The sequence below is a fragment of the Pseudosulfitobacter pseudonitzschiae genome (genome assembly GCF_002222635.1).
In the GTDB taxonomy this organism is placed as follows: Bacteria; Pseudomonadota; Alphaproteobacteria; order Rhodobacterales; family Rhodobacteraceae; genus Pseudosulfitobacter; species Pseudosulfitobacter pseudonitzschiae_A.
On sequence record NZ_CP022416.1, the window covers coordinates 113,392 to 342,501 of the forward strand.

A 229,110-nucleotide genomic window follows, 5' to 3' on the forward strand; every position below is an offset into this window, starting at 1 on the left:
CAGTAGGTCAGCCGGAGCAGTTGCAAAAGGGGGGTGCCTGAAATGCATCTGCCCCCGGATGGCCGGGGGCAGATGTGCAAAAGTGCTCTGGGAGCACAAATCCGGTAGTGAAGTGTTCTAATGCAGGATAGGCTAAGCGCCAGCAATGGGACACAAATTGTCATGCCTCAGAAATCCAAAGTCGCCAAAACCCGTATTTCGCCCACCAGCAAGGCCCGCTTTGAGGCGGTCGCTGCAGGGCACGGTTTGTCTCCTTCGGAGTTTCTTCGGCAATTGATTGAAACGGTTTCAGAGGACGCGGAAGTTTCCGAGACGAGGCCAACCAAAGCGAAAAGAGAGGGCAAGCTGACCGTGCGTGTCGGGAAAGATGTTAGGGCGAAGATCGAGCGCGAAGCCAAAAGCCAGGGTGTCCCACCCTCAACTTGGGCCGCGCGCATTCTGACAGCCCGAACGCAGGCAGCACCGCAACCCGTCAAAGGTGAGCGCAAAGCAATCCGTTGGGGTTTCCGGCAGCTTCGAGGCGCGACGACAAACCTGAACCAAATCGCCACCGCTATGAACCGGGACGTTTTCACCGGGGGACGCTATGCGCCGAAACGGCAGGAGCTGCACGAGTTGCGCAATACGGTTGATGGCCTTCGGGAGCTGCTGAGATTGTACGCGGCGGGACGTTTGAAATTTCAGTTGGGCGAAGAGCTGAGCCATGAGTGATTTTAAATCCGAGTTTGGCTTTCAAGACTGTTGGACCCAGCCCGGACGCCCGCGCACTGTTCGTTCTCCGGCAGCAGGGTATTTTACGACTGGTAAGAAGTCGGACTTGGGCGGCGCGGAAAAAGCGGAGGCAGGGACAGGCAGTCGCGGGACAACAATCAGCGCTGCCGACAAGGCCCGCCTCTCGCGGGTTGTCAATAAAGTGCCCGAAGTTATGGTTAAGGTTTCCCGGCCTGCGAAAACTGACAAGAATGGCAACACCATCACTGTAAACAGACGTACTGAGGGAGCCAGGGTCAGCGCTCATATCGACTATATCAGCAGGAACGGCCAACTAGACGTTGAGACTAGTGACGGCGTGATCCTTACCGGCAAGGCAGCAACCGCAGGTTTGTACCGTGACTGGATGCAGCGCCATGATGATGACAGAGCCAACGGCGATGCGACAGACCGCACCCGGATCACAACGAGCATATTTTTTTCAATGCCGGGGAACACCAACGCCACGGCCGTAAAGGACGCGGTTCGCGATTTGGCTCAGCAAGAGTTTGATGGACGTTATGATTACGTGATGGCCTTGCACACTGACACAAAGCACCCGCATGTTCATTTTACGGTTCGCACCGTAGGACATGATGGGGTGAAGCTGAATCTTCGCAAAGCCGACTTACAGCACTTGCGGGACACGTTTGCGGAAAAGCTACGGAAAAGAGGGATTGAGGCAGAATCGACACCCCGGCATGCGCGCGGCGTAACTCGACAGGGTGCGAGAACGCCAGTCTATAAAATGCGTCAGCGCGGCATAACCCCGTATGTTGATAAGGCAAAGCAACGGGAAGTGAAGCGCGACATGCAGGACAATGGGGGCCGTCTGCCTAGCCAGCCTTGGGACGGTGCGATTGTCGAGCGCCGCAATCGTGTGATGAGAACATATAGCGCTGCGGCGGCAGTTTTGGCGGAGTCTTATGATCCAGACGATAGGGCGCTAGGGCGGGCCGTGGCGGCGTTTTCAGGGCGATTAACAGATGTGGCGACCGAACGGGCCGCAATGGTGCTTAGCGCCTCTGTGGCCCGCTCTGAAGTCCAACGCCAGCCTTCCGTTGATCGTGGCCAGGGAAAAGACCGGCCTGAGGACGAAAAACGGCCCGAGCGGGGGCGCGGACCGTCAAGGGAGCGTTGAGCTGAGTGAAACGGTCAAGTGCATGAGTCCTACTTGTCGAATGCTTCAGATAGCCTCAGTGTCGGTTATGCGCAGGAAGCTGACCCCGCAAAGTTACGAAACGTGGTCGTACTTAGAGACGTGACCGATCGAGAATTGTCGGTCCTCGGTCGCGTCGATGCCGCGCTGCAGCTTTCGTATTGCAGTTATTCGTGCATCGTGCGGCGTTTCGGTTTGGCAGATACCCGGCTCATTGCCGATGTTGGAGAGGAACCGGCTCGATTGCGGTGCGGCCAGCGGCCCAAACCATTTCTGCTTAATCAGAACGTAATGCTGAGGGATCTCGTTGATGCCAAGCTCTGTGAAGATTGGTCCCCAGAACAGATTGCGGGGTGGCTCAAGCTGACGTATCCGGGCGACGAATGCATGCGTGTGTCGCATGAAACGATCTACAAAAGCCTTTTCGTGCAAACACGCGGTCTGCTGCGCAAAGAACTGCGTAATCATCTTAGAAGTAAGCGCAAATTGCGTCATGCGAAGGGCCACAAGCCTGGGTCCGGACAACAAATCATCGATGGCGTATCCATTCGGGAAAGGCCTGCTGACGTCGAAGACCGTGCCGTTCCGGGCCATTGATGGTGTGGATGCCCCACCCCGGAACCGGCATCAAACTGTGCCATAGTGGTGATGTTGAAAGCACCAAACTGGAGGCAACCATGAATGAAGTTACAATGATCGGCGTCGACTTGGCAAAGTCCGTTTTCCAAGCGCACGGCGCGACGGCTGTCGGCGAACCTGTGTTCCGCAAGAAGCTGTCGCGGGGGCAATTTTTGAAGTTTTTAAGTGAGCAGCAGCCTTGCGTGGTAGCGATGGAGGCTTGTGCCTCTTCGCATTATTGGGGTCGCGAGATCCTGAAGCTGGGCCACGATGTTCGTCTGATCCCGCCGATCTACGTGAAGCCATTCGTCAAGCGTCAGAAGAATGACGCCAATGATGCAGAGGCTATTGCCGAAGCGGCAGTCCGACCGACCATGCGGTTTGTGCCTGTTAAATCAGCTGAACAGCAATCCCGTTCGATGATCTTCAAGACACGGGATTTGTTTGTTCGGCAACGTAACTCCATCATCAATGCGCTACGCGGCCATTTGATGGAGTATGGCATCATCGCCCCTCCCGGTCGGAACTTTGTGAAGAAACTAGCAGAACAGATAGAAAGCCCGGATTGTGACCTGCCTTCAATCGTTATTGAACTCAGCCGTGTCCATCTGGATCAGCTTAATGTGCTCACCGACAAAGTCGTTACGATAGAGCGGCGTCTAAAAGAGGAATCGAAGTCCGACCCAGAGACGATTCGACTACAGACCGCGCCCGGTATTGGTCCTGTGAGTGCAATGGCGATCAAGGCATTCTCTCCGCCGTTGGAAGGCTTCAAACGCGGCCGGGATTTTGCGGCATGGCTTGGTCTGGTCCCGGTTCAGAAATCGACAGGTGGGCGCCAAGTGTTAGGGCGAACATCAAAGATGGGGCAGCGCGACATTCGGCGACTGCTGATAATTGGGGCCATGACACGGATCAGATGGGCGATTAAAAATGGTCCACCCAAAGGCTCATGGCTTGAGCAAATGTTAGAGCGTAAGCCTCGCATGCTGGTAGCCATCGCGCTCGCCAACAAAACGGCGCGCATCATTTGGGCGATGATGACGAAACACGAAGATTATCGAGATCCGATCGCGGTAGCCTAAAGGCTGCATCGCTCGGTATGATGTGAGAAGGACATTGAGACAGTAAGGACAAATGATCGACTAGATCGAGGTTAGGAAAACCAGGCCTTCCCAGAGAGCTTAGCGCTCGTGTCATTGATATGGACCTGACCTTCGCATCGCCATACCGGCCCGCGGCATGTGAAACGCCGCAATCTGAGGCCTGACACATGACCGTACCCGATCACATGTTCAAACCGTTGATAATATTTCTTGCATCAAAGCGGGCATCCACACATGGGAGGGCGATCTTATCTGCGGCTCAAAGAACAGCTATATTGCCACTGTTGTCGAACGGCAGACCCGCTTTACGCTTCTGGTTAAAGTCGAGGGCAAGAAGACAGACCGTGTGGTCCCCGCTTTGGCGCGTCAAATGGCTGAACTGCCGGAGCGGCTGAAACAAAGCCTCACGTGGGATAGAGGGACCGAATTGGCATCACATCAGAAGTTCACCGTCGCCACCGACATCGATGTCTACTTCTGCGACCCAAGCAGCCCCTGGCAACGCGGCACGAATAAAAATACCAATGGCCTTTTACGACAATATTTCCCCACGGGTTCCTGCCTTTCAACCTATTCACAGCAAGACTTGGATAAGGTCGCGAACCATCTAAACAACTGGCCACGGAAGACCTTGGGATTCCTGTCGCCTACACTTAAGCTAGAGCAACTGCTGCAGTGACCGGCTGAATCCATCCCCATTAAAAATGGGGGATTACCGCACAACGCCATTCCTTCCCGTTGGGAAGAAGACATTTCTGATGGCTGTCGATAGAATCGACGGCATGCAGTCTAATCCGCGCTCCGTGGATTTCTATAGTGTCACTGTCGATCACGTTGGCAGTTCCGGTAATGCTGTTCTGTGAGGCTGCGGGTGCGCCGAAAGTGGCTGAGAAAACCGCCATCAAGAAACATGCAGCAAACCGCTGCTTCTTAATAAAACCATGTGATTTGTATCTATTTGCAGTCATTGTGCATTGATGATGTGACCGCCCGCTGCGATGAAAATCCAGAAGGTTATCACAATTCACAAATTTACAGGGGAAGCTCCCTGCGCGTTGCTGCCCTTCGTGAGATCCGTAACTAAAGCCCAGATTCCGCCCTTTGTGACCAAAATCAGTGGCAGTGTACCCGCCCGCCGTTGCTATTATCTGCATGACAACATTGGCCTGCGGGAGAAGATTTCCGACAACCACCTCCGTGAGCGTCTGCAGTCATCACTAACAAAGAAAGGGCAGCTAAAGTGGCGGCGACGAGGGTAATAAGTTTCATTTGTAATCTCCTGAACATGAAAAAATGACACAAAGCTCGGCTATACTAGCTACGAACTTAGCACTACTTTGGCAGATTTTCGCTGACCTGAAATTCACCGGATTCACTGGGGACGTTTTGGGTGATTCATAGGGAGCCAGCATTGAGGGAGGCTGGCGGTTTATGGGAACCTGGCGGGACGATCTGGAAGGTTGGCTGGCACCGTTTGTTGCGGCGCTCGGGCACAAGACGCGAGGGCGGATGTGTCCGGCCTATGTCGCGGGTCTGATCGGCCCGGGCGACCGCAAGAGCGTGCAGCCGATGGCGGCGCGGGACGGGGTGGTAAGCTATGACCAGCTGCATCATTTCATCGCCGACGGGGTCTGGGACAGTGCGCCGCTGGAGGCAGCACTTCTGGCCGAGGCCGACAGGCTGGTTGGCGGCGATGAGGCCTTTCTGATCATTGATGATACCTGCCTGCCGAAGAAGGGGGATCGCTCGGTCGGGGTTGCGCCGCAATATGCGTCCTCGCTGGGCAAGACTGCGAACTGCCAGTCCCTGGTCTCGTTGACGCTGGCCTCAGGGGAGGTTCCTGTGATGGTGGGGTTGCGGCTGTTTCTGCCCGAGGCTTGGACGGGCGATCCTGACCGCATGGCCCGCGCCCGTGTGCCGGAGGATCGGCAGATAGCCTTGAGCAAGCCGGAGATCGCCATCGCGGAGATCGACCGGGTGCGGGCCGCAGGCGTCCACTTCGGCTGCGTGCTGGCTGATGCGGGTTACGGATCGAGCGGGCCTTTCCGCCACGCGCTGAGCACACGAGGCCTCGCCTGGGCAGTCGGTCTGTCGCGGCGCCAGAACGTCTATCCGGTCGATGTCGGACTGATCTTTCCCGAGGCCGGGCGTGGGCGCCGCCGCAAATATCACCTGCCGGATCGCGCGGCCGTTTCCGCCGAACAGATGCTGGAAGGTGAAAAATGGAGGAAGCTCAGCTGGCGGCAGGGCACCAAAGGCAGGCTGACCTGCCGGTTCGCCGCAACCCGCGTCCGGATCGCCGATGGCCACAAACACCGTATGGCCGACGGTCGCGTGCAGGCCATGCCGGGAGATGAGGAGGTCTGGCTGATCGGTGAGCGTCGTGCGACCGGCGAGCGGAAATACTACGCCTCGAACCTGCCAGCCGACACCAGCCTCAAGGCGCTCGCCGCTGCCGTCAAGGCCCGATGGATTTGCGAACAGGCGCATCAGCAACTCAAGGAGGAGCTGGGCCTCGACCACTTCGAGGGCCGGTCCTGGACCGGCCTTCACCGACACGCTCTGATGACGATGATCGCCTACGCCTTCCTGCAATCCCGCCGCCTCAAGGCCGCGGGACGGGAAAAAAAGAGTCCCCGGACCACCCCCGCAACCGACCATGCCAGCCGTCAGGCAAGCCATCCTCGACGCATTCGCGAAACCCCCACCAATACGATGCCCTCACTGTGAAAAGCTCATCGAAGAACGCCCAGATGAAAATCTGCCAAAGTAGTGTTAGCCTGAATTAACTTAGGCCGAGAACGACTGTTTTAGGAATCTACAAAATTCTACCCCAGATGCCGATTTGCTGAAAGCAGTAATTGGAAAACATAGGTAAAAAACACGTTTTACTGCACGGCAGACCTTAGTGCATTGTGCCGCGAATATCCATTCTCCATCCAACTTCGCCCCGACAGTCTCTGATCGCAGAGGCGAATAGCGCCCTTGCGATTTAATGGTCGCCAGGCAATTCTGAGAATATTTCCAGCACTTCCTTGCTCGGCCTTGCCAGGGGGGATCGTGGTAGGGTCGATGCAGTTTGCGGTTGCCCCTTCACGCGCCAATTTTGTGGGTCCTCTCGGTCTCGTATTGCTCGAAGCCTTTTAAGATTTCGTTCCGAGCAGTCGTTGTTTTCAGATGATAGCGGGGAAAAACACCTTTGAACCTGCTTTTCTCTAACCGTCTCGGCAAGGTGCCCATAGGTTGTCATCACAGTTAAGATGTTGGCGTGCCCAAGCTGTTTGGCCACTGTGTCCAGCGAGGCACCGCGCGCAACAAGATCACTGGCATAAGTGTGCCTAAGGCCGTGAAACACAAACTCTTTAGGCAGCTTTGCTTTGGCGACCGCTGTGCGGAACTGTAGGGTATGTTGGCGTCTCCACGGCTTGTTTCTCGTTGAAAGAAAGAGACGATCTTTAGGCCCCTTGCCATCGCAGGCGTTTAAAAAGAATGTCATGCCCTCGGCCGGTAGAAATACAAACCTGGCCGGACCACGCTTGAAGGGCTTAACGGATATTCCGAAGCCGTCTCGTGCCACATCTTCAACCCGCAGGTCACCTAGCTCACCTACCCTGCAGCCGCTGTAGAGGGCGGCCAGTACGATTTGGCGCAACGATGAGCCACACGCGTCGATGAGCGTCGCACACTCTCGCCTCGTCAGAAAAATAGTTCGTGGCTGGTGATTGACGGAAACCCGGTTGAGGCACTTCCATGAGCGTTCAGACATCAGATGATCGCTTTCCCAAGCATAGCGGAAAACCATCCTCAAGATTGTAATTAAGGAATTGAATGTACGTTTCCGTCGGCGAATTTCGTCCGTGCTCAGAGTATTTGGGTCCACTCTGACGCGCGGGCTTTCGAAGCCGCGTTTGGGAGGTCGTTCAAGCACACTACGAGCTAAACCTTGCAGGTCTTTGGCGCTGAACTCTTCAATCGGGATGGCGCTAATTGTTGGTACCAGATGGTAGTTCATCAAGGTCAAATTATTGTAATGTCCCCCCGGTGAACGGGCCAGTTCTGACCATGCCAGGTAGTCTGCCATTGCGTGGCCAACAGTATAGGTGTCGCCTATCGGGCAGATACTCAGAGAGGTAGCGCGCCCGATGTAGTCGGGCGTCACCGACAAAGCCTTCACAACGCCTGTTTCAAACCACTCGAATGCCCTCGAAATAGCGACTGTATATGTGATCGACGGCTTGCTGAGGTCTAGTGCCGGACCAAGGCATCTCTGTCGGTATTTCCCGTCCGTGCGGAGTGTACGAGCCACCCAGTTGCAGATACGGTCATCTTGGCGGTGAACGCCGATGTGCCTCCCTTTAAGGAGCACATGCCAATATGGGTATTCACGGTGTTCGAGATTGCTGATTTGTGAAGGCGTTTGAAACCGGCAATCCGCTACGGAGTCCGTTTCACCAGAAGCTCTGGCCATTTTTTCTAGGGCGCTCATCATATCAAGGTATCCATCATTGATGCCTGATGGAGCCTGCCGGAACGGCAACCGAAAAGATAGGAAAGTGTATCACAACACTTTCTTCAGGGGGGACCGCAACGCCAAACAAATTCGCAAAAAACTTGCAGTGCTGTCCGCTGTGCGGGCTTGGAACTGATTTCGAAGCAAACCCGCGCCTCTTCGGTAAGTCCATACAACTCGACGTACTTGATCAAAGCCGTTTCAAGCAATTTTGTACGCTCTGCTTCAGTCATCTTGCCCTCCGTAGTGATCACCAATCTTCCTGAAAATAGTTATCAAAAGGTTAATGGCGGCTGAGTGATGTCGGCGCAATGCTACAAGATTGTGAAGCACAGATTATACGTATCCGTCCGGTTGAGGCGTTCTGACGGCGCGATGGAGTGCCTGCTAGATGTCCATCATCGATAATGGACATCTTGAGGTGAGCGATGGCGGGCAGGAAGGGTCAGAAGCGGCGGTTCAGCACGCCGAACAGTCGGCCGATGACGAACACGAACACCCTCCGACCAAAGCGCGCGCGAAGCGCCAGCACAGCCGCAAGCCGCTGCCTGACCACCTTGACCGGCACGATGAGGTCCTGTCACCCGGTGAGACATGCGTTGGCTGCGGCGGCGCCCTGCGCCAGGTGGGCGAGGATGTGACCGAAGAGCTGGACTATATCCCAGGTCATTTTGTGGTGCGCCGGTTCATCCGCCCTCGCATGGCCTGCACCTGCTGTGAAGCCTTCGCGCAAGCGCCGCTGCCCTCCCGCCTGATCGAGCGAGGGCGGCCCGGTCCCGGCCTTGTATCGCACATGTTGATCGGCAAATTCTGCGATCACCTGCCGCTGGAGCGGCAATCCAAGATGTACGCGCGTGAGGGGGTCGATCTGCATCGCTCCACGCTCAGCGACTGGGTCGGTCGCACCACAGCGCTGCTGGCACCATTGGCCGAGCATATCGGCAAGCTGGTCCGGGCGGGTCCGGCTCTGTTCGCAGACGATACGCCCGTAAAGCTGCAAGTCCGCGCCAACACAACGAAGACCAAGACCGCCCGGCTCTGGAGCTATGTGCGCGATGAGCGCCCCTGGTGTGGAACAGCACCACCCTGCGCATGGTACCAATTCAGCGTCGACCGGAAGGGTGAGCATCCCGCCAATCATCTTGCAGGCTACCCCGGCACCGTCCATGCCGACGGCTTCGCCGGGTTCAATGGCCTGTTCGGTGAAGGCAAAGCCAAAGAGCAGGCCTGCATGGTCCATGTGCGCCGCAAGTTCGTCGACGAGGTCGAGCGCACCGGGTCCCCCATTGCCCAACACGCGATCAAACAGATCGCGGAACTCTACGCTGTCGAGAAGGAGGCGCGGGGTAAATCCCCCGAAGACCGGGCCGCGCTTCGGCAGGCCAAGGCCAAGCCCGTCTTCGACGATCTGGAGGTCTGGCTGCGCACGCAATTGCGCAAGATCTCCGGCAAGACCAAGCTGGCCGAAGCCATCCGCTATGCCTTGGGCCGCATGCCCAAGGCGCGGGGATACCTCAGCGACGGGCGACTGGAACTCGACAACAACACCTGCGAGCGATCAATCCGCCCCATCGCACTCGGTCGCAAGAATTACTTGTTCATGGGCTCAATCGGCGGAGGAAAGGCGGCCGCCATCGCCTACACACTCATCGAAACCGCCAAGATGAACAAAGTCGATCCCGAAGCATGGCTCACATGGGTCCTCGAGCGCCTCCCCGATCACAAGATCAATCGCGTCGACGAACTCATGCCGTGGAACTGGCAGCCCGTGAAAACCTGAAGCCGCGCCTCAACCGGACGCTTACGATTATACTCATACTTTTAACGGGTTGTCATTGTGAGCTGGAAAAACATCGTCTTCGACCGCACAGATATTTATTTGAACAACAAGCCGGAGTGGTTGAACAGAATTTCGCCAAAGTGTCAGGTTCCCGTCGTGCAGGTCGGCCACGATGACTGGTTGTTCGGGGCCGGGGGCATTGCTGGGTATCTGGATCGGATACCTGTGCCGCCCCAAGTGCTCGTTTAAGCTACCTTCGGTTCGAATGCGACTGGGCTTTTCCAGCCCAATGCTGAGTGTCGTCGACGCGGATTATAGAAATCGTTGATGTATTCGAAGATAGTAGTCCGTCTCATTTTGGCTGTTCAAACGCATAAGTGCAAAGCGGTGGTACGCCCAAATCGCGTAGGAAATAATAGAACGTAGGAAACGGTGGCCTTTGAGGTGCAGCCGGAACATCTGGTTGATCATCGGTACGCGCTATGACTGCCAGAATTATCGTCAACAATTCGACTATGCCAGTCCTCGCTCTGCGAGCAGGTCTGTCACATCTTTGTAAGACAGTGGGTAGCGCAAATACATCCGCACAGCACACAAGGTGATCACCGCGGGAAACCGATGGCGTTTGAACAGCTGCTTGGTTGACATATGAAAGGTGCTTTCACAGCCATAATCAGACAGAAAGCAGTAAATGCCACAATCCTTGGAATTTCGTATCACCATCGACCCTTCAGAAAAGCACTTCTGGTAGCCAGGTTGCTAGCGACGGCACGGCCCAGACAAGTAGAATACCAATCGCCTGCAGGCCAATAAAGGGCACAACGCCGCGGTAAATATGTCCGGTCGTGATTTCCTTGGGGGCTGCGGCACGCAAGTAGAAAAGTGAAAACCCGAAAGGCGGGGTCAGAAAACTGGTTTGAAGGTTGATCGCTAGCAGCACCCCGAGCCAGATAGGATCGTGACCCATTACAATCAAAGAAGGCGCAACAAGCGGAAGAACAATAACGGATATCTCGACGAAATCCAGAAAGAACCCAAGCACGAAGACAAAAATCATTACGAATAAAAGGGCGCTGTTGGCCCCTCCGGGCAGGTTTTCGAGCAGGTGCGCCACTCTTTCTTCACCGCCCAAACCAATAAACACCAACGAAAAGAAGCCAGCAGCAAGAATTGTCGCAAAGATCATCGTGGTCATAGTCAGAGTGGAGTTGAGTGCATCATGGATGGTTCTGGTCCGAATGGATGCGCGCAAGGCCAAGATCACCGCGCCAATACCGACAAGCGCCAAAAGTGCATAGAAGGCGCCGATCATCCATTCCAAGGTACCGTTATCGCTACGTTGGAGGCGCACCGGAAAGATGCCTGCCAGAATACCCAAAATGACCAAGGCAGCCGTTCCGACTAGAATAAGTCGAGGGTTTATCCCGATTTTGCGCCCAGCCATGAGGAGCGCACCGATGGCCCCTACAGATGCGGCTTCGGTCGGAGTTGCGATGCCGCCGAGGATGGCACCCAATACAGCAACGATCAGCAAAACGGGAGGCGCAATTGCGGCCATGACTTCTCGCACGTCGGGTCGTGCCAACTTGATTGCTGCCGCAGGCATATCTTGTGGACGCAGCACCCCACGGATCAGAATATAAAGTAGATATAGAACGACCAAAAGCAAACCGGGCAACATCGCGGCCGCAAAGAACTGGCCGACAGACAGGGCTTCGACCGAGAACTTACCCTGCGTGTATTGCGCCTGTTGATAGGCGTTGGACATCACGTCAGCTAAAATGATTAACAAAGTAGAGGGTGGAATGATTTGGCCCAGCGTACCTGCCGTACAGACAATACCTGCTGACAAAGCAGGGTCGTAGCCAGCACGCAGCATCGTGGGCAAGGCGATCATACCCATGGCGACGACTGTTGCTCCGACAATCCCGGTTGACGCCGCCATTAGTGCGCCCACCAAGACCACCGAAATCCCTAAGCCCCCGCGCAACTGGCCAAAGCTCCGGCCCATTGTATCCAGCAATTCCTCGGCGATCCTGCTTTTTTCGAGTATGGCCCCCATCAGCACAAAGACAGGGATCGCGATAAATACCTGATTTCCGATTAAGCCAAAGGCGCGTTGGCCCAATGCGCCTAAAAGCGAGATGTCCATGACCCCCAGCGTCCAGCCAAGATAGGCAAAGCCGATGGCGACGCCTGCAATGCTGAACGAGACCGGAAATCCGGACAGCACCGCTGCCATCAATGCCGCGAACATGATCAGGTCGAGGAATTCGGTCATGTTTTGAGTTCAGTGTTAAGCATACGGATTAACAACGACAGGGATTGTAACAGGATCAGGATGCAAAACCCCGGGATCAGGGACTTGAGAAGAAAGACCGCCTCAATCCCACCGACAGAGATCGGACCCTCAAGAATTTTCCACGAGTTTCGCACGGAGGGCCACGACCAATAGACAAGGGCCGTCATCGACGGGATAAGAAGAAGCAGATGGCCGCAAATGTCGATCCGGCGTCGGGTCGCGTCACTGACCTTTGCATAGAACACATCCACCCGAACGTGTTTGTCCACCAAAAGTGTAAAGCCTGCACCCAGCATGAAAAGCGTGGCATGCAGATAAAGCACGCTTTCCTGCGCTGCGATGGAGTTGAAACCAAAGACATATCGCCCAATCACGATGCAGAACTGCACTAGCACCATGATCAAGGCCAGCCAGCGGATCAGGCAGGCAACCGTGCGGTTCATCTGGTCGATTGCGTCAGCTATTCCAAGCATCTCTGGCCCCTGATCTGGTTCGGAACGGGTGCGCGACGCAGGGCCGCTCACCACCGGTGTCTCAATAGTCGAAAACGTCCGCGCGTGCGTTCATCTGACCGTTGTCGGCATAGGTCATGTAGCCGCCCACCAGATCGCGATAGGCGATAAAGCTCTCTGTGATACGGACGACCAGTTCGTCATCATCAGCCAGGTATTCCTGCATGATTTCTTCTGCGGCGACACCCATTGCTGTGATCACATCATCGGGGAGCTTACGGACCTGAACATTGTGCTCGGTGACAAGTGTTTCCAGCGACTGCGCATGTTTGGTCATGTATTCTGTCCAGACCGGATTATAGAGGCCCTGGCAGGCTTGGGTAACGACTTCTTTCAAGTCATCGGGCAGTTCGGCAAAAACTTCCGCATTTACGCCGCATTCTTCAGCCGAAGAAGGCTCGCCCACGCCGGGCCAATAATAATAGGGTGCGACTTGATAGTAGCCAAGTGCGGAATCTGACCAGGGTCCAATGAACTCTCCTGCATCCAATGCGCCAGTTTGCAGCGCTTGGAACATAGCAGGTCCACTCATAGCTTCTGCGGCCATACCCAACTTTGTTGCCATTTGGGAAGCGATACCTGTGGTGCGGAACTTGAGGCCCTTGAGGTCATCGACCGACGTAATCTCGTTTTTGAACCATCCCGCCCACTGGGGACCCGAGTTACCGCACAGGAACGGCTTGATGCCAAAGCGGGCATACATCTCGTCATAGAGCGCTTGTCCACCGCCATGATACATCCAGCCGAATTGCTCGTCTGCACGCAATCCGAATGGCTGCGAACCGAAGAGAAGAATACCCTTTGATTTAGAGCCCCAATAGGCCGGTACCGCATGATAAAGTTCTGCCGTGCCTTCTGAAACGGCATCAAACACGCCGTTGCCCGGGACGATTTCACCTGCGGCGTAGAGCGTCACATTGATGCGCCCTCCCGAAAGTGTGGTTATTCGGTCAGCAAGGGTTTGCGCCGCGACACCGGGGCCAGGCAAGTTCTTAGGCCATGCCGACACGAGTTTCCAGTTGCGCACATCCTGTGCGATCGCGGGTGCAGCCAAGGTGCTCGCTGCGACACCAATGCTTCCGGCGGCAAGAAATTTACGTCTATCCATTATTTTGTCTCCATGTTGAGGGGGTGATGACCGTCTAACGCGGTTTTTGAACGTGCAAATTTAGCCCAGCATACAGGGCATGACCTTAGAACATCCCGTTTAGAGTCCTTGAATAAAAAGCTATGTTAAATTAATATGTAGTTACTTAATAATGTCAACGGAGTGTTTTTGCACAAATCCTTTGCAGGATGTATTTGCTTATTCCGCAAGACAGGAGACCAAAATTTGAACGGGCAGACACGCATCTCCTGGGTTCAAGTACGTGACAAAATCCGCACGCGTATTCTAGACAGAGTCTATTCGCCGGGAGACAAACTTCCCCGAGACGAAGATATTGCAGTCGAACTCGGCTGCGCCCGTACCACCGTTCACCGCGCAATGCAGGATTTGGTGCAAGCGGGTCTGGTTGAACGTAAACGCAAAGGTGGCACGCAAGTTAGAATTGACCCTCTGACCCGCGCGACGTTTGATATTCCTATCACGCGGCGCGAGATCGAACAGCGTGGCAGTAAATATGACTATCAATTGATAAGCAGCATTTTAGAAGACCCTCCAACGCCAGTGCTAGCGCGGTTGGGGGTCCAGCAGCGATCCTTGTTGCTGCATGTCAAGGCACTGCATCTTGCTGACAATCGTCCTTATATTTTCGAGGATCGTTGGATTAATACCAGATCAACACCTGACATTCTGAGCATCGATTTGAAGTGTGAAAGCGCAAATGAATGGCTCGTGCGTAACAAACCATACACACACGTCGATGTTAGGTTCTATGCCATAAATGCCGAAGACGAGACAGCCAACTACCTGTCTACCAATGCCGGTGATGCACTACTTGTTATCGAGCGTACAACATGGTTCGCGCAAGATCCGATCACGACAGTCCAAGCTGTGGCGGCCCCAGGATATCAACTGACATCGCTTGTTTGAAAGGGGCGGGTTTCATTAACTGCTTTCTGTCTGTGACCGGATCTTTCATATGTCGACTGTACAACTTGGCAACCCCTTGAACTGGAACGTATTTTCCGGAGCAGAACAGACGGATCAGCCCCTTGAAAAATCTGCCCAAGCGACTGTTTTATGAGGGTGCTGTTAAACGCCAAAACTGGCCGATGTGATGCACACCTCCGTCGGGTTATTACATTATCAAACTATCGGGGCGGACAAGTTTGGCGCGGGTTTCCATGTTCGTTCCAGCACACTGAACCAGTTCTCGTGACAGAGTTTGGTCAAAAGGGCATCGTCGTATCCATAATAGGTCTGAGCGGACCGCAGCATCCCGAACCCTGCAGCAGGGATTGTCAGGTTAATTTCATCCGTCCCAGTATTTCTGTGTTGGCCCTTGTTTAGGCGACCAAAGCGCAGTTGCATTTGTTTCAGTGACTCAAAGCTTTTGTGCGTTTTTGGCGGTAGGCGACTGCGGTCAATTTGTGGCGGCGCGGGCGGAACAGGTTTGCGGTTTCGTCATGGAGCATCGGAAATCTCTGCGCCTGTCGGGCTGATTTGAAACGGCCTTGGATTTTCTCTCGTTTCCGCGTTGGCCTGTCGTATGCACCATCTGCGGTGACGAATCGGATCTCCACGTTGGTGGGGATCTAGTTGGGCAGTTCGGGCGCACCCATTGCCCGGTAGGCGATTTGCAAGGCAAATCTGCCGAGAGGGGCCGACGTTGCTAGCGATGACTTCGATAACACGGTTTTCCAGCGTCTGTTCTTAGATACGGATGTGGATATTGCGCCATAGTCGGCGTTTCGAGCCGCCATGCTTGAGGGTGTGCCACTCGCCTTCGCCCTTGATGTCAGTGCTGCCGACCTCGTTTCCTGGTTGGTGGCGGCGCACCCAGGCCATGTCAAGATCGTCAGGGAGCCACGCTGCTTTAATGCTTCGTTGTAGGCTGGCCAGTTCTTGGTCTTGTAGATCAGTGGGATGTGTCTGCTCGTGCAGCTGAGCTGCCACACTGGACTCACGAGATGAATCCCCATCTGCCTTTGTGCAATTAAGCCCTCTGCCGTGATCCCATACGTCAGGCCGAGTGGCACAATGAAATTGTTCCAGGCGAGGCAAAGCAGCGTCGAACTTTGCGTTTTCACAAAGTCCGGATCTGCGGGCGGCGATAGCGTCGAATCGAACAGCAATCTTACCGCAAAGGAACATTAAAATGCTGACAAGAAGAGCTGCTTTGATGGGTGCCGCAAGCTTTGCCGCGCTGCCTGCTATGACAAGGGCCGCAAGTGCCGAAGAAATCATGGACACCTCGATGGTCGAACCCGTCGATCTGTCCAACCTCAAGCGTATCAAGCGCAAGCTGGTCCGCCCACCAGAGGTGCACGCGCACGAGCAGGTAGCACCGGGCGCGCCGCGCATCGTAGAATTCGAGATGCAGATCGTAGAAAAAGAGGTCGAAGTTGATAACGGTGCCTATCTTCAGGCGATGACCTTTAACGGGTCGATCCCCGGGCCGCTGATGGTGGTGCACGAGGGGGATTATGTCGAGCTGACGCTGTTCAACTCGCCCGAGAATATGATGCAGCATAACATCGACTTTCACGCCGCCACCGGTGCGCTTGGCGGTGGGTCGCTGACACTGGTGAACCCCGGAGAAAAGGCCACACTGCGGTTCAAGGCAACACGTCCGGGAACTTTCGTGTATCACTGTGCGCCGGGTGGTCCGATGATCCCGTGGCACGTGGTCAGCGGTATGGCGGGTGCGATCATGGTACTGCCGCGCGACGGGCTGAAAGACCACGAAGGCAAGCCGGTGAAGTACGACCGCGTGTTCTATATCGGCGAGAATGATTTCTATGTGCCCAAAGATGAAAACGGCAGCTATAAGCGGTTTGCGGATGTGGGTGAGAGCTATCCTGACACGCTTGAGGTGATGAACGGGCTGATCCCCAGCCATGTGGTGTTCAACGGCAAGGTCGGAGCGCTGACAGGCGACAATGCACTGCAGGCGGCGCAGGGCGAAAAGGTGCTGTTCGTGCACAGTCAGGCCAACCGCGACACGCGTCCGCACTTGATAGGTGGGCACGGCGATCTGGTTTGGGAACGGGGCAAGTTCAACAACCTGCCAGAGCGTGATCTGGAAACATGGTTCATCGCGGGCGGATCGGCGGGGGCAGCACTCTACAAGTTCCTGCAACCGGGGGTCTATGCCTATGTGAACCACAACTTGATCGAGGCTGTGAACCTTGGCGCGACGGCCCACGTGGTGGTTGAAGGCGACTGGAACAATGACCTGATGGAACAGGTGCAGGCACCGGTTGAATACAACGCCACCCATGAGGGCAGGACCGCGCTGCCATAAGCCCGCATCACGGCCAATAGAAGTGTCATCGGGGCGGCTGGTGCAAACCGGCCGCCCCTGTTGCATTGTCAAAAGGTGATACCATGAAAGCAGTACTTGTCATTTTTGTCTTCGCCGCTTTGGGTGTGTTGGGCACCGGTTGGTTGCGGGACGCGCCGCCCGCCATTGCTCCGTTCGAGACAGTAACGGTGGGGAAAGGTAAAATTGCTTGGCGGCCGCTCGGGAATTTTTCACATCAGGGCAAGGCGCAGACGCCGCGCCCGCTGACCGTTATGGTCGAGACGTTCGAAATCATGAAATATCAGGTGTCGCGGACCGATTACGCCCTTTGCGTGGCGCAAGGCGCCTGCGCAGATGTCGCGGCCAACGCGGGCGCATTTCCCCAGACAGGTGTAAGTTGGGAGGACGCGACAGCCTTTGCTGTCTGGTATTCTGTCCGTACCGGCGACATCTGGCGGTTGCCGTCCGAGACGCAGTGGCAGCGTGCCGCAGCCGAGCGTTACGGCGACGCCGCGCCGGACGAGTCGGTTCTGGATCCGGGCAAACAGATGGTGTCCCAATACAGGCGCGGCGTATTTCTGCGTAGCAGTGCCAGCCCTGCACTGCGCCCGCGCGGCGGCTTTGGCGAGAATAGTTTTGGCATTGCAGACATGGCGGGCAGCGTTTGGGAATGGACGGACGGCTGCATGGAAAATGGTGAAGTCCGGCCTGACGGGACGATTGACCGTCGCGATCCCTATTGCGGGGTGCGTATTGCCGGTGGGCGTCACCGCGCGGCAGTAATTGATTTTGTGCGCGACGCCAGTGTCGGCGGCTGTGCCATGGGGCTGCCGCCGGACCATTTGGGATTCCGGCTGGTGCGCGACGCCGACCTTCGGGGAGATCACCGGTAAGGTGTAGCAGGGCGCGCCGGTGTCGAGGATGAAGGCATCCTATCTGTTTCATGGACCGTCCGGGCAGGCTGCGTGGCGTCCTGACGCTGTGCTGGATCAAGGATCAGAACGGAAAAGGCGATGCGCCGATCATCGCACCGTGCAGATGCAATAGCGCAAGCCACAGCAGCAGGCCGATCGCGGCGCGCAGGGCCATCGCGGAACCGTTTTCGCGCAGCCAGTCGTGCTGGAACAGCGGCCGGGGTGAAAAAAGCGCGGTCGCGGTAAAAAAGCGGAGCACTTCTGCCGGCGGCAGTGACTGACGGGCCCGCGCGTCAAAGACCAAGATCGCGGCAAGAGGCATGGCGAGGAAGCTGGCGAACAGGATCACATGGGCAAGATCACCATTCGCGACCAGATGCGTGCCCGCCCAGAGCGCCAGTGCAAGAAAAAGCGGGTGGCGCGAGACGGCGGCGACACCGGAGCGGGCGGGATTGAACGGTTGCCCGCGTCTGCCGCCAAGCGTGAAGGGCTGTCGCAGACCCGCGCCGCAGGTTGCAAGCACGATGGCGACCGGCATGACAACGTTGGGCAGCCAGCGCATCCACTGGTAGTGCGGCCAGAGTTCGATATAGGGCGCGCGTCCGGCTGCGGCGATCACCCAGACCAGAAGCGCCACAGAGATCGCGCCATAGACGCTGAAATAGGTCCGCCGGCCGATAGCGGCGATCAGTTTTTCCCGTGCCCCGCCGATCCGTGGCAGGAAATGGCTGGCCACGAACAGGGCTAGCGCCAGTACGTATTCCGTCCAGTCGGTCATGAGTCTTCGGCCTGTTTCATCAGGCGCACGATATGGCAGGCAAAGGCCCACGTCGCGGGTATTCCGATGACCAGCCCTCCGGCGGCAGCCTGCAACGGGGTCAGCACGGGCCAACCCAGCCACGACCCGATCAGCGAGGCGAAGAACAGGTTGACCCCCATTGCCCCCGCACCAAAAGGGTAAAGTGCAGCCACAAGCGTTAGCGGCGGTTTCACCGGCGGCTTACCAGCCATTGCACGGCCGCCAGTGCCAGCACCAGCGCGATCGAGCCGACGAGAAACCAGAATTCGGCGGTTTCGGTCTGGGGCTGCGGGATCGGGCGTTCGAAACCGGAAGCAAAGACAGGGGCGGGCAGGATCAGGGCGATAGCGAAGAGTCGTTTCATGTCAGTTCTCCATTGTCAGGGTTTGATAGATGTCGGGCAGGGCGCGGGGCAGTCTTTCGGGGTGCGAAAGCAGGGTAAATCCGGCACGGCCAAAGATGCGGGCGAACCAGTCCTGCCCGTCGTCATCGACGATTACGCCGTGCACGGACTGTCCCAACGTGCGTGCCTCGCGGACGGCCATACGGCTGTCCTCAATGCCGTGCTGGCCTTCGTAGTGGTCCAGATCGTTCGGTTTGCCGTCGGTCAGGACCAGCAACAGGCGGCGGGACGCGCCCTCGTCCGCCAGTTGCGCGGAAACATGGCGGATTGCCGCGCCAAGTCGTGTGTAGTGGCCCGGGCGCAATCCACCGATGCGGGCGGTGATTGCGGGGGCCATCGGTTCGGAAAAACCCTTGCAGCGGTGCAGGAACACACGGTCACGCCGCAGCGAGGAAAAGCCCCAGATGCCCAGCCGGTCACCGGCGGTGTCGATGCCGCAGGCCAGTGCCGACAGCGCCTCGCGAGCGATTTCAATGACCGACGTGTCCCCCAGCGCAGACTCGGTGGAGCGCGAGCAATCCATCAGGATGGCGACAGACAAGTCACGCGCCATCGGGCGACCTGCCTGCCAGACGCGGTCGCTGCCTTCGCGACCGCAGGCAATTTCGGTGCGCGAGGTGACTACGGCGTCAAGGTCCAGATCCTCGCCGTCGATCTGGCGGGGCAGAACCACGCGGCGGGGGTGCAGGGGGGCGAACTGGCGCCGGACGCGGGCAACAAGCCGGGGGTCGGGGGCGTATTCGGTGCGCGGCGTTGCCTCTGCCTCGAGCACGCGGGTGTGGGCGGGCATGTAATTGCCCGTGCGGCGGTTCCATTCGGGATAGGTGTACGTGCCGGCCAGCCGTTCGTGATCGGCATCCTGCGGTGACAGGTCCAGCGACAGGCGCAGGCGGGTGGCGGCGCGTTTCATGTTCGGTGACAGGGTCAGGTGGTCCTGATCCTCGGCGGCCTTGGCGGCATTGTCCTGATCATCGTCGTCGACCATGCGGTTCAGGTTCAGACTTTCTGCCCAGGACATGATCGATTCGAAGCGGTGGACGATGAAACTGTCGGGCCGGTTTGCCTGATCGCGATCTTCGCGGCGGGCGTCTTTACGGGTAGGCACGCCCACAGCGGGGCCGGGGGTTTGTGGTTCGTCGGGCGCTGCTTTGCCGCCACTGACGCTTGGCCGCAGGCGCAGCCAGATCGGTACGGGTGCATAGGTGCGATAACCACGCGGGGCGGGGCAGGTCAGACATTCATCCTGTGTGGCGTGCCCGCAAATCTGGTCGAGGATCAGCCGCTCGACCCCAGCTTCGCAGCGTGGCAGCCCGCGTCGGTGGCGGTTCAGCACAATATGCGCACGCAGCCGCGCATAAGCGGGCCGAAGTCCGGGGCATGCAGCAAAGGCGCGGTCGGATGCCGCCGCCAGTGCTGCGATGCCGGCGCGATCGTTGGTCAGCGGATCGTCCGCAGGCGCAGGAATGTCGACGCAGGCGGCCAGAGCAGCCAGCCAGAGATAGCAGGCGCGATTCAGGTCGTGGGCGGGGAAGGTGTCGATTGTTGGTGGCAGGCGCAGGAGGCCTCCGTCGAAATCGGCAGTATGGGCCTGTTCGCGCGGCGTGCCGATCCGGCGGATGCGGTCAGGCCGGTGATCCGACGCCGTGAGCGGGGCGGGGGCAATTTCCACACCCGTACCACCGCCAAGTGCGCGGAACAAGGCCGCGACCGAGGGGCGCATCTGCGCAAAGGTTACGACCTGCGCCGCATCGGACTGGGCCGTACCCCAGCGCGAGGCCATGTCGTGCCAGAGGTTTCCGACCGTTTCTTCCGGCTCCATAAGGTCAAGGACATGCAGCATGGCGATCACCCGTAAATCACGGCGGCAAGGTCGCGCAGCACCTGCTGGGTGTCCGGCTCGTCGCTGAGCGGTTCGATGATGGCGACCTCGATGGCGCGATCGACTGCCATGCCGCCCGCGATCATCGTTGCCGCATAGATCAGCAGGCGGGTCGATACTCCTTCTTCGAGGTCCATTCCCGACAAGGTACGGATCTTGCCTGCCAGCCGCACCAGCGCAGTTGCGCGGGCCTCGTCCAGTCCGCTTTCGCGGCAGACTACGGGGATTTCGACCTCGGGCGTTGGAAAATCGAATCCGACCGAGACGAACCGCTGACGGGTAGAGGGTTTTAGTTTTTTCAGGATGTTCTGGTAGCCGGGGTTATAGCTGGCCACCAGCATGAAGCGCGCGGGCGCTTGCAGTTCCTCGCCAGTTTTGTCGATAACCAGACGGCGGCGGTCGTCGGTGAGCGGGTGCAGAACCACTGTCACATCCTTGCGTGCCTCGACCACCTCGTCGAGATAGCAGATGCCGCCGGTGCGCACCGCGCGGGTGAGGGGGCCGTCGACCCAGACCGTTTCGCCGCCTTGCAGCAGATAGCGGCCGATCAGGTCGGCAGCCGACAGGTCGTCATGGCAGGCGACCGTGTGCAGTGGCAGGTTCAGCCGCGCAGCCATATGTTCTATGAACCGCGTTTTGCCGCATCCGGTGGGCCCCTTCAAAAGAAGGGGCAGACCGTAGGTGTGGGCCGTTTCGAACACCGCACATTCATCAGCGGCGGGTTGGTAAAACGGCAGTTCGTCTGCGTCCAGGTCATACATGGTTCACTCTCCCGGAACGGCCAAGGGGCCGGGTTTGACGATCTCGCGGCGCACCACAAGCATCGAATAGATGAAGAGGATCGCACCCAGGACCACGGCGATGCCCGAACCGAACCGCATCATATAGAACAGGCCCAACTGGTCCTGCACCTCCATGTAGTAGTCACCCACGATGCGCTGCATGTGTGTTTGGATGGTGCCTGCAAAGGTCAGCGTGAAGGTCATAAAGGCCATACCGCCGGTCATCAGCCAGAAGGACACCATGTTCAGCACCTGATTGTACGGATCGCGGCCCCGCAGGTGCGGCATGGCATATGTGAACATCGCAAGGTTAAGGGCCACATAGGCGCCGTAGAAGGCCAGATGCCCGTGTGCTGCGGTAATCTGGGTGCCGTGGGTATAAAAGTTGACCCCGTGCAGCGTGTGCAAAAAGCCCCAGACGCCTGCGCCAAAGAACGCAACGGTGGACGACCCCAGCGACCACAGCAATGCGGCCTTGTTGGGGTGGTTCTTGCGGCCTTTCCAGACCATCACAAAGGCAAAGGACATCATCGCAAAGAACGGGACAACTTCGAAGGTCGAGAAGATCGACCCGATCCACTGCCAGTAGCCTGGCGCGCCGATCCAGTAGAAATGGTGTCCGGTGCCGAGGATACCCGAGAATAGTGCGGTGGCGACGATGACATACAGCCATTTTTCAATCACTTCGCGGTCTACACCGGTCAGTTTGAGCATCAGAAAGCCGAGGATCGCAGCCATCACAAGTTCCCATGTCGCTTCGACCCACAGGTGGATGACCATCCACCAGTACAACTTGTCCAGACTGAGGTTGTTGGGGTTGATAAAGGCGAAAACCCAAAGCAGACACAAAAGCCAGAGGCCCGTTAGCAGAATGTTGGTGATCGCGGTCTTGCGCCCCGCAAGGAAGGTCAGCGAAATGTTGACGAGGAAAATCACCGCAGCGACAAGGATGCCGAATTTGACCCACAGCGGCTGTTCCAGAAACTCGCGCCCGCCGTGGATGCCGACAAGATACGAGCCAACGGCCCCCAACGTGCCTACGACAAGAATTGCAAGCTGGAGATAGGCGAGCTTGACCGAAAAAATCTCGCGCTCGGATTCTTCGGGCACAAGGTAATAGGCCGCCCCGAAGAAGCCCAGCAACAGCCAGACGATCAGCGCGTTGGTGTGGATCATGCGGATTATGTTAAACGGCAGAATCTCGGACAGCGTGTTCGGCGCGACATAGATCCAGCCGGCCAGCAGACCGCCTGCCACTTGTACGCCGAACAGCGCCATGGCCACGACGAAATAGGCATAGGCCACTTTTTGCGATTGGTATTTCATGATGTTTCTCCTGTTCGTGCCTTAGCCCGCGTCATTTGGTGGCCAGTTCTGGGTGTCTGTCTGATCGGCCCAGCGAAGAAATTCGGCGAGACCGCGCATTTCCTCTTCGGTGATCTCGAAGTGGGGCATTTGACGGCGCCCTTCGATGCCGGAGGGTTGCGCCTGCATCCAGCTGTCCAGAATCTCGTAGGCGCCTTCGGCGTCGTCCATCACGCCCCAGCGCGTCATCACGTTGCCGACCTCGGGGGCAAAGTATGCGCCCTCGCCGTGCAGCGTGTGACAGTTGATGCAGGAATGGCGTTCCCAGACGTGTTTGCCCAGAATGACCGCTTCGGTCAGGGGCATTCCGGCAGTGGCATTGTTTACGATGTGGCGATGGCTTTGTGCGGTCAGGGCCACGAACACGACCACGAAGAAAATGGATCCCCCGTAGAACACGTTTCTGGCCCGCGATTTGGTAAGTAATTCCGGCATGTTGCGGTCCCGACGATTTGTTTTGGATACCTTGGTCTAGCGGCGACCGGTGCCTGGAATGTTGCGCAAGCGCAAAGTCCGCGGCGAAAGATACGCGCAGCATGTGGCAACGAAAGGAAAGCCGATGCGACGTCCCGATTTTGATGATCCCGACCTGCCACTGTCAGACCTGTTCGCGCGGCGACCCGAAACAGCGGTGGCGTTTCTGGACCGGCGTATGCTGTGTCCGGGGTGTCCGATCGCACCGTTTCACACCATCGCGGATGCCTGCGTTGAATACAGCCTTGAGGAAGCTGCTTTTCGGGAGGATGTGAAAAGCCGGATTGCGGCGTCCGAGCCGGTTAGCCCTGTGCCCCGGTCAGCAAGACGAGGGCGTGCGGATCGGTGACCACAATGTGTTTGCGGCTGGATTCAACAATACCGTTCTTTTGCCACGCAGACAGCAGACGGCTGACGGTGTGCAAGGTGGTGCCTGTCATGTCCGAGATGTTCTGGCGTGTGACCGGAAAGGCGATTTCGATGCCTGTCGCCGTCTTTCTGCCGCTTTGGTTGACCATTCGCAGGACGGCAGAGGCAATGCGTTTTTCGACGGCCTGAGTGGCCATCTCGGTCAGCGTTTCCTGAATTTGGCCAAGGCGCTGGCCAAGGGTCTTGTAGCTTTCAGTGGCGAAACCTGGGTAGTTGGTCGTGAAATCGGCCCAGTGCCGGACCGGCCATGACAGCGCAATCGACTCGGCCGCCGCCACAGCCGTTGCCGGATAGGTGTCCCGTTGCAGCGCGGGGGCAATGCCGAAAAGTTGCCCCGGAGAGATGTGCAACACGATGATCTGGTCGCCGCCGGGCGTCGTTCTGATCACCCGCAGATATCCGTCAAGTAACAGAAAAAAGCGGTCCGCGTCGTGGCCTTCGCGGAAGATTGCTGTGCCTTCGTCGTAGCGGCGTGAAACGGCTTGATCAAGAATCGTGCGAATTTGTCCCCGTTCCAGCAATGAAAAGGGCGGCAATCCGGTCAGCAGGCTTTCGTCGAGTTTGGGCAAGGTTTCGGTCGCCGAGTTTGTTTCAGAGCAACGTTAGGAAGGCCGTTCTATCGCACATAAGGGCAGACGAAACAATTGAACAACATCGAAAGGAATATCTGATGTTCAAGACCGTAATGGTAGCCGCCGCATTTGCCCTGACTGCCGGAGTAACAGGCGCAGAGACAATTGAAATCCAGATGATGAACAGGGGCGAAGTAGGCGCGATGGTGTTTGAACCCGCCTTTGTGAAGGCCAATCCGGGTGATGTGATCCGCTTTTTGCCGACCGACAAAGGTCACAATGTCGAAAGCATCAAGGGAATGCTTCCCGAGGGCGTAGAGGCGTTCAAGACCGGGTTCGACAAGGAATTCGAGCTTACCGTCGGAGAGGCGGGTGTCTATGGCATCAAATGCACACCGCATTATGCAATGGGCATGGTTGCGCTGGTTCAGGTCGGAGAGCCTGTGAACCTCGCGGATGCGAATGAAGTGAAACACAAGGGCAAGGCCAAGTCCCGTATGGCCGACCTTATCGCACAGATCGAATGATCTGCGGCCTGTCACTTTGCAATCGGGCAGGGCGGTGCCATTGGTGCCGCCCCTGTCCCAATTGGTCAGGAGACCTTTGATGACCTCGCATAATGAATATAGCGGCCCTGCACTGTTTTCATGTGGCTTTAGACCGTTCTTTCTGGCCGCCATTGTCTTTGCACTGGTTGTGGTGCCGGTTTGGTGGCTGATCTGGCGGGGCGATGTTTCGCTTGCGGCGTCTTTCGGGCCGACAGACTGGCATATTCACGAGATGGTCTTTGGCTACGCCGCTGCCGTGGTGGCGGGTTTTCTGTTCACGGCTGTTCCGAACTGGACCGGACGGTTGCCGACACGCGGCTGGCCGCTGGCCGCGTTGCTGGCTGCGTGGATCGAAGGGCGATTGGTGACAGCGGGGTTTTTGGGTGTTGGGCCGCTTGGCATCCTGTTGATCGATCAGATCTTTTTGCTTGCAGTTGCCGCGATGATCACGCGCGAGATCGTGGCAGGCCGCAACTGGCGCAATCTTAAGGTGCTCGTTCCCGTCACCCTGCTGTGGCTTGCCAACATCTTTTTTCATGTCGAAGCGATGACGCAGGGCACAGCGGACTATGGTCGCCGTCTCGGGATCGCGCTTTTGGTGTTTCTTGTGCTTTTGATCGGAGGGCGAATTTTACCCAGTTTTACGCGCAACTGGCTGGCGCAGCATGGCATGTCGCGATTGCCGGTGGCGTTCAACCGCTATGATGTGGTCAGCCTGATCTTTGGGGCCGTAGCGCTGGCGGCTTGGGTCGTCGCACCTTATCATCCGGTCTGTGCGCTTTTGGGTGCGGTTGCTGCGGTTGTGCATCTTGTTCGTCTTGCACGCTGGCGGGGCATCGCGACTTGGCGTTCGCCGCTCCTTGCGATGCTGCATTTGGCCTATTTGATGGTGCCGCTTGGCTTTGCTGCGGTTGCCGCTGCGGCGTTGGGTATTATCGCACCGGCGGGCAGCGTGCATGTTCTGGGCGTCGGGGCGGTTGGCGGAATGACTGTTGCGGTGATGATTCGCGCCACGATGGGGCACACCGGTCGTAATCTGGTGGCGGGTCCGGCGCTGACTGCGGCCTTTGCGCTTGTCATCGGTGCGACAGTGGCCCGTGTGGCCGGACAGGCGGGCGTGGTCGGGGCTTTTGACGGGGTCGATCTGTCAACCGCGCTTTGGACAATTGCCTTTGGCATAGTTGTGTGCCGGATAGGCCCGTGGTTGGCCCGACCGAAGGCCGCGCGCAAGATGCCATCGGCCCCGAAAGCACGTCCTGGCGACGCAAGGGGTGGATGATTGCGTGGCGCACCTTGGCAAAGACCCGTTCGCGGATGTTCATGCCCCATCGGAAGACCGAGATGTCCCCACAAAGTGATCCCACCCCGATTACCGGTTCTGACCGGCACCGGCGACAGGAGACTATCCCGGAGTATGGGGGAGAAGACTAACGGGATCGAAAACGTTATTGCACGGTCGTTGCCACTGGCCGTTCTCAGGTTTCCACGACAGGCAAATTGTGACACCTTGCATCTGGCCTACGATGGGGAGCTTGAGCGATTACGGGCAAAGACTTTCAAAAGGCGATCACGCTCCGCCATATGCGGGTCATTGCTGCGTTGGCGGATCTCAAGCTGGTGGCGCGCGTGGCGGTGTCGTTGAATGTTACTCAGCCGGCCGTGTCAAAACAGATCACCGAGCTGGAAAAGATCGTTGGCGCGCCCATAGTGACGCGGGATCGAAACAGGCTTTATTTGACGCCTATCGGGGGGCGTCTGGCGGATTATGCCAAACAGGCTCTCAATCAACTCGACCGGGCCGCATTTGATATCGAAGCCATGGCCAGTGGCGTTTCAGGTTCCGTTTCAATTGGTGTGGTCAGCTCTGTTGCCCCGACCCTGCTGCCTGGCAGCATCGCGATCTTCAAACGCAGCACGCCACAGGCAAATGTGACCGTATTGGAAGGGCATTTTGTGGAGCTGTTCCCGCATCTGGAGGCGGGGGCGATTGATCTATTGATTGCGCGTATCTGGCAACCACAGGAACTCGCCGGTATCGAACAGATGCCCCTGTTTTCCGAGCCGGTCCTTGTCGTCGCCGGTCGCCACCATCCGCTTGCCCAAAAGCACGACCTGACGTGGGCAGATGTGACCGCGTTCCCGTGGATATTGCCGCAGGCGAATTCGGTGGCGCGCCGGGCGGTGGATGCGTTGTTTGCGGCGAATGGCCTGACGGCGCCCAGCAATACGATTGCTTCGATGTCACTGACGCTAAATCTTGAACTGCTGCGAGTGATGTCTGCTCTTGGCTTGATGCCACAACAACTTGCCCAAGCTCAGGCCGCGCGTGGCGAGTTAGTGATCCTTCCGCTTGATACGCAAGGCTTGCTGTCCGAGGCGCGGTGTTTCTGGCGTACGGATCAGGTCACACAGAATAGTACTCTGTCCTTGTTCCTGAAGTGCCTGCAGCAAACGACCGCCGAAATGAAAAGTATTCCTTTTGGTTAATGTCTAGCCCCTAAAAATCACTATTTCTTTAGAAATGCATCTATTACCTTAACCCAACGCGAGGTTTGGGAGGGCTTTTGTGTTGCATCTAACCACTATTGATATTCGGGCGATCCGTTGAGCAGTTCTGCACTTATGGCGCTGTCCGCGCACGAGATTCTTGAGCGTTTCAAAGTCCGGTCTTTGACGCCAAGCGCATATCTTGCGGCGTGCCTCGAACATATTTCGCTGTTTAATCCAAAGGTAAACGCCCTGACTGCGCTGGACGCAGAACACGCTGTTTCGCAAGCGTCGCAGGCGTCGTTGCGTTGGAAGGCCGGAACCCCGAAAGGGCTGCTTGACGGGTTGCCCATTGGGGTCAAGGATTTGCAGGACACCAAAGGGCTGCTGACCACGCATGGCAGCAAACGCGGACGCGGCAATGTGCCGGATCGGGATTTGCCCATGGTGGCGCGGTTGCGTGATGCGGGTGCTATCATCTTGGCCAAGACAAACGTCCCCGAACTGGGCGCGGGTGGAAACAGCCGTAATCCGGTTTGGGGGGCAACCGGCAATCCGTTCAATCCTGCCCTGATCGCTGGTGGCTCGTCCGGCGGCTCGGCTGCGGCGTTGGCTGCCAATCTATTGCCCCTTTGTACCGGTTCGGACACCGGTGGCTCGCTGCGTTTGCCAGCGGCGTTGTGCGGGGTTGTCGGTTATCGCCCATCTGTCGATGTCATTGCACATCCGACGCGCCCGCTGGGGTGGTCCGGTATTTCGGTGCTGGGGCCGATGGCGCGCACAATGGACGATTTGATTTTGATGTTGAGTGTGTGTCAGGGACATGATTGCGACGATCCCCTTTCTGCCCCGTCAAACCCTGACCGGTTCGTCTCTTTGCCGCAGGTCGACCTGAAAACCCTGCGGATCGGGTTCAGCGAAGATTTTGGCGGCGCGCCGGTGGATCATGCCATCCGCGAGACCTTTCGATCCCGGATCGAGCAACTGCGACCGCATGTCAAAGACTGCCGACCGGTGGAACTTAATCTGGGCGAAATGGACCGCGTCTTTGATATTTTGCGCGCAGAGAGCTTTGTTGCGGGTTTCGCAGAGGCGCTTAAAACCGCACCGGAGGATTTTGGCCATCATATCGCAGAGAACGTCGCGATGGGACAATCCATGACCCTTACCGATAGAAGTTGGGCGCATGCCGAGCAAACACGTATTTTGCGTAAGTTTAACAGGGTGATGGATGGTTTTGACGTCATATTGCTGCCTACTTCGCCGGTGTCGCCGTTCTCGTGGACGCAATCACATGCGACTGAAATCGACGGGCAGCCCATGGATGTTTATTACCGCTGGCTTGCGTTGATGTATCGCGGCTCGTTGACGGGTGGTCCGGCGATTACACTGCCTTGCGGCCGCGACCCTTTTGGTATGCCGTTCGGGCTTCAGATGCTTGGCCCAATGCGGGGAGACGAGGGCCTGTTGGCGGCGGCCAAAGCGATAGAGACCCTGTTTGCCCGAACTGCTGAAACCGCCCGCCCGCTTCCCGATCTGACGGCCCTCGCGGCCTCGGATATTGACTTGCGCTCGATCGTGACGCACCCGCCGATCCTAAAGGCATTGGTGCAGTCGACAACAACTTCCTTAAGAACGGCGGTGTAGTACCATGTGGTTCATCCCGATAATCTTCATCGTCTTTCTGATCAGCGGAACCGCCTTTGCCTATCTCATGGGCTCCGTCTCGGTTTTGACCTTCGTCGCCGTGGGCAAGAGCCAATACTTGTCGATCATGCCGCAACGCATCTTTGCCCAGCTTGACGTTTTTGCATTCATGGCAATGCCGCTGTTCATCCTGACCGCAGAAATCATGAGCAGGGCAGGGGTCACACGCAGCCTGATCGACTTTGCGATGTCCGTCGTTGGTCGGTTTCGGGGTGGGCTTGGCCATGTTAACATTCTGACGAGCGTGTTTTTTGCCGGAATCTCGGGTTCAGCCATTGCAGACAGCGCCGCGTTGTCACGCACTTTTGTGCCAGAGATGAAAGCACGCGGCTATGACCCATATTATGCAGGTGCCATCACGGCGGCCTCGTCGATGATCGGGCCGATCATTCCTCCGTCGATTATCATGATCATCTACGGCGGCCTGACGGGCGCGTCCGTTGCCGCCTTGTTCATAGCGGGCGTCGTGCCAGGGTTGTTGCTGGCAGCGGCTCTAATGCTGCTGAATGCAGTGATTGCCAACATAAAGGGACATCCCGGCGGAAAGTCGGATGATCTGCCTAAGTTCTTGCCCAGCCTGCTGCACGCAGCCCCAGCATTGTGCCTGCCTGCGGTGATCCTTGGTGCTTTGGTGTTTGGGCTGGCGACCCCAACAGAAGGTTCGGCCATCGCCGTTCTGGTCGCGCTGATAGCTGGCCAATACTACAAGGGGCTGAATTGGAGAATGATCTTTGACGCGGTCGAGGCGACTGCCAAGATGACCGGAACAATCTTCATCATCCTCGCCGCGATCTCTGTGCTGGGCTATCTGGCCGGACAACTGGGCTGGTCGCAAGCTCTGGCCAACTGGGTGGAATCCTTTGGGCTGACGGATACGAAATACCTGTTCTTCTTGGTGGTTATTTTCTTGATTGCCGGAATGTTCATGGACACGCCTGTGGCACTGACCCTGCTGATCCCGCTTTTTGCGCCTCAAGCCTTGGCGCAGGGAATCAGCCCGATCCATCTGGGGATTGTGCTGTGCTTTAACCTTTGTGTGGGGCTGATTACGCCGCCGCTCGGCAAATGCCTTGTGGTTGTGTCGGCTCTGACAAACCTCAATTACTGGCGGCTGGCTTACGCTGCGCTGCCTTTCATTGCCGTGCAGATCCTGCTGCTGCTGGCGCTGGTCTATTGGCCCGCGCTGAGCCTTACGTTGCCGCAGATGTTCGGCTTTTCGGTGAACTGAACCAATAAGGGAGGACTACTTATGAAACTGAAATCACTGACGCTGGCCGCACTTCTGGCCATGGCGGTCCCAGCCGTCGCAGAGGTAAAAATTGCGCTGGATGGAAAACCTGATCTGGAACAATCGGGCTCTTACAATTGGAGTTATGCTTTTGCCAACGCGCTGACAGAGGCCGGTATGGAGGTGCGTGAAATGCCACGCGACTCGGTTGGGAACGAGGCCGAGAAATTCGACCAGATTTCCACCGGACTGCTGGAAGTGTCCTTGTCGGACGTGCGCGCCATCGCGCAAATCGATCCGTTCGTCTATGGCGTGCGGTTGCCCTATATCTTTGACGATGCGGCGCATATGGATCGGGCGCTGGCAGCGGGAAAGGTCTTTGATCGGCTGAACGCGAAACTGGCTGCGCAGGATGCGATGGTCGCGGCTTTTGTGCCCATCGGACCATCCTCGGGGATCATCACCACTACCAAAGCCGTCCGCGCCCCTGCGGACATGGCCGACCTGCGCATGCGGGCGCTGGATGACGCACAAATCGCCATGTATCAGGCTTGGGGTTCAACGGGCACCATCGTGCCTTGGGGTGAAGTGCCTGCAGGCTTGCAAACCGGTGTGATCGATGGCTACCTCAACTCGCCTTTCGTACCTGTAATTTTTGGTCAGACCGACTTTGTCAGGAACTTTTCGGATGCGGGTGTGATTATCCCGATGCGGGCCATTTTGTTCTCGAAGTTGTGGTATGATGGATTGTCCGATGACGATCGCGCGACGGTGGATGCGGCCGTGGTCACCGCAGATGCTGCAAACCGCGCATGGCTTGCCCAAGCATCAGAATCCGGGCTGGCTGCGCTTGAGGAGAAGGGTGTGACCGTACAGCGCCTGACCGCAGAAGAGCGTGCTGTGTTCCGTGAGGCATCCAAAGCGGTTTACGACTCTGACCTGATGCCAAGCGAAGACGTCAAAATCTGGACGGAATTGTCCGACAGCAACCGCTAAACAAAAACAGCCGGGTTTCTGGCGAAGCCCGGCACTTACAGTGGAGATAGGCACATGCGCCACGCCATCGTCTTAGCAAGCAACAGCGTTCACGAAGTTACGCGGCGCATCGCGGTTCTGGCCGTTTGCCTGATGTTTCTCACCGTTATGTTGCAGATCATTGCCCGCTACATCTTTTCCGCGCCACCGATCTGGACCGAAGATGTCGCCCGCTATGCGATGGTCTGGACGGGCTTGCTGGGGGCAACGATGTCTTTCAAGACACGTTCGGACGCCGTGCTGATGCAAAGTATTTTTCCCCGTCCTCCGCACGTTCTGGCGGTTCTGGCCGAAGCGATCCAAAGCGCTGCCGTGCTGATTTTTGTCCTGCCGGTGGTTTATTTCTGCTTCATGGGCCTGCGCGGCGGGTTTTCAAAAGGATATCTCGCCAGACAATCAGGGCTTACGACTGACACGCTTGGCATCCCGATGGTCTGGATTTCGGTATCGGTTCCGTTGGCGATGCTGATCATTCTGTTGCATCTTGCGGCGAGATGGGCCGACAATACCGTCATCGAAAGCACCGAAACACATCTGGACTGAGCGACTGCCGACCGGGCCCGTTCATATCGCTTGATACCGGCCCATTAGCGCCACTGACCAATGATCTGGAAGCCTGCCCAACAGAACGGGTGTTGAAATTCGGGGAGTGACACGCTTTCCTCAAGTGCCGCCGCCGCTCGGCGTATGCTCTGCCCGCCGGAACGGTCCGAGCGGGCAAAGACCTCTTGCTTGACGAAAGGCAAAGGGCAAAATCGGCACCGCCAAGGGTGGCACCAAAAGCTTCGACTTTCAGGTCGGTGGGGGTCTCGTCGACCAAGACGCCGCAGCGCAAAGTCGAAAACTTTGCGCAAGTCCGGCTCAACCTCGGACGCACCGTCACTGAACGGACCGACAGATAAAGCGACCCGCCCAAAACCTGAATCGCGGGGATTCCCACACGCATGATTTTGTGATTCATCCTGTTTGGGAGGATGGATCATGTCAGCACCTTTGCCAGACGCGCTTCGGGCGCGGTTTCAGCGATACATTGAGGAAGGGTTAAGCGGTCGCGCGGCGGCATTGCGCTTGAAACTCTCGCCCGCCACGGGAGCGCGGTGGGCGCTTGCGATCCGGCGGACCGGCCGGGCAGAGGCAGCTCCGCAGGGCCGACCAAAAGGCCGGGGCAAGCTGGACCCGCATCGGAGCTTCTTTGCTGAAATCATCGAGCAAGATGGAGACATCACGATGCCCGAGCTGAGTGCAGCCCTGTTTGACGCAACGAGTGTTCAGGCGCACCCCAACGCCATCGGTAAGTTCCTTCGCAAGCTGGGCTATACGTATAAAAAAAATCGCTGGTCGCCACCGAACGCCGCCGTGCCAAGGTAAGGCGACAGCGCGAAGACTGGTTCAAGCAGCGCCTCCCAGCCGTATCGAAGCACCCGGAACGCGTTGTCTTTATTGACGAAACATCCGTGAAGACGAACCTGACGCGGCAGCGGGGATGGGCCCCTTGCGGCAACCGCCTGATTATGGACACCCCCTTCGGCTCATGGGGCACCCAGACCTTCATAGCCGGACTGAGTGCCGACGCGATGATCGCCCCCTGGGTGATCAAAGGGGCCATGGATGGCGCGGCCTTCGCCGCTTACGTTGAAAAGGTGCTGGTGCCGGAACTCTCACCCGGAACCGTCGTCATTCTGGACAATCTCGCCACGCACAAGAATGCCGAAGCGGAAAAAGCATTGCGCAAGGCAGGGTGCTGGTTCCTGTTCTTGCCGCCCTACAGTCCCGACCTCAACCCCATCGAAATGGCGTTCTCAAAGCTCAAAGCACACCTGCGCCGGATCGGAGCGCGAACATTCACCGACATGTTCAACGCAATCGCCGAGATCTGCGACCTCTACTCTCCCGACGAGTGCTGGAATTACTTCACGGCTGCCGGATATGTCGCAGGTTAAAGGCAGGACGCTTTAGGCCAGCGCATCGGGATCATCAGTGTTCGTAATCCCGGTCAGCAGCCGCACCATCCAGTCCCGGGCCGGTTGTCTTGAAAGCTTCCAGTTTTGGTAACTTCATTGTGCTGTAGAAAAATGCGTGTTTTACTGAGGTTTCTCGCGGCAATTGAACCAAGGGAGTTCACAGGACATGCCAGATAAAGAAAATTTAGATGAAATGCATCAGTCGCGAAGCGACCCTGACGCAATCACATTTGACACCGACTATGAACTTGGCCAGGACAATATTCGACCGTTCGGACTTGATATTCACAACCCTGTTTTTGTGATTTCGGGCGGCGCGATAGTTCTTTTCGTTGTTGTCGCACTGCTGAATCAACAAGCCACAGCAGACCTGTTCGGCTGGCTGCGTCCGTGGCTTACCAGCACGTTTGACTGGTTTTTGATGATGTCGGTGAACATCATTTTTCTCTTTTGCATCGCGTTGGCCATCTCGCCACTGGGCAAGGTCAGGATTGGCGGGCAGTCGGCCACGCCGGACTATGGCTACCTGTCTTGGATCGCGATGCTGTTCTCTGCCGGTATGGGTATCGGCCTTTTGTTCTTCTCGGTTTTGGAGCCGATGTATTATTCTCTGCCCGAACTGAATGCGCTCCCGCTTGGGGTTAATCCGATCAACGAAGACGGCACAATCGGGAATTCGGGGCTTGCCGCTACCGTCTTTCACTGGGGTTTCTCTGCTTGGGCGGTCTACGTTGTGGTCGCGCTGAGCCTTGCCATTTTCGCCTATAATCTCGGTCTGCCACTGACGCTGCGCTCGGCCTTCTATCCTGTTCTGGGTGAACGGGTCTGGGGCTGGTGGGGCCATTCGATCGATATTCTTGCGGTTTTTGCCACCCTCTTCGGTCTGACAACGACGCTGGGTCTGGGGGCGCAGCAGATCGCTGCGGGCCTGACCGATGTGTTTGGCATCGAAATGGGGCAGAGCGGGATCGTTATCCTGATTATCGTCATCACCATCGCCGCACTTGTTTCGGTCTTGCTGGGAATGGACGCGGGCGTCAAGCGGTTGGCCGAGTTGAATATGTGGCTGGCCCTTGCTCTTTTCCTCTTTGTTCTGATCGTCGGGCCCACGTGGGTTCTTTTGGGCCGGTTCGGCGGAACCATGGTGGAATACGTGACCAACTACGCTGCCTTGTCCAACCCGTTCGGGCGTGAAGACACCGGCTATATGCATGGCTGGACAACCTTCTATTGGGCGTGGTGGATTGCATGGTCGCCGTTCGTTGGCATGTTCATCGCCCGCGTTTCGCGGGGCCGGACCGTCCGCGAATTCATCATCTGCGTGCTGCTTTTGCCGTCGCTGGTCTGTGCGCTCTGGATGAGCGTTTTTGGCGGCATGGCGCTGGAGCAACTGGCATCCGGTTATGAGGGGGCCAAGGAGGTCGTCGTTGCATACCGCCCTGAACTTTCGTTCTTTCGTATGATTGACCAGTTCCCGCTTTATAATATTGTGGCGCCGATCTGTCTGGTCCTGATCGTGGTTTTCTTTGTCACCTCGTCGGATTCCGGTTCGTTGGTCATTGATACGATCACTGCGGGCGGCAAGATGGATGCGCCCGTGGCGCAGCGCGTATTCTGGTGTACCTTTGAAGGCTTGGTTGCCATCGCCCTTTTGCTGGGCGGCGGGTTGAATGCGCTTCAGGGTGCAGCGGTGTCTATGGGCATACCCTTCACGCTGGTGGTGCTGGCCATGTGCTATTGTCTGTTTCTGGCGCTACGCTCGGAAAACCGTCTTTTGGGCCAGCCGGATGGCTCAGCCGTCACGCCGCCGCATGAGGTGGAGCACAACGAGCCACCACGAGGCGATCACTGGTAACACAGAACGAAAGCACCCCGCCGTATGACTGCGGCGGGGTGCTTTCGCATTGAGCAGTTTGAAACCCCTGCCCTTGATCCGAGACACTGCGGTTTTAGTGACCATGTCACCGTCGATCGGGGCAATATCGTGGCACACGTCTCCATCAATTGTGGAGAATTGCTATGAACACCTCTCATCACCGTCCTGCCGACACATGGTCACCGCTTTACTTTCTTGCCTCGCTCGGGCCGGGGGGTCTTGCCGTCACGTTTTTCATGTTCCTGATGTTCTGGGTGCCGCACCCGGGTCAGCCGGTGCCGGTTTTCGAACACATCATGAGCGCTTTCACCAGCGGTGGACTGCCGTTGAAAGCTGCTATCCTTTTGGCTGTCACCGGCATCGCCGGTTTCGTATTTCTCAACATCAAGATGTTGATCTGGAACCTGACGCGCTTTTCGCAATTCCGGAAAACGGAAAGCTATACCAAGTTGGTTAACTCCAACGGTGAAACCCAGCTTTTGGCTATGCCACTGGCGCTGGCGATGACTGTAAACGCGGGCTTTATCGTCGGGCTGGTCTTTGTGCCGGGGCTGTGGGGCGTGGTCGAATACCTCTTCCCGTTGGCAATGATTGCTTTCGCGTTGGTCGCCTACCTCGCATTCCGTCAGATCGGAAATTTTCTGGGCCGTGTCCTGAGTGACGGCGGCATTTTCGACGTCTCGGCGAACAATTCCTTTGCGCAGCTTTTGCCAGCCTTCGCGCTGTCAATGACCGCTGTCGGCATGGCTGCGCCTGCCGCGATGAGCACCGTGCCGCTGACGGTCGGCGTCTCGATGATCCTGTCGATCATGCTTGGCACGGTTGCGGGGCTCTACGCTCTGGTTGCGGCGATCACGGCCTTCAATTCGATGCTGCATCACGGCACCGCAAAGGAAAGCGCACCGACCCTGATGATCGTTGTGCCTATCCTGACGGTTATCGGGATCATGACCATGCGGCAAGAGCACGGGTTGCACACGACGTTCGCCGCGCCTAGCGGAGTCGCCGATAACCTTCTGCTGACAACGACGATCCTTGCAATTCAGATTGTCTTCCTCGCGCTTGGTCTTTTGGTGCTGCGCCGTCAGAAATACGCCGACGCTTACCTGCGTGGGAATGGCAACTCGGCGGGCGCTTACGCGTTGGTCTGTCCGGGTGTTGCGCTTAGCGTCATGCTGCAATTCTGGATCAACAAGGGTCTCGTCAGTGCGGGTCTGATTGCAAAATTCGGCATCGCCTATTGGTCATTCACATCGCTGGCCATCGCAAGTCAGGTCGCCATGATCGTACTGGTCTTTTTCCTGAACCACCGGCATTTCGCGGGTCGCGCGCGCATGCAGTCTGTTCCTGCTGAATAATGTGCAACCGGTCTCCCGGTTCGAAAGAGCCGGGAGCATGGACGGCGCCATGCAAACGCGGGCAAGACAAAGCGGGACGGTTAAAAACGGTTTTCGCTGCAACGCGCGATTACTGATGCCAGAGGTGTAACCCGGTCGGCACCGGAAGGTGCCATGGGTGGAATGTCGCGCTGCGGAGGGTCAGAACTGTATGCCGGTCACGGCGGCCATTCTGTCAGAGCAGGTGATTTCAGTTCGTTCTGTTGGCTCATGGCGATCCCGATTTCAGACATGCAATCACCGAAAGGGATCGACAGGCCCCTTCCCAACAGTTCGGGAAGATGACCAACATTTTCTAACGAACCGGAAGACGCTGGCGGACAAGTGTTGTCCAGTAGGAGCAGCCCCAAGCGATCACATCGTCGTTGAAGTCATATTCGGGGTGGTGCAGACCCGCAGAGGTGCCGTTCCCGATATTGATCATCGCCCCGGGCACTTCGTTGAGCATGAACGAGAAATCCTCACCACCCAGAACCGGCGGCATGTCCAGTGAAACTTGCGCCTCGCCTGCAACCTCTTGCGCGGCGGCGGCGGCGAGCATGGTTTCGTGGTGATGGTTTACAGTGACAGGGTACATCCGAATGTAGTTCAGCGTGCCGGTTGCTCCGTAACCCGCTGCGATCTGGGGCACCATTGCGCCAAGTTGCGCTTCGATATGGCCTCTGACCTCTTCGCGAAGGGTGCGGACAGTGCCTGTAATCTCGATGGTCTGTGGAATGACGTTGAACGCATTGCCTGCATGAATTGTACACAGTGAAACCACAGCATTGTCCATCGGGTCGATGCTGCGCGATGTGATGGTCTGGATCGCCTGTATCAACGCCGCTGCAATCGGAAAAGTGTCGATTGTCTCGTCGGGGCGGGCCGCATGGCCGCCGCGGCCTTCGATGGTGATGCGCACCTCGTCCACAGAGCCCATGATCGGACCGGGAGCGATGGTGAATTGACCGACGGGCAGGTTCGGGCGGTTGTGCATGCCGTAGACTTCGTTGCAGGGCCAGCGCGTGAACAGACCGTCGTCGATCATTGCCTTGGCACCTGCGCCGCCTTCTTCGGCGGGCTGGAAGATCACGATAACGGTGCCATCGAACGCGCGGCTTTCTGCAAGCTGGCGGGCCGCGCCCAGCAGCATTGTGGTATGGCCGTCGTGACCACAGGCGTGCATCTTGCCATCAATCTTTGACGCCCAAGGCTTACCTGTCGCCTCGATGATCGGAAGGGCGTCCATGTCTGCGCGCAGGCCGATGATACGGCCTGAAGTGTTGGTTTGACCGCGGATTACGCCCACAACGCCGGTGCGCCCGATGCCTTCAACCACCTCGTCGACACCAGCGGTACGCAGGACTTCGGCTACAGAGGCAGCTGTGCGGGTCACATCATAAAGCAGTTCAGGGTTTTGGTGCAGATCGCGGCGAAAGGCGGTCAGAAACTCGATTTGTTTTGCGACCCAGTTTTCAACGGCCATGGCTTACGCTTCCTTGTTCTTCATGCGGTACCGGAAATCACAATGGCTGGCACCCTTCATGATGGTCTGGGTGCGGGTCATTTCCATTTCAGGATTGTAGCCGATGCAGAAATCACCGTCGCGGTTGCACGACAGCAGGTGGCCGATGTCGCCCAGCCCCATTTCCTTGTACATTTCGGAATACCGGCAGCGGGTAACGTTAAAGTCCAGCGCTTCCTCCGAGGCTTCCAGCGTGTCGATCTGCAAGGCGTCCTCTCGGGTCCAGTTTGGCTGGATCGCGGCAAAATCGGTCAGGTCAGGCGTATGGCCCAACGCTTCGGCCAGTTGTTTGCCCTGTTCGATGGCCGAGCGTGAACACGTCTCGCCAATGACGGCTTCGGCCTCGGCGCGGTCGGTGCGGTCGGTGATCACGTCCAGCACATGCTTGAGGATCATCGCTTCGATCTTGCGGCGCAATAGAATTGGCACGCCGTTCACGTCCAGGCCGTCAGAGGTGCTTGCATCAGTCGTCATTGGGTTAGCTCCTTAAATCTTGGGTTCGCTCAGGTCTTTGCGTTTCAACCATGCGAGATATGTTGGTGCAACGCGACGTGCGATACTGTGGACCGGGAAGGGGCGCGGTTCGGTGACTGGCAGGGCCAGCTGGTCTTCCGCGGTGCCGGTAGCGGCGCGGGCCAGTTCGCGGCCCAATGCCGTGCCAAAGGCCACACCGCGCCCGTTACAGCCCATCCATGCCCAGCCGTCAGGGCCCAGTCGGTGGATGCGTGGGAAACGGTCCCAGTTCATACCAATATAGCCTGACCACACATGGGTCATTTCGGGTTCGCCCAGTTCGGGGAACGCCTCGCCCAGATTTCGCGAGGCCTTGGCGCGGACACGGTTTGCGACGTCAAAGTTGCCTATCACAGCACCGCCCGTGATCAGGCGATTGCGCGCGTCATAGCGGAAAAAGCGCAGGTCGCCACGGGTGTCGGACACCGCTTGGCGGCCGGGCAGGATGCCGTTGCGCAGATTGTCCCCTACCGGCTGCGTTGCCATCTGCCAACTGAGCACGGGAATAATTGATTTTGCCAGCTTCGGGGCCAGCGAGGGTGCAAGCTCTCCGGTATAGGCGTTGGTCGCCAGGATCAGCGCGCGTGCTTTCAGCGTGCCGGTGGCGGTGCGAATGACCCACTGCGCGCCTACGCGTTCATAGCTGGTAACGGGGGAGTTTTCGTAGATTGCCGCACCCAGATCTTCGGCGGTCTTGGCCATAGCGCGGGCGAGGGCGAGGGGGTTGATGTGCCCGCCAGTCGGATTTAGCATTCCCCCATACCAGAAATCACTGCCCAGTATTTCGCGGGTTTCTTCAGCGGTCTTGAACTCAGCCGGAAAGCCGTAGCGCTGCCATGTATCGACCCGGTTTTTGCAAAGCTGAACGCGGCCAGGACTGTGGGCAGGCTGGAACCAGCCGGTCTGTTCTGCCTCGGCTCTCATGTCGAATTCGCGCACAAGATCGAACAGGATGTTTGCCGAATTTCCGATCAACTGGACCATGCGTTCACCAGCAGCACCGTAGCGTTTGATCCAGACCGCAGGTTCCGCCGAAGTCAGAATTGGGATGACCTGACCATTGTTGCGCCCGGATGCGCCCCAGCCGACCGCCTTGCCTTCCAGAACTGTGACAGAGCCTCCGTTGCGGGCTATCTCGATTGCGGCGGACAGGCCGGTAAAGCCGCCGCCGATCACAGCCACATCTGTTTCGACCGTTCCGTTCAGCACAGGCGCAAGGGGGCGGGGTGGGGCTGTGTCAGCCCACAAAGAGGGCGGAAATACCACGTCGTTCAAAGTGCAGTCTCCAGCTGGGGTCGCGTGGGCGGGACTGTGTCGTGAGGCATCCAGAACCAGCGCAGGGTTTCTTCTTCGGGCGGCAGATCCAGATGGGGCGCGCGCGACAGGTCGGCAGCGGCATCTGCCAGATCACGCGCAAATGTCAGGCAGCCCTCGAAGGTGGGGGCAGTTTCTTGATTTTTATCCTGCGTGTTCCAAAGATCGGACAGCGAGGTTGCAGCACTGTCGTCAATCTTGCGTTGTGCGCGCCAGACACCGGCACACAGATCAAGACGGTAGTAGGCCAGCAATTCAAGGCCACGCTCGGCGATAAAGGACAGGGCTGCGGCGATCCGGTCGGTGTCGGAATCGTCAAAGAACCAGTTGACCCCTAATCGCGCCCAGCCGGGGCGGAAGGCGGAATGACCCTGTTCTACGGCGCGTTCGTGACATTCTGCCGTTTCATCATCTATGCCAAGCAGCGCATGGCCGTAAGGGCCCGCACAGGAACAGCCGCCGCGCGCCTGAATACCGAACAGGTCGTTCAGCAGCGCCACGACATAGTTATGATGCAGCAATTTTCCGGCCACGCGGATGTTGAACGAGAAGACACCGATCCGTGGCACATTCTGCGGCCCAAGAATTTCGATGCCCGGAACGGCACGCAGTGCGGTCTCCAGACGGCTGGTCAAGGCTTGTTCGCGGCGTTCGACCTCGTTTTCGTCCATGTCGGCCTTGAGTTGCAGGACCATGCCGGCCCGGATGTTCTCGACGATCGAGGGCGTGCCCGCTTCCTCGCGGCGCTCGGGGTCAGAGACGTAGTTGTGGCGCAGTGCCGTCACATAGGACACGGTCCCACCGCCCGTAATAGTTGGCCGTAGACTGGTGAACATGCGGCGGTCTGCAATCAGAATGCCGGATGCTCCGGGGCCGCCCGGAAATTTGTGGGGTGACAAAAACGCCGCATCAATCCGATCGTCCTCACCCTCGGCAGACGCCTTGAGTCTGACCTGAATATAAGGCGCTGCCGCGGCGAAATCGGCAACGCACCAGCCGCCTTGCGCGTGGACCAGCCGGGCGATGGTGCGCAAGTCCGTGCGCACACCGGTCACATTCGAAGCCGCCGAAAAGGCCGCGATCTTCAGTGGCGCATCGGCGTGTTGCTTCAGGGCGCTTTCCAATGTGGTCAGGCATACGCTGCCCTCGTTGTTCAGAGGAATACGCACGATTTGCGCACCGCTTTCACGCCAGATCAGGTCGTTGGAGTGGTGTTCGTAGGGTCCGATAAAAACGACTGCTTCTTGGTTCAATCCTTGCATGGACAGTGCGCGCACCAATTTGTCTGCCGCGCCAGTGGCACCCGAACCCGCGAAGATTACCGCGTGGTTCGCATCTGCACCCATGGATTTGCGCACCGTCTCACGCGCCAGTTCGCGCAGTTGTGTAGACCTGCGACCGGTAAATGACGTTTCGGTGTGGGTGTTACCGTAAAAGGGCAGAACGTGTTTGCGGATCGCATCCTCGATAAAGTTGATGGATCGCCCCGAGGCCACATAGTCGGCATAGATCAACGCGCGCGGACCGAAGGGGCCGGGGATCGTCGTGCCCTCACCAATAATGGCCGTGCGGATGGTGTCGAACTGAATAGCCATTCTGGTTCCTTAAGCGGCGTCTGTTTTACGGAAAGGAGGCGTCCAGGTCCGTCCCGGAATAGAGGCGAGCAAATTGCGGGTATATTCGTGTTGCGGATTGGCAAAGACCTCGGCGGTAAAGCCTGCCTCGACCACTTCGCCCTTTTGCATCACGATGATGCGGTCGCACAGTTGGGCCGCCACACGCAGATCGTGGGTGACGAACAGCAGCGACAGGTTCATCCGGTCGCGCAGGTCAGCCAGCAGTTTCAGAACTTGGGCCTGAACACTGACATCCAGTGCCGAAACGGGTTCGTCCGCGACGATCACCTTGGGCTCCAGCGCCAATGCGCGGGCAATGCCGATGCGTTGCCGCTGGCCACCCGAAAACTCGTGCGGGAAGCGGTTGGCTGCGGCGGGCGACAACTCGACCATCTCCAGCAGATCGCGAGCACGGGCACGTGCCTTTTCAGGGTCTTCGCCATGCACAATCGGCCCTTGAGCAATGATATCCACCACCCGCTTGCGCGGATTAAGCGAAGCCATCGGATCCTGAAACACCATCTGGATATGTTTTCGCATCCCGCGCAGTTCACGGGGCGAACAGGCCAGCAGATCAGTGCCGTCCACCTCGACCGCACCCGCGTCAGCGTCCAGCAGACGGGTGACCAGACGTGACACGGTGGTCTTGCCCGAACCGGATTCACCCACCACGCCCAGAGTTTCGCCCTGATGCAGCTCAAAGCTGAGATCTTTGACGGCGACCACCGCTTTGCGCTTGCCGGTCAGCAACCCGCCACGCGCAGCAAAGGTTTTGCGCAGGCCGGTGCCCTTCAGTACGAGTGGAAGCGTGGTGATCAGTTTGGGCGGTGGTGGTAACAGGTCGGGCACCGATGCAATCAGCGCCTGTGTGTAGGGATGTTGCGGATCGTTTAACACTTGATCGGCTGGCCCTTGTTCAACCACTTCGCCCTGACGCAGTACGATAACGTGGTCGGCAATTTCGGCCACGACACCAAAGTCGTGCGTGATGAACAGTACCCCCGCCCCGTCTTCTCTTTGCAGATCGCGGATCAGCTTGAGGATTTGCAACTGCGTCGTCACATCCAGCGCCGTCGTAGGTTCATCCGCGATCACAAGCTTGGGGGACAGCGATAGAGCCATCGCGATCATCACACGCTGGCGCTGGCCGCCTGAAATCTGGTGCGGATAGGCGTTATAGGCGGATTCAGGATCGGGGATATGCACACGTTTCAGCATCTCCAGCGCGTGCGCGCGCCGTTCCTTGCGCGTGACGCCCATGTGCAATTTCAGCACTTCATCAATTTGCCAGCCCACGGTTTTCTGCGGGTTTAGCGCGGTCATCGGTTCCTGAAAGATCATCGAAATCCGGTTGCCGCGAACCTTGCGCATATCTGCTTCGGATTTGGCCAGCAGGTCTTCGCCTTCAAAAGTGATTTCCCCGCCGGTAACGTGGACATGCGGCTCTGGCAAAAGCCGCATGATCGCCCCCGCCGAGAGCGATTTGCCCGATCCGGATTCGCCCACCATGCAGACGATTTCGCCGGGGCGCACGGTCAGGTCCAGACCGTGAAGTGCAAAGGGACGGTCGGACCCTTTGGGCAGGGCGATGCGAAGATCGCGAACCGTGAGAATAGGTGCTGCTTCAGCGGTCATTGTTTCTGCCTCGGGTTCATTGCGTCGTTCAGGCCTTCGCCCAGCAGTGAGAAGGACAGAACCGTCAGCACGATGGCAACGCCCGGAATGGCCGAGCAATACCACGCGGTGCGCAGAACGGCGCGGCCCTGGCCGATCATGTTGCCCCAGCTTGCATAGTTCGGATCGCCCAGCCCCAAAAAGGCTAGCGCGCTTTCCAGCAGGATCGACAGGGCCATGATGACCGAGGCGTAGACGATGATCGGCGGCAATGCGTTGGGCAGGATTTCACGAAAAATCAAGGCGGTGTTCGACACGCCCAGGTTGCGCGCGGCATCGACAAATTCTCGGTTGCGCAGCGACATGAATTCGGCCCGGACCATGCGGGCGGGAGCTGTCCAGCTTACGATGCCGATGGCCAGCGTGATCCATTCGATTTTCGATCCCAGAATGGCGACAAGAGTCAGCAGAAGCACGAAGTTGGGGATGGTTTGAAACGCTTCGGTGATGCGCATCAGCAGATCGTCGATCCAGCCGCCAAAGTAGCCAGCCAGTGCGCCGATCACGATCCCGATGACAATCGACACCAGCGTGGCGACAACACCCACCAGCAGTGAAATGCGCGCCCCGTAAAACAGTTGCGACAGGATACTGCGGCCAAGCTGGTCGGTGCCCAGTGGGTTTGCGGCATCCACGAAGGGTGCAATAAGTGGTAGACCTGCACGGCGCAGCGGATCGCCCGGATCAACCAGCCCAGCCGTCAGTGCCATCAGCACCACGACGGCAAACAGTATCAGGCCCAGCAGGGCGGCGCGGTTGCGGCGGTAACGCTGCCAGAAGACAACATATCGTGGCGGCTCTGCCGGGCGCAGTTCGGTATCAAGAACAGTCATGAAAGTTCAATCCGGCTGTCAAGACGTGCGTAAAGCAGGTCGGTTAGAAAATTGACGAGGATCACGATGATCGAGCACAAAAAAATAATGCCCATCAGCGTGTTCATGTCGCGCTGGATCACCGACTGGTAGGCCAGTTGCCCCAGTCCCGGCAGGGTAAATATGGTTTCCACCACCACCGATCCGCCCAGCAAGGTCGAGAATTGCAGGCCGAACAGGGTCACCGCAGGCAGCAGTGCGTTGCGCATGATGTGATGCACCATCAGCCGCGTTTCACCTGCGCCCTTGGCGCGGGCGGTACGTACAAAATCCTGATCTGCGACCTGCATTACAGAGGATCGCATCAGCCGAAGGTAGAACGAAAGATAGATCAGCGACAGCGCTGCCGTTGGCATAACTAGGTGTCTTGCCACGTCCAAGACGTGGTCCCAACCGGTGTAAAACCCTGCGATGGTCTTGATCCCGCCAACCGGCAGCCAGCCCAGTTTGACCGAGAACAGCAACATCATCATCAGCGACAGAAAGAAGCTGGGCGTGGCATAGAATATCAACCCCAGAGTTGAAATCAGGTTGTCGGTCAGCGAATAGGCGCGCCGTGCGGCAAAGGCGCCCAACGTGATACCGATGGAAAAGGCCAGGCTGAGCGATGTTGCCATCAGCAACAACGTGGTGCCAAGTCGGTCTAACAGAACGGTTGCGACGGGTTGTTCGTAAACGAACGACTGACCCAGATCGAAGGTCGCCAGCTTCACCATGTAGCGCCAAAGTTGCACCCATACAGGCTGATCCAGACCGTATTCGGCACGCAGTCTGGCGATAAAGGCGGCATCAGCACCACCCATGTCACCGACCAGCGCGTCAACGGTATCGCCTGGCGTCAGTTTGAGCAGGAGGAAAGTACCGACCATGATCAGGATGATGACCGGAATGGCCTGTAAAAGACGCCTGAGCGCGTAGATCAGCATCGGGGGGATGGTTGGTTTCATCGCGGAGCTCTTTCGGATGCGCACAGGGTGGTGCCGGCGATCTTTGGCGGGCAGGCCGGTATGGCCTGCCCGAAGGTCATATTATTCGTCGAGCCACAGATCGTACCAGCTGGACGAGTTCCAGCGCGGTGTATTGTGGTGGTTCATCAGCTTTTTCGACGTGACGGAGATGAAGGGGTGTTCGATGGCGAAGATCACCGGGACTTCCTCCATCGCCTTGCGCTGGATCGCATGATACATTTCGGCGCGTGTTTCCGGGTCAAGCTCGGAGGCCGCGTCGTCGATCATCTGGTCCATCTCTTCGCTTTTCCAGCCGAACTGGTTGGTCCAGGGTGTGCCTTCGGCCTGACCCGAGCGCAGCCAGACGGTTGTTGACACCGCAGGGTCGGACCGGAACTGATGCCAGCCGTTGGCCGTGTCAAAGTCGTGGTCGCGGTACACTCCATTCAGGAAGCCGGGCGCGTCGTTGGTCAGGATTTCGACGTCGATGTCGATCTCCCGCATCGCTTGAGCGAAATATTCACCCCAAAGCTGGGTATATTCACCCCATGGCGCAGGGCGGTGACGCAGCTTGAAGCGAAAGCCGTCATCCTTGACGGGATAGCCTGCCTCGTCGAGCATCTCTTTCGCCAGTTCGACGTCGTAAGGATAGGTCGTCACATCGTCGGTGTAGTTGGCGCCACCCGCTTGCGGAACCGGTCCGCGGCCCGGTGCTGCAAAGCCACGCATGATGGTGTCGATGGCATAATCGATGTCCAGCCCGTGATACATGGCCTGGCGCACCTTCACATCCGCAAGGATCGGATTGCGATGGTTGAACTCGACCGTGGAGTGGGCGACGTTGTTTTCGTAGCCCTGCGTGCCGACGTCAAAGCGGTCGTCTTCCGACAGGCGGACGACATCGGCCATCGACACGCCGATAAAGCCGGATTCGTGGACTTCGCCCGCTTCCAGCGCGGCAGCGGCAGCCGATTTATCCTTGATGAACCGCCAGACGATGCGGTCGAGATAGGGATAGCCTTCGCGCCAGTAGTCTTCATTCTTTTCTGCCATCACGTACTGGCCGCGTTCGTATTCGACGAATTTGAACGGGCCGGTGCCCACGGGGGCGGTGTTGTACGGGTTGTTCAGAATGTCGGTGCCTTCGTACAGGTGCTTGGGCATCGGGTGGCCAAGGTCGGGCATAGCAGCAACGAACAGATCAATCGGCATCGGCTTGGAATAGTTGAAAACGGCCGTGTGCGGATCGGGGCAATCGACAGATTCCAGATTGGCCTGCAAGGCAGACGAATAGTTCAGCAGTTTTTTCCACATCTCGATGGCGGTGTAGGAAACATCTTCGCAGGTGAAGTCCTCACCATCGTGCCAGCGAATATTTTCACGCAGCTTTACGGTGATTGTCAGACCGTCATTCGATCCGGACCACTCCGTTGCCAACACAGGCACATAACCGTCATAGCTTTTGTCGATCAGCGGCTCTACGATTTTGCCGCTGATGTTGTAAACGCCGGTTGACGCTCGCAGTGCTGGGTTCAGGATCCGTTGTTCGGAAATCATATGGACAATTGCGGTGCCGCCCTTTTTCACCTCTTGTGCCGAAGCCACTGCAGGTGCGAGTGCGGCTGTTGCGGTCAAGCACGCGACGCCAAGACCGATCAGTTGTTTCTTCATTTTAAAGCTCCCTTTCTGTCGGACTCCTTTGTGGAATCGCGATGTTACTTTCGCTGACTCATCACTGCGCATGGCGTAGGCGTAGTCAATATGTTTTCCATATAATACCATAGCAGGAGCAAAAATTGCTATTTTTTGCAAGTATTATAGGTTAAATGTTTACCATCGAAAAGTCCTGAGGGTTAAAAATGCAGAAAACAGTTTGGGTGACTGGCGCGGGGTCGGGCATTGGGGCCGCGGTTGCGTTGGCATTTGCCACGGCGGGCTATCGGGTTGCCCTGACCGGTCGCGGCGCGCAAGCACTGGAAGATGTTGCGGCGAAATGCCCGGACAGGGCAAGTGTGCTGGTGGTTTCAGGGGATGTAACTGACCGGCAGGGCATGGCGGATGCCGCGCAGCAGATCGCGGCGTGGGGGGAGGGTCTGCATATCCTGTGCAACAATGCGGGTCTGAACATTCCGCGCCGCCGCTGGGCCGATCTTGATTGGGAGAGTTGGGACAATCTGTTGCAGGTCAACGTGACCGGCGCGCTGAATGTGATCGCTGCTTGTCTGCCGATCATGCGCGCGCAGCATGATGGCATTATGATTCACACCTCAAGCTGGGCGGGGCGGTTTCATTCGCCAGGCGGCGGCGTCGCATATGGGGCGTCGAAACATGCGCTGTCCGATATCTCCACCAGTCTGAACAGCGAGGAAGGAGCGAACGGCATCCGCTCGACCGCGCTGTGCCCCGCCGAGGTCGCGACACCACTTCTTGCCAAGCGCCCGGGCTTTGACATGTCTACGCTGGCCGACATGATCCAGCCCGAGGATATGGCGCAAACAGCGCTTTATGTGGCTGGTATGAATCCATCCGTCGCCGTACATGAAATTCTTTTGGCTCCGGTGCGCAAGTAACCTTTGGTGCCGGACATAATTTGAAAGGAAAATTCGATGTCCCATCCCGTTAAAGGCATAGATCACTGTTTTGCGCTGGTGCAAGATCTGGACAAGGCTGCCGACCAATATGCTGCACTGGGGTTCACGCTGTCCCCGCGCGGTTTGCATTCCGAGGCTAAAGGCTCGGCCAACTACACCATCATGTTTCCCGAGGACTACTTTGAACTTCTGGGCCTGTTGCGCGCGACACCGCTGAACGCGGCGCGGGGCAGGGCGCTGGTGGATCAGGGGCAGGGCCTGCACGCCATTGCCTGCCGGATCGACACTGCCGAAGCTGCTGCCGCCGCACTTGCCGATCTTGGCATCGGAACGCACGGACTGGGCAGTTTCGAACGGCCTGTGCCCTTGCCCGATGGCGGATCGGCAATGGCCGCATTTTCAACGGTTGTATTCGATGATGCCGAAGTGCCAATGGGCTCGGTTTTTATGTGCCAGCACAAGACGCCGGAGACCGTTTGGCTACCGGAATTGCTGGATCACCCCAACACCGCCTGCGGGCTTGGCGCATTCCTTGCCATTTCGACAGACCCTGCGCAGGACGGTGAACGTTTTGCGCGGCTTTGGGCGGACAGCGCTGTGGTGACGACCAAGGGCGGCGTGTCGGTTGAAACCGGTGCGAATTCCGCGCCACTTATTCTGCTGGGCAGGGATGCGGTGCAGGCGCTGTATCCAAGCATTGATCTGTCTTTGACGCCAAAGGGCGCATTTACGGGTTTGCGGATCAAAGTGGCTGATATGAATGCGGTGCGTCATTGCTTGGCGGATGCAAATATCACTGCAATCCCGACGGCACTGGGGTTGGCTGTTGCACCACAGGATGCGTCGGGTGTCATCGTGGAGTTTGTGCCCGCATGACGGAAAAGCCGCGTAAGACCGGGACAAAGTCGATTGATACGATCACTTTCGACGAGATCGACCAGCAAATTCTGGATATTCTGCAATGTGACAGTGATACCGTGATCAGCGCGATCTCGGATGCGGTCGGGCTGTCGCCCACACCCTGTTGGCGCCGGATCAAACGGATGGAAGAAGCGGGGCTGATCAAAAAGCGCGTGGCGCTGGTCGATCAGGTCCGAGCCAATATGCCAATGACGATATTCATAGGCGTCACCACACCGCGCCACGAGATTGGCTGGCTACAGCGGTTTTGCGATCTGATCGACGAGATTCCCGAAGTCGTCGAGGCGTATCGGCTTACGGGGACGGTCGATTATATCCTGAAGGTCGTCGTTCCGGACATGAGCGCATATGACAATGTGTACAAGAAGATGATCGAGCGGTTGGAGTTCAGCCAGATCAATTCGATGATCTCAATGGAAGAACTGAAGTTTACGACAGCCATTCCAACAAAGTATCTTTGACCGGACCGATACGCGCCCGACGACCTAGCGGGTCGGGTCGCTGCGGCGCACGTTGCCGTGCCAGTCTTCTCCGGGAATCACGATTTCACCGTCCGGTCCGTTGGGTGCCAACGGCGCGCGGGCAATCGCGATAAGGCCGAGTACAATCAAGAGCGTCAGCGCGACGGTGGCAAGCCCCCGCCATTTTTTCCAAAGCGTCAGGGTTGGGGCATCTTCGTGGTAGTAGGTCATTGTCTGATCCTCTGTGACAGGTGGCGATGCACCCAAGTTGGGGCTGGCTGGCACATAAGTAAAACGAATGTTTGTAGGAGTGGTCATCACAAAACGTGAAGTATGGGCGGAGGAACACCCGACTTTGCCATCCTGTTAGAGCGATCGTTAAGCTGCGCATGGAGGAAAGCTTGCTAAATGCCGTTGTCGTGACGCATGATTTAACGGGCTTGGTAGGGGGCCGACCATGAATACAGAAAACCCGAAATCAACTGCGGGCATGGTTATAGAATTGCCTCCCGGTGGAGGGCGACGCTATGAAATGGGGAAGTTGACCGCCCTTTTTAAAGCCGACGAGGAGAACACGCGCGCCATATACAGCGTGTCGGAATGGATTCTTCAGCCAGGGCAGGAAGGCGTCGGAGCGCATAGCCACGAGGCAAACGACGAGGTCTTTTTTGTTCTCGAAGGATGTCCCGAAACACGTGTTGGCGATATCTGGAAGCCTTACGAGACAGGCGCGTTTATACGGATACCAGCCGGTGTGGTTCATGATTTCCGCAATGCGACCCGGCAGTCCGCCCGGCTTTTGAACTTTTTCATACCGGGCGGGTTCGAGCGTGACATGCCAAAAATTGTGGAATGGTTTGAGCAAAACTAAAGGTGAAAACCTGTTTCGCCTACCTGAACAACAGCGTGAGCTATTGACCGCATAACGGCGCTATTTGGTGGTTTTGCCCTGCGGCTTTTTGCGTTTTGCCTTGGGCGTGGGCTCAGCTGGTTTGACGGACGCAATGGCCTCTTTTTCCAGGCGTGACTGGCGAAGACGGGCTGTCTTGACTTCGCGTTCTTTCGTTTCTCCGTCGATGATTTCCGTCGCGGCGCGCGTTGTCTTGTCTATCGGCGTTTCCGGTCGGGCTGCAGCTGTTGTGAAAACAGTTGATTTGGTCAGCTTTAGCATCAATCAGTCTCCTTGATGTGTTTGTTGTTGGGCCTGCACCGCAGGCGGGTGCGCGGCAAGGATATGTGTGCCGATCAGTTCACGGACGACGTACAGAATTTCCGCCGTCGATAATGCGGTTGATCAACAAAGCCACAGCAGCATTCAGCGCTGTCGTCTCGTCGTCCCCCGGTATGTCCTGATGGGCCGCTACGGCGTCTCTCAGGACGCCTACGATCTCATGCTCCGGCAATACGCCTCTGTCGTTCAGAGCCAGCAGAAGCGACTCGCAGATCGCGAGGGCGGCTGTGCCCGAGACGTCATTTGGCTGGGGCATGCGATAGATCCTTTCAAGAGCAATCTCAGTACCGACGCGTCTTTGCGCGCGGAGCCGGTTACCTATGACAGTATGACAGAAACGATGTATGCTGAGCTAACCTCAAGCAGTATGGCACGGTTCTTTTTCGGCCAAAGTAGCGTATCCGGGGCATTCGCCGCCAGAGTCTTCGGCGTGGGAAAGGACAATTGGTTAATGAGCACCCAGAATAGCCCGCTTATACGTAAACTTGGTGCCTATGTTTCACTGTCTGACCCCGAGCTTGCGGTTTTGGAGAAATTCCACCAGCATCGGCGGACCTTTGTCGACAAAAACGATCTTGTATATGAGGGGCAGACCGACCCTTCCGCCTATATTCTGGCCAAAGGGTGGGTGTGCTCTTACAAACTTCTGCGGGGTGGCGGGCGTCAGATTGTAGATTTCCAGATACCGGGCGATTTTTTGGGGCTGCGGAGCGTTCTTTTCAGAACTGCGGATCACAGCATCGAACCGATCAAGACAGTCGAAGCCTCGGAGGTGAAAATCAAAGATATCTTCGGGGCGTTCGAGACCTGTCCACGTCTTGCAACGGCCATTCTTTGGGCTGCGTCCGCCGATGAGGCCATCGTTGTCGAGCGGCTTGTCAGTCTGGGGCGACGTAATGCGACCGAGCGTGTTGCGCATCTGCTGTTGGAACTCGGAGCACGCCTGAAATTGGTCGGACTGGCAAAAGAGGGCAGTTATGAGTGCCCGTTGTCGCAGTATCTTCTGGCCGATGCGCTGGGTTTGAGCGCGATTCACATCAACCGAGTTCTCCGGCAACTGCGCGAAGAAGGCTTGCTGACTTTTCGCGATGGAATCGTGACTTTTGACAATCTGGAAAAACTTGTCGAACTCGCTGGTTTCGACACGGCGTATCTGGATTACGAAGGCCCGATGCTGAAATAACGCGGCGGAGAACGGCGCGTCTACCTTGCGGTACATTTCTGTCCACGTGCCGCTCTGTCTACATGCCGCCGTTATCTGTGCGAAGGTGCGTGATTCCAACACACTTGCGGTCGCGCGTCGAACCCTTTGGACACATCGTGATGGATCTACCCGCGGCGCGCCCGCTCGATTGTGGCGACGTCGATTTTCTTCATCTCCATCATCGCTTCAAAGGCACGTTTGGCTTCGCCGCCACCTGCGGCAAGGGCCTCCATCAACACCCTTGGGGTAATCTGCCAAGATATGCCCCATTTGTCCCTGCACCAGCCGCAGGCGCTTTCTTCGCCGCCATTTCCGACAATGGCGTCCCAATAACGGTCGGTCTCTTCCTGATCTTCGGTGGACACCTGAAACGAAAATGCCTCGCTGTGTTTGAAAGCCTTTCCGCCATTCAGCCCCAAGCAGGGAATTCCGAGAACAGTGAAGGTGACGGTCAGAACATCGCCTGCCTTGCCAGAAGGATAATCGCCAGGTGCGTGATGGACACCGGTCACTTCGCTGTCAGGGAAAACATCGGCATAGAAACGGGCCGCCGCTTCGGCGTCGGTATCGTACCACAGACATATCGAGTTCTTTGCGATGGCCATTTCTGTTTTCTCCTTATGCTGAAAAGGGTTGTGCCGTTGTTAGGCCTTCGTCGCTGAATCGAACAATGGCTCAAAGCCCGCCCACATCATCCGCATTCCGTCAAAAGGCATGTCGGACATGTCCATATCCGACATCTCGGCTTCCATCGCCTTGGCTGCGGCATCGCAGGTTGCGCGGTCAGGCCAGGCCGTCCAACTGAACACCGGCACCTCGCCTTTTTCGGCTTTGGTTGCGCGGTAAAAGTCTGTGGTCTTGCCATGGGGCACGTCTTCTCCCCAATTCTCGATCATGCCGAGGGCACCGCCTTTTTCGAACATCTTCCAACCTTCGTGCGCCATTTCGGCATAGGGTGCCTTGTTCTTTTCCGGAACCGCCAAAAGGAAACCCTGATAATAGCCGGCACCCTCGCGTGTTCCGGCCTCGTAGACGGGGGCAAACCCGCCAAATACCATCCTGCTGCCGTCAAAGGGCATTTCTGGCAGATCCTTCATTGCGGGATCATCCTGCATTTTCCCCCACGAGGCGTCCGCTGTCGCCTTGTCCGGCCATTCGATCCACGAGAATACGATGGTCTCGTCTTCCTTGGCCTGCACGGCGCCATAGAAATCGGTGACTTTCCCTTTGGGCACATCCGCGCCCCAGTTTTCGACCATGCGGGTGGCACCATAGGATTTGAACAAGGGCCATGCCGCTGTGACATGGTCGTTATACTTGTCCTTGTTGGCAGTTGGAACGGCGGCCACGGCACCCGTGAGATAAGTCATTTCATGTCTCCAGTCATTCATTTTGTACGCGAATCTCGCTTGCAGATTCAGCATGGCAAAGTTAGTATTAAAAAACAACCGAAAGTATTAAAACATGACTAGTCGGGCAAAAAACAACCGAATTCGCTATGATGAAGGCTGCCTTGTTGCCCATGCGCTGAACCTGATCGGGGATCGCTGGGCGCTGCTGGTTGTGCGCGAATTGATGTTTGCGCCCAAACGGTTCCAGATGATCCGGGCTGGCCTGCCGGGAGTCACGGCAAGCGTGCTGACCGGTCGTCTGACGCAGCTCGTACAAGCGGGGGTGGTCATTCACGATGAGCGGCTTGGCATCTACACTCTGACCGATGCAGGGCGCGGCTTGCTCCCCGTTCTCGAAGCACTCTGTCGTTGGGCCTTGACCGTGCCGGGGCACGATCCTTCACGGTTTATCAGCCCCTCGGCGCTTATGATCTCTATGGGGGTCTGTTTGGTCCCGGAACGCGCAAACGGGCGCGAGATGCTGGCAGGGTTCGCGTTCAAAGGCGAAGCCTTTGAAATGCAACTGACCAACGGACGCTTGCAGACCACATCGGTTAACCGCCCCCAAGCTTCGTTTGTTCTGGTGGGCAACGGGAACACGCTGGCGGCGGCAGTGTACGGCGCAACACCTTTACCGAGCTTGACGGCGCAAGGGATTGTCAGCGCCGAGGGCGACACCGTTGCAGCCGAAGAGTTCCTCTCGCTGTTCAGGCTCGCGCCTCAGGGGTGATCCGGTTTGCAACGTCACTGGCCTCAGTAACGTACTCAAGACACCATTTGGCACGTTCGCTCGCACGGCTCAGCTTGGCATCACCAAGGGCGGCATGTTCGCGCTGCCTGCCTGTACATTCAGCTCTGTCCCGAAGAGCGTTGCCAGATTGTCTGAATTTATGACCTTGGACGGGGCGCCGTCGAGTGCCACCTTGCCGTCACGCAAGGCGATGATGCGGCTGGTATGGTGGCTGGCCAGATTCAGGTCGTGCAGGACCATGATGATAGTTTTTCCGGTCTCTTTGTTCAGCCGGTTTATAAGGCGCAGAAGGTCGATCTGATGTGGTAAATCCAGATAGGTGGTAGGTTCGTCCAGCACCAGAACCGGCGTGTCTTGTGCCAGCACAAGCGCAATCCACGCGCGTTGTCTTTGGCCGCCCGACAGTCGGTCTACCCGACGATCCGCCAAATCAGTCATGCCTGTCAGGAACAATGCCCTGTCTACCGCATCGCGATCTGCGGTCCGAAGCGGTTGAAACGGGCGCATGTGCGGTGTGCGCCCGCGCTCTACCAGAGTGCGCACCCTTATTCCTTCGGGTGTCTGGGAAGCTTGCGGCAGAAAAGCGATGGTACGGGCCGCTGTGCGCGGCGGCATCTGCCAGATGTCGGTGCCATCCAGAAATACCTGACCGGACGTGGGCGCAAGGATGCGTGTCATCGTCCGCAGCAAGGTGGATTTTCCACAACCGTTCGGACCGATCACCGCCACGACACTGCCCGCAGCGATGGATAAATTGATGCCGTGCAACACCCGTCGCCCCGACAGGTCAATAATAAGGTCTTTTGTCTCAAGCGAGGCTGTCATCTGCGGTCCTCAAGTTCCACAAGAGAAGCGCCAGCATGCTGGGCCCTCCGATCAGTGCTGTGAATATGCCAGCGGGCAGACTGCTGCCAAAGATGTCGATCCCCGCCAGTAACTCGGCGCTTAGAGCAAGTAGTGCGCCCATCAGTCCGGCCAGCGGCAGGATACACCCTGTTTGACCGCTCAGCCCGCGCGCCAGCGGCCCGGCAAGAAAAGAGACAAAAAGGATGGCACCAGCGACGGCCACCGAGGTGGATACCATGACGGCGGAAACCGCTATCACGGCCAGTCGAAGCAAATTGGGGTTCAGTCCCAATGCCCGCGCCATGTCATCGCCAAGCGTCATGCGTTCGATGGCGAAAACACACCATGCCAGCAATGCACCGCCAAACAGTGTTGCAGCACCGATCAGGGCGACCTTGCTCCATTCTGCGCTCGCAAAGGAACCGGTTAGAAATCGCGTGACTTCGGCAGCTTGCAGTCCGGGGCTGAGGTTGAGCAGGATGTCGGTCAGGGCGGCCAGCATCAGGCTGACAGCGACGCCAATCAGGATAAGTGACAGGGGGGCAATGCCACCACGCCATGAAAACCCCAGAACCGCAAAAGCTGCCAAGGTGCCACCGCCCATCGCGCCCCAACCGGCAAGGGTGACGCTGCCGGAAAAAACGATCACAGCCGCTGCACCGGCAGAGGCGCCTGCGCTGAACCCGATAGTATCCGGAGACGCGAGCGGATTGCGTAGCATGGTCTGCAAAACGGTCCCTGCCATACCCAGACTTGCGCCGGTCAGTATCGCCAACAGCACCCGCGGGAGGCGGAAATGGATCAGTATGGTCCGGTCGATCTGATCGCCGCTTAGAATATTGGCAATCGACAATGGTTCTTGACCGACTGTCAGCATTGCGGTTGCCATAGTGACCAGCGCAAGAGCCAGTGTAAGGGTAAGTAGGGTTGCGCGGGTCATTTCAAACCCTGTGCCTGACGCCGCACCAGCCAGACCATCGCGGGCCCGCCGATCAGCGTCACACCCAGCCCGGCTTCGATGACGAGACCGGGAAAGACAAGGCGACCGGCAATATCGGCGACCAACAACAGGGCTGCACCGCAGATGCCTGCCCGCATCATGATGGCCGAGTTTCTTGCTGCGCCCGTCATGCGTGCCATGTGGGGGGCAAGAAGTCCGATAAATGCAATTGGACCGGCGACCATCACTGCGGCCGCACTCAGAAGGGTCGTGGCCAGAAGCCCCGCCAGCCGTATCCGTCCCACCCGCGCGCCCAAGGCCAGCGCCGTGTCCGAACCAAGTGCCAGAACATCCAGCCAGCGGGCGACCAGCAGGGCCAGCGCAAGGCCTGTAAGCGCGCAGCAGGCTCCGACGGCCAAAGTGGCAAAACCGGTTTGATCGACCGCACCCAACGCCCAATGGCGATAGGCATCAAGCGCAAGCGGATCGAGTAGGATCAGACCTCGCAAGGCCGCATTGAGCAGGGCAGTCAGGGCAGCCCCTGCAAGCACCAGCGTGACGGGGTTGGAAGACATCGCACCGATGGACGTCACGCAAAGTGCGGCGATGCCTGCGCCAACAGCGGCGGGCACGGCCAAGGCCACAGCAGGCAATGGACCAAGCACATAGACGGTGACGACAATCGCAAAGGCGGCACCGGCGTTAAGGCCAAGCAGCCCCGGATCGGCCAGAGGATTGCGCGCAAGCGCCTGTATTGTTGTTCCGGCCACACCAAGGGCACCTCCGGCAAGAACGGCCACCAGAGTGCGTGGCAAACGCATCTCGTGCAGGACAATCGTAGCCGCATCTTTAGGGTTTGCGCCGCGTAGCCAAAGACCGAGTTCGGGCAGACCGACATCAGGCCGTGCGCCAAATAGCAGCGACGCCAGACAGAGCAGCAGCAAGCCGCACGTCAGGGTAATGCGCAAGGTCAGCGTGATAAACCTGCCTCCTGTACGCCGTCCACAGGGGTTGCGGGGTTACCGTCCAGCGCCTGTTCCAAAAGGGGGACAAGGCGATCAAGCGCATAAGCGATGCTCAGAGGGCTGGCATAGCTCATGGCGGCGGACAAGGTCGGGTCGGTTACGACCTCGCGGCCTTCTGCGACTGCGTTCAGCGTATGCCGTAACGGGTAGTTTTGCGCAGCAGAGACACCGCCACCCAGATCAAGCCAGACCAGAACATCCGCATCAAGTGGTGCAGTCAACTCCTTGTCCAATCGAAAGTAAAACCCGTCGTGCGCAAAGGCCTGTGCTGCTTGGGGCAGGCGCAGTCCAAGCCCTTCGAGGATTTTCATACGCGCATCTTCCGGTCCATAGATCAAAGGACCATCGGGCCATGCGATCACTGCCGTCTTGCCGGCCCAATCCGGATGCGCATTGCGTATCTCGGCAAACCGGTCTTGCAAGTCGCCCGTGACCTTCAGGCCCAGTTCGGGTTGGCCCACAGCCATTGCAAAAGTGTGGGTCATCTGTTGCCATGATGCCCCGAAGTCTGATGCACCGGGCGGTGGTGGCAACACCGGCGCGATGCGAGAGAGGGCTTTGTATTGCGCATGGGTCAGCCCGGAATACATCGCGTCGATCAGATGGGGTTTGAGCCGTGCAACCTGTTCGGCCTGAATTTCGCCCCGCAGCGGGATGGCATCAAGATGGTCGGCGACGGGAACGGCCCAGGGCCACAGCCCCCGTGCATCGCCACCATACCACACACGGTACGCGACGGGCTGAATCCCGAGGGCAAGCCAGTGATCTAAGCCGTTGAAGGACAGGGATACAATGCGCTGCGGGTCGTGAGGGATGACAGTTTGCCCCCAGACATGATTGACTACCACCGGTTCCGCCGCTGCGCGCAAAGGATGAATAAACAAACACGCGATCAAGAAAAGCCGGACCATCAACACCTCACCAGAATACTCGATGGCGCGGTATCCTGTGGCGTCCTCTCGGGGTGATACCTTAGCTGGATCGACTTCTACATGTTCGATCCTTGTCGTCAAATGGTTGACACCCCCACTGGTCCGTTTATTCAAAGCCCAAAGCAAGGGCGCTGTGCCCCAGCCATCCCGTCAAAGAGAGCTGGTATGGCATTTCACCCCCACATGTATTCCGTGACGTCCGGCATTGCCGTGCCCACCCATGCGCGAAGCCTTGTGTTCGACGACATGGCTCTTGATTATTGGGAGGTCGAGGCAAAGCAGGCCGCGCACTGTCGATACGTGTCAATCCACCCGCGCATTTCCATCTTTTTCGATAACAAGACAATCTCGCTTTCAGAGGACAAGGAACGCAGTGGGACATCTTGCGGGCTGTGTTTTGTGCCGGCCGGACTTCAGCTTTGGGGGCGCTTGCAGCAGTCAGGCAGGATCAGGCATCTGGACTTGCACATAAAACGAACGGCTTTGGCGGAGTTGACGGGCAGCCAGATCGTTCTGGCAAGGCCGCTTTTTGCGCCAGTCAGCCCCGCTGTGCATGACCTTGCGCACGAGCTGACACGGGCCTGCGATGCGGGGGATACGTCCAGGGCGTTGGCACAAAGCCTGATTCACCGTCTTGTTCAGCTTGTCTTTGATCAGGCAGACACAACAGCCCCTACGCCACCCGAAGGCATCGCCAAAGTTAAGGCGCACATTCTGAACCATCTTGATAAGCGGCTGCACATTGAAGAACTGGCAACGCTGGCAGATCTGTCGCGTACGCAGTTCATTCGCCGGTTCAAATCCGAAACGGGCCAGTCCACCCATCAGTGGATCATACAACAGCGTATCCAGTTGGCCCAAAGTCTTGTTTCAGAAGGGGTCAGTCTGGTTGAAGTGGCAACGCGCGCCGGTTTTTCCGATCAGGCCCACCTGAACCGCGCGTTCAAGTCCGCAACAGGCGTGCCACCGGGCGTTTGGGCCAGGCTCGGGAATTCGCGATAAACGGTCCGATTCTTCAATACTAAATTCCCGACTATTTTTATCTGCTACTCAGATTGCGCGTATTGCCATTACATCCGCGCTTAGGATTCGGGGACCAAGATGAAAAACAGAACAAACGCATACAGCACTGTATCACGCCTGACACTTACCACCGTTCTGTTCAGCATGGTTGCACCGGCTGTATTCTCACAAACCGCTGATGATTTTGTTGACCTCGGCACGTTGGTGCTGCGCAATCAAGAAAATGCCACTGGTCCGGTTGGTGACGACACGAACCCGCCCACTGTGACCGGCACCAAATCTCCGGTCACGGTCAATCAGGTGCCCCAATCGGTTAGTATTCTGGGGCAAGATGACCTTGAGCGTTTCAACGCCACGCGGGTCAGTGAAACACTGCGCTATACTGCCGGTGTCACAACCGATGTTTTTGGCAATGACACGGATTATGACTGGCTTCGCATTCGCGGGTTTCAGGCCGACCAAACGGGCATCTACCTCGACAATGCGCAGAACCTTTCGTTTGCCTTCGGATCGTTCTTTATTGATCCCGTCACGCTTGAGCGCATCGAAGTGTTGCGCGGTCCATCTTCGGCACTTTATGGCGGTTCGAATCCGGGTGGGATCGTCAACTATGTTTCCAAACGCCCCGGCGATCGGGTGCGCGAACTGACGTTCGGGATCAATGACGCCGCAGCCGGTTGGGTCGAGTTCGACTATGGCGACGAAATCGCACCCGGTCGCGCCTATCGTTTCACGGGCCGCATCGAGGCCGGTGACAAATATGATGCCTTCAACAGCGGAGTGCGCGGCACATTTGCGCCGTCTTTCAAATTCACGACAGACGGAGGCACCGAAGTGACCCTGTTGGGGAACTTCCACTATGCCGATGAACAGCACAGCGGCAGCAGCTTCTTGCCCTATGCAGGCACGGTGACTGAAACTGCCGAATTCGGCTTTATTGACCCTGACGCAAACTTTTCCGATCCCGACTGGGACCAGTATCTGCGCAAGCAAGCCTCTGTATCGGCCATCGTCGAGCATGAGCTCGACAATGGGTTTACCTTTACTGGGATCGCGCGTCTGGGTGTCGCAAGCGTGGAAGAGCGGTATTTCTATCCATTCGGCTATGACGGATTTTCACCGACGCCCGTAGATGCGGACGGCACATTGGCATTGATCGCGTTCGAACATGACACGCTGGTGCGCACCGCCCAAACCGATCTGCGATACTACGGAACCGTCGAGACAGGGACCATCACGCATGATTTGCTGTTTGGTCTGGATGCACGTTTCTACGAAATAGACGAGGTGCAGGCGTCAAACTTCACCGATACCAATACCGTCGTGAATCCGACAAACCCGGGCACGCCGACACTTAATCCACCCTATCAGGACGCGGTGACACACCAACGGCAGGTCGGCCTGTATTTTCAGGACCAACTGCGTTGGGGTGACGGGTGGATCGGCACGGCCAACCTGCGACATGATTTTGTTTCGACCGAACAGGACGGAGCGGCCGGATTTTCGCGCGATGACAGTGTCACCTCTTATCGGGTGGCCCTGGCGCGCGAACTCTCCAATGGTTTCACGCCTTACGCTTCTTATGCGAGCTTTTTCAATCCGCTCATTGACTCGCCCGCCAGTGGCGTGACCGAACCCGAAACAGGCGAGCAAATCGAGCTTGGGTTCAAGTGGGCCCCTACGGAGAGCAACTTTGCCCTCTCTGCCGCCACCTTCCAGATTGATCGCAACAATGTCGTCACCGGCGCATTCCCCAACTTTGACCAGTTGGGCACCGTCCGGTCGCGCGGCTTTGAATTGGAGGGCGAATACGACTTTGGCAACGGTTTCCGCCTTCAGGGTGCGGCGACGATGCTCGACGTTGAAGTTACTGCCGACAGCGACGCCACCCTGATCGGCACCACACCGACGCTGATCCCGGAAACACAGGTGTCCCTGTTGGGAACATACAGGTTCTCGGGGGGTCTGAGCGGTCTGGAAATGGGCGTTGGGGTGCGCATGATCGGCGACAGCTTTGCCGACGCGGCCAATACGCTTGCAGTTCCCAGCAACACCCTTGTCGATCTGTTTGCAACCTACGAAATGAGAAGTGGACTGGTGGCGAATTTCGCTGTCACGAATGCTGGTGATAAGCGGCATGTCACCGGGTGCCAGACCCAGTTCGTTTGCTCATATGGGTCGGGTCGGGAAATCAGCATGTCTGTGACATCAAGCTGGTAATTCGGTTGTTCCGGCGGTCGGTGATGAATGAGCTGAAGAACCGCGGCTCTGTAAGCTAAAATGCACCTAGGCGACTGCAATAATCGCTTTCGACGGTCCAATAAGAAAATGCCAACCGCTTCACACTGGTGCGTGGATGAAACATCAAGCAGGCCCGTTTTTGCTGCGCCGGTTGTCGGGACGGTGTCGGTTCCCGACTGGGAAATTCCGGTGTGTTCAGGTACCGAAAGCGAAGACATTCCAAATTTGAAAGGCGCACTGCATGCTTCGGCAGTTCTTTGAATACTATCGCCCGTGGAAGGCGCTTTTCTGGCTGGATTTTGGATGCGCGGTCATTTCCGGCCTGCTTGAGCTTGTCTTTCCTTTGGCAATCAAGGTGTTCATTGACGTGCTTTTGCCCAATGGCGATCTGGGGCTTACCCTGCTGGCCGCCGCTGGATTGTTGGTAATCTATCTGTTGAATGCCGGATTGATGACCATCGTGATCTATTGGGGGCACATGCTGGGCATCAACATCGAAACAGAAATGCGGCGGCGGGCATTTGCGCATTTTCAGCGGCTGTCCTTTTCCTATTTCGACAAGATGCGGACCGGCAAACTCGTTGCCCGTGTAACCCGTGATCTGGAAGAAATCGGCGAGGTTGCACATCACGGTCCCGAAGATCTGTTTATCGCGGTAATGACATTTGTCGGTGCGTTTGCCTTGATGATGACCATCAACGTGGAACTGGCGTTGATCACGGCGGCGATTGTCCCTGCCTGCGTTGTCATTGTCGCTGTGTTCGGCGGTCGGATGACGCGCACGTGGCGGGCGATTTATGCGCGGGTTGCGGATTTCAACGTGCGGCTGGAAGAGAACATCGGTGGTATCCGCGTGGTTCAGGCCTTTGCAAATGAAGGCCACGAAGCGGCGCTGTTTGCAGAAGACAACAACCGCTACCGCGAGACGAAATTGTCGGCCTACAAGCTTATGGCAGGGTCGTCGGCGCTGAACTACATGGGGATGCGTCTGATTCAGGTTGTCGTTATGGTGACGGGCGCCGGGTTTGTGTTGAATGAATCGCTGACGACCGGTGGTTTCGTGGCGTTTTTGCTGCTGGTCACTGTGTTTTTCCGTCCACTGGACAAGATTGCTGCAGTCATCGAAACCTATCCTCGGGGCATCGCGGGGTTTCGCCGGTATCTTGAGTTGATGGAGACCGAACCCGACGTGGCGGATGCCCAAGATGCAGTTGTTGCACCTGCGTTCGAAGGTGCCGTTAAATTCGAAGGTGTCACCTTTGACTACGGGCAGGGACGGCCCGTGTTGAAAGGCATAACGCTGGACGTACGCCCGGGTGAAAAAATGGCTTTTGTTGGCCAGTCGGGGGCAGGCAAGACGACCCTACTTGCCTTGGTGCCACGATTCTATGACCCGCAAGCAGGGCGGATCACGATCGACGATCTGGATGTTGCCAGTGTTACGCTGAACTCGCTTCGCAGTCAGATCGGGATTGTCAGTCAGGATGTGTTTCTTTTTGGCGGAACATTGCGCGAAAACATTGCCTATGGCCGGTTGGACGCAAACGAAGACGATATTGTGGATGCGGCCGCCAAAGCACAGCTTGCCGATATGATTGCACAAATGCCCGACGGGCTTGATACGGTTGTTGGCGAACGCGGTGTCAGCCTGTCTGGCGGACAAAAACAACGGGTCGCCATCGCTCGGATATTTCTTAAGAATCCGCCAATTCTTATTCTGGATGAGGCAACATCGGCACTGGACACCCAGACCGAACGCCAGATTCAGGCCGCGTTGGATGCGCTGTCTGAAAACCGGACGACGCTTATCATCGCGCACCGTCTGGACACAATCCGCAATGCAGACCGGATTGCCGTGATGCAGGACGGGATGATTGTTGAAACAGGAACACATTCCGAACTGAGCAAATCTTTTGGCCACTACGCCGGGCTTGCAAATACTTAAAGGCAGCAGTTCTGACGGTAGTATCAGCGTTGCGTGTGCAGTACCGCCGCTGCACGCCAATCTTAAACAGCATATTTTTTTGCTTTTCTTGCCCCGGTGTCTAAACTGAAAGGGTGCCATTACAGGCACATGGCACGACGAAAGTTTTCAACGATGTTATTGAGATCGTTTTTTGCTGTTTTCTTTGTTTGCACATTTGCAACAGCGACATTGGCGGAATCGCCGGTGGCCAAAGAGTGGAAAGACGCTCTGGGTGGTCTGGGCTGCGAAGGTATCTACGAACTTTCCACACCGTCGCATGAAACCATATGGCTGGTCGCATCGACATTCTCGGGTGTCAGTTTAGTTGAGATGGGCAAAAATGCCGGCTTCGAAGATCTGACGGAATTCATCACCACAGGCACAAGCATCGACCAGGTGCGCGACAAGGATAGCGTGTTGGAACGCTTGCTCGCCGGAACACCGCAATCCACGCAAAACTTGCGCAACGAGGTGGCCGCACATGGCGCGCGGCTCTGTCCGGTACTGTCCTATGTGATCAGCGCAGGATACCAAGAGACGGGCCGTTTGCAAATTACCGAACGGGACTATTGGCAGCCACATTCGGAACTTGCCCAAAGCGTTCTGGTTTTGCGCGGGTGTGCGGAACTTGGGGTTGATGGTTTTTTTGGACCGTCCAGCCGCAGCGTATGGAACACAACCGGATTGCCGTTAACTGCGGGGGTTTTGCCAACACCCGGTGATACTGTGCGCCTCGCCGCCTCGCCGCAGGCATGTGGTTTTACGGGCAGCCTTGTCGAAACGGTCGCGGTGATGGGCCAATGCCGCCAAGGGCGAGGAGGGCCTGTTCACTCGGCACGGCTGGGGGCCGAGTTGGGCGCGCTGGTCTTGGCCAGCTCGGGCCAGCCATTGCAGCGGGTCCAACGTGTCTTTGATCATTGCGAGCCTCAATACGCCTGGAACCTTGGCTTAACAGCAGAGGCCATTGCCGCCATGACCGAAGGATTGCAATTTCCAAGCGATAAGTACGCAGATTTAGCCGCCGTTGCGGACCAGATTATTGACCTGATGAAGGTCGATGAGCCGTGGCACGAGGCCGACGCCCGCGACTTGTTCGGGGGTGCAGGCAGATTGCTGTGGGAACGGCATGGCGTGTCAACGCTTGGGCGGTTCGGGCTTTTGTTGTTGGAGAAATCCGGGTTACCTGCGGGGAACGGTTTGATGGACAACCTGCGGACAAGCACCCTGAGCGCAGATGAAATCGCGTATTTTCTGTCGGCCTATGCCGGATCAACACTGCAACTCCAAAACCAGATGATCACGTCACGACCTTGGGATGAATCAGGGCATGATCGCTTGCGGACTGCGGGTTTTCTGAAGTTGGACGTGTTTTTACCGTTGGAGGAAGTTCACTATTTCCTGCAGTTCGCGGGCGAGATGGAGGCATCTGCCTTGCTGCAACAAGAAGCGTTGCGGGGAGAGTATCCGCAACTGAATTACGCTTTTGCCGCGCTGGTGCTGGAAGGGTTCACCCCCGATGGTCGCAACGACGAATTGGCGCGCAGACATTTGCGGGCAGCCGCGCAAAACGGTCATGCGCCGTCACAGTTGCGGCTGGCGATGATGTTGAAATACGGACAGGGAGGTGACCGTGACCCAGAAGGTGCGCAGACCCTGTTGCGACAAGCTGCGCAAGGCGAAGAGCCATCGGCGCAATTGTTGCTGGCCGAAGGGTTCGAACAGGGTGACCCCGATGCAGTTGCGTGGGCGCAAGCCGAAACACTTTATCGCGACGCGATTAACGCTTTGCCGCCCGAAACAGCAGCAGATGTTATCCGCACAAAATTGATCGCTGGCGGGCCGTTTTGGCAAACTGACGGTCCGGGCCAGCGGTTGCTTGAAGATTGGGCACTGGCAGCGGTGGCGCGTGCCGACGACACCGAGGAGATGACGGAAAGGCGGCGCAATTGGCGTGTCTTTGCGGGCCGGATGGGTGACCATTTTGCAGATACCAAAAGCGGGATGTTGTTGGATCTGGCGCGGGCGGCGCAATGGTGGCGATTGGCTGGCACGGACGGCAGTTGGAAATATGCGCCGGTCCAGGACAAGTTGCTGGCGCTGTTGCTGACGTGACCGGAACTTGCCTCTGATCCAGCGGAAATCGCCAACCTGCTCGAAGGATCTTTGCACGGAACTTGGCGCAAGTTGCGGGATGTCGATACATTCATGCAACAAGCCGACGCCAACTGCCCCTATCGTGAGGCGGATACCGATGCGTGCGTCGTCTTTTTCCACCGTGCTGCTTTGGGAGGAGTCGCGGCCGATCTGTCTGCACCCGCTTACGCATGGCTGCGTGCCCGTGCTGCTTTGGAATGGGACGAAATTGAAAGATCGGGACTGAAAGCTCATGTTGGCAATGAGGGCACAGATATTGTCTGGCGCAATCCGTTGGCGACAATCGCTTTGTCTGATGTGCTGATTTTTTATGGCGATTATGCCCAAGCCACGCAGATCATCGAAAGACTGACAAGCATAGATTTGTTGAACGTGGACGTAGACGGACTGCAAACCATCAGCGCCGACGGTCTGCGTCGCCAGATCGTACGATATCGTGAGGGCCGCGCGGCTGACGACAGGCAAAAGGACGAACTTGAAAACCTGCTAAGTGCCTTGGCGTCGCGCGGTGACACGGTGGCGCGTGATTTTCTTGAAACGCTGCGCACGCCAATCGGCGGCCCCGCTACAGTGGTTAACCCCGGGGATCTTCAGGCCCGATTTGAGCGTGCCGAGGCCCACCCCGCGTCGCGGGCGCTGTCAAACACGGCGCGCCAGTTGGCCAGCCTAAAATTTGCCGAAGGAGATGGCGAAGCGGCGGTAGAATATGAACAGATTGCGATGAATGCTGACATGGTGCGCCATGCTACCGCCGGAATTCAGGGCGGACCATTGGTTGCTGACATGGCGCGGGTTTGCTCGTTGTCGCGAACCTCAGAACAGTTGTTTGCATTTGGCGCGCCGGAAATTGCGCTGACACTGGCCAAGGATGCCGTCAACCGGCTGCAGGGCATTCGGGCTGTGCTGTCCGATCTGCCAGAAGATTTACAGATGTGCTTCCAACAGAAGGTGGCTGGACATTACCGTTGGTTGGCGGATCTTTTTATCGTGCAGAACCGGCCTGCAGAGGCTTCGCGGGTGTTGGATATGCTGAAGGATTTCGAGACATTCCAGTTTTCCGAACGCGCCCCCGATCAGGCCGGTGACAGTTTCGAAACGCTGCATCTGGCCCCACAGGAAACCCGCCTGCTGGACGCCGTCGCGACAAGAAGAACAACGATTGCCCAGCAGAGCCGGAAATACCGTGCCTTGGCGCAGATCGCCGCCACCCGCGATCTTACTGCTCAAGAGCAGGCGTCGTTTCAGATGTTGGAAGCGGAACTGGCCGAGGCCGCAACTCTGCGCGAGCAAACCCGCGCCTTTTTACAAGAGACCGCAGCGGCTGTGGGGCGTGCGGATGTCGGGGTGCAACTGGCACCGGGCAAATCAATCAAGCGATACCTGAGACAAAAGCGTCAGGATGAAGCGGCTGTGCTGCAATATCTGGTGCTGCCAGACCGGATGGGATTGGTTCTGACAACCGCCGCGTCCCAATCGGTCTGGACGTGGGATACAACAGATGGCGCACAGTTCTCCGAGACAGACCTGAATGAACAGATCGCCCAGTTCCGCACTGTCTTGCAAACGCCCAGCTCTGATGCCGTACCACTGGCGCAAAGGCTGCATGATCTGCTGCTGCCCAATGCCGTTGTGAGAGAGTTGGAGGGCAGCGGGATCCAGACGCTTATCATCGCGCCTGACCGCCAGCTTCGGTATATTCCGTTTGCGGCGTTACACGATGGCACCGGTTGGCTGGCTGAACGCTTTGTGGTGACCCATGCCACCGCGGGGGGCATTGTGGCGACGTCAGATGCGGGCGACCGTATTTCGGCCTTTGGGCTAAGCAACCCTGTTGGTGATTTTCCTGCATTGCCCGGTGTGGCAACAGAAGTCGCCGCTTTGGTACAGGAAAATGGCAGCGATTCAGGCGTATTGCGTGGCCAAGGTCGGATGAACGACGATTTCGATGCTACCGCATTTGCCCGTGGATTGGTCTTTAGCGATGCACAGAACGAACGCTTGGGCATTGTGCATCTGGCCTCGCATTTCAAACTGGGTAACACCGAAGCAGACAGTTTTCTGCTGTTGGGTGATGGCAACCGGCTGAGTGTTGCGGATATTCGTACAGGTCTTGGTCGTGACAGCGATTTTTCCGAGGTCGCCCTGCTGACACTGAGTGCGTGCGAGACCGCATTCGGCACAACCAGCGCCGATGGCCGCGAGCTTGAGAGTTTTGCTGCCGTGGCACAGCGCCAAGGGGCGCAGGCGGTTCTGGCCTCGCTTTGGCCCGTGGCGGATGCGTCGACTGCGGCCATTATGGTGAATTTTTATCAGCGCTACACCTCGAATACGCCGCTGGCCCACGCGCTGTCGCAAAGCCAGAATGACCTGATCAGCGGCGAGGTGAATTCCACCCGCCCCGAAGCCGTGCGCGGGGCCGCGCCATCGATACCCGTGCAAACGCAAGCGTCGCCGCAGGGGTGGCGGCATCCCTATTACTGGGCTGCCTTTATTCTGCTGGAGGGCGCCGTATGACCGGAGCAAACCGTATTTTCCAGAAGGCCAGCTTGATAATTCGGGCGCAGCTTGTCGTACTGACATTCGCCGGAGGTGCAGCGGCACAATCCGCAGAGTGTTTTGCGCTACAGGCAGAGGATACCGAAGTTGGCGCGATGACCTATTCGGCGGCGGGCGCATTGACCTATAGCCTGCGGGGCCAGCCTGATGTCACTTATGTTACCCATTGCAGCCTGAACGGCCAGTCTCAGCGGACCTGTAGCGTGGATTGTGATGGCGGAAACATGACGTTGACCGATCACAGCGGCTCCCTTGACGTGGATGCTTCGATCCGGATTGAACAAGTGCGGTTTACCAGCCTTTTGTCACTGGCTGGCCCGATGGACGCGGGCGGCCGGTTGCTGACAGGACAATGGAAGCTGACGCCGGTTCCGAGCGCCCAGTGCCGGGCACTGGAGACGCGGGCGCAGCCGTTGGCGTTGGTGGTGGGCGACGTTTACCCCGCTGTCGTGACGCTGGAACAACACCTGATGGAAGGCGGTTATTTCATCAACGGTCCTGGCATGATTTATGGTCCGGAAACCGCCGAGGCCGTGCGCATGTTTCAGGCCGAAAGCGGATTGCAGCAGACCGGCATCGCGGACTTCGACCTGCTCAAAAGGCTTGGGATTGCGGCCACGTTTTCCTTTGGGGGCTGTTGATCGCGGCGGGGCCAGGGTTGTTTTGGCAAGTCTCATGCGTCAGGTCATACGGGTCAGGACGTCGTCACGTTTGACCAACTGATGCCAGACAATCGCCATCGCAATATGGCCGACGATAACAAGCCCAAGAATCCAACCCATTTCGCCATGCCATTCTACCGCGACCTGTGTCCATGCGATTGCTGTCTCACGCGCCGGAAAAACAGGGATGCCAAAATAGCTGAAGCCGCGCGTGCTACCGGCTGCGGCAAGAAGCCTGACAGCGGGAACAATCACCATCAAGGCATAAAGCACCACATGACCGGCAACAGCGGCTTGTCCGATGGTTCCGGAATTGCGGGGACGGCGTTGAATGTTCATCAACCCCCAGACACCACGCAGCAGAACCAGCAAAAACAGCGTTGCGCCCAGATTTCCATGGTAACCCCAAAGGGCTTCGCGCAATGCGTTTTCACGGGGAAGCGCCCAATGCGCAGCAGCGGATGTAAATTGCGCAGCAAAAAGGGCTGCCATGCCCCAATGAAGGGTGCGGGTAACAAGACCGTAGTGGTTGGGCTGATCTGATAAAGTCGCCATGAAAACTCCGTTTCACAAAGGGTCAAACCTTATACGCAGCAAGCACTCCGTTCCGTCACCGGTTTTCAGGTTTTTTCGCCTCGGAACATGGATGCCAATTCCCGGTCGTCCATTGCTGTAGCATGCGGGTCATCTATTTCGTCGATGGCGGGCCCGAGCCGCTATTCGGAAGACAGCTGGCTTTTCCACTCTTCAAGCGGGAACAGCTTGTCATAGGCCCAGTTAAAGCCAAGCGCGTAGACCATATAGAACAGCGCGAAAGAGACATCCATCAAGAATGCCTGCCAGAGCGAGACGCCCAGATACCAAGCGATGAACGGCATCAGAACGAACAGTAGGCCAACTTCGAAAATGACGGCATGCAAAACGCGCTGGGGGAATGTTTTCTCGGTCGTGCCGGTTGTGCGTTCGAGAACAACGTCGAAGATGTAATTATAAACAATGTTCCAAAGCGTGGCGAGCGTCGCGCTTACGACACCGACCACACCGATATCGTGCATCGGCATGTGAAAAGCGAACGCGCCCAGAGGAACAACCGCGAGCAGGGCGATAATTTCAAAACTTATGGCGTGGCGAAGACGATCAAGCGGGGAACGCATGGTAACCTCAGAAAAAGCACCGGGTCGTCCCGGTCGTTGTCCAATTGGGGAGGTCGTCCTCGCATCCTCTAACATAGACTTTGAAGCTGGCAGTTCAAGCGGTGTCCTTGGGTTCGCAGTCTGATCCGATGAAATCCGGCACATCACCCTAAGGGGTGATGCCGGGAAGCCCGTGGCAGCGTAGTTTGGAGTGACTATTCGCCATTGGAAGTTTCAACATGGGGATTTTACGGATGCGTTTTGTGATTTCCCCTCAAGTTTGATTTGCCACCATTAGACCTCCAACGGTGCTTTCCAACCTCTTGCGAGGCGCAAAACCACGACACAATTCCACATAGGAGAAAAGCACTATGAATTTCCTGAAATCAATCCCCGTAGCACTTGTTCTAGGCCTTTCGGTTGTGGCGATGCCGTCCGTTTCGGTGGCCGATAATTCAAATCGGATTCCGTTCAAAAAAAGTGTTTCACTGAAGGTGGGCCAGGCAATGGTCATCCACGGCAGACGCGGCGATTGTGGAAGCTTGCCCAGCAAATCGGATCTTGCAAAGAGCAAGTCAGATCTGGATCGGAATCTAACCACCGGACATATTGTATTTGGTAAGCCCGGCGTTCGCAAAAGCGGCAGCTGCAACGGTTGGACACCTGCATACGAGACAATTTTTGTCGCAGACCAACCTGGCCGTGAAACTGTAAAGATCCACGGCGATGCTGTGCGCATTACGGTGAAATAAACCCCAAGGCCGGGTGTAGTGCGAGGCGTTGATCGTCAGGCCGCGGAGGACCATTTCCGTATGGATGTTATCAAGGACTGCACTCGGTATACCTGCCAACGGGCCTGGATAGTGGTGGCCATAATAAACGGATTACCCCAGCCGGTTTGCGCAGCATCTGCGACCAGAACCAATCCAAATGTTGACTTTAAAAGAGAACGCTTTGATCCTGACCCCCAGTTAAGTGGTATTTGTCATGTAGTCGATATCCGGGGAAAGTGGTGGGACGTAGAGCCGGAAATCATGAAACTGTGGCGGCAGCGGAAACTTATGAGGCCGCGATTCATGATGTTCTTTCGGTCTTGCAGCTTGATCAACAGGGCGCGCCGGTGCCCGACGCTTTTTGGCAGCCAACGATCTATCTGGATTGTGGCCGTCGGCTGACCCCCTTGCACCCTTTGGACGCGGTGAATGCAGATGCGCTGCTCAAGGCGGCACGCGACATACTCGAAAACGTCGCCCGTGGCTCCGAGCGTCCTGTCGCGATAGATTTGCGGGACGATTACCTTGTCGTGCGCGTCGCTTCTTCGGCACCGTCCCGGTCGGCGTTCATAGCGGTCTTGTCCAGAGAAGACGTGGCCACTTTTCTGGCTGAAACATTCCCTCATGTTCATTTGCCGCCCGCACTTCAGTGGCTTCTCAGCCTTCAGTTGGCTGGGATCGGACTCAAGGCTGGTGCGGAACGCGACAAACGCAGCATAGAGACGCGAAAGCGCCAGTCGCAGCAACTGCGCGCGGCCTTCGAGATCGAGGACATGGCGACCCTTGGCCGGCAGGTGTCGAACGCTTTGGTGGTTGCGCTTGACCGGTATGTTCATCCGCACCATTCGGGTGTCGGCAAATCTGTCGCGGCCTATGTGGATCGCTATATGCCTGTCGGCACACGGCTTTACAGCCTTTGCGACCGCGACGGAACGACCTTTCCGGTGCTTGATATGGGGCCACTGGACGGGGAACCGGTGCTGACGTTACACGCCATGGCGTTGCCGGATATTCGCGTGCAGGACATCGCGTGTCTTAATGACCTTGGTTTGCGGTTGATCTGGCCCTTGCGTCATGGTGTCTGCGCACCGGATGCGACGGCGCTTTCGCATAAAGAACATGTCGATCATGCCCTGCGAGGTGCCTTGATGGCATTGCAGGTTCTTTGTGGCGGTCGCGCCCAAGTGCTGGCTTTTGCTGCGGCGTCAAAACTGGGTATCGAACTGGCGCACAGGGAACCTGCCGCCGTTTCGGCACTACACGTCGCGGGTGTTTGCTTGCGCGAAGGGCGTCCCGAAACAGGTCCGCGCCGGTTGGCGCGCGGGGTACTGGCCTTGGCGGCCAATAGACCTGCGTTGCTGGATCCGATCCTTGGTCAGTTCGAGACGCACTTGCGGAAACCCGGCGTATTCGAGGGGTTCCTGAAACGCCAGTTTGCCGAAAGTTCTGCGGACCTGTCCATCATCGAGGCCGAATTAAACGGCCCTTTTGGCTCCAGACGGTTTCGCGATGCTCTGCTCGATTCAGCAGCGTCGGCACGGCATGATTTCTTGTTCCAGAGTGATCTTGGTTGGTCGCGCGCATCGGCTGACCTGCCGATCCACCTGCATCATGGCGATAAGGACCGAATTCACCCCCTGCCGCTGATTGAGGCGCTGAACAAGCGGCTGCCAAATTCTGTTCTCCACCGGCACCAGAACGTCGGGCAGCTCTTTTGTCACGAGCATTTCATGCCTCTTTGGTTCATCGTCGCGGGCCATAATCGACATGGTGATCAAGCAGGATGAAGCTTTGGCAGGCACGGCTGGCGTTCGGCAGTCCCGATTTTTCCATCTCGCTGCTTTTTGCCACGGTCAACGGCTGGTTTTTGTTCTACCTCGTCAGCATCATCGGGATACCGCCGCTGATTGCCGGAGCCGTTTTCGTTTTTGGCAGGTTTCTTGACGGATTGCTTGACCCGCTTGTCGGAGCATGGACGGACCGCCATGGCCGCAAACGCGCGATCGTGGCTGCACTGCCTGTCACGGCATCGGCCTTTGTGGCGCTATGGGCAGTGCCGAACCTGTTTGACAACTCGGTTGCGCAAATCCTCGCCATCATGGTTACTTTCTCGGTGTTTGCTTTGGCGTATACTTTTGTGTCTGTGCCGCGTCTTGGCATGTTGCCCGAATTTGTGCCCGAGTATCATGGCCGCACCGGACAGGCAGGCGTGGACATGGCTTTTGTCTTTATCGCGGTTCTGATTTCGTCCGTCGCCTTTCCAACGGTTGTGGCCTTCCTGAGCGAGACTAAGGCATTGTCAGAGTCGCAGGCAGGGGTTTGGATCGGCGTTACCGTCGGAATCGCCACCTTGGCAGTTCTGGCCTATCTGCCATTCATTGCCCTGATCCACGAACCTGACAGGCAAAGTTCGCAAACAGCACGTCCGAAAACGATCGTCGTCTTGTTGGCGTTCAGCAAAACAACTGGTGCTGTGAGGACTCTGGCACTTTTTGGGTGCAGCGTGCTGGCACTGGTGACGCTGCAATCAATACTGCCCTTCTGGCTTGAATCCGGACCGGGGATCACGGCTGGGGGTCAGTCAGTTGTGCTGCTGATCATATTCCTTGCAACGCTCGTCTCGTTGCCTGTCTGGGCCTATCTTTCCCGGCTCTACGGAAAGGCTGCGGGACTGTGCATCGGTGTTTGTGCATTTCTGACCGGCATCGGGATAGCCATGCTTTTGCCGACCGGATCCGGCCTGAACACCCAGTTGGTTCTTGCATCACTTATTGCCGGTACGGGTGCAGGCGCGCTTAGCATGTTTCCTTGGTCCATGATCCCCGACATTGCCGAAACGCACAGCAACCGCATGAAAACCCCGGTTCAAGGCACCACAACTGCCGCGTTCACCATGACCAACAAACTGGCGGCAGCCACGGCTTTGTTCCTTAATTCGATGATCCTGCAAGTGCGCGCCGATCTGACATGGGCGGCTGAAGCGCCAGAAGTTCTTTTGGCCCTGCCCGCAATTTTTGCGATCATCGCGTGCACCATCGTTTTCCCGATGTGCATCACGGGCACACCCACGCGCGGCGCGTAACACCAACGGGCCCACAGCCACCTTGGGTTGGCAGGAACATTTCCGGATGTGTGGATGTTCTAATCCAGAAAGGTGGGTGCAAATCATGTGGAGCTGGCTGGCAAATAATGCTGCGTTGGTGCAGGTGACTCTGTCCGGCGTCACAGCATTTGTCTGGATCGTCTATTTACAGATCATCGTTTCGAGTCTTCGTCATCAACGCCGGACAGAGATTCTGATCCACCTTGTGGGAAGTCGTGGACTGAATGCCCGCACCTTTATCAGCAACCTTGGATTGGAACCGGTCTATCTGCTCGAGATCATGCTGACGATCTGGTCGAGCGACGGGAAACGCGAAACCTCGGTGGTGAACCGCACCGAGCGTGGCAAGGATGAGGTTTCTTCACCAAGTGCGGCCACTTTCCAAGGCCCGCTGAAAAGCAGTGATTTTGTCGACATCGGAAGTATTGAAAATCTGATTGAACGCGCCCGTCTCAACACGGCCGCCGATCTGGAGCCGGGCGAGATCACACAGATCGAAGTAACCGTCGCGGCCAATTCTGCTGCCACATCAACCATTGTCGCGGCACAGCGCACCTTTAATGTTACCCTGATCGACGGCGACTATTGTTTGTGTCCCCTAACGCTTTACGCCAAGCAGCTTCGGTCGTGGTGGGCACGCTATCGTGTCCGACAGCGGTTGCTGTACCATCTGGGGCAATAGGGGGCATCGTGCCCATCCCGATCCCGAAGATCGGGGAACCCAGCGCGGAGCAGAGGGGTTTTACAGGCATATGCGAAACCGCAGGAGAAGATCATGCCCGATCTCAAGTCCATTCTGGAAACCGCACTTTACGTCGATGATATGGATCGCGCGACGACCTTCTACGAGGATGTCATGCAGTTGCCATCGTTGATGACGTCAGAGCGATTGTGCGCTTTCAACGTGAACGATGCCAATGTGCTGCTGTTGTTCATCCGAGGCGGTACATTGGAGCCGGTAGACACAGGTCATGGTATTATTCCACCCCATAACGGTGTCGGGCAACTGCACGTGGCCTTTTCCTGCACCCACGACATGCTGCCCGCGTGGCAAGATCATTTGCAGGCAAAGGGCGTCGACATCGAGGGCGAGACCAGCTGGAAACGTGGGGGAAGAAGCATCTATTTTCGTGACCCTGACGGCAACCTGCTAGAGATCGCTACTTCGCCGGGCCTGTGGTCAGGGTTCTGATTCAGGGTTGAGCAAGCCATCCTACGGCGCGACCTCGCTACGATCTGCTCCGGCTAGAATGCGGTGCCGAAGCCGCACGGCATGCGGGATAAGGAACCGGTCCGGTGCGTGCAATTTGAGAGCCAACCGCGTCGCGCGCAAGTGTCTTCTGTTCGGCACGATCAAGCCGCTCCAAAACAGCTTCAAGAGGCTCTCCGCGCGCCTGCGCCTTTCGCCAGATTTTCCGGCATGAGGCGGGTGACCAAGGCATCGCGGCCGCGGACAACCAAAAGCGCAGTGGTGCTGGCAGCGCATCGAATGCGCGCATCGGATCTTCGTTGCGCCGCCTGAGCTTGAGGCTTGTCTTTCCAAGGTTCGTGGCCATCACGCATTCTCCTCAGGCGTGCTGGCGGCGGCCACGAACAAGGGCAAACCGTGTCACGCCTGTACCTGCGATGGGCGGGGAACGATGCAGCAATTCATGCTTCTGGTGTCCGGTCATGCGGCCTCGGCGCGTCGCCAAGTCGGGAAAGGGTCTGGCAAATCAGGAAGCGCGTCTGGCCCCGGTGCGAGGTGTTCGGGCACAAGGCAGGTGTCGAGGCGCGTTTTCAGCAGCGGCCAGTCGATGCCGGAGCCGATAAAAACAATCTCTTGCCGCCGGTCGCCCCAGGGTTCTGCCCAATGCGCGGCCATATAGGTGCGCGCGCTCTCGTGGTCGGGCCAGCGTTCCTGCGGCACCGAGGCCCACCAAGTCCCCAGCGGTTTGACCGAAGACAGCGCGCCAGCGAGCGAAAATTCAGCCACCCAGTCAGGCCGCGTGGCGATCCAGAAATGGCCCTTTGCGCGGATCACACCGGGCAGATCACCATTCAGCACAGCAAGAATTTTTTCAGGTTCGAAAGGCTGGCGGGCACGGTAAACAAAGCTTGCGATACCGTATTCCTCGGTTTCGGGAATGTGGTCAGCAAAGCCGTACAATTCCTTGGCCCACATCGGGTGTTCGTGTGCCTTTTCGAAATCGAAAAGCCCTGTGTCAAGGATCGCGTCTGTCGTAACTTCCGAGTGGTTGGTCGCGATGATCCTTGCATCCGCGTTGAGGCTGCGAATGATTTTGCGGGCTGCGTCTGTGCGCAGGGGGCCCGCATCGGCGACCTTGTTCAGGATCACCACATCCGCGAACTCGATTTGTTCGACCAGCAGGTTGACCAGCGTCCGGTCGTCCTCCTCGCCCAGTGTCTCGCCTCGGTCGCGCAGAAAATCATGGCTGGAATAGTCATTAAGCAGGTTCACAGCATCGACCACTGTCACCATCGTGTCGAGTCGCGATACATCCGACAGGCTTTCGCCAGATTCATCCCTAAAATCAAAGGTTGCGGCGACGGGCAGCGGTTCAGAGATGCCTGTGGATTCAATAAGCAGGTAATCAAACCGCCCATCCTTTGCCAGATGGCGCACCTCTTGCAGCAGGTCATCGCGCAGGGTGCAGCAGATGCAGCCGTTCGACATTTCCACCAATGTCTCGTCGGTGTGGCTCAGGTTCGCGCCCCCCTCGCGGACCAGATCGGCGTCGATGTTCACCTCGGACATATCGTTGACAATCACCGCGACGCGCCGTCCTTCGCGGTTGTTCAGCACACGGTTCAAAAGCGTGGTTTTGCCAGCCCCGAGAAAGCCGGACAGGACGGTGACGGGAAGACGGGTATCGGTCATGGAAATCTCCGGTTTTGACGGCGTCCACTCTGTCTCTCGGGGGCGTGCCCATGACGCGACAGGGTGACAGCATCGGATTTGTCTTGCATATGTTGAACTCAACGAAGGTTTGAAGGCTCGATCATGCAACTAAATCAGTTACGAGATTCTCGCAACACCTTTTGTTACGTTACTTCAGATTTTCATGGAGGCCATTCGTGAAGCGCAATTCGCGGCTTTCTCTTGCCTTGCATACGCTAGGTCACATGGCGGGCGAGCCCGACCGTGCCCGCACATCTGCCGACATTGCCGCGCATGCAGGCACAAACCCCGTTGTCGTTCGTCGCGTGCTTGGTCGTTTGCGTGAAGCAGGCTTGCTGACATCCGAAAAGGGTCACGCAGGGGGGTGGCGGTTGGCCCGCGCCCCTCAGACCATCACATTGGCGGATGTCTATCTTGCCCTTGACGAGCGCCTGATTGCGACCGGGGACAAGACGGATACATCCGACTGCTCGATCGAATACGCGCTGCACCGCCGTGTCGCGGATGTTATGCAAGACATCGAGCAGAGCCTGATAGAGCGTCTGGCCACCACAACCATTGCCGATGTCGGTGACGCCGGACATTAACATTAATAGCTGATTGTGACGGGTCGCTGCCTTCGAAACCGCAAGAGCTTAGCGCAGAGTGGCAGCGGTCATGACGTAGCACGTTTGATCTGCAAGAAATCCACGGATCTCAAGACCGGCGTCCAGCGCATTGCAAATCTCGGATCGCACGCGCAATCGTTCGGCTAACGCCTTGTCCGGCGCCGTGACCAGCATCGTGGCAAAGTCCGTTGGAATGGTGACGTGACGCGAGTCACTCGCGTAAACAGTTGGAATACGGGCGGCACGGTCCGTCACGTGGGACGTGTCGAGATACCAGTTCGCCATCAATCTGTCCGATGGTGTGCCTGCATTTATTCCGACCATCTTGCCGTAGTAATCGGTAAGATAGGTGTCGACGACCACACCCAACTTCCCCACGTTCAACGCTGCGTTGGCCGCGCGCAGCGGATCGAACGTCCACCGCACATGCGTGATCCCGCGCGCCAGACACCAATCGCGCTGAAACCATTTCAACCGCGCACCTAATCCCATACCTTGCATTTTCGACAAAACGGCAAGACGGTGCGAATGCTGGACGTGGGGTTCGCGCGTGGGGAACCCAAAAACATAGCCGACCATTTCAGAGCCAAGAAATGCGCCCGCAGCAAGGCCGCCTTCGTGCTGGATCACCATCATCAAATCATAGGGATCAGCCAGATCATCCTTGCCCCAGACCGCACGTTGCAGTGCTTCGGCCTGCGTGAACTCTGCCATACCTGACAGCTCGCGGATCACCGGCGTTGTCATGCGCAAAAGCTTTCGCTGGAAAGCGTCATTTCCGTCAGATAGTTTTCATCCAGTGTCACTCCGATGCCTGCGCCCTTTGGAACCGCCATGCGCCCATCGGTTGCTTCCAGCTTTTCGACGATAATGTCGCGCGCGAAATACCGGCTGGCGCTGGACACATCACCGGGTTTGGTGAAGTTGGGCAGGGTCGACAGATGGATGTTGTGCGCGCGTCCAATGCCCGATTCCAGCATTCCGCCACACCAGACCGGCACGTCAAAGGCCGCAGCCAGATCATGCATTTGCAACGCAGTGTAATAGCCGCCCGCGCGTGCCACCTTGATATTGATCACCCGCCCCGCATCAGTCTGTAATGCCTGACGGCACGCACGCACCGAATTGATACATTCATCCAGACAGATTGGCGTTTTCATGCGCTTTTGCAGGATTGCATGATCCCGAATGTCATCCCACGCCAGCGGTTGTTCGATGTAATCCAGCGCAAGATCGTCCAGCTTTCGCAGCAGCGTGGCGTCAGCCAGCGTATAGCAGGCATTGGCATCCACGCTCAGCCGGATGTCGGGGAATGCCTCTCGGATGGCCCTGACCAGTGTGATGTCATGGCCCGGTTTGATTTTCAGTTTGATCCTTTTGTAACCTTGGCTGTGGTGGTCGGCCACACGGGCAAGGGTGTCGTCGATCGACCCGATGCCCAGCGACACACCGGCGTCAATTGCGTCACCTGTGCCCCCCAGCACGGTTTGCAGCGGCAAATCCAGCGACTTGGCCCACAGGTCCCAGAAGGCCATCTCTACCGTCGCCTTGGTCATCTGGTGGCCACGCCATGGGGACAAAAGTTTGCCCAGTGCCGCAGGGTTCTCAAAGGATTTTCCGACGATCATTGGCAGGAACAGGTCTTTCAGCAGTGCCATCGCGGCGGGCAGCGTTTCACCCAGATAGTCGGGCAACGGGTCCATGACCCCTTCGGCATAGCCTTGGTGTGCGCCTGAATAGAGCGTCAGAAGCGGAAAAATCCGGTCGTACATGGTGCCGGTGGAGATCACGAAAGGATTCAGCAATGGCAGCCGGACCAGACGCAATTCCGCCCTGTCAATCGTCAGCTGCGGGCGGGTCGGTTTGGAGATTTCCGGCATGTGAGAACCTTTGGGTTGTCAGGGTTAAAGCGGGTTTAGACGAAAGACAAAAATATTGCAAGATTGACACTCTGTAAGGTTTCTGTCATTTCAGGGCAAAACTGACGACGGCGAAAGGGGCGGGAAATTGAAAAATCCGGATCACATCTCGATCAGCGTCCAGCAATTGCTGGCTGCCAGTGTCGAGGGCGCGACCAAGGGTGAAAAGGCCATCGCCAGCTACATGATGACCAATATCAAAACGCTTCCCTTCGAAACCGCCGCCACCGTTGCCGCCAAAATCGGCGTGTCAGAGGCAAGCGTCGGGCGCTATTGTCGCAACATCGGACTGGACAGCTTCAAAGGGCTGAAATCGCGCCTGCAAGCCGATCTTGGTGACAGCGCATGGTTGATCGGTGACCGTCTGAGAGATTTTCATGCCCGCTCGCGCAGCGGCGAGGCGGAGTTGAGTCGCGCGCTTGAACTGGAAATCGCGGCGCTGGTTACGGTCTACGAGATGGCAGCGGACAAGCAGTTTGAAGCGATGGTGAAACGGCTGGCCCGATGTCCTCAGGTGTTTGTCGCAGGGTTCCAGACCGAACGGGGCCACGCCGAATTTCTGGCCCACGGCCTGCAATACCTGCGCCCCGGTATCTGGCTGGCCGATCAGGCGGGCGGCACTTTTTCCGAAGTGTTGCAAGGCGATCCGGCCCAGTCCTGTCTGGTGATAATAGACGGGCGCAAATATTCCAGCATGGCCGAGAAACTCGCCCGCGCTGCGCGCGAGCGCGGCGTGAAGGTGACTTTGATCACCGATCTTTATTGCAATTGGGGTGCTGGACTGGCCGAAGAAATCTTTGCGGTGCCGACCGACCTGAACCTGTTCTGGGACAACACGGCCGCGATGTCGAGTTTGATCAGCCTGACGGTGAACGGTGTGTTCAACGAATTGGGCGCAGACGTCGAAGAACGGATGGCAGCCATATCTGCCGGATACAACGGATTTGTCGGCCACATCGGCGCACCGTCCGACACAAGCATAAAATAAAAAATAGCGTCAACATAAGGGAAGGTTCAATAAACATGACACTCGGAAAAAGTCTGATGGCTGCAAGCGTATCAATTGCAGCAATGATCACGATGGCGCCCGCCGTCTTTGCGCAAGAGGCCACATTGGTATTTGCCTCGAACGAGGTTGGACAACCAACATATAACCCGGTCAAAGCCACATCGCTGAACGTGGCCAGCAGCCTGATCTTTGACCGGTTGGTCGCGCAGGATGCCAACCGTGTCTACCATCCGCATCTGGCCAAAAGCTGGGAAGAGGCCGAAGACGGCATGTCTTGGATATTTCATCTCAAGCAAGGCGTGACGTTTCACAACGGCGCGGCGTTCAACGCCCAGACGGTTGCAGACTGGATTCCGATGTTTGATGGCACCGACAATGCCTATCTCGTGGCTGCCGTTGAAGCGGTCGAGGTTGTGGACGAACATACCGTCAAGTTTGTCATGAAACACCCCGATCCGAACCTGCTGTATAACCTTGCCAGCGCATTTATGGGTGTGCCCGAACCCAAATCCTTTGCTGAAATGGGTGACAATTTTGGCGTGACTGACGCCATTGGCACTGGCCCCTACAAAATGCAGAGCTTCGCCATCGGTGAGCAAACCGTGCTGGTGCGCAACGAGGATTACACATGGGGGTCGCCCTTGGCCGAGAACACCGGACCGGCCAAGTTCGAATACCTGACCTTCCGCGAGATCGCCGAGGAATCGACTGCGTTTCTCGAGCTGAAAACCGGTGGCGTTGACATGCTGCTGTCTGTGCCTGCCGATTTTGTCCCTGAAGTCGAAAAAGAAAGCGACCTCAAGCTCGTCAGCGTTCCGGGGCGTGAACTGGTCTATATGGTTCTGAACGTCGTCAAAGAGCCGTTTACAGACATCAAGGTGCGTAAAGCGGCAGCTTTGGCAATCAACCAACGGGAAATCCTCGACAACATTTACAGCGGTATCGGGCAGGTGGCTGACACCTTCCTGATCTCTGCATTGCCCGAAGCCAACGTCGCGGACGAATACCGGATTGCCTATAACCCCGACAAGGCCAACGCCCTGCTGGACGAAGCGGGCTGGGAAATGGGCGCTGACGGCGTGCGCATGAAAGATGGCAAACCGCTTGAGGTGTCGCTCTGGACCCAAAGCGACAGTGTCTTCCGGCGTTTGACCGAAGTTGTGCAGGCACAGCTGAAAGCTGTCGGCATCAACGGTCAGATCGCAACCTTTGACAGCGCGATGATCCGTGACCAGTACAAATCCGGTGACCAGCAGGTCGCGGTGCGCTCCTATATCTGGGACAACGCCGACATCGTCGACTGGTTCTTTGGGGCTGACAGGCTGGGCTATCCGAACATTTCGATGTTCGATGATCCCAAAGCCGAAGATTTGCGCGCAGCTGCCATGACCGGATCAAAAAGCTCGGCCGAGCGGATTGCGAACTTTACCGTGTATCACGAATACGTCCTTTCGCAGTTTCCCGTGGCGCCGATCTATCAGCCCGTTATCAGCGTTGGCTATAACACATCGCGCATTACCTTGCCCGACACCTTTAACGCGCCGGCTGTCAGCGCGACCGTGCTGATGGACATGGCTCCGGTCGAATAAGCGGGCGCGGGGGATCAGAACATGCTGGGCTATCTTATCAGGCGGGTTCTGCTGCTGATCCCCGTTTTCCTTGCGGTGTCTGTGGTGATCTTTTCGATCATCCACATGATACCGGGCGACCCGATCGACAATCTTCTCAAGATCGGGGCCGGCCCCGATCAACGCGAAATCATCACCGCCCGCTACGGCTTGGACAAGCCGCTGGTGGTGCAATACTGGATCTGGCTTAGTGGCGTGATGCAAGGTGATCTTGGCACCGCCATCGTGGCCCGCAGGCCGGTAGCCGATCTGATCGCCCAAGCCTTGCCCCATTCGCTGACACTGGGCCTGTGCGCATTGGCATTTTCCAGCTTTTTCGGGATTGTTCTGGGTACGATTGCCGCGCTGAACCGCGACCGCTGGATTGACCAGATCATCATGACAGTCGTGCTGATGGGCTCGACTATTCCGGGCTTTTGGCTGGGTTTGCTGCTGATCCTGGTGTTCTCTGTCTGGCTGGGCATGTTTCCCGTATCGGGCGCGCGCGACTTGTCCTCGCTGGTGCTGCCTGTCCTTACAGTTGGTCTGGGCGGTACGGCCCTTGTTGCTCGCGTCACGCGCGTTGCGATGATCGAGGCGGGCCAGCGCGATTTCCTGATGTTGCTGCACGCCAAGGGCATGCGCCCCCTGCGCATCCAGCTGCGCCATGTTCTGCGCCACGCGCTTATTCCCGTTGTAACCATCCTGTCGCTGCGCATCGGCTGGATATTGGGTGGCGCAGTCACGGTCGAGGTGGTCTTTGCCCGCCCGGGCTTGGGTACCTTGCTGATCAAATCGCTGAACCAGCATGATTATCCGGTGGTTCAGGCCTGTCTGCTGATCCTCGCGATGGCGGTGATGCTGGGTACCTTGGCGGGCGACATCATTCAGGCGGCAATGGACCCGCGTGTCAGGGCGGCGCTGTGACAGGGTATGGCAAGTTGAACATCGCCAACACCACGCTTGGCCGTGCGATGCGCCGGCCCAAAGGGATGATTGCAGGCGCTTGGCTGGTCATGCTGGTCTTTGTCGCGGTCTTTGCACCCTATCTCACGCCCTATGATTACGACATCCAGAACCTGCCCAACGCCTTTACACCTCCCGGCTCGGAACACTGGCTGGGCACCGACGAATTCGGGCGCGACCTGCTGACGCGTATCATGTACGGCGCGCGCACCTCGCTTACTGTGTCGACAATCGCGATCGGTATTTCGGTGTTCTGCGGCATGTGTCTTGGTGCTGCTGCCGGATACTTCGGTGGCCGCTTCGACAGGGCGGTGACTGCCGTGGTTGATCTGACGTGGTCGTTTCCCGAAATTCTGGTAGCGCTAATTCTGGTGGCCATTATCGGCCCCGGTGTGACGGGGACAATGGTGGCCATTGGCGTGGCCTATCTGGCGCAGTTCACACGGTTGACGCGGGCGCAGATCATGGCGATCAAATCCGAAACCTATATCGAGGCGTCCCTGTCACTGGGTGCCAGCCACGGCCATATCCTGATGCGGCACCTGTTGCCCAATGCACTGGCGCCGGTGATCATCGCTGCCATGCTGGCCACGGGCGACGCGATCATTCTCGAAGCAACACTGGGCTTTTTCGGACTTGGTGCGCAGCCGCCGACGCCCAGCTGGGGCGGGCTGATGTCGTCCGGTACCGCGCAGATGTTCAAGGCACCGTGGATCATCATCATTCCCGGTGTAGCAGTGGCCGTGACTGTCTTTGCCATCAATTTGTTCGGCGACGCGCTGATCCATGCGCTGGATGTGCGCGCGCGTGTGCGGGAAAGCTGATGTTGCTGAGTGTCAAAAACCTGTCGGTTGGTATCGGAAATCTGACCTTGCTGGAAGGCGTCAGTTTCGAGCTGGCCAAGGGCGAGATTCTGGGCTTGGTGGGCGAAAGCGGTTCTGGTAAATCGCTGACCGCGCTGGCGCTGACGGGGTTGCTGCCCCTGATCGGCGGGCGTGTCACTGCCGGAGCGCTCGAATTCGACGGCACTGATATTGCCACCTTGCCCAAAGGCAAATTGCGTGCCCTGCGCGGGCGGCGGATTGCATTTATCACGCAGAATCCGATGACGGCGCTAGACCCTGTGCAGCGTATTGGTGAACAGGTTGATTTTGTCTCGCGCACGCACCTCGGGCTGGACCGTGCCGCCGCCCGCGCGCGCACCGTCGAACTGCTGACCCAGCTGCGCATCCCGCAGGCGAATACCATCTGTTCGGCCTATCCGCACCAACTGTCAGGCGGCATGAAGCAGCGCATCGTCATCGCAATGGCGTTGGCTGGCAAACCCGACCTGATCGTCGCGGACGAGCCGACCACGGCGCTGGATGTGACTGTGCAAGCGCAGATCATCCATCTGCTGACCCGTCTGGTGCGCGCGCGCGGCCTTGCCCTTGTTCTGATCACCCATGACATGGGGGTGGTCGCGCAAGCCTGTGACAAGGTTGCGGTGCTCTATGCGGGGCGTCTGGCAGAGCAAAAGCCGGTCAATGCGCTGTTTGCAAACCCGCAGCATCCCTACTCTGCCGCCCTGATCGACTGCATCCCCCGCGATGGCATGGCACCGGGCACGTTGACCGGAATTCCGGGCAATGTGGCCTCTGCAACGGCCTATCCAACGGGCTGCCGTTTTCACCCCCGCTGCCCCAATGCGGGGGTGGGATGTGACACCAAGGTGCCAACGCAACGCACCCTGTCAAATGAGGGCACTGTCGCCTGCCATTACCCACTGAACGGAGCGCCGGATGTCTGAACCTCTCGTTAAAATTCAGACCCTGTCCAAACGCTTTTACACTCCTGGCGGGTTACTGAAAAAGCCGCGCAGCATGCTGGCCGTGCGCGATGTGTCACTGTCGATTGCCCGTGGCGACATTGTCGGCGTTGTCGGTGAAAGCGGCTGTGGCAAATCTACATTCGCGCGGCTGGTGTTGCGGTTGATTGACCCGACCGACGGCTCGGTCTGTTTCGAAGGGGCGGATCTGACCAAACTGCGCCGCCGCGACCTGCGTAAAATGCGTCAGCGCATGGCGATGGTGTTTCAAGATCCCTATTCCTCGCTTGATCCGCGCTATCGGGTGGCCGACGCGCTGGCAGAGCCTTTTGTGGTGCAAGGCGACCGCGTACCCAACGGGCGGATTGCGGACTTACTGACCAAGGTCGGTCTGCCGACCTCGATGGCCCAAAGCTATCCCCATCAGCTTTCAGGTGGGCAGCGCCAGCGGGTTGGTATCGCGCGGGCACTGGCGCTGAACCCCGACTTTATCGTGCTGGACGAACCCACCGCCTCGCTGGACGTGTCAATTCAGGCCCAGATCATCTCTTTGATCCAGCAATTGCAGCGCGATCTTGATCTGACATATCTGTTTATCAGCCACGATCTTGGGCTGGTCCGCTATTTCTGCAATCGTATCGTCGTGATGTATCTGGGTGCCGTGGTCGAGGAACTGCCCGACCCCCAAGCCGCCCCGCGCCATCCCTATACCCACGCGCTGATGGCCAGCACCTTTGCGCCCGATCCGACCAACCGCCAGGACACCACCGAACTGACCGGCGAAATCCCCAGCGGTTTCGACCTGCCGCCCGGCTGCGCCTTTGCTGCCCGTTGCCCCAATGTCACGGCACGGTGCCGCGAGTCTGTTCCCGTGTTGTCCGAAGGGCCGCACCCCGTTGCCTGTTTTCACCCACTCTAAGGAGTCATCATGACGCACCGTGTCCTTACTGCCGAATTTATCCATGAAAGCAATACCTTCAAAAAGGGCCTGACCGAATTGCACAATTTCGAGGTTGATGTGCTGCTGGAAGGCGATGCAGCACTGGACCGTCTGTGTGACACCAACACCGGATTGGCAGGCTTTCAGGATGTCGCGACTGAAGCAGGCTGGGACATGATGCATGTGATCTCTGCCTATGCGGTTCCGGGTTCCAAGGTGTCCAAACACGCCTTTGACTATGTTTCCGACAAAATCTGTGCCGCTGCCCAAAAGCATAAAGACAGCCTTGATGGTATCCTGCTGGCCTTGCACGGTGCGATGGTCACCGAGTTTTGCGAGGACGGAGAGGGCGAATTACTGCAACGTCTGCGCGATATCGTGGGGCCGGCTATGCCCATCTCCACAACGCTGGACCTGCACTGTAATGTCACGCCGCAGATGGTCGAACTGGCCGATATTATCGTGTCCTATAAAACCTATCCCCACATCGATTTGCGCGAACGCGGGCGGCAGGCGGGCCATATTCTGAACGCGACGATGGCCGGAAAAATCAGCCCTAAAACCCGCCGCGCCCATTGTCCGATGTTGGACGATCCGAATGGTGGCCGCACCGATGTTGGCCCGATTGTGCCGCTCTACGCACGCGCACTGGAACACGAGGCCGAACCGGGCATTCACTGTGTCTCGATCAACGCGGGGTTTAGCGATGCAGACATCCAGCACATGGGGCCCACGGTTCTGGTCACCTATGACGCCAAAACCGACGGCGCAGAGGACCGTGCGCAAGAGATTTCCCAACAGATCGCAACCGAGATATGGCAGGCCCGCAACAGTATCGCCAACGACTTTCTGAGCGTCGAGGCGGCCTGTGCGGTCGCTAAATCATTCGACACCGCCCAAGGGCCATTGGTAATTGCGGATTATGCCGACAACCCCGGTTCGGGCGCCTATGGCGATGCCACAAACCTGTTGGCCGCGATGCTTGACGCAGGTCTGGAAAATGCAACCTTCGCTCCGATGATCGACCCCGAAGCCGCCGAAATGTTGTGTAAACACAGCATCGGCGACACCGTGACCCTGTCGCTGGGCGGCAAGAACGATCCTGCATTCGGCGGCGGGCCATTGGAACTGACAGGCGAGATCCGCCACATCTCTGATGGACAGCTGATCGGTGATGGCCCGATGATGGGCGGGCTGCACCGCAGTTTTGGCCCCACGGCGGTTTTGCGTGTTGAGGGTGTCGATATTCTGGTGGTCACGGAACGCGATCAGATGCTGGACCTGCAACAGTTCAAAACCTTTGGTATCCAGCCCGAAGAAAAATCAGTTGTCGCGCTGAAGTCGATGCAGCACTTCCGTGCCGCATTCGAACCGATCGCTGGTAAGGTGATCGTCTGCGACAGCGGCGCGCTCTCGACTCCGCAAATGAGCCGTCGTCCCTATGTCAACGTGCGTCGCCCTATTTGGCCGCTGGATACGGAAGCACAAATGTAGCAACACTTGGACACCCCCGCACATTTGCGGGGGCAATCAAAGCTGCGCGCTTGAACAGGCAAAGGAGACCCGCGTGAGAATAGCATGTATGCAGATTGCACCTCTGGCGTCGGATGTGGCGGGCAGTCTGGACCTTCTGGAGGACCATGCGGCCAAGGCAAAGGCGGCAGACTGCGATCTGCTGGTGACGCCAGAGATGTACTTGACGGGCTACAACATCGGTGCGGCACGGGTGCAGCAACTGGCACAGCCTGTCACTGGCCCCAGCGCCGAACGTGTCGCAGAAATCGCCCGCCGCAACGGTTTGGCGATCTTGTATGGCTATCCCGAAAAAGACCCCGATGGCGGGGCGGCCTTTAACTCTGTGCAATTGATCGACCAATCAGGCAACCGCATCGCAAACTACCGCAAAACACATCTTTATGGCGATGTGGACCGCGCACAGTTTCAGGCGGGTGACGCGCGCGCGCCGGTGATCTTGTGGCATGGCTGGAAGGTTGCGTTGGCCATTTGCTATGATATCGAATTCCCCGAACTGACCCGCGCCTATGCCCTGGGCGGGGCCGAACTGGTCCTGACCCCGACTGCCAATATGATCCCATACGACAGCGTTGCCACCAGACTGGTTCCCGCCCGCGCCGAAGAAAACGGACTGTTCGTCGTCTATGCCAACTATTGCGGCACCGAAGCTGCGTTTGATTATTGCGGGCTGTCGTGTGTATGCGGACCCGATGGCCGCGATGTTGCGCGGGCGGGCAGGGGGCCGGGGCTGATCGTGGCCGATCTTGACCGGTCCGAAATAGCGCAAACCAGACAGGCCGTGCGCTATCTGACCGACCGGCGCCCCGAGATTTACAACCGAACCGTACAGAGAACCGCCCGCGATGACACCTGAAGACAGACCCGCCCCGCAAGTCACCGCATTCGGTCCCGATTTTACCTTTTCGTTTGATGATTGGATCAACAATCCCGCAGGTCTGGGGGCGGTACCTGCCGAAAGCCACGGTCGTACCGTGGGCATAATCGGCGCGGGTATTTCGGGCGTGATCTGCGCTTATGAGTTGATGAAACTGGGCCTGCGCCCCGTGGTTTTTGAATCCGGCCAGTTCGGCGGCAGGTTGCGCAGCCAGCGTTTTGAGGGCACCAGCAAGGCCATTGCCGAACTGGGCGGTATGCGCTTCCCGCTCTCGTCCACTGCATTTTACAGCTATGTGGACATGCTGGGCATCGAAACACGCCCCTTTCCGAACCCGCTGACCAAAGCCGCCGGATCGACTGTCATCGACCTTGCGGGCGAGACGCTCTATGCCGAAACCATCGATGATCTGCCGCCGCTGTTCCGCGAGGTGGGTGCTGCCTATCAGCAAGCGCTGGAGGACCACGCCCAGTTCAGTGCGCTGCAAGCTGCCATCAAGAACCGTGATGCGGCGCTGGTGAAAGAGCTGTGGAACCCGATCGCCCGCGCATGGGACGACCGCAGCTTTTACGACTTCATCGCCTCGTCCGATGCGTTCCGGAAACTGTCCTTTCGCCACCGCGAAGTTTTTGGTCAGGTCGGCTTTGGCACCGGCGGCTGGGACAGTGATTTTCCCAACTCGATGCTGGAAATTTTGCGCGTGAACCTGCTGGGTCTGGATGACGACCAGCATTATATGGTCGGCGGTGTCGAACAGGTGCCACGGGGTTTGTGGACCCGCACCCCTGAAAAGATGGTGCATTGGCCCGAAGGAATGACGCTGGAGAAACTGCACGGCGGCTCGACCCGTGCGGGCGTGGTCAAGGTCCGTAAACAAGGCAGCGATGACCCCTTCGTGGTGACCGACCGTTGGGGGCGTGTTGAACAGTTCGATGCACTGATCAGCACCTGCCAAAGCTGGCTGATGACCACCTCGATGGACTTCGAGGAACGCTTGCTCAGTCAGGAAATGTGGATGGCACTGGACCGCACACGCTATATGCAGTCGTCCAAGACCTTTGTGATGGTCGACCGTCCCTTCTGGCGCGACCGCGACCCCGATACAGGCCGCGAAGTCATGAGCGTTACCCTGACCGACCGTATGACCCGCGGCACCTATCTGTTCGAAGACGGGCCGAATGAACCTGCGGTGATGTGCCTGACCTATTCATGGATGTCGGACGCTCTGAAGATGGAGCCGCTGCCGGTTGAAAAGCGGGTCGACCTTGCACTCGATGCTCTGCGCAAGATTTATCCGAAGGTCGATATTGCCAAACACATCATCGGCAACCCGATCACTGTCAGTTGGGAAAGCGACGAGAACTTTCTGGGCGCGTTCAAAGGGGCTCTGCCGGGGCATTACCGGTACAATCACCGGATGTACGGGCATTTTGAACAGTCGCATATGCCGCCCGAACAGCGCGGGCTGTTTCTGGCCGGTGATGGCATCAGTTGGACCCCCGCATGGGTCGAAGGGGCGGTTCAAACCGCGCTGAACGCAGTTTGGGGCGTGATGAACCACTTGGGTGGCCGATCCCACCCCACAAATCCCGGTCCCGGCGACGTTTACGCCGAACATGGCCCCGTTGATCTGGGCGACGCTTAGGGTTGCGCAGCACGACATCTGTTTGCACCGTTGCGCATCGGTTCATCTGCAGACAGAGGATGCGCAACCGAACAAGGTCGGCAACAATAAACGGCACCACACCCCGAAGTGATGGCCGACATTGGCATGTCGGCTTTTCAGGTCGCGGGTCAGGCCGGTTGGTTCTACGGCGCGGCTTTGCCAATCACGCTATGCTGGTTGCCCGCTCTGGGCATCTGTCGGCGTTGCATCTGCCGCGCCAAGTGCGCGGTCCTTCAGCTTGCGGAATTTGCCGGACATCTGTTCTAGCTTGGCTTCCCATTCGGGATTGGGCTGCTGACCTTCGATGACCTTGAAATAGACCTGCATCATGCACGCGATTGCAAATGGCTCCAACAATGCTGCCTTGACGCTCCACGCAAAGAGAAGCGCAAAGACCAGGCCCCCTGCCGCCCACGCACCGGGCATCAGATAGACAACCAGTGCCGCCGGGGCGAGCATCAGCAGGAATACCAGAAAGCTAAGCCCGTAGACAAACAGCGCCAGCCACGCGGCATTTTTCAGCATCACCTTGTAGTTTTGCCCATAGAGCACAAGCGCCTGTTTGGCGGACATCCACGCATTGGTGGATTGCGTGCGGATCGCATAAGCAAGGATCACCTCGTCGATAAACCCGACGGCGACGCGCAGGAATGCAGACAGGATCGTGGCCAGTTGCTGCACGCCGGGAACTGGCAAGATCGTCAGAATGCCACGGGCAAGTCCGGTGATCGCGCGGATCACACCTTTGATCAACTGATCAATGGCAAACAACACGCTGGCCTGTGGAAACCGTTCTTTTACCACATCGGTTGCATGGTTGATCTGGCTTCGGCCCTCGGGCATCGGTTTGCCGTCAATCAATTCGATCAGAACGGCGATATGGCCCGCCTTGACGATATAAAGAATGTATTCACGCGCCCAGTACATAAGCGCCCCGAAAATGCCAAAGCCCGCGAACCCGCCCCAAAAGGTCGTACCGGCCCGAAAGCTTTCATCGCCAAAGCCACCCACACCATAGCCGACACCTGCGCCAATACCCGTAACCAGAATATACCCAAGGGTGATGCCAAAGTAGACGGCCATGCGCAAAAGGATGAACGGCAGCGTCTGCAGCATCATTCGCATCGCGTTGCCCATGCTAAAGTCCCACATCTGCGTTCCTTTTTTTGAAGTTCTCTGTTTGAATCTGACGAAATAATGCGGTCCAGTGGTACAATCCCCACTGGGCCGCGACCGTAGAATAACTTTTTGCCGATACCGTCGCGGTATGTGCCGATGTGACACGCGAAGCACCGGATTTAATCAAGTGACCGCACGCGAAAAGTCCGTCGCGCGATATTGTGACCCGCTTGAATTGCGCGGGTTGCAGGGTAATGATTGCACGGCAGCGTCGGGTCTGCCCCGTTCGTTTAGACGGGGCGCGCCAAAATTTTTGCTGCCATGTAACGGATGACTGCCCACAGGCCGCAACATGCTCGGGGCACCACAAGGGGAAGACCGACATGTTGACACAGACAACGCTGGTTTTTGCAGGGTTGGTGGTCGCAGGTGCCACCGCTGTGACCGCTCAGGAGCATATGGCGCTGCATGTGTCGGGCCAGATTTCTGGCGGCTCGGTCACCCTTGATCAGGATGCATTGTCGGGGTTGCCAACGGTCGAACTTGTCACTTCGACCGTTGTCACCGATGGGCAGCACAGCTTTACCGGTTTTCTGATGCGTGATCTTCTGGACCAGCTTGGCGCAAAGGGCGAAACTGTCACCGCCATCGCATTGAACGACTATGTCGTGGAAATTCCAATGGCCGACTTCTATGATTTTGATGTGATCGCCGCGCACAGCATGGACGGCATCCCGCTTGACCGTGACGATAAGGGGCCGCTTTGGATTGTTTATCCCCGCGACGACCACGAGGCGCTGCAAGATATCCGGTATGATTACCGTTGGGTCTGGCAACTTTACCAGCTCGAGGTGCGATGATCCGGCTGGGCAAACCTGTCATCGGCCTGAGCCTGCCTTTGGTTGCTGTCATCGTCTTTGCCATTCTGATGACATTCTCGCTGATCCGTATGTTCGAGGTTGAAAACGCGATGCGGGTCGACGCCGAGCAGAACATGCTCTGGGTGCTACATCAAAGCGAGGTGGCTGCCCTGCGTCTGACCGAGACCGTTGCGCTGGCCGAACTGGGTGAGGTGGACAATGACGCCCTTTCGTTGCGGTTCGACATTCTTGTCAGTCGGGTCGCCCTGCTGAACGACGGACCGCAGCGCCGGTTTGTCGAACGGATCGGATATGATGACGAACTGGATGAGCTGACCGCCATGCTGCAAGCCGCAAAACCGATGGTCACCGATTTCACGCCCGCCGATGGGCCGCGACTGCGGGCCGCGCTGGCACCGCTGCCGCGTCAGTTTGGCAGGGCGGCAAATGTGGCAATGATCGCGGAATGGGACGGATTGGGCGGTCGGCTGGAAGATTACCGCGATCAGTTGCGCCAGACCATTGCGTCTTTGATCGGGATTATGTTGGCCGGTGGCATCCTGATGGTGACACTGGTGCTGGCACTGCGTCAATCGCACCGGCAGAATGACATGCTCCGGCGCGAGCGTGACTTTTCGGGATTGCTGATCTCGTCCAGCGGAGAAGGTATTCTTGCGGTTGATCATGCGGGCCGATGTACCCTTTGGAACGATGCGATGGGCGCCTTGCTGGGCAGATCAACCGAACAGGCCGTGGGCCGTCTTCTGGCAGAGCTTTCGGGCTTTTTCGACGTTGCCCCCGTCCGGCAAGGTTTGCAGCGCGCGCTTGCGGGGAAAACGGCGCAACTCAGGTTGCAACCGCTGTTTCAGCCGGATCAGGAAAACCCCCTGCATGTGGATCTGCGGTTCTTTCCCTTGCGCAACGAAGGCGAGACGTTGGGCGCGATCTTGTTCCTGACGGATGCCACAGACCGGTATGCGGCCCAGCAGCAAGACGCGCAGGATCGCGACCGGCTGGAAGAACTGGTGACCGAGCGCACCCGCGATCTGGACAATGCGCTGCAACGCGAGCGGTCGGCGGCTGATCTTTACCGCAACTTTGCGGCGATGGTGTCACATCAGTTTCGAACGCCTCTGGCGGTTGCGGATTCTTCTTTGCAACGGTTGATCCGGCGCGGCGCACGCGCCACACCGGCAGAGGTTACCGAACGCGCCACCCGCGCCAGAGATGCCATTGACGGGCTGACACGGTTGGTGGGCAGTACGATGGAGGCCGCGCGGCTGGACGCAGGCCAAATCGGAGCGCATAGGGTGGCTTGTGATTTGAACGCCGCCATTCAATCGGTCTGCGCCCGCCAGCGCGTAGCCGCCCCTGACCGGCAGATTATTGCAAGCAATCCGCAACACGGTCAGGTTCTGGCGTTCTGCGACCCTGCCCATGCCGAACAGGTGTTGGAAAACCTCGTGTCAAATGCCGTCAAATACGGGGCCTATGGCACGCCCGTCGAGGTGATCCCGTACGCAGAAGACGATTATCTGTACGTTGATGTATGCAATGCGGGAAAACCGATCCCCTTGGAGGACCGCGCGCAGATATTTGATCGCAACTATCGCGGTTCAAACAGCATTGGCAGTGCGGGAACCGGCGTTGGTCTGTTCATTGCGCGCACCTTGGCGCGGATGCAGGGTGGTGACGTGACCTTGCAGCCCGCGTGCGAAACAACGACCTTTCGTCTGACGTTGCCCCGATTCAAGAGCCCCGCAAATGACACATGAAACGCAGCCCGCGCTGATCCTTGTGGTCGAAGACGAAGATGCCCTGCGCCGTGACCTTGTCGAGGAACTCAACGATGCCGGCTATCGTACCCTTGCCGCCAGCGATGGGCAGGGTGCTCTTGATCTTCTGAACAACAACACGCCGGACCTGCTGCTTTGTGACATCACCATGCCGGGTCTTGATGGCTATGGCGTGCTTAGTGCGCTGCGCAGTCAACGTCCGGAACTGTCCATGACACCCTTTGTTTTTCTGACAGCCCTGTCCGAACCGCGCGAGGTTGTGCAAGGCAAGCTTCTGGGGGCAGATGACTATCTGGTCAAGCCGGTGGACTATGACCTGATGCTGGCCACCGTCGGGGCCCGTTTGCGACAGGTCGATCGCATCCGCAACCGTCATGACGATGAACTTTCGACTTTGCGCACCGCGCTTGGCGGGTTGTCCGGCGATGGCGTCGAACAGGCGCTCGATCTTATGTCCTTGGGGATCGTGCTGGTCGACGCACAAGGCAGACCGGTTCATATCAACCGCGCGGCACATGAGATGGCGGCTGCAATTGATTTTATCCGCTTCGATACAGCAAGTGTCCACGCCATTGACCCGCTGTCAGACCGGGAGTTGCAGCAGGCGATTGCCGGCACATTGCAGGCCGCGCAAGCCGGTGCCGAAAAGGTGGTGGGTGTCTTGCTTCACGGAGGGCAGGACGCGCCGAATGTCTCGGCGCTGGCCTGTGCTTTGCCAAATCGCAATGACGTCGGGCCCGCACAGCCCTGTGTCGCGCTTTTTCTGGCGTCACCGAACCGCCGGCGTGTGTCAGAGGCGGTCCTGATTGACTTGTATGACCTGACCCCAACCGAGGCGCGCATCGCAGGTGCCTTGGCCAGCAGTGCGCGCAAGGCAGATGTCGCCGCCGAACTTGGCGTCTCGCAAACAACAATTGCTTTTCACATGCGCAACCTGTTCGAAAAGACGGGCACACACCGCCAAGCCGACCTTATCGCGCTGATACTTTCCGGACCAATGATGATAAAATCGGAGTAACGCTGATCCAACCGGTGACAAGCTGGCCCTTTGGCAGCATCATTAATACCGCTTGGCACCTGAGCTGTGTCCAGCCATCAGTTCGTTGCGTGCTTCTTTCATCGCGTAACTAGGGCGCTTTGGCTGCTATTTTCTGGAAGCAAGCGCCGTTGTGACGTAGGGTGCCGGAATGAAAAATACCCCGATAGATATTGGTTCTTTTGTGGATACTCTTCCATTGATGCCACCTTGGATTTCCTCGGGGCGCGCAGAGACGCTTGAAGATGCGGCGTTTTTGTCGGGCGCTGCACTGTCGGTGCTGCATCTTGTGGTCACACAGGATGATGTTCCACATGCCTTGCTCAGGGATCGTTTGGCGCTGTGGGCCGCCGAGGCGTGTGTTGTCCATACGGGCCGCCCCGAGCGTGCGGCGGATTTGCGTGATGCGGTGCATTTGCTGCGTCCGGGCGATCAGCCGGGTCCAGCGGGCGCGATTTATCAGATGTGGCGGCAGGCTGTGGTGCAGCCGCTTTCGGGGCGGGGGCTGCACAAGGCGTTGCCGGAATGGAGCATTCACGACATCGCAAGCTGGCTTGATGCGGGGCGTGGGCGTGCCGTGTCTCAGGCGGCATCTGTGCTGGAGACTGTCTTGCAAGAGGCCCCGCGCGCCGAGGCGGAGGCGATGATTTTGGCCGATGCGGCGCTGGCGCGTGCGTTGGGTTGGGGCAGAATGGTGCCACTGCTGGCCGCTGGGCTGACCCCGCGCGATCTGCACCAAACAGGGGACGACCTGCGGCTGGCCTGTCACCGTACGATTGTGGCGTCGGCCACTGACACGGTGCGCCGCGCCGCCGAAACCACCCGCCGTGCGCACCGTCTGAAAGCCATTGTGCCAAAGCTGCGCGCCAGGGGGGCAGGGGCGGCGGTGGATATGTTCCTGACACGCGATGCGGTGGCCCCTGCCGCGCTGCCCTTGCCCGACCGCGCGGCGCGGCGGTTGTGTGACCGGCTGGTCGATCTGGGTGTTGTGCGCGAACTGACCGGACGTGATACGTTCCGGTTGTACGGAGTCTGAGATGGCACAACCGCTGGACCGCGCCCTGGAAGACCTGAGCCCCGACCTGCGATGGCGCGAATGGATGCGCCGGATCGAGGCGGTGTTGTTCGCATCGTCCAGACCTGTGTCGCGCGATGATCTGGCACGGGTGGTCGGACAGGACGTTTCAGTTGATCTGCTGATCGAAGACCTGAGCGCTGATCTGGAAGGCCGCGCATTCGAGGTGGCAAAGGCGGGGGACGGATGGTTTCTGCGTACCCGCCCGATCTATGCTCCCGCGATCCGTGCGGCGGCGGATGTGGGCGATCTGTTTCAGGATCTGAACGACTTTGACATCGCAGTGCTGGCCGCCATCGCCTATCACCAGCCGGTCACGCGGGACGGGTTAAAGGACATCTTTGGCAAAGAGATTAACCGCGATCTGATCGGGCGGCTGCACGCGCAAAACCTGATTGCCACCGGTCCACGCAGCCCGCGCCGCGGCGCGCCCTATACCTTTGTGACGACAGAGCAATTTCTTGTGGCGTTCGATCTGCAAAGCCTGCGCGACCTTCCCGATCGGGAAATGCTTGAGGATGCGGGTGTGGGATCGGGCGATGCCTGAGTTTGGCGCGTCCCGACGGGTGTTCCGGCACGCCCGCTCAGCCATGCAATTTTCGCATATCCGTTCTGTTTCCGTGCATTTCAGACCTTGCCAGGAGAACGCCGTTCCCAAAGCCGGTCAGTGGCGGGAAGCTATTCCCATCTGGACGCGCCAAAGGAACAGCCATTTGCGGGCAAGCGTTGGGCCGGACAAACGTCCCTCATTTGTGATGCGTATTGAAGCGGATGATGCCCAATGACATTTGGGGGTCAAGGGTTACAGGAGTAAACGAAATGCTGAAACAGATTATCGCGGCCACGGCACTTACCGTCACATGGGGCGGCACCGCCATCGCACAGGACACCGACACGCTGCGTGTCGGCATGTCGGGGGGCTATTTCCCGTTTACCTTCGTCAAGCAGGACGAATTGCAGGGGTTCGAAGTCGACGTGATGAATGCAGTCGGCGAACAGGCCGGACTGACTGTCGAATTTGAAACGATGGCGTTTTCGGGGCTGATAGGCGCGCTGGACGCAGGCCGTATCGACACCATCGCCAACCAGATCACCATCACGCTGGAGCGCGAGGCAAAATTCGCCTTTAGTGCGCCATATGTCTTTGACGGCGCGCAAGTGGTGACCAAGGCGGGCAACGAGGAAATCGGTGGCATCGAAGACCTGCGCGGCAAAACTGTTGCGGTCAACCTCGGGTCGAACTTTGAACAGCTGTTGAACGCGCTGCCCTATGCTGACGAGATTACGGTCAAGACCTACGAATCCAACATCGCGCAGGACACGGCCCTTGGGCGTGTGGACGCCTTTGTGATGGATCGGGTGTCGTCGGCACAACTGATCAAGGAAAGCCCGCTGCCGTTGCAACTGGCCGGACAGCCGTTCTCGGAAATCCGCAACGCGCTGCCGTTCCGCGATACCGACGCTGACCGCGCGCTGCGCGACCGTGTCGATGCGGCGCTGACCACATTGCGAGAGGATGGCACGCTGGCCGAGATCTCGCAGAAGTGGTTCGGCACCGACATTACCACGGCGGAATGACCTATGCGGGCACTTGACCTTGACTACATGCTGGGGCTGGTGCCCGTTATTCTGGGCTATGTACCGTTGACGCTGTTCATGGCTGGCGCGGGGATGGTACTTGCGCTGATTCTTGGTGCATTGCTGGCGGTCGAGCGGGTGGCAAAAGTGCCGGTGCTGGATTGGTTCGTGGTGCTGTTCATCAGCTTTTTCCGCGGCACGCCGCTGTTGGTGCAACTGTTCCTGTTCTACTTCGGCTTGCCGCAGGTGTTGCCATTTCTGACGCAGATTGACGGGGTGACAGCGGCCATTATGGGGCTGACGCTGCACTTTTCGGCCTATATGGCCGAGTCGATCCGCGCCGCAATTCTGGGCGTGGACCGCAGCCAGTGGGAGGCTGCGCAATCCATCGGCATGACCCAAGGCCAGATGATGTGGCGGATTATTCTGCCCCAAGCGGCCCGTGTCGCGGCGCCCACGCTGGTCAATTACTTTATCGACATGATCAAGGGCACCTCGCTGGCCTTTACGCTGGGGGTCACCGAAATGATGGGTGCCGCGCAGAAAGAAGCGGCAGGCAGTTTCCTGTATTTCGAAGCCTTTCTTGTGGTGGCGATTATTTACTGGATCATCGTCGAAGTCCTGAGTCAGGGGCAGAAACGGCTGGAAACCCATTTGAACAAGGCATTTGTCCGATGATCAGCATTCGTGGCCTGACCAAACATTTTGGCGCTGCACCTGTGCTGGATCACATTGATCTGGATATTGCCGACGGCGAACGGGTGGTGGTGATTGGCCCCTCGGGCACCGGCAAATCGACGTTGCTGCGCAGCCTGAACTTTCTTGATGCACCGCAGGCGGGCGTGATCACCATCGGTGATGTCACTGTGGATGCCGCCCGCGCGCGCAAGGCAGACATCCTTGCCCTGCGTCGCCGCACGGGCATGGTGTTCCAGAACTACGGGTTGTTCGCCAACAAGACCGCCAAGGAAAACATCATGGAGGCGCTGGTGACCGTGCAAAAATGCCCCCGCGCCGAGGCGGAACAACGTGCACTGGCGGTGCTGGCGGAAACCGGTCTGGCGGACAAGGCCGACAGCTTTCCGTCCGCCCTGTCGGGTGGGCAGCAGCAGCGTGTGGGCATTGGCCGCGCGATGGCGCTGGGGGCGGAACTGCTGCTGTTTGACGAACCCACATCGGCGCTGGACCCCGAATGGGTTGGTGAAGTGCTGGACCTGATGCGCGCGGTGGCCGAGCGTAAGCAGACGATGTTGATCGTCACGCACGAAATGCAGTTTGCCCGCGAAATCGCGAATCGTGTGGTGTTCATGGACGGTGGCAAGATTGTCGAAAGCGGCCCGCCCTCGCAGATATTCGGCGCACCGAAGGACGCGCGGTTACGCAAATTCTTGCAGCGGGTCGAGGGGTAACGGCGGGCTAGCGCTTTTTGAGGTTTGGATCTTCAACTAGGGGGCCCAATAGGACCGATCCAAACAGTGGCTGGTATTGTTCGCGCGTCTCTCTGGCTTCCTTGAAAGATAGGGCGTATTGGCCGATCTGATGAAAATAGGTGATGCGAGCGCGCACGATGCTTTCGTCTTCGGAATAGCCCATCTTTTGAAAGGCCTCTGTCAGCAGCACCATTCGCAAGTTGTCGTTTTCCTCTACCTCTCGCGCCAATGACGCCGAAGTGCGAGACCAGTCGCGAGTGGCAAGGTCAAGCGCGGGGCTGAAGGGCGCTTCATCCACCCAGACGTGCACAATATCGGTGAACAATTGCAGCCCGTCGTCATAGCTGGCTTCACGCAGCGCGACAAACGGGGCGCAGTTGGCGCAGCGCCATTCATTCAAAAGCTCGTCGTGCAGGTCGTTCAGGCTTTTGAAGTGAAAATAGAAACTGCCGCGGGTGACCTTGAGCTTGCGCGCAAGCCCGTCGATCTTGACCTCGGCAATCCCGCGCTTCTCCAGAACTTTCCGTGCCGCGGCGACCCAGGCATCACGTGACAGGTTTTTGCGTGGTGCCTTGACGGGCTTGTTTGCTTTTTCAAGTTCACTCACGTGCCAACAGGCCCTTGCTTTTATTGCTATTTCCACGCCCGAAGGTCGAGGTAAAAGTTGTCATGTTTGCTCGGCTATGTCCATAGACCGGTCACGGCAACGACCCGATACGCTCCAGCATAAGGGCAAAGAATGCGTCCGCATCCACCCGCCGTAACACATTACAGTTCTTGTCGTTTCCGGTGACGCCCCACCAGTCAACCACAGTCATGCCGATGGTCACGGGCGAGGAAATATCGACAGTGACGTGGCACATACGTTGGTCGTAGATTTCCGGCGCAAGAAGATAGCCGGTGACACAGGCGTCATGGATCGGGCGCGCCTCGGTCGGGAATTTGTGCGATCCGTACTGGCGGAAGAAGTCGGCCAGATTGGCGGCCTGCACGGCGGCGTGGCTGCCGGTGTTTCGTAAGTCCTGCAACCATTCTGGTGTCATTTGCGCGGTATAGGTACAGTCAATGCCAGCCATGGTGACCGGTACACCGGAGGCAAAGACTTTGTGCGCGGCGTGAGGGTCGACAAAAATGTTGAACTCGGCTGCGGGCGTGGTGTTGCCACCTTCGAAAAAGCCTCCGCCCATCAACACGACTTCGCGGATGCGCGGGATTATGCGCGGCTCCATCGTCATGGCCATGGCGACGTTGGTCATTGGGCCAAGGGTGCAGATGGTGATTTCGCCCTCGGGGGCCTCCATCAACGTGCGCACCATGAAGTTGACGGCATGCTCTCTTTGCAGCGGGACGACGGGATGCGGCAGTTCGGCCCCGTCGATACCGGTTTCGCCGTGGATGTGTTCGGCAGTTAGCAACGTGCGCACCATTGGTGCGGCGCATCCTGCATAGACCGGCACATCAGGACGCTTTGCCAGCTCGATAACTTTCAGCGCGTTGAGGGATGTCAGGGGCAGGGGCACGTTGCCTGCAACGGTTGTGATGCCCACAACCTCCAGTTCTTCGGGCGAGCCAAGAGCGAACAGGATTGCAAAGGCATCATCATGCCCCGGGTCCGTGTCTATAATGATTTTGCGCGCTCTCATCGGGGTGACCTTCCTGATCTGACAAAAAACTGTTGCTGTTTTTTGTCTTCCGTGAGTACAATACAGTACTGTATTTTATTGGCAAGATCGACAAGACTAGGAGACTGCAATGAACGGCACTGCACGGGGTGATTTTTCCGAAATCCCGAAGCTGGATGTATCGGCACTATACGGCACAGACGAAGGTGCCATTGCCGACACCGCCGCCGAAATGCGCGGCCACCTCGAGAGGACCGGATTTCTGTATGTCGTCGGTCACCCCATCACCTCCGCGCAGATCGAAGCGGTGCGCACGATGGGCAAACGGTTCTTTGCCTTGTCCGAGGACGAAAAGGCCAAGATACAGATCAACAAGAACTTTCGTGGCTATCTGAAGTTTGCAGGTTCGACCATTGTGACGTCTTCGGTCGAGCAGGTGAGCAAGCCCAATCAAAGCGAATCCGTGTTTTTCATGCACGAAGTGGCCGAAGACGACCCAGGCGCCGTGGCGGGCCTGCCGTTGCAGGGGCCTAACCAGTGGCCGGATGCAGAGGTGCTGCCGGGGTTCCGCGATACGATTGAAGCCTACGTCGAGGCGATGACGGTGCTGGGCCGCAAGATGGCCAGTGCCATTTCAATCTCGCTGGGACTACCCGCCGACAGTTTGAACCGTTATTTTGAAGATCCGACGACCTTCTTGCGACTGCTGCACTATCCGCCGCAGCCGCCCGAGGACGGTTTGTTCGGTTCTGCCCCGCATACTGATTACGGGTTTATCACACTGCTGGCGCAGGATGATGTGGGCGGCTTGGAAGTGCTGAACAAGAACGGCGATTGGGTTGCTGCTCCGCCGATCCCTGGTGCTTTTGTGATGAACGTGGGCGATATTCTGGCGCGCTGGTCAAACGATCTGTTTGTGTCAACCCCGCACCGCGTCATCAACAGCTCGGGCCGCGAGCGGTATTCGCAGCCGTTCTTTTTCGATCCGTCGATGGATGAAACGATCAAGGTGCTTGAACCCTGCATCGGCCCGGACGGGCAAGAGAAATACGAACCGATCCTTTATCGCGACTATCTGATGGAGCGGATCGACAAGAATTATCATTACCGTAAGAAAGCTGCGGCAGAGGCGACATAACCGGCTGCCGCATTGTTCTATACCATATCACCAATTCCAACTTGGAGGGATATTATGAAAAAGACCAATAAATTGATTGCACCCGTTGCAGGCGCCTTGCTTGCCCTGAGCCCGGGCAGCGTGTTTGCCGCGGACATTACCGTGTCGCCGGATGTGACCGAAAGCGGGGTACTAGCGATTGCGAACACGCTGGACTACGCGCCCTTCGAATATCTGGACGAAAACGGTGAACAAGCTGGCATCATCGTCGAACTGGCTAATGCCGTCGCCGACGTCATGGATGTCGAGTTGGACATTCAGCGCACGCCGTTCCCGTCGATGATCCCCGGCCTTGCGGCTGGCCGTTTCAGCGTCGCATGGGAAACATTCTCCGCCACGCCCGAACGTCTGGAGCAGGTCGATTTCGTGATGTTCCTGAAAGCAGGCGTCGCTGCGTCGACATTGGCTGCTAACGTCAAAGCCTTTGCCGGAGACTATCCGCTGTGCGGCAAGGCCGTCGGCGTGTCTGCAGGCAGCGTTGCGGATTTTCTGGTTGAAAAGCTGGACACCGAATGCACCAGCAACGGTTTGGACACGGTCAATAAGTCGGTGTTCAACACCTCCACGGATATCGTTCAGGCGGTCCTTTCAGGTCGTATCGACGCGCGGTTGGATGATGCCACGGCCTCCAGCTTTTTCGAGGTCGAGAGCAAGGGCAAACTGGTCGTGCTGCCGACACTTTACGAAGTTTCGCCACTGGGAATGGCCATTGCCAAGGACGATCCCGACACCGCCAACATGATGCAACAGGCGCTGGCTGCCGTTTTTGAGAACGGCACTTACAAGGCCGTTTTGGATAAATACGGAATGGATGCTTATGCGATCACCGAACCTTATTTTGTTGGTTCGATGGACGATCTGCGTCAAGATTAATGAGACCAAGCGCCCGGACATTTCGGGCGCTTTCCACTCTCTAGAGGACGTCTGCCGATGGGCACTCATGACGTAAACAATGACGTACAGGTGCGGTCGGCCTCCGATACAGTGACGTCGCTGAAGATAGTTCCGCAAAAGCAGTACGGGCTGTGGGGCGGGACGGCACTGGTGTTGGTGTTGATGTATTTCATCATCCGTGCTTTTGCCGTCAATCCGGCCTTCGAATGGGACGTGGCGCGCAGCTATATGTTCCATCCGTCGATCATGCACGGGCTGTACAACACTTTGTTGCTGACAGTGATCATCATGATTACGGCTACCATACTGGGCACGATCATCGCGATCATGCGGGTGTCGCGCAGTGAAATCTTGAACGGGTTTGCGGGCGCATATGTGTGGTTCTTTCGCGGCGTACCCGCTCTGATTCAGCTGATTTTCTGGTTCAACCTGTCCTTGCTGGTCAGTAACATTTCGGTCAACCTGCCGTTCGTGGGTGAGGTGTTTTCGGTGCGCACCAACGACTTTATGACCCCGTTCTTTTCGGCGATAGTGGCGCTGGCGCTGTGCGAGGCGGGCTACATGGCCGAAATCATTCGCGCAGGCATCAAATCCGTGCCCTCTGGTCAGGCCGAGGCCGCGACTGCACTTGGCATGCCCTACCGGATGATCCTGAAACGGATCACCTTGCCGCAGGCCATGCGTTTTGTCGTGCCGCCCACCGGCAACGAAGCGATCAACCTGCTGAAGATGACATCGCTGGTGACGTTCATCGCCGTGGATGACCTTTTTTACTCGGCCCAAAGCATTTATGCCCGTACGTTCGAGACGATCCCGCTGCTGATCGTTGTGTCGACCTGGTATCTTGCGGTGGTCAGCATCATGTCGGTTGGTCAGTACTTTCTCGAACGGTATTTTGGACGCAGCGACAAGCCCAACGAGACGCTGTTCGACACTTGGATACGCGCAATTTTTGGCCGTAAAAACCGGAGCGACGCCGATGTCTGAAGCACAAAAGTTGAACAGGGCACGGTTTGACGTGCCCGAAACCTCGATGATTTTTGCGCGCGGTGTGCGCAAAAGCTTTGGCGTGACCGAAGTACTGAAGGGCGTCGATGTGGACGTGGCCGAAGGATCCGCGACCTGTATCATCGGGCCTTCGGGTTCCGGCAAAAGTACGTTTCTGCGCTGCATGAACCATCTGGAAAAGCTCAGCGGCGGGGTCATCCTGATTGATGGGAATTTCGTAGGCTACGATCTGGTCGGCGACCGTCTGATCGAGCTGAAGGACAAGTTGGTTTGCCAGCGCCGCGCCGAGATCGGCATGTTGTTCCAATCGTTTAACCTGTTCTCGCATATGACGGTTATGGAAAACCTGATCGAAGCTCCGGTGCGCGTGCGCAAGATTAACAAGGCCGAGGCAGAGGCGGATGCGCTGACGCTTCTGGCCCGGGTCGGGCTGGGCGATAAGGTGACAAGTTATCCGCGCGAACTGTCGGGCGGCCAGCAACAGCGTGTCGCCATAGCCCGCGCACTGGCGATGAAGCCCAAGGCGCTGTTGTTTGACGAACCCACCTCGGCGCTGGACCCCGAATTGGTCGGCGAGGTACTTAACGTCATGCGCGATCTGGCGACAAGCGGCATGACGATGGTGGTGGTCACCCACGAAATCGCCTTTGCGCGCGAGATCGGTGACCAACTGATTTTTATGGACGATGGCGTGGTCGTCGAAAAAGGCGACCCCAAAGAGATGATCGAAAACCCGCAATCGCCGCGCACCCGCGAATTCCTGTCGCGCGTTCTGTAACGCTGTGGTGGCTTGACACTCTTCAATTCCCGTCGGCGCGCGCGTCGGCAAACAAAGGTATCCAAGATGGACAACTCTGACCTCAACTTTGCCAGCCTCGCAGTCTTTTACGAGCCGGAAGAGTATTCGCTATCCATCAACTACCCGCTCTATATGTCCGCGAACTTTGAATACGGCGGCGACACCTATGACCGTATCACCCAAGGTGCGCGCAAGGATGTGAACATCTATTCGCGTTGCGGCAATCCGACGGAATACCAGTTCGAAGAGCACGTCGCCCGGCTGGCTGGTGGCACCGCCTGTCTGGCGACTGCGTCGGGGATGGCTGCGATTTCGCACGCTCTGTTCGGGGTGATGAAGGCGGGCGATCACGTGATTGCGGATCTTACGACCTATTCCAGCACGCACGAATTCTTTGACCACCGCGCCTGTGATTTTGGCCTGGACGTGACGCTGGTGGATTGCACCGATGTGGCCCGCGTCCGTGCCGCGATCCGCCCCGAAACCAAGGTTCTGTACTTCGAGGCAATTGCCAACCCGACGATGAAGGTTGCTCCCATGGCCGAGTTGGTGGCGCTTGCGCACGCGCATGGCATCGTTGTGATTTGCGATAATACCTTCGCCTCACCCGCCATCTGCCGTCCGCATGATTTTGGCGTGGATGTGGTCGTGGAAAGTGCGACTAAATTCATCGGCGGTCACAACGATGCAGTGGGCGGTGTCATCACACAAAAATCGGACATTTTACCTGCCGACTGGCTGGAAGACGTCCGCTGGAACACGCTGAACAAACTGGGTGCGCCAATCTCGCCGTTCAATGCGTGGCTGCTGTTGCGCGGGGCGCAGACATTGGCCCTGCGCGCCGAGCGTCAATGCCAAAGTGCTGCCAAGATCGCCGCATGGCTGCGCGATCACCCGCAGGTGGAACGTGTGTTCTATCCCGGACTTGAAACGCACCCCAATCATGCGGCTGCCAAGATCCAGTTGCGCGATTTCGGTTGCATGATGTCGTTCAAGGTCGCCACTGAAGAGATGGGCGTACAGATCCTGAAAAACCTGAAACTCTGTGCCTTTGCCGCCAGCTTGGGCGGGGTTCGTACCACGACCCAAATGCCCGGAACGATGGCGTTTCTGGACATCCCGCTGCAAGAGCGGATCGCCATGGGGATCGAGCCTGGCTTGGTCCGAATTTCAGTTGGAATTGAGCATGTGGACGACATTATTGCCGATCTGGATCAGGCGATCAAAGCCGTGCTGGCATAAAGATTTTTCGCGCGGTTGAGCTAAATATGGCAATCTCGTGAAGATTTGCCGGTTTGGTTGCAATAGGATTGACCACCCTCGTCTCCCTGCGCAGACTGATGCCGAACGGGGGCGCGCAGCCTCGCGTCATCTTGTCTTGGAACATGGGGTGTTCAAATGGCTGACTTTTCGAGAATTTTCACTGCCACCACAATTGCGCTGGGTCTGGGCCTGTCGCCTTTGGCGGCCGCGGCCGACCAGTTGATTATTGGCTTGCAGCAGGAACCGACTTCGCTGGATCCGACGGCTGACGCCACGGCGTCCATCGACGGGATGATGACGATGAACGTCTTTGAATCCCTGACCATTGTGGCGGAAAACGGCGAAGTGCAGCCTAACCTTGCCACCAGTTGGGAAGTGTCAGAAGACGGGCTGACATATACGTTCAAGCTGGCCGAGGGCGTGATCTTTCACGACGGCACCAGCTTTGACGCCGAAGACGTTGTGTTTTCCTTCAACCGCGCGATGGCCGAAGAAAGCGTGAACCCCTCCAAGGACATCTTCAAGCCGATCGAAACGGTTACAGCTGTTGATCCGCAAACCGTCGAAATCAAGCTGTCGCGCAAGGATGCGTTCTTTTTGTTCAACATGGGGCAGGGCGATAGTTCCATCGTGGCTGCGGAAACCGCTGACACGAACACCACCAGTCCCGTGGGCACCGGCCCGTTCAAGTTTGACAGCTGGACGCGTGGCGATCGTCTGACGCTGGTCAAGAACCCCGATTACCGCGATGCGGGCGACGTGGCACTGGACAAGGTCGAGTTCCGCTTTATCTCGGACCCGTCGGCGGCCACGGCTGCGATGATGGCCGAGGAACTGGACGCCTTTCCCGGTTTTCCCGCCCCCGAATTGCTGGCCCAATTCGAGGCCGACCCGCGCTTTCGCGTGAATGTAGGATCGACCGAGGGCGAAGTTATCCTTGCGATGAACAACTCCAAACCGCCCTTCGACAACATTGAAGTGCGCCGCGCCGTGGCCACTGCCGTCAACCGCGACGAGATCATCGAAGGGGCCATGTACGGGCAGGCCGTGCCGATCGGCAGCTTCTATCCGCCCCACGGCACCGCCTATGTCGATCTGACCGACGCCTATCCCCATGACGCGGATAAGGCCAAGCAGATGTTCACCGAAGCAGGTGTCGAAGGCACCACTATGACCTTGCGCGTGCCACCGTTCCCCTATGCCACACGCTCTGCCGAAATCATCCAGTCCGAACTGGCCGCAGCGGGAATCGACGCCAAGGTCGAGAACGTCGAATGGGGTTTCTGGATCGACGAGGTCTATAAGAAAAAGAACTATGACATGACGATCATCGCGCATACCTCGCCCAACGACATGGGCAACTTTGCGCGGGGGCCAAGTTATTTCTACGGCTACGATGACGCCAAGTTCAACGAGCTTTGGGCCCAGATCGAGACCGAGTCAGACCCGGCGAAACGCGACGAACTGCTTGAGGAAGGTCAGAAATACCTGAGCGACCAGTCGGTGCATGTTTTCATGTTCCAACTGCCGCTGCTGGGTATTTTCCGCACTGGTGTCGAAGGTTACTGGTCCTCGGCTCCGGTTCTTTACATGCCCCTCAAGGGTGTGAGCAACGCAGGTTGATGGAGATCGGCTGCGGGGCATGAGCGCCGCAGCCGGATCACTTTATGGGTTATTTCATCTTTCGCCGCACCGCCGGCTTTGTGCTGACGCTGCTTGTGGTGTCGGCGGTGGTCTTTGCTGTGATGAACGTGCTGCCGGGGGATCCGGCGCTGACCATTCTGGGGCTGGATGCAACCGACGACGCGCTGGCCGCATTACGTGAACAGCTAGGTCTGAACGAACCGGTGCTGTCCCGCTATTTCTTGTGGATATGGAATGCCATGCAGGGCGATCTTGGCGTCAGCCATTCGTTCCGCGTTCCCGTATCGACCCTGATTGCGGAACGTCTGCCGATGACTGTGTCACTGGCGGTCGCGGGTATGATCTTTACCCTGATCGTCGCGCTGACCTTGGGCATTGGCGCTGCTGCGCGCCATCGCAAGGTGGGCGACTGGGGTGTAATGTTCCTGTCGCAGATCGGCATCGCCGTGCCCGCCTTCTGGCTGTCGATGCTGCTGGTGCTGCTGTTCGCGGTCAAACTGCGCTGGCTGCCCCCCGGCGGCTTTGCGGGTTGGTCCGATCCTGTGGCTGCGATGCGGTCGCTGATCTTGCCGACCATCGCATTGGGCGTGGTGCAATCTGCGGTGCTGGCGCGTGTCACCCGGTCTTCTGCCCTCGAGGTTATGCGGCAGGATTTTGTGCGCACCGCCCGCGCCTCGGGCCTGTCGCAGCGGCGGGTGCTTTGGCGGCATGTGTTGCCCAATGCACTGGTGCCGATCGTGACCATCGTGGGTATGCAATTTGCGGCATTGGTCACCGGCACCATCGTGATCGAAAACGTGTTCTATCTCCCGGGACTAGGGCGGCTGATTTTCCAGTCGATCGCAAACCGAGACCTGCCCACGGTCCAAGCGCTGGTGATGTTGTTCGCAGCCATCGTCGTTACCGCGAATTTTGTGGTCGATCTGCTGTATGTGGTGATCGACCCGCGCCTGAAGGCCCGCTCATGACGCGCCGTATGCCTGTCAACTTCATCATCGGTGCGGTGCTGGTCACGCTTGTTGTGGGCAGTGCCGCGCTGTCGCTGGTCTGGATGCCGTATGACGCGACGCAGATGGCAATATCGAACAAATTCGCCGCCCCCTCGGTTACCCACTGGCTGGGCACCGACCAGTTGGGCCGCGATGTGTTGTCGCAACTGATGGCAGGGGCACGCAATTCGATGGCTGTGGCGCTGGTTGCGGTGCTGCTGGGCGGGTCGGTGGGCGTGGCGCTGGGGCTGCTGGCTTCGGCCCTTGGCGGTTGGGTCGAGGACGGCGTGATGCGGCTGGCCGATCTGGGCTTTGCCTTTCCGGCGCTGCTGTTTGCGATCATGCTGGCGGCGGTTTTCGGCCCCTCGCTGACCAATGCTGTGCTGGCCATCGCATTCATCAACATTCCGGTCTTTGCCCGCGTGACGCGTGGTGCCGCCAATCAGGTCTGGACCTACGATTACGTTCTGGCCTCTCGCGCCGCAGGGCTGAACCGCTTTGCCATCAGCCGCGATCATATTCTGCCCAATATTGCCGCTGCGATTATCGTGCAGGCCACCATCGAATTTGCCGTCGCCATTCTGGCCGAGGCGGCGCTGTCGTATCTGGGCCTTGGCGCGCAGCCGCCCGCCTCCAGTTGGGGCCGCATGCTGTCCGAGGCGCAGACGCTGATGTATCTCGCCCCGCAGTTGGCGATCTATCCGGGTCTGTGCATCGTGGTTGCGGTGGTGGGGTTTGGCCTGTTGGGCGACGGGCTGCGCGATATGTCCGACCCCCGTCTGTCGAGGGAGCGCTAGATGTTCGAGCTTGCCGATTTTTCCGTCAGCTTCGGGGCCGCTACAGCCCTGCGCCACGCCAATCTGGAAATCCGCAAGGGCGACCGGTTGGGTATCGTGGGCGAAAGCGGGTCGGGTAAGACCATGCTGGCACTGTGTCTGATGGGCATGGCCCCCGACGCCGCAAAAATCAGCGGGCGGTTGCGCATTGACGGGCAGGACATGACCCATGCGACCGAAAACCTCTGGCAGCAGATGCGCGCCCGCAGGGTCGCGATGATCTTTCAGGAACCGATGACCGCACTCAACCCTTTGCGCCGGATCGGGGATACGGTGATGGAGCCGTTGATCGTCCACGAAGGCCTGAGCCACGCACAGGCCCGAACGCGGGTGCTGGCGCTGCTGGAAGAGGTGGGTATTCCCGACCCGCCCGCAAGGATGCGCATGTTCCCCCATGAGCTGAGCGGGGGACAACGGCAAAGGGTTCTGATCGCCTTGGCGCTGGCGTGCAACCCCGCGCTGCTGATCGCGGATGAACCCACGACCGCACTGGATGCCAATGTGGCGCTGCGCATCACCGATCTGTTGGTGCGTCTGGCGCGCGAACGCGGCATGGCGTTGGTGTTCATCACTCACGATCTGGCCGCAGTCGCGCGCACCACGCAAGATATCGTGGTGATGTACGGCGGCGATATGGTCGAACGCGGCCCGACGGCGCAGGTTCTGGCCAATCCCGCGCATCCCTACACCATAGGCTTGCTTGCGGCGCGCCCCGACCCCGCTGCGCCGCCCCGCGATGCCAACGGAAAACGCCGCCGCCTGCCGACGCTGCCGGGCACGGTGCCGCCGCTGTCTGCGCTTCCGCAAGGCTGCCGTTTCTCGGGGCGCTGCGCCGCAGAGCTGGACTATTGCGCCAGCACCCGCGCACCGGACCGTCCTATTGACACGCACCGGTCAGCCGCCTGTCATTTGTTCAGCGAGGGCACCACATGACCGCCCCCCTGCTTGAGGCCCGCAACCTGACCCGCCGCTATCGTTTGCCACGCACATCCCTGTTGCGCTCGGCCCCCGTTCTGACGGCAGTCGACGACACCAGTTTTACCATCCGCGCGGGCGAGACGTTGGGCGTGGTGGGGGAATCCGGCTCGGGCAAATCGACCATTGCCCGAATGGTCATGGCGTTCGAAGCCCCGGACGAAGGCGAGGTGCTGTTTCAGGGGCAAACCCTGCACAGCCTGTCGGCGGCAGAGCTGCGCGTGCAACGGCAAAAGTTCCAAATGGTGTTTCAGGATCCCTTCGGCTCGCTTGATCCGCGCCGCAAGGTTGGCTGGTCTATCGCAGAACCCATGCGCGCTATCGGTATTGATGGTGATACCGCACGGCGCACGTCCGAGGCGTTGGAACAGGTGGGCCTGCCCACGCGCGATGCCGACAAATACCCGCATGAATTCTCGGGCGGCCAGCGCCAGCGTATCGCGATTGCACGCGCCATTGTCACCCGTCCCGCCCTGCTGGTCGCGGACGAGGCTGTCTCGGCGCTGGATGTGTCGGTGCAGGCGCAAATCCTGAACCTGTTGATGGACCTTCAGGACGATCTGGGGCTGGGCATTCTGTTTATCAGCCACGACCTTGCCGTAGTGGCCTCGATCTGTGACCAGATCCTTGTGATGCAGCATGGAAAACCGCTGGAATCCGGCCCCACGGGGCAGGTCTTGCGCGCACCGGCGCATCCTTATACCCAAACATTGCTCAAGGCAGCAGGAGTATTTTCATGACGCGGTTTATCCATCTCACAGACCTGCACGTGTCGCACCCAGATGCGGGCGACCCCTCTGCCAATGTGCCGCAAAACGCACCGATGCTGGAACAGGTCGTGGGTCTGATCAACGCAATGGAACGCCAGCCCGATTTTGTCGTGGCCAGTGGCGATCTGACCAATATGGGCGATCCCGACAGCTATGCGATGCTCAAGGACATCCTGAAGCCGCTTGCACCGCCTTTGGTGATGGCGCTTGGCAATCATGACAAACGCGAAGGCTTCCACAAGGTGTTCGAGGGCACATCCTCTGACGCTCCGTTCTTCAATGACCAAGTGCTTGGCGGGCTGCATGTTATCACGCTTGATACTCTGGTGCCCGGCCATGTGGCCGGCACCCTGTGTGACGCGCAATTCGACTATCTGGCAGCGGCGCTGAGCCGTCATGCCGACCTGCCAAAACTGATCGTCATGCACCACCCGCCCCGCGTTGATGCGGACGGTCTGCCGTGGGGCAGTATCGACATGGACAGCACCAACCGGCTGGCCGACCTTCTACGTGGCCAACACATTGCGGGGATACTGTCGGGTCATATTCACATCAATCAGGTCAATCACTGGAACGGTATTCCCCTTGTGGTGTCGATGGGTCTGAATTCTTCGGTGGACCTGTTGGAAACCAATGATCTGCGTTTGGTAGAGGGGCGTGGCTTTGGTGTCTGCGATTGGCGCGCCACAGGTCTTTCGGTCAGCTTTGTGCCGCTGACCCCGACACCGCGCGAACTGGGCGTGATCGACCGCGCGCGATTGCTGGCCTTTACCTGATGAAAAACAAGCGACACCTGCCCGTCGAGGGTGCCTTTAACATCCGTGATCTTGGCGGCTATGAAACGCGTTCGGGTGACCTTATTCCGTGGCGGCGCTTTTTGCGGTCGGACAGCCTGCACCGCATTGCCCCGCAAGACGTCATTCGCTTGCATGAAGAAGGCTTGCGCGCGGTCATCGACCTGCGCACCAGTGCCGAGGTTGCAGACGCGCCCAACCCCTTTGCCGCCTTTCCTGACGTTCATTATGTGAACCTGCCGCTGTTCGACGACCTGTCACCACAAGCCTTGTCAGATGCCGCACAAGAGGGGGAACACCCGCTGTTCACCTTCTATATGACGGCGCTGGAAACCCGCGGCGATGCAATTTGCACGATCCTGACAGAGATGGCACAGATCGACGACGGTACTGTGCTGTTCAATTGCACGGCGGGAAAGGACCGCACCGGCATCATCGCGGCGTTGCTGCTGGGCATCGCGGGCGTGGATCGCAAAGCGATCATTGCCGACTATGCCCTGACGGCCGAATTCATCCCCGATCTTGTCGCGGAATTCCTCAATATCTCCCGCGCGCGGGGTGGTGACACCGAAAGCTACGCGCGTATGTTGGAAAGCCCCGCCGAGACGCTTGCAGCCACGATGGATGCGATCCGGCACCGCTATGGAACATTCCGGACCTATCTGGAAGCGATCGGCCTGCCCGAGAACGTGCGCCTGACCCTGCGCGCGCGGCTGCGGGGTCAGGCTCCGGCAGCACAAAAGACAAAATAGGCGCTCGGCAAATCCTCAGCCTGATATCATCTGCCAATATCGCCTGAAGTCGTCGGGCCAAAATGTCCTGCGCTTCCTGCCCAAATCAATATCAGCGGACAGCTTGTCCATACCCGCCATTTTCCTGCGATCAGGCTCTGGTGTCGGACAAGATGACCTGACACTCTGTCCCAAAAATACGGTTGGGTGTGCCCATCCGCAGACGAGGGGGCCATTTCCGTATGGTCGATTTATGGAGCGGGCTGGCGCAGGCGTTCTGGCTGGTTGTCACGCTGGATGCCGAACTGATGGAAATCGCGTTGCGTTCGCTGCGGGTGACGCTGACTGCGCTGGCAGTGGCCTGTCTGATCGCGCTGCCGCTGGCGGCCTTGATGGCGGTCAAACGATTCCGTGCGCGGCGGTTTGTGATTGCGATTCTGAATGCGCTGATGGGACTGCCGCCAGTGGTGGTGGGGCTGATCGTTTATGTGATCCTGTCGCGGTCCGGTCCGTTGGGGGTGATGGGCTTGCTGTTCACGCCGACGGCGATGATCATCGCGCAGACCATCATCATCGTGCCATTGATTGCATCCATCGCGCATCAGTCGATCCGTGATCTTTGGCAGCAATATCATGACCTTCTGATCTCGATGAACGTAACACAGGCGCAGAAGGTCCGCACATTGCTCTGGGATTGCAGGCGTGCGTTGTTGACGGCGGCATTGGCCGGATTTGGTCGTGCGATTGGCGAGGTTGGCGCGATCATGATTGTGGGGGGCAACATCGACCACGCGACACGGGTTCTGACCACGGCGATTGCGCTGGAAACCGGCAAGGGTGAATTTGCGCTGGCGCTGGCCTTGGGGTTTGTTCTGATCGGGCTGGCTGTGACCGTCAATCTGGCTATTCACTGGCTGGGCCGAACCGAACGCGAGGGGGGGTGGTGATGACCCAGCTTTTCCCGATGCAGGCCAAGGGGATCGAAAGCCGCAGGCGCGGGCAGGTTCTGGTGGGGCCGATTGATCTGACGCTGGACGGTCAAGGGGCCAGTGTGGTGATCGGGCCGAACGGGGCGGGCAAGACTACGCTGTTGCGCCTGTTGCATGGCACCGCGCGGTTGTCTGCGGGGCAGATCAACTGGGCTTGCCCCACGGACGAGGCGCGGCACCACCAGGCCTTTGTGTTTCAACGCCCTGTGATGCTGCGCCGCACGGTGATGGAGAACCTGATTTATCCACTGCGCCTGCGCGGGACGCCAGTCGCCGACGCCCGCACGCGCGCCCGCGACTGGGCCGTGCGTGTCGGGCTTGAAAAGATGCTGGACCGCGCAGCCCCCGTCCTGTCGGGTGGCGAGCAGCAAAAGCTGGCGCTGGCGCGGGCGTTGATAGCAGAGCCGAAGGTGCTGTTTCTTGACGAACCCTGCGCCGCACTTGATGGCCGCGCCACGCGCGAGATCGAAGAGATTCTGGCACATGCAAAAGCCACCGGCACGCGGCTGATCCTGTCCACACATGACATGGGGCAGGCGCGGCGGATCGGCGACGAGGTGCTGTTCCTGCTGGGCGGACGCATCCATGAAAGCGGGTCGGTTGACCGGTTTTTCAACGGGCCGGAGACACCACAGGCGCAGGCTTTTCTCAGAGGAGACATCGTAGAATGATGAAACGATTTGCAATGACGCTGGTGGCGCTGGTCATCGGTACTGCTGTGCAGGCGTCTGATGTGATGAAAGTGGCGGTGACGACGTCGTTCAACAACTCGGGGCTTGCCGATGTGTTGCTGCCCGAGATCAAAAAGGATCTGGACCTTGTTGTGCAGTTGCTGGTTGTCGGTACCGGGCAGGCGATCAAGCTGGGCAAGGCGGGTGATGTCGACGCCATTCTTGTCCACTCGCGCAAGGCCGAAGAGGCCTTTGTAGATGGCGGGTTTGGTACATATCGCACCCAGATTATGTACAATGATTTCGTGATCATCGGGCCCTCGGCCGACCCTGCGGGCATCAAGGATGCAAATGCTGCGGTGACTGCCTTGGCAGCGATTGCCAAGGTCCAGACGCCCTTTGTCAGCCGTGGCGATGACAGCGGCACGCATAAAAAGGAACTGTCGCTATGGCAGGCGGCGGGTATGGACCCCGAAGGTTTTGGTGATTGGTACAAGGCGGTTGGCGCTGGCATGGGGGCAGCGCTGAACACCGCGTCGGGCATTCCGGCATATATCATGGCCGATCGCGCAAGTTGGCTGAAATTCGGCAACAAGGGCGAACTTGAACTGCTTTATGCGGGTGATCCGTTGCTGTTCAACCAATACGCCTTTTTGCCGGTGAACCCCGAGATGCACGGCCATGTAAAAACCGATCTGGCGTTGAAGCTGGAAGAATGGCTGACATCCGAACGGGCTTCGACGCTGATCAACAACTACAGGATCAACGGCGAGGCGCTGTTTGTGTTCAACGCCGAGGCAGCGGAATAACTCCGTATCAGAGACACAGCGCGCCCTTCATCGGGCGCGGTGCTGCCTATTCCGGCAGGTCGCCGTGAATGGCGAACTGTTCCAGTCCTGCATCCTGCGGCTGAATCACTCGAAAACTCTCGCGTACCCCCGCATCGGTTAATTCGCGCGCAACGGTCAGCAGGCTGTTGGCGTCATGGTCGGCACACATGTCCATCATCTGTGACAATTCTTCCGCGGCGACAGGGCGGGCGGCGTCGACGTCAGGCGCCCCGTAATAGGTGACAAAATGCTGTGCCAGCATCTCGGTCAGGGTGGCAATTTCCGCAGGTTCGATCTGGGTCACCGCCACAAAGGTCACACGGCCAAAGGTTTCCAACCCCAGCCAGCCGTTGGCAAAGGCTTGTCGCGCCTTGCCGGTCAGGTCGCCTTGGGTCCAGTCCGAAAATTCGAACCCGCCCGAGACGCACCATTCCCCCGTTCGCGCGGGGCTGGAAAACACGTTTCTGTCGCTTTCGTCAAAGTGGATTGCGCGGGCAAGCTTGCGCAGGTCTGGCTGAGTCACGGGCTGGGCTCCAATATCGAGGTAAGCGGGATCAGATGCGTGGCGTCACCATCGCGCAGCAACATGCCAAAGCGTTCGTCGACGCCAAGGAACGTGCCGGTCCGGCCATCTACGGTGATATCTTCACCGATTCCATAGGCCAGCCCGCGCCATTCGCCATGCAGGGGGGCGGCGCCTTCGTCCTCCCAGCGGTTGATCCAGTGCAGGCTGTGGCGGGCCCATGCCTCGACCAGTTCGGGCGGGGCGACGTCGGCGCAACCTTCGGCGTAAAGGGCGGTTTGGTCGGGGTGCAGTCCGGTTTGAGCCAGATCGGGATCGTCCACGGGGTAAAGCGGCAGGGTAAATCCGACCACCAGCCAGTCGGGCACCGCCTCTGGATTTGTATCGGACGCCATGCAGCGAAAGCGCCCGCAGGCGGCGTTATTGAGGCGCAGGCCGCCGTTCCAGTCCAGATGCACCGCGACCTCGGGCGGGGCCAATGCACCAAGCGCGTTTTGAAAGCCGATACCGCAAAGCGGCAGCATCGCCATCGCATCCTTCAGCGGCACTTCGGGGGCAAAGACCAAAGACGTCTCGACCGTGTGACCGCCCAAAGCATAGACGACGAGCCCGGGATCGCAGCCCGTCGCTGCACGCATGGCGGCGTGTTCAAACGCATCCGACGCCACAGCCTCGCCCCAAAGCAGCGGCGGAAAGGCCAGTGCTTCGGTCATGCGGCACCGCTTTCGATCAGCTTGCGGGCGATGGCCTGAAAGCTGTGCGCCTGTGGGCTGTCCGGCTGGCTGACGGTGATCGGCGCGCCCCCATCCGAAGCAAGGCGGATCTGCAGGTCAAGCGGCACTTCGGCCAGCAGGGGAACGCCCATCTTGGCAGCCTCTGCCGCGACACCGCCGTGGCCGAAAACGTGTTCCTCATGGCCGCAGTTGGTGCAGATATGCGTCGACATATTCTCGATCATTCCGATGATCGGCACCTTGAGCTGGTTGAACATGTCGATGCCCTTGCGCGCATCCAGCAAGGCGACATCCTGCGGTGTAGAGACAATTATCGCCCCGTCCACCTGCGCCTTTTGCGCCAATGTCATCTGCACGTCGCCGGTGCCGGGAGGCAGATCGACGATCAGCACATCCAGCGCGCCCCACTGCACTTGCGTCATCATCTGTTGTAACGCGCCCATCAGCATCGGGCCGCGCCAGACCACGGCCTGATCCTCGTTGGTCATCAGGCCGATCGACATCATCGTGACGCCGTGGTTGCGCATCGGCAGGATCGTCTTGCCATCGGGCGAGGCAGGTCGCCCCGACACGCCCAGCATCCGCGGCTGGCTAGGGCCGTAAACGTCGGCATCCAGCAGCCCCACGCGCCGACCCTGCTGCGCAAGAGCGCAGGCAAGGTTGGCCGATACGGTGGATTTTCCGACGCCGCCCTTGCCCGACGCAATCGCCAGAATTCGGTCAATGCCGGGGATTTTCTGCGGGCCTTTGGGTTCTGCCGCGCGTTGCGGTTTCAGATCGGGGGGTGGTGCCTTTTCACTGTGACCGGTCAGCACGATCGACACTTTGCCGATGCCTTCGACCTGTGCCAATGCGGCCTCGGCCTGCGCTTTGGCTTGGGTATATGCGTCGGCCTGCGCGGGCGGAATTTCCATTACGAAACGCACCGCACCTATCGCGTCAACGTTCAGGGCGCGCATCACACCGCTGGCGACAATATCGGTGCCCGTCGCCGGATCGGTGACGGTTTTGAGCGCGGCAAGAACCGCTTCTCTGTTGGCTGGCACTGTTCAGTCCTGTTCTTCTTGCGGGGCGGTGATGGTGCCGGTGACCTCGTGGGTCATGCCCAGTTCGGGGATGGTGATCACGGCGCGGACGGGCACGGCCTGTCCGGCGGTGGCCCCTTCGCGCATGGCCTTTTCGATGGCCTGCTGCGAGGTCACGCCGACCTGTTTGAGAAACTTGCGCATCGACATGTTGAAATCGTCGCTCATGGGGGCTCCTTTCTGTGGGCGGATCAGTGATCGCGCCGCTTGCTAAGGTAATCGTCGGTGGTGCGGGGGCGGGGGCGTTCGCCACCCGCCAGCGGGTTGTTGGTGGCATGATACTGCGCGTTGATACGGCAATCGTCACACATCTGGATCATCCGCAGCTTGGCGTCGTCCGTGAACATACTGTGGTTGCGCAGCTTGTCGGTGATCCGGTCGATGGTGGATTTGACGCCGAACAGGGTGCCACATTCAACGCAAGCGAACGGCTCTTCCTCGTGCAGCACGCGCTGTTCCAGCGCCGCGCCGGTCAGGTCCAGTTGCGGGGCCAGCGTGATCGCATTTTCAGGGCAGATGTTGGCGCAAAGACCGCATTGCAAACAGGCGTCTTCCTGAAAGCGCAGTTGCGGCAGATCGGGGTTGTCGCCAAGCGCACCCGAGGGGCAGAGCGACACACACGACAGACACAGCGTGCAGGCGTCCGGATCAACCACAAGCGCGCCATAGGGCGCACCGGCGGGCAGGGGCAGCACATCGGTGTCGGGATGCAGGGCGCGGGCGGCCTGACGGGTGATCTGGCGGCGGGTGCCCATTGGGCGCACGGGGCTGACGACAGACGCGGGGGCTTGCGCGTCATACAGTGTATCGGACATCGCGTCGGGGTCGGGCGTGTCGATCAGTTGCACCCGCGCGTCGCCTGCGATGGCACGGGCCAGCGCGATTTGGGTCTCGATCGCATCGCGGTCGGACTTGGGGCCCAGCAGCAGGCTGACCGAGGCAAAGCCCGCCGCCAGTGCGGCCAGCGCTTCGGCATGGCCAAAGGCTGCCAGCGCGGGCAGGGCCATTGGCACCACATCGGCGGGCAGGCCGCGCCCGTGGCGGGCCGACAGGCGGATCATCTCGGCACCGTGGGTGTCGTCGTGGACCATCAGGCGCGGTGCCTTGCCGCCTGCATCAAGAAACGCGCGGGCCAGCGTCTGGACGCGCAGCATGGTGAAGTCGACCGGCGGAGCGTCATAGCTGATCGCACCGGACGGGCAGGCGGCAGAGCAGGCGCCGCAGCCTGCGCAGATCATCGGGTCGACCGTGACATGGTCGCCGTCAGGAGTGATTGCGCCAGTCGGGCACAGGTCCAGACAGTTGGTGCAACCGGTCTGCCCCGCTCGGCTGTGGGCGCACAGCAACGGTTCGGTGCGCACATGCAGCGGTTGTTCGAACGTACCGGTCAGATGCGACGCGGCCAGCACGGCGGCGGCGATGGCAGGGGGATGGGCCGGATCAGCGCGCAGGTAGCCCTCGCGCTTTTCCGGGGCGGGAAACAGCGGCTGGCCACCGCGCAGATCAAGGATCACGTCGCAATGGCTGATCGCGCCGTCTTGGGGGTCGGTAAAGGTCAGATCGCCACGCCCACCGGGCACCACCTGCCGCAGGGCGTCGATGGTGACTTCGAAGTGTCCCAGCGCGCCCCTGGCTGTACGCAGAGTGCCGCCGATCACGTCGAAATCGCGGGTGTCAGGCAGCGATTGGGACGGATCGGTCAGCAGGGTAACGGCAAGATGGTCTTTCAACTGGTGGGCGGCTTGCAGCGCGGTCTCGCCTTGGCCCAAGATCAGGCACAATCCCTCGGATGTGACATCCAGCGACTTCTCCAGCGGCGCGTTCAGCAGCGCCTCGGCGGCAAGGGCGGACATTTTGGGCAGTTTCGACGCGGGGTCATCGGACCAACCGGCCCGATCGCGCAGGTCCAGCAGGGGGGGTAGGGCCACCCCCAGTTCCTCGGCCAGTTCGGTGAAGACCCGCGATTCCTGCGTGCAGCAAAAAATTGCATCACCTGCGGTCAGGGCGGCTGCGGCATGGTCGATCTGGCGGGTGCACAGGGCCGAACAGGGGGGCGCGACGGCATGACCAAGAGCATTTGCAAGCGCATCGGAGTCGATGCTTTGAGAGCCCTCACAATCACATGTTATCAATGTCTTTGCCATGATTTTCCCCTTGCTGGATGCACCGTTTCAGGCGGTTCGCGCGCGGTGATCCGGCCCCAAGCTAGACGGCTTTCGGCCCCGCCCACAACCGCAATTCCACCGCGCTGCACGGTCAGGTTGCGCCAGCTCGCGATGCCGCAAAGCAGCATTGGCGTCGGGTGATTCGTTTTTGGTCAACGCGTCTTTTTCCTATAAAAACAGTCAAGTTAGACAATTCGACCGAGTGCGGGGTTTTGCCCGCTGCTGGCTGGCCAACTTGTCTGGGGATCAGGGTTTTTTGGACAAAGGAAGCGATAGCGCTTTGCACCGGCGGGGTGGGCAAGCGAGGATAAAGACCGGAGGAGCGTCTTGATCTATAACCCGAAAATGTACCGGAGTTTGCCCGTGGGTATCGTGCTGCGGCGCGCGCCCGGAGTGACCCGTTGGGCCAAGTGGAGCTGGAAGGCGACCGCTGTGCTTCCCGGTGCGTCGGATGCGGATTGGCGCGAACTGCGCCACGAGGGCGAGACCACCGAATACCACGCCGCGACCGTGCCGCTGGACCTGCACGGGGCCGAGACCGAGGCCTATGTGCACGGGCTGGGTGCCAAGGTGCCATGCGTCTATGTGGTGATGCGCCCGATTGCCGGCGCGACAGAGCGCCCGTTCAAGGTGCTGCTTGTGACCGCTTCGCCCTACGAGGCGCAGGATTATTGCGACAGTGCCGAAGAAGTGGTCGAGAAGGTGGCGATGCCGCAGGGTCTGGAAGCTTGGGTGCGGGCCTTCGTTGACGAGTTTCATCACGAAGAAGCCTTTGTGAAGCGTCGCCGCGACAAGCAACGGACCGACCAGCAGCAGGACGGCATCGGCGATCCGCGTATTCACACTGGCGCGGATGTATACGCTTCGCCCGCGCTGAAGCGCAGGCGGATGATATGAGCGGGTTCTGGGATCGCCGCCGCGCCGCCGTTGCCGCAGAGGCCGAGGTTGAAGCGCAAGTTGCCGCAGACGCAGCGCAAGCCGCCGAGCAAGAGCTGCTTGAGGCGCGCGACGATACCGAGCTGTTGGAGGAACTGGGCCTGCCGTCGCCCGACAATCTGGTGGACGGCGCGCAGCTGCGGGAATTTCTCAAGGCGCAGTTGCCACAGCGGCTGAAGACACGCGCCCTGCGCGGGTTCTGGCGCAGCAATCCGGTTCTGGCCTGTCTGGATGGGCTGAACGACTACGACGACGATTATACGCTGGCCTCGACAGCCGGTCAGACGGTCAACACGCTGTATCAGGTGGGTAAAGGCATGGTGCAGCCGCTGGCAGATATGCTGGAAGATGACACGCCCGAGGCCGAGGTGGTTTTGGCGCAGACAACCGATGTGGACGTGCCCGAACCGCAGGACGCGGATATCGAAATGGCGCCCGCTTATGAATACGAAGACGACCTTGAGGGCGACGCGGACCTGACCGCCCCTGCCCCGACACATCGCCGGATGCGGTTTCAATTCGCAGCGGCATCCGACGCAAAAGGCACAGGCGCATGAACCAGATGACCAGCACACAGATCCCCGAAGAAGACCGCCTGCGCGCGGACTTGTACAATTTTATGGGTCTGATCCTGTCAGCCCCGCCCGACCGGATACTGCTGGATCAATGCGCGGGCCTGCAAGGTGACGACAGCGAACTGGGGCAGGGGATTGCGACCCTGTCGAAACTGGCGCGGCTGACCAAACCCGCAACGGTGGAAAGCGAATTCAACCGCCTGTTCATCGGGCTGGGACGGGGCGAATTGCTGCCCTATGCCAGCTACTATCTGACCGGCTTTCTGAACGAAAAGCCGCTGGCGTTGCTGCGGCAGGACATGGCGGCACGCGGGTTGGAACGGGCCGATACCGTGTTCGAACCAGAAGACAACATCGCATCGCTGATGGAAATGATGGGCGCGATGATCGCGGGGCGCTTTGGCACGCCAGCCACGCTGGACCAGCAAAAGACGTTCTTCAACAAACATATCGCGCCTTGGGCGGGACATTTCTTTTCCGATCTGGAGGGGGCCAAGAATTCGGTCTTTTACGCGCCCGTGGGCAAGATCGGCCGCGCCTTTATGGAGGTCGAATCCGAAGCCTTTCGGCTAAGCGGTAACTGAACACCAAACCCCGTGGGCATTTCGCCCGCTTAACACTGACAACACCAAGAGGAGGCCAAAGATGACCAAACAATCCGACGCACCCGAAGTCCGCAAGGACAGGCGCGCGTTCCTGAAATTCGCAAGTACAGCGGCTCCGCTGGCTGCGGTGGCGGTGGCCACCGGCACGACCGAGGCGCAAGCCGCCGCAGTCGAGCCTGACCTGTCATCGGACAAGATGCAGGATACCGAACACACCCGCGCCTATTACGCCAGCGCGCGGTTCTGAGGGCCGATTGCCCCCAATGATACGAAACAGCATGGCCCGTACCGGACCCTGCAACACCGGCAAGAAGCGACTGGTTGCGTGACGCCCGACTGCAAATTGCCATCCATTAGCCACCAGATGCGGGGCAAGTCCCGCGTTCAGGGAGTGAAGATATGTTGAGGAAAAAGACCAACGGGGTTGCGCGACGCCCCCAGCGGACAAGTATCCTGTCAGATGTGGCCCGGTCCAAGATCGACCGCCGTGCGTTTTTGCGCGGTTCGGGACTGGCCATCGGCGGATTGGCCGCCATTGCCGCGACAGGCGGCACCGTACAACAGGCCTCTGCCGCGACGGCAGCGGCGACAGGCGCCATCGAGATCAAGAAATCCATCTGCACCCACTGTTCTGTGGGTTGCACGGTCATCGCCGAAGTGTCGGATGGCGTCTGGATCGGGCAAGAGCCCGGCTGGGACAGCCCCTTCAACCTCGGGGCGCATTGTGCCAAAGGCGCATCGGTGCGCGAACATGCCCACGGCGAACGCCGTCTGAAATATCCGATGAAAAAAGTCGGAGGCGAATGGCAGCGCATCAGCTGGGAACAGGCCATCGACGAGATCGGTGACAAGATGATGTCGATCCGCGACACATCCGGCCCCGACAGCGTGTACTGGCTGGGTTCGGCCAAAAGTTCGAACGAAGGTGCGTATCTGTTCCGCAAGTTTGCTGCCTATTGGGGCACCAACAACGTCGATCACCAGGCGCGTATCTGCCACTCGACCACCGTTGCGGGCGTTGCGAACACATGGGGCTATGGCGCCATGACCAACAGCTACAACGACATTCACAACTCCAAGGCGATCTTCATCATTGGCGGCAACCCCGCCGAGGCGCACCCTGTGTCGCTTCAGCACCTGCTGAAAGCCAAAGAGCAGAACAACGCGCCGTTGATCGTCTGCGACCCGCGCTTTACCCGCACGGCAGCCCATGCGGACGAGTTTGTCCGCTTCCGGCCCGGATCGGATGTGGCGTTGGTTTGGGGTATTCTCTACCATATCTTTGACAACAAATGGGAGGATGAAGAGTTCATCCGCACCCGTGTCTGGGGCATGGACGAGATCCGCAAAGAGGTGGCCAACTGGACACCCGACGAGGTCGAGCGTGTAACAGGCGTGCCCGAGGCACAGCTGAAACGCGTGGCCCGCACGTTGGCCAACAACCGCCCCGGCACCGTGATCTGGTGTATGGGTGGCACGCAGCACACCAACGGCAATAACAACACCCGCGCCTATTGCATCCTTCAGCTTGCGCTGGGGAACATGGGCCGCGCTGGTGGTGGCACCAACATCTTCCGTGGCCACGACAACGTGCAAGGCGCGACCGACCTTGGTGTTCTGGCCGACACGCTGCCGGGCTATTATGGTCTGTCTGCCGGATCGTGGGCCCACTGGGCACGCGTCTGGGAGGAAGATCTGGACTGGCTCAAGGGCCGGTTCGACACGCTCAAGGGTGCCGATGGCAAGGACAAGGCCATGATGGGGCTGACGGGTATTCCCGTTTCGCGTTGGATTGACGGTGTTCTGGAAGCCCGCGAGAACCTTGAACAACCCGATAATACCAAAGCAATGGTGCTGTGGGGTCACGCGCCCAACTCGCAGACCCGTCAAAAGGAAATGAAAACGGCGATGGAAAAGCTCGACCTGCTGGTCGTGGTCGATCCGTACCCCACTGTTTCCGCTGTTCTGCATGACCGCACCGACAACACCTATCTGTTGCCGGCGTCGACGCAGTTCGAAACCTCGGGTTCTGTCACCGCGTCCAACCGGTCACTGCAATGGCGTGAAAAGGTGGTCGAGCCGCTGTTTGAATCTCTGCCCGATCACACGATCCTGCACAAGTTCGCCACCAAGTTCGGCTTTGCGGATCGTATGTTCCGCAATATCGAGGTGAACGGAGAAGAACCGCTGGTCGAGGATCTGACCCGCGAGTTCAACCGCGGCATGTGGACCATCGGCTATACCGGGCAAAGCCCGGAACGGCTGAAGATGCACATGGAAAACCAGCACACCTTTGACAAGACCACGTTGCGGGCCGTTGGCGGTCCGGCGGATGGTGATTTCTACGGCTTGCCGTGGCCCAGCTGGGGCACGCCCGAGATGAACCACCCCGGCACGGCGAACCTGTACGATATGTCCCTGCCAGTGGCCGAAGGCGGTCTGACCTTCCGAGCCCGTTTCGGTGTGGAACGTGACGGTGAAAATCTGCTGGCCGAAGGGGTTTATTCCAAAGGCTCGGAAATTCAGGATGGCTATCCCGAGTTTACCATGCAGATGCTGATCGACCTTGGGTGGGATGGCGACCTGACGGCAGATGAACGCCAGTCGATCGAAATGGTCGCAGGCTATCAAAAGCCCGAAAACTCGGACGAAGGCAGCACCGAGGTTGGCGAGACATCGCAACAGGGCGACATCCCGTCGGACTACAACGAAAAGGTCGGCGGCGTGAACTGGAAAACCGACCTGTCGGGTGGCATCCAGCGGGTTGCGATTGCCCACGGGTGTGCGCCTTTTGGCAACGCCAAGGCACGTTGTGTGGTCTGGACCTTCCCCGACCCAGTGCCGCTGCACCGCGAGCCGCTGTACACCAACCGTCGCGATTTGGTCGAAGACTATCCGACCTACGAGGACAAATCGTTCTGGCGGGTTCCGACGCTGTATGCGTCGATCCAGAAGAACGACTTTTCCAAAGAGTTCCCGATTATCCTGACCTCGGGCCGTTTGGTCGAATACGAGGGCGGCGGGGACGAGACGCGGTCGAACCCGTGGCTGGCCGAATTGCAGCAGACCATGTTCATCGAGATCAACACACGCGACGCCAACAACCTTGGTGTGCGTGATGGTGCCGATGTCTGGGTCGAGGGGCCGGAAGGCGGGCGGATCAAGGTGCAGGCCATGGTCACCGAGCGGGTCGGCGAGGGCGTTGCCTTTATGCCGTTCCACTTTGGTGGTCACATGGAAGGCGTCAGCCTGCGGGACAAATATCCCGAAGGTGCCGATCCGATCGTACTGGGGGAAAGCACAAACACCGTGCAGACCTACGGCTACGACTCGGTCACTCAGATGCAAGAGACCAAAGCGACTCTTTGCAAAATCATGCCCGCGTAAGGAGACAAGAGAATGGCTAGATCAAAATTTCTCTGCGATGCCGAACGCTGCATCGAATGCAACGCCTGTGTCACGGCCTGTAAGAACGAGCACGAGGTGCCTTGGGGCATCAACCGCCGTCGGGTTGTGACCATTCAGGACGGCCTGCCGGGCGAACGCTCGATTTCGGTCGCCTGTATGCACTGCTCGGACGCGCCCTGTATGGCCGTCTGTCCGGTGGACTGTTTTTACCAGACCGACGAAGGTGTGGTTCTGCACTCCAAGGATCTGTGCATTGGCTGTGGTTACTGTTTCTACGCGTGCCCATTTGGTGCGCCGCAGTACCCACAGGCGGGCAACTTCGGGTCGCGTGGCAAGATGGACAAATGTACCTTCTGCGCCGGTGGTCCCGAAGAAAACAACTCGCAGGCCGAGTTCCAGAAGTACGGGCGCAACCGGATCGCAGAGGGCAAATTGCCAATTTGCGCCGAGATGTGTTCGACCAAGGCCTTGCTTGCCGGTGACGGCGACATGGTCTCGGACATCTACCGCGAACGTGTGGTGGCCCGTGGTTTCGGCTCCGGCGCCTGGGGTTGGGGCACCGCCTACGAAATGAAGGGCGGCCAGTAACCAAAGTGGCACGGGCGATGCGCGCGTGCCAATGACAGGATTGGCGGCCCCCGTTCGCGGCGGGCCGCCGCCTTACCGTATTTCATGACGGGGGATTTCCCATGTTGCGCCCGCTGATGGCACTATTCATTCTTGCTGTGCTGACTATGCCCGGCATTGCATCCGCACAAGACGTGCGCCCGCCCGGCAGTGCCGAGGTTATCGTACCCGAACGCAGTTCGACCGGCGGGGCACAAACACTGGGCGACGTTCTGCGCCGCCAGCAAGGCATCGAAATCGACGACAGTTTTCGACGCAATAACGTTGGTGGCGATGCAATAACCGCACCGGGTTTGGGCCCGTTGGGTGACGCGTCGGACTCTGACCAATGGCGCGCGCTGCGCTATAACGAGGCCGACGTGACGGTGAGCACGATGGACCAGCGCGGCAAAGTGCTGGTGCAGGACGGCGGCATGTGGTGGCAACAGGTGCGGCAGGGGCCGTTGGCCACCTATGGCGGCTGGCTGCTGGTGGCCACGCTGGCCGTGCTGGCGGTGTTCTTTCTGATACGCGGCCGCGTGCGAATTGACGGCGGCAAGACGGGACGCACCGTGACGCGGTTCAAGGCGATCGAACGCTTTGCACACTGGATGCTCGCAGGGTCGTTCATCCTGCTGGGGCTGACCGGATTGCTGACGCTGTTCGGGCGCAAAGTGCTTATTCCCACCTTTGGCCACGAAATCAATTCGGTCCTGTTAACCGGTTCCAAGTTCATTCACGACAACGTCTCGTGGGCGTTCATGATCGCGCTGGTGATGGTGTTCGTGATGTGGGTCTGGCACAATCTGCCCGACCGCACCGACCTGACGTGGCTGCGCTATGGCGGTGGTCTGGTTGGCAAGAAACACCCGCCCGCCAAAAAGTTCAACGCAGGTCAAAAGCTGATCTTCTGGTCGGTGATCGTGCTGGGCGCGTCTGCCTCTGCCTCGGGATTGTCGCTGTTGTTTCCATATGATCTGCCGTTGTTCGGGCATACTTTTGCGTTCCTGAACGACACCGGATTGCCCCAGGCCATCGGCTTTGGCGCGCTGCCCGTCGATCTGGCCCCACAAGAGGAAATGCAATATGCGCAGCTGTGGCATGCCATTGTCGGGTTTGTCATGATGGCGATCATCCTTGGCCACATCTATATTGGTACGCTGGGCATGGAAGGCGCCTATGATGCGATGGGCGACGGCGAGGTTGACGAGAACTGGGCCGAACAGCACCATTCGATCTGGCTGGAAAAGGTCAGAGAAAACGAACGCCGGAGTCCGGCGGAATGACGCCACTTGGAGCGCAGGCAACAGGAGACAGGCCATGAAAATCATGTTTGCAGGCTTTGCAGGGGTCATTGTGATCGGCGTCGTGGCCTATTTCGCCCTGCACGAGATGGGCTTTTCCTCGCAAGAGGTTTATTCCGGTGAAAACGTCAGACTGGACTGACGCGGGGGTAAACAATGGCGGGTGATGAATACGGCGGCACGCTTGCAGGCGCGTCGGTGCTGGTAATCGACGACGAGCCCGGTATGCGGAATTTTCTGGTCAAGATGCTTGAGCCACGGGTGAAACGGGTTGCGCAGGCCGCTTCACCCGCCGAGGCGACGCAGCTGCTGGACAAGACACATTTTGATGTTGTGGTGCTGGACAACATCATGCCGGGCAAAACCGGTCTGGAATGGGTCGAGGAACAGCGCCGCAAGGGGTTTTACGCCGACACCATTCTGATCACCGCCTATGCCGATCTGGAAACCGCGATCGCCGCGTTGCGCGCGGGCGTTAGCGATTTCATCCTTAAACCGTTCCGAACCAACCAGATTCTGGGTGCTGTGTCGCGCACGCTGGACCGCAAGAACCTGCGCCGCGACAACACGCTGTTGCGGCGCGAACTGCACGCAGGCAGCACGGTGCGGATGCTGGGCAAATCGCCCGCACTGAATGCGGTGCGCACGCTGTTGAAACGGCTGGCCCCGCTGCCGACGCCGGTGCTGTTCACCGGCGCCAGCGGCACAGGCAAGGAACTGGCGGCGCGGCAGTTGCACCAGATGTCGCCCCGTGCCGACAAGGCATTCGTGCCAGTGAATTGCGCGGCCATTGCGCCCGACCGCATCGTGCCCGAGCTGTTCGGCTCGGTCGAGGGGGATGCGACGCTCAAGCCCGGCTTGTTGCTATTGGCCGACGGGGGAACGCTGTTTCTGGACGAAGTGGCGCAGATGCCCGAACCCTTGCAGGCCGCGTTGCTGCGTGTGCTGGAAGACCAGCGTATCCGCCCGCAAGGGGCCGAGCGCGAGATTCCGCTGGACCTGCGGTTTTTGTTCGCCACCAACGCCGATCTGGAAAAGGCAGTGGCCGAGGGCCGTTTTCGCGCCGACCTGTATCACCGGATCAACGTGGTCAAGATCGAGATGCCGCCGCTCAGGGATCGCTCGGAAGACATTGTTGAGTTGGCGGCATTGTTCATGGAGCAGTTTTCGACCGTTCTGGGCATGCCTGCGCTGCGGTTGGACGACGACACCTTGCTAAAGCTGCGCCGCTACGACTGGCCTGGCAACGTGCGCGAACTGCGCAATCTGATCGAGCGCTCGGTGATCCTCGGGTTTTTCCCCGACGAGTTTTCGGGGCAGGGATCGGTTGCGGGGGCGCGGGCCATCGAAGAGCTGGATCTGGTGATTCAGCGACACATGCTGCACATGCTGGATCTGTGTAACGGTAACCGCGCCGAGGCGGCGCGGCGCTTGGGCGTGTCACGCAAGACCATCGACCGCAGACTGCAAGCCTGGGGTGAGTTGGGGCCGGATTAAAGCAACCGACTTTTAACCTGAGACATATCCGGCAGCCTTAAAGTAGTTCCAGCATTCTTCTGGCGAGAATAGATCGCAGATTTCTGTGAGGGCGTGGAACATATCTGTGAATGTTCGAGCGCCGATCCTGCGCAGGTGTGCTTTGAGTTTGGAGAACGCCATTTCAATTGGGTTCAGGTCGGGGCTGTAGGGCGGCAGGAACAGGAACCAGCATCCGGCTTCGCGCATGGCTTTGGCAGCGGCGGCATTCTTGTGCGTGGCAAGATTGTCCAGGATGACAACAGTGCCTGGTTCCAGCTCTGGCACCAGCACTTGTTCGACGTAGGCGGCAAAGGCTTCGCCATCCATCGCGCCTTTGATGACCCATGGCGCGAGCAAGGCATCGGCACTGAGACCCGCGATGAAGGTCTGTGTGCCCCAACTGCCGAAAGGGGCATCCATGACGAGGCGTTCGCCGCGCTGCGACCATCCGCGCTGTCGAGTCAGGTTGGTTTTGACCGAAGTTTCGTCAATGAACACAACATGGTCTGGCTTAGCCGAAACGGCTGGCAGACGATGGATGAACCAGTCTTCACGTTGTTTCTTTACACGTGCGCGGCGGCGCTCGGTGGCGACCAGCGTCTTTTTTTGTACGTAAAGCCAAGCTTGCGCAGAAATCGGCCAATCGCATCAGGGTGCGCCTGTACGCCGGTTGCATCCGACAGAGCACCGGCCAGTTCAGGCATGGTTATGTCGCCGTCCTGCTCTATCAGTTCGACGAGAAACGACCGATGCGGATCAAGCTTACCCTTGCCGCGGGGGCGGCCCTGGGGTGCGGCTTTTGCTTGTCCAGTTCGCCGGATCGCAAACCCCCAACGCGCGCCTGTCGCAGGGGACAGCTTCAACCGCAACGCCGCCGCGCGCCCGCTAAACCCTTCTTCAATCAACTTCTGGAACCGCGCCCGTAGCGCATCTGGCAAAGGTGCTGACATGATCCATCCTCCCAAACTGGATGAATCACAGTTGAAGCCTCAAGGGAATCCCTTTCGATTCAAGTTTTGCGTCGGACGCTTTAGGCGACGGAGCACCGGATCAGTTTGCCGGAATATTCTCGCGGAACACCACCTGCAGCCGAGGTAGAAACTCCGGTTCAGTTGATCCTTTAACCGAAGAGGCCAAGAGGCGAATGATCTCACGGGCTTCGACCCTCGGGTTCTGGTCGATCACTGCGTCCATCGTCCGGTCAAGCAGCATCAATCGGGTGGCGTCGGTCAAGTCGTGGCCGATGAAAGCAATCTTGCGCTTGCCCCGTGTTTCACGCAACGCCTGTGCGATGCCCTGATTTCCTGATCCGATGTTGTAAATGCCAGAAATATTGCCTTGATCCAGAAACCTCATGGTCTCTGAGTACGCCAGATCACGGTCATCACTGACTTCGGCGGTGCCTATGATCCGCATTTCAGGAAATTCCTCGGAGAGGATCGACCGGAACCCCATCTCGCGTTCCTCATGACCACGATAGGCAAGCGACCCTATGAACACGGCGATATTGTGCGGACCACGCGGCAAGAAGCGCCCCAAAAGAAAACCAGCAAGTCGCCCTGCAGCGCGGTTGTCGACGCCAACATAGCCGATCTTGTCAACAGAGCGGATATCCGACACCAGCGTGCCGACCCGCACGCCGGATTTGGTCAGGTCGTTGATCGCCTCGCGCACCTGCGGATGATCCAGTGCAATCAGTCCCACGGCATCCGTGTGCCCACGAAGATCAGTCAGCTTGGCAGAAAGACGGTCGGGGTCAAAACCCTCGATCTCGTGGATGTTTGCCGTTACATCGGCCCGGCCGCGGCTTTCTTCCAGCAGGTATTTTTTCAACGTGCGCACAAAGCTGTTGCTTCCAGCGGGCAGGACAAAATCCAGCCGCAATTGTGTGTCCGTTGTTGTATCTTCTTGTGGTCCAAAATACCCCAGCCTGCGCGCGATCTGCATCACGATTTCTCGGGTGCGGGGGCGCACGCCTTCGCGTTCGTTTAGGACGCGGTCAACCGTTGCGGGGGACACGCCGGCCTCTCGTGCAATCTCTGAAACTGTTGTGCGCATTGTCGTTCCCCTTAAGCTCTTCCAATCATTTCACATCATTTTGTTGACGTGATGCAATCATTTAGAGCGGCGAAAGCCGATATTTCTGACGTTTGTCTTTCCTTGCCATGTCATTTTAGTGAAAATGATGGAAAATGATATATTTTGATGATTGTGGGTGATGGCGGCTCCGGTGCTTCATAGCGTTCATTGAAAACACGTCCGGAAGGGGCGTGACCTGGGAGGGAACAATGACCAATCAACCGCGTTTCACGCGGCGCCGACTGCTTTCGGCTGCCGTCAAAACCACTGCGCTTGTCGCAGTCTCCTCACCTTTTATCCTGCGTGCTGACCGTGCCCAAGCGTCCACCGGACTTTCCAATGGCATGATCGGTGGACCGACAGGCTTTGCGGGGGCCGAGCGTTATCAATACGGCCCCGATACCCCTGAAGGCCGCGCTGTCGAAGCGGTCAAGGCGCTGAAGGCGGCTGGCAAGGCGCCGGCGCGTATTGTGCTTGGACTGTCGGATGGCTCGATCGGCCAGATCACGCAGCCGTTCCCCGAAGGCGCGCCTTCCGTCAAGGACCTGTGGGAGCAAGAGACCGGCATTACGCTGGATATCGTCGGCGTGCCGAACGGTCAGGAATTCACCAAGGTCATGCAGGATGTTTCGACCAAAGGCGGCGGCTTTGACATCTATGCCGTTGAGTGGAACCGGCTGGGCGACCTTGCCGAAACCGGCGGCATCGTATCGCTGGACGACTTTGTTGCAGAACATAAACCCGAATGGGACGATGTCAAACGCGGCTATGTGAACGGCGCGCAGGGCGTCTCCTTACTAAACGAATATCGTGGTTCGGTCTACGGCGTGTCTTTGGACGGCGACTTTCAGACATGGAACCACCGCACCGATCTGTTCAACGATCCGGCAGAGCAAAAAGCTTTTGCAGACCAGTACGGCTATGAGCTTGCTCCGCCCACGACGTGGAAACAGCACGATGAAATCGCGGCCTTTTTTCATCGGCCCGATCAGGGGCTGTTCGGCTCGACCGATCTGCGCAATCAGGGGTGGGGCTATACCAACTGGTATCAACGCTATGTGTCTATGGGGTCGCCCAACCAGTTCCTGTTTGCAGACGACGGCACAGCATTGATCAATTCCGAGGCAGGCTGGGCCGCGACGCTGGAATACATTGACAGCCTCAGCCACCATTCCCCCGACGCGATTTCGTGGGGCTGGCCCGAGCAATACGGCAACTTTGGCAACGGTGGCGCGGCAATGACCTGCGCATTCTCGAACCTGCCCAAGTTTCTGGACAACGCCGCCAACGAAGCATCTAAAGTCACGGGCAAGGTCGGCACCCACCTGCCGCCCGGTCGTGAACACGACGATGGCATCGCGGCGCGCACCGTTTTGTGGCTGAACCTGACGGCCTGTGTGTCGTCGCAGTCCGAGCATCCCGAAGCGGCATATCTGCTGTTGCAGTGGTTGGGGTCAAGCCGGATCTATTCTTGGATGACCGCCAACCCGGGTGGCTATTTCGATCCCTTCCAACTGGCGAACTTTGCCGATCCTTTGGTGCGCGAAACCTATCACGATTACCATATGGACATGGTCCGCGAGAGTGTGAAGCGCACGGTGCCCACCATCAACTATCCCGGTGCGACGGCCTTTCATAACGCGCTGGACGAAAACCTGATGGCCGCGCTGACCGGAAGCATGTCTGCCGAAGACGCGATGGCCAACACCGAACGTCAGTGGCAACGCATCGCCAGACGGGTGGGAGAGGACAAGCTGATCGAGGCGATCAAGGCGAACAAGGCCGCATGGCCAACCGTCATGGACCCTGTCGCCAGCTAAGACACGCCGTCTGAACGGGGTTGCCATAACCGGCGGCCCCTCCAATTCCCCCGATTGAAGTAACCCGATGAAACGCACACTTTCTCTGGAAATTTTTCGCTACGCCGCGATCTTTACGTTTTTGGCCATATCGCTGATCCCGACCATCTGGATGATCTCGATGGCCTTTAAGCCGATCGCGGAATGGCAGGCATCAGGTGCCGACCTGACATGGTGGCCCAAGGCTCCGACGCTCGACAACTTCCGCTTTATTTTTGGTGACAGCCGTTCGGATTTCATTGCCGCGCTGGAACGCTCGGCGGGGCGTCCGATACTTGCGTCACTGCTGGCCGCCACATTTGGCACTATGATTGCGATGGTTGCGGGCACGTCTGCGGCATACGGGCTGTCGCGCTTTGGGTCGGGGGGCAATCTCCCGCTGGCGTTGATCCAATTGCGGATTTTTCCCCCGATGGCAGTGATGATCCCCGTGATGATCATGTGGGCGTTTCTCGGGCTGATTGACACATGGTACGGTCTGGCGCTGATTTACGGGATTGTGACGATGCCCTTCAGTTTCTGGCTGATGAAGACGTTTTTCGACGATCTGCCCCGCGAGATTGAAGATGCCGCACTGGTCGAGGGGTGTTCGCGCTGGCGGGTGTTTCTCAAGATCACATTGCCGATGATGCGCCCCGCGCTGGCCTCATCTGCGCTGTTTGTCTTTATCCTCAACTGGTCCGACTATCTGATCGCGTTGCTTTTGACGACGCGGGACTGGGTGACCATTCCCGTCTACATGGCCTCGCTATCGTCTTCGATGACCGGCCAGCTTTATGGTGCCAAGGCCGCACTGGGGCTGATTGCAGCCGTACCGCCCGTAATCATGGGCATCGCCATCCAGAAACAACTGGTGCGCGGCCTGACATTCGGAGCGTTGAAAGAATGACCGATATGACAAACGATACCGCGCATCTGGCTGCCGACATGCCCCAAGAAACCGGTGCCGAGCAAAAGCGCCTTGGCTTTTGGCTGACGCTGCCTGCGCAACTTCTGGTGCTGTTCATCGCGCTGTTTCCAATCTTGATGCAGGTCTATATCTCGCTGACTGACTGGTCCCCGTTGGATGGCATTCCGTGGTACCGCGCCTACGAGCTGTGGATCGGACTGCTGAACTATGCCGATCTGGCGAACGACCCGCGATTCCTGTCGGCGCTGTGGCGGACGTTCATCGTGATGGTCTTCTGTGTTCCGGTGCAATTCCTGCTGGGGCTTGGGCTAGCCATCCTTTTCGTGGATGATTTTCGCGGCAAGCGGGTCCTCTACTCAACCATACTGGTGCCGATGATGGTTGTGCCTGCGGTGGCCGGATACATGTTCTTCATGCTATTCCAGTCCGGCGGGCCGGTGAACGATATCCTGTCGTTGTTCGCGGGCCGTCCGGTCACAATCGCCTGGCTGGCTGACCCCGATCTGGCACTTTTCGCAGTGATCGTGTCGGACATTTGGCAGTGGACGCCGCTGATGTTCCTGATCTTACTGGCGGGCATGGTTTCTGTCCCGCAGGATCAGCAAATGGCAGCTGTCTTGCTGGGTGCTTCATGGCCTCGCCGGTTCTTTACCATCGTGCTGCCACGGATGAAGACGATCATCATTATCGCCATCGCGATCCGCGTGATCGAGAACTTCAAGGTCTTTGACAACTTCTACATCATGACCAGCGGCGGCCCCGGCGTGGCGACCGAAACCATCTCTATCTATATCTACAAGGTCACCCAGCAAGAGCTGATCTGGGGGTATGTCGCGGCGATTGCGCTGGCCATTCTGATCATCCTGTCCGTTGTCTCGGCGCTGGCGATCAAGAAAATGAGGAACGCGTAATGACCGAGATTGTGATGCAGAACCTGGGCAAGGATTTCGGTGATTTTACCGCCCTTGCCAACATGGACCTGACCATCGGCGACGGCGAGTTTGTAGCACTGCTGGGGCCGTCCGGTTGTGGCAAGTCGACCACGATGAACATGATCGCAGGCATGCTGACGCCCTCACACGGCGACATCCGATTTGACGGGCGCAATATGAATGATGTGCCCATGGCGAAACGCGGTGTCGGGTTCGTGTTCCAGAACTATGCCATCTTCACGCATATGACGGTGCGCGACAATCTGGCTTATGGATTGAAGGCGCAGGGCGTTTCGAAATCCGAGATCACCCGCCGTGTCGGTGAGATGGCCGAACTGTTGCAGCTTAGCCCGATGCTGGACCGCAAGGCGGCGGGGCTGTCGGTGAACATCCTGCAACGCCTGGCCATCGGGCGCTCTGCGGTTGTGGAACCGGCCATCTTTTTGCTGGACGAGCCGCTGTCGAATGTGGACGCGGCGTTTCGGGCGGTCATGCGGTCCGAGCTGAAGGCGCTGCAACGCCAGTTCAAACAGACGATGGTTTATGTGACCCACGACCAGTTGGAAGCGATGACCATGGCCGACAGGATTGCCGTGATGGACCATGGCAAGCTGTTGCAGGTGGGCACGCCACTTGAGGTCTATAACAACCCTGTCGACACGTTTGTGGCGCAATTTATCGGGGCGCCGGGGATGAACCTGCTAAGCGGAACCGTCACTGGTGGCGACACCGGCAATGTGATTGATCTGGGGTCTGCGGGGCATTCCGGGCCGGTGACAACGGGGCAGGGCGGCGACGTTCTGTTCGGTTTCAGACCCGAACAGGTGCATCCCGATCCCAATGGACCATTGGAGATGCGCATTGTCACAGTCGAGCGGATCGGCGCGCGCACCATTCTGCACCTTGACGCAGGCGCACGCCGCGCCAAAGCCGTGCTGGACAGCGAAACACCGCATCCCGATCAGGGAGAGCTGTTCCGCTTTTCCGTCGCCGCAAGCGATGCGCGTCTGTTTGATTCCGCAACACAAGGGGCGCTCTGATGGCTTCGATTTCCTTTCGCAATGTGACCAAGCGGTTTGGCGACACCGTGGCCGTGGACAACGTCACACTCGATATCCGCGACAACGCGTTTTTCTGCCTGTTCGGCCCGCCGCTGTCGGGCAAGTCGACGATCCTCAAGCTGATCCTGGGACTCGAGCATCCCGACGAGGGCGAGATTTTGATTGATGGTCGTCCTGTGACCAACGTCAGCCCCGCCAAACGCAACGTGGCGATGGTGTTTCAGAACCTTGCGCTGTTCCCGCATATGACCGCGTTGAAGAACATCCGTTTTCCACTGGTCGAACGGCGCATCGACCCACAAACGATTGCCGCGCGGGTGACGGATGTAACCGACAAGCTGCACATCGGTCACATCCTGCACAAGCCGCCCGCCCAGCTTTCCGGCGGCGAGCGGCAGCGCGTGGCGATTGCGCGTGCGTTGGTGCGTGATCCGGTGGCCTATCTGATGGACGACCCGATTTCGGCGCTGGACGCCCGCCTGCGGGAAGAAACCCGCGTCGAGTTGCGCCGCATTCAGCAGCAGATGGGCAAGACGCTGGTCTATGTGACCCACGATCAGGAAGAAGCGATGTCGGTCGCTGACAGCATGGCAATTTTCGAGAACGGCAAGGTGCGCCAGACCGGCAAGCCCGAAGACCTGTATCGCCACCCCAATTCCACCTATGTGGCGTCGATGCTGGGGGCACCTGCGATGAACGTGGTTCCGATGGGGCTGGCATCCGGTTTGCAGGTTCCGAATATGCCTACACGCGCAGAAAGCCTAGGCGTGCGGCCAGAAAATCTGCGCATCGCCTCCGGTCAGGGTGCCACGATCACCGAAGTTGAACCGCTCGGCGGGTTCACGACACTGACGGTCGATCTACAGGGCACCCCATTGCGCGCGACTCTGCGCGGACAGCCGAGATTTTCGGCGGGAGAGAGCGTGGCGCTGTCTGTCGATGCCGGACGGGCGCATTTCTTTGACCCCGCCGGTGCAGTTCTAGTGGCGCAGTAATATGAAGAGGGAGGAAAATATGAACGACTTTGCCGTGCAGCCCGATCCCGAAATTCGGGTGCGCAAGTACAAGATAGGGGCGATTGGCGCGGGCATGATCATGGCCGAATGCCATCTGGCGGCCTATGCCGAGGCGGGTTTTCCGGTGGTCGCCATCGCGTCGCGCACAAAGGCTAACGCCCAAGCGGTCGCAGACCGCTGGAAGATCGGCACTGTCCATGACACGCCCGAGGACCTGATTGCGGATTCCGAGGTCGAGATCGTGGATATCGCCTATCCGCCCGACCAGCAGCCGCAATTGATCCGCAAGGCGCTGGCGTCCCCCAACATCAAAGCCGTTCTGGCGCAAAAGCCGCTGGCGCTGACGCTGGAAGAAGCCCGCGCCCTGCGCGACGAGGCAAGTGCCGCAGGCAAGCCGCTCTCGGTGAACCAGAACATGCGCTATGACCAATCGATGCAGGTACTCAAGCAATTGTTGGACCGCAATGCACTAGGCGATCCTGTGTTCGCGCAGATCGACATGCACGCGATCCCGCATTGGCAAGGGTTTCTGAAAGGATATGACCGCCTGACGTTGTCGAACATGTCGGTTCACCATCTTGACGCGCTGCGTTTCCTGTTTGGCGATCCGGACGAGGTCACGACGGTGACCCGCACGGATCCTCGCACGGAATTCAACCACGAGGACGGCATTGTTGTCACCACGCTGCGGTTTCCGTCGGGCCTGATGGCGCTGAGCACCGAGGACGTGTGGTCGGGACCGCGCCAAGAGGGATACGACGATGATCAATCCATCACCTGGCGCGTCGAGGGCACGAAGGGCGTGGCCAAGGGCACGATCGGCTGGCCCACAGGGGCTGCATCGACGCTGTCTTATAATTCCATCACCGAAACGAATGGCAAATGGGTCACGCCCGAGTGGGACACCATGTGGTTCCCCCACGCATTCATCGGCGTGATGGAACAGCTTCAACATGCCATCGACACCGGCACACCGCCGGTTTTGAACGTCGCCGATAACGTCCGCACAATGGCGCTGGTCGAGACAGCCTATCAATCCATCAACAAGGGCCGGACCGTCCGGCTTGACCTAACCAAAGACTGAGGGAGGAACTTACCATGATGCAAACAGGAATTTTTTCGGGATATTTCCCGTATGATCTGAAAAAGACGGCCGAGGTTATTCGTGGCCACGATTTCAACACTGTGCAGCTGGACCTGCACTTCAAGGACATCGACGTGACCGATGGACAGGTCACAGCCGAGAAATGCCGCACCATCCGCGACACGTTCCGCGATCACCATCTGCCGATTTCTTGTATCTCGGCCTATACCAACATCGTGCATCCCGACGCCGGTGAACGCACTAAGCGCAACGGTCGGCTCAAGGAAATTCTGGCCCATGCGCAATATCTGGGCTCACCCTATGTGATTTCGGAAACGGGCACTTTTGATACTGACAGTGATTGGGTGCATCATCCCAAGAACAAAACCGAAGAGGGCTGGGACGACTGCCGCACGGTGATCGCGGATCTGGCGCAACACGCTTATGATCACGGCTCCGTTTTCCTGCTGGAAACCTACGTCAACAACGTCGTTGGATCGGTCGAGGAAACACTGCGCATGTTCGCCGAGGTGGATCACCCGGGTCTTGGATTGTTGATGGATCCGACCAACTATTTCGAAGCGCACAACATCGACGATATGGACAAGATTCTGAACCAGGTGTTTGACGCCCTGTCGGACAAGATCAAGATCGGCCACGCCAAAGATGTAAAACGCTCGGGCGATGACAAGTCGGAAAAACACTCGGATATTGGCGACGATAGCGCCGCAGAAAGCCACACCTTCCGCGGGGTGGGCGAGATCGAGCTGCCCGCACCGGGGCTGGGCGAGCTGAACTATGACCTCTACTTCCAGCGATTGGCCAAAAAACACCCGAACATTCCGATGATCATCGAGCACCTGGATGAATCGGATGTGCCGCGCGCGAAGAAGTTTATTGATGGCAAAATGCGCGCCAACGGTTGCTGATAGCCGGCAGGCCGCCCAACGCGGCCTGCCGCACTGAATATAAAGCGAAACAAGGCGCCCCGGGGATCTGTCGGCGGCGGACGGAGACAGTATGGTAAAGCTATACGGCAAGAACCTGACACGTCACGAGGCAGAGGCCGTCAGCGGCTCTCTCGGTCATGCGGCCGGTGTGCGGATGATGACACTGGGGGATGGGCTGGAGCGGGGCATTCGGATGCTGGAGTTTCGGACCGGCTCCGGTCTGCGTTTTACAGTGCTGGTGGATCGTGCGATGGACATCGCCGATTGCGAACACAACGGTCGAGCGATCGGCTGGCATTCACCGGCCGGTTTCCGCAATCCGGCGCTCAGCGACTACGAAGGCGAAGGCGGCCTGGGCTGGATGCGCAGCTTTTCCGGCCTGATGGTGACCTGCGGGTTGGATCATATCCTGTTCATGGCCGAAACACCGACGCCTGAATATGTCTATGGCCCCCGCGCCACGGCCAAACATTCCCTGCATGGGCGCGTAGGCACCATTCCCGCACGTCTGACCGGCTACGGCGAAAGATGGGAAGGCGACCGCTGCATCCTGTGGGCCGAAGGGGTCGTGACCCAAGGTACGGTTTTTGGGGAACATCTGGAACTGCACCGCCGGATCGAGATCGAAGTCGGCAGCGACGACATCCAACTGTCGGACCGCGTGGTAAACCGCGGCTTTTATGAAACGCCGCATATGTTTTGCTATCACATCAACGTGGGCCATCCGGTGACCGAGGAAGGCACGCGCTACCTTGCGCCCGTCCGCGAGGTAGTCTGGGCTGCGCATGCCGACGAATACGACCGGCAAGGTGTGGGCTATCGCAAGATCTCCGAGCCGAAAATGGGATTTCACGAGCAGGTCTGGCAGCATGAGATGGTTGCCGACACGAACGGCAACGTGCCCGTTGCCTTGGTCAACGACCGGCTTGGTCTGGGTTTCTTGGTAACAACACGCAAGGACCAGTTCCCCTGCATGTACGAATGGCAAAACCTTCAGGCCGGTCAGTATGCCGTGGGCATCGAGCCGTCGACCAATCATGTGCTTGGCAATCTGGGCGCGCGTGACCGCGACGAGCTGATCCGCCTGAGCCACGGCGAGGAACGACGCTATGACACAACGTTCACCATCCTGCCTGACGCGGATGCAATCGCGCAGGCCGAGGCGCAGATTGTCGCCATAGCTCAGCAACCAGACGAGGATTTTCCAACACCATCAGGCCAGTTCCGGCCGATAGGAGGCCGCGCATGAAACGCGAGACTGCGATGGTTGCCTCGACCATCCAAGGCATTCTGGCCGGACGGCGGGTGCTTTATACGGGTGCCGCAGGCGGACTGGGGCATCAAACCACCCTTGAAATGCTGGCCGCCGGCGCCGAGGTTTTTGCGATTGATCGGGATCACTCCAAGAACGAAAGGCTGATGGCCGACACGCCGCCAGAGCTGGCTGACCGCTTGCGCTTGGTCGAAATGGACCTGACCGATGGCCCCGCACTCGAGGCGAAGCTGGCCGAAATCACGCAGAACGCGCCGCTGGATGTGGTGATCAACAATGCTGCGATCTATCCGTCGAAGCCCTTCGAAGACTATTCGATGGAAGAACTGCGTCTGGTGCATCAGGTAAACGTCGAAGCGGCGTTGATCTGCACCAAGGCCGCCCTGGCGGGCATGCGGGATCAAGGCTGGGGCCGCATCATCAACGTCACTTCGATCACACTGACGGGGGGATGGGAAAATCTTGCGCCCTATGTGCAATCCAAAGGTTCGCTGCTGGGTCTGACGCGGGCCTGGGCACGCGAGTTTGGCAAGTGGGGGATCACCTGCAATGCGATTGCGCCGGGCGCGTTTCCGACGGATGCGGAAAGGATCCACCCCGACCCCGAAGGATACAAGAAATTTGTTCTGGACCATCAGGCGGTTAAACGGCGCGGAACGCCGCACGATATCGCAGCAACGGTCCTGTTTCTGACCTCGGACGGGGCGGGTTTTATCACAGGACAGAACATCGCCGTCGATGGCGGCTGGAATATGAGCTGAGCGCACAAGTGCGGCTTACACACCTAATTTAGGATAAGAAAATGGGAATTCTCGACGGTTATACCGTTCTTGACTGTTCAATCGCGATGGCCGGCCCTTTCGCGGCGCAGCGTCTGGGCGACCTTGGGGCCGATGTCATTAAGGTCGAGCCGATCACAGGTGAATGGCAGCGCCACGCACCGGCGGGCGGCATCACGGGCAACAAGATCAACGTGTCGTTCCTGTCGCTGAACCGCAACAAGCGGTCATTGGCCGTGGATCTGAAGACAGAGGGCGGCAAGCAGATCATGCGCAAGCTGGTTGCCAAGGCAGATGTATTCATCCAAAATTACCGCGCGGGTGTCGCCGGACGTTTGGGCGTGGATTACGAGACCCTTTCCGTGATCAATCCCGGTCTGATCTACGTGTCAATGACAGGCTACGGCGAAGACGGCCCGCACGCACAGCGCCCCGGTCAGGATTTGCTGTTGCAGGCAATGTCGGGCGCGATGATGTCCACGGGCCGCAAGGGCGAACCTCCGCAGGCGGCAGGCCAATACCTTGTCGATGCCGTGACGGCCTATACCGCCTTTGAGGGTGCGCTTGCGGCGCTATTGCACCGCGAACGCACAGGCGAAGGCCAAAAAGTCGAGGTCAACATGCTGGATGCAATCACCACCTTGCAGATGCAGGAACTGTCGGTGTTCACGGTCGGCGGCAAACCACAGGAACGATCGGATGAGCTGCACGCGCACGTCTATATCCGCGCGCCCTATGGCACTTTTGCCACCACGGACGGCTATATCGCACTGGCGATGCCTAATTTTTCGGGACTTGCGCATGCGCTTGAAACGCCTGCGCTGGCCGAATTGGACGAAAAGACCGCAGGATGGGACGAACGCGATGCGACGTTCGCAATGGTCCGTGACGCCATTGCAAAGTTCGCCACCAAAGATTGCCTTGCCCGTCTGGACGCCGAGGGCATCTGGGCCGGACCTGTTTATGGCTATGCCGAATTGGTTGCCGATCCGCAGATCGCGCACAATGGCACATTTATCGAATACGATCACCCGACCGAAGGGCATGTGAAAACGCCCGGCTTCCCCATCAAGTTTTCCCGCACACCATCAGAACTGCGCCGTGGCGCACCGCTGACAGGGGAGCACACCGACGACATCCTCGGCGCTGCGGGCTTTTCTAACGAAGAAATAGCAGCATTGGCTGAAACGGGTGCCATCGGTCGGGGGCCACTATGAGCTTTCGTGGTCTGACATGGGATCATCCACGCGGCTACAATGCTCTGGCGGCGGCCAAGGGCCCGATTGCATGGGACACGCAACCGCTCGAGGGGTTCGAGTCAGCTCCGATTGCCGAACTGTGCGCTGAATACGACCTGGTTGTTCTCGACCACCCCCATCTGGGCGAGGCACTGGCCAATGACTGCCTGACCCCGCTGGAAAAGGTGTTCGCTTCCTCGGCGTTGGAAGAAATTGCGCAGGCGGCCATTGGCCCTGCCTATTCCAGCTACGCTATGGCTGGCCAACAATGGGCGCTGCCGCTGGACGCGGCCACGCAAGTCATGGCCTTGCGGGCGGATTTGACAGACGCAAGACCCATAAGCTGGACCGAAGTCGACACCTTGTCGCAGCAAGGTCGCGTCGCACTATCACTCGCGGGTCCGCACGCGGCGCTGTCGTTCCTGTCGATCTGTGCCGCACTTGATCCTGCCCTTGATCTGCGCGACACAGGTTGGCCGGATGACAGCGTGGCCGCGCAAGCCATCGACATCCTGAAGCCGCTCGCAGCACGCACGCCAGAGCATACCAAATCGTTGAACCCCATCAGCTTGTTAAACCTGATGAGCAGCACTGACGACATCCAAATGATCCCGCTGGTCTACGGCTATGTAAACTATACCCGCGCTGCGCGGCCCGTGACGTTTCACGATGCGCCGCATTCCGGCGCACGCCCCGGGTCGATCTTGGGCGGGACCGGCATTGCCATTTCCCGCAGTGCCCAAGTTGACGACACGCTGCGTGACCACTTGCTGTGGCTTATGTCCGCTGAAACGCAGCGCGGTTTTATACCCGATCACGATGGTCAGCCCGGTTTGCGATCCGCTTGGCAGGACACGCGGGTGAACGACAGGTGGGGCAATTTCTACAGCAACACCGCAGAGACACTGGAACATGCAGCAATCCGACCACGGTACGACGGCTACATCGCCTTTCAAAGTCACGCGGCTGCCTATCTGCGAGATTGCTTTGCCCGGCGGACACCGACCGCGCAGGCTGTGCGGGGATTGCGGGACTTGTTTCAATCCAGCCAACCCGAAAGGATGACACCATGAGTGCCCCGCTGACCTTGAGCATTAAAAACCGCGTTGCAACAATCACCTACAACCGGCCGGAAAAGCTAAACGCAATGACGCCGGAAATGGCCGAGCTGATGTGGGACGCGGTGCGCCGGATCAACGCCAGCGACGAAGCGCGTGCCGTGATCCTGACGGGCACGGGCAAGGCGTTTTGCGCAGGGTCCGATATTTCAGACCTTGACCGCTACGCGACTCCTTGGACCTTTCGCAACCGTCCTGAATATTGTGACGCACTGCGCGCGCTGCTGAAGCCATCAATTGCGGCGATCAACGGCTATGCAATGGGCGGCGGGCTGGAAATGGCGCTGTCTTGTGACATCCGGATTGCAGCGGACACGGCCAAGTTGGCCGCGCCCGAGATCAAGCTCGGCTGGATCGGTGGCGGTGGCATTACGGCCCTTCTCGCACACTCGATCGGGCCTTCGAATGCGGCAATGATGGTGATGACCGGCGATCCGGTATCTGCGGAAACGGCCTTGTACTGGGGGCTGTTGTCAGAAGTGACCGCGTCCGAAGCACTGCTGGAACGCGCCACGCAGATTGCCACGACGATCGCCAGCCGCGCTCCGATTGCAGCAGAGACCGCCCGCCGCAATCTTCAGGCGTCGTACAACATGCCATTGGAGCAAGCAGTTGCCTATGAACGCGATCTTCAGGCAGTGTGTTTCGCAACTGAAGACGCCGCCGAGGGCCGTGCCGCCTTTGCCGAAAAACGATCCCCGAACTTCAAACATCGCTAAGGAATACCAAATGACTTTGATTGACGCCCCCGAGGGCCTGTGGCTTGGCCGTGTTTGGCTGCCTGATGAACATGGGCCTGCTGTTGTCACCCTGCGCGATGGTATCGTCACCGACATCACCAGTGTCGCGACACCGACTGTTAGCCATGTTCTGGATCTGGACGATCCAGCCGCACGAGTTCGCACCGCACCCGGTGTCGGGCTGGGCACGGTGGACAACATCGCGGCAGCCCCTGTCGAGCTGGACCACATCCATTTTCTGGCACCATGCGATCTGCAAGCGGTCAAAGCCTGTGGCGTAACCTTTGCCCAGTCGATGGTCGAACGTGTGATCGAAGAACAAGCTGCTGGTGATCCGGCACGCGCCGAGGCGATCCGCGCCCGGGTAGGGCAGGCTATTGGCGAAAGCCTGCAAGACTTGCGCGCAGGTTCTCCCGAAGCGGCAGAGGTGAAACGCGCCTTGCAGAAGGAAGGGTTGTGGTCGCAATACCTCGAGGTTGGCATCGGTCCCGACGCCGAGGTGTTTTCAAAATGTCCGCCAATGGCGTCGGTGGGGCCCGGGGCCGAGATCGGCCTGCATCCGGTTTCCACATGGAACAACCCCGAGCCTGAGATCGTTCTTGCGGTGTCTTCGACAGGGAAAATCCTTGGCGCGACGCTGGGCAACGATGTGAACCTGCGCGACGTCGAAGGTCGGTCGGCGTTGCTGTTGGGCAAAGCCAAGGACAACAACGCATCATGTGCCATAGGTCCGATGATCCGGCTGTTTGATGAGACCTGGACGTTGGACGATGTCCGCCGTGCGGAACTGACCTTAACGGTCAAGGGCACGGACGGCTATGACCTGACCGGCCATTCCTCGATGTCCAAAATCAGCCGCGATCCCGAAGACCTTGTTGCGCAAACACTCGGGCGGCATCATCAGTATCCAGATGGAATGGTTCTGTTTCTGGGCACGTTATTCGCCCCCACCGATGATCGCGACGTACCTGGCGAGGGGTTTACCCACAAGATGGGTGATGTTGTTACAATCTCAGCCCCCGGACTTGGAGCGTTGCAAAACGTCGTACGGCTGTCGACGGAGGCCTCCGAATGGTCCTTCGGTACACGTCGGCTTATGGAAAACCTTGCGGCGCGCGGGTTGCTAGATGGCCCCACCGCTTAGGGGGATCGAGCGCGCAGCCTGTTGAGCCGCGCGCAATTGTTTACTCTACAATGGAATAGGGCGCTTCGAACCAGTGTTCCTCGAGGTTTGGCCCTTCTCCGATCCGGTCGACCACGGCAAACAGCCCCGGTGCGTGGATCGGGGTCAGAACGCCGTGCCACGTGCCTGTGTGGAAATTGATCGCCTGACCTGCCGATGTCAAAAACGCGCGGGGGATACCGGGTTTTTCGTCTGCGTCGGGGGCCACCACCACCACAAAGGGATGCAGGCACATGGGGATAAACGCCTGAGAGCCGTCGGGATGGCGTTCGACCATATCCAGCGTGATCGGAAACTGGCGCGGTTCGGCCTTGAACAGGCTGATGCCCGCGCGCCCGTCGGAAAAATCCAGTGTTGCGCGATCGTGGTGGCGGCCGCACAGCCCCTGATTGATCATCTTGTCCGGCGTGCCGGAGGCATCAAGGATGTCTCCGAACGGGGCAAAAGCCGCAGTCGTCAGCGGTTCCAGTGTCAGCGTGTTGCTCATGCGGCAAACCATTCGATCAGGCGCAGTTCCGCGATTCGCTCGACCTGTGCGCAGGCTTCGGCAAATTCGGTGTCGCGGTCGTTTTCGATGCGGCGGGCAAAGGCGTCCATGATCGACGCCTTGGTGTTGTCGCGCACCGCGATGATGAAAGGAAAGCCGAATTTCGCGGTATATGCGTCGTTCAACGCGGTAAAGCGCGCGCGTTCGTCGTCGGTCAGCGCATCCAATCCGACAGATGCCTGCTCGGCGGTGGACTCTGCCGTCAGACGCTTGGCCGCAGCCAGTTTTCCCGCCAGATCAGGATGCGCGGTCAGCACCTCCATACGCTTTTGCACGGGAGCCGAACGGAACACGCGTGCCAGCGCCTGATGCACACCTTGCGCGGTGTCATGCGTGCGCCCCAGTTCCAGCGCGTGCGCGCCTTCGGCAATCCACGGGCTGTGTTCGAACATGCCACCGAACGCTTGGACAAAACGCGCGCGGTCCATGTCAGACGGGCGTTCCATGGCCACAGGGGGATGCGCGCGCGCCCAATGTTCAGCAATCTCGAGACGGCTGGCGAACCAGACATCTTCGTGTGACTGCATATAGGCAATGGCGCGTTTCAGTGCCGCCGCACGTCCCGGACGGCCCACCAGACGGCAATGCAGCCCGATCGACAGCATCTTGGGCGCTCCTTCCTGTCCTTCGGCATAAAGCACGTCAAAGCTGTCCATCAGATAGCTTTCGAACTGCTCGCCCGTGGTAAAGCCCGCCTGAATGGCAAAGCGCATGTCGTTGCAATCCATCGTGTATGGCACAACCAACTGGTCACGCCCGTCGAATTGTTCCCAATAGGGCAGCTCGTCGGAATAGCTGTCGGCAAGATAGGCAAACTGGCCGGTTTCAGCCGCCAGCCGGTTGGTGTTCATCGAACAGCGCCCCGTGTACCAGCCGCGCGGCGGGGTGCCGACAACTTCGGTGTGCAGGCGGATGGCCTCGGCGATCTGGGCGCGTTCCTCGTCTTCGGGCATGTCCTTGTGTTCGACCCATTTCAGACCGTGGCTGGCAATTTCCCAGCCTGCGGTTCTCATCGCCTTGACCTGTTCGGGGGCGCGGGCCAGCGCGCTGGCCACCGCGTAGACCGTGACCGGAAGATCGCCCAGCATCCGGTACAGACGCCAGAATCCGGCCCGCGCACCGTATTCATAGATGGTTTCCATGTTCCAGTGCCGTTGCCCGACCCAAGGCTGCGCGCCGGTAATCTCGGACAAGAACGCTTCGGACGCGGCGTCGCCATGCAGCACGTTGTTTTCGCCGCCTTCTTCATAGTTCAACACGATCTGCACGGCGATTTTGGCCCCGTTGGGCCAGTTGGCTGCGGGCACATTGGCACCATAGCCGGTCATGTCACGGGGATAACGGGTCATGACGTTCCTCCTTTGGTCAGGTTCACACCCCTGTAATCCAAAACAATCCTATCCATTATCAAAAAATCCCATAAGCAGCCTCTTGCGTGCGGTGCTTTGTCGGGTGGGCCGTCATCTGCCTATATACGGACGGACCCAATTGGAGAGACTGCGATGAACGGATATTTGACCACCCACGTGCTGGACACCGCGCGAGGCTGCCCGGCGGCTGGGCTGCGCATTGACCTCTTTCGCATCACGGGCGACATCCGCGCACATCTGAAAACACTTGAAACCAACGCCGATGGCCGGACCAACGAACAGATTCTGCCCGCAGATCAGTTCGAGATTGGCACTTATGAACTGGTCTTTCATGCTGGCAGCTATCTGGATGCCTGCGGCACCGCGCCTGAAACGCCGCGCTTTCTGGATGTGATCCCGCTGCGTTTTGGCATGTCCGAGGCGGCGCATTACCATGTACCCCTGCTGCTGTCGCCTTTTGGCTATTCCACCTATCGCGGCAGCTAAAGCGTTTCGCTGTCGCGCACCTCTTGGCTGATGCGATCGATGACAAAGTCCATGAACAGGCGCGTCTTGGGATCCTGACGTTTGCGATGGGTAAACAGGCACGCCATCTGGATCGGCTCGGGCGGGGTTGCGGTGGCCACGGGCACCAACCGGCCTTTGCGCAGGTGCTCGGCCACCTCAAATATCGGTTTCAGCACAATGCCCTGACCCGCCAGCGCCCAGTCGGTCAGCACGTCACCATCGTCGGATTCGTAGCGGCCCGTGACGGCAAAGCGTTTCGACCCTTCGGGAGTGATCAGCCGCCACTGAAATTCGGGCGCGCCGGGAAAGCGCAGGTTCAGACATTCGTGTCGATCGTTTACCAAGGCATCGCCGGACACCGGATTGCCGCGCTGCGCGATATAGTCCGGCGCGGCACACAGCACCCTTTCGACATCGGCAATCTTGCGCATCCGCAGGGTACTGTCTTCGGGTTGGCCAAGGAAAAACGCCAGATCCAGCCCCTCGGTGGTCAAATCAACCTTGCGGTCGGTCAGGCGCAGGCGCACCGACACTGCGGGATAGGCCTTGAGAAACGCGGGCACCTGCGGTGCAATCAGCCGCCGCCCGACGCCCAATGGGGCCGCCACGAACAGCGCACCCTTGGGGTTATCAGTGATCGACACCACCTGCGCCTCGGCGCTGTCTACGGATTCAAGGATTTCACAAGCCCCGCCGTAAAACGCCTTGCCCTGTTCGGTTGGTGTCAGGCTGCGGGTGGTGCGCTGGAACAGGCGCACGCTCAGATGATCCTCAAGCTGCGAAATACGCGACGAAGTCACTGCCGGAGAAATACGCAAATCGCGCCCTGCGGCAGACATACTGCCCAATTCATAGACACGCACGAAGGTACGGATATTATCAAGATAGGACATTGTTCTGATTTTTTTGATGCTGCTTGGTATTTTGTGACAATACCAGAAGAATGAGCAAGAGCCTAGAGTGGCGTGAAACAGGAATCTAAGGAGTATCGCCATGTATGATCTGGCTGTCTTGTGGGACTGGACCGCTTTCGCTGTCCGTTGGCTGCACGTTGTCACTGCGATGGCATGGATCGGCGCGTCGTTCTTTTTCATCGCTCTTGATCTGGGGCTGAAAAAGGCGCCCAATATGCCCGCGGGCGTCAATGGCGAAGAATGGCAGGTACACGGCGGCGGATTCTATCACATCCAGAAATATCTGGTGGCCCCCGAAAACATGCCCGAGCATCTGATCTGGCACAAATGGCAAAGCTATATCACATGGGTGTCGGGCGCGGCGCTGTTGATGATCGTTTATTGGGTCGGAGGCGAGCTGTTCTTGCTGGACCCGACCAAGGCCGATCTGGCGTTGTGGCAGGGCATTCTGATCTCGGGCGGCTCGCTGACCATCGGCTGGATTCTCTATGACCTGATGTGCAAATCCAGACTGGGCGAAACGCCAACGGTCCTGATGTTGCTGCTGTTCGTGATCCTTGTGGTGATGTCGTGGGGCTATAACCAGATATTCACCGGCCGGGCCGCGCTGCTGCATCTGGGAGCGTTTACGGCCACAATCATGACGGCCAACGTGTTTTTCATCATCATGCCGAACCAGCGCATCGTGGTCAAAGACCTGAAAGAAGGCCGCACCCCCGATCCCAAATACGGCAAGATCGCCAAGCTGCGGTCGACGCATAACAACTATTTGACGCTGCCTGTCGTGTTCCTGATGCTGTCAACGCATTACCCGCTGTCTTTTGCGACCGAATACAGCTGGATCATCGCCAGCCTCGTGTTCCTGACGGGGGTGACGATCCGGCATTATTTCAACACCATGCACGCCACCGGCAAGGGGCCGCACTGGACATGGGGGGTGACGGTGATCCTGTTCATCGTAATCGCATGGCTGTCCACCGCGTCGATGAACGACACCTATGAAGAGGCCGAGGCCCGCCCGCTGACCGAGACCGAACAGCGGTTTGTCGAGGCTGACGGTTTTGAGGGGGCCTATGACGTGGTGATTTCCAATTGTTCGATGTGTCACGCCCGCGAACCGGTGTGGACAGGGATGCAGTGGCCGCCAAAGGGCGTGGTGCTGGAAACCCAAAGTGATGTCGCCCGACATGCGCCGGAAATCTACATGCAGGCGGGCCTGAGCCATGCGATGCCGCCACCCGGTGCTGTCCAGATGGACGAAGAGGCCCGCCGTACAATTGTGGCGTGGGTGCGCGCAGCGTCGTCCGGCAACTAGGCGGCGGGCAACAGCCCTTCGCAGTGTTTTATCACAAAATCGACGAACAGCCGCAGCTTTGGATCCTGTAGTTTCTTGTGCGGGTACAAACAGCCGAATATCGTTGGCAGTGGTGGCGTTTCGGGTAGAATTTCCACCAGATTCCCGCGCGCCAGATGGTCGGCCACGTCAAATCGCGGCTTGTTCACGATGCCGCGCCCGTCCAACGCCCAATCAGTCAGCACATCCCCGTCATCGGCATCGAATTTCCCCGCCACCTCCAGCTTGCGCGGCCCTTGGGCGGTTTGCAGCGTCCAGAAGTATTCGGGCGAACGCGGATAGCGCAGCAGCAGGCAATTGTGCGCAGGGTCCAACAGGTCATCGGGTTGCTGCGGCGTGCCCCTTTGCACCAGATAGCGGGGTGCTGCGCACAGCACACGGGCACAGTCCGAAATCTTGCGCAGTTTCATGTTTGAATCGCTGGGGCTGCCGATAAAAAACGCGATGTCCAGCCCGTCGGCCAATATGTCCACCTTGCGATCCGAAAGACGCATCCGCACCCGCGTGTCGGGAAACGCATCGACGAATCGCGGCACCAGCGGTGCAATCAACCGGCGGCCAGCGCCCAGCGGTGCGGTGATCTGTATCGTACCGCGCGGTTGCGCCGAATAGTTGGCCACCTTGGCCTCTGCCGTTTCCAGCGCGCCCAGAACCGACTTTGCCTCGTCGTAAAATACATGGCCCACTTCGGTCGGCGACAGCGACCGCGTGGTGCGGTTGAACAGGCGCACACCCAGATGTTTTTCCAGTTCCTTGATACGCTTGCTGGCCACCGCAGGGGTCAGCCGCAGGTCGCGCCCGCCCGAGGTGATGCTGCCCAGTTCGACCACACGCACAAAGACTTTCAGGCTTTCAATATAGGACATGGCGCAGGCTCCTGCTGCTGTTTGCAGTGCCTGTATACTCTTGTTTCGCGCTCTCATTATCAACGATTTGTTTAAAGTCTTTGCCGAAAGGCGCTGTTTTTCGGCGTAGTTGCCTCGCGTATCCTGCCTTGAACACCGCACCCCAAGGAAGGTTCCAATGACCCAACGCAACACTATCCGCTTTCTTCTGAATGGCCGTGAGGTCACCGTGCCAAACGTGGGTGCCAGCCGGACGTTGCTGGATTTCCTGCGGCTTGATCGCCGCATGACCGGCACCAAAGAAGGCTGCGCCGAGGGTGATTGCGGCGCCTGCACTGTTCTGGTGGGGCGACTGGGACCAAACGGATTGTCCTATGCGCCGGTGAATGCCTGCATCCGCTTTCTGGCCTCGGTCGACGGATGCCATGTGGTCACCATCGAGGATCTGGCCGGACCCGACGGGCGGTTGCATCCGGTGCAACAGGCGATGGTCGACCACCACGGCAGCCAGTGCGGGTTTTGCACGCCAGGGTTCGTGATGTCGCTTTATGCGTTGTGGATGGCAGTGCCCGAACCGACCGAGGCACAGGTTGAAACCGCCCTTCAGGGCAATCTGTGCCGATGCACGGGCTATGCCCCGATCATCCGCGCCGCTGTGGCTGTCAGCCGTTATGGCACGCCTGCGGCGGATCATCTGAACACCGAACGCGCGCGGGTGACGGCACAGCTTACGGCATTGCGCGACGGGGCCCGCGTTGTAACGGGACCGGCGGACGATCTGGCAATTCTGCCAGCGGATGTAGATGATCTGGCCGCAGCGCTCCTGGAATATCCACAAACGACGTTGATCGCCGGGGCCACGGATGTCGGCCTGTGGGTCACCAAGTTTCTGCGCCCGATCGGCCCAGCAATCTTTCTGGGTCATCTGGACGCGTTGAAAGCGGTCCATGTGGACGGCGACGCCCTGTACATCGGGGCCGGTGCCAGCTACAGCGATTGTCAGGACGCAATTTCGGCCCATTTCCCGCATCTTGCCCCCTATTGGGACCGGATCGCGGGCTGGCAGGTGCGCAATATGGGCACCGTGGGCGGTAACATCGCCAACGGCTCGCCCATCGGGGACACGCCCCCCGTTCTGATCGCACTTGGGGCCGATATAACCCTGCGGCGGGGCGATACACGGCGGGATCTGCCGCTGGAACAGTTTTTCATCGACTACGGCAAACAGGACCGCGCGCAGGGCGAATTTGTCGAAACGATCCGCGTGCCGCTGCCTGAACAGGGTCAGATCAACGCCGCCTATAAAATTTCCAAACGGCGGGACGAGGATATATCCTCGGTCGCGACGGGCATCAGTGTGACCCGCACGGGCGGCACCATCACCGCCGTGCGCATCGCCTTTGGCGGGATGGCCGCCACCCCGAAACGCGCAGCAAACGTCGAGGCGGCCCTGCGCGGCAGCCAGTGGTCGCAAGAGGCGTTCGAGCGCGCCGCGCAGGCACTGGCGCAGGATTTCGCCCCGCTGAGCGATTGGCGTGCGTCGTCGCAATACCGGATGCTGGCCGCGCAAAACCTGCTGCGCCGGTTCATTCTGGAACATGACGACGCCACCACCGCCCCCGTTCAACTGGCCACCGCGTAAAAAGGGAAATGTGATGAAAGACGATATTTCGACCCATAGCACGGCCCAATCCAGCCGCATCCACGACAGCGCCAGCAAACACGTCACCGGTACGGCGGATTACACCGACGACATTCCGCAACCGCAGGGCACGCTGCACGCCTATCTGGGCGTTTCGAATGTGGCGCACGCAACGCTGCACGCACTGGACCTGACTGCGGTGCGTGCCGCCGCGGGCGTTGTCGGTGTGCTGACGGCCGATGACGTGCACGGCGTCAATGACATCAGCCCCACAGGGCAAAACGACGAGCCTGTTTTTCCCACTGACAAAATCGAATTTCACGGCCAACCGCTGTTTGCCGTTATCGCCGAAACCCGCGATGCCGCTCGCCGCGCGGCGGAACTGGCGCAGGTAGATTGCACCGTTTTGCCCCATGCGCTGGATGTGGGCGCGGCGCAGGATGCAGGCTATCCCCATGTGACCGCCCCGCTGAAACTTGAACGCGGCACGGTTCAGGACGGCTTTGCCACTGCACCCAACCGTTTGCAGGGGCGCATCACCATCGGCGGGCAGGATCATATGTATCTGGAAGGGCACATCGCCTTTGCCATTCCGGGTGAAGATGACGACGTGGTGGTGCATTGCAGCACCCAGCACCCGTCAGAGGCGCAGCATATGGTGGCCCATGTTCTGGGCGTGCCGTCCAATGCGGTCACAGTGAATGTGCGCCGCATGGGCGGGGGTTTTGGCGGCAAGGAAAGCCAGATGAACCTGTTCTGCGTGGTCGCTGCGATGGCCGCAAAGAAATGGAACCGCGCGGTCAAAATCCGTCCCGACCGCGATCAGGATATGACAGCCACCGGCAAACGCCATGATTTTGTGGTGGATTACGACGTGGGCTTTGACGACGAAGGCCGCATTCAGGCGGTTGATGGCTGCTTTGCCGCGCGCTGCGGCTATTCGTCGGACCTGTCTGGGCCGGTGACAGACCGCGCATTGTTTCACGCTGACAATGCCTATTTCTATCCCCATGTGCGGCTGACAAGCCGACCGATGAAAACCAATACCGTCTCGAACACGGCCTTTCGCGGCTTTGGCGGACCACAAGGCGTGGTCGCCGCCGAGCGGATGATCGAGGAAATCGCATACGCCACGGGCCGCGACCCGCTGGATGTGCGCAAGGTCAACTTCTACGGTGATGCGGGCCGTGATCTGACCCCCTATCACCAGCAGGTCGAGGACAATGTCATTGGCCGTCTGGTGGACGAGTTGGAGGAAAACGCCGCCTATCGCAGTCGGCGTCAGGACATCATCACCTTTAACGCAGGTTCGAAAATCCTGAAAAAGGGCATCGCGCTGACGCCGGTGAAGTTCGGCATTTCCTTTACCGCGACCCACTACAATCAGGCCGGTGCCTTGGTGCATGTCTACAGCGACGGGTCGATCGCGCTGAACCACGGCGGCACCGAGATGGGGCAGGGGCTGAACACCAAGGTGGCGCAGATTGTGGCCGATGCGTTTGGCGTGGATTTCGAACGGATCAAGATCACCAAAACCACCACCGAAAAGGTGCCGAATACCTCGGCTACTGCCGCCTCGTCGGGGTCTGACCTGAACGGCATGGCGGCGCTGAACGCGGTCGAACAGATCAAAACGCGGCTGGTGGGCTTTGCCGTAGAGAAATGGGGGGTGACGCCGGAAGACGTACGTTTTGGTCCCGATCTTGTACAGATTGGCGACCAGTCGGTGCCCTTCGACAGTTTTATCAAACAGGCCTATATGGCGCGGGTGCAATTGTCGGCGGCGGGGTTCTACAAGACGCCGAAAATCCACTGGGACCGCGCCAGCGGCAAGGGGAGGCCATTCTATTATTATGCTTACGGCGCGTCGTGTTCCGAGGTGACAATCGACACGCTGACCGGCGAATACCGCGTGGATCGCACCGACATCTTGCACGATGTGGGCCGGTCGCTGAACCCTGTGCTGGACAAGGGTCAAGTCGAAGGCGCGTTCATACAAGGCATGGGCTGGCTGACCACTGAAGAGCTGTGGTGGGATGATGCAGGCCGTTTGCGCACCCATGCACCGTCAACCTACAAAATCCCGCTGGCCAGCGACCGCCCGCGTACGTTCAACGTAAACCTTGCAGACTGGTCCGAGAACCGCGAGCTGACAATCAAACGGTCCAAGGCCGTGGGCGAACCGCCCTTTATGCTGGGAATTTCGGTGTTCGAGGCACTGTCGATGGCGGTGGCTTCGGTGGCTGATTACAAGATTTGCCCGCGTCTGGATGCCCCCGCCACGCCCGAACGGGTACTGATGGCAGTGGCGCGTTTGCAGGCAGGGGGCTGAGCGTTATGACCACGCTTGCAACATTCCTGTCCACCCATGCATCGGTGATCCGCGTGGCGCTGACCCGTGTGCGTGGGTCATCACCGCGCAATGCGGGAACAGAGATGTTTGTGGCCCAAGGTGGTTTGTTTGGCACCATCGGCGGCGGGCAGTTGGAACATCTGGCGATTGAACGCGCCCGCGCCATGCTGGTGCAAGGTGATCTGAACACCACAATGGACGTTCCATTGGGGCCGGAGATTGGCCAATGCTGCGGCGGGCGTGTGGAACTGGCGCTGGCGCGGTTGCGTCAGGCTGACCGGCACACGGCACTGGTGCGTGCGCAGGCTGCACAGGACGCGCAGCCGTCGGTCTATGTGATGGGCGCGGGACATGTGGGCCGTGCGCTGGCCGATCTGTTCCAGCACCTGCCGGTGAACTGTGTGCTGGTCGACACCCGCCCCGAGGAACTGGCGCTGTGTCGTGCGGGTGTGGACACAAAGATGAGTGTGATCCCCGAAGCCGAGATTGCGACCGCCCCCGCAGGCAGCGCATTTGTCGTGCTGACCCACGATCACGGGCTGGATTTCCTGCTGGCCTCGGCGGCGCTGGAACGGGGCGATGCGGTCTATGTCGGGATGATCGGGTCGGCCACCAAACGGGTAAAGTTTCGCAACTGGCTGCGCGATCATTGTGATGGCCAAAGTATTGAAGATTTGAATTGCCCCATCGGGGCAAGCGGCAGCCGCGACAAGCGGCCCAGCGTCATTGCGGCCTTTGTGGTCGCGGAAGTGATGGCTGAATTGACCTCTGAAACTGTCGCAGCGGTCCCGAAAGGGGAAAAGGGAGCGCCCCGCAAGGGCGAACAAACAGACCGGACAGGGAGAACCGCCTGACATCAGGCGGCGAGATCCGGTCGCAGTGGAGGAGAGACCCGTCATGGACGGCAAAACATACAACTACAAGCTGTTTGCGCGCAGTGATTTCAGCGCATTCTGGGCACTATTCACCGACAATCTTATAAACCTGATCGTGCTGGCGGGAGTGTGTCAGTTCGTGTTCAACATGCCTGCAGAAATCGTATTCGGCCGCATCCTGCCCGGTGCGGCGGTGGCGATCATGGCAGGGGTCGTGGTGTATACTTGGCTGGCCAAACGGGCTGCCACCCGTGCGGGCCGCGATTTTACAGCACTGCCCTACGGCATTTCGACGCCGGTGATGTTTGTCTATCTGTTCGGCGTGATCGGCCCGATCTATTGGGCCACAAACGACCCGCTGCTGGCATGGCAGGTGGGCATTGGCGCGGGGTTCATGGGCGGCATCGTTGCAGCACTTGGCGCGATCGTCGGGCCCGTGCTGAAACGCGTGACACCGCGTGCGGGCATGTTGGGCACCCTGTGCGGCATTGCGCTGGTGTTCATCGGCACCGTGCCGCTGGCGACGGTTTTCGAAGACCCGTTTGTGGGTTTTGCGTCTATGATCATCATCCTGTGGGGGCTGGTGGGGCGGTTTCGTCTGCCGTTCAACATTCCCGCCGGTCTGCTGGCGCTGATCGTGGGAACCGTGGTCGCATTGGGGACGGGCAAGGCCAACATCAGTTTCGAGGGCGTGGCGTTCTACCCGCCGCTGCCCTATTTCGGAGACCTGATTGCAGGCATCCAGCACCTGTTCGCCAACCCCGAGCTGTTTCTGGTTCTGGTGCCGGTGCAAATCTACAATTTCATCGAAACCATGAACAACGTCGAAAGCGCCGAGGCGGCGGGCGATACCTATCCTGTGGCGACCTGTCAGGTGACCGATGGCGCGGGCACGATGATTGGCGCGCTGTTCGGATCGCCATTTCCAACCACGGCCTATATCGGGCATCCGGCCTATAAACGCATGGGGGCACATTCGGGGTATATCATCGGTGTCGGACTGGTCATTCCCTTTGCCGTGTTCTTTGGCCTGTTGGCGTTTCTGAACAACCTGATCCCCGTGGCGGCGGCGGCCCCTGTGCTGGTGTTCGTGGCGCTTAGCCTGATTACCAACACCGCCCATTCGGTCAAAACCGAGCATATGGCGGCCGTTACCATTGCGATGATGCCGCATATATCGGCGTTTCTAATGATCAAATGGGGGTCGATGATGGGCGCGCTGGCGGCGGTCGGGGCGCAGGCCCTGCCAGAGCTGGGCGACCCAGCATTGACGGCGGCGCTGCTGCAACAGGGCGCGCATTTCGAAGGGCATCAGGCGCTGAGTCAGGGCGCGATCCTGACCGGCCTGATCTGGGGCGCCATCGTGGCCAGCGTGATCGACGGCAATTTCCGCAATGCGGGCGGCTTTGCTTTGGCAGCCTGTGGCATGTCGCTGGTGGGGGTTATCCATTCGGCCAGCCTGCACTGGCCTGAATTCAGCGGTGTCGCCGTGGGCTATCTGATCGCGGCTGGGTTTTTGTACATCTATCCGATCTTCCACCGCGAAGAGATGGAAGAAGATCATCCGTTGGTTGCACCCACTCCGAAAATCACGCCGGGCGAATAGACCCTAAACCACAGCACAGAGCGTAATATCACGCTCTGTGCGCATTCCACCTAGAACGGACATATTCCAATGACATCCAAGCAGACCCTGTTGCGCGGCCGCACGCTGAGTTTTTCCGCAGAGCCCGCGGGCCCCGAGGACACTGCCGCCTATCACTATGTCGAAGACGGCGCGGTGTTGATGCAGGACGGGGTGATTGTAGCGTCGGGTGATTATACGACCGTCGCGGCGCAGGCGATACAAGCGCACGAGATTGACCACCGGCCGCACCTGCTGATGGCAGGGTTTATCGACACGCATATCCATTTTCCGCAGGTGCAGGTGATTGCGTCGTGGGGCGCGCAGCTGCTGGACTGGCTGAACAGCTATACTTTTCCCGAAGAAACCCGCTTTGCCGATCCCGCACACAGTGCTGCGATGGCCGCGCGGTTTTATGACCTGTTGCTGGGGCATGGCACGACAACGGCGGTGGCCTATGCGTCGGTTCATAAAACATCGGCGGATGCGTTCTTTGCCGAGGCGCAGCGCCGCGATATGCGGATGATAGGCGGCAAGGTCATGATGGACCGCAACGCGCCTGATGCACTGACCGACACGCCGCAATCGGGCTATGATGACACGCAGGCGCTGATCCGCGACTGGCACGGCAAGGGCCGTGCGTCCTATGCGATCACACCGCGGTTTGCCATTACATCGACGCCTGCGCAGATGGAAATGGCGCAGGTTTTGGTGGCTGAAAACCCCGACTGTTATGTGCAGACGCACTTGTCGGAAAACCACGACGAGATTGCCTTTACTCGCGCGCTGTACCCGCAAGCACGCGACTATCTGGACGTCTACCAGTCTTATGGCCTGCTGGGGTCGAAAGCGCTGTTGGGTCACGCGATCCACCTGACCCCGCGCGAGATTGACGCGCTGGCTGAAGCGGGGGCGCATCCGGTGTTTTGCCCGACGTCAAACCTGTTTCTGGGCAGCGGGTTGTTCGATGACGCGGGCCTGCGCGGGCGCGGGATTGTGAACGCGATTGCCACCGATGTAGGCGCAGGCACCAGCTATTCCATGCTGCAAACCCTGAACGAAGCCTATAAGGTGCTGCAATTGCAGGGCCAGCCGTTGCACCCGCTGCGCGCGTTTCACTGGATCACGCGGGGCAATGCGGTGGCGCTGGGGATGCACGACAAGATCGGCACGCTGGACGCGGGCACCGAGGCGGATGTTGTCGTGCTGGATGCGCGGGCGACACCGGCGATGGATTTGCGGATGGATCGGGCAGACAGCTTGTCAGACGAATTGTTCATTTTGCAGATGCTGGGGGACGACCGTGCGGTGGCGCAGGTCTATGTTGCCGGATGCGCAAGCAAAGGGACACAGCCGGACCGCAGTGCGGATGCAGTCTCGCGCACGCTGGTGCCCGCTATTTGATAGGAAACCGGATAATAGGCCGTCGATTATCAAATCGTTCCGAAAGGTGCTGTCGCGTTTTTCAGGATGGTGGTGGCGGGCTGGGCCAAACATATTGGCACGGATTTCACACACTTACAGGAGACAGAGATGTCGGCAAAATATTACGCCCCCACAGGCGGCCATCCGGGGCAAGAGCAGTTGCTGACCGACCGCGCGGTGTTCACCGATGCCTATGCTGTGATCCCCAAGGGCACGATGCGCGATATTGTCACCAGTTTTCTGCCCTTCTGGGAGGGCACGCGCCTGTGGGTGCTGTCGCGCCCCTTAAGCGGATTTGCCGAGACGTTTTCGCAATATATCATGGAAGTTGCGCCTGATGGCGGATCGGACCGGCCCGAGAGTGACGAAGGCGCCGAGGGTGTCTTGTTTATTGTCGAGGGCACGGCGACCCTGCGCGTGAACGGGCAGACCTGCCAGATGACCCCTGGTGGTTATGCGTATCTGCCACCGGCAAGCGGCTGGACCCTGCGCAACGAAAGCGATGAGATGCTGCGGTTCCACTGGATCCGCAAAGCCTATGAGCCGGTCGAGGGGTTGTCGGTGCCCGAGGTGATTGTGGCCAACGAGGCGGACATTGCGCCCACCGTGATGCCGGAAACCGACGGCAAATGGGCGACCACGCGCTTTGTCGATCCAACCGATTTGCGCCACGACATGCATGTGACTGTTGTGACATTCGAACCCGGTGCGGTGATCCCCTTTGCCGAGACGCATGTGATGGAACATGGGCTGTATGTGCTGGAGGGCAAGGCGGTTTACCGATTGAATCAGGACTGGGTCGAGGTCGAGGCAGGCGACTATATGTGGCTGCGCGCCTTCTGCCCGCAGGCTTGCTATGCGGGCGGGCCGGGGCGGTTCCGGTATCTGCTGTATAAGGATGTGAACCGGCATATGGCGCTGCGGCGCGGGTTTTAGGGGCGGCTGGCCTTACTACAAAAGCCGCGCTCGACCGCCGTGCTGCAAGCACGCCTTTGGCGTGGCTTGCGATCAGGCGCTGCGTACCTGTTCCGGTTTGGGTGCAACGTGTAATCATTCGATGCCTCCGTGGGTAAAGATACGGTTTGCGTCCGAACCTATGCCAAGAATCTGCATTGACCCCTGCCAGAAAGCTGGCATTTATTGGTCATGACATTGCGTAAGCCAACCAATTCAGATGCTTCCAGCATTGCTGCGATTTCGATTGAGGTGTGGATAGGCACCTATCTCAAGCGTGGTATAAGTGCCTTTTTTGCGGATTATGTGTTGGAAGAATTCGCGCCTTCGAAGATCGAGAAACTCATACTTGACCCCGATCAATTTATCCTCGTTTCTGAAAATGAGGAGGGGTTGGACGGGTTCATACGGGTGTCTTCCGCGAGCAAGGCACCAGTATCTGGCTGTTCAGAAATGGAAATTTCAACCTTCTATGTTCAGCCGCGTCATCATGGAAAGGGCATCGGTAAACGTCTGCTGGATGCAGCACTCGCACACTGTCGTGAAAAATCAATCGAGTCTGTTTGGCTAACAACCAATGCTGAAAATGCCCCGGCAATCGCTTTTTATCTCGCGCGGGGTTTTGAACAGGTTGGAGAGACGCATTTTCGTATTGATGACCAAGGATACCTGAATAACGTATATTCATATCGGTTGTCATGATGCTTGCTCAACGTGGTTGTCGGCTAAAAAGTGCGTAGAAAATACGGTGGCGCACTCCGCAATGGCAGTATGATACAGGCCAGATTGGCACGACCTTTGGATAGGGACCACATGCGGGTGCAGTCGGCTTGTTGCAAATCCCTCTTGTCGCCCCCTAAGCCCCCAACGTCGCTGACAAATCCTGCGCTGCGGTGCGTACGGCGCGGCTCAGGCGGTCGATGTCGTCCAGCCCGACGCGGCTGGTGGGGCCGGATACGGATATGCCCGCGACTGCCTCATGGTGGATATCGAACACGGGGGCCGCGATGCAGCGCATCCCGATGTTGCGTTCTTCGGCGTCCACCGCGTAGCCACGCGCGCGAATTTGGGTCAGATCGGCGCGCAGGGCAGCCAGATTGGTGATGCTGTGCGGGGTGAACGCTGTCAGTTCCTTGCCCGCCAGTGCCCGTTGCAACCGCGCATCGTCCATTTCGGCCAGCAGCGCCTTACCGATGCCCGAGGCGTGCATGGGCGACAGTGTTCCGGGCGGGAAAAAGGCGCGAATGGTGGCTTCGGTTTCGACCTGACTGACAAACAGAACCTGCCCGCCGCGTTCAATCCCGAGGTTTGCAGTCTCGCCGGTTTCTTCCATCAGTCGCCGCATCACGGGGCGCGCGCGTTCCACCAGACTGGTGCGGCGCAAAAACCGCGACCCGATGATAAAGGCACGCGACCCGATGTGCCAAAGCTGTTCCATAGGGTCGAATTCCACCAGCCCGCGCCCTTCAAGCGTGACCAGAATGCGATAGACAGTCGCCGGAGACTGGCCGGTTTCTGCGGCCAGCGTGGTCAACGCCTTGCCCTGATGTTCGCTGAGAAATTCGAACACTTCCATCGCGCGGTCCAGCGATTTGATGGTGTTCTGTGCAGTCTTGTCGGACCAGTCGCGGGGGCGGCCACGGGCGCGGCGGGCTTCGGACGGGTTATTATCTTGGGAATCCATATAATGCCTTTGATTTAGCGCGAAAGCCGGTTTCACGATATGAAAAACGCAAACCGCTGATAATATTATGTTTTAATTACTATATCACATTTTGAAAAATGATTTCAAAAAACTTGGGTGCGCAGAACCCCTGCACTAGGGTGAGGTCAACACATCAAGGAGACGGACATGAGCTTTCAAAACCCTGTTTTCATTCCGGGGCCGACCAACATCCCCGAAAACCTGCGCAAAGCCTGCGATATGCCAACAATCGACCACCGGTCGCCGCTGTTTGGCCAGATCCTGCACCCCGCCCGCGAGGGCGTGCGTAAGGTTCTGAAAAGCGCCGACGCCGAGGTTTTCATTTTTCCCTCGACCGGCACGGGCGGTTGGGAGACCGCGTTGACCAACACGTTGAGTGCGGGCGACACAGTGCTGGCGGCGCGCAACGGCATGTTCTCGCACCGCTGGATCGACATGTGCCAGCGTCACGGGCTTGAGGTTGAGATTGTTGAAACCCCTTGGGGTCACGGGGTGCCTGCGGACCGCTATGCCGAAATTCTGACCGCTGACACATCGCATCAGATCAAGGCGGTTCTGGCCACCCACAACGAGACCGCCACAGGCGTTCGGTCTGACATTGCCGCCGTGCGGCGTGCGTTGGATGCCGCGGGACATCCTGCCATGCTGTTTGTGGACGGTGTGTCGTCCATCGGGTCGATGGATTTCCGGTTTGACGACTGGGGCGTCGATGTTGCTGTGACCGGATCGCAAAAGGGTTTTATGCTGCCGGCGGGACTGGGCATTGTCGGGTTCAGCGCCAAGGCGATGGCGGCCACAAAAACGGCCAAGCTGCCGCGCACCTTTTTTGATGTGCATGATATGGCCAAGGGCTATGCCAACAATGCCTATCCCTACACACCTGGGGTGGGTCTGCTGAACGGTCTGAACACCGCTTGCCAGATGCTGCTGAACGAGGGATTGGAGAACGTTTTTGCCCGCCATCACCGCATCGCCGAAGGGGTGCGCGCCGCTGTCGGGGCGTGGGGACTGACGCTGTGTGCGGCCAGTCCTGATGTGTATTCCGACACCGTCAGCGCCATTCGCACACCCGAGGGGTTCAATGCGACGACGATCGTCAGCCACGCGGCAGACACCTATGGCGTGGCCTTTGGTGTGGGTCTGGGCGAGGTTGCGGGCAAGGTGTTCCGCATCGGCCATCTGGGCAGCCTGACGGACGTCATGACCCTGTCGGGGATCGCCACGGCCGAGATGTGCATGGCCGATCTGGGGCTGGATATTACGTTGGGGTCTGGTGTGGCGGCGGCGCAGGAATACTATCGCGCCAACCGCACCCTGCGCCAAAAGGATGCCGCGTGATGAAGGACACCGCGATGTATATTCCCACGTTTGACGACATGCTGGCTGCGCACGACCGGATCGCGCCGTATATCCACCGGACGCCGGTCCTGACGTCTTCGTTTCTGAATGACCTGACGGGGGCCGAGCTGTTCTTTAAGTGCGAGAATTTCCAGAAGGCTGGTGCATTCAAGGTGCGCGGGGCATCGAACGCCGTGTTCGGTCTGTCACAGGCCGAGGCGCAGGCTGGTGTCTGCACCCATTCGTCGGGCAACCACGCGCTGTCGCTTAGCTATGCGGCGGGGCGGCGGGGTATTCCGTGCAATGTGGTTATGCCACGCACCGCACCGCAGGCGAAAAAGGACGCTGTGCGTGGCTATGGCGGGATGATTACGGAATGCGAACCGTCAACCACCTCACGCGAGGCGGTCTTTGCCGAGGTGCAGGCGCGCACGGGGGGCGATTTTGTACACCCCTACAATGATCCGCGCGTGATCGCGGGGCAGGGCACCTGTTCGCGCGAAATGATGGAACAAACTGACGGGCTGGATATTGTCATGGCGCCCATCGGGGGCGGCGGTATGATTTCGGGCACCTGTCTGACCCTGTCGCATCTGGCCCCCGAGGTGCAGATTATTGCCGCCGAACCGGAACAGGCCGACGATGCCGCGCGCAGTTTTCGGGCCGGTCACATCATTGCCGATGATGCGCCGCACACGATCGCCGACGGGCTGAAGGTGCCGTTGAAAGATCTGACATGGCATTTTGTGTCAAACCACGTCAGCGATATTCTGACCGCATCGGAAGACCAGATTGTAGGTGCGATGAAGCTGACGTGGAAACGTATGAAAATCGTGATGGAAGCCAGCAGCGCCGTGCCGCTGGCCACCATCCTTGCCAACAAGGACCGGTTCGCAGGCAAGCGGGTCGGGATTATCATCACCGGTGGTAACGTCGATCTTGACGCGCTGCCGTGGACCAATGGAACGGAGTCTGACCAATGACCGCACCTGTAAATTTCGACAGCCTTGAAGTGGGCTTTGACGTTCCGGCCCTGCCCGGAATGGACGCCACCGACATCCAGACACCCTGTCTTGTGCTGGATATGGACGCGCTGGAACGCAACATCCGCAAGATGGGCGATTATGCCCGCGCCCATGGGATGCGCCACCGTGTGCATGGCAAAATGCACAAATCGGTCGACGTCGCAAAGCTGCAAGAGAAACTGGGCGGCGCGGTTGGTGTGTGTTGCCAGAAGGTGTCCGAGGCCGAGGTGTTCGCCCGTGGCGGGATCAAGGATATTCTGGTCTCGAACCAGGTGCGCGATGCGGCCAAGATCGACCGTCTGGCACGGCTGCCAAAATTCGGCGCGCGCACCATCGTTTGTGTTGATGACATCACAAATGTGGCCGACCTGTCTGCGGCGGCGGTGAAACATGGCACCGAGATCGAAGTGCTGATCGAGATCGACTGCGGCGCGGGACGGTGTGGCGTGACCACCACCGATGTCGTGATCGAGATTGCCAAAGCGGTCGAGGCCGCCCCGAACCTGCGGTTCACCGGCATTCAGGCCTATCAGGGCGCGATGCAGCATCTGGACAGTTTCGAGGCGCGCAAGGAAAAGCTGGATATTGCCATCGCACAGGTGAAACACGCGGTGGACGGTCTGGCCGCCCAAGGGATCACCTGTGATCTGGTGTCTGGCGGCGGCACCGGTAGCTATTATTTCGAAAGCAACTCGGGCGTTTATAACGAACTGCAATGCGGGTCTTACGCCTTTATGGATGCCGATTACGGGCGCATTCTGGATGCAAACGGCCAGCGCATTGATCAGGGCGAGTGGGAAAACGCGTTTTTCATTCTGACGCAGGTGATGAGCCACGCAAAGGCCGACAAGGCGATTGTCGATGCGGGTCTGAAAGCACAATCGGTGGACAGCGGCCTGCCTGTGGTCTTTGGCCGTAAGGACGTGGAATACGTCAAATGTTCCGACGAACACGGCGTGGTGTCCGACCCCGACGGCGTGCTGAAGGTGGGTGACAAGCTGCGGCTGGTTCCGGGGCACTGCGACCCCACTGCGAATGTCCACGACTGGTATGTGGGCGTGCGCGGCGACAAGGTCGAAGTGCTGTGGCCGGTGTCGGCCCGTGGCAAAGCCTTTTGAGCGCGATCCACCTGCAAAGAACCATAATTGACCGGAGCAAACCATGCTGATCGTTCCCGAACGCGAAATTGCCACTCTGATGACCCGTGCCGCGGCCTTTGACGCGGTCGAACAGGTCTTTGCCGCTATGGCTGCAGGCGATGCCTATAACTTTCCCGTGGTCCGCGAGGCCATCGGCCACGAAGATGCGCTGTACGGTTTCAAGGGCGGGTTCGACCGCGCGGGGCTGACGTTGGGCCTGAAGGCGGGCGGTTATTGGCCGGACAATCTGGAAAAGCGCGGGCTGATAAACCACCAGTCGACCGTGTTCCTGTTCGATCCCGATACAGGTCAGGTGCGCGCGATGGTGGGGGGCAATCTGCTGACGGCGCTGCGCACAGCGGCGGCATCATCGGTGTCGATCAAACATCTGGCGCGTCCCGATGCCCGCGTGATCGGCATGGTGGGTGCGGGACATCAGGCCACGTTCCAGTTGCGCGCCGCATTGGAACAGCGCGATTTCGACAAAGTTATCGGCTGGAACCTGCACCCTGAGATGCTGCCGAACATCGAAGCCGTCGCAACCGAAGCGGGCCTGCCGTTCGAGGCGGTCGAACTGGACGGTATGGCCGAGGCGGATGTGATTGTGACAATCACCTCGTCCTTTGCCGCGACCCTGATGGCGGATCATGTGGGCGCGGGCTGTCATGTTGCCTGCATGGGCACCGATACCAAAGGCAAACAAGAGGTCGAGGCAGCTTTGCTGGCGCGCGCCACCGTCTTTACCGACGAGGTTGCCCAATCGGTGTCCATTGGCGAGGCGCAACATGCGGTGGCCGACGGGTTGATTGCACAAAGTGACGTGCATCAACTGGGTGCGGTTATCAACGGCACCCACGCCGGGCGCATCAGCGATGATGAAATTACCCTGTTCGATGGCACGGGTGTGGGCCTGCAAGATCTGGCCGTGGCGGCGGCGGTTGTCGATCTGGCGGTCGAACAGGGCATCGCCATCAAGGTCGATTTCTGACCGCTCAGCCCAGAACGCGGCGCAGGCCGTCCTGAACCTTGAGTAATGCGGGCAAATAGGTGGCGCCGAGTGCGTCATCGGTGGCGTGCAGCGCCGCCATGCCGGTGTTCAGCGCGGCCACACATTGCCCACGTGCATCCATGATCGGAACGGCCAGCGATTTCAGCCCCAGTTCGATTTCCTGATTGATGGTGGCAAAGCCTTGGTCGCGTACTTTCGCAATCTCTGCCATGATTTCGTCGGGATCATGCAGGGAATACACAGTGCGCGGTGTCAGGTCAGACCGTTCCAGCAGGGCGCGTGCCTGATTGGGTGGCAAGGCTGCCAGCAAAACGCGCCCCATCGAAGTGCAATGCGCAGGCAGGCGCGATCCGGGCATCAGGCCAATGGACATCACACGGCGTTGGGCGGCGCGGGCCAGATAGACGATTTCGGCTTCGTCCAGTATCGAAACCGAACAGCTTTGCCCGATCTGTTCCGAAAGCTGGTCCAGCCACGGCTGGACAATCTGCGGCAGGGGAAGGGCCGCCAGCGCCCCCATGCCCAACCGCAGCACACGCGGTGTCAGGGTGAAATATTTGCCGTCATAGCCCGCATAGCCCAGATGATGCAGCGTTAGAAGACAGCGTCGCGCAGTCGCGCGATCAAAGCCTGTCATCGCTGCCACATCGGAAATGACCAGCCGCGGATGGTCGGTGCCAAAACATTCAAGCACCCGAAGTCCTTTGGCGAAAGAGCCGATTATGTCTGTTGCGTTCGTCATGCGCACATGATTGTCCGTATTTCGAACAAAATTCAATATATGAACAGATCCCCTTGCCCGATGCCGCGCCGCGGCACACAAAGCTGCAAGTCGAATGTAAACGGATGCCCAAGCCGCGCAGGCTTTGTGCGCAGGGCAGGATGGACCGGTATGGACAAAACAATCGCAACTGTGGCCGGGGCGGTCGCAGACATCCCCGACGGCGCGACCGTGATGATCGGCGGCTTTGGCGGGTCGGGCGCGCCGATCGAACTGATCCACGCGCTGATCGACGCGGGGCCAAAGAACCTGACGGTGGTGAACAACAACGCGGGCAACGGCCATGTGGGACTGGCGGCGCTGATCGAACAGGGGCAGGTGGCGAAACTGATCTGCTCGTTCCCGCGCTCTGCGGACCCCAAGGTTTTTACCGATCTCTACCTTGCGGGCGGGATCGAACTGGAAGTGGTGCCCCAAGGCACGCTGGCCGAACGGATGCGCGCAGGCGGCGCGGGGATACCGGCGTTTTACACGCCCACCAGCTATGGCACCGATCTGGCCGAGGGCAAGCCTGTGGCAGAATTCGACGGGCGCATGTATGTGCAGGAACGCTGGCTGAAGGCCGACTATGCGTTGATCAAGGCGGATGCGGGCGATGCGATGGGCAATCTGGTCTACCGGATGGCGGCGCGCAATTTCAATCCGGTGATGGCGATGGCGGCCACGCGCACCATCGCGCAGGTGTCGCGGTTGGTTGATACCGGCAGCCTTGACCCCGAAAGTGTGATCACCCCCGGCATTTTCGTGTCCGGCGTGGTCGAAGTGGCCAATCCCCAGCAAGAAGAAGTGCTGAACCGGCAGGAGGCCGTGTACCCATGAGCATCAACGTGACCGACATCCAGCTGAGCAACGCGCAGATCGCGTGGCGCGCCGCGCAGGACATCGAGGACGGCGCCTATGTGAACCTTGGCATCGGCTTTCCCGAAATGGTCGCCAAGTTTCAGCCCGAGGACCGAGAGGCGGTATTTCATACGGAAAACGGCGTGCTTGGGTTTGGTCAGGCACCCGAGCCAGGGCAGGAAGACTGGGATCTGATCAACGCGGGCAAAAAGGCGATCACGCTAAAGCCCGGCGCTGCGTTTTTCCATCATGCAGACAGCTTTGCGATGGTACGCGGCGGGCATCTGGACGTGGCGATCTTGGGGGCCTATCAGGTGGCGCAAAATGGCGATCTGGCGAACTGGACCACCGGCAAGGGCGGCGTGCCTGCGGTGGGGGGTGCGATGGATCTGGTCCACGGGGCCAAACGTGTGGCGGTGATCACCGATCATCTTACCAAGAAAGGCGCGCCCAAGCTGGTGGAGAGCTGCACGATGCCGCTGACGGGCGTGGGCTGTGTGACCCGCGTTTATACATCGCTGTGCGTGGTCGATGTGGAAGACAGCCGCTTTGTGCTGCGCGAAAAGCTGGCGGCGATTTCGCTGGATGATTTGCAGTCGGTCACGGGGCCCCCATTGGTGGTCAAGGGTAACGTGACCGATCTGGTGGTGCCGGACCTGTAACCGCAGGCTGGCCGCTATTCCAGCGCGGCAAGCTCGTTGTCCAGTGCCTGTGCCATGCTGTGCTGCATCATAATGCTTAGACGGGCAGTGATCATCTGTGTGAATGCTTTGTTCTGGGCCAGCGCCTGCGGGAACAGTCCCGGAAGAGACGCAAGATTTGTCACGATGGCCTCCGGTGTCTGGTTGCGTGTCAGCTTTGCCAACTCGTCCTCGCGCGGGTCGCGCAGCGCATAGCTGTCACCGGCGTCTGTTGTGCCCAAAGTATAGCGCATCCACGCGGCCACCGCGAAGGCGAAGGGGTCCAGGGGCTGACCTGCCGCAAGGGCATCGGCGGCAGGTGCCAAGATGCGCTGGGGCAGCTTTTCGGTTCCGTCCATCGCGATCTGATAGGTCTGGTGGTGCAGATGCGGGTTGGAAAACCGTGCAATCAGGGCGTCTGCGTAGTCGGCAAAGTCGACACCCTCCAGTTGCGGCAATGTGGCTGCGGCGGCAGTCAGATGGCGACGCACCAGCGCGTTCAGCACAGGGTTTTCCATCACGTCGGACACATGGGTGCAACCGGCCAGAAAGCCCGCATAGGCCAGCATCGAATGCGCGCCGTTGAGCATCCGCAGCTTCATTTCCTCGTAGGGTTTTACATCCGTGACGAACATCGCACCGGCGCTTTCCCAATCGGGACGGCCCGTGGGGAAATGATCCTCGATCACCCATTGCGAAAACGCTTCGGTCTCGATGGCGGCGGCATCTTGGTGCCCGGTCGTCTGCTCTGCTGCTGCCAGCGTGGCGTCGGTGGCGGCGGGGGTGATCCGGTCAACCATTGTGGACGGAAAGGCCACGTCGGTCGCGATGTGGTTCGTAATTTCGGGCGCAGCACGGCGGGCGAAATCGATCAGCAGACCGCGCAGCATGGTGCCGTTGTCAGGCAGGTTGTCGCAGCACAGCACGGTGAAGGGCGGCACGCCGGCAGCATGGCGGGCGTTCAGCGCCCAGACCAGCAGGCCCGCGACGCCAACGGGCGCGTCCGGTGTTGCCAGATCTTGTGCAATGGCGGGGTGCGCAGTGTCGACGCCGCCAGTGCTGCGGTCGATGCCATAGCCCTTTTCGGTGACGGTGATCGACACGATCCGCGTGGTGGGGGCGGTCAGGGCCGCAAGCACGGCGGCGCGGTCGGGGCCAAGGCAAAAGGCATTGGCAATTGAGCCGATGACACGCGCGGTGCTGCCTGTCGCGCTGCGTTCAATCAGGGTGAACAGCCCGTTTTGCGGTGCAAGTTGGGCGGCAGGTTCAGGGCTGCGCAGGCTGACGCCCGTGATGCGCCAATCGCCGCCGCTGCGGGCAAGGGCGGTATCGGTATAGGCGGCTTGGTGCGCCTTGTGAAAGGCTCCCAGACCCAGATGCACGATGCCCACGCCATGCGCAGAGGGCGTGTAATCGGGGCGCGTGACTGCGGGTGGCAGATCGTCGGGGGTGGTCAGTCTCATGCGCTCACCCGAGGCTCGAGCGCTGCCACGATGCCGCGCAATTCGGCCAGACCCTTAAGCCGCCCGATTAGCGGATAGCCGGGCTGGGCCTTGCGTCCGTGGTCGTCCAGAATGTCCTGTCCGTGGTCTGGGCGGAACGGGATCGACCAATCGGCACGGCCTGCGGCGCGGCGGCGGGCTTCTTCGCGCAGGGCGGCTTCGATTAGGGCGACCATGTCGGTGTCGCCGCCCAGATGCTCGGCCTCGTGGAACGATCCGCGCAGATCGGCGGTTTCGCGTTTGACGTTGCGCAGGTGCAGGAAATGCACGCGGTCGCCCAGACGGTCCATCATCCCCGGCAGGTCATTGTCAGGCCGCGCGCCCAGCGATCCCGAACACAAGGTGATGCCGTTGGCGGGGTTGTCGACGCCATCGACCAGCGCCTGATAGTGCGCCTCGGTCGACATGATGCGGGGCAGGCCCAGCAGTGGCACGGGCGGATCGTCGGGGTGGCAGCACAGGCGCAGGCCCAGCCGTTCGGCGGTGGGCACGATTTCGGCCAGAAAATCCAGCAGGTTCCGGCGCAGGCGGTCTTCGCTGATGCTGTCGTATTCGGCCAGATGCCCGCGCACGTCCTCAAGCGAGAAGTTTTCGGCCGCACCGGGCAGGCCGAACACCACATTCTCGGCCAGTTGCGTTTTGCGTTCGTCCGACATGGCGGCAAAGCGGCGGGCGGCTTCCTTTTGCAGGGGGGCGTCAAAGTCATCCATGGCACCCGGGCGGGCCAGAATGTGCAGATCGAAAGCCGCAAAATCGGCCAGATCGAACCGCATGCAGGTGGCACCCGAGGGCAGACGCCACGCCAGATCGGTGCGGGTCCAGTCCAGCACCGGCATGAAGTTATAACAAATCACTTCAATGCCGGCGGCGGCCAGATTTTCCATGCTGGTGATGTAATTGGCGATATGTGTGCGCCAGTCGCCGCGCTGTTTCTTGATGTCTTCGGACACCGGCAGGCTTTCAACCACATCCCACGCCAGACCCGAAGCGCTGCCGTCTTTCATCGTGGCAATCTCGCGCTGACGCTGGGCGATTTCTTCAGGCGTCCAGACAGCACCCGTTGGAACGTGGTGCAGCGCCGAGACGATGCCCTCGACGCCTGCCTGCAACGTGTCGTCAATCGAAACCATGTCGCGCGGGCCGAACCATCGCCATGTCTGTTTCATCTGGAATCCCTCCGAGTCGTAGTTGGAGCGACCTTATCAGCTTGGATTATTGCTGACTAGTATGGAAGTATGGTAGTTGAGTGGCGGGGAGGAAGCGAATCATGCAAGCAGACCGCACGACAGCCGTGACACTGGACGCATCCGCGCAGATCACGCCGCAAATCTATGCCCAGTTGCGCGATGCGATCATTCGCAACCGCTTTTCCCCCGGTGACCGTATTTCGGAAAGCGAGATTGCCAAATCTTGCGATGTCAGCCGCCAGCCCGTGCGCGAGGCGTTTATTCGTCTGGCAGGCGAGGGGTTGCTGGCGATCCTGCCCCAGCGCGGCACGGTTATTACCAAGATCAGCTACACCGAGGTGCTGAACGCGCGTTTTCTGCGCGAGGCGATCGAAGCTGATATCGTCAGCATTCTGGCCGCCAACCCCGATGCCGCATTGGTGCGCGAGTTGCGTACGCAGCTGATGGCGCAACAGGCTGTAGCCCGCGACAAGCCGACAGATTTTATCGAACTCGACGAACGGTTTCACCGCACGCTGGCCGATGCCGCCGACAAACGCGGCGCGTGGCGACGGATTGAAGGGCTGAAATCGCAGATGGACCGCGTGCGGTTTCTGTCGCTGGGGCATTTTCCGGCGGAAAAGCTGGTGGCCCAGCACACAGCGGTCGTCGACAGCATCGAACGGGGCGACATGATCGCCGCCAACGCCGCAATCCGCAGCCATCTGCGCGAAGTGCTGACCGACCTGCCGCGCATTCTTGCGGCCAACCCCGAATTTTTCGAATTGCCGGACGCGGGAATACCGACGCCGGTCAATGCACCCATCCAAGGAGGACATACACGATGACATTTAACTGGAAAAAGCCGGCCCTGGCCGTGGCCGTTGCCGCACTGACGGCCATGCCTGTATTTGCGCAGGACATGACCCTGAAACTGGGCCACTTGGCCAACGAAGACAACCCGTGGCACCTTGCTTCGGTCAAATTCGGTGAAGAGCTTTCGGCGCTGACCGATGGCCGTATCGTGGTTGAAGTTTTCCCCAATGAATCGTTGGGCAAGGAAATCGACCTGATCAACGGTATGCAGCTTGGCACCGTGGACATGACCATCACGGGTGAAAGCCTGCAAAACTGGGCACCGATGGCGGCCCTGTTGGCCGTACCATATGCGTATAAATCCATCGATCATATGGACGAAGTTGCGTCAGGCGATATCGGCGACCAGATCGAAGCGCAGATTGTTGAAAAAGCACAGATCCGTCCCATCGCCTTTTTCGCGCGCGGTCCGCGCAACCTGACGTCGAACCGTCCGATTGCCACGCCTGCCGATCTGAACGGGCTGAAAATGCGCGTGCCGAACGTGCCGCTGTTCATCGATGTCTGGTCCGCACTTGGCGCCGCTCCCGGCCCGATGGCATTCTCCGAGGTCTTTACCTCGCTGCAAAACGGCACCATCGAAGCACAGGAAAACCCGCTGGCGCTGATCCGGTCGGCCAGCTTCAACGAAGTGCAAAGCCATGTGAATCTGACCGAGCATGTGCGGTCGTGGATTTATCTGACAATTGCCGAAAGCACATGGCAGAAGCTGAGCGAAGACGATCAGGCCGCCGTGATGGAAGCCGCAGCCCGCGCCCAAGCCTATGAGCGTGAATTGTTCGAAGCCAGCGTTGCCGACGATCGCGCCTATCTGGAAGCAAACGGCATGACCTTTGTTGACGTGGACGGCGCGGCCTTTGCTGCTGCGGCCAAGGATGCCGTGCTGAACAACGTCAGCGACGAAATCCGTCCGGTTGTTGAAGGTCTGTTTGCCAACTAAGGCGGACTTTTGTCTGACAAGATCAACCGGTGCGGCATTCCTTTGCCGCGCCGGTTCCCCCTTTTTCCCCTTGGAGCGCTGCGGAATGCGACACGCTGAAACCCTCATTCGCATCCTGACCGTGCTGGCCCGTCTGGGTGCCGGCATTTCATTTGCCGTGCTGATGGTCGCGGTGCTGGTGCAGGTTGTTGGCCGTTTCACCGGCAGCTCGCCGGTCTGGACCGAAGAGCTGACCCGCTTTGCGCTGCTCTATATGATCGCCTTTGGTGCGGGCCTGTCGTTTCGCACCGGTGATCTGGTGAACGTCGATGTGGTCAGCGAGGCGCTGCCCGGCGGTCTGCCGAGGTTCCTGCGCTTTTTCGCCGCCGCGGCGACTGCCGGTCTGGCATTGGTGTTGCTGATGCCTGCGTGGAAATACGTCAGCATCGGCCGGATGCAGACGGCGCCCGCGCTGGGTATCCGTATGGACTATGCGCATTTGACGATGTTCGTTTTGCTGGCGGGTCTTGCGCTGTTTGCGGTGTTGCGCTGCGTGGCCATGTTGGCCGGTGCCGAAGACGGCACACCCCAAAAATCCGACGAGGAGTAATCTCGTGGCCGTTACCATTCTTCTTGTCGTCTTTGTCTTTGGTTTGACGGTGGGCATTCCCGTGGCCATCACCCTTGGTCTGTCTTCGCTGGCCTATCTGGCCTATGTCGGCATCCCCGTCGTGGTGATGCCGCAAAAGATGTATGCGGGCATGGACGTGTTTGTTCTGCTGTCGATCCCCGGCTTTATCCTTGCGGGGAACCTGATGAACCGTGGCGGGATCACCAACCGGATCATCCGCTTTGCCAACGCGCTGGTGGGATGGATCAGGGGCGGTCTGGGCCTGACCAATATCGCCGCTTCGATGTTGTTTGGTGGCATCACCGGCACCGCCGTAGCTGATGCGGCGTCAATCGGCGGGGTGATGATTCCGGGGATGAAAAAGGCCGGTTATCCGGCAGATTTTTCGGCGGCGGTCACGGCTGCGTCGTCCACTGTGGGGCCAATCATTCCGCCGTCGGTGCCGATGATTATCGTGGGCGCGCTGTCGGGGATTTCGGTGGGCAAGATGTTCCTTGCCGGTGCTATTCCGGGCATCCTGATGGGCCTGTCCATGATGGTGACCTGCTATATTATTTCTGTGCGCAAAGGGTTTCCACACCAACCGTGGCAAGGCTTTGGCGAGGTGGTCCGCTCGCTTGGGGGGGCTGTGTGGGCGCTGGCGATGACGTTCCTGATCATCTACGGGCTGTTGTCTGGCCTTGCCACGCCAACGGAAACCGCCGTTGTGGCCAGCGTCTATGCGTTCCTTGTGGGCGCGTTCATCTACCGCGAGCTGCCAATCCGCGCGGTGCCCCGTATCGTCGTGGACAGCGCCGTGTCGGCGGCGGGTATCCTTGCGCTGGTGGGTTTTGCCAACGTCTTTGGCTGGATTCTGGTGTCGGAACGTATTCCACAGGCCATTGCCAATGGCGTTCTGTCGATCACTGACAACAAATTTCTGGTGCTGCTGTTAATCAATATCCTGCTGCTGTGCGTCGGCATGTTTCTGGAAACCATCGCCGCGCTGATCATTCTGTTCGTGCCGCTGCTGGCGCTGTCGAATGCGGTGGGCATTGACCCGCTGCACTTTGCCACCGTCGCTGTGCTGAACCTGATGATAGGGCTGACCACGCCGCCTGTGGGTGTCTGTCTGTTTGTCTGCGCGGGCATCGCACGGCTGCCACTGGCACCGGTGATCGTGGCGATTATGCCGTTTTTGCTAACCAACATCCTTGTGTTGTTGGCTGTCACTTATATTCCGGCGCTGGCCACGTGGCTGCCGTCTGTCCTCATACCCTAGGAGCCTGTCATGGAAGCCCGAGTTTGCCGCCTGTATGGTGAGAACGACATTCGCATCGAAACCGCAACTGTGGCTGATCCCGGCCCGGGTGAGGTGCTGTTGGCCCTTGCTGCGGGGGGCATCTGCGGGTCGGATCTGCATTATTACCAGCATGGCGGCTTTGGTCCGATCCGTGTGCGCGAACCGATCATTCTGGGACATGAGGCATCGGGCACCGTGGTTGCCGTGGGGCCGGATGTGACGGGTCTTGCAGCCGGAAATGCGGTTGCGATCAATCCCAGCCGTCCATGTGGTAAATGCGAATATTGCCACAAGGGTCTGCCGGTGCATTGCCTTGAAATGCGTTTTAACGGATCGGCCATGCGGATGCCGCATGAACAGGGGCTTTTCCGCGATCATATCGTGGTCGAAGCACGCCAATGTGTGCCGGTTGGTGTTGGCGTCAGCCTGAACGAAGCCGCCTGCGCCGAGCCGCTGGCCGTTTGTCTGCACGCACGCAACCGCGCCGGTGATTTGCAGGACGCGCGCGTGCTGGTGACAGGGGCGGGGCCAATCGGCACGCTTTGCGCCGCTGTTGCAATCGAGGCCGGTGCCGCCGAGGTTGTTGTGACCGACCTGCAAGACTTTACGCTGGAGGTTGCCCGCCGCATGGGTGCCACGCGCACCGTGAACGTGGCCACCAACGCCGCCGATCTGGATGTCTATGCCGAGGGCAAAGGGTATTTCGACGTAGCCTTTGAATGCTCGGCCGCGGCCCCCGCGATCAAATCCGCGATCACCTGCCTGCGCCCGCAGGGGCGTTTGGTGCAAGTTGGTGTTTCGGGTGACGTTCCGGTGCCGCTGAACATGCTTGTGGGCAAGGAAATCTCGTATTGCGGCACCCAGCGGTTCGACACCGAATTTGCCGATGCGGTTAACATGATCTCGGAGCAGCGCATCGACGTCACGCCGATCATCACCGGCACCTATCCGCTGGACCGCGCCATCGAAGCCTTTGAGGCGGCTGGAAACCGGTCTGGCGCGGTGAAAGTTCAACTCAGCTTTTCCAACACATAAGGGCACCGATATGAACACAGCGACATTCAAACGTGACGATCTTTTCAATCTGGCCCTGACCCTGCTGACCAATGCGGGGCTGGAACCGGCCAAAGCCGAAGTGGTCGCCGAATTGTTGGTGCAGACCGATGAGTTGGGCGTGACCACGCACGGCACGTCGATGGTGCCCTATTACCTGCCCGAGCTGAAGGCGGGGATGATGACCTCGGAGGGCAGCTATGAGGTGGTGCAAGACCGCAAAGTGACGATGGTTTGGGATGGCACCTATCTGCCCGGTCACTGGCTGATGCAGCAGGCACTGGATGTGTGCATGGCGCGCGCGACCGAGTTCGGGATGGCGGCCCTGTCGATGCGGCGCGCGCACCATATCGGGTGTCTGTCGACGCTGACGCGCATTGCGGCAGATCGCGGTTTTGTGTGCTATATCGCCACCTCTGATCCGTCAGGCAAATGGGTGGCCCCCTATGGCGGGACCGAACCGCTGCTGACGCCGAACCCTTGGGCCATCGGTTATCCATCGCGCGAGCATCCGGTTCTGATCGACACCTGCGCGTCGATCACCACGGTGTCCAAAGTGCGCGAGCTGATCAACACCGGCGTCCAATTCGCCCATCCTTGGATGCTGGATGCGGCGGGCAATGCCACGACCGATCCCAATGTGATCAACGCCGATCTGCGCGGCAGCATCCAGCCGGTGGGGGGCAGCGATCATGGTCATAAGGGCTTTGGTCTGGCGTTGATGGTCGAGATGCTGTCGCAGGGATTGTCGGGCCACGGTCGCGCCGAAGAACCCGAACGTTGGGGCGGCAATGTGTTTTTGCAGGTCATGGACCCCGAAGCATTTGCCGGAAAAGAGGCGTTTGAACGCGAGGTTTCGCACCTGAACGATCTTTGCCGCGCAAACCGCCCGCTTGACGCTGCCCGCCCCGTCCGCGTTCCCGGCGACCGCGCCAGCGCGGCGCTGAAAGCAGCCCAAGGGGGCACAGTGCGCTTGCCACAAGAAGTCTTTGCGCGCCTTGAACAAAGCGCCGCAGAATATGGCGTGTCAATGCCGTCGATGTGCTGAGGCCCTTTGACGGATCAGGCTGCAAAAGCCCCGTACCCACGAGAATAGAAAGCGACAAGAGCGGCTGAAAAAGCGGCCCTTTAAATTTTGTCCACAGGTAATTCGCGGCGCGCGGGTATCTACATGTTGACATCTGCCCCCCATGACACCCAAAATGATGTTGCTTTGGTTCCGGCGATTCATCTCGTCGGTGAAAAGGGAAGCCGGTTAAAATCCGGCGCTGCCCCCGCAACTGTAAGCGGCAAGTCGACGTCCGATACCACTGGTGCAGCCGCATCGGGAAGGCGGGCCAAGACGTTCGAGCCGCAAGTCAGGAGACCTGCCAAAGCATGAAAGATGACGCCGTGGCGGAGGGCCCGGACGCGCAATCGGGCACGAAGGTGTCTGTTTTCGTGTCCCCTCCGTTCGGGTTTAAACCACAAAGGGACAGCCAAATGACCATCACCGTCTATTCCAAACCGGCCTGCGTTCAATGCACCGCCACCACCCGAGCGCTTGAGGCGCGGGGGATTGCGTTTTCCGTGATCGACCTGACCGAAGACGCCGCCGCGATGGAAGTGGTGCAAGGGCTGGGTTACCGGCAGGCACCTGTGGTTGTGGCCGGCGACGATCATTGGGCCGGTTTCCGCCCCGACAAAATCAGCGCAATGATCTAGGGCAGGCGGAGCCGGTGGGGGGACTGATCTATTTCTCGTCGCGGTCCGAAAACACGCGTCGTTTTATTGATCGCACGGGGCTGGCGGCCCTGCGGATTCCGGTGGATGACGCGGATGCGATGCCTGTGTCCGACGGCCCCTTTGTGCTGGTCACACCCACCTTTGCCGACGGGCAGGGGCGGGGTGCGGTGCCCAAACAGGTGATCCGCTTTTTGAATATCGCACACAATCGTGCGCTGTTGCGCGGGGTTATCGCCTCGGGCAACCGGAATTTCGGTGCCACCTATGCAATGGCCGGTGATGTGATCGCCGCCAAATGCGCGGTGCCGGTGCTGTATCGTTTTGAACTGGCGGGAACCGACGGGGATGTCGACCGCGTGACACATGGATTGGACAGGTTTTGGAAAACGCAACTCTCGACCGCGAGCTGACCGACAGCGCGCCCGCACGGGCGGTGCCTTTGGAATGGCAGGGGCTGGATTATCACGCGCTGAACGCGATGCTGAACCTGTACGACGACAACGGGCACATCCGGTTTGACGCCGACCGCATGGCCGCGCGGCAGTATTTCTTGCAGCATGTGAACCAGAACACCGTGTTCTTTCATTCGCTGGACGAAAAGCTGGATTATCTGGTGGCCGAAGGGTTCTACGAAGACAGCGTGCTGACCCAATATGACCGTCCGTTCTTGCACCGCATCTGGGCGGCGGCCTTTGCCAAGAAGTTCCGCTTTTCGACGTTTCTGGGCGCGTTCAAATATTACACCAGCTACACGCTGAAAACGCTGGACGGAAAACGGTACCTTGAACGGTTCGAGGACCGTGTGGTGATGGTGGCGCTGGCCTTGGCGCGTGGCAGTGAAGACGATGCCATGCGTTTGATGGAAGAGATTATCGACGGGCGTTTCCAACCCGCGACGCCGACGTTTCTGAACGCGGGCAAGGCGCAGCGCGGCGAGCTGATTTCGTGTTTTCTGCTGCGGCTTGAGGACAATATGGAAAGCATCGGGCGCGGGATCAATTCGGCGCTGCAACTGTCGAAGCGCGGTGGTGGCGTAGCGTTGATGCTGACGAATATCCGCGAACACGGCGCGCCGATCAAAGGCATCGAAAATCAGTCTTCGGGTGTGATTCCGGTGATGAAGCTGCTGGAAGACAGTTTTTCCTATGCCAACCAGCTGGGCGCACGACAGGGGGCGGGGGCGGTTTACATGAACGCGCACCATCCCGACATTTTGCGGTTCCTGGACACCAAACGCGAGAATGCGGACGAGAAAATCCGCATCAAGACGCTGTCGCTGGGTGTGGTCGTGCCCGATATCACCTTCGAGTTGGCCAAGAAGAACGAAGATATGTACCTGTTTTCGCCGCATGACGTGGAAAAGGTGTACGGCGTGCCGCTCTCGGATATTTCGGTGACCGAGAAATATCACGAGATGGTGGCCAACCCCAAGATACGCAAGAAAAAGATCAACGCCCGTGCGTTTTTCCAGGCGGTGGCCGAGATCCAGTTCGAATCGGGCTATCCCTACATCATGTTCGAAGACACTGTGAACCGCGCCAACCCCATCGAGGGGCGCATCGCCATGTCGAACCTGTGTTCGGAAATCTTGCAGGTGAACGAGGCTTCGCAGTTCAATGACGACCTGAGCTACCAGCACTTGGGCACCGATATTTCGTGCAATCTGGGGTCGCTGAACATTGCCCGCGCGATGGACGGCGGCAATCTGGGTGGTACGGTCGAGGTGGCGATACGGGCGCTGAATGCTGTATCGGAACTGTCGTCGATAGAGTCCGTGCCATCGGTGCGGCGCGGCAATGACGAAAGCCATGCCATCGGGCTGGGCCAGATGAACCTGCACGGGTTTCTGGCGCGCGAACGCATTCACTATGGCAGTGTCGAGGGCGTGGATTTCACCAACATTTATTTCGCCACCGTACTGTTCCACTGTCTGCGCGCATCGAATGCGCTGGCGCGTGAACGCGGGCGCAGTTTTGCAGGCTTTGCGCAGTCGCAATATGCCGATGGCAGCTTTTTCGACAAATACGTCGAACGCGATTGGCTGCCCGAAACGGATAGTGTGACGGCCTTGTTTGACCGGTTCGGCGTTGCGCTGCCGACGCGTGCGCAGTGGTCTGAATTGCGCGATGCGGTGATGGCCGACGGGCTGTTCAACCGCAATCTGCAAGCGGTGCCGCCGACGGGGTCGATCAGCTATATCAATAATTCGACCTCGTCGATCCATCCGATCACGTCCAAGGTCGAAATCCGCAAAGAGGGCAAGATCGGGCGCGTCTACTATCCGGCGGCATTCATGACCAACGACAACCTTGAGTATTACAAGGATGCCTATGAAATCGGCCCCGAGGCGATCATCGACACCTATGCCGCAGCCACGCAGCATGTGGATCAGGGGCTGTCGCTGACCCTGTTTTTCAAGGACACCGCCAGCACCCGTGACATCAACCGTGCCCAGATCTATGCGTGGAAAAAGGGCATCAAAACAATTTATTACATCCGCCTTCGCCAGATGGCGCTGGAAGGAACCGAGGTGCAAGGCTGCGTCTCTTGTTCGCTGTGAGGACCGCAATGAAAGACATGATACATGCCCGCCCCGTGCCACGTGCGATCAACTGGAACCGTTTGCAGGACGACAAGGATCTGGAAATCTGGAACCGTCTGACGGTGAATTTCTGGCTGCCGGAAAAAATGCCGCTGTCGAATGACATTCAAAGCTGGTCGCAACTGACCGAGGAAGAACAGCGGCTGACGATCCGCGTGTTTACCGGCCTGACGCTGCTGGATACGATCCAGAACACCGTGGGTGCGCCTGCGCTGATGGCTGATGCGGTCACGCCGCATGAAGAGGCCGTTTTGACCAATATCGCCTTTATGGAAGCGGTTCATGCGCGGTCTTATTCGTCGATATTCTCGACGCTGTGTTCGACCGCCGAAGTGGACGAAGCGTTTCGCTGGTCAGAGGAAAACGCGCAGTTGCAGCAGAAATCACGGCTGATCCTGGATGAATACGACGCCACCTCGAACCCGCTGCGCAAGAAGGTCGCCAGCGTGTTTCTGGAAAGTTTCCTGTTCTATTCCGGTTTCTATCTGCCGATGCACTGGTCCAGCCGTGCGCGACTGACCAACACCGCCGATCTGATCCGGCTGATTATCCGCGACGAAGCGGTGCATGGCTATTACATCGGCTACAAATTCCAGCGTGCGATGGAACGGCTGACCGAGGCCGAACGGGCAGAGATGAAGGACTTTGCCTTTTCGTTGATGTTCGAGCTGTACGAGATTGAAACGCGATATACCGAGACGCTGTATGACCCGCTGGGGCTGACCGAGGATGTGAAAAACTTCCTGCATTACAATGCCAACAAGGCGCTGCAAAATCTGGGTTTCGAGGCGCTGTTTCCCGAGGAATTGTGCAAGGTGAACCCCGCGATCATGGCAGCCCTCAGCCCGAATGCGGACGAAAACCACGACTTCTTTTCCGGCTCGGGATCGTCCTATGTCATTGGCAAGGCGGTCGCGACCGAAGATGCGGATTGGGATTTTTGACGCAATCGCCGCCGGTTACTCGGCGGCGATTCCATTTTGCGCGGTCGGGACATAGTTCAGGACTGGCGCAAGCCAGCGTTCCATATCCTCCATCGTCATACCCTTGCGGTTGGCATAGTCCTGCACCTGATCCCGCTCGACCTTGGACACGCCAAAATAATAACTGTCGGGATGCGCGATATAGAGGCCCGAAACCGATGATCCGGGCCACATTGCCATGCTTTCCGTCAACTCGACGCCGGTTGCGGCCTCGGCGTCCATCAGGCTGAACAGAGTCAGTTTTTCGGTGTGGTCCGGCTGCGCCGGATAGCCGGGAGCGGGGCGGATGCCTTGATAGGGTTCACCGATCAGCTCGTCGGGGGCAAAACCCTCGTCGGGGGCATAGGCCCAATAGTCGCGGCGCACGCGCTGGTGCAGCATTTCGGCCATGGCCTCGGCAAAACGGTCGGCCAGAGCCTTGACCAGAATGGCGGAATAGTTGTCGTTCTGGGTGTCGAAGCGTTTGGAAATCTCGGCTTCTTCGGCGCCTGCTGTTACCACGAAGCCACCGACCCAATCGTCGGTGCCTGCGGGAGCCACGAAATCGGCGAGTGCCATGTTGGGGCGTCCCGGTCGCTTGGCGTGTTGCTGGCGCAGGGTGTGCAGGGTGGTCAGCGGGTTTTTGCGCGTGTTGTCGGTGAACAGCTTGATGTCGTCGCCTTGGGCATTTGCGGGCCAAAAGCCGACGACGGCGCGCGGGCCGAACCATTTTTCGTCAATGATCCGCTTCAGCATGTCCTTGGCATCGACAAAGAGCGCGCGGGCCGCTTCGCCCTGCTTCTCGTCTTCGAGGATTTTCGGATAGACGCCTTTCAGCTCCCAGGTGCGGAAGAACGGTGTCCAGTCGATGTATTCCGCGATTTCAGCCAGATCCCAGTCGTCGATTGTCTTGGCACCGGTGAATTTGGGCGCGGGCACGGTGTAATCGCTCCAGTCGATCTTCATCGCATTGGCGCGCGCCTCGGCCAGTGGCACGCGTTTCTTGGCGCGTTCGGCACGTTCGTGGCGCTCGGTCACTTCGATATAATCGGATTTGATTCCATCGACATAGGCGGCCTTGCGATCCTCGCTGAGCAACTGGCTGACCACGCCCACCGCGCGGCTGGCATCCAGCACATAGATTGCCTGCCCACGGGTGTAGCGCGGGGCGATCTTGACGGCGGTATGCACCTTGGACGTGGTGGCACCGCCGATGAGCAGCGGGATGTCGAAGCCTTCGCGCTCCATCTCGGCGGCCATGTGGGCCATCTCGTCAAGGCTGGGCGTGATCAGGCCGGACAAGCCGATGACGTCGACATTTTCATCGCGGGCGATTTGCAGGATCTTTTGCGGCGGGACCATCACGCCAAGATCGATGATCTCGTAATTGTTGCAGGCCAGAACGACGCCGACGATGTTCTTGCCGATGTCATGCACGTCGCCCTTGACCGTGGCCATCAGAACCTTGCCTGCGGTTTCACGACCGACACCGCCGTTCAGGCGCTTTTCTTCCTCCATATAGGGCAGCAGGATCGCGACGGCCTGTTTCATCACGCGGGCCGATTTGACCACCTGCGGCAGGAACATCTTGCCCGCGCCGAACAGGTCACCAACCACGTTCATTCCGGCCATCAACGGGCCTTCGATCACATGCAGAGGACGTTCTGCTTGCAGGCGCGCCTCCTCGGTGTCGGCTTCGATGAATTCGGTGATGCCGTTGACCAGCGCGTGTTCCAGCCGCTTTTCGACGGTCCAGTCGCGCCATGCCAGATCGCGCACCTTTTCCTCGCGCGCGCCGCCGCGAAAGCGTTCGGCAATTTCCAGCATCCGTTCGGTCGCGTCGTCGCATCGGTTAAGCACCACATCTTCGCACCGTTCGCGCAGGTCGGGGTCGATCTGGTCATAGACGGCCAGTTGCCCTGCGTTGACGATGCCCATGTCCATGCCCGCCTGAATGGCGTGATACAGAAACACCGCATGCATCGCTTCGCGCACGGTGTCGTTGCCGCGGAATGAGAACGACAGGTTCGACACCCCGCCCGACACATGGGCATGGGGCAGGTTCTGGCGAATCCAGCGGGTGGCTTCGATGAAATCGACGCCGTAGTTGTTGTGCTCTTCGATGCCAGTGGCGACGGCAAAAACGTTTGGGTCAAAGATGATGTCTTCGGGCGGAAAGCCGACTTCGTCCACAAGGATCCGGTAAGCGCGTTCGCAGATCTGGGTTTTGCGCTCGCAGGTGTCGGCCTGTCCGTCTTCGTCGAAGGCCATGACGACCACCGCAGCACCGTAGGCCAGACAGAGACGCGCGTGGTGGCGGAATGCGTCTTCGCCCTCTTTCATGCTGATCGAGTTGACGACGGATTTGCCCTGCACGCATTGCAGGCCCGCTTCGATCACCTCCCATTTGGAGCTGTCGATCATGATCGGCACACGGGCGATGTCGGGTTCAGAGGCGACGAGGTGCAGGAACTCGACCATCGCGGCCTTCGAGTCGATCAGCCCCTCGTCCATGTTGATATCGATGATCTGTGCGCCGTTTTCCACCTGATCGCGCGCCACATCGAGAGCCGCGGCATAGTCGCGGTTGGTGATCAGTTTGCGAAAACGGGCGGAGCCGGTGACATTGGTGCGCTCGCCGACGTTCACGAAGGGGATGTCGGGGGTCAGGACAAAGGGTTCGAGGCCCGAGAGGCGGAGGTAACGGGTCATGCGGCCACCTTTTCACGCAGTTTGCGGGGGGCGTATTGGGCCACGGCATCGGCGATGGCCTTGATGTGGTCGGGCGTGGTTCCACAGCAGCCGCCAACGATGTTTACCAACCCTTCGGCGGCGAATTCACCGACCTGACTGGCGGTTTCGTCCGGGCCTTCGTCATATTCGCCAAAGGCATTGGGCAGGCCGGCGTTGGGGTAGGCGCAGATCAGCGTGTCGGCGACACCGGCCAGTTCGGCGATGTGCGGGCGCATTGCAGCGGCCCCAAGGGCGCAGTTCAGCCCGACGGTAAAGGGGCGGGCGTGGCTGACAGAATGCCAGAAGGCGGTGGGCGTCTGGCCCGACAACGTGCGCCCCGAGGCATCGGTGATGGTGCCCGAGATCATCAGCGGCAGCTTTGCGCCGTGTTCCTCGAACGCTTCATAGCAGGCAAATATCGCGGCCTTGGCGTTGAGCGTGTCAAAGATGGTTTCGATCAGGATCAGATCGGCACCGCCCGCGATCAGCCCGCGTACCTGCTGGCCATAAGCCACGCGCAGATCGTCGAAGGTGACGGCGCGATAGCCGGGGTCATTCACATCGGGACTGAGCGAGGCGGTGCGATTGGTTGGGCCCACGGCACCGGCGACAAAGCGCGGTTTGCCGTCGATCGCGGTGGCTCGGTCCATCGCGCGGCGGGCAATACGCGCTCCATCGGCATTCAGGTCGTGAACGGCGTCTTCCATGCCATAATCGGCCTGCGCGATGGTGGTGGCGGAGAATGTGTTGGTCTCGACGATGTCGGCACCGGCCATGGCAAAATTGAAATGGATTTCCTCGACCGCATCGGGCTGGGTCAGGATCAACAGATCATTGTTGCCCTTTTGCGGGAGTTCGGAGTGGTGCCTGCACACATGGCCCGAGCCGTGCCCCGCGTAATCCTCTTCGGACAGGCCAAGGGTTTGGATTTGCGTACCCATCGCGCCATCAAGGATCAGGATGCGGTCGTGGGCCAGTGCGGCAAGCTGCCGTGCGGTGTCGGTTCGGGTGCTGTGTGTCATGGCGCACCTATACCGCATCAACGAGTAGGATTGAAATTCATAATACTACGAAAGAATATGAATTCGGCGCATGATGATAGTGCGGTCCAGCCATGTGCGCCCTTCGGCCAAAGGACCGGAAGGGCGCGTTCGGTTTAATCCTTGTGGATCGGCTCGGCTGTGAACAGACCACCCTGATAGACGCTTTGCGGTGCATCGGCGGGCGGGCAGGGGGTTGCTTCGATCTCGGCGCGGAAGGCTTCCGAGTTGTCCTTGGGCCGCCAGCCGATCAGCTTGGCGGTGTCGGTGTTCCACCAGCCAAGATCGTTGTCGGACACGCCCCAGATGATCGGACAGCCCAGCATCGGCGCGCGGAACACGCATTCGATCAGCGAGATGAAATCGTCGGGCGACATCCATGTGGCCAGCATCCGCCGGTCGCGGGGCTTTTCAAAGCACGACCCGATGCGGATCAACGCGGTCTCTTGGCCGAACTTGGAATGGTACATCGACGCCATCGCCTCGCCAAAGCATTTGGACACCCCGTAGAGACCGTCGGGCTTCATCGGGTCGGTGACGTTCAGCACTTCGTCTTGTCGGTAATAGCCGATGGTGTGGTTCGAGGTGGCGAACAGAATGCGGGGCATGCCGTGGGCGCGGGCGGCCTCGTAGAGGTTGTAGACGCCGGTGATATTGCCGCGCTGGATCTGGTCCCACGATCGTTCGACCGACACGCCACCAAGATGCAGGATGGCATCGCAATCCTTGACCAGATCGTAAACAGCGGCTTCATCACCCAGATCGCAGGGCACGACTTCTTCGTCGGGGCCTGCGGGGTCCATGTCGGAGATGTCGGACAGGCGCAGCACGTCGGCCATGTGGCCCAGGCGGGCACGGGCCAGTTTGCCAAGGTTTCCGGCGGCTCCGGTGATCAGCAGTCGTTTCATAATATCCTCTTTATTTCAGCAAGTTCGGTAAGGTCATCGAGATCGCGGGCACATAGGTGACCAGCAGCAGCGCAAACAGGATTGCAAGATAGAAGGGCCAGATCGTCTTGACCGCTTCCTCGATCCTGATCCCGCCGACAACGCAGCCGACGAAAAGACAGGCCCCCACAGGTGGCGTACACAGGCCAAGCCCGAGGTTCATCATCATGATAACGCCGAATTGCACCGGGTCCATGTCGATGCCGACGACGACGGGCAGAAAGATGGGGGTGCATATCAGGATAAGGGCGGCCATATCCATGATCATACCCAGAACCAGCAACGTCAGGTTCAGCAGCAGCAGGATGACCAGCGGGTTCGTCGACAGCGAGGTCACGAAGGTCGCCAGATTGTCCGGCACGCGGTAAAGCGCCAGCAGATAGGCAAAGGCCGACGCGGTGGCCACCAGCATCATCACCAGTGCCGTGGTGCGGACCGAGTTGATGACCGCCGCCTTGAAGCCTTCCCATGTCAGTTCGCGGTAGACGAAGATGGTGACGAGCAGCGCCCAGATAGCGCCAAAGGCACCGGATTCTGTCACGGTCATGACGCCCGATAGCACGCCGCCGACGATGATGACGGCTGTGAGCAGACCGGGAATGGCTACGGCAAAGCTGATCAACAGGGCGTACCAGCCGGGAAATTCCTCGGAGGGGTAACCGCGTTTGACAGCAATCCACCATGCCACGACGCCCAGACACAGGCACATCAGGATACCCGGCACCACACCCGCGAGAAACAACTGCGACACCGACACGCCGCCACCTGCTGCGACGGCAAACAGGATCATGTTGTGCGAAGGCGGGATCACCACACCCGCGACCGATGATGTAACAGTGACGTTGACCGCATAATCCGCGTCATAGCCTTTTTCCTTCATCACCGGCATCAGGATCGCGCCCAAGGCCGAGGTGTCTGCCACGGCCGAACCGGAAATGCCGCCAAACAACATGGACGAGGTCACATTGACCACGCCCAGCCCGCCACGGACCCTGCCCACTGCGCTGGCGGCCAGCCGGACCAGACGGCCCGCGATGCCGCCTTGCATCATCAGGTCACCTGCAAAGATGAAGAACGGGATCGCCAGCAGGGAAAACACCGAAATGCCCGACAGGATGCGTTGAAAGCCGATGAACAACGGTAAGCCTTCGTAGACGAAGCCGGCGACAGTGGCGAGGCCAAGGGCGAAGGCCACCGGCATCCCTGCGATCAGACCAAGGGCAAAAATGCCAAAAAGAAGTGCAAGGCCCATTTAATGCTCCATAGGGTCGATGCCGCGCGCAAGGTCGGCAAGGTGGACAAGGGAAAACAGCACGCTCAGAACGCCGCAGATGACCATTGGAACGGCCCTCCATCCTTCGGCGATGCCCAGCATCGGAATACGGCGGCGCCATGTTTTTTCCGCCAGATCAAAGCCCTGCGCGGCAAGGTAGTAGCCAAAAATAATGACCCCGATCACTGCGACCCAGCGCAGGGGAACACGGATTGGCATGGGCATCATCTCGCGCAGGAAATCGACCGAGAGGTGGGATTTGGTCCACACGCCAACAGCGCCTCCCAGAAAGGTGATCCAGACCACCAGCAGCAGGGCCGCCTGCTCCACCCAAGTGGGTGTGTCGTTCAAAACGTAGCGACCGAAGACCAACCATCCGAAGATCGCGATCAAAAACACCATCTGCGTGCCGGCGACGATCATGCAAATCCGCGCGATGGTGTCGAGGATGCGGGTGATCGGGCCCCGCGGCCCGTCGAAATTGGTCAGAAGTGGCATGAAGGCCTCCGGGGAAACGCAAGACCCCGATCCGTTGCACGGACCGGGGTATCAGGAACCAAGGGATCAGTTGGTCGACTGAATGTCAGTGATCAGGACTTCAAGGTCGGGATTTGCCTTGATAAAACCCTCGTAGACGGGCCCCATTGCATCCTGAAACGCTTTGGGATCAGCCACTTCATTGATCTCTACACCCGCTGCCTCGACTTTGGCGCGGCTGACTTTTTCACGTTCGGCCCAAAGTGTGCGCTGCTCTTGCGCGGCGGCGACGGCTGCGGCCTTCACGATGTCTTTGTCCGCGTCCGAAAGCCCGTCCCATGTGGCGGTCGAGACGCACAAACACTCGGGGATGATCAGGTGGTTGGTGATCGAGTAGTATTTGGCGACCTCGAAGTGGTTCGAGCTGTCGTAGGAGGGATAGTTGTTTTCAGCCCCGTCGATCACGCCGGTTTTCAACGACTGGTAAACTTCGCCGTAAGCCATTGGTGTGGCGTTACCGCCCAGCTGGTCGACCATGTTGACGTACAGATCGTTGTTCATCACGCGAAACTTCATGCCTTCGACGTCTGCAGGTGTCTCGATCGGTTTTTTGGTGTTGTAGAAAGACCGCGAACCGCTGTCGAACCACGACAGGGCAACCAGACCTTCGGCAGCAAGCGCATCCGAGAAACGCTGGCCGATCTCACCGTCCATGACGGTGTGCATCTGATCGACATCGCGAAAGATGAAGGGCAGTGACAGCACGTTGGTCGCCGGAACGATCTGGCCCATCGGACCCATATTGAAGTTGGCGAAATCCAGACCGCCGTTGCGGACCTGTTCGATGGCGTCGGGCTGATCGCCCAAAACCGCGTTGTGGTAGACTGCGGGAGTAATCCGGCCCTCGGTCTTGTCGGCGACTTCCTTGGCGAACGTCTCGAGCGCGATCGAGTTGGGATAATCCTCGGGGTGAATGTTCCAGCCACGCCATTCATCTGCCATTGCCGGTGCGGCAATGAGGGCAGCGATGGCACCGGACAGTACGATACGGGTAAATGTCATATTAAATCCTCCCAGATTTTTGTGGCGGTTCATGGCCGCCGATGGGGCGATGTATGCGGAATCATATGTTAGATTGTCAACACATATGATGAATTTAGCCACGATTTGACAAATTCCCCGCAATGTCGCTTTAGTCTTTGGGAAAAGGAGTCTCGTTATGGCCACCACACCCGCAGGCAAAACGCCCTCATCGCGTCATGCGTCGCCGCGTGCGCGCGGCAATCTTGTTGCCGAAGTTGTCGTACAGCTGCGCGACCAGATCGCGAGCGGCACCTTTGCGGTTGGAGATAAGCTGCCATCAGAAGCGCGGCTGACAGATGCGTTTTCAGTGTCCCGCACCGTGATTCGCGAGGCCATCGCGACATTGCGCGCCGATGGTCTGGTTGAGCCGCGTCAGGGCGCGGGCGTTTTTGTGCTAGAGCCCGCAGACCCCGAAGTGCGCCCGTTTCAAGTGGTGGACGTGGACAAGATTTCTTCTATTATTGAGGTACTTGAGCTGAGAACCGCTGTTGAGATGGAGGCCGCGGCATTGGCTGCGGTTCGCCGCTCTCCCGCGCAAGAAGAAGAGATCTATCAGGCCGAGGCGCAGATTCGCGCCCTTGCGCAGAGCGGTGAACCAACGACCGAAGCAGACTTTCGCTTTCACCGCGCGGTGGCTTTGGCCACGAACAATCCCCGCTTTGTCGAGTTTCTGGACGTGATGGGCAAGACTGTGATTCCACGCTCGAATCTTGAGGCGGCAGGGCGACAGCGCAGCTCTGACAGCTATATCGCGCTGATCTCTGCCGAACATCGCGCCATTGCCGATGCCGTCGCCCAAGGCGATGCCGAGGCCGCGCGCGACGCTGTGCGCCATCATCTGCGGGGAAGCCAGCAGAGATATCGCAGTCTTTTGCGCGACTCATCTAAATAGATCATACAAGTTGTTGACATACATCTGTTGGGTCAGCTACCCCTGAGACAAATTGCAACACCGGAGCATACTATGGACCCGAATGATCTCAAAACGTCCCTCGGTTCGGGACTACTGTCTTTTCCTGTCACCCCTTTCGGCGCGGATGGTGCGTTCAACCGCCCCGTCTATGAGGACCACATAAGCTGGCTGTCGCGATATCCTGCCGCCACGCTGTTTGCAGCAGGCGGCACTGGTGAATTCTTTTCGCTGAAACCTTCCGAGATCCCCGAGATTGTCACGGCGGCCAAAGCATCGTCGGGGTCGATCCCGATTGTTGCGGGCTGCGGATATGGCACCGAGATTGCAGTCGATATCGCGCAAGCGGCCGAAAAAGCCGGTGCCGATGGCATTCTGTTGATCCCCCACTATCTGATCGACGCTCCGCAAGAGGGTCTTTACGCGCACGTCAAACGGGTTTGTCAGTCGATTGGTATCGGCGTGATGGTCTACAACCGCGACAATTCCATTTTGCACCCCGACACGGTGGCGCGGCTGTGCGACGAATGCCCCAACCTGATCGGGTTCAAGGACGGATCTGGCGATATTGGTCTGGTGCGTCAGGTCACTGCCAAAATGGGCGACCGTCTGATGTATCTGGGTGGTATGCCCACCGCCGAACTGTTCGCCGAAGCCTATATGGGTGCCGGTTTCACTACCTATTCGTCGGCTGTGTTCAACTTTGTTCCCGGTCTGGCGATTGAATTCTACGACGCTTTGCGCGCGGGCGACCGCACCCGTTGCGAAGAGATTTTGAATGGTTTTTTCTATCCGTTCATGGAAATCCGCAACCGCAGCAAGGGCTACGCCGTCTCTGCAATCAAGGCGGGCGTGCGCCTGCAAGGGTTTGATGTGGGACCGGTACGGTCACCGCTGACCGATCTGACCGAAGCGGAGATGGACATGATGGAAAAACTGATCGGAACGCACAAGCGATGAAGATTGCAGCGGTTCGCACGCATCTGCTGGAACACCGGCTTGATACCGCGTTCGAGAGTGCGTCGATGCGGTTCGACCGGCGCCAACACCTGCTGGTCGAGGTCATTTGCGAGGATGGCACGACCGGCTGGGGTGAATGTCTGGGACCGGCCCGCGCCAACCGCGCTGTGGTGGAAACCTATGCGGGCTGGCTGGTCGGGATGGACCCGCTGGAAACGGAAAAGATATGGGCGGTGCTTTACAATGCGCTGCGCGATCAGGGGCAGCGGGGGCTGCCTGTCACAGCGCTGTCGGGCATCGACGTGGCCCTGTGGGACATCAAGGGCAAGCACTTTGGTGTGCCGGTCTCGACCCTGCTTGGCGGGCGTTTTCGCGAGTCGGTCAAAGCCTATGCCACCGGTGGATTCAAACGTGACGGTGTGGACCGTGTGACCGACAACACCGAAGAGGCCGCGCGCCACCGTGCTGCCGGATTCCACGCAATGAAGATCAAGATCGGTTTCGGGTTTGACGAAGATCTGGCCGTGATCCGCGCTGTGCGCGCGGCAATGGGCGATGACATGCGTCTGATGATCGACGGCAATCACGGCTATGACACGGTTGAAGCGATCAAGGTTGGCCGCGCAGCCGCCGAATACGACATAGACTGGTTCGAAGAGCCGGTCACGCCCGAACACCTGTCGGCCTATCGCGAGATGCGGACCATGCAGCCGATTCCGATCGCAGGCGGCGAAACTTGGCACACCCGTTGGGGGATGCGCGAACCGGTCGAGACGCGATGCGTTGACATTCTGCAACCTGATCTGTGCGGTTGCGGCGGTTTTACCGAGATGAAGCGGATCGCCGATATGGCAGCGTTGCATAACATCCGCGTGGTGCCGCATGTCTGGGGAACGGCGGTGCAAATCGCAGCGTCGTTGCAATTTATGGCGGCAATGGTGCCCAACCCTGTGCGACTGAACCCGATCGAGCCGATTGTGGAGTTTGACCGGACAGAAAACCCATTCCGGCAGGCGGTGATCACCACGCCGATTGAACATGAAAACGGCATTGTCCGTATTCCCGATGGCCCCGGTTTGGGGATCGAAATCAATCGCGCCACGCTGACCGAGTTTGCCGCAGGAGAAGACGCATGATCGACCGCAAGCTGACCGGAGCAAAGCCCGCCATTACCCTACCAAAGGGGACGGTGGACACACAGTGCCATATGTACCTTTCGGGATATCCTTCGTTGCCCGGTGGCCCGCCGAACCCTGCGGATCCGTTGCCGACGCCGGATATGTATCTGCGCATGGCCGAGTGGCTGGGCATCGAGCGGGTGGTGATCACCCAAGGCAACGCGCAACAGGGTGACAACAGCAACCTGATCGCTTGCGTGAAACAACTGGGTGAGATGGCACGCGGGGTCGCGGCCATTTATGCAAGCACCACAGACGCCGAGATGCAGGCCATGACCGACGCCGGCATTGTCGGCGCGCGGATTATGGACTTGCCCGGCGGTGCCGTCGGGCTGGATGCACTTGAGGCGGTGGACGCCAAGGCTGCGGCTTACGGTTGGACGTTGGCAGTGCAGTTTGACGGGTCGGACATTCTGGACCACGAGGCCCGTCTGGCGGCGCTGCAAAGCCGTTGGATTCTGGACCATCACGGCAAGTTCTTTCGCGGGGCTGCGCCAGATGGCCCCGAGATTGCTTGTGTCAAACGTCTAATTGACGGCGGGAAATGCTGGTACAAGCTGGCCGGGTGCTACGAGAGTTCATTAACCGGCGCCCCCGATTTTTCCGACATTGCAGCGATAACGCGCGCGGTGGTTGGCCACACCTCGGATCGGGTGATTTGGGGCACAAACTGGCCGCACAATCTGGCCAAAACCACGGCAGAGTATCCTGACGACGGCGCGCTGCTGGACGTGGTGCTGGGCTGGGTGCCAGAACAAGACCGCACCAAGGTGCTGGTTACAAACGCAGAAGACTTGTTTGGCTTTCCATCGGTTAACTGATGACATTTTACTGAATGCGCCATCACATGGCCCCTTAACCAAGGAATGACGGCCATATGGATGACCAACTTCGGTTCGTGCTTCGAAGCAAATTGGGCCTGTTCATCAAGTCAACCTGTCGCGCAATGCGCTAAGATGTGTCTCTAAAAGTGTGACTGCGGCCTGATGAGTGTTGGCTTCGGTGTAGCAACGAAACTCGGGGGCGTTGCCAGAGGGGCGCAAGTGGATGACGTCACCGCCTCGAAACGTCACACGCAGGCCATCTTTATTGTCGACAGCAACCTCGGGTGGCATGGAGGCGAAAAATGCGGCGCGGTAACCGGCGTCTTGTTTCATTTGCTTCAGAAACAATTCCGATCGGTTCTGGTCAACGCCCTGCAGGCGGTCTGCAGCGGTAAAACAAGGCGGCAGGGCAGCAGCGATTTCGGCGATGGTCACTCCAGCGGCACGGGCTGCGGCCAACGGAGTCAGAAGCGGTAGCAGGCCGTCACGGGTCATTAATGGAGCGAGCGAGCCGTTTGGACCTGCAGCCTTAAAGCCGAGCAAAAAGCCGCCATTTGCTTCGTAACCGACCACTTTGGCCTCAATATCTGCGTCTAGAATGTCCTCCATCGCAGCGATGACATAGGGAGAGCCAATGCGGGTGCGCCGATTGGTAGTGAAGCAATCCATTTGATTGATCATTGAGTTTGAAGAGACTGGAGTACACAGGATATCCGCCCCCAGCGCCCGGGCGGTAATTGGACCAAGCACGTCACCGGCGATTATGGCGCCATTGGCATCGATAAGCATTGGCCGGTCAGCATCTCCATCGGTGGAAATCAATGCATCCAGCGCATTGACGGTACACCAGGTTGCCAGTTGACTGCGGGTTTCAGGGGCGACCGCTTCGGTGTCTACGGGGATGAATGTGTCAGACCAGGCTAGCGGGACTGGCGTACCACCACAGCCTTGCACCACAGCAACCATTATTTCACGAGCAACAGAGCTGTGCTGGTAGACACCAATGCGCAGGCCCGAGAGCGCGTGACTGCCAAAGGCGTCAGTGTAGCGCGCGATATAGTCATTGGCGCAGGTAAGATTGACTTTCTCGTCACCCTTGCGTTCGGGCAGATCGGGCAGGTGGTCTAATAGCGCCAGTATTTGGGTTTCATCTTCTTTTGAAATCTCCCCGACCGGAAGATAAAATTTCAATCCATTGCGGTCGGCCGGGATGTGGCTGCCGGTAATCATCACGGCACCACATCCTGCGTTCATCGCGCCCAAGGCAAGCGCTGGTGTGGGCACATGACCGCAACGCACAGCGGTTAGCCCGCATTCACAGATCGTTTGAAGTACCATTTCAGCGATAGCAGGCGACGAAGGGCGCAGATCCCACCCTACGTGCACAGCTTCTCCTTGCGGGCATGCCGCGACAAAGGCCCGCACATAAGAAGCAATTAGCTCGGGTGTCAGTTCAGTGACAAGACCACGTAGGCCGCTGGTGCCAAATTTAGGGGGCATATAGCGAGATTTCTCCTCTCGAAACTTAGTTGGTGCCATACTAGGTCCGCGGCAACAAACACACCACCAATCATACGCGGGTTCTTTGGCAAATTACACTGGTGGACAGGCGGGAAGGCGCAGGCAATGTGGCGTTGTGCTTTCAAGGCTTGAGCCCGTCGCCTATGACACCTTGCAAGCGGTTGGCAATGTGCTCCAATGTTATGGTCAGCCGTACGGCGGAATAAAAAGGGTTCATTCTACAAAGGTGCACAAACTTGGCCAAGGGGGCCGAGGTCTGGGCCCCTCGGGCTGAGCCAACGAGAGACAGAAGATGCGACGTCCCATCCCGATCAGCCGCAAATCGAACGGCCCTACCAATTGCCAAAGTCATGGAAGCAAGGCCTAGAGGGTATTGACAAACCACTGTCAGAGAAGGTTACACCACTGGTCCAGCGCCTCGGCCGAGACGTTTGGGCACAAGTTTTTCGCCAATCTGCGGAGGTGCGAGTTGCCATTGCAGGGAACCAGTCGCGCATTGTGGCACTATGAGCGATTCTTACATAAAAATCTGCCTTTTTGGGGTCGAGATAAGTACTTTAGTTTAGTGCTTAGGCATAGTACTGCCTACTCTTGGGACATTCATTTAAAGTCTTGAAGATTGGGCTATGTGGAACAGTCGGTCAGATCTGAAGCTTAAGGAGAGCGCGAGTGTTTCGCAGACTAAGTGAACGCGTGAGGAAATGGCGCACCAAGAATGCACTGCTAGATGCCCCTGCAATGGCAAATTTGCGGCCTGAAGCACCATTTTTCGCAGTCGGAGACGTTCACGGTTGCAAAGACGCATTAGAGAATTTGATACGCAATGTTGATGAAGTTGCCGATGGGGAAGAAACTATAGTGTTTCTTGGGGACTACATAGATCGGGGCGCCCAATCTCAGCAAGTTTTATCATGGCTTTTTGAAGCGAGCCAAACCTTTCCGACACAAGTCGTCTGTTTGATGGGCAACCACGAGCGTATGATGCTCGACTTCATTGATGATCCGGCAGGATCGGGCGTGCACTGGCTGCGACATGGGGGGCTTGATACACTGGCCAGCTTTGGGGTGGGATTCCACAAACGCGAAATGGACACTGCAATGTCCATAGAAATAGCCAACGACTTGGAAGCTGCGATGCCCGACGGCATGCAGGATTGGTTGCGCTCCTTACCGTTACACTGGACCAGCGGAAATGTTCACTGTGTGCATGCGGCCATGTCTCCCCTGCGTACAATTCAAAACCAACGTGACGCGGTGCTGCTTTGGGGTCACCCGGATTTTTTAACCCAACCACGGTGTGACGGAAACTTTGTAGTGCATGGGCACACAATTGTGAAAAAAGCGACTGTCACAGGGCACCGGATCCAGATTGACACCGGGGCATACCGGACCGGTCGGCTTAGCGCGGCCCGCGTTGCAGCCGGAGAATGCAGCTTTCTTGAGAGCGCCTGAACGTGACCCGGTTATCGCAAAGTAATACTAAAAAGAGAGATTATTGAACAGATTAGAGCCGTTTCTTGATTGGTCTTCCTGCTTTGCAGGGCCACGATCAGGATTGGTTGCCGGTTGATAAAAGTCATCTGATCCGGCGCCTGTCTCTCCCGCGATGCACTAGGCGCATCTTCTTATCCATGCCGTTACCAAAAAACTTTTGGCACAGGTTTGCGCAGGGGGATCGACAATGCTATCGGACGTGCACGTTTGCGGGAGAAGTACGGCATTCCCTAGGCAGAAAGTTGCACATAGATAAAATTGCCGCCGTGGCAATCCAAACAACCACCCTATAAGTACGTTTTCAATAATGGTTTCGGCCCATCTAAATATGGACTTTCAATGAGACAGTTGCCCGTGAATACTGATGCCCACCACCAAGAGCTACAGGACGACGAAATCAATCTGGGCAATCTGGCACAGACAATCTGGCGTGGTAAATTGTGGATTCTGCTCAGCGGATTTCTGGCCGTATTCCTGGGGGGCTACTATGCTTACGCGGTGGCCGTACCTGTTTATACCGCCAATGCATCTATCGCTTTGGAGAGTCAGCAGGAGCAAGTGATGGACATTCAAAGCGTCGTCACGGGTCTTGGTGCGGATCAATCAACCATCAACACAGAAACTGAGGTTATCCGGTCGCGGGGGCTGATCGAGCAGCTAGTGCTCGACATGAACTTACTTCAAGACCCTGAATTTAATCGCAAACTACAACCACCTCAAAAATTCTCGCTTGGACAAGCCGTTGGTGCGCTCCGCGCGCTCTTCGGCGCTGAGCCTGCCGAGCAGTTAGAGCCTTCGGATCGTGCGATTTTGGACAGCACGATAAGCGCAACCCTTAAAGCAATTACGGTCACCAACCTGCGGCAGAGTTTTGTTTTCGAGATTACGGTTGTGACACAGGATCCCGCAAAATCAGCGGCCATCGCAAACCGCCTGGCAGAGCTTTATATCGACAATCAGATTGCAGTAAAATTTGAAAAAACAGAACAAGCCACGCTTTGGCTGAGCGAACGGGTCACTGCACTGCAAAAGCAGGTGGAAACGTCGCAAACAAAGCTCAAGGAATTTTCAGCCAATACCAAACTGGTCAGCGCCGAAGCCTTGTTGGGTCTGAATCGACAAATTAAAGACCTACGTGACAGGCGCACCGATCTTGCTGCCCAGCTAGATACGGCACGCGCGCATCTTGCCGCGTTGCAATCCAGCAGAGACCAGGACCCCGCTGCATTTGCCGAGATCGCAGGTGATCAAATTTTGAATCAGGCGCTTGCGTATCTTCAGGAAGGACGCGCGGGCAGCCAGGCTGCGTTTGACACCCGGGCTCAAGCAGTGATCTCTCGCGCAGAACTGTCGCTTGCGCGTGCTGAGGCTCAATTTGAAGCCCTTGATTTGTCCATTCGGGATACCGGCATACGTATTGATTCTCAATCTCAGGAACTGGTGAAACTGGAACAACTTCAGCGCGAAGCTGAGGCCAATCGTTTGCTCTACGACGCATTTCTAAGCCGGTTGAAAGAAACCAGCATTCAGCAAGGTATCCAACAAGCCGACAGCCGTATCCTTGGCCGCGCCGTAGTGCCCACGCAGCCCTCTGCGCCGCGCCGATCTCGCATTCTGGCGTTGTCGCTGGTCCTAGGCATCATGGTCGGAGCCGGGGCAGTGCTAGGGCACGAAATGACGCAGAACACCTTCCGAACGGCTGAAGATCTGGAGGCCAAAACAGGCTACGCAGTCATTGGTCAGATCCCCAGAATTCCATCCAGCGCCCGCAGGGGCATCCTCGAGTATCTTGTGGAAAAACCCAATTCCGCAGCAGCTGAATCGATACGTAATTTACGCACCTCAATTCTGCTCGCCAATCTCGACAATCCTCCCAAGGTGATTATGTCAACGTCCTCCGTTCCTGGCGAAGGCAAGACGACACAGTCAGTCGCCCTGACACAGAATTTGTCAGGGCTGGGTGCGAAGGTGCTGCTTATTGAGGGGGATTTGCGCCGCCGCGTTTTGGCTACTTACTTTAACCACTCTACAAATGTGGGCTTTCTATCGGTGATCTCCGGCGAAGTGCCGCTTGAGGACGCTGTTTTTCACGATGAGGCTTTGAACGCAGATATTCTGTTCGGGCAAAAAACCTCGATCAATGCTGCTGATCTATTTTCCTCATCGAAGTTCTCTGAATTTATTGAAGAACTTCGCTCCATATATGACTATATTATCATCGATACGCCCCCTGTTCTCGCCGTTCCCGACGCTCGGGTTGTTGGGCAATCCGTTGATACGATCATCTACTCGGTAAAGTGGGACAGCACTCCACACCGCCAGGTTCTGGAAGGGCTGCAATCGCTCGAGAGCGTTAACCTCAAGGTCAGCGGGCTGGCGCTAAGTCAAATTGATAGCCGTAAGATGAAGCGCTACGGATATGGTAACGACTATGGGAAATACAAAGGGTATTATGATAACTAGAGTGCCTGACAGGCGATCCCAAGCCAATCTGCGAAAATCAGGACAGCAAGCCTGTTTTCCGTGATATCGCTTCCAGGCTTACCGGAGTCGATCACGCTCAAGTCCTTGCGGTCCGAAAGGCGAGCGGCAACGTGCTTGGCCAAATGTTTAAAGGTAGGTTGTGCCAGATCTGTCTCTGCAATCGTAAGATTTTAATCCGATCAAGCTGTACTGGATTGCTGAAGACGCGTGCCGCGTGCGTCGCACGGTCTGCCAATTCTGCCCAACAAATGCTCAGAGTTCTACCCGCAATCTATATTCACAGGAACCAGCCTTTACAGACGTTACGAATCGCCCTAGTCACACGAGCGTGCTTGCTCCCGTTCGGAATTCTTTTCTGAGATGCCTATTTCTCACACTTTATTTGAGAGGCTAAAAGTTTTGTTCGATCTGCTAGCATTCACATTTACATTTGCAATTAGTGCTTTGCTTTGCGCAATTGCCATTCTGCGGCCTTCCCTGTTGATGCGCCAGGACCATATGATCAGCGACCTGACTGCACGACAGGCGCAACACACGCGACCGACACCCAGAGTTGGAGGTGTGGCTATAGTTGTCGCGGTTTTTACAGGCGGGCTGTTATTTGCCGATCGCTTCGAACTGGACCTGGTCCTCGCGTTGCTGTCGGGCGCGGTTGTGTTCCTGGTCGGGTTACGTGAAGATATCATGCGCAATGTGAGCCCCCGCATGCGGTTATTGGCGGCGTTTATCTCGGCATCACTGGCTATACTGCTAAGCGGCGCACAGCTGCCAGGACTGGGAATCGAGGCGGTGGATGTCGTTTTCCAATGGGCCATTGTGGCAATTGCGATAACGCTCTTGTGGTCGGCTGGAACCTGTCATGCACTTAATCTGATTGATGGCCTCAACGGCCTGGCATCGCTCTACTGCGTCTGTGCAGCAGGCGCTATTTGCATTATTGCAGGATATACAGAAGACACCGACATCCAGATCGTTTCGGGCTTACTGATCGCCGCGGTGCTCGGTTTTTTTGTATTCAACTGGCCACTCGGGCGTATATTTATGGGCGATGCAGGCGCCTACGGCATTGGGCATATCCTGGCCTGGCTTGGTCTTATTCTGATTGCGCGCAACCCCGAAATTTCAGGCTTTGCTATACTTCTGGTACTATTCTGGCCGGTCTGTGAGACGCTTTTCTCAATGATCCGGCGCCGTTTGAACAAATGCGCCACCGATCAACCGGATAGGCTGCATTTTCACCATCTTGTTGTGCGCGCGCTCCCGCTTATTTTCAATCGTGGAAAACGCCGGATCTATGACAATTCATTGGCGACAATCGTTATTCTGCCCTTTCTGGTCTCACCTATCCTCATCGGGTTGCTGTTCTGGGACCATGCCGTCCAAGCCGCCATTGGTCTGGTTTTCTTCATTGCATTATTTATAGTTACCTATGTTATCTCGATGAATTATTTTGTCAGCCTCCGGTTTCGCAAAGGCAACTCCGCGACCTCCCAGTCGCATGGTCGCAGAGGATGGGACGCGGCCTGATCCGGGCCGGTATGCACATAGAAAATCTGCGCGCCGTCCCGACGCCTGATTTTGATGCGCGCCCCGTGAGTGACTTTCCGCAGGCCTACAGCGTCCCGCCTTTAACCTGAAACATCATGTATCGCCAATGACCCGAGAGCACGAAGTGCGGCAGGGTATTGGTGATGCAAGTTTAAGGCGAGGCGCTTTAAACGATCACCTCAATTCGCTGGCGCTTGCGAGGTTGGCCTCAAATGCCGGCCGGTGCCTTTCCGAGCCGGAAACCGCCATCGACTTCGGTGGGACGGGAATAAACATGCCTAATGTATCAATACAGTTTTTCGACCTGATCGCGGGGCAGGGACGTTTTGACTTTGCGCCCCATCAGATCAATAAGAATACCGATGCGTTCAGGTCCGGCCAGGGTATCGATCGTCGTGACCAGATCGGCAAAAGGGCCGGCAAGTACGCGGATGCGATCGCCAATGTCCAGGTCAATCGAGGGCGCAAGCAGATCGCTTTTGTCACAACGCTGTTTGAGACCCGCAATAAGTGCGCTCGGCAGCGGTTGCGGGCGGCGCGGATCGCTCAGGATAAGCCGTGCGACACCGCGCGTGCTATTGATCGCACTCCAGCCAGGCACCGCCGGGTCAAAATTGACAAAAATATAGCCCGGGAAGAGCGGCTTACGCGATTGTCGCTGAACACCGGCTCTTTTTGCGACAGCAAGCATCTCCGGATTGAAGACCTCAATCCCCTGTCGCTGCAAATGAGCCCGCGCCCGCTCGAGACCCTGGGGGCGCAGCTGGGCCACAAACCAGAAACTATCGGAAATCTTGACCATATCTGCTCCATTCTGAAACCCGGATGGAATTTGGTTGTTCTGTCGCGGGAATTTACCGCCGATACTAAAGAAACCGGTTTTTCTGCACCTGCATAGTCGATAGGGTTCGGCTTGTGAATGTATCGGATTCATTCAGTGAGATTCTCGCAGGGAGCAGCGCACCCTGCGGTGCGGTAGCTATTGTAAAACTGGGCATAGATGTCGCTTCCGACAGATCGAACATATTGTTCGCGGTGTCCTCTTTTGTACGCGCCACAAGGGTCAGCTGATATGGATGCAAGGGGTCGCATTCTGGGACGCCAGCCAGCACCTGGCTTTTGGGGCCTGCGAGTTTGTGTTATCGGGCGTTTGGACCGATGAAAAACGTTGTTGAGTACTTGCGTCTAAAACAGCTACTAATGAATTCTGGTATAGGCTTCGAGCCGCAATATCATCAAATACCTATAGAGCTCTGACACCTGTTGCCATAATTTTTTATCGTGTGTAGGTCGCAGAAAAATTTAAATCACTTATCGTTGGAGACGAACAAAATGTCGGTTTTAGAAGGCGCTACTATTCTCGTGACAGGCGGCACAGGGTCATTCGGGAACACATTTGTTCCAATGACACTCGCGAAATATAATCCTCGTAAAATCATAATTCTATCTCGCGATGAGATGAAGCAATGGGACATGGCAAAAGGTTATGAAAACGATCCTCGTGTCCGTTTTTTCATCGGGGATGTGCGGGATCGAGAGCGCCTCTATCGGGCTCTCGATGGCGTTGATTATGTAGTACATGCCGCCGCGACTAAGATCGTGCCAACGGCTGAATATAATCCCTTTGAGTGCGTAAAGACTAATGTGATTGGCGCAATGAACCTAATCGACGCTTGCATCGATAAGGGCGTTAAGCGTGTTGTTGCACTTTCTACTGATAAAGCCTCAAGCCCGGTCAACCTTTATGGGGCGACGAAGCTGACGTCGGACAAGCTGTTCGTCTCGGGTAACGCCTATTCGGGCGAGCATGGGACGCAGTTTGCTGTTGTACGCTATGGCAATGTGATGGGCTCACGCGGATCTGTCATACCTTTTTTCAACTCTATCCGCGAACGTGGAGAACTACCGATCACTGACGATCGGATGACGCGCTTCATGATTACTTTAGAGCAGGGGGTTGAGCTTGTATGGAAAGCATTTGATGACATGATCGGCGGCGAAATTTACGTCAAGAAGATCCCCTCGATGACCATCGGTGATATTGGTCGTGCCGTTGCACCTGAGTGTCGGCAAAAGGTGGTGGGTGTCCGCCCTGGAGAGAAAATCCACGAGCAGATGATCGGTGCCGAGGACTCTCCCTATACATTTGAATACCCGGAGCATTACAAAATCCTGCCGCAGATCAACGATTGGGCATCGTCGGTTGAAAGGATTAAGGACGGCAAAAAAGTGCCCGACGGGTTCGTTTATTCTAGCGATAACAATACGGAATGGATGTCGACTGAAGCACTTACCGCATGGATAAGGGAAAACACCAACAAGATAGGGAAAATATAATGATACCCTATGGAAAACAGGATATCAGCGACGACGACATGGAGGCCGTGGCCCGAGTCTTGAGGTCTGACTTTCTCACCCAAGGTCCCATTGTACCCCAATTTGAGGCGGCGCTGGCAGAAATTTGTGGTGCGGCCTATGGGGTAGCTGTTAATTCAGCCACATCAGCTCTACATATCGCCGTCGCCTCGCTCGGCTTAGGTGAAGGCGATCTCATGTGGACCTCGCCGATCACGTTCGTCGCTTCGGCGAACTGCGGTCGCTATTGTGGTGCCGACGTCGATTTTGTCGATATTGATCCCGAAACGTTTAACATGTGCCCGCAGGCCCTCGCCGCAAAACTAGAGCGGGCCATCGCATCAGGACGTCTCCCCAAGGTGATCGTGCCGGTTCACATGGGCGGCCAGTCCGCCGCGATGCGCGAGATCGCCGACCTGTGCCGACCGCACGGCATTCGCATCGTAGAAGACGCGAGCCATGCGGTTGGCGGCAGTTATGAGGACAGTCCGGTAGGGTCCTGCCAATACTCCGACATAACGATATTCAGTTTTCACCCTGTCAAGATTGTCACCACTGCCGAGGGCGGTATGGCGATGACGAATGATGCCGCACTCGCGGGGAAGATGTCGCGCCTGCGCAGCCATGGGATCACTCGCGACGAAGGCGAAATGACCCATGCATCTGATGGACCCTGGTACTATCAGCAGATCGAGCTTGGCCTGAATTATCGGATGACCGAACTTCAGGCTGCATTGGGCCTGAGCCAGCTCAAACGACTGGCGGCCTTTGTGGACCGACGCAACGCGCTTGCAGACCGTTATGATCGCCTGCTGACGGATCTGCCCCTGCGCCTGCCGGGTCGTCAGGCCGCCACCCGGTCGGCCTTCCACCTCTACATCATCCGTCTGGACGACCCCGACCAGCACAGCACAGTGTTCGAGAATTTGCGCGCGCGCGGGATCGGGGTAAACCTGCATTATATCCCCGTCCATCTTCAGCCCTATTATCGTCAGTTTGGTTTCGGCCCTGGCGACTTTCCCGCGGCCGAGGACTATTATGCCCGGGCAATCAGCATCCCCCTCTATGCGGGATTGACGGACGCGGACCAGGACGTGGTGGTGGCTGCGTTAACGGATATTTTGACGTCAGAGCCAACATGAAAGTCGCGGTCGGCACGGTGCAGTTTGGTGCCGACTACGGTGCCTTCAATGCTACCGGGCAGGTCGGTGTGGCGGATGTAGCCGCTATTCTCGATCTAGCCACGGCTGCCGGTATCGATCTTCTTGATTGTGCGCGGGCTTATGGAACGGCAGAGGACGTTCTGGGCGCGAGCAATAGGATCGACCGCTTCCGGGTGGTAACTAAATGTCCATCTCTCTCTGGTGCCGCCGACCCGGTCGCGGCTTTGCGCGCGGCGTTCCACGCCTCCTGCACAGCGCTGGGGGTGACGCGGGTCGAGGGCTATCTGCTGCACAACATTGCCGACCTCGCTGGCCCCTATGGCCCGGCACTCTGGCACACCCTTGAGGGATTTCGTGAGCAGGGGCTCGTAGAACGCATCGGCGTTTCGGCCTATAATATCGCCGAAGCAAAGGCGGTCGCGGAAACCTATCCGATTACCTTGGTGCAGCTTCCCGCGAACGTTTTGATACCCTGGTATAAGACCGATCGTTTGCCTGAAAATATTGAAGTGCATGTACGGTCCGCGTTCCTGCAGGGTTTCCTTTTATGCACGCCCGAAACCCTCGCCCCTCGTTTTGCACCATGGCGGCAAACGCTGGTCTGCTTTCGCGAACAGGCCGCAGCGCAGGGCCTAAGTCCCGTCTCTGCCGCTCTTGCTCCGCTTTTACACAGCGATGCAATAGATCGGGTGGTGGTTGGCGTCGACAGCGCGTCGCATCTAGAGGAAATAATCAGATCGGTTCGAGATGCTGACGGTAAAACACCCGTTTTGGGGCCTTTTCCGAAGGTGACCGACGAGCTTATAGATCCAAGAAAATGGTTTCAGTGAGGATTTGAATTGGAAAACGTAAGTAATGTCGGGCAGCGATATGATGATTGTGGGCGAGTATATTTGCGCAGGCTCACACCGGAAGATGTGACTGACATCTATATTGAGTGGTTTCGAGATAGCGTCGTAACCGAATTCCTCAACTCTCGGAACTTAAATCAGGCCGATGTCACGAGCTACATCGTCGAGGGTGCGGAGAAAAAGATACATTATATGTACGGTATCTTCGATGATGAAACGGATCGTCACATTGGCAACATCAAGGTTGGCCCGATACAGTGGGACAACCTTGTATCTGACCTGGTCTGCGTGATCGGAGATAGGAATTACTGGGGGAAAGGCCTCGCCAAGGAAGCAATTCGCTTGGGCAACCGAGTAGCTTTCGATGTTCATGGTATGCGGAAGGTTTCTGGGGGCATTGCCTCCGGTAACATCGGATCTATCAAAGCCTATACTGGCGCGGACTGGGTCATCGAAGCCACGATGAGTGGGCACCATCTAATTGATGGAAAACCGCAAGACCGCATCGTTGTCAGTTGTTTTAACCCGGAGTTTTTTCCCGACGCTCCAGTTAACAGCGAGTAAAGCTAATTGACGCGCATTACCTTCATTGAGAACCGGGGCAAGACCGCCTTTTGGATCCGTGTTGCCAAAGCACTGGCCGCGAACGGGCATGAGATCGGCTGGATTGTCCAAAATCCAGCCTATGCTCCGCCCAAGAAATCGGGGGGACAGGCAGTGCTACCTTTCCCACGCGGATCTGACCTGCGGCCTTTGGAAGGGCCGGTGCCGGAGGCGCTCTCGGGTGATCGGGGCCGCGCCTTTTTCCGGACCGGCACGGATCATTACGCCCACTACACCGCTGAAATTGCACGTGCCTTCGATATGCTGCGTCCCGAGGTGGTGATTGGCGAGCCGACGCTCTTTCATGAGATGATCGCTATCGCCGAAGCCCGCAAGCGCATGGTGCCCTATCTGCATCCGACGATGACACGCTATCCCGGCGGACGCTTCGCCGTACTCGACGGGGACACCCAAAACCCGGTTATCGGCAGTGGCGACAAATGGGAGAACGCCGACCTTACGGCTGTGGCAGACGCCATAGCGACAGGACGAAGTTTGCCTAGCTACATGGCTAAACCCGTTGGCGTGCAGGCGCGGCGGCGGCAGATGCAACGGTTTGTGGCACATGCCAGAACCCTAAAAGGTCGATTAGCCGGTGAGCACTACAATACCCCTGCGCTGACCACTAAGCTTGCCCTCGAAAAAACCCTGCAATCGCAGCTCGTGCGCTGGAGGCGGATGCAACGGTTACCGGACCGCGGTCAGGGCCCCATAATTCTCTATCCATTGCAAATGCAGCCCGAGGCGAACATCGATGTATGGGGCAGACCATGGAGCGATCAGACAGTCTTTGTAACGCGCCTTCTAGCGACGCTGCCGCCCGGTGGACAGGTTGCGGTCAAGGCTAATCCAAAATCAAAATATGAGGTATCAGAGAGTCTGATGGACCTAGCGGCGGAACAGAACCGTGTCGTGCTGATGCCTCTTGACCAGAAAATGGATGCGGCCCAGGCGGCGACTACGGGATGTGTGACCGTGTCGGGGACAGTCGGGCTTGAGGCCGTGTTTGGGCGAGGTCGGACTCTTTCGCTGCGTCATCCTGTTCTGGAACACCATTTCCCCAGTTTTCACGCGCCAACGCCTGAAGATGCGGTGGAACGCTTGTTAATTGACCCCAGCGCCGGACGTGGCGACGTTGGAACCGGCATTGCATTGCTGACCCAGCTCATCGCCGACAGCTTTGCGGGAACCGTCAGCGAACCCCTCTACGATCCGGACTGCTTACGGTCCGACAATATCACACGTGTCGTGCACGGTATCGAAACCGCAATCGCCGCAACAGCTTCGAGGCAGTCACCATGACCACCGTCGCGATCATTCAAGCCCGGATGGGGTCAAGTAGACTGCCCGGAAAGGTTATGCGGACCGTTGCTGGTCACAGAGTAATAGACTTGGTCCTCGACCGTTTGGCGCGCGCGACCTGCATCGACAAAATCGTGCTCGCGACGACCGACAGACTTGTCGACGACGTCCTCGCTGCCCATGTTTCGGACCGGGGCTACATGGTTGTAAGAGGCAGCGAGACGGACGTCTTGTCGCGCTACGCAAGAGCTGCCGAGGCTGCCGGTGCCACGACCGTCATCCGGATAACGGGGGACTGCCCGCTCATCATGCCCGAAATTGTTGACGATGCAGTGGAACGTTTTCGGGCAGGACAGCCGCTTGACTATCTCAACAACCTCGATCCCCCGACCTTCCCTGACGGCTTCGACGTAGAGATATTCACGGCCGAGGCCCTGCGGGCCGCCGATACTAGGGCAACCGAGGCTTTCGACCGGGAGCATGTAACGCCGTTCCTGCGCCGCGAGCCGGAGTTCCGCCGCGCGACCTTTTGCGGAAGCGAGGATCTTTCACGGATTAGGCTTACTGTGGACGAACCGGACGACCTGACAACGATCGAACGGGTGCTGATTGCTTTGGAACCGGATATCCATTTTGATCTTGCAGCATTGACCAATCTGATTCATCGACGGCCCGAGATATTTACAGCAAACAACATGATAAAGCGAAACGAAGGAGCCAGTATGGGTCGCGGTCAGAAGCTCTGGAAAAGGGCTAAGCAGATCATTCCGGGCGGCAACATGCTCCTGTCGAAGCGGGCGGAAATGTTTCTGCCGGACCTTTGGCCCGCTTATTTCGACCGGACCGAAGGTGCCCGGGTCTGGGACCTTGACGGACGCGAGTTCATCGATGCAGGAATCATGGGCATTGGCACGAACACGCTGGGCTATTCGCACCCGGAGGTAGATGACGCGGTCCGCGACGTCGTGAACAAGGGTAACATGTCGACGCTTAACTGCCCTGAGGAAGTGGCGTTGGCCGAGCGGCTGATTGAGATCAACCCTTTCGCCGACATGGTTCGCTATGCCCGTTCGGGCGGCGAGGCCAACGCCATTGCGATCCGCATCGCACGGGCCGCATCGGGCCGCGACAACGTGGCGATCTGTGGATACCACGGCTGGCACGACTGGTATCTGTCGGCCAACCTCTCCGACGACGCCAACCTTGATGGACACCTCCTGCCGGGACTCGACCCCAAAGGGGTGCCGCGTAGCCTCGCGGCGAGCACATTTCCTTTCCTTTACAATGATTTTGCGGCTCTCGAGGCGTTGGTTTCTGAAAAGAACATCGGCGTCATTAAGATGGAGGTATTCCGCAACGTTGAGCCGCATGACGATTTTCTGCACAGGGTTCGCAAGCTGGCAACCGACAAGGGCATCGTCCTTGTTTTCGACGAATGCACCTCCGGCTTTCGTGAAACCTTCGGTGGTCTGCACATGAAATACGGCGTGCTTCCCGACATGGCCGTCTATGGCAAGACCATCGGCAACGGTTATGCTCTGTCGGCGGTGGTCGGGCGGCGCGCGGTCATGGAGGCGGCGCAGTCAACGTTCATCAGCTCTACGTTCTGGACCGAACGAATTGGCCCTGCGGCCGCGCTCAAAACACTCGAGGTGATGGAGCGCGAGCGCAGTTGGGAGGGGATCACCGCCATCGGGAACGATTACCGCACCCGCCTAAACTTGGTAGCAGAGGCGCACGGTGTCGACATCGCGATCAGCGGTCTGCCATCCCTCACAACCTGGTCGGTGAAATCCATGACGCCTGCGGCGCATAAGACCTATATCACACAAGAGATGCTAAAGGCCGGTTTCCTCGCGCCGCCGTCATTTTACGCGAGCCTAGCACATACACCTCAGATCCTCGACGCGGCCTTTGCCGCCCTTGACCCGGTGTTCGCTCGGGTGGCGGAGTGCCGCGACCGCGGCGACGACATTACGGGGCTTCTTGACGGACCCATCTGCCACACCGGCTTTAATAGGTTAAACTGAGGAGCCTACTAGATGCCAAGCCATTTCGCTTTTCGTGTTGATGCCGGGCTTCACATCGGTAACGGCCACGTTATGCGTTGCCTGACACTTGCGGATTATTTGGCGGCTGAAGGACACCGGGCAACATTCCTAACCCGAGCTCACGACGGGCACATGATCGGCACGATCCAATCGCAGGGCTACGACGTCGAGATATTGCCTGAACCAGATGTTGTAGACTACGGCCCCCACAGCGCCACTCCCGTCCATGCTGCCTGGCTGCGCGGCAACTGGCGCGACGATGCCCTTATGACTCGCGCGTGGATGGATGCGGTCCGGCCCGACTGGATGGTCGTCGATCATTACGCCTTAGACGCGTTATGGCAGGAGGCTGCAGTGCCCTGTGGTATTCGGCTAGCCGTGATTGACGATCTTGCGGATCGACCGCACCGTGCCGACCTACTTTTAGATCAGAATGCGGGCCGGGAGGATAATGATTATGATGGGTTGGTGCCTGCGGGCTGCACTCGGCTCATTGGCCCGCGCTACGCTCTGCTGCGGCCCGAATTCGCCGCCAGCCGCCCCAAGGCGCTGATCCGGCGCGAAGCCGCGACGATTCGCAATATACTGATAACGCTGGGAGGTGTCGATCAGGACAACCTGACAGAGGACATTCTTGATGCGCTCGACAGAACAGAACTTTCGCCTGAAATATCGTTGACTGTCGTTTTAGGAGCAAACGCGCCTTGGACGAATGAGGTCCGCGCCAGAGCTGCCCGGATGGACCGGAACGTCGAGGTGATTTCAGGCGCGAACAATATGGCCGACCTGATGGCCTCCGCCGACTTATGCATCGGCGCAGCGGGCTCTACAGCCTGGGAACGCTGTGCTCTCGGTCTACCATCACTGCTGCTTGTTGCCGCAGAAAATCAGCGGGGGGCAGCCGAGGCAATCGTCGCGGACGGTGCCGCAATTAGACTTTTACTGACGAATGGGCTTAAGGACGCCATTGATGCTGCAATTCCACAGATTCTCAATCCGTTCTCGTATCGATCCGTTAGCGCAAACTGCGCTGAACTAGTGGATGCCGAAGGAGCAAAACGTGTAACAACATATCTCGCGGCATTTAAAATTGGATTGCGCAATGCTAACGCGTTGGATGGAAAATTTATATGGCATTGTCGCAATGACGGCGAGGCATGGCGCCACTATCGAAATGCGACGCCAACGTCGTTGGCAACACATCTTAAGTGGTTTGAAACAGCTCTGAAGTCATCATCGAAAATCCTCATGGTCGTATTCGTTGGGGAACAGGATGTGGGTACGGTGCGGCTCGACATTGATGAAACTGGCACATACGCAGAAATCGGGATCAGTCTGGCGCAAGGCGCGAGAGGAACTGGACTTGGCGGCGCAGTTATTGCCCGGACCATCCAGGAAAGCCGGAAGATAGGGCTGCACAGCGTCTTTGCGCATGTGCGGCCCGAAAATATCGCCTCGCACCGCGCCTTTTTGAGTAGTGGATTTGAGGCGATTGGCGAGAAAAATGGCATGATCATTTTATGCTATAATCTATGATTTATGAAGGACCTGTGATGAAAATTGGACAGCGTAAAATCGGAATTGGTCACTCACCTTATGTGATTTGTGAAATGTCAGCTAACCATAACGGCGACCTGTCTAAGGCGCTTGAGATCATCACAAAGGCCGCCATGACGGGTGCCGATGCCGTCAAGCTCCAAACCTATCGGCCCGATACGATCACTTTGGACGCCAATACTCCTGATTTTCAGATCGAAGGCGGCCTCTGGGACGGGCGTACGCTCTACGATCTTTATGAAGAGGCGCATACGCCTTGGGACTGGCACAGGCCGCTATTCGATCATGCACGCAAACTGGGGCTCACAGTCTTTTCATCCCCCTTTGATACAACCGCCGTCGACCTGCTCGAGGATCTGAACGCCCCTGCTTACAAAGTAGCATCTTTCGAGGTCATAGATCTGCCGTTGATCAGGTATATTGCCGCGACTGGCAAACCGATGATCATGTCGACCGGCATGGCCGATGACGTCGAGATCGCCGAGGCCGTCGAAGCTGCGCACGAGGGCGGCTGCACCGAACTCGCGTTGCTGCACTGCGTAAGCGGTTATCCCGCGCCAGCGGCCGATTACAATCTGGCGACTATCCTAGATATGGCCGCTCGCTTTGGCCTGCCCGTTGGATTGTCGGACCACACGATTGACAACACCACGGCCATCGCCTCGGTGGCCCTTGGTGCGTCAATCATTGAAAAGCATTTCACTCTTGATCGTGACGGCGGCGGGCCGGATGATAGTTTTTCACTCGAACCCGCGGAATTCACCGCGCTGTGCACTTCGGTGCGCACCGCCTGGGAGGCGATGGGTAAAGTCGATTACGGGCGCAAACCTAGCGAAAAGGCCAACGTCAAATTTCGCCGCTCGCTCTATTTCGTGAAGGATCTGGCTAAAGGCGACGTCGTGACTGCTGATGCAGTTCGTTCGGTTCGCCCCGGATACGGACTGCCGCCTAAGCATATCGATGCCGTCATCGGCCGCCGCACCGCGCGCGATGTCGTGCGAAACACGGCCTGCACTGAAGATGCACTGGAAGGCGGGATCGGCCGGTGATTTATCGGCCCGAGCGAGTGCTGATTGCTGGGTTTTGGCTTTTTGCAATCATCTTTTTTATTGCACCGCTCGAGGTGAAGGTCGATTTGCACGCTGGCGCTTTCGTCTTCATCGGGCTTTCTTGCCTAGGTTTTGTCCTCGGCTGCCGCTTCGCCGATAGGTTAGCGTTGCGCCGACGGGGCAGGATCGTTTCTCGCGGCCACATAGCGCGGCGGGAACTGACACTCTACAATATAATGTTGACAATCGGGGTTTTGGGAAACGGGCTCCGGCTTCTTGACCGCTTCGTCTTCCGCAGTGTGGGCTCGCTAAGTGGGCTCGAGGCTAGGGAAGCTTTGATCGATACTGGTACGTCGACGGTCTCGCTCATCGCCGGAGTGCTGTATCCTTTCGGATACCTGCCGATCTTCATCTATCTGGGCGCGCACTACATACCGCGCAGTCGGGTTCGTCTTCTGCTAGCGTTGGGATTATTTCTGATCCCAGCACTTGATGCGCTAGTCTTTTTTTCCCGGTCCTTCATGCTGGTAAGCCTGGCGATGATCTATTTCGGTTTGTCGGTTATGGTATTCCGCGGTCAGGTCTTATCGGCAAAGCTGCTGGTCCCGGCGATCGTTGGAGTTATCGGAGTTGCATCGCTTTCCGCCCTCGTCTTTATCTGGCGCCTCGATGAAATGCAGTTCGACATCGTCGATTCCATCTTTCAGTCTGGCTATGGCTATACCATATCGCCCAACGCTGCCGCGGAAAGTATCCTTGCCGATTCTGGGCCTGTCAGTTCGCTACTGGCGTCATTTCTGCCGCTGGCCCAATATTTCACCCATCCGATCTTTGAGTTTCAGATTCTCTGGGAAGGCGCCGCCGACCAGACCTACTCCTACGGTGCCTTGCTGTTTGCGCCCTACGTGAAGGCTCTGAGTATGTTTGGTGTCGCGACCGTTCCGGACCTCTTCGACCTGTTCCCCCGTGTCGGTATCTTTACGAGTTTTTTTGGTCCGCTCTGGGTCGATTTCGGCTGGTTTTCCCCTCTAGTGATGCTTGTCTTTGGGGTTTTGGCGCGTCTGCTGGGGCGGCAAGCCCAAAGAGGCGACATTGGCGCTTATCCACTTTACGTCTACTTCTGCGTCATCCTGTTCTTTGCACCGGTGGTGAATTTCGCGATATCTGCCCAAGGGATGTATACGATTAATGCTTTCATTATTTTTTATATCCTATCCCGACATCTTCGTAGCTATGCAGTGGCAACATCATCAAAATGAAACCATTAGTTCTAGAACTCGAATGCGCCATTTTGCGGGTCGCGCTCGTTCGTGATCGTGATCGTGATATTAGATGCGTTTGCGCTCATGATGTAGAACTGAAGTATCCCGACAATATTTCGCAAGGGCATAACGTCGTAATAGGTCAAAACGTCTCAATAGGAGCTAAGAGCACCATTCGGCTGGGCGATTTGGTTCGTATTTCGCGCGATGTGATCATAGAGACGGCTGGACTGGATTTTCGTGGCGTCGGCCCCTCTTATTTGCATATCTTCCGGCCCATGATGGCAAACACTTGAAACGTATTAGCGGAGCCATCGGATTTTTGGCCAGTTTTGGCCTGGCGCGCGGTGCCCTGTTCTTTGCCCCAGTCCTGATCGCTAATCTTTTGCCTGTCGATGAATACGGCAAGATAGAACTTGCACATTCGATCGCTGTCTTGGTTGCTCTTATCATGGGGTTCGGACTGCCATCTTCAGTGCCACTTATCTTACTGAGGGGCGAGGTCACGGCACGGTGGGACACGATGCTGCTTCTGTGTGGACTGCTTTCCGCCCTGCTGATGGTCTCGGCGATCTTTGTCCTTATAGGAACGGGGGAAATGTTCGGACTACCGATCCTCGTGCTTCTGTTTGCTGCTATATTGATCCTGCAACAACTCTGGTCCGCAACCTTAAAATCAAAAGGTAGAAGCACAGGATCAGTATTTCTCGAGGCAGGTTTTTGGACCGTCATGGTGGCAGGAGCTGCCGCTGTTACTAGATTTGGACTTCCAAGCATAGCAATCAGTGTGGTTATGGCCCTGTATGGAGCTTTTCTGTGGCTCCACACCGCCAGGGATTTTCTGCGCAGTCGTGAAAAATCTCGAATTTTTGACCTGTTGGTGAACCTGCGGCTGGGCGGTCCCCTGATGTTCACTACCCTGCTGACGCTGTGTACAGTCTCGGCAGGCAGGCTTATCTTGGGGAGCGTTACAGATGTGACTACTGTCGGCGTCTATGCGGTACTCTACCGTTCAACGATGCTACCGCTCATTGGCCATCAGATATTGAACATAGCGCTATTCCGGCGGCTGTTCACGTGGGACGATGAGGTGTTAATGCGACGTGTTGCGGTTTTGCCGGCCTGCGTCACGCTGGGCGTTATGGTCTTCTGGCTGCTGGCCGACCGATTTGGATTTCTGCTAGGGCAGAGGTTTGTCGACACCTATACGACCCACCGCATCGAAGGCGTTGTGATCCTCGGTCAGACAATCTTATGGTCAGCAATAGCACAGAATGACCTTTTGGTGACCCGGTTTCAGATTGCGGGGCATGTGGCGCGTCGGATGTTCTTCGTTCTGCTCGTCTGTCTGCCCGGCCTCGCCATACTTACCGGATCGACGACATCGTCCGAAACTCTAAGGACATTCGTGTTCGGTTATTCGATCGTTATATTTTTGTATTACATCATCCAGAGTGCCGTTATTGCCCGCCGCGGCCATCACTTCACCCTACTTTGGAGTACGGCCACAGTGGGATTTTTGGCAAGCATGGGCCTGATGCTTACTGTTGAATGGAGCGCTATATAACGACATGCAGATTGTTCATTTTGCCAAATTTTATCCACCTGAATATGGCGGCATCGAAAGCGTTACTGAGGCGCTGGCCGAGGATCACGCCGATGCTGGTCACCGGGTGGACGTCGTCTGCTTCACCCGAGAGGCTTCGGATGTTGCGACCTATGGCACTCTTACGGTCCGGCGTCTGGCCTGCCTTGGCAAATTATCTTCGCAGCCTCTATCTCTACGTTATGTCTTTGCCGCCGTCAGGAGAGCGTGGAGTGCGGATGTGGTGCATGTCCATACACCTAATCTTTTGGCCTCTCTCGCAACGCTGTTCACGAGACGTTCGGCGAAGGTGGTGGTTCACTGGCATGCCGACATCGCCGGAAAGGGCATCCTCGGGGTACTAACTCGACCACTAGAAACGCGAATGCTCGCACGTTGTGATGCGGTGGTCTGCACCTCGGCCGCCTACCTCGATACCTCGCCCGCGCTGCGCGAGTTCCGGTCCAAGTGTTCGGTTATACCGTTGGGAATTTCAGATGTGGTGTTGGTAAATACCGGTGCTTGGGGAGATGTTCGCGGAGAAATCATGGGGCCTTACATTCTCTTCGTCGGCCGCTTAGTGCCCTACAAAGGCCTAGACGACTTGTTGCGCGTAGTCGCAGCCATGACCTCGAAGGTTCGCTGCGTCATCGTAGGCGTCGGACCCGAGCGGCCGCATTTGCAGGCGATGGCCGACGAACTGGGCGTTGCTGGCCAAGTCGATTTCCTCGGCAATGTAGATCATGCCCACCTCAACAGGCTCGTCTCGTGCGCTCGGGTTTTCTGTCTGACGTCGAACAACCGTCTAGAGGCGTTCGGCGTGGTGCTGCTCGAAGCGATGCGTGCGGGCTGCCCCGCAGTGTCGATGGATATTCCGGGTAGCGGAGTTTCGTGGGTCAACGAGGCGGGAACCGTTGTTCCGCAAGGCGATGTCGTAGCCTTCGCTAAAGCCGTTGATCGTATTGCCGACGATCCAGATGAACGTGCCGCACTCGGTGCGGCTGCACGGGAGCGCTTCATGACGAATTTCGTCCGCTCAAAGATGAGTGCAAGATTTCTCGCACTCTACGAACAATTGATGAAAGACGGCGATTCACTTAGTTGATAGCCATCGTCACGGTCCCCGCCAGAGTCAGATCGCCGACCTCTTAACGTGAAATCATGTAACAGACGTGTAACGGGAATACCGCTCACCATTCAATACAGGTGGAAATGCCTTGGTAATGAAACTGCAACTGGGTGATCTTCAATCTTTGACGTTCACTAGCCCCCCATTGGTGTAAGTGGTTTTCAGATGGCGCGAGCGTGTAATCGAGTGCGGTCATGTATCCGGCCTTGGTGTGCCGCGATGATGTGACCGCGGGTCAGTATAGCAATGCGCGGACCAGCAGCATATCAACAAACCGAGCCCGGTGGGTCTTGAACAAATGCTGTTTTCTCTGACCCGGATCTGATCGATCCTTTGCCCTTAATGGAAACTCACGCCCACACATTGAACTCTGCGTACTCAAGATATCGCGCCAGAACATCCACGCTCTTCCACCCTCCTGCGCGCATGATGGCTGCCGTATCATGGCCGGCGGACAGCAGGTCTTGTGCAGCACCCACCCGCATCGAATGCCCGCTGAAGGCCATAGCGATGGAATGGTCGAAACCGACCTTTCTAGCGGACTCTCGGATCAGCCGCCGCACGACCATATCCGTCAATTCCCGGTTGATTGCTTTGCCTTGGTAGATCGGGCAGAACAGTGGCGCGATGTGCAGGCCTCGATATTCCAGCCAATCCTCGAGTAGCTTGGCTGACCTCCGCGACGTGAATGCAATGCGTCCGTTGCCATATTGATCGGTCTTGCTGCGACGGATAAGGACTTGAAGTGTCCCATCCGGTCGCCAGGCAATATCTTCTGTCCTCAGAGCGACAAGTTCGGACCGCCGCGTGAGTAAGTCATACCCGAGCGACAGCATGGCCTTGTTGCGAAGACCCCAGGGGCTGTCGGGCTGCACCTCGAGAAATTTCTCAAGGTAATCGCGCGTCATGCCCTTCGCCTGTTTAGGACGATTGGGCCGTAAACGTCGCACCTTACGCAATGCAAGGTTGACGTCTTCATGTAACGTTGGGTCCGGTAGATCGAGCAGGCGATGTACTTTTCGGATGCCATACAGCCGCCGCTTCACGGTGCTTGGAGCGACGATCTGACCTTGAGCTTCCAAAAAGGCACAGACTGTTTCGACTGTAGCGGGAAACGGTATAAGTGCTTGTTGATGGCACCAGGTTTCGAAGGCCTCGACATCAGAATAGTAACTTCGCATGGTCGACGGGGCGTAGGCACCTTCGAGGCGGTGAAATTGGACACGCCAATTGTGGGAAAAATGATGATCATTGAACGCCCTCATGTGGCATATATTATGCCACTATGATAGAAATAGCAACTGGAATGCAGCTGAGGGCTGCTAGAAATGCACTTGGCTGGTCGATTGAAAAATTAGCCGAACAGTCAGGCATCTCTGTACGCACAATTATTCGCTATGAAGAGGTGTCAGGTGTTCCTGCCAACCGTTCAGGAAATTTGAGTCAGCTTGTTCAAAGCCTTGAATCCGCCGGCATTGAGTTTATCGGAGCGCCTGACGACGCCCCCGGCATCCGTATTCACGTGCCAAAGCCTGACGAGAGCAAATGAACACCATTGCAGCCACATTCGTTCAGAACCGACCCCCTTGGCTTCTGCTGTCCTTGGGCCTTGCCGCCACCATTGCCGCACTGACGTAGATGCCGCAGGCGTCAATGCCCGTTGGCCCGCAAGGCGTCGACAAGGTTTATCGTATGGTAGCTTTTGCCGCGCTTATCTTCCCTACAGCCCTGCTGCGGCCAAAGTGGTGCCTGCGCTTTGGATGTCTCGAAATCCTATACGGCGGGATCATCGAAGCCATCCAGCCGATCTTTGGTAGATCTGCCGACATGTCAGATTTCTGGGCCGATGGGCTTGGCGTTGCGATGGGCATTTTTCTCGGCCTGGCGGCGCGGCGGATATTTTTCGAGCGTTGATCTGTTGTTCAACCAACGCTGACGCACCTGGCAAACCTTGGGAACTACCTGCCGCTGAGAGCGCGCACAGCGGCAGAAGGTTCATGGCAAGTTGGAACCCTCACCTGTCGTCAATCGGTGCCCTCAGATATCGTCTATGATGTCCTTGGTTTTTTGGCTGAGCTCACGGATGTGTCGCCGCATCTCTTTGGCATCCGCCGTATAGAGCCCATGCTTCAGGGCATTGCTGTTGCCCTTGGGAGCACCTGAGCCGGCCGCACCTCCGTGCATGCGGCACCGAAGCTTGCCCGCAACAGCCGGCGCTCGGCACGGCGTTCCCTGGCGGGTTTTGGCACCACATCGGGGGCTACTGGTCATGGGAGCGGTATTTCGCGGATGATGACCGGCCATCAGCCTTACTCCGCCTTTGGCTTGCGCCGCCGATTTGGAACCTTCTCGGCGCTAACATCGAGGGGAACCTCCGCCTGATGAGCGATAGGGGTCGTTTTGCTATGGGAAGACGGGACGTGGCTACCAGCTTCGACGTTGCCGACAATAGCCTGACCACCAGCGGCGACATGGACATACTCGACGGTCACCTTTTGCTGGCCCTTGCCACGATGCTTGTCGAGGGCAGCAACCTGCTTGAGGTAGAGCGCCATAAGTTTGGTCGCATGCTTCAGGGCCAGATCTCTGCCCTGAAACGTCTGGTTTTGAAGCGCAGCCCGGCGCAGGCATTCGGTGGCTGCCTCATGGGTGCCGACCATCTGAATAGCCAGCATGCCCTCCAGCCCATCGACAGGTCTGAGATCTTCATAGAGTTCGATGGCGCGGGCTATCTTGGCCATCATGTCTTCTTCAGATGCGTTAGATAAGTGGAACACCATGTCCACCACTTCTCTCAGGCGCTGTTCGCGGATGCCATCAATGCTGGCAGTCACGCGTGTGCCGTCCGCAAGCAATTGCGTTGGGTTATTCTGGGGCTTCTTTGGAACGCTCTTGCCTGCTTTGTCAGCCATAGGGTCGCCTCGCTCACATTGCACCATTTGGGATCAAATTACCATGGAACCTCCGACAGTCTATGGTCAGCCAGTTGCGCTTTTAGACCGTATATGGGGCGGGTTCATTTTTCTATGGGGGGCCTGAGCGCTGCTGCCGATCAGAAAAGCGGCCCGCCATCCATCGGTGGTACCGAATTTAAGAACGTCGCGAGAAACTGGGTTGAGACGTCCCAGATGTCCACCGCGTCCTGAGGCGTCTCGCAAAACCCTGTGTTCACATTGATTGCGATGGTGAACCCATCAACGTCGCTTTCCACGAACCGGGCTGGCATCAAGTCCCAGCTGAAATGCACGTGCGCGTCGAAGTGTGCGTCGGACAGGGCGCGGCTGAAATGATAAAAAAGCGGAAAGTAATTTTGAGCGTCTTCGACCATCTGATCCGTTGCAAAAGAAATTTCGACGTAGCCTGTCTTTCGGCAGCAAGATGCCTCCGTCACAAAGCCGCTTGAACAGCCAATCGTCATAAGACCTGTTTCGGGGGCGTTGATCGCCTCGACGAGGTGCTGCAAGGCCTCGTCACCTTTAAGTTCCGCCAGTTCCAGCATTGCCTCGGGATTGGCCTTCAGGTTGACGAACCCGAAGTTCCGCGCACCATCTTTGCGCAGCACACCTGCACAATACGGGATGGCTTTGGCGTCATGACTAACCGTCAGATCGTTATGATAATTCATACCAGAAGGCTCCGGGATTGGATTGGCAGTGCTTTAACGTCCATGACGTGGGTCAATTTTCACGGGGGCTAAGACAAGGCGAGATAATAGCCCAATATCAGATTACACTCTTTAAATGCTCTTTATGAGAGATCCGTTCGGATGCGGCGATTGTGCGTCTGAAACCCGCCACCCCTAATCGGGCCAGTCTCGGGAGGTGTGGATCACGCGGACAATTGCGACCGCCTCCACACCGTCGTGCAACATCAGCGCGTAGGCGATGACGTAGGGCAGGCCCGTCACCGACTTCTCGTAGGTGCCCGTCACCCGCCCGGCGCGTCCGGTCGGGATGTCGCCCAAGGCCAGTGCCGCGCGGTCCAAGGCGTTAGCGACACGGAGGGCCGCTGCGGGGTTCTCGGATGCAATATAGGCCAACTGATCGGTCAGGTCGGCAAGAGCATCGGTGGACCAGCGGACCGGTCGCCTCACGCCGCCCCGCCTGCTGCCGTATCGATCCTGCGCCGTATGGATGCCATCGCATCGTCGTGGCTGACCGTCCGGCCGGCCTCCACGTCCGCCAGACCGCGCTCGATACCTTCGATGATCGCCAGCTCCCGGTCCACGTAGGTCTCGACCGCCGCAGCCGCAAGAAAGGACCGGCTGCGCTGCGTGCCTTCCGCAAGTCTCCCCAGCTTTTCTTTCAGCTGCGGATCAAGCCGGATCGTCATCGTCGTGCTGCCGGTCATCGCATCATTTCTCTGCATGTGTACATCTGAACACATACACTGTTTCGCGTGTTTGTGGAAGGCTCACCGTCCCAAGGGAAACCAGCAGCTTGAACGACGTTTTGCCAACGCCCCATGCAAAATCCTGTCCTGGCTGGGGTGCGTCAGTCAATCGATCAGGCTAGACGTGATCGGCGGAACTGCGTCCGGGTGCGTGCCAGTAAGTATTAACCAATCCACGACGGCGACATCATTGCCGTCGTGCCGGGACCCGCCAGAGAGTAGGCTGATACGACACGTCGTCACGAATGAGACCGCGCGTCATGTCTTTTACTGTGCATGGGGTTGAATTCAAGTTTTAGCTTGCACCCTCCCCCTCCGACTCGAACGCCTGATAAAACTGACACCGGCTCATGCGGACGGCCTCCAGGGTGGTGCGGATGATCGCCAGAAAACGTGCCGTTGCGAACGCCAACATTGTTATCAGCCGCTATATTGATGTATGGAATGCACACAATATAGATGCCGTTCTCGCGGTCCAAAATGGCCATGTGCAAATGCAAAAATTACCAAAGAGAAATGAATAAATGACGAAAAAGGCGCTAATCACCGGTATTACCGGTCAGGACGGATCCTATCTTGCGGAGTTTCTGCTTGAAAAGGGTTACGAGGTGCATGGCATCAAGCGGCGTGCGTCGTCTCTGAACACGCAGCGCATTGATCACATTTATCAAGATCCGCACGAATCCAATCCTAAGTTGGTCCTGCACTACGGCGACTTGACCGACAGTTCGAACCTCACGCGAATCCTCAGCGAAGTACACCCTGACGAAGTTTATAATCTTGGCGCTCAAAGCCATGTGGCCGTCAGTTTTGAAGCCCCCGAATATACTGCGGACGTTGACGCAACCGGCGCGCTGCGGTTGCTGGAAGCTATCCGGTTTCTCGGACTGGAACAGACAACGCGGTTCTATCAGGCTTCAACCTCCGAACTATACGGTCTGGTGCAGGAGTCCCCACAGACAGAAACAACACCGTTTTATCCGCGAAGCCCCTATGCGGTGGCCAAGATGTACGCCTACTGGATCACCGTGAATTACCGCGAAGCCTATGGCATGTATGCCTGCAACGGCATTTTGTTTAATCATGAAAGCCCACGGCGCGGTGAAACATTCGTGACCCGCAAAATCACCCGCGGGTTGGCAAATATCGCCCAGGGCCTCGAAAAATGCCTTTATATGGGCAACATCGATGCGCTCCGCGACTGGGGCCACGCGAAAGATTACGTGCGTATGCAGTGGATGATGTTGCAACAAGACGCGCCCGATGACTTTGTGATCGCCACCGGTGTGCAGTATTCTGTACGCCAGTTCATCATCTGGTCTGCGGCCGAGTTGGGAATAACGCTTCGCTTTGAAGGGCAGGGGGTTCATGAGTGTGCAATCGTGGACAGCATCGAAGGAGACAATGCGCCTGCCGTAAAAGCCGGTGACGTGATTATGCGCGTCGATCCGCAGTATTTTCGCCCTGCCGAAGTCGAAACGCTGCTCGGCTCGCCCGCAAAGGCAAAGAAAAAGCTGGGTTGGGCGCCGCAGATCACTGTCCAGGAAATGTGCACAGAAATGGTTGCCAATGACCTCAAAGTCGCCCGCCGCCATGCCCTCTTGAAAGAACACGGGCTGGATTTGCCAATCTCGCTCGAGATCGGGTAATGTCAATGCGCAAGATTTACGTGGCAGGCCATCGCGGCATGGTCGGTAGCGCACTTATGCGCCAATTGCAGGCGCGCAAGGATGCGGGCGAAGCGATAGAGATCATCACCCGCACCCATGCGGAACTTGATCTGACTTCTCAGGCCGCCGTGCAAGAGTTCATGGCAGCCGCGACCCCCGATGTGGTGATTTTGGCAGCGGCCAAGGTCGGTGGCATCCTGGCCAACAACACATACCCAGCAGACTTCATTTATGAAAACCTGATGATCGAATGCAACGTGATTCATCAGGCGTATGCCGCCGGTGTCAAACAGCTGCTCCAACTTGGCTCCTCATGCATTTATCCCCGTGAGGCCGGCCAACCCATGGCCGAGGATGCGTTGCTGACAGGCCCCCTGGAGCCCACAAACGAGCCTTACGCCATAGCCAAGATTGCCGGCATCAAGCTTTGCGAGAGCTACAATCGCCAGCACGCAGTGGACTACCGCTCCGTGATGCCCACGAACCTTTATGGTCCGGGCGACAACTTTCATCCACAAAACAGTCACGTGCTGCCGGCGTTGATACGGCGATTTCATGAGGCAACTCGCGATGGGCTGGACGAAGTAACAATCTGGGGCACCGGTACGCCCATGCGGGAATTTTTGCATGTGGACGACATGGCCAAAGCGTCCTTGTTTATCCTGGACTTGCCACCGCAGATCTATGCCGCCAACACGCAAGAGATGTTGAGCCATATCAACGTAGGAACTGGCAGCGATGTCAGCATTGGCACACTGGCGCAGATGGTCGCGAATGTGACCGGCTTCAAAGGCAAGCTAAGCTTTGACACCTCCAAGCCCGACGGCACAATGCGCAAGCTGATGGATGTCTCGCGATTGGCAAAAATGGGCTGGCGCGCTGAAATCGAGCTTATGGACGGCCTACAAGAAACTTATAATTGGTTTCTTAAGCAAGAAACTCTACGCACCTGATGTGGTTCAATAACAATTTTACTCTTCTCGCAAACTCACAACTAAGGTCTTTGTCATGATACACCCCATTCTTCTATGTGGCGGCTCTGGTACGCGTCTTTGGCCACTTTCACGCAAATCCTACCCTAAACAATTTGCCAAGCTGATGAGCGAGGAAAGCCTGTTCCAGGCCTCCGCCCGGCGTCTGTCAGGTGACGGCTTTGCCGCCCCGGTTATCGTTACGGGCGATCCATTTCGCTTTATAGTTACAGAACAATTGGCGCAGGTCGAACTCGCCGCTCAAGGCATTTTGATTGAGCCCGAAGGACGCAATACAGCACCAGCAATCCTCGCTTCGGCTCTCTGGCTAGCGAAAACAGATCCGGAAGCGCTGATGCTGGTGGCTCCGTCCGATCACGTCATTCCCGATACCGCCGCTTTTATCGCCACCATTCAGGCTGCTGTGCCACGCGCACAAGCTGGAGATCTGGTGACTTTTGGCATAACACCCACGAGACCTGAAACGGGATATGGCTACCTGGAGCTGGCGGAGGGATCAAATGCCGGCGCGACAAGCCCCCAAGCGCTCGCCCGCTTTGTCGAGAAACCTGACGCCGTGCGCGCATCCGAGATGCTGGAATCCGGATCTTTTCTTTGGAACGCGGGGATATTCCTGTTTACAGCACAAGCGATTGTTGCCGCCTTCGAGACCCACGCACCGGAGATGGTAGAGGCGGTTCACGCGGCCCTCAGCGCCGCCACTGCAGATCTGGGCTTCACCCGCCTCGACCCGGTTGCCTGGGGCAAAGCCTGCAACATCTCGATCGATTACGCCATCATGGAGAAAGCAGATAACCTTTCCGTCATACCATTTGGCGGGGGCTGGTCGGATTTGGGCGGTTGGGATGCCGTGTGGCTGGAATCTCAGCCCGATGAACATGGAAATGTTTGTTCTGAAAACGCGACCTCAATCGATTGTTCGGACACTTTGCTGCGCTCGGAAACAGATGGTGTGCAGCTGGTGGGCATCGGCCTTGAAAACATCATCGCCATCGCCATGGGCGACGCCGTACTTGTCGCTGACAAATCTCAGGCGCAGCGGGTAAAGGAAGCTGTCGACGCGCTGAAAACACAAGGTGTGGTTCAGGCTGTCCAACTGCCCAAAGATTATCGCCCTTGGGGTTGGTATGAGAGCCTCGTTGTCGGCGGACGGTTCCAGGTCAAGCGAATCGTCGTTAATCCTGGTGCGGCGCTTAGCTTGCAAAGCCACCATCATCGGTCAGAGCACTGGATCGTTGTAGAAGGTACCGCCAAAGTCACCGTTGACGACGCCGTCCAGTTGCTGAGCGAAAATCAATCCGTCTATATCCCCCTCGGGGCCATCCATCGTATGGAAAATCCCGGCAAGGTGCCGATGGTCCTGATCGAAGTGCAGACTGGCAGCTACCTGGGTGAGGATGATATAATTCGCTACCAAGATGTTTATGCGCGCAATTGAGGTTAGCGGATTTGTTATTTGCATCTCGGAATCGCACGAAGCCTGCATAACGCAACCGAACCACCTGTTTCTTCGCCACGTTTCCTCGTGCCATAAAAGAAAACGTAGCCACCTACAGATTGTCTCGCGGCAGTACGTAGCAGGCGGTGGAGATACTCCGAAATTGGTGAGCCCACCAATTCCGGATACGCACGCCGTCAAGAAGCTCCGCCCCTCAACAGCTTTAGTCAGTTTATTTCAGTTTACAGCCGAAGCTACAGAGTTGAACAACGAAGGCGTGATTTGAGTGATCACGCGGTTCCAGCGTGTGATGGGCTGTTCCGCAATAAAAATGATATCATTTGGGCGCAACTCCATTCGAGTGGAGAGTGTTAGGTTCGAGGCATTGCGGGCGTCCAGATGCCACGCAGTGACAGCGCCAAAGTCGCGCGGATCGGCGGACCCACGCAGGATGTAGATTTGGCTGGGATTGGCCGTTTTGGTATCAAATCCACCTTCGGAATAGAGTGCGTCGGCCAATGTGGCTTGGCGACCAAAGGGCAATGTGAAACGGCCCGGTTTACTAACTTCACCAGAGAGATATGCATAGTCGCGCCCCACAGCATCCAATTCAACACGAGCTTGGTAGTTAGCACGAACATCGCCCAGAGCAGCCCGGCGCATATTTACCTCTGTTTGCAGTTCGTTCAACGCGATAGCCCGGGATTGTTGGCGAAATTGGGAGATCGTGATTTGTTCCGCAAAGTACTCTTGTGCACGGTCGAGTTGGTATTCAGTATCAACAAAGACGCTATCATTGGCAACGAGGCGGATTTTCTGCAAATCCCCTTGGCGCAGATATTCGGTCAGCGGGATCTGATAGAGTACGCCATCACGGTAAATACGGATTGAAGCATAATCCAGATCCGCAGTTTGGATGCCGCCGGCGGCCGCGATGGCTTGGTCTAGCGTGAGAGGTGTCAGCGTGATGGGAGCAATAGTAGGGCTGCCCACGGCACCACCAATCGATACCCGCTTGGAGTTGAATTCAGCAATTTCTAGCGAAAACGTTGGGTCAATCTGGTTTTCCAACAGGCGTTGAAAGAGGGTGGCTTCGGCCTCTTCCAACGTCAGGCCCGCGACGGCCACCCGCCCGACCTCGGGGATTGCGATCGCACCGTCATCTTGCACGGTATAACCTTGGCGACGGTTTTGAGCCGCAAGCAATCCACTAAGTTCTTCAACCGTACTGCCACCAAGGCGCGTTGCAAGGAGCAGCACATCACCGATGCCAATGTCATAAGGCAGGCGGGGAGGGGAGGCTGGGACACGCAAAGCAAGCGCCCCTGGAGGGGTTTGTGGACTGGTTGAAGGAACAGGAACAGTGCCTGCACCACTTCCTACATTGGGAGTGCCTACATTTTGAAAGAATACGGCTGGCAGTTGTTTGGGATTGTAGCTCGAGCGATTTGCGGCCAACACACTTTGTGCGTCGAGGGAGATTATGCGCACCTTGTCATCTGCACCCGATACCTTTGGCGAGATATAGGCAACCCCGCAGTTGGCGAGTACAGTCAGCCCTGCAATTGCGATAACTCGTCTAAACATGCTTTTCCTCTGAACTATTTAGATCGCTTGTCCGGCAAATAAGCGTTGCAGGCACGACCACAGTGATTGGTTTCGTGTTTGCTGTAGGAAATACGCAGATCACGAGGCAGATTCCAACCGTATATATCCCTGTTCGGGGCTGATCCACTGACGTGAGGCGGTGACTTGCCCACCTTGTATTTGATAGGTGTTTTTAAACTGCAGGCCCTCGCCATAGCAAGTCTCGACAATCACCTTTGCGCCCGAGTAATCGCAGATAAAGTTGCGCATCACGATCTGGCCCTCACCGTCTAGATAGTGATGAATGCGCACGGCCCCATCAGCACGCGATTGCAGGCTCGCCAGTACATCGCCCACGTCTGCGCCCATCAGGTCAAAGCCAAGACCGCGCGTGCCAACCAGAATACCAGACTTATAGCTAACCGAGACGCCATCAGGAGTAAAATACGTCACCACATCACGGTTACGCTGTCGTTCAATTAGAACAGATGCCAAGGGCTTATTTTCAAGTACTGCTATTTTCAAGGGCACATTCCCAAAGCGTGCGCGCACTTCCGGCGTAATGCGACTGCGGATTTGCGCTGCTGTCGGCCCTGCAGCAGGAGCGCGGCCAAACAGATTTTGCACAAAAGGCGTCAACACATTATTTTGGTCTGGCGCAGAACTGCAGGCGGTCAGTAGAGCGCTAAAACTTAAAGCCACAAGACTAAGTCTCATCCTCATCTCCAGAATCTTCCCCAACTGTCTTTGAGTTGCGGATTATGGTAGCTGCGCACGCTATCATAAAGCCTACCATCCACATTAAGACGCGCGCCGCCATCACGTGTCAGCGGCTGCAGAACCGTTTTGTAGGTTTGTCTAACAGGCTTACCCAAGAAATGTTCAAGCGGCACTGTAATGCGGATTCCTTTGTCAAAGGACCCCTCGCCAAAGTCATCAAATGAGACATCCGTCAAAGTTGCGTAGGCGCCTACGCTCCACCCATTGGCAAACGTTCGATCAAACGAAAAGGTAACGCCATAATCACCTGCCAGATAACGACCGGCATCGATCTGGCCATGATAGCCATTGCCAAAGTCATAGTAAGTCGACAGGTGGCCCGTCACGCTAGAATAATCGCGAAAGCCAAAGCCCTGGTCGAAGTCACGCTGTTTGACAACATTAACCTCTGCTCCGAGTGCCAGACGGCTGTCAACTGGCTTCCAGAGAATCTCGCCTGACAGGCCGCCATACTCACGCTCAAGATAGCCAAACGTAACGCGGCCATAAAGATCTTTACCTGGGCGGAAATAGTGTGCCAGCGTGAGATTGGTCAGTGCTGTTTTACCTTCGCGCGCATAAATGAATCCTTCGGAGCGAACCTTTTGGATTTTAGAATCCGAAGGGCGTGTGCTGTCGCCAACATTGCCGACAATACGATGCTGTAAGGTACCTGATACGACCCAACCCGGCGCGATGTCATAGTTAGCCTGCAGTTTCAGGCCCGCGTCCACGCGCACAGGTTCCTGCGGGTCAAAGTAGCTGGTACTGATATAAGGTCCCAGTGACCAACTGAACTTCGGATAGAGCGCACCGTTATAAGTGACGCCCGCAAGGCTACCTGCGGCGTCTGTGACTTGTGCTCGCGCATAGCTGCGCCACGTCGCATCTGGCGCGTTCTCAAGGTCTTCCATATCGGAACGGGTCAGCGTAGTGGCTGAGAGCGGCATGCCGTTTTCAACCGGAATGATCGTGAAGGTTTCCACTGAAGCGGGAAGCGTCTGTGTGAGAATACGCGCAGTACGCCCGATAGCCTCCGGGCTTGCAATATATCTGTCATTGCGGATGTGGACAGTCACTTGTGTGCCGTTGAGTTTCATTGCTTCAAGCGTCATGCCGTCGGCAGCCAGCAAACTTGCGGTTTGATTGCGCAGCGTTTTGTGGGTTTCCGGCTCCTGAAACCAGCCCAAATCTGCAGGTCCGCTTCGCCGCTTGACTGGCAAAGGAGCCGCACCCGTACCGCCGTAGACGGCAGGCTTGCGTGGATTTGAAATCAGATTGAAGGAAATGCCAAGTTCAGAGCCGTAAAGATAGTGCACTTGCATATGCACGTTGTCACGTAACTTGTAATTTATGCCGAAGTTAAAAGGAGATTTGCGGTCGAAAGCCCCATTGTCTACAATGCGTGTATAAGCATCAGATGAGTATTCTGCCTTTAAACTCAGCTTATCAGTTGCGGCCCAAGAGACCCCGCCAAAGAAAGCGGCATCTCCGCGAAACCACTTGGCACTCTCGACCTGACCACCCGTCCCCGTAAAGCCGCTAGGGCGTGTTTCGAATCGCTTGTCCAAAGCGCCCAGCGGATTGGTAAATCCATTATAGCTGCCCAACCGTCCCCAGCCCAAACCACCGGTGAGCGTCAGCCGCGGCGCAACTGTTTTGGTCGCAACAATATATTCACTAGAATAAACACCCGTTCCGACGAGGTCCCTCAGTCCGATGGCCACTGCTGGCCGGTAGCGGGTCTCGTCCCAAATACGGTAACGCAGGTCGAAGGAGCGGTCAAAAAGTGCGCCACTCGATGGATTGCCAGAGTGGTTCTCGATCTTACTGTAGCGAAAACTTCCCGACAGCCGTGGCGTAAACTGAAAGGTCAGTGTGTTACGTGTAGAACCTGCAAAATGGCTCACAGTGCCGGCTAGTTCTGCATCCTCGGCACTTTGGGCTGTTGGCATATCAATCAGACCAGGATTGCCGTAAGTATTATAGGAGTAGTTCACTTGCGCCTGGGCTGCTGCAGACAACAACATGACCCAAACCGCACCATACACCACGACTGAACGCACTACGTGCAAATTTCTGCTTCCGAACATTTGCACGTCCCGCATGAACTAATACCTCAACCATTCCATCGAAAATTTAACGTCCCTGTAGCACGTCAACCACATCCGTTTGAAAGCAGGTCCTACATCTCCAGTGGATGAAACTGCGAATGTGATCGATCTGCCGCAGTTAAACACAGTATTCCAACCAGGGTTAAGTGCTCATTTAGTTTGACCGTCGGAGTCCGCCGATGGGCCGACTCCGCTACAGTTGGCCTTGCCTTTAATTTCAACCAGAGTTAAGCATCAAAAGAAAAAACTATGTTTGCTAACGAGCTTCCTTTGTGGGTGCTGCAAGATAAACCCGTGATGAAAGCTGGTTATTTTTAACCTTATCGCCGACAAACTAGGAGCCCCTCTGATGAAAAAACTTTTTGCCTTGATGACCGCTACCCTGATGCTTCCAGCAGGAGCCTTCGCTCAGGATTTAACTGGATATACGGCTGCAGAGACACGCATTTGCACTATAGCACAGATCCAATCCGGTGAGGGCGTCTGCTCGCAGCTTGAAATGCCTGAGCCACCTCAGGACGTGAGGGTGCGCGTATATCGTCGCACAGTCGCTACTAACGAAGGTCTGGGTGGCTTCAACACAGGCGCAGGTGCGGCTGTTGTTCTGGCGGTTGTCGCTGCTGCTGCTTTGGCTGGCAGCAGCACGAACGGCACGAACTAATAGCCTTCCTTTCTTGTTTGAACGGCACTTTGCAAAGGCCACGTCTCCATGGCGTGGCCTTTGTTGTTGGAGTAATTATGCGGCTCTGATGAACTGGATATCCTCTTCCTAAAGCGCCCCGCCGAAATGCTTAAATCGTGGAGATTACCACGTGTATGATAATCTGGTTCACCCCGATTGGGAGGTTGGATTATGACAGCACCTTTGCATGATGCACTTCAGGCGCAGGGCTACCAACCATACTGTGGAAGATCGTGCAGTAGCATTGCGCTTGAGGCTATCACCAGCCAGCAGGGGCTCGATGCAGGCAGGATCAACCGGCCAATGCCGGAGACGAACGGCATCAGCGGTACTGAACACTTCAAATTGAGTGCTGCAGGTGAAGTTTGGCATAGCGGCGCACCCACCACTGATTCTCTTCCGCCGTCAGACGGCCGCCGCTGGCGACCTACGGTGGACTTGAGCCGAACGCCATGTTGAGTAAATGGTGCCAGAAACAGGAAACGGGCTGCTCAACATGACTGCAGGATTCGCCGATATGCAGATTACACCAATCGAGGCCATTGCCCTTGTCGGCATTTTGGGCGTCGGGGCACAATGGTTGGCTTGGCGACTTCGGCTCCCGTCGATCGTGTTGATGCTGCTGGCGGGTTTGCTGGTGGGGCCCGCATTTGGCTGGTTCATTCCCGAGCGGGATCTGGGCGAAATCTATAAGCCGCTGATATCCATTGCCGTCGCGCTTATCCTGTTCGAAGGCGGCTTGACGCTGGAGTTCCATCGTCTTGGAGAAGGCCGGAATGCAGTGCGCCGGTTGGTTTATATCGGTGCGCCGTTGGGTTGGCTGCTGGCGACGTTGGCCATGCTGCTGACTATGGGTTTGCCTTGGCAGGTGGCCGCGGTCTTTGGTGGCGTTCTGGTCGTCACGGGCCCCACGGTCATTGCGCCGATGCTCAGACAGGCCAAGCTGCGCCGCAGTCCCGCACAACTGCTGCAATGGGAAGCGATCATAAACGATCCTATCGGCGTGCTGATCGCAGTTCTGGCGCTGGAAATCGTTCTGGTTGTGCAAGGGGGGCTGAGCACGGGCGAGGCGGTATGGGTTCTGGCAACCGGCATAGGATTTGCAGCGGCCGTCGGCGTGCTTGCGGGTTTGGGCGTCGCACGGCTGTTCCAGCGGGGGCTTGCACCGGAATACATGAAGGTGCCGCTGTTGTTCGTCATGGTCATTGCGGTTTTTGCCATGACGGATGCCCTCTTGCATGAATCCGGTCTGCTTGCCGTCACATTGATGGGAATGGTGATGGCAAACGCAAAGCTTGCCTCCCACTCCGAACTGCACCGCTTCAAGGAGAACGCCGCCTTGCTCTTGGTGTCCGGCGTCTTCATCTTGATGGCCGCAAGCCTGAATTTTGCATCCCTGGCAACGCTCAATTGGAAGGCCGCGCTATTTGTTGTCGCTGTAATTCTGGTGGTTCGGCCCGCGCAGGTGCTTTTGCCTTTGTTGGGCTCGTCAACGCCGTGGCGCGAGCGGATTCTTGTGGCGTCGACAGGGCCGCGTGGCGTTGTGATGGTCGCAGTGTCCGGCCTGTTCGGCGACAAGCTGGTCGAGGCAGGCATCCCCGAAGGGACATTGCTGGCCCCGCTGGCTTTCGTTCTTGTCCTGACCACGGTGATCCTGCACGGCTTCACACTGGCACCCGTTGCCCGTGCTTTGGGTCTCAGCGGCGGGGATAAACCCGGCGTCTTGATCCTTGGCGGATCGGCCTTCGGAATAGCGCTGGCACAGGCGCTTCAGAAGATCGAAGTTACCCCCCTGATCGTCGATCCGAACTTTCGAAACATCACCGCGGCGCGGCAGCAGAGTATTGCGGCATTCCATGGGGACATTCTGGGAGAGGCCGCAGAACACCATGTGGAATTGATCGGCTATGATGTCCTGCTGGCTGCATCCGACAACGACGCCTACAACACGCTGGTGGCGACCGATCTTGGTCAAGAGCTTGGGCGCACCAACGTCTGGCAGGTGCAACGCGCCAAGGAAAACATGAGCCGCCACGCCTTGCCACCCCAACTGGGCGGGCAGGCGATCAACGGCGAACTCAGCCACGGCGAGTTTCAGCGCCGCATGGCAGGCGGCTGGCGAGTGCGGGTGACGCATTTGACCGAAAAATATGATCTGGATACATGGCGCCAAGACAACCCGAAGGCGCTGATTTTGATGCAGCGCACAGCGCGCGGCGATGTCACATTTCTTGGCCCTGAACAGGAATTGGACCGCACGAGGGATTGCACAGTTTTGGCTCTGACACCGCCAGCAGAAACCAATGAGTCCGCTGACACCCTGCGCAGTCAATCAGATATCTGACCTGCCCTGCGTGACCCGATAGTTTAGAGCCTGTTCCAAAAAACCGCGTCCGGCTTGCCTGGTTGTCGTGGAAGGGTCTCTTTGTGCTTTGAAACTGTCTGCCGAAACTCCGTCAATTTCACGCAGAGGTGCAGGGCCCCGTCCACACCAACACCCCCGCGCCAAAACTGAGACAAATAGTTCAAGAAACCGTCGCAGAACTGTCGCACACCCGCCCGATAAAGCGCCGGAACCCGGACCCTGACTCAGGGGGCCGTCATCAGCAAAGGTATGCTTTATGCTCATTCATCGCCGCCACGCACTTGGACTTATTGGGGCCGCTGCGGGCTCTTTGGCAATGCCCCGTCTGTCCTTCGCA

Annotated in this window: 214 protein-coding genes, 7 pseudogenes and 1 riboswitch (2 of these 222 cut by a window edge); of the genes and pseudogenes, 147 read left to right on the plus strand and 74 right to left on the minus strand. The window is 58.2% G+C overall.

Annotated elements, in window-relative coordinates; genetic code table 11:
- From SULPSESMR1_RS25750 to SULPSESMR1_RS18165, 7 genes and pseudogenes are all read left to right on the plus strand, one after another.
- Positions 1-41, plus strand: the end of a protein-coding gene (locus SULPSESMR1_RS25750) for a hypothetical protein (RefSeq protein WP_284107861.1). The gene continues 85 nt to the left of window position 1, outside the view; only the last 41 of its 126 coding nucleotides appear in the window; its start codon lies beyond the left edge, outside the window; its stop codon occupies positions 39-41.
- Positions 42-162: 121 nt separating this feature from the next.
- On the plus strand, positions 163-711 hold the full coding sequence (locus SULPSESMR1_RS18140) for a toxin-antitoxin system HicB family antitoxin (protein WP_250161482.1): 549 nt from the start codon (positions 163-165) through the stop codon (positions 709-711).
- Positions 704-1,891 (plus strand): relaxase/mobilization nuclease domain-containing protein, encoded by a 1,188-nt coding sequence (locus SULPSESMR1_RS18145; protein WP_089422489.1) that lies wholly within the window; start codon positions 704-706, stop codon positions 1,889-1,891. The genes SULPSESMR1_RS18140 and SULPSESMR1_RS18145 overlap by 8 nt, the downstream gene beginning before the upstream one ends.
- Positions 1,892-2,167: 276 nt before the next feature.
- Positions 2,168-2,503: pseudogene (locus SULPSESMR1_RS25525) on the plus strand (transposase); the annotation flags it as partial.
- Positions 2,504-2,586: 83 nt separating this feature from the next.
- Positions 2,587-3,612: an IS110 family transposase gene (locus SULPSESMR1_RS18155; RefSeq protein ID WP_089422115.1), complete on the plus strand. Its 1,026-nt coding sequence runs from the start codon at positions 2,587-2,589 to the stop codon at positions 3,610-3,612.
- A 256-nt stretch (positions 3,613-3,868) separates the two neighbouring features.
- Positions 3,869-4,312: pseudogene (locus SULPSESMR1_RS18160) on the plus strand (IS30 family transposase); the annotation flags it as partial.
- 752 nt (positions 4,313-5,064) lie between these two features.
- A complete protein-coding gene (locus tag SULPSESMR1_RS18165; protein WP_089420773.1) occupies positions 5,065-6,363 on the plus strand; it encodes an IS701 family transposase in 1,299 nt (432 codons plus the stop codon).
- Positions 6,364-6,625: 262 nt separating this feature from the next.
- Here the strand turns inward: SULPSESMR1_RS18165 and SULPSESMR1_RS18170 are convergent, their stop codons facing one another.
- Complete coding sequence (locus SULPSESMR1_RS18170) at positions 6,626-8,122, minus strand: tyrosine-type recombinase/integrase (protein WP_089422492.1); 1,497 nt, start codon at positions 8,120-8,122, stop codon at positions 6,626-6,628.
- A 538-nt stretch (positions 8,123-8,660) separates the two neighbouring features.
- On the opposite strand from SULPSESMR1_RS18170, the pseudogene tnpC reads away from it, so the two are divergent.
- Positions 8,661-9,923, plus strand: a pseudogene (gene tnpC / locus SULPSESMR1_RS18175) (IS66 family transposase); the annotation flags it as partial.
- A gap of 57 nt (positions 9,924-9,980) precedes the next feature.
- Entirely contained in the window at positions 9,981-10,172 is a 192-nt protein-coding gene (locus tag SULPSESMR1_RS25865) for a hypothetical protein (protein ID WP_349813534.1), read from the plus strand.
- Here the strand turns inward: SULPSESMR1_RS25865 and SULPSESMR1_RS25870 are convergent.
- The 6 genes and pseudogenes from SULPSESMR1_RS25870 to SULPSESMR1_RS18195 all read right to left on the minus strand — a co-directional run.
- Positions 10,169-10,267, minus strand: a pseudogene (locus tag SULPSESMR1_RS25870) (IS3 family transposase); the annotation flags it as partial. The gene SULPSESMR1_RS25865 and the pseudogene SULPSESMR1_RS25870 sit on opposite strands and share 4 nt — an antisense overlap.
- Before the next feature lie 31 nt (positions 10,268-10,298).
- Positions 10,299-10,394, minus strand: a pseudogene (locus SULPSESMR1_RS25530) (IS6 family transposase); the annotation flags it as partial.
- A 48-nt stretch (positions 10,395-10,442) separates the two neighbouring features.
- Positions 10,443-10,571 (minus strand): annotated as a pseudogene (locus SULPSESMR1_RS25535) (IS6 family transposase); the annotation flags it as partial.
- Between the two features lie 82 nt (positions 10,572-10,653).
- Complete coding sequence (locus tag SULPSESMR1_RS18185) at positions 10,654-12,204, minus strand: TRAP transporter large permease (RefSeq protein WP_089422494.1); 1,551 nt, start codon at positions 12,202-12,204, stop codon at positions 10,654-10,656.
- A complete protein-coding gene (locus SULPSESMR1_RS18190; protein WP_089422746.1) occupies positions 12,201-12,698 on the minus strand; it encodes a TRAP transporter small permease subunit in 498 nt (165 codons plus the stop codon). Before SULPSESMR1_RS18190 ends, SULPSESMR1_RS18185 begins: the two co-directional genes overlap by 4 nt.
- Positions 12,699-12,759: 61 nt before the next feature.
- Complete coding sequence (locus tag SULPSESMR1_RS18195; protein ID WP_089422495.1) at positions 12,760-13,845, minus strand: TRAP transporter substrate-binding protein; 1,086 nt, start codon at positions 13,843-13,845, stop codon at positions 12,760-12,762.
- A gap of 225 nt (positions 13,846-14,070) precedes the next feature.
- Between SULPSESMR1_RS18195 and SULPSESMR1_RS18200 the strand changes: the two genes are divergently transcribed.
- A complete protein-coding gene (locus tag SULPSESMR1_RS18200; protein WP_089422496.1) occupies positions 14,071-14,772 on the plus strand; it encodes a GntR family transcriptional regulator in 702 nt (233 codons plus the stop codon).
- A gap of 446 nt (positions 14,773-15,218) precedes the next feature.
- Here SULPSESMR1_RS18200 and SULPSESMR1_RS18205 read toward each other — a convergent pair.
- Positions 15,219-15,824: pseudogene (locus SULPSESMR1_RS18205) on the minus strand (hypothetical protein).
- A gap of 176 nt (positions 15,825-16,000) precedes the next feature.
- On the opposite strand from SULPSESMR1_RS18205, the gene nirK reads away from it, so the two are divergent.
- Together nirK and SULPSESMR1_RS18215 are read left to right on the plus strand one after the other, a co-directional pair.
- Positions 16,001-17,149, plus strand: a complete 1,149-nt coding sequence (nirK, locus tag SULPSESMR1_RS18210) for a copper-containing nitrite reductase (RefSeq protein ID WP_089422497.1) — start codon at positions 16,001-16,003, stop codon at positions 17,147-17,149.
- A gap of 83 nt (positions 17,150-17,232) precedes the next feature.
- Entirely contained in the window at positions 17,233-18,042 is an 810-nt protein-coding gene (locus SULPSESMR1_RS18215; protein ID WP_089422498.1) for a formylglycine-generating enzyme family protein, read from the plus strand.
- 103 nt (positions 18,043-18,145) lie between these two features.
- Here SULPSESMR1_RS18215 and SULPSESMR1_RS18220 read toward each other — a convergent pair whose 3' ends face one another.
- From SULPSESMR1_RS18220 to SULPSESMR1_RS18245, 7 genes are read right to left on the minus strand one after another with little or no spacing between them, the layout of a single operon-like run.
- Positions 18,146-18,841 (minus strand): NnrU family protein, encoded by a 696-nt coding sequence (locus tag SULPSESMR1_RS18220; RefSeq protein WP_089422499.1) that lies wholly within the window; start codon positions 18,839-18,841, stop codon positions 18,146-18,148.
- On the minus strand, positions 18,838-19,074 hold the full coding sequence (locus tag SULPSESMR1_RS18225; RefSeq protein WP_089422500.1) for an NnrT protein: 237 nt from the start codon (positions 19,072-19,074) through the stop codon (positions 18,838-18,840). The genes SULPSESMR1_RS18220 and SULPSESMR1_RS18225 overlap by 4 nt, the downstream gene beginning before the upstream one ends.
- A complete protein-coding gene (locus SULPSESMR1_RS25280) occupies positions 19,053-19,226 on the minus strand; it encodes a hypothetical protein (RefSeq protein ID WP_198362908.1) in 174 nt (57 codons plus the stop codon). The genes SULPSESMR1_RS18225 and SULPSESMR1_RS25280 overlap by 22 nt, the downstream gene beginning before the upstream one ends.
- 1 nt (position 19,227) lies before the next feature.
- On the minus strand, positions 19,228-21,105 hold the full coding sequence (locus SULPSESMR1_RS18230; RefSeq protein WP_089422747.1) for a nitric oxide reductase activation protein NorD: 1,878 nt from the start codon (positions 21,103-21,105) through the stop codon (positions 19,228-19,230).
- Positions 21,106-21,110: 5 nt separating this feature from the next.
- A complete protein-coding gene (locus SULPSESMR1_RS18235; protein WP_089422501.1) occupies positions 21,111-21,905 on the minus strand; it encodes a CbbQ/NirQ/NorQ/GpvN family protein in 795 nt (264 codons plus the stop codon).
- A gap of 3 nt (positions 21,906-21,908) precedes the next feature.
- Positions 21,909-23,252, minus strand: coding sequence for a cbb3-type cytochrome c oxidase subunit I (locus tag SULPSESMR1_RS18240; RefSeq protein WP_089422502.1), 1,344 nt, complete (start codon positions 23,250-23,252; stop codon positions 21,909-21,911).
- 21 nt (positions 23,253-23,273) lie between these two features.
- Entirely contained in the window at positions 23,274-23,726 is a 453-nt protein-coding gene (locus tag SULPSESMR1_RS18245) for a c-type cytochrome (RefSeq protein ID WP_089422503.1), read from the minus strand.
- A gap of 124 nt (positions 23,727-23,850) precedes the next feature.
- Here SULPSESMR1_RS18245 and SULPSESMR1_RS18250 point away from each other — a divergent pair, with 124 nt between their 5' ends.
- Positions 23,851-24,114, plus strand: a complete 264-nt coding sequence (locus tag SULPSESMR1_RS18250; protein ID WP_089422748.1) for a DUF1858 domain-containing protein — start codon at positions 23,851-23,853, stop codon at positions 24,112-24,114.
- Here SULPSESMR1_RS18250 and SULPSESMR1_RS18255 read toward each other — a convergent pair.
- Positions 24,068-24,763, minus strand: a complete 696-nt coding sequence (locus SULPSESMR1_RS18255) for a Crp/Fnr family transcriptional regulator (RefSeq protein ID WP_089422504.1) — start codon at positions 24,761-24,763, stop codon at positions 24,068-24,070. The two genes, SULPSESMR1_RS18250 and SULPSESMR1_RS18255, sit on opposite strands and share 47 nt — an antisense overlap.
- 101 nt (positions 24,764-24,864) lie before the next feature.
- On the opposite strand from SULPSESMR1_RS18255, the gene SULPSESMR1_RS18260 reads away from it, so the two are divergent.
- From SULPSESMR1_RS18260 to SULPSESMR1_RS18305, 10 genes are all read left to right on the plus strand, one after another.
- Positions 24,865-25,293, plus strand: a complete 429-nt coding sequence (locus tag SULPSESMR1_RS18260; protein WP_089422505.1) for a pseudoazurin — start codon at positions 24,865-24,867, stop codon at positions 25,291-25,293.
- 79 nt (positions 25,294-25,372) lie between these two features.
- Complete coding sequence (locus SULPSESMR1_RS18265; protein ID WP_089422506.1) at positions 25,373-26,593, plus strand: NnrS family protein; 1,221 nt, start codon at positions 25,373-25,375, stop codon at positions 26,591-26,593.
- Positions 26,594-26,895: 302 nt separating this feature from the next.
- Positions 26,896-27,801 (plus strand): LysR substrate-binding domain-containing protein, encoded by a 906-nt coding sequence (locus SULPSESMR1_RS18270; RefSeq protein WP_089422507.1) that lies wholly within the window; start codon positions 26,896-26,898, stop codon positions 27,799-27,801.
- A 135-nt stretch (positions 27,802-27,936) separates the two neighbouring features.
- Positions 27,937-29,448, plus strand: a complete 1,512-nt coding sequence (locus tag SULPSESMR1_RS18275) for an amidase (RefSeq protein ID WP_198362910.1) — start codon at positions 27,937-27,939, stop codon at positions 29,446-29,448.
- Positions 29,449-29,452: 4 nt separating this feature from the next.
- Positions 29,453-30,736, plus strand: a complete 1,284-nt coding sequence (locus SULPSESMR1_RS18280; protein WP_089422509.1) for a TRAP transporter large permease — start codon at positions 29,453-29,455, stop codon at positions 30,734-30,736.
- A 21-nt stretch (positions 30,737-30,757) separates the two neighbouring features.
- Positions 30,758-31,732 carry a TRAP transporter substrate-binding protein gene (locus SULPSESMR1_RS18285; RefSeq protein ID WP_089422510.1) on the plus strand — a complete coding sequence of 325 codons (975 nt, stop codon included), beginning with the start codon at positions 30,758-30,760 and terminating at the stop codon, positions 31,730-31,732.
- 54 nt (positions 31,733-31,786) lie between these two features.
- Complete coding sequence (locus tag SULPSESMR1_RS18290; RefSeq protein WP_089422511.1) at positions 31,787-32,314, plus strand: TRAP transporter small permease; 528 nt, start codon at positions 31,787-31,789, stop codon at positions 32,312-32,314.
- Positions 32,315-32,752: 438 nt separating this feature from the next.
- Positions 32,753-33,711 (plus strand): IS630 family transposase gene (locus SULPSESMR1_RS18295; RefSeq protein WP_089422512.1). Its coding sequence is split into 2 segments (ribosomal slippage): positions 32,753-33,094 and positions 33,097-33,711, totalling 957 coding nucleotides; the frame shifts between segments, so codons are not numbered across the junction.
- Positions 33,712-33,925: 214 nt separating this feature from the next.
- On the plus strand, positions 33,926-35,587 hold the full coding sequence (locus SULPSESMR1_RS18300) for a BCCT family transporter (RefSeq protein WP_089422513.1): 1,662 nt from the start codon (positions 33,926-33,928) through the stop codon (positions 35,585-35,587).
- Positions 35,588-35,751: 164 nt separating this feature from the next.
- The gene (locus tag SULPSESMR1_RS18305) at positions 35,752-36,966 is read left to right on the plus strand and encodes a TsoY family (seleno)protein (RefSeq protein WP_089422514.1); all 1,215 of its coding nucleotides are present in this window, start codon (positions 35,752-35,754) and stop codon (positions 36,964-36,966) included.
- A gap of 334 nt (positions 36,967-37,300) precedes the next feature.
- Here the strand turns inward: SULPSESMR1_RS18305 and SULPSESMR1_RS18310 are convergent, their stop codons facing one another.
- The 8 genes from SULPSESMR1_RS18310 to SULPSESMR1_RS18345 form a co-directional block, all read right to left on the minus strand.
- Entirely contained in the window at positions 37,301-38,470 is a 1,170-nt protein-coding gene (locus SULPSESMR1_RS18310; RefSeq protein WP_089422515.1) for a M20 aminoacylase family protein, read from the minus strand.
- A 3-nt stretch (positions 38,471-38,473) separates the two neighbouring features.
- Complete coding sequence (locus tag SULPSESMR1_RS18315) at positions 38,474-38,983, minus strand: L-2-amino-thiazoline-4-carboxylic acid hydrolase (RefSeq protein ID WP_205387975.1); 510 nt, start codon at positions 38,981-38,983, stop codon at positions 38,474-38,476.
- A 12-nt stretch (positions 38,984-38,995) separates the two neighbouring features.
- Positions 38,996-40,297, minus strand: coding sequence for an NAD(P)/FAD-dependent oxidoreductase (locus SULPSESMR1_RS18320; protein ID WP_089422516.1), 1,302 nt, complete (start codon positions 40,295-40,297; stop codon positions 38,996-38,998).
- Positions 40,294-41,931 carry an aminotransferase class V-fold PLP-dependent enzyme gene (locus tag SULPSESMR1_RS18325; protein WP_089422517.1) on the minus strand — a complete coding sequence of 546 codons (1,638 nt, stop codon included), beginning with the start codon at positions 41,929-41,931 and terminating at the stop codon, positions 40,294-40,296. The genes SULPSESMR1_RS18320 and SULPSESMR1_RS18325 overlap by 4 nt, the downstream gene beginning before the upstream one ends.
- A 9-nt stretch (positions 41,932-41,940) precedes the next feature.
- Positions 41,941-43,587: an ABC transporter ATP-binding protein gene (locus SULPSESMR1_RS18330; RefSeq protein WP_089422518.1), complete on the minus strand. Its 1,647-nt coding sequence runs from the start codon at positions 43,585-43,587 to the stop codon at positions 41,941-41,943.
- The gene (locus SULPSESMR1_RS18335; protein WP_089422519.1) at positions 43,584-44,459 is read right to left on the minus strand and encodes an ABC transporter permease; all 876 of its coding nucleotides are present in this window, start codon (positions 44,457-44,459) and stop codon (positions 43,584-43,586) included. Before SULPSESMR1_RS18335 ends, SULPSESMR1_RS18330 begins: the two co-directional genes overlap by 4 nt.
- On the minus strand, positions 44,456-45,445 hold the full coding sequence (locus SULPSESMR1_RS18340) for an ABC transporter permease (RefSeq protein WP_205387976.1): 990 nt from the start codon (positions 45,443-45,445) through the stop codon (positions 44,456-44,458). The genes SULPSESMR1_RS18335 and SULPSESMR1_RS18340 overlap by 4 nt, the downstream gene beginning before the upstream one ends.
- Positions 45,446-45,526: 81 nt before the next feature.
- Positions 45,527-47,116, minus strand: a complete 1,590-nt coding sequence (locus SULPSESMR1_RS18345) for an ABC transporter substrate-binding protein (protein ID WP_089422521.1) — start codon at positions 47,114-47,116, stop codon at positions 45,527-45,529.
- 188 nt (positions 47,117-47,304) lie between these two features.
- Here SULPSESMR1_RS18345 and SULPSESMR1_RS18350 point away from each other — a divergent pair, with 188 nt between their 5' ends.
- The 3 genes from SULPSESMR1_RS18350 to SULPSESMR1_RS18360 are packed head-to-tail and all read left to right on the plus strand — an operon-like array spanning position 47,305 to position 49,418.
- Positions 47,305-48,015, plus strand: coding sequence for an SDR family oxidoreductase (locus tag SULPSESMR1_RS18350; RefSeq protein ID WP_089422522.1), 711 nt, complete (start codon positions 47,305-47,307; stop codon positions 48,013-48,015).
- A 36-nt stretch (positions 48,016-48,051) separates the two neighbouring features.
- Positions 48,052-48,912 (plus strand): VOC family protein, encoded by an 861-nt coding sequence (locus SULPSESMR1_RS18355; RefSeq protein WP_089422523.1) that lies wholly within the window; start codon positions 48,052-48,054, stop codon positions 48,910-48,912.
- The gene (locus tag SULPSESMR1_RS18360; RefSeq protein WP_089422524.1) at positions 48,909-49,418 is read left to right on the plus strand and encodes an Lrp/AsnC family transcriptional regulator; all 510 of its coding nucleotides are present in this window, start codon (positions 48,909-48,911) and stop codon (positions 49,416-49,418) included. Before SULPSESMR1_RS18355 ends, SULPSESMR1_RS18360 begins: the two co-directional genes overlap by 4 nt.
- Positions 49,419-49,442: 24 nt before the next feature.
- Here the strand turns inward: SULPSESMR1_RS18360 and SULPSESMR1_RS18365 are convergent, their stop codons facing one another.
- Positions 49,443-49,649, minus strand: coding sequence for a hypothetical protein (locus SULPSESMR1_RS18365; RefSeq protein ID WP_089422525.1), 207 nt, complete (start codon positions 49,647-49,649; stop codon positions 49,443-49,445).
- 226 nt (positions 49,650-49,875) lie between these two features.
- Between SULPSESMR1_RS18365 and SULPSESMR1_RS18370 the strand changes: the two genes are divergently transcribed.
- Positions 49,876-50,289 (plus strand): cupin domain-containing protein, encoded by a 414-nt coding sequence (locus tag SULPSESMR1_RS18370; RefSeq protein WP_089422526.1) that lies wholly within the window; start codon positions 49,876-49,878, stop codon positions 50,287-50,289.
- A gap of 60 nt (positions 50,290-50,349) precedes the next feature.
- Here the strand turns inward: SULPSESMR1_RS18370 and SULPSESMR1_RS18375 are convergent, their stop codons facing one another.
- Entirely contained in the window at positions 50,350-50,589 is a 240-nt protein-coding gene (locus tag SULPSESMR1_RS18375; RefSeq protein ID WP_089422527.1) for a hypothetical protein, read from the minus strand.
- A gap of 79 nt (positions 50,590-50,668) precedes the next feature.
- On the minus strand, positions 50,669-50,905 hold the full coding sequence (locus SULPSESMR1_RS18380; protein WP_089422528.1) for a hypothetical protein: 237 nt from the start codon (positions 50,903-50,905) through the stop codon (positions 50,669-50,671).
- A gap of 195 nt (positions 50,906-51,100) precedes the next feature.
- On the opposite strand from SULPSESMR1_RS18380, the gene SULPSESMR1_RS18385 reads away from it, so the two are divergent.
- The gene (locus tag SULPSESMR1_RS18385) at positions 51,101-51,832 is read left to right on the plus strand and encodes a Crp/Fnr family transcriptional regulator (RefSeq protein ID WP_089422529.1); all 732 of its coding nucleotides are present in this window, start codon (positions 51,101-51,103) and stop codon (positions 51,830-51,832) included.
- A 146-nt stretch (positions 51,833-51,978) separates the two neighbouring features.
- Here the strand turns inward: SULPSESMR1_RS18385 and SULPSESMR1_RS18390 are convergent, their stop codons facing one another.
- Positions 51,979-52,452 (minus strand): VOC family protein, encoded by a 474-nt coding sequence (locus tag SULPSESMR1_RS18390; RefSeq protein WP_089422750.1) that lies wholly within the window; start codon positions 52,450-52,452, stop codon positions 51,979-51,981.
- A gap of 45 nt (positions 52,453-52,497) precedes the next feature.
- Positions 52,498-53,223, minus strand: coding sequence for a DUF1428 domain-containing protein (locus tag SULPSESMR1_RS18395; protein WP_089422530.1), 726 nt, complete (start codon positions 53,221-53,223; stop codon positions 52,498-52,500).
- Between the two features lie 94 nt (positions 53,224-53,317).
- Here SULPSESMR1_RS18395 and SULPSESMR1_RS18400 point away from each other — a divergent pair, with 94 nt between their 5' ends.
- Positions 53,318-53,974, plus strand: a complete 657-nt coding sequence (locus SULPSESMR1_RS18400; RefSeq protein ID WP_089422531.1) for a winged helix-turn-helix transcriptional regulator — start codon at positions 53,318-53,320, stop codon at positions 53,972-53,974.
- A gap of 69 nt (positions 53,975-54,043) precedes the next feature.
- Here SULPSESMR1_RS18400 and SULPSESMR1_RS18405 read toward each other — a convergent pair whose 3' ends face one another.
- Genes SULPSESMR1_RS18405 through SULPSESMR1_RS18420 form a run of 4 tightly spaced genes read right to left on the minus strand, consistent with a single transcriptional unit; the run spans position 54,044 to position 57,654 of the window.
- Complete coding sequence (locus tag SULPSESMR1_RS18405; RefSeq protein WP_089422532.1) at positions 54,044-54,820, minus strand: ABC transporter ATP-binding protein; 777 nt, start codon at positions 54,818-54,820, stop codon at positions 54,044-54,046.
- On the minus strand, positions 54,804-55,781 hold the full coding sequence (locus tag SULPSESMR1_RS18410; protein WP_089422533.1) for a FecCD family ABC transporter permease: 978 nt from the start codon (positions 55,779-55,781) through the stop codon (positions 54,804-54,806). Before SULPSESMR1_RS18410 ends, SULPSESMR1_RS18405 begins: the two co-directional genes overlap by 17 nt.
- Entirely contained in the window at positions 55,778-56,749 is a 972-nt protein-coding gene (locus tag SULPSESMR1_RS18415) for a FecCD family ABC transporter permease (protein ID WP_157729046.1), read from the minus strand. The genes SULPSESMR1_RS18410 and SULPSESMR1_RS18415 overlap by 4 nt, the downstream gene beginning before the upstream one ends.
- Before the next feature lie 2 nt (positions 56,750-56,751).
- Positions 56,752-57,654 (minus strand): ABC transporter substrate-binding protein, encoded by a 903-nt coding sequence (locus SULPSESMR1_RS18420; protein WP_157729047.1) that lies wholly within the window; start codon positions 57,652-57,654, stop codon positions 56,752-56,754.
- A gap of 249 nt (positions 57,655-57,903) precedes the next feature.
- On the opposite strand from SULPSESMR1_RS18420, the gene SULPSESMR1_RS18425 reads away from it, so the two are divergent.
- From SULPSESMR1_RS18425 to SULPSESMR1_RS18450, 6 genes are all read left to right on the plus strand, one after another.
- Positions 57,904-58,740, plus strand: a complete 837-nt coding sequence (locus SULPSESMR1_RS18425) for a helix-turn-helix domain-containing protein (RefSeq protein WP_157729048.1) — start codon at positions 57,904-57,906, stop codon at positions 58,738-58,740.
- Between the two features lie 99 nt (positions 58,741-58,839).
- A complete protein-coding gene (locus SULPSESMR1_RS18430; protein WP_240311344.1) occupies positions 58,840-60,981 on the plus strand; it encodes a TonB-dependent siderophore receptor in 2,142 nt (713 codons plus the stop codon).
- Positions 60,982-61,243: 262 nt separating this feature from the next.
- Positions 61,244-62,947 carry an ABC transporter ATP-binding protein gene (locus SULPSESMR1_RS18435; protein WP_089422537.1) on the plus strand — a complete coding sequence of 568 codons (1,704 nt, stop codon included), beginning with the start codon at positions 61,244-61,246 and terminating at the stop codon, positions 62,945-62,947.
- Positions 62,948-63,172: 225 nt separating this feature from the next.
- Complete coding sequence (locus tag SULPSESMR1_RS18440) at positions 63,173-65,080, plus strand: tetratricopeptide repeat protein (RefSeq protein WP_157729049.1); 1,908 nt, start codon at positions 63,173-63,175, stop codon at positions 65,078-65,080.
- Positions 65,081-65,173: 93 nt separating this feature from the next.
- Complete coding sequence (locus SULPSESMR1_RS18445; RefSeq protein ID WP_089422539.1) at positions 65,174-67,636, plus strand: CHAT domain-containing protein; 2,463 nt, start codon at positions 65,174-65,176, stop codon at positions 67,634-67,636.
- Positions 67,633-68,319: a peptidoglycan-binding domain-containing protein gene (locus SULPSESMR1_RS18450; protein WP_089422540.1), complete on the plus strand. Its 687-nt coding sequence runs from the start codon at positions 67,633-67,635 to the stop codon at positions 68,317-68,319. The genes SULPSESMR1_RS18445 and SULPSESMR1_RS18450 overlap by 4 nt, the downstream gene beginning before the upstream one ends.
- Positions 68,320-68,358: 39 nt before the next feature.
- Here SULPSESMR1_RS18450 and SULPSESMR1_RS18455 read toward each other — a convergent pair whose 3' ends face one another.
- Both SULPSESMR1_RS18455 and SULPSESMR1_RS18460 read right to left on the minus strand, forming a co-directional pair.
- Positions 68,359-68,895 (minus strand): cytochrome b, encoded by a 537-nt coding sequence (locus tag SULPSESMR1_RS18455; protein ID WP_089422541.1) that lies wholly within the window; start codon positions 68,893-68,895, stop codon positions 68,359-68,361.
- 161 nt (positions 68,896-69,056) lie between these two features.
- Positions 69,057-69,494, minus strand: a complete 438-nt coding sequence (locus tag SULPSESMR1_RS18460; protein ID WP_089422542.1) for a PACE efflux transporter — start codon at positions 69,492-69,494, stop codon at positions 69,057-69,059.
- A 350-nt stretch (positions 69,495-69,844) separates the two neighbouring features.
- On the opposite strand from SULPSESMR1_RS18460, the gene SULPSESMR1_RS18465 reads away from it, so the two are divergent.
- From SULPSESMR1_RS18465 to SULPSESMR1_RS18485, 5 genes are all read left to right on the plus strand, one after another.
- Positions 69,845-70,225: a hypothetical protein gene (locus SULPSESMR1_RS18465; protein ID WP_089422543.1), complete on the plus strand. Its 381-nt coding sequence runs from the start codon at positions 69,845-69,847 to the stop codon at positions 70,223-70,225.
- A 260-nt stretch (positions 70,226-70,485) separates the two neighbouring features.
- Positions 70,486-72,033: an alpha/beta hydrolase gene (locus SULPSESMR1_RS18470; RefSeq protein WP_162791888.1), complete on the plus strand. Its 1,548-nt coding sequence runs from the start codon at positions 70,486-70,488 to the stop codon at positions 72,031-72,033.
- Positions 72,030-73,328 carry an MFS transporter gene (locus SULPSESMR1_RS18475; RefSeq protein WP_089422545.1) on the plus strand — a complete coding sequence of 433 codons (1,299 nt, stop codon included), beginning with the start codon at positions 72,030-72,032 and terminating at the stop codon, positions 73,326-73,328. Before SULPSESMR1_RS18470 ends, SULPSESMR1_RS18475 begins: the two co-directional genes overlap by 4 nt.
- Positions 73,329-73,413: 85 nt before the next feature.
- On the plus strand, positions 73,414-74,031 hold the full coding sequence (locus tag SULPSESMR1_RS18480) for a hypothetical protein (RefSeq protein WP_089422546.1): 618 nt from the start codon (positions 73,414-73,416) through the stop codon (positions 74,029-74,031).
- Between the two features lie 93 nt (positions 74,032-74,124).
- Positions 74,125-74,541 (plus strand): VOC family protein, encoded by a 417-nt coding sequence (locus tag SULPSESMR1_RS18485; RefSeq protein ID WP_089422547.1) that lies wholly within the window; start codon positions 74,125-74,127, stop codon positions 74,539-74,541.
- A 37-nt stretch (positions 74,542-74,578) separates the two neighbouring features.
- On the opposite strand, the gene SULPSESMR1_RS25540 is transcribed toward SULPSESMR1_RS18485, so the two are convergent.
- Together SULPSESMR1_RS25540 and SULPSESMR1_RS18495 are read right to left on the minus strand one after the other, a co-directional pair.
- Positions 74,579-74,905 carry a DUF6525 family protein gene (locus tag SULPSESMR1_RS25540; RefSeq protein WP_240311345.1) on the minus strand — a complete coding sequence of 109 codons (327 nt, stop codon included), beginning with the start codon at positions 74,903-74,905 and terminating at the stop codon, positions 74,579-74,581.
- Positions 74,906-75,018: 113 nt separating this feature from the next.
- Positions 75,019-76,230 carry a GTP-binding protein gene (locus SULPSESMR1_RS18495; protein WP_089422548.1) on the minus strand — a complete coding sequence of 404 codons (1,212 nt, stop codon included), beginning with the start codon at positions 76,228-76,230 and terminating at the stop codon, positions 75,019-75,021.
- 197 nt (positions 76,231-76,427) lie between these two features.
- On the opposite strand from SULPSESMR1_RS18495, the gene SULPSESMR1_RS18500 reads away from it, so the two are divergent.
- Entirely contained in the window at positions 76,428-76,838 is a 411-nt protein-coding gene (locus tag SULPSESMR1_RS18500; protein ID WP_089422549.1) for an RrF2 family transcriptional regulator, read from the plus strand.
- 48 nt (positions 76,839-76,886) lie between these two features.
- Here the strand turns inward: SULPSESMR1_RS18500 and SULPSESMR1_RS18505 are convergent, their stop codons facing one another.
- Complete coding sequence (locus tag SULPSESMR1_RS18505; RefSeq protein ID WP_089422550.1) at positions 76,887-77,606, minus strand: GNAT family N-acetyltransferase; 720 nt, start codon at positions 77,604-77,606, stop codon at positions 76,887-76,889.
- Positions 77,603-78,739, minus strand: a complete 1,137-nt coding sequence (gene menC / locus SULPSESMR1_RS18510; protein WP_089422551.1) for an o-succinylbenzoate synthase — start codon at positions 78,737-78,739, stop codon at positions 77,603-77,605. The genes SULPSESMR1_RS18505 and menC overlap by 4 nt, the downstream gene beginning before the upstream one ends.
- Before the next feature lie 127 nt (positions 78,740-78,866).
- Here menC and SULPSESMR1_RS18515 point away from each other — a divergent pair, with 127 nt between their 5' ends.
- The 9 genes from SULPSESMR1_RS18515 to SULPSESMR1_RS18555 all read left to right on the plus strand — a co-directional run bounded on the left by SULPSESMR1_RS18515 (position 78,867) and on the right by SULPSESMR1_RS18555 (position 89,162).
- Positions 78,867-79,766, plus strand: coding sequence for a MurR/RpiR family transcriptional regulator (locus tag SULPSESMR1_RS18515; RefSeq protein WP_240311346.1), 900 nt, complete (start codon positions 78,867-78,869; stop codon positions 79,764-79,766).
- A 35-nt stretch (positions 79,767-79,801) separates the two neighbouring features.
- Complete coding sequence (locus tag SULPSESMR1_RS18520; protein WP_089422552.1) at positions 79,802-81,376, plus strand: ABC transporter substrate-binding protein; 1,575 nt, start codon at positions 79,802-79,804, stop codon at positions 81,374-81,376.
- A 21-nt stretch (positions 81,377-81,397) separates the two neighbouring features.
- On the plus strand, positions 81,398-82,321 hold the full coding sequence (locus SULPSESMR1_RS18525; protein WP_089422553.1) for an ABC transporter permease: 924 nt from the start codon (positions 81,398-81,400) through the stop codon (positions 82,319-82,321).
- A gap of 14 nt (positions 82,322-82,335) precedes the next feature.
- The gene (locus SULPSESMR1_RS18530) at positions 82,336-83,184 is read left to right on the plus strand and encodes an ABC transporter permease (RefSeq protein WP_250161483.1); all 849 of its coding nucleotides are present in this window, start codon (positions 82,336-82,338) and stop codon (positions 83,182-83,184) included.
- Positions 83,184-84,149, plus strand: coding sequence for an ABC transporter ATP-binding protein (locus tag SULPSESMR1_RS18535; RefSeq protein ID WP_089422554.1), 966 nt, complete (start codon positions 83,184-83,186; stop codon positions 84,147-84,149). The genes SULPSESMR1_RS18530 and SULPSESMR1_RS18535 overlap by 1 nt, the downstream gene beginning before the upstream one ends.
- On the plus strand, positions 84,142-85,086 hold the full coding sequence (locus SULPSESMR1_RS18540; protein WP_089422555.1) for an ABC transporter ATP-binding protein: 945 nt from the start codon (positions 84,142-84,144) through the stop codon (positions 85,084-85,086). Before SULPSESMR1_RS18535 ends, SULPSESMR1_RS18540 begins: the two co-directional genes overlap by 8 nt.
- A gap of 9 nt (positions 85,087-85,095) precedes the next feature.
- A complete protein-coding gene (locus tag SULPSESMR1_RS18545) occupies positions 85,096-86,601 on the plus strand; it encodes a M81 family metallopeptidase (RefSeq protein WP_089422556.1) in 1,506 nt (501 codons plus the stop codon).
- 73 nt (positions 86,602-86,674) lie between these two features.
- Positions 86,675-87,496: a carbon-nitrogen hydrolase family protein gene (locus SULPSESMR1_RS18550; protein WP_089422557.1), complete on the plus strand. Its 822-nt coding sequence runs from the start codon at positions 86,675-86,677 to the stop codon at positions 87,494-87,496.
- Positions 87,486-89,162, plus strand: a complete 1,677-nt coding sequence (locus tag SULPSESMR1_RS18555) for a flavin monoamine oxidase family protein (RefSeq protein WP_089422558.1) — start codon at positions 87,486-87,488, stop codon at positions 89,160-89,162. Before SULPSESMR1_RS18550 ends, SULPSESMR1_RS18555 begins: the two co-directional genes overlap by 11 nt.
- A 189-nt stretch (positions 89,163-89,351) precedes the next feature.
- On the opposite strand, the gene SULPSESMR1_RS18560 is transcribed toward SULPSESMR1_RS18555, so the two are convergent.
- Positions 89,352-90,335 (minus strand): hypothetical protein, encoded by a 984-nt coding sequence (locus SULPSESMR1_RS18560; protein ID WP_089422559.1) that lies wholly within the window; start codon positions 90,333-90,335, stop codon positions 89,352-89,354.
- 350 nt (positions 90,336-90,685) lie between these two features.
- Between SULPSESMR1_RS18560 and SULPSESMR1_RS18565 the strand changes: the two genes are divergently transcribed.
- The 8 genes from SULPSESMR1_RS18565 to SULPSESMR1_RS18600 all read left to right on the plus strand — a co-directional run bounded on the left by SULPSESMR1_RS18565 (position 90,686) and on the right by SULPSESMR1_RS18600 (position 98,056).
- Positions 90,686-91,162 carry a molybdopterin-dependent oxidoreductase gene (locus tag SULPSESMR1_RS18565; RefSeq protein WP_089422560.1) on the plus strand — a complete coding sequence of 159 codons (477 nt, stop codon included), beginning with the start codon at positions 90,686-90,688 and terminating at the stop codon, positions 91,160-91,162.
- Positions 91,159-92,937: a sensor histidine kinase gene (locus SULPSESMR1_RS18570; RefSeq protein ID WP_089422561.1), complete on the plus strand. Its 1,779-nt coding sequence runs from the start codon at positions 91,159-91,161 to the stop codon at positions 92,935-92,937. Before SULPSESMR1_RS18565 ends, SULPSESMR1_RS18570 begins: the two co-directional genes overlap by 4 nt.
- A complete protein-coding gene (locus SULPSESMR1_RS18575; RefSeq protein ID WP_089422562.1) occupies positions 92,927-93,976 on the plus strand; it encodes a response regulator in 1,050 nt (349 codons plus the stop codon). The genes SULPSESMR1_RS18570 and SULPSESMR1_RS18575 overlap by 11 nt, the downstream gene beginning before the upstream one ends.
- A 169-nt stretch (positions 93,977-94,145) precedes the next feature.
- Positions 94,146-95,030 (plus strand): DUF1403 family protein, encoded by an 885-nt coding sequence (locus SULPSESMR1_RS18580; RefSeq protein WP_240311348.1) that lies wholly within the window; start codon positions 94,146-94,148, stop codon positions 95,028-95,030.
- 1 nt (position 95,031) lies between these two features.
- Positions 95,032-95,616 (plus strand): SMC-Scp complex subunit ScpB, encoded by a 585-nt coding sequence (gene scpB / locus SULPSESMR1_RS18585; protein ID WP_089422563.1) that lies wholly within the window; start codon positions 95,032-95,034, stop codon positions 95,614-95,616.
- Positions 95,617-95,888: 272 nt separating this feature from the next.
- A complete protein-coding gene (locus SULPSESMR1_RS18590; protein ID WP_089422564.1) occupies positions 95,889-96,647 on the plus strand; it encodes an amino acid ABC transporter substrate-binding protein in 759 nt (252 codons plus the stop codon).
- A 3-nt stretch (positions 96,648-96,650) separates the two neighbouring features.
- On the plus strand, positions 96,651-97,325 hold the full coding sequence (locus SULPSESMR1_RS18595) for an amino acid ABC transporter permease (protein ID WP_089422565.1): 675 nt from the start codon (positions 96,651-96,653) through the stop codon (positions 97,323-97,325).
- Positions 97,322-98,056: an amino acid ABC transporter ATP-binding protein gene (locus SULPSESMR1_RS18600; protein WP_089422566.1), complete on the plus strand. Its 735-nt coding sequence runs from the start codon at positions 97,322-97,324 to the stop codon at positions 98,054-98,056. Before SULPSESMR1_RS18595 ends, SULPSESMR1_RS18600 begins: the two co-directional genes overlap by 4 nt.
- Before the next feature lie 7 nt (positions 98,057-98,063).
- Here the strand turns inward: SULPSESMR1_RS18600 and SULPSESMR1_RS18605 are convergent, their stop codons facing one another.
- On the minus strand, positions 98,064-98,684 hold the full coding sequence (locus tag SULPSESMR1_RS18605) for a TetR/AcrR family transcriptional regulator (protein WP_198362909.1): 621 nt from the start codon (positions 98,682-98,684) through the stop codon (positions 98,064-98,066).
- 91 nt (positions 98,685-98,775) lie between these two features.
- Positions 98,776-99,720, minus strand: a complete 945-nt coding sequence (locus SULPSESMR1_RS18610; protein ID WP_089422567.1) for a nucleoside hydrolase — start codon at positions 99,718-99,720, stop codon at positions 98,776-98,778.
- A gap of 109 nt (positions 99,721-99,829) precedes the next feature.
- Between SULPSESMR1_RS18610 and SULPSESMR1_RS18615 the strand changes: the two genes are divergently transcribed.
- The 15 genes from SULPSESMR1_RS18615 (at position 99,830) to SULPSESMR1_RS18685 (ending at position 114,048) form a co-directional block, all read left to right on the plus strand.
- Positions 99,830-100,837 carry an isopenicillin N synthase family dioxygenase gene (locus SULPSESMR1_RS18615; protein WP_089422568.1) on the plus strand — a complete coding sequence of 336 codons (1,008 nt, stop codon included), beginning with the start codon at positions 99,830-99,832 and terminating at the stop codon, positions 100,835-100,837.
- 54 nt (positions 100,838-100,891) lie between these two features.
- The gene (locus SULPSESMR1_RS18620; protein ID WP_089422569.1) at positions 100,892-101,749 is read left to right on the plus strand and encodes an ABC transporter substrate-binding protein; all 858 of its coding nucleotides are present in this window, start codon (positions 100,892-100,894) and stop codon (positions 101,747-101,749) included.
- Between the two features lie 57 nt (positions 101,750-101,806).
- Positions 101,807-102,757, plus strand: coding sequence for an amino acid ABC transporter permease (locus SULPSESMR1_RS18625; RefSeq protein WP_089422570.1), 951 nt, complete (start codon positions 101,807-101,809; stop codon positions 102,755-102,757).
- Positions 102,750-103,556 (plus strand): amino acid ABC transporter ATP-binding protein, encoded by an 807-nt coding sequence (locus tag SULPSESMR1_RS18630; protein WP_089422571.1) that lies wholly within the window; start codon positions 102,750-102,752, stop codon positions 103,554-103,556. Before SULPSESMR1_RS18625 ends, SULPSESMR1_RS18630 begins: the two co-directional genes overlap by 8 nt.
- 66 nt (positions 103,557-103,622) lie before the next feature.
- Positions 103,623-104,819: a trans-sulfuration enzyme family protein gene (locus tag SULPSESMR1_RS18635; RefSeq protein WP_089422572.1), complete on the plus strand. Its 1,197-nt coding sequence runs from the start codon at positions 103,623-103,625 to the stop codon at positions 104,817-104,819.
- Positions 104,820-104,975: 156 nt separating this feature from the next.
- Entirely contained in the window at positions 104,976-106,463 is a 1,488-nt protein-coding gene (locus SULPSESMR1_RS18640; protein WP_089422573.1) for an ABC transporter substrate-binding protein, read from the plus strand.
- 44 nt (positions 106,464-106,507) lie between these two features.
- Entirely contained in the window at positions 106,508-107,452 is a 945-nt protein-coding gene (locus SULPSESMR1_RS18645; protein ID WP_089422574.1) for an ABC transporter permease, read from the plus strand.
- Complete coding sequence (locus tag SULPSESMR1_RS18650) at positions 107,449-108,270, plus strand: ABC transporter permease (RefSeq protein WP_089422575.1); 822 nt, start codon at positions 107,449-107,451, stop codon at positions 108,268-108,270. The genes SULPSESMR1_RS18645 and SULPSESMR1_RS18650 overlap by 4 nt, the downstream gene beginning before the upstream one ends.
- The gene (locus tag SULPSESMR1_RS18655) at positions 108,271-109,242 is read left to right on the plus strand and encodes an ABC transporter ATP-binding protein (protein WP_089422576.1); all 972 of its coding nucleotides are present in this window, start codon (positions 108,271-108,273) and stop codon (positions 109,240-109,242) included.
- A complete protein-coding gene (locus SULPSESMR1_RS18660) occupies positions 109,239-110,024 on the plus strand; it encodes an ATP-binding cassette domain-containing protein (protein WP_089422577.1) in 786 nt (261 codons plus the stop codon). Before SULPSESMR1_RS18655 ends, SULPSESMR1_RS18660 begins: the two co-directional genes overlap by 4 nt.
- Positions 110,021-110,830, plus strand: a complete 810-nt coding sequence (locus tag SULPSESMR1_RS18665) for a metallophosphoesterase family protein (protein ID WP_089422578.1) — start codon at positions 110,021-110,023, stop codon at positions 110,828-110,830. The genes SULPSESMR1_RS18660 and SULPSESMR1_RS18665 overlap by 4 nt, the downstream gene beginning before the upstream one ends.
- Positions 110,830-111,600: a tyrosine-protein phosphatase gene (locus tag SULPSESMR1_RS18670; RefSeq protein WP_089422579.1), complete on the plus strand. Its 771-nt coding sequence runs from the start codon at positions 110,830-110,832 to the stop codon at positions 111,598-111,600. The genes SULPSESMR1_RS18665 and SULPSESMR1_RS18670 overlap by 1 nt, the downstream gene beginning before the upstream one ends.
- A 221-nt stretch (positions 111,601-111,821) precedes the next feature.
- Positions 111,822-112,526, plus strand: a complete 705-nt coding sequence (locus SULPSESMR1_RS18675) for an ABC transporter permease (RefSeq protein WP_089422580.1) — start codon at positions 111,822-111,824, stop codon at positions 112,524-112,526.
- On the plus strand, positions 112,526-113,239 hold the full coding sequence (locus SULPSESMR1_RS18680; protein WP_089422581.1) for an ATP-binding cassette domain-containing protein: 714 nt from the start codon (positions 112,526-112,528) through the stop codon (positions 113,237-113,239). The genes SULPSESMR1_RS18675 and SULPSESMR1_RS18680 overlap by 1 nt, the downstream gene beginning before the upstream one ends.
- Positions 113,239-114,048: a substrate-binding domain-containing protein gene (locus SULPSESMR1_RS18685; RefSeq protein ID WP_089422756.1), complete on the plus strand. Its 810-nt coding sequence runs from the start codon at positions 113,239-113,241 to the stop codon at positions 114,046-114,048. Before SULPSESMR1_RS18680 ends, SULPSESMR1_RS18685 begins: the two co-directional genes overlap by 1 nt.
- Before the next feature lie 46 nt (positions 114,049-114,094).
- Here the strand turns inward: SULPSESMR1_RS18685 and SULPSESMR1_RS18690 are convergent, their stop codons facing one another.
- From SULPSESMR1_RS18690 to SULPSESMR1_RS18710, 5 genes are read right to left on the minus strand one after another with little or no spacing between them, the layout of a single operon-like run.
- Entirely contained in the window at positions 114,095-114,592 is a 498-nt protein-coding gene (locus SULPSESMR1_RS18690) for a DUF6505 family protein (RefSeq protein ID WP_240311349.1), read from the minus strand.
- Positions 114,589-115,305, minus strand: coding sequence for a biotin/lipoate--protein ligase family protein (locus SULPSESMR1_RS18695; protein WP_089422582.1), 717 nt, complete (start codon positions 115,303-115,305; stop codon positions 114,589-114,591). The genes SULPSESMR1_RS18690 and SULPSESMR1_RS18695 overlap by 4 nt, the downstream gene beginning before the upstream one ends.
- Positions 115,302-116,372, minus strand: coding sequence for an Mrp/NBP35 family ATP-binding protein (locus SULPSESMR1_RS18700; protein ID WP_089422583.1), 1,071 nt, complete (start codon positions 116,370-116,372; stop codon positions 115,302-115,304). The genes SULPSESMR1_RS18695 and SULPSESMR1_RS18700 overlap by 4 nt, the downstream gene beginning before the upstream one ends.
- 3 nt (positions 116,373-116,375) lie before the next feature.
- Positions 116,376-116,579 carry a DUF6494 family protein gene (locus tag SULPSESMR1_RS18705; RefSeq protein ID WP_089422584.1) on the minus strand — a complete coding sequence of 68 codons (204 nt, stop codon included), beginning with the start codon at positions 116,577-116,579 and terminating at the stop codon, positions 116,376-116,378.
- Positions 116,580-116,602: 23 nt separating this feature from the next.
- A complete protein-coding gene (locus SULPSESMR1_RS18710) occupies positions 116,603-118,555 on the minus strand; it encodes a 4Fe-4S binding protein (RefSeq protein ID WP_089422585.1) in 1,953 nt (650 codons plus the stop codon).
- A gap of 378 nt (positions 118,556-118,933) precedes the next feature.
- Here SULPSESMR1_RS18710 and SULPSESMR1_RS18715 point away from each other — a divergent pair, with 378 nt between their 5' ends.
- From SULPSESMR1_RS18715 to SULPSESMR1_RS18750, 9 genes are all read left to right on the plus strand, one after another.
- Complete coding sequence (locus SULPSESMR1_RS18715; protein ID WP_089422758.1) at positions 118,934-119,473, plus strand: DUF3305 domain-containing protein; 540 nt, start codon at positions 118,934-118,936, stop codon at positions 119,471-119,473.
- Positions 119,470-120,069, plus strand: coding sequence for a DUF3306 domain-containing protein (locus SULPSESMR1_RS18720; protein ID WP_089422586.1), 600 nt, complete (start codon positions 119,470-119,472; stop codon positions 120,067-120,069). Before SULPSESMR1_RS18715 ends, SULPSESMR1_RS18720 begins: the two co-directional genes overlap by 4 nt.
- A complete protein-coding gene (locus tag SULPSESMR1_RS18725; RefSeq protein ID WP_089422587.1) occupies positions 120,066-120,671 on the plus strand; it encodes a TorD/DmsD family molecular chaperone in 606 nt (201 codons plus the stop codon). Before SULPSESMR1_RS18720 ends, SULPSESMR1_RS18725 begins: the two co-directional genes overlap by 4 nt.
- A gap of 61 nt (positions 120,672-120,732) precedes the next feature.
- Positions 120,733-120,939 (plus strand): twin-arginine translocation pathway signal protein, encoded by a 207-nt coding sequence (locus SULPSESMR1_RS18730; RefSeq protein WP_089422588.1) that lies wholly within the window; start codon positions 120,733-120,735, stop codon positions 120,937-120,939.
- Between the two features lie 152 nt (positions 120,940-121,091).
- Positions 121,092-124,079 carry a formate dehydrogenase subunit alpha gene (locus tag SULPSESMR1_RS18735; protein ID WP_089422589.1) on the plus strand — a complete coding sequence of 996 codons (2,988 nt, stop codon included), beginning with the start codon at positions 121,092-121,094 and terminating at the stop codon, positions 124,077-124,079.
- A gap of 12 nt (positions 124,080-124,091) precedes the next feature.
- On the plus strand, positions 124,092-124,688 hold the full coding sequence (fdh3B, locus tag SULPSESMR1_RS18740; protein ID WP_089422590.1) for a formate dehydrogenase FDH3 subunit beta: 597 nt from the start codon (positions 124,092-124,094) through the stop codon (positions 124,686-124,688).
- A gap of 101 nt (positions 124,689-124,789) precedes the next feature.
- Positions 124,790-125,992 carry a formate dehydrogenase subunit gamma gene (locus SULPSESMR1_RS18745; RefSeq protein ID WP_089422591.1) on the plus strand — a complete coding sequence of 401 codons (1,203 nt, stop codon included), beginning with the start codon at positions 124,790-124,792 and terminating at the stop codon, positions 125,990-125,992.
- A gap of 34 nt (positions 125,993-126,026) precedes the next feature.
- On the plus strand, positions 126,027-126,152 hold the full coding sequence (locus tag SULPSESMR1_RS25755) for a hypothetical protein (protein WP_275888356.1): 126 nt from the start codon (positions 126,027-126,029) through the stop codon (positions 126,150-126,152).
- A gap of 14 nt (positions 126,153-126,166) precedes the next feature.
- Positions 126,167-127,507: a sigma-54-dependent transcriptional regulator gene (locus SULPSESMR1_RS18750; protein ID WP_089422592.1), complete on the plus strand. Its 1,341-nt coding sequence runs from the start codon at positions 126,167-126,169 to the stop codon at positions 127,505-127,507.
- A 12-nt stretch (positions 127,508-127,519) separates the two neighbouring features.
- On the opposite strand, the gene SULPSESMR1_RS18755 is transcribed toward SULPSESMR1_RS18750, so the two are convergent.
- Positions 127,520-128,478 (minus strand): IS630 family transposase gene (locus tag SULPSESMR1_RS18755; protein ID WP_089422485.1). Its coding sequence is split into 2 segments (ribosomal slippage): positions 127,520-128,134 and positions 128,137-128,478, totalling 957 coding nucleotides; the frame shifts between segments, so codons are not numbered across the junction.
- A 100-nt stretch (positions 128,479-128,578) separates the two neighbouring features.
- Complete coding sequence (locus tag SULPSESMR1_RS18760) at positions 128,579-129,586, minus strand: LacI family DNA-binding transcriptional regulator (RefSeq protein ID WP_089422593.1); 1,008 nt, start codon at positions 129,584-129,586, stop codon at positions 128,579-128,581.
- Positions 129,587-129,816: 230 nt separating this feature from the next.
- Here SULPSESMR1_RS18760 and SULPSESMR1_RS18765 point away from each other — a divergent pair, with 230 nt between their 5' ends.
- The 13 genes from SULPSESMR1_RS18765 (at position 129,817) to SULPSESMR1_RS18825 (ending at position 143,711) form a co-directional block, all read left to right on the plus strand.
- Positions 129,817-131,427: an extracellular solute-binding protein gene (locus SULPSESMR1_RS18765; RefSeq protein ID WP_089422594.1), complete on the plus strand. Its 1,611-nt coding sequence runs from the start codon at positions 129,817-129,819 to the stop codon at positions 131,425-131,427.
- Positions 131,428-131,494: 67 nt separating this feature from the next.
- On the plus strand, positions 131,495-132,355 hold the full coding sequence (locus SULPSESMR1_RS18770; protein ID WP_089422595.1) for a carbohydrate ABC transporter permease: 861 nt from the start codon (positions 131,495-131,497) through the stop codon (positions 132,353-132,355).
- 5 nt (positions 132,356-132,360) lie between these two features.
- Complete coding sequence (locus SULPSESMR1_RS18775) at positions 132,361-133,287, plus strand: carbohydrate ABC transporter permease (protein WP_240311354.1); 927 nt, start codon at positions 132,361-132,363, stop codon at positions 133,285-133,287.
- Positions 133,287-134,348, plus strand: coding sequence for an ABC transporter ATP-binding protein (locus SULPSESMR1_RS18780; RefSeq protein WP_089422597.1), 1,062 nt, complete (start codon positions 133,287-133,289; stop codon positions 134,346-134,348). The genes SULPSESMR1_RS18775 and SULPSESMR1_RS18780 overlap by 1 nt, the downstream gene beginning before the upstream one ends.
- Entirely contained in the window at positions 134,348-135,364 is a 1,017-nt protein-coding gene (locus tag SULPSESMR1_RS18785) for an ABC transporter ATP-binding protein (protein ID WP_089422598.1), read from the plus strand. The genes SULPSESMR1_RS18780 and SULPSESMR1_RS18785 overlap by 1 nt, the downstream gene beginning before the upstream one ends.
- Positions 135,365-135,383: 19 nt before the next feature.
- On the plus strand, positions 135,384-136,469 hold the full coding sequence (locus SULPSESMR1_RS18790) for a Gfo/Idh/MocA family protein (RefSeq protein WP_089422599.1): 1,086 nt from the start codon (positions 135,384-135,386) through the stop codon (positions 136,467-136,469).
- 14 nt (positions 136,470-136,483) lie between these two features.
- Entirely contained in the window at positions 136,484-137,398 is a 915-nt protein-coding gene (locus SULPSESMR1_RS18795; protein ID WP_089422600.1) for a sugar phosphate isomerase/epimerase family protein, read from the plus strand.
- Positions 137,399-137,489: 91 nt separating this feature from the next.
- The gene (locus tag SULPSESMR1_RS18800) at positions 137,490-138,668 is read left to right on the plus strand and encodes an aldose 1-epimerase family protein (protein ID WP_089422601.1); all 1,179 of its coding nucleotides are present in this window, start codon (positions 137,490-137,492) and stop codon (positions 138,666-138,668) included.
- Complete coding sequence (locus SULPSESMR1_RS18805) at positions 138,665-139,453, plus strand: SDR family NAD(P)-dependent oxidoreductase (RefSeq protein ID WP_089422602.1); 789 nt, start codon at positions 138,665-138,667, stop codon at positions 139,451-139,453. Before SULPSESMR1_RS18800 ends, SULPSESMR1_RS18805 begins: the two co-directional genes overlap by 4 nt.
- A gap of 41 nt (positions 139,454-139,494) precedes the next feature.
- A complete protein-coding gene (locus SULPSESMR1_RS18810; protein WP_089422603.1) occupies positions 139,495-140,688 on the plus strand; it encodes a CaiB/BaiF CoA transferase family protein in 1,194 nt (397 codons plus the stop codon).
- On the plus strand, positions 140,685-141,782 hold the full coding sequence (locus SULPSESMR1_RS18815) for an extracellular solute-binding protein (protein WP_089422604.1): 1,098 nt from the start codon (positions 140,685-140,687) through the stop codon (positions 141,780-141,782). The genes SULPSESMR1_RS18810 and SULPSESMR1_RS18815 overlap by 4 nt, the downstream gene beginning before the upstream one ends.
- On the plus strand, positions 141,779-142,546 hold the full coding sequence (locus tag SULPSESMR1_RS18820) for an enoyl-CoA hydratase/isomerase family protein (RefSeq protein WP_089422605.1): 768 nt from the start codon (positions 141,779-141,781) through the stop codon (positions 142,544-142,546). Before SULPSESMR1_RS18815 ends, SULPSESMR1_RS18820 begins: the two co-directional genes overlap by 4 nt.
- 10 nt (positions 142,547-142,556) lie before the next feature.
- The gene (locus SULPSESMR1_RS18825; protein ID WP_089422606.1) at positions 142,557-143,711 is read left to right on the plus strand and encodes a fumarylacetoacetate hydrolase family protein; all 1,155 of its coding nucleotides are present in this window, start codon (positions 142,557-142,559) and stop codon (positions 143,709-143,711) included.
- Positions 143,712-143,751: 40 nt separating this feature from the next.
- On the opposite strand, the gene SULPSESMR1_RS18830 is transcribed toward SULPSESMR1_RS18825, so the two are convergent.
- Entirely contained in the window at positions 143,752-144,237 is a 486-nt protein-coding gene (locus SULPSESMR1_RS18830; protein WP_089422607.1) for an ureidoglycolate lyase, read from the minus strand.
- Entirely contained in the window at positions 144,234-145,646 is a 1,413-nt protein-coding gene (gene puuE / locus SULPSESMR1_RS18835) for an allantoinase PuuE (RefSeq protein WP_089422608.1), read from the minus strand. The genes SULPSESMR1_RS18830 and puuE overlap by 4 nt, the downstream gene beginning before the upstream one ends.
- Positions 145,647-145,799: 153 nt before the next feature.
- Here puuE and uraH point away from each other — a divergent pair, with 153 nt between their 5' ends.
- Entirely contained in the window at positions 145,800-146,153 is a 354-nt protein-coding gene (gene uraH / locus SULPSESMR1_RS18840; RefSeq protein WP_089422609.1) for a hydroxyisourate hydrolase, read from the plus strand.
- Here uraH and SULPSESMR1_RS18845 read toward each other — a convergent pair.
- A complete protein-coding gene (locus tag SULPSESMR1_RS18845) occupies positions 146,150-147,067 on the minus strand; it encodes a LysR family transcriptional regulator (protein ID WP_089422610.1) in 918 nt (305 codons plus the stop codon). The genes uraH and SULPSESMR1_RS18845 overlap by 4 nt on opposite strands.
- A gap of 100 nt (positions 147,068-147,167) precedes the next feature.
- On the opposite strand from SULPSESMR1_RS18845, the gene SULPSESMR1_RS18850 reads away from it, so the two are divergent.
- Positions 147,168-148,403, plus strand: a complete 1,236-nt coding sequence (locus tag SULPSESMR1_RS18850; RefSeq protein WP_089422611.1) for a urate hydroxylase PuuD — start codon at positions 147,168-147,170, stop codon at positions 148,401-148,403.
- On the opposite strand, the gene SULPSESMR1_RS18855 is transcribed toward SULPSESMR1_RS18850, so the two are convergent.
- Positions 148,400-149,308 (minus strand): LysR family transcriptional regulator, encoded by a 909-nt coding sequence (locus SULPSESMR1_RS18855; protein WP_089422612.1) that lies wholly within the window; start codon positions 149,306-149,308, stop codon positions 148,400-148,402. The genes SULPSESMR1_RS18850 and SULPSESMR1_RS18855 overlap by 4 nt on opposite strands.
- 157 nt (positions 149,309-149,465) lie before the next feature.
- On the opposite strand from SULPSESMR1_RS18855, the gene xdhA reads away from it, so the two are divergent.
- The 7 genes from xdhA (at position 149,466) to SULPSESMR1_RS18890 (ending at position 158,862) form a co-directional block, all read left to right on the plus strand.
- A complete protein-coding gene (gene xdhA / locus SULPSESMR1_RS18860) occupies positions 149,466-150,929 on the plus strand; it encodes a xanthine dehydrogenase small subunit (RefSeq protein ID WP_089422613.1) in 1,464 nt (487 codons plus the stop codon).
- 13 nt (positions 150,930-150,942) lie between these two features.
- Complete coding sequence (xdhB, locus tag SULPSESMR1_RS18865) at positions 150,943-153,261, plus strand: xanthine dehydrogenase molybdopterin binding subunit (protein WP_089422614.1); 2,319 nt, start codon at positions 150,943-150,945, stop codon at positions 153,259-153,261.
- Between the two features lie 5 nt (positions 153,262-153,266).
- Complete coding sequence (gene xdhC, locus SULPSESMR1_RS18870; protein ID WP_089422615.1) at positions 153,267-154,136, plus strand: xanthine dehydrogenase accessory protein XdhC; 870 nt, start codon at positions 153,267-153,269, stop codon at positions 154,134-154,136.
- A 43-nt stretch (positions 154,137-154,179) separates the two neighbouring features.
- On the plus strand, positions 154,180-155,763 hold the full coding sequence (locus tag SULPSESMR1_RS18875) for a xanthine/uracil/vitamin C permease (RefSeq protein ID WP_089422616.1): 1,584 nt from the start codon (positions 154,180-154,182) through the stop codon (positions 155,761-155,763).
- Between the two features lie 69 nt (positions 155,764-155,832).
- Positions 155,833-157,185 (plus strand): guanine deaminase, encoded by a 1,353-nt coding sequence (gene guaD, locus SULPSESMR1_RS18880; protein WP_089422617.1) that lies wholly within the window; start codon positions 155,833-155,835, stop codon positions 157,183-157,185.
- Positions 157,186-157,314: 129 nt separating this feature from the next.
- Positions 157,315-158,142: a bifunctional allantoicase/(S)-ureidoglycine aminohydrolase gene (locus SULPSESMR1_RS18885; protein ID WP_089422759.1), complete on the plus strand. Its 828-nt coding sequence runs from the start codon at positions 157,315-157,317 to the stop codon at positions 158,140-158,142.
- 210 nt (positions 158,143-158,352) lie between these two features.
- Positions 158,353-158,862 carry a GNAT family N-acetyltransferase gene (locus SULPSESMR1_RS18890; protein WP_089422618.1) on the plus strand — a complete coding sequence of 170 codons (510 nt, stop codon included), beginning with the start codon at positions 158,353-158,355 and terminating at the stop codon, positions 158,860-158,862.
- Positions 158,863-159,016: 154 nt separating this feature from the next.
- Here the strand turns inward: SULPSESMR1_RS18890 and bhcR are convergent, their stop codons facing one another.
- A complete protein-coding gene (gene bhcR, locus SULPSESMR1_RS18895; RefSeq protein ID WP_089422619.1) occupies positions 159,017-159,844 on the minus strand; it encodes an HTH-type transcriptional regulator BhcR in 828 nt (275 codons plus the stop codon).
- Positions 159,845-160,012: 168 nt separating this feature from the next.
- Here bhcR and bhcA point away from each other — a divergent pair, with 168 nt between their 5' ends.
- Genes bhcA through bhcD form a run of 4 tightly spaced genes read left to right on the plus strand, consistent with a single transcriptional unit; the run spans position 160,013 to position 164,355 of the window.
- Positions 160,013-161,203, plus strand: a complete 1,191-nt coding sequence (gene bhcA, locus SULPSESMR1_RS18900; protein WP_089422620.1) for an L-aspartate--glyoxylate aminotransferase BhcA — start codon at positions 160,013-160,015, stop codon at positions 161,201-161,203.
- On the plus strand, positions 161,203-162,186 hold the full coding sequence (bhcB, locus tag SULPSESMR1_RS18905; protein WP_089422621.1) for a beta-hydroxyaspartate dehydratase BhcB: 984 nt from the start codon (positions 161,203-161,205) through the stop codon (positions 162,184-162,186). The genes bhcA and bhcB overlap by 1 nt, the downstream gene beginning before the upstream one ends.
- Positions 162,183-163,346, plus strand: a complete 1,164-nt coding sequence (gene bhcC, locus SULPSESMR1_RS18910) for a 3-hydroxy-D-aspartate aldolase BhcC (RefSeq protein WP_089422622.1) — start codon at positions 162,183-162,185, stop codon at positions 163,344-163,346. The genes bhcB and bhcC overlap by 4 nt, the downstream gene beginning before the upstream one ends.
- A gap of 43 nt (positions 163,347-163,389) precedes the next feature.
- Positions 163,390-164,355, plus strand: coding sequence for an iminosuccinate reductase BhcD (bhcD, locus tag SULPSESMR1_RS18915; RefSeq protein ID WP_089422623.1), 966 nt, complete (start codon positions 163,390-163,392; stop codon positions 164,353-164,355).
- Positions 164,356-164,359: 4 nt separating this feature from the next.
- On the opposite strand, the gene SULPSESMR1_RS18920 is transcribed toward bhcD, so the two are convergent.
- Positions 164,360-165,118 carry an IclR family transcriptional regulator domain-containing protein gene (locus tag SULPSESMR1_RS18920; protein ID WP_089422624.1) on the minus strand — a complete coding sequence of 253 codons (759 nt, stop codon included), beginning with the start codon at positions 165,116-165,118 and terminating at the stop codon, positions 164,360-164,362.
- A gap of 150 nt (positions 165,119-165,268) precedes the next feature.
- Here SULPSESMR1_RS18920 and SULPSESMR1_RS18925 point away from each other — a divergent pair, with 150 nt between their 5' ends.
- Both SULPSESMR1_RS18925 and SULPSESMR1_RS18930 read left to right on the plus strand, forming a co-directional pair.
- Complete coding sequence (locus SULPSESMR1_RS18925) at positions 165,269-165,976, plus strand: 3-oxoacid CoA-transferase subunit A (RefSeq protein WP_089422760.1); 708 nt, start codon at positions 165,269-165,271, stop codon at positions 165,974-165,976.
- Positions 165,973-166,659, plus strand: coding sequence for a 3-oxoacid CoA-transferase subunit B (locus SULPSESMR1_RS18930; RefSeq protein ID WP_089422625.1), 687 nt, complete (start codon positions 165,973-165,975; stop codon positions 166,657-166,659). The genes SULPSESMR1_RS18925 and SULPSESMR1_RS18930 overlap by 4 nt, the downstream gene beginning before the upstream one ends.
- A gap of 14 nt (positions 166,660-166,673) precedes the next feature.
- On the opposite strand, the gene SULPSESMR1_RS18935 is transcribed toward SULPSESMR1_RS18930, so the two are convergent.
- Positions 166,674-168,140 (minus strand): mannitol dehydrogenase family protein, encoded by a 1,467-nt coding sequence (locus SULPSESMR1_RS18935; protein WP_089422626.1) that lies wholly within the window; start codon positions 168,138-168,140, stop codon positions 166,674-166,676.
- Positions 168,137-169,345, minus strand: a complete 1,209-nt coding sequence (gene uxuA / locus SULPSESMR1_RS18940) for a mannonate dehydratase (protein WP_089422627.1) — start codon at positions 169,343-169,345, stop codon at positions 168,137-168,139. Before uxuA ends, SULPSESMR1_RS18935 begins: the two co-directional genes overlap by 4 nt.
- Before the next feature lie 101 nt (positions 169,346-169,446).
- Here uxuA and SULPSESMR1_RS18945 point away from each other — a divergent pair, with 101 nt between their 5' ends.
- The 10 genes from SULPSESMR1_RS18945 to nrdF all read left to right on the plus strand — a co-directional run bounded on the left by SULPSESMR1_RS18945 (position 169,447) and on the right by nrdF (position 179,377).
- A complete protein-coding gene (locus tag SULPSESMR1_RS18945; RefSeq protein WP_089422628.1) occupies positions 169,447-170,193 on the plus strand; it encodes a GntR family transcriptional regulator in 747 nt (248 codons plus the stop codon).
- A complete protein-coding gene (locus SULPSESMR1_RS18950) occupies positions 170,190-171,161 on the plus strand; it encodes a TRAP transporter substrate-binding protein (protein WP_089422629.1) in 972 nt (323 codons plus the stop codon). Before SULPSESMR1_RS18945 ends, SULPSESMR1_RS18950 begins: the two co-directional genes overlap by 4 nt.
- An 85-nt stretch (positions 171,162-171,246) precedes the next feature.
- Positions 171,247-171,750: a TRAP transporter small permease gene (locus SULPSESMR1_RS18955; RefSeq protein WP_089422630.1), complete on the plus strand. Its 504-nt coding sequence runs from the start codon at positions 171,247-171,249 to the stop codon at positions 171,748-171,750.
- 4 nt (positions 171,751-171,754) lie between these two features.
- Positions 171,755-173,032: a TRAP transporter large permease gene (locus SULPSESMR1_RS18960; protein ID WP_089422631.1), complete on the plus strand. Its 1,278-nt coding sequence runs from the start codon at positions 171,755-171,757 to the stop codon at positions 173,030-173,032.
- Positions 173,033-173,041: 9 nt separating this feature from the next.
- On the plus strand, positions 173,042-174,088 hold the full coding sequence (locus tag SULPSESMR1_RS18965) for an L-idonate 5-dehydrogenase (protein ID WP_089422632.1): 1,047 nt from the start codon (positions 173,042-173,044) through the stop codon (positions 174,086-174,088).
- Between the two features lie 10 nt (positions 174,089-174,098).
- Positions 174,099-175,154 (plus strand): Ldh family oxidoreductase, encoded by a 1,056-nt coding sequence (locus SULPSESMR1_RS18970; protein WP_089422633.1) that lies wholly within the window; start codon positions 174,099-174,101, stop codon positions 175,152-175,154.
- Between the two features lie 149 nt (positions 175,155-175,303).
- Positions 175,304-175,495: riboswitch (cobalamin riboswitch) on the plus strand.
- 93 nt (positions 175,496-175,588) lie between these two features.
- Complete coding sequence (gene nrdH / locus SULPSESMR1_RS18975) at positions 175,589-175,810, plus strand: glutaredoxin-like protein NrdH (protein WP_089422761.1); 222 nt, start codon at positions 175,589-175,591, stop codon at positions 175,808-175,810.
- 14 nt (positions 175,811-175,824) lie between these two features.
- Positions 175,825-176,241, plus strand: coding sequence for a class Ib ribonucleoside-diphosphate reductase assembly flavoprotein NrdI (gene nrdI / locus SULPSESMR1_RS18980; RefSeq protein ID WP_089422634.1), 417 nt, complete (start codon positions 175,825-175,827; stop codon positions 176,239-176,241).
- Positions 176,242-176,309: 68 nt separating this feature from the next.
- A complete protein-coding gene (nrdE, locus tag SULPSESMR1_RS18985; protein ID WP_205387985.1) occupies positions 176,310-178,391 on the plus strand; it encodes a class 1b ribonucleoside-diphosphate reductase subunit alpha in 2,082 nt (693 codons plus the stop codon).
- 8 nt (positions 178,392-178,399) lie between these two features.
- Positions 178,400-179,377: a class 1b ribonucleoside-diphosphate reductase subunit beta gene (nrdF, locus tag SULPSESMR1_RS18990; protein ID WP_089422636.1), complete on the plus strand. Its 978-nt coding sequence runs from the start codon at positions 178,400-178,402 to the stop codon at positions 179,375-179,377.
- 15 nt (positions 179,378-179,392) lie between these two features.
- Here the strand turns inward: nrdF and metH are convergent, their stop codons facing one another.
- The 6 genes from metH to SULPSESMR1_RS19020 form a co-directional block, all read right to left on the minus strand.
- On the minus strand, positions 179,393-182,107 hold the full coding sequence (gene metH, locus SULPSESMR1_RS18995) for a methionine synthase (RefSeq protein ID WP_089422637.1): 2,715 nt from the start codon (positions 182,105-182,107) through the stop codon (positions 179,393-179,395).
- Positions 182,104-183,150 carry a homocysteine S-methyltransferase family protein gene (locus SULPSESMR1_RS19000; protein ID WP_162791890.1) on the minus strand — a complete coding sequence of 349 codons (1,047 nt, stop codon included), beginning with the start codon at positions 183,148-183,150 and terminating at the stop codon, positions 182,104-182,106. The genes metH and SULPSESMR1_RS19000 overlap by 4 nt, the downstream gene beginning before the upstream one ends.
- A 134-nt stretch (positions 183,151-183,284) precedes the next feature.
- Positions 183,285-184,076, minus strand: coding sequence for an NAD-dependent epimerase/dehydratase family protein (locus tag SULPSESMR1_RS19005; protein ID WP_089422639.1), 792 nt, complete (start codon positions 184,074-184,076; stop codon positions 183,285-183,287).
- 10 nt (positions 184,077-184,086) lie between these two features.
- Positions 184,087-185,367: a TRAP transporter large permease gene (locus tag SULPSESMR1_RS19010; RefSeq protein ID WP_089422640.1), complete on the minus strand. Its 1,281-nt coding sequence runs from the start codon at positions 185,365-185,367 to the stop codon at positions 184,087-184,089.
- Positions 185,368-185,886, minus strand: coding sequence for a TRAP transporter small permease (locus SULPSESMR1_RS19015; protein WP_089422641.1), 519 nt, complete (start codon positions 185,884-185,886; stop codon positions 185,368-185,370). It lies immediately after the preceding gene.
- A 66-nt stretch (positions 185,887-185,952) separates the two neighbouring features.
- Positions 185,953-186,927 carry a TRAP transporter substrate-binding protein gene (locus SULPSESMR1_RS19020; RefSeq protein ID WP_089422642.1) on the minus strand — a complete coding sequence of 325 codons (975 nt, stop codon included), beginning with the start codon at positions 186,925-186,927 and terminating at the stop codon, positions 185,953-185,955.
- Between the two features lie 157 nt (positions 186,928-187,084).
- Between SULPSESMR1_RS19020 and SULPSESMR1_RS19025 the strand changes: the two genes are divergently transcribed.
- The 4 genes from SULPSESMR1_RS19025 (at position 187,085) to SULPSESMR1_RS19040 (ending at position 190,817) form a co-directional block, all read left to right on the plus strand.
- Positions 187,085-187,840: a FadR/GntR family transcriptional regulator gene (locus SULPSESMR1_RS19025; protein ID WP_089422643.1), complete on the plus strand. Its 756-nt coding sequence runs from the start codon at positions 187,085-187,087 to the stop codon at positions 187,838-187,840.
- Between the two features lie 72 nt (positions 187,841-187,912).
- Positions 187,913-188,818 (plus strand): 5-dehydro-4-deoxyglucarate dehydratase, encoded by a 906-nt coding sequence (kdgD, locus tag SULPSESMR1_RS19030; RefSeq protein ID WP_089422644.1) that lies wholly within the window; start codon positions 187,913-187,915, stop codon positions 188,816-188,818.
- The gene (locus tag SULPSESMR1_RS19035) at positions 188,815-189,954 is read left to right on the plus strand and encodes a mandelate racemase/muconate lactonizing enzyme family protein (RefSeq protein WP_089422645.1); all 1,140 of its coding nucleotides are present in this window, start codon (positions 188,815-188,817) and stop codon (positions 189,952-189,954) included. Before kdgD ends, SULPSESMR1_RS19035 begins: the two co-directional genes overlap by 4 nt.
- Complete coding sequence (locus tag SULPSESMR1_RS19040) at positions 189,951-190,817, plus strand: amidohydrolase family protein (protein WP_089422646.1); 867 nt, start codon at positions 189,951-189,953, stop codon at positions 190,815-190,817. The genes SULPSESMR1_RS19035 and SULPSESMR1_RS19040 overlap by 4 nt, the downstream gene beginning before the upstream one ends.
- Positions 190,818-190,922: 105 nt before the next feature.
- On the opposite strand, the gene SULPSESMR1_RS19045 is transcribed toward SULPSESMR1_RS19040, so the two are convergent.
- Positions 190,923-192,320 (minus strand): phosphomannomutase, encoded by a 1,398-nt coding sequence (locus SULPSESMR1_RS19045; protein WP_089422647.1) that lies wholly within the window; start codon positions 192,318-192,320, stop codon positions 190,923-190,925.
- Between the two features lie 690 nt (positions 192,321-193,010).
- Between SULPSESMR1_RS19045 and SULPSESMR1_RS19050 the strand changes: the two genes are divergently transcribed.
- From SULPSESMR1_RS19050 to SULPSESMR1_RS19060, 3 genes are all read left to right on the plus strand, one after another.
- Positions 193,011-193,793 (plus strand): metallophosphoesterase family protein, encoded by a 783-nt coding sequence (locus tag SULPSESMR1_RS19050; RefSeq protein ID WP_240311356.1) that lies wholly within the window; start codon positions 193,011-193,013, stop codon positions 193,791-193,793.
- A gap of 396 nt (positions 193,794-194,189) precedes the next feature.
- Complete coding sequence (locus SULPSESMR1_RS19055; RefSeq protein ID WP_250161476.1) at positions 194,190-196,298, plus strand: GumC family protein; 2,109 nt, start codon at positions 194,190-194,192, stop codon at positions 196,296-196,298.
- A 420-nt stretch (positions 196,299-196,718) separates the two neighbouring features.
- The gene (locus SULPSESMR1_RS19060; protein WP_157729051.1) at positions 196,719-197,846 is read left to right on the plus strand and encodes a glycosyltransferase family 4 protein; all 1,128 of its coding nucleotides are present in this window, start codon (positions 196,719-196,721) and stop codon (positions 197,844-197,846) included.
- 307 nt (positions 197,847-198,153) lie between these two features.
- On the opposite strand, the gene nusG is transcribed toward SULPSESMR1_RS19060, so the two are convergent.
- A complete protein-coding gene (gene nusG / locus SULPSESMR1_RS25875) occupies positions 198,154-198,801 on the minus strand; it encodes a transcription termination/antitermination protein NusG (protein WP_089422651.1) in 648 nt (215 codons plus the stop codon).
- A 398-nt stretch (positions 198,802-199,199) separates the two neighbouring features.
- Here nusG and pseB point away from each other — a divergent pair, with 398 nt between their 5' ends.
- The 11 genes from pseB (at position 199,200) to SULPSESMR1_RS19120 (ending at position 212,750) form a co-directional block, all read left to right on the plus strand.
- Complete coding sequence (gene pseB, locus SULPSESMR1_RS19070; RefSeq protein ID WP_089422652.1) at positions 199,200-200,204, plus strand: UDP-N-acetylglucosamine 4,6-dehydratase (inverting); 1,005 nt, start codon at positions 199,200-199,202, stop codon at positions 200,202-200,204.
- Positions 200,204-201,364, plus strand: a complete 1,161-nt coding sequence (gene pseC / locus SULPSESMR1_RS19075) for a UDP-4-amino-4,6-dideoxy-N-acetyl-beta-L-altrosamine transaminase (RefSeq protein WP_089422653.1) — start codon at positions 200,204-200,206, stop codon at positions 201,362-201,364. The genes pseB and pseC overlap by 1 nt, the downstream gene beginning before the upstream one ends.
- On the plus strand, positions 201,361-202,215 hold the full coding sequence (locus tag SULPSESMR1_RS19080; RefSeq protein WP_089422654.1) for an aldo/keto reductase: 855 nt from the start codon (positions 201,361-201,363) through the stop codon (positions 202,213-202,215). Before pseC ends, SULPSESMR1_RS19080 begins: the two co-directional genes overlap by 4 nt.
- 87 nt (positions 202,216-202,302) lie before the next feature.
- A complete protein-coding gene (locus SULPSESMR1_RS19085) occupies positions 202,303-202,800 on the plus strand; it encodes a GNAT family N-acetyltransferase (protein WP_217621151.1) in 498 nt (165 codons plus the stop codon).
- A 6-nt stretch (positions 202,801-202,806) separates the two neighbouring features.
- Positions 202,807-204,141, plus strand: a complete 1,335-nt coding sequence (locus SULPSESMR1_RS19090) for a hypothetical protein (RefSeq protein WP_089422656.1) — start codon at positions 202,807-202,809, stop codon at positions 204,139-204,141.
- Positions 204,138-206,171 (plus strand): aminotransferase class III-fold pyridoxal phosphate-dependent enzyme, encoded by a 2,034-nt coding sequence (locus tag SULPSESMR1_RS19095; RefSeq protein ID WP_089422657.1) that lies wholly within the window; start codon positions 204,138-204,140, stop codon positions 206,169-206,171. The genes SULPSESMR1_RS19090 and SULPSESMR1_RS19095 overlap by 4 nt, the downstream gene beginning before the upstream one ends.
- A 12-nt stretch (positions 206,172-206,183) precedes the next feature.
- Complete coding sequence (gene pseG / locus SULPSESMR1_RS19100; RefSeq protein ID WP_089422658.1) at positions 206,184-207,728, plus strand: UDP-2,4-diacetamido-2,4,6-trideoxy-beta-L-altropyranose hydrolase; 1,545 nt, start codon at positions 206,184-206,186, stop codon at positions 207,726-207,728.
- Positions 207,729-207,745: 17 nt separating this feature from the next.
- A complete protein-coding gene (pseI, locus tag SULPSESMR1_RS19105; RefSeq protein ID WP_089422762.1) occupies positions 207,746-208,798 on the plus strand; it encodes a pseudaminic acid synthase in 1,053 nt (350 codons plus the stop codon).
- Positions 208,795-210,057, plus strand: coding sequence for an oligosaccharide repeat unit polymerase (locus SULPSESMR1_RS19110; RefSeq protein WP_089422659.1), 1,263 nt, complete (start codon positions 208,795-208,797; stop codon positions 210,055-210,057). The genes pseI and SULPSESMR1_RS19110 overlap by 4 nt, the downstream gene beginning before the upstream one ends.
- A 295-nt stretch (positions 210,058-210,352) precedes the next feature.
- Positions 210,353-211,627, plus strand: coding sequence for a hypothetical protein (locus tag SULPSESMR1_RS19115; protein WP_157729053.1), 1,275 nt, complete (start codon positions 210,353-210,355; stop codon positions 211,625-211,627).
- Between the two features lie 4 nt (positions 211,628-211,631).
- Positions 211,632-212,750 (plus strand): glycosyltransferase, encoded by a 1,119-nt coding sequence (locus SULPSESMR1_RS19120; protein WP_089422661.1) that lies wholly within the window; start codon positions 211,632-211,634, stop codon positions 212,748-212,750.
- Positions 212,751-213,124: 374 nt separating this feature from the next.
- On the opposite strand, the gene SULPSESMR1_RS19125 is transcribed toward SULPSESMR1_RS19120, so the two are convergent.
- Positions 213,125-214,039: a tyrosine-type recombinase/integrase gene (locus SULPSESMR1_RS19125; RefSeq protein ID WP_089422662.1), complete on the minus strand. Its 915-nt coding sequence runs from the start codon at positions 214,037-214,039 to the stop codon at positions 213,125-213,127.
- A gap of 20 nt (positions 214,040-214,059) precedes the next feature.
- Between SULPSESMR1_RS19125 and SULPSESMR1_RS19130 the strand changes: the two genes are divergently transcribed.
- Positions 214,060-214,323: a helix-turn-helix domain-containing protein gene (locus tag SULPSESMR1_RS19130; RefSeq protein WP_089422663.1), complete on the plus strand. Its 264-nt coding sequence runs from the start codon at positions 214,060-214,062 to the stop codon at positions 214,321-214,323.
- Positions 214,324-214,427: 104 nt separating this feature from the next.
- Positions 214,428-214,688, plus strand: a complete 261-nt coding sequence (locus SULPSESMR1_RS19135; protein WP_157729054.1) for a VanZ family protein — start codon at positions 214,428-214,430, stop codon at positions 214,686-214,688.
- A 123-nt stretch (positions 214,689-214,811) separates the two neighbouring features.
- Here SULPSESMR1_RS19135 and SULPSESMR1_RS25550 read toward each other — a convergent pair whose 3' ends face one another.
- The 5 genes from SULPSESMR1_RS25550 to SULPSESMR1_RS19160 all read right to left on the minus strand — a co-directional run bounded on the left by SULPSESMR1_RS25550 (position 214,812) and on the right by SULPSESMR1_RS19160 (position 217,124).
- Positions 214,812-215,078, minus strand: coding sequence for an HGGxSTG domain-containing protein (locus SULPSESMR1_RS25550; protein ID WP_089422665.1), 267 nt, complete (start codon positions 215,076-215,078; stop codon positions 214,812-214,814).
- A 5-nt stretch (positions 215,079-215,083) separates the two neighbouring features.
- Complete coding sequence (locus SULPSESMR1_RS19145) at positions 215,084-215,686, minus strand: hypothetical protein (protein ID WP_089422666.1); 603 nt, start codon at positions 215,684-215,686, stop codon at positions 215,084-215,086.
- 140 nt (positions 215,687-215,826) lie between these two features.
- A complete protein-coding gene (locus SULPSESMR1_RS19150; protein ID WP_089422667.1) occupies positions 215,827-216,399 on the minus strand; it encodes a hypothetical protein in 573 nt (190 codons plus the stop codon).
- Positions 216,400-216,573: 174 nt separating this feature from the next.
- Complete coding sequence (locus tag SULPSESMR1_RS19155) at positions 216,574-216,867, minus strand: type II toxin-antitoxin system RelE/ParE family toxin (RefSeq protein WP_089422668.1); 294 nt, start codon at positions 216,865-216,867, stop codon at positions 216,574-216,576.
- Positions 216,864-217,124 (minus strand): CopG family ribbon-helix-helix protein, encoded by a 261-nt coding sequence (locus SULPSESMR1_RS19160; RefSeq protein WP_089422763.1) that lies wholly within the window; start codon positions 217,122-217,124, stop codon positions 216,864-216,866. Before SULPSESMR1_RS19160 ends, SULPSESMR1_RS19155 begins: the two co-directional genes overlap by 4 nt.
- A 419-nt stretch (positions 217,125-217,543) precedes the next feature.
- Between SULPSESMR1_RS19160 and SULPSESMR1_RS25035 the strand changes: the two genes are divergently transcribed.
- From SULPSESMR1_RS25035 to SULPSESMR1_RS19175, 4 genes are read left to right on the plus strand one after another with little or no spacing between them, the layout of a single operon-like run.
- Entirely contained in the window at positions 217,544-217,690 is a 147-nt protein-coding gene (locus tag SULPSESMR1_RS25035; protein WP_157729055.1) for a hypothetical protein, read from the plus strand.
- Positions 217,691-218,815 carry a GDP-mannose 4,6-dehydratase gene (gene gmd / locus SULPSESMR1_RS19165; RefSeq protein ID WP_089422669.1) on the plus strand — a complete coding sequence of 375 codons (1,125 nt, stop codon included), beginning with the start codon at positions 217,691-217,693 and terminating at the stop codon, positions 218,813-218,815. It begins immediately after the preceding gene.
- 5 nt (positions 218,816-218,820) lie between these two features.
- A complete protein-coding gene (gene fcl, locus SULPSESMR1_RS19170) occupies positions 218,821-219,789 on the plus strand; it encodes a GDP-L-fucose synthase (RefSeq protein ID WP_089422764.1) in 969 nt (322 codons plus the stop codon).
- Between the two features lie 55 nt (positions 219,790-219,844).
- The gene (locus tag SULPSESMR1_RS19175; RefSeq protein ID WP_089422670.1) at positions 219,845-221,266 is read left to right on the plus strand and encodes a mannose-1-phosphate guanylyltransferase/mannose-6-phosphate isomerase; all 1,422 of its coding nucleotides are present in this window, start codon (positions 219,845-219,847) and stop codon (positions 221,264-221,266) included.
- Positions 221,267-221,503: 237 nt separating this feature from the next.
- On the opposite strand, the gene SULPSESMR1_RS19180 is transcribed toward SULPSESMR1_RS19175, so the two are convergent.
- The 3 genes from SULPSESMR1_RS19180 to SULPSESMR1_RS19190 form a co-directional block, all read right to left on the minus strand.
- Positions 221,504-222,853, minus strand: coding sequence for a polysaccharide biosynthesis/export family protein (locus tag SULPSESMR1_RS19180; protein ID WP_198362902.1), 1,350 nt, complete (start codon positions 222,851-222,853; stop codon positions 221,504-221,506).
- Positions 222,854-222,952: 99 nt separating this feature from the next.
- Positions 222,953-223,570, minus strand: a complete 618-nt coding sequence (locus SULPSESMR1_RS19185; RefSeq protein WP_157729057.1) for a YjbF family lipoprotein — start codon at positions 223,568-223,570, stop codon at positions 222,953-222,955.
- Positions 223,571-223,572: 2 nt separating this feature from the next.
- Positions 223,573-225,720, minus strand: a complete 2,148-nt coding sequence (locus SULPSESMR1_RS19190) for a YjbH domain-containing protein (protein WP_240311358.1) — start codon at positions 225,718-225,720, stop codon at positions 223,573-223,575.
- A gap of 355 nt (positions 225,721-226,075) precedes the next feature.
- Between SULPSESMR1_RS19190 and SULPSESMR1_RS19195 the strand changes: the two genes are divergently transcribed.
- The 3 genes from SULPSESMR1_RS19195 to SULPSESMR1_RS19205 form a co-directional block, all read left to right on the plus strand.
- The gene (locus SULPSESMR1_RS19195) at positions 226,076-226,387 is read left to right on the plus strand and encodes a hypothetical protein (protein WP_089422672.1); all 312 of its coding nucleotides are present in this window, start codon (positions 226,076-226,078) and stop codon (positions 226,385-226,387) included.
- A 538-nt stretch (positions 226,388-226,925) separates the two neighbouring features.
- Positions 226,926-228,752 carry a cation:proton antiporter gene (locus SULPSESMR1_RS19200; RefSeq protein ID WP_240311359.1) on the plus strand — a complete coding sequence of 609 codons (1,827 nt, stop codon included), beginning with the start codon at positions 226,926-226,928 and terminating at the stop codon, positions 228,750-228,752.
- A 277-nt stretch (positions 228,753-229,029) separates the two neighbouring features.
- A protein-coding gene (locus tag SULPSESMR1_RS19205; RefSeq protein ID WP_089422674.1) for an ABC transporter substrate-binding protein crosses the window boundary here: on the plus strand, positions 229,030-229,110 show its 5' portion. Its footprint extends 1,548 nt past the window's final position; only the first 81 of its 1,629 coding nucleotides appear in the window; its start codon is at positions 229,030-229,032; its stop codon lies beyond the right edge, outside the window.

Excerpts from the sequence above, each read along its gene's own strand:
- SULPSESMR1_RS18375 (WP_089422527.1), bottom strand. The coding sequence starts at position 50,589 with ATGCTAAAGCTGACCAAATCAACTGTTTTCACAACAGCTGCAGCCCGA.
- menC (WP_089422551.1), bottom strand. The coding sequence starts at position 78,739 with ATGCCGGAAATCTCCAAACCGACCCGCCCGCAGCTGACGATTGACAGG.
- SULPSESMR1_RS18720 (WP_089422586.1), top strand. The coding sequence starts at position 119,470 with ATGAGCGGGTTCTGGGATCGCCGCCGCGCCGCCGTTGCCGCAGAGGCC.
- SULPSESMR1_RS18240 (WP_089422502.1), bottom strand. The coding sequence starts at position 23,252 with ATGAAATACCAATCGCAAAAAGTGGCCTATGCCTATTTCGTCGTGGCC.
- gmd (WP_089422669.1), top strand. The coding sequence starts at position 217,691 with ATGACGAAAAAGGCGCTAATCACCGGTATTACCGGTCAGGACGGATCC.
- bhcB (WP_089422621.1), top strand. The coding sequence starts at position 161,203 with ATGAAGGACACCGCGATGTATATTCCCACGTTTGACGACATGCTGGCT.
- pseB (WP_089422652.1), top strand. The coding sequence starts at position 199,200 with ATGTCGGTTTTAGAAGGCGCTACTATTCTCGTGACAGGCGGCACAGGG.
- SULPSESMR1_RS18730 (WP_089422588.1), top strand. The coding sequence starts at position 120,733 with ATGACCAAACAATCCGACGCACCCGAAGTCCGCAAGGACAGGCGCGCG.
- SULPSESMR1_RS25280 (WP_198362908.1), bottom strand. The coding sequence starts at position 19,226 with ATGAAACGACTCTTCGCTATCGCCCTGATCCTGCCCGCCCCTGTCTTT.
- SULPSESMR1_RS18760 (WP_089422593.1), bottom strand. The coding sequence starts at position 129,586 with ATGCGCACAACAGTTTCAGAGATTGCACGAGAGGCCGGCGTGTCCCCC.
- SULPSESMR1_RS18595 (WP_089422565.1), top strand. The coding sequence starts at position 96,651 with ATGCGGGCACTTGACCTTGACTACATGCTGGGGCTGGTGCCCGTTATT.
- SULPSESMR1_RS18665 (WP_089422578.1), top strand. The coding sequence starts at position 110,021 with ATGACGCGGTTTATCCATCTCACAGACCTGCACGTGTCGCACCCAGAT.
- SULPSESMR1_RS18590 (WP_089422564.1), top strand. The coding sequence starts at position 95,889 with ATGCTGAAACAGATTATCGCGGCCACGGCACTTACCGTCACATGGGGC.
- SULPSESMR1_RS18735 (WP_089422589.1), top strand. The coding sequence starts at position 121,092 with ATGTTGAGGAAAAAGACCAACGGGGTTGCGCGACGCCCCCAGCGGACA.
- bhcR (WP_089422619.1), bottom strand. The coding sequence starts at position 159,844 with ATGGATTCCCAAGATAATAACCCGTCCGAAGCCCGCCGCGCCCGTGGC.
- SULPSESMR1_RS18575 (WP_089422562.1), top strand. The coding sequence starts at position 92,927 with ATGACACATGAAACGCAGCCCGCGCTGATCCTTGTGGTCGAAGACGAA.
- SULPSESMR1_RS18620 (WP_089422569.1), top strand. The coding sequence starts at position 100,892 with ATGAAAAAGACCAATAAATTGATTGCACCCGTTGCAGGCGCCTTGCTT.
- kdgD (WP_089422644.1), top strand. The coding sequence starts at position 187,913 with ATGGACCCGAATGATCTCAAAACGTCCCTCGGTTCGGGACTACTGTCT.
- SULPSESMR1_RS18655 (WP_089422576.1), top strand. The coding sequence starts at position 108,271 with ATGTTCGAGCTTGCCGATTTTTCCGTCAGCTTCGGGGCCGCTACAGCC.
- SULPSESMR1_RS18935 (WP_089422626.1), bottom strand. The coding sequence starts at position 168,140 with ATGAGACTGACCACCCCCGACGATCTGCCACCCGCAGTCACGCGCCCC.
- nirK (WP_089422497.1), top strand. The coding sequence starts at position 16,001 with ATGCTGACAAGAAGAGCTGCTTTGATGGGTGCCGCAAGCTTTGCCGCG.
- SULPSESMR1_RS18410 (WP_089422533.1), bottom strand. The coding sequence starts at position 55,781 with ATGACCCGCGCAACCCTACTTACCCTTACACTGGCTCTTGCGCTGGTC.
- SULPSESMR1_RS18565 (WP_089422560.1), top strand. The coding sequence starts at position 90,686 with ATGTTGACACAGACAACGCTGGTTTTTGCAGGGTTGGTGGTCGCAGGT.
- SULPSESMR1_RS19095 (WP_089422657.1), top strand. The coding sequence starts at position 204,138 with ATGACCACCGTCGCGATCATTCAAGCCCGGATGGGGTCAAGTAGACTG.
- SULPSESMR1_RS18845 (WP_089422610.1), bottom strand. The coding sequence starts at position 147,067 with ATGTCCTATCTTGATAATATCCGTACCTTCGTGCGTGTCTATGAATTG.
- SULPSESMR1_RS19130 (WP_089422663.1), top strand. The coding sequence starts at position 214,060 with ATGATAGAAATAGCAACTGGAATGCAGCTGAGGGCTGCTAGAAATGCA.
- SULPSESMR1_RS18610 (WP_089422567.1), bottom strand. The coding sequence starts at position 99,720 with ATGAGAGCGCGCAAAATCATTATAGACACGGACCCGGGGCATGATGAT.
- SULPSESMR1_RS19080 (WP_089422654.1), top strand. The coding sequence starts at position 201,361 with ATGAAAGTCGCGGTCGGCACGGTGCAGTTTGGTGCCGACTACGGTGCC.
- SULPSESMR1_RS18245 (WP_089422503.1), bottom strand. The coding sequence starts at position 23,726 with ATGCCGGAATTACTTACCAAATCGCGGGCCAGAAACGTGTTCTACGGG.
- SULPSESMR1_RS18945 (WP_089422628.1), top strand. The coding sequence starts at position 169,447 with ATGCAAGCAGACCGCACGACAGCCGTGACACTGGACGCATCCGCGCAG.
- SULPSESMR1_RS18685 (WP_089422756.1), top strand. The coding sequence starts at position 113,239 with ATGAAACGATTTGCAATGACGCTGGTGGCGCTGGTCATCGGTACTGCT.
- pseI (WP_089422762.1), top strand. The coding sequence starts at position 207,746 with ATGAAAATTGGACAGCGTAAAATCGGAATTGGTCACTCACCTTATGTG.
- SULPSESMR1_RS18695 (WP_089422582.1), bottom strand. The coding sequence starts at position 115,305 with ATGACCGAAGCACTGGCCTTTCCGCCGCTGCTTTGGGGCGAGGCTGTG.
- SULPSESMR1_RS18680 (WP_089422581.1), top strand. The coding sequence starts at position 112,526 with ATGACCCAGCTTTTCCCGATGCAGGCCAAGGGGATCGAAAGCCGCAGG.
- SULPSESMR1_RS19000 (WP_162791890.1), bottom strand. The coding sequence starts at position 183,150 with ATGACACACAGCACCCGAACCGACACCGCACGGCAGCTTGCCGCACTG.
- SULPSESMR1_RS18965 (WP_089422632.1), top strand. The coding sequence starts at position 173,042 with ATGGAAGCCCGAGTTTGCCGCCTGTATGGTGAGAACGACATTCGCATC.
- SULPSESMR1_RS19185 (WP_157729057.1), bottom strand. The coding sequence starts at position 223,570 with ATGAGACTTAGTCTTGTGGCTTTAAGTTTTAGCGCTCTACTGACCGCC.
- SULPSESMR1_RS18570 (WP_089422561.1), top strand. The coding sequence starts at position 91,159 with ATGATCCGGCTGGGCAAACCTGTCATCGGCCTGAGCCTGCCTTTGGTT.
- SULPSESMR1_RS18250 (WP_089422748.1), top strand. The coding sequence starts at position 23,851 with ATGCGACGTCCCGATTTTGATGATCCCGACCTGCCACTGTCAGACCTG.
- SULPSESMR1_RS18825 (WP_089422606.1), top strand. The coding sequence starts at position 142,557 with ATGACTTTGATTGACGCCCCCGAGGGCCTGTGGCTTGGCCGTGTTTGG.
- SULPSESMR1_RS18155 (WP_089422115.1), top strand. The coding sequence starts at position 2,587 with ATGAATGAAGTTACAATGATCGGCGTCGACTTGGCAAAGTCCGTTTTC.
- SULPSESMR1_RS18425 (WP_157729048.1), top strand. The coding sequence starts at position 57,904 with ATGGCATTTCACCCCCACATGTATTCCGTGACGTCCGGCATTGCCGTG.
- SULPSESMR1_RS19025 (WP_089422643.1), top strand. The coding sequence starts at position 187,085 with ATGGCCACCACACCCGCAGGCAAAACGCCCTCATCGCGTCATGCGTCG.
- SULPSESMR1_RS18705 (WP_089422584.1), bottom strand. The coding sequence starts at position 116,579 with ATGAGCGACGATTTCAACATGTCGATGCGCAAGTTTCTCAAACAGGTC.
- SULPSESMR1_RS25035 (WP_157729055.1), top strand. The coding sequence starts at position 217,544 with ATGATCGCCAGAAAACGTGCCGTTGCGAACGCCAACATTGTTATCAGC.
- SULPSESMR1_RS18725 (WP_089422587.1), top strand. The coding sequence starts at position 120,066 with ATGAACCAGATGACCAGCACACAGATCCCCGAAGAAGACCGCCTGCGC.
- SULPSESMR1_RS18215 (WP_089422498.1), top strand. The coding sequence starts at position 17,233 with ATGAAAGCAGTACTTGTCATTTTTGTCTTCGCCGCTTTGGGTGTGTTG.
- SULPSESMR1_RS18920 (WP_089422624.1), bottom strand. The coding sequence starts at position 165,118 with ATGACGAACGCAACAGACATAATCGGCTCTTTCGCCAAAGGACTTCGG.
- nrdE (WP_205387985.1), top strand. The coding sequence starts at position 176,310 with ATGCTGAACCTGTACGACGACAACGGGCACATCCGGTTTGACGCCGAC.
- SULPSESMR1_RS18815 (WP_089422604.1), top strand. The coding sequence starts at position 140,685 with ATGAGCTTTCGTGGTCTGACATGGGATCATCCACGCGGCTACAATGCT.
- SULPSESMR1_RS18380 (WP_089422528.1), bottom strand. The coding sequence starts at position 50,905 with ATGCCCCAGCCAAATGACGTCTCGGGCACAGCCGCCCTCGCGATCTGC.
- SULPSESMR1_RS18750 (WP_089422592.1), top strand. The coding sequence starts at position 126,167 with ATGGCGGGTGATGAATACGGCGGCACGCTTGCAGGCGCGTCGGTGCTG.
- SULPSESMR1_RS18765 (WP_089422594.1), top strand. The coding sequence starts at position 129,817 with ATGACCAATCAACCGCGTTTCACGCGGCGCCGACTGCTTTCGGCTGCC.
- SULPSESMR1_RS18365 (WP_089422525.1), bottom strand. The coding sequence starts at position 49,649 with ATGACCTACTACCACGAAGATGCCCCAACCCTGACGCTTTGGAAAAAA.
- SULPSESMR1_RS18435 (WP_089422537.1), top strand. The coding sequence starts at position 61,244 with ATGCTTCGGCAGTTCTTTGAATACTATCGCCCGTGGAAGGCGCTTTTC.
- SULPSESMR1_RS18460 (WP_089422542.1), bottom strand. The coding sequence starts at position 69,494 with ATGCGTTCCCCGCTTGATCGTCTTCGCCACGCCATAAGTTTTGAAATT.
- SULPSESMR1_RS18340 (WP_205387976.1), bottom strand. The coding sequence starts at position 45,445 with ATGAAACCAACCATCCCCCCGATGCTGATCTACGCGCTCAGGCGTCTT.
- SULPSESMR1_RS18535 (WP_089422554.1), top strand. The coding sequence starts at position 83,184 with ATGTTGCTGAGTGTCAAAAACCTGTCGGTTGGTATCGGAAATCTGACC.
- SULPSESMR1_RS18560 (WP_089422559.1), bottom strand. The coding sequence starts at position 90,335 with ATGTGGGACTTTAGCATGGGCAACGCGATGCGAATGATGCTGCAGACG.
- bhcA (WP_089422620.1), top strand. The coding sequence starts at position 160,013 with ATGAGCTTTCAAAACCCTGTTTTCATTCCGGGGCCGACCAACATCCCC.
- SULPSESMR1_RS18275 (WP_198362910.1), top strand. The coding sequence starts at position 27,937 with ATGGCGCTGTCCGCGCACGAGATTCTTGAGCGTTTCAAAGTCCGGTCT.
- SULPSESMR1_RS18820 (WP_089422605.1), top strand. The coding sequence starts at position 141,779 with ATGAGTGCCCCGCTGACCTTGAGCATTAAAAACCGCGTTGCAACAATC.
- SULPSESMR1_RS19180 (WP_198362902.1), bottom strand. The coding sequence starts at position 222,853 with ATGTTTAGACGAGTTATCGCAATTGCAGGGCTGACTGTACTCGCCAAC.
- SULPSESMR1_RS18805 (WP_089422602.1), top strand. The coding sequence starts at position 138,665 with ATGAAACGCGAGACTGCGATGGTTGCCTCGACCATCCAAGGCATTCTG.
- SULPSESMR1_RS18145 (WP_089422489.1), top strand. The coding sequence starts at position 704 with ATGAGTGATTTTAAATCCGAGTTTGGCTTTCAAGACTGTTGGACCCAG.
- SULPSESMR1_RS25540 (WP_240311345.1), bottom strand. The coding sequence starts at position 74,905 with ATGGCCACGAACCTTGGAAAGACAAGCCTCAAGCTCAGGCGGCGCAAC.
- SULPSESMR1_RS25755 (WP_275888356.1), top strand. The coding sequence starts at position 126,027 with ATGAAAATCATGTTTGCAGGCTTTGCAGGGGTCATTGTGATCGGCGTC.
- nrdF (WP_089422636.1), top strand. The coding sequence starts at position 178,400 with ATGAAAGACATGATACATGCCCGCCCCGTGCCACGTGCGATCAACTGG.
- SULPSESMR1_RS18235 (WP_089422501.1), bottom strand. The coding sequence starts at position 21,905 with ATGTATGACCTGGACGCAGACGAACTGCCGTTTTACCAACCCGCCGCT.
- SULPSESMR1_RS18640 (WP_089422573.1), top strand. The coding sequence starts at position 104,976 with ATGGCTGACTTTTCGAGAATTTTCACTGCCACCACAATTGCGCTGGGT.
- SULPSESMR1_RS18265 (WP_089422506.1), top strand. The coding sequence starts at position 25,373 with ATGACCTCGCATAATGAATATAGCGGCCCTGCACTGTTTTCATGTGGC.
- SULPSESMR1_RS19135 (WP_157729054.1), top strand. The coding sequence starts at position 214,428 with ATGCCCGTTGGCCCGCAAGGCGTCGACAAGGTTTATCGTATGGTAGCT.
- SULPSESMR1_RS18445 (WP_089422539.1), top strand. The coding sequence starts at position 65,174 with ATGCAACAAGCCGACGCCAACTGCCCCTATCGTGAGGCGGATACCGAT.
- SULPSESMR1_RS18335 (WP_089422519.1), bottom strand. The coding sequence starts at position 44,459 with ATGACTGTTCTTGATACCGAACTGCGCCCGGCAGAGCCGCCACGATAT.
- SULPSESMR1_RS18855 (WP_089422612.1), bottom strand. The coding sequence starts at position 149,308 with ATGTCCTATATTGAAAGCCTGAAAGTCTTTGTGCGTGTGGTCGAACTG.
- SULPSESMR1_RS18795 (WP_089422600.1), top strand. The coding sequence starts at position 136,484 with ATGATGCAAACAGGAATTTTTTCGGGATATTTCCCGTATGATCTGAAA.
- SULPSESMR1_RS18315 (WP_205387975.1), bottom strand. The coding sequence starts at position 38,983 with ATGACGACTGATGCAAGCACCTCTGACGGCCTGGACGTGAACGGCGTG.
- SULPSESMR1_RS18800 (WP_089422601.1), top strand. The coding sequence starts at position 137,490 with ATGGTAAAGCTATACGGCAAGAACCTGACACGTCACGAGGCAGAGGCC.
- SULPSESMR1_RS18330 (WP_089422518.1), bottom strand. The coding sequence starts at position 43,587 with ATGACCGCTGAAGCAGCACCTATTCTCACGGTTCGCGATCTTCGCATC.
- nusG (WP_089422651.1), bottom strand. The coding sequence starts at position 198,801 with ATGAATCCGATACATTCACAAGCCGAACCCTATCGACTATGCAGGTGC.
- SULPSESMR1_RS18360 (WP_089422524.1), top strand. The coding sequence starts at position 48,909 with ATGACGGAAAAGCCGCGTAAGACCGGGACAAAGTCGATTGATACGATC.
- SULPSESMR1_RS19175 (WP_089422670.1), top strand. The coding sequence starts at position 219,845 with ATGATACACCCCATTCTTCTATGTGGCGGCTCTGGTACGCGTCTTTGG.
- SULPSESMR1_RS18850 (WP_089422611.1), top strand. The coding sequence starts at position 147,168 with ATGTATGATCTGGCTGTCTTGTGGGACTGGACCGCTTTCGCTGTCCGT.
- SULPSESMR1_RS19035 (WP_089422645.1), top strand. The coding sequence starts at position 188,815 with ATGAAGATTGCAGCGGTTCGCACGCATCTGCTGGAACACCGGCTTGAT.
- nrdH (WP_089422761.1), top strand. The coding sequence starts at position 175,589 with ATGACCATCACCGTCTATTCCAAACCGGCCTGCGTTCAATGCACCGCC.
- fdh3B (WP_089422590.1), top strand. The coding sequence starts at position 124,092 with ATGGCTAGATCAAAATTTCTCTGCGATGCCGAACGCTGCATCGAATGC.
- SULPSESMR1_RS18520 (WP_089422552.1), top strand. The coding sequence starts at position 79,802 with ATGACACTCGGAAAAAGTCTGATGGCTGCAAGCGTATCAATTGCAGCA.
- guaD (WP_089422617.1), top strand. The coding sequence starts at position 155,833 with ATGACATCCAAGCAGACCCTGTTGCGCGGCCGCACGCTGAGTTTTTCC.
- SULPSESMR1_RS18480 (WP_089422546.1), top strand. The coding sequence starts at position 73,414 with ATGTGGAGCTGGCTGGCAAATAATGCTGCGTTGGTGCAGGTGACTCTG.
- SULPSESMR1_RS19005 (WP_089422639.1), bottom strand. The coding sequence starts at position 184,076 with ATGAAACGACTGCTGATCACCGGAGCCGCCGGAAACCTTGGCAAACTG.
- SULPSESMR1_RS18810 (WP_089422603.1), top strand. The coding sequence starts at position 139,495 with ATGGGAATTCTCGACGGTTATACCGTTCTTGACTGTTCAATCGCGATG.
- SULPSESMR1_RS18635 (WP_089422572.1), top strand. The coding sequence starts at position 103,623 with ATGGACAACTCTGACCTCAACTTTGCCAGCCTCGCAGTCTTTTACGAG.
- SULPSESMR1_RS18185 (WP_089422494.1), bottom strand. The coding sequence starts at position 12,204 with ATGACCGAATTCCTCGACCTGATCATGTTCGCGGCATTGATGGCAGCG.
- SULPSESMR1_RS19150 (WP_089422667.1), bottom strand. The coding sequence starts at position 216,399 with ATGAATTATCATAACGATCTGACGGTTAGTCATGACGCCAAAGCCATC.
- SULPSESMR1_RS18580 (WP_240311348.1), top strand. The coding sequence starts at position 94,146 with ATGAAAAATACCCCGATAGATATTGGTTCTTTTGTGGATACTCTTCCA.
- SULPSESMR1_RS18745 (WP_089422591.1), top strand. The coding sequence starts at position 124,790 with ATGTTGCGCCCGCTGATGGCACTATTCATTCTTGCTGTGCTGACTATG.
- SULPSESMR1_RS18325 (WP_089422517.1), bottom strand. The coding sequence starts at position 41,931 with ATGGCTATTCAGTTCGACACCATCCGCACGGCCATTATTGGTGAGGGC.
- SULPSESMR1_RS18400 (WP_089422531.1), top strand. The coding sequence starts at position 53,318 with ATGACTAGTCGGGCAAAAAACAACCGAATTCGCTATGATGAAGGCTGC.
- metH (WP_089422637.1), bottom strand. The coding sequence starts at position 182,107 with ATGACCCGTTACCTCCGCCTCTCGGGCCTCGAACCCTTTGTCCTGACC.
- SULPSESMR1_RS18195 (WP_089422495.1), bottom strand. The coding sequence starts at position 13,845 with ATGGATAGACGTAAATTTCTTGCCGCCGGAAGCATTGGTGTCGCAGCG.
- SULPSESMR1_RS18785 (WP_089422598.1), top strand. The coding sequence starts at position 134,348 with ATGGCTTCGATTTCCTTTCGCAATGTGACCAAGCGGTTTGGCGACACC.
- SULPSESMR1_RS18140 (WP_250161482.1), top strand. The coding sequence starts at position 163 with ATGCCTCAGAAATCCAAAGTCGCCAAAACCCGTATTTCGCCCACCAGC.
- SULPSESMR1_RS18675 (WP_089422580.1), top strand. The coding sequence starts at position 111,822 with ATGGTCGATTTATGGAGCGGGCTGGCGCAGGCGTTCTGGCTGGTTGTC.
- SULPSESMR1_RS18455 (WP_089422541.1), bottom strand. The coding sequence starts at position 68,895 with ATGGCGACTTTATCAGATCAGCCCAACCACTACGGTCTTGTTACCCGC.
- puuE (WP_089422608.1), bottom strand. The coding sequence starts at position 145,646 with ATGACCCGTTATCCCCGTGACATGACCGGCTATGGTGCCAATGTGCCC.
- SULPSESMR1_RS18925 (WP_089422760.1), top strand. The coding sequence starts at position 165,269 with ATGGACAAAACAATCGCAACTGTGGCCGGGGCGGTCGCAGACATCCCC.
- uraH (WP_089422609.1), top strand. The coding sequence starts at position 145,800 with ATGAACGGATATTTGACCACCCACGTGCTGGACACCGCGCGAGGCTGC.
- SULPSESMR1_RS18670 (WP_089422579.1), top strand. The coding sequence starts at position 110,830 with ATGAAAAACAAGCGACACCTGCCCGTCGAGGGTGCCTTTAACATCCGT.
- scpB (WP_089422563.1), top strand. The coding sequence starts at position 95,032 with ATGGCACAACCGCTGGACCGCGCCCTGGAAGACCTGAGCCCCGACCTG.
- SULPSESMR1_RS19160 (WP_089422763.1), bottom strand. The coding sequence starts at position 217,124 with ATGACCGGCAGCACGACGATGACGATCCGGCTTGATCCGCAGCTGAAA.
- SULPSESMR1_RS19195 (WP_089422672.1), top strand. The coding sequence starts at position 226,076 with ATGAAAAAACTTTTTGCCTTGATGACCGCTACCCTGATGCTTCCAGCA.
- SULPSESMR1_RS18525 (WP_089422553.1), top strand. The coding sequence starts at position 81,398 with ATGCTGGGCTATCTTATCAGGCGGGTTCTGCTGCTGATCCCCGTTTTC.
- SULPSESMR1_RS18625 (WP_089422570.1), top strand. The coding sequence starts at position 101,807 with ATGGGCACTCATGACGTAAACAATGACGTACAGGTGCGGTCGGCCTCC.
- SULPSESMR1_RS18830 (WP_089422607.1), bottom strand. The coding sequence starts at position 144,237 with ATGAGCAACACGCTGACACTGGAACCGCTGACGACTGCGGCTTTTGCC.
- SULPSESMR1_RS18545 (WP_089422556.1), top strand. The coding sequence starts at position 85,096 with ATGACGCACCGTGTCCTTACTGCCGAATTTATCCATGAAAGCAATACC.
- SULPSESMR1_RS19125 (WP_089422662.1), bottom strand. The coding sequence starts at position 214,039 with ATGAGGGCGTTCAATGATCATCATTTTTCCCACAATTGGCGTGTCCAA.
- xdhC (WP_089422615.1), top strand. The coding sequence starts at position 153,267 with ATGACCACGCTTGCAACATTCCTGTCCACCCATGCATCGGTGATCCGC.
- SULPSESMR1_RS18405 (WP_089422532.1), bottom strand. The coding sequence starts at position 54,820 with ATGACAGCCTCGCTTGAGACAAAAGACCTTATTATTGACCTGTCGGGG.
- SULPSESMR1_RS18285 (WP_089422510.1), top strand. The coding sequence starts at position 30,758 with ATGAAACTGAAATCACTGACGCTGGCCGCACTTCTGGCCATGGCGGTC.
- SULPSESMR1_RS18555 (WP_089422558.1), top strand. The coding sequence starts at position 87,486 with ATGACACCTGAAGACAGACCCGCCCCGCAAGTCACCGCATTCGGTCCC.
- xdhA (WP_089422613.1), top strand. The coding sequence starts at position 149,466 with ATGACCCAACGCAACACTATCCGCTTTCTTCTGAATGGCCGTGAGGTC.
- SULPSESMR1_RS18505 (WP_089422550.1), bottom strand. The coding sequence starts at position 77,606 with ATGACAACGCCGGTGATCCGCGAGCTGTCAGGTATGGCAGAGTTCACG.
- SULPSESMR1_RS18280 (WP_089422509.1), top strand. The coding sequence starts at position 29,453 with ATGTGGTTCATCCCGATAATCTTCATCGTCTTTCTGATCAGCGGAACC.
- SULPSESMR1_RS18465 (WP_089422543.1), top strand. The coding sequence starts at position 69,845 with ATGAATTTCCTGAAATCAATCCCCGTAGCACTTGTTCTAGGCCTTTCG.
- SULPSESMR1_RS18300 (WP_089422513.1), top strand. The coding sequence starts at position 33,926 with ATGCATCAGTCGCGAAGCGACCCTGACGCAATCACATTTGACACCGAC.
- SULPSESMR1_RS18630 (WP_089422571.1), top strand. The coding sequence starts at position 102,750 with ATGTCTGAAGCACAAAAGTTGAACAGGGCACGGTTTGACGTGCCCGAA.
- SULPSESMR1_RS18645 (WP_089422574.1), top strand. The coding sequence starts at position 106,508 with ATGGGTTATTTCATCTTTCGCCGCACCGCCGGCTTTGTGCTGACGCTG.
- uxuA (WP_089422627.1), bottom strand. The coding sequence starts at position 169,345 with ATGAAACAGACATGGCGATGGTTCGGCCCGCGCGACATGGTTTCGATT.
- fcl (WP_089422764.1), top strand. The coding sequence starts at position 218,821 with ATGCGCAAGATTTACGTGGCAGGCCATCGCGGCATGGTCGGTAGCGCA.
- SULPSESMR1_RS18395 (WP_089422530.1), bottom strand. The coding sequence starts at position 53,223 with ATGACTTATCTCACGGGTGCCGTGGCCGCCGTTCCAACTGCCAACAAG.
- SULPSESMR1_RS18350 (WP_089422522.1), top strand. The coding sequence starts at position 47,305 with ATGCAGAAAACAGTTTGGGTGACTGGCGCGGGGTCGGGCATTGGGGCC.
- SULPSESMR1_RS18890 (WP_089422618.1), top strand. The coding sequence starts at position 158,353 with ATGACATTGCGTAAGCCAACCAATTCAGATGCTTCCAGCATTGCTGCG.
- SULPSESMR1_RS19040 (WP_089422646.1), top strand. The coding sequence starts at position 189,951 with ATGATCGACCGCAAGCTGACCGGAGCAAAGCCCGCCATTACCCTACCA.
- SULPSESMR1_RS18495 (WP_089422548.1), bottom strand. The coding sequence starts at position 76,230 with ATGACCGATACCCGTCTTCCCGTCACCGTCCTGTCCGGCTTTCTCGGG.
- SULPSESMR1_RS18370 (WP_089422526.1), top strand. The coding sequence starts at position 49,876 with ATGAATACAGAAAACCCGAAATCAACTGCGGGCATGGTTATAGAATTG.
- SULPSESMR1_RS18345 (WP_089422521.1), bottom strand. The coding sequence starts at position 47,116 with ATGAAGAAACAACTGATCGGTCTTGGCGTCGCGTGCTTGACCGCAACA.
- SULPSESMR1_RS19145 (WP_089422666.1), bottom strand. The coding sequence starts at position 215,686 with ATGGCTGACAAAGCAGGCAAGAGCGTTCCAAAGAAGCCCCAGAATAAC.
- SULPSESMR1_RS18290 (WP_089422511.1), top strand. The coding sequence starts at position 31,787 with ATGCGCCACGCCATCGTCTTAGCAAGCAACAGCGTTCACGAAGTTACG.
- SULPSESMR1_RS18540 (WP_089422555.1), top strand. The coding sequence starts at position 84,142 with ATGTCTGAACCTCTCGTTAAAATTCAGACCCTGTCCAAACGCTTTTAC.
- SULPSESMR1_RS18775 (WP_240311354.1), top strand. The coding sequence starts at position 132,361 with ATGACAAACGATACCGCGCATCTGGCTGCCGACATGCCCCAAGAAACC.
- SULPSESMR1_RS18310 (WP_089422515.1), bottom strand. The coding sequence starts at position 38,470 with ATGGCCGTTGAAAACTGGGTCGCAAAACAAATCGAGTTTCTGACCGCC.
- SULPSESMR1_RS18875 (WP_089422616.1), top strand. The coding sequence starts at position 154,180 with ATGGACGGCAAAACATACAACTACAAGCTGTTTGCGCGCAGTGATTTC.
- SULPSESMR1_RS18260 (WP_089422505.1), top strand. The coding sequence starts at position 24,865 with ATGTTCAAGACCGTAATGGTAGCCGCCGCATTTGCCCTGACTGCCGGA.
- SULPSESMR1_RS18170 (WP_089422492.1), bottom strand. The coding sequence starts at position 8,122 with ATGATGAGCGCCCTAGAAAAAATGGCCAGAGCTTCTGGTGAAACGGAC.
- SULPSESMR1_RS18650 (WP_089422575.1), top strand. The coding sequence starts at position 107,449 with ATGACGCGCCGTATGCCTGTCAACTTCATCATCGGTGCGGTGCTGGTC.
- SULPSESMR1_RS18600 (WP_089422566.1), top strand. The coding sequence starts at position 97,322 with ATGATCAGCATTCGTGGCCTGACCAAACATTTTGGCGCTGCACCTGTG.
- xdhB (WP_089422614.1), top strand. The coding sequence starts at position 150,943 with ATGAAAGACGATATTTCGACCCATAGCACGGCCCAATCCAGCCGCATC.
- SULPSESMR1_RS19020 (WP_089422642.1), bottom strand. The coding sequence starts at position 186,927 with ATGACATTTACCCGTATCGTACTGTCCGGTGCCATCGCTGCCCTCATT.
- SULPSESMR1_RS18165 (WP_089420773.1), top strand. The coding sequence starts at position 5,065 with ATGGGAACCTGGCGGGACGATCTGGAAGGTTGGCTGGCACCGTTTGTT.
- SULPSESMR1_RS18270 (WP_089422507.1), top strand. The coding sequence starts at position 26,896 with ATGCGGGTCATTGCTGCGTTGGCGGATCTCAAGCTGGTGGCGCGCGTG.
- SULPSESMR1_RS18190 (WP_089422746.1), bottom strand. The coding sequence starts at position 12,698 with ATGCTTGGAATAGCTGACGCAATCGACCAGATGAACCGCACGGTTGCC.
- SULPSESMR1_RS18930 (WP_089422625.1), top strand. The coding sequence starts at position 165,973 with ATGAGCATCAACGTGACCGACATCCAGCTGAGCAACGCGCAGATCGCG.
- SULPSESMR1_RS19190 (WP_240311358.1), bottom strand. The coding sequence starts at position 225,720 with ATGCGGGACGTGCAAATGTTCGGAAGCAGAAATTTGCACGTAGTGCGT.
- SULPSESMR1_RS18615 (WP_089422568.1), top strand. The coding sequence starts at position 99,830 with ATGAACGGCACTGCACGGGGTGATTTTTCCGAAATCCCGAAGCTGGAT.
- SULPSESMR1_RS18450 (WP_089422540.1), top strand. The coding sequence starts at position 67,633 with ATGACCGGAGCAAACCGTATTTTCCAGAAGGCCAGCTTGATAATTCGG.
- SULPSESMR1_RS18970 (WP_089422633.1), top strand. The coding sequence starts at position 174,099 with ATGAACACAGCGACATTCAAACGTGACGATCTTTTCAATCTGGCCCTG.
- SULPSESMR1_RS19200 (WP_240311359.1), top strand. The coding sequence starts at position 226,926 with ATGCAGATTACACCAATCGAGGCCATTGCCCTTGTCGGCATTTTGGGC.
- SULPSESMR1_RS18790 (WP_089422599.1), top strand. The coding sequence starts at position 135,384 with ATGAACGACTTTGCCGTGCAGCCCGATCCCGAAATTCGGGTGCGCAAG.
- pseC (WP_089422653.1), top strand. The coding sequence starts at position 200,204 with ATGATACCCTATGGAAAACAGGATATCAGCGACGACGACATGGAGGCC.
- SULPSESMR1_RS19045 (WP_089422647.1), bottom strand. The coding sequence starts at position 192,320 with ATGCCCCCTAAATTTGGCACCAGCGGCCTACGTGGTCTTGTCACTGAA.
- SULPSESMR1_RS18385 (WP_089422529.1), top strand. The coding sequence starts at position 51,101 with ATGAGCACCCAGAATAGCCCGCTTATACGTAAACTTGGTGCCTATGTT.
- pseG (WP_089422658.1), top strand. The coding sequence starts at position 206,184 with ATGCCAAGCCATTTCGCTTTTCGTGTTGATGCCGGGCTTCACATCGGT.
- SULPSESMR1_RS18770 (WP_089422595.1), top strand. The coding sequence starts at position 131,495 with ATGAAACGCACACTTTCTCTGGAAATTTTTCGCTACGCCGCGATCTTT.
- SULPSESMR1_RS18430 (WP_240311344.1), top strand. The coding sequence starts at position 58,840 with ATGAAAAACAGAACAAACGCATACAGCACTGTATCACGCCTGACACTT.
- SULPSESMR1_RS25550 (WP_089422665.1), bottom strand. The coding sequence starts at position 215,078 with ATGGCCGGTCATCATCCGCGAAATACCGCTCCCATGACCAGTAGCCCC.
- SULPSESMR1_RS18485 (WP_089422547.1), top strand. The coding sequence starts at position 74,125 with ATGCCCGATCTCAAGTCCATTCTGGAAACCGCACTTTACGTCGATGAT.
- bhcD (WP_089422623.1), top strand. The coding sequence starts at position 163,390 with ATGCTGATCGTTCCCGAACGCGAAATTGCCACTCTGATGACCCGTGCC.
- SULPSESMR1_RS18885 (WP_089422759.1), top strand. The coding sequence starts at position 157,315 with ATGTCGGCAAAATATTACGCCCCCACAGGCGGCCATCCGGGGCAAGAG.
- SULPSESMR1_RS18660 (WP_089422577.1), top strand. The coding sequence starts at position 109,239 with ATGACCGCCCCCCTGCTTGAGGCCCGCAACCTGACCCGCCGCTATCGT.
- SULPSESMR1_RS18475 (WP_089422545.1), top strand. The coding sequence starts at position 72,030 with ATGAAGCTTTGGCAGGCACGGCTGGCGTTCGGCAGTCCCGATTTTTCC.
- SULPSESMR1_RS18955 (WP_089422630.1), top strand. The coding sequence starts at position 171,247 with ATGCGACACGCTGAAACCCTCATTCGCATCCTGACCGTGCTGGCCCGT.
- SULPSESMR1_RS18355 (WP_089422523.1), top strand. The coding sequence starts at position 48,052 with ATGTCCCATCCCGTTAAAGGCATAGATCACTGTTTTGCGCTGGTGCAA.
- SULPSESMR1_RS19010 (WP_089422640.1), bottom strand. The coding sequence starts at position 185,367 with ATGGGCCTTGCACTTCTTTTTGGCATTTTTGCCCTTGGTCTGATCGCA.
- SULPSESMR1_RS18230 (WP_089422747.1), bottom strand. The coding sequence starts at position 21,105 with ATGCTGCATGTCCTTGACCTTATGGAGCCGGAAGAAACGGTCGGAAAC.
- SULPSESMR1_RS19120 (WP_089422661.1), top strand. The coding sequence starts at position 211,632 with ATGCAGATTGTTCATTTTGCCAAATTTTATCCACCTGAATATGGCGGC.
- SULPSESMR1_RS18225 (WP_089422500.1), bottom strand. The coding sequence starts at position 19,074 with ATGGCTGGTAAGCCGCCGGTGAAACCGCCGCTAACGCTTGTGGCTGCA.
- bhcC (WP_089422622.1), top strand. The coding sequence starts at position 162,183 with ATGACCGCACCTGTAAATTTCGACAGCCTTGAAGTGGGCTTTGACGTT.
- SULPSESMR1_RS18780 (WP_089422597.1), top strand. The coding sequence starts at position 133,287 with ATGACCGAGATTGTGATGCAGAACCTGGGCAAGGATTTCGGTGATTTT.
- SULPSESMR1_RS18220 (WP_089422499.1), bottom strand. The coding sequence starts at position 18,841 with ATGACCGACTGGACGGAATACGTACTGGCGCTAGCCCTGTTCGTGGCC.
- SULPSESMR1_RS19015 (WP_089422641.1), bottom strand. The coding sequence starts at position 185,886 with ATGCCACTTCTGACCAATTTCGACGGGCCGCGGGGCCCGATCACCCGC.
- SULPSESMR1_RS18710 (WP_089422585.1), bottom strand. The coding sequence starts at position 118,555 with ATGGCAAAGACATTGATAACATGTGATTGTGAGGGCTCTCAAAGCATC.
- SULPSESMR1_RS18950 (WP_089422629.1), top strand. The coding sequence starts at position 170,190 with ATGACATTTAACTGGAAAAAGCCGGCCCTGGCCGTGGCCGTTGCCGCA.
- SULPSESMR1_RS18305 (WP_089422514.1), top strand. The coding sequence starts at position 35,752 with ATGAACACCTCTCATCACCGTCCTGCCGACACATGGTCACCGCTTTAC.